Genomic DNA, 230686 nt, shown 5'->3' on the forward strand with positions numbered 1-230686 from the left:
GCTGGGTCTTCTGGTTGTAGTCGTACATGGTGAAGTACTGGACGTTGGAGAAATCCTGTCCGTAGGTCGGGTTGTGGATATTGCTGGCCGGTACGCCAGTCGAGCCCCACAGCCAGCGCGAGTTGCTGTTGGAGCGCTGGTGATCCAGGCCCAGCAACAAGGTGTGGCTCAGGGCTGCGGTTTGGAAGTCGGCCTGGAAGTTGTTGTCCACGGCGAACTGGCTGACGTCTTCATCGACGATACCCGCTGTTCGCTGCACGGTTCCGTCGGCGCTGACCGCTTTGTCGGGGCCGGCCGGCCAGATCTGCCCGCCCGCAGTGACACCCTGAAACTCCAGGTCGCTCTTGGTATAGCGCAGGTTCTGGCGGAACTGCCAAGTGTCGTTCAGACGATGTTCAAACGCATAGCCGAGGGCGTAGTAGGTGCGGTCGTAGAATTCCCAGTCCGGGTCACCCAGGTTTTTGTGGTGGGAAATCTTGCCGGCCGGCGACGACAGCTTGGTGCCTTGCAGCGGCAGGAATTGCCCGGTGATGCCGGTGTCGTCGCGGGTGTACTGAGACAGGAAGGTCAGACGGGTGTCGTCGTTGATGTTCCAGGTCAGGCTGGGGGCGATGTTGTAGCGTTTGTCCGGGATGTGATCGACCTGGGCGTTGCTGTCGCGCACCGTGCCGCTGACCCGATACAGGAACTGGCCTTCGTCATCGACCTTGCCGGTGCTGTCGAAGTTGATCTGCTTGTGTTCGTAGCTGCCGGCTTGCAGTTCGACCTCGTGGCTGCTTTCAGCTTGCGGGCGACGGCTGACCATGTCCAGCATGCCGCCGGGTGGCGTCTGGCCGTAGATCGAAGACGCCGGACCACGCAGCACGGCGATGCGTTCGAGGTTCCAGGGCTCGATTTTCGGCGTGACGTAGTTGCCCTTGGGCAGCGGCAGACCATCGAGGAACTGCGTCGGTACAAAACCGCGCACCAGCAGCCAGTCGTTGCGTGAGTCCGAGCCGTAGCCGCTGCTCTGCACGCCAGCGGTGTAGCGCAGGGCGTCATTGAGGTTGAGGACCGAGCGATCTTCCATCTGCTGGCGTGTGACCACGGAAACCGAGCGCGGCAGTTCGACAATCGGCGTATCGGTCTTGGTGCCGGCTGCCGTGCGAGTGGCGACATAGCCAAAGGTCGGACCCCACGCGGTCTCGCTGAGGCCGGCGCCGATCACGCTGGTTTCCGGCAAAGCCATGACGCCTTCGGGCACGGCCACCAGGCTGTAGGTGCCGGCGCTGCTTTGTTGCAGCTGAAGACCGGTGCCGCGCAACGCCTCACGCAATGCGCCAATGGCATCGAACTGGCCCTGGACCGGTGCCGAGGTTTTGCCCGAGGCCAGGGACGGGGTCAGACTCAGGGCGAGCCCGGCCTGACTGGCGATCTGGTTCAGGGTGCTGGCCAATGGTGCGGCGGGCAGGTTGTAGGTGCGCACGCTCGAGGCTTGTTCGGCGGCCAGCAACGGGCCGCTGACCAACGGGGCGGCAAAAGCGATGGCAACGGCCAACAGACTGGGGCGCAACAGGGTGTCTAGCGGGCGGGACATACGGCGGCTCCTGAATGGAAATATTTCTCAATTGCCTTGGTGCCGGATGAAAATTCAAAAGTGATAGGGCTGGATGAAAATAATTTAGATTCAGATTGAGGTGAGGTGTCCAACGGGTCTTCGGATCGGGACGGCTTCATCGCGAGCAGGCTCCGCTCCCACAGGGGATCACTGAAGATCAAATGTGGGAGCGAGCCTGCTCGCGATGGGGCCTCAAGGCTTGGTCTCGGCCCTCGGCCCCACCATCACCCACCAGCGCGTGTGATGCTCGACCTGTACCGGCAAGGTCGGGAGCAGGGCGCTGAGTGCCAGATCGGTGTCGTGCAGCGGGAAGCTGCCCGTGATGCGCAGGTCGGCTACCTGTGGCTCGACGCCCAGGTAGCCGCGACGATAGCGTCCCAGCTCATGGACCAGGTCTTCGAGGCGGGCGTTGTCCACCACCAGCATGCCGCGGGTCCAGGCATCGGCGCCCGGATTCAGGGCCATCGTCGGCCCGAGACCGTCGCGGCGCATCAACACCTGCTGGCCTTCACGCAGGATCTGCTCTTCATCGGTGGCCTGTGGATGCGCCGCCACCGCCGACTTCAGCACGCTCAAGCGCGTGCCTTCAGCTTCTCGCTTGACCAAAAACCGGGTGCCCAGGGCGCGCATGTTGCCTTCGCGGGTTTCAACGATAAACGGACGCGGATCGTTGTGGCCGGTTTCCACCAGGATCTCGCCTTCTTGCAGGACAATGCGGCGCTGCTTGTCATCGAAACGCACGTCCAGCGCACTGTGGGTGTTGAGGTTGATCAGCGTGCCGTCGGCCAGGCGCAGGACGCGTTGCTCGCCGGTGGCGGTGCGCTGGTCGGCCAGCCAGTAATCCAGCGGCAAGTAACGATCTCCGGCAAACAACGCCAGGCCGATCACTGCAACAATGCTGGCCAGGCTGCTGCCGAGCTTGCGCACCCGGCGACGGATGTTTGCTCTGGATTGCAACAACGCGGCTCGCCCAGGGCCGTTGGCGACACTGAAGCGTTGGTCAAGCATGCCCAGTTGCCGCCAGGCCCGGGCGTGTTCTTCGTCGGCGGCATGCCATTGGGCGAACGCTTCCCGCTCCTGGGCACTACCGCCGCCTGAGTCCAGGGACAGTTGCCAGGCAATGGCCGCATCCAGAACCCCGGTCGAGACGGGTTTGGAAGAGGGCGTGCTCATGTCGGCTCACCATAAAGCGCGATGTAGCACTGGCGCATGCCCTGGGCCAGGTACTGCCGCACCCGGGGCACGGAAACCCCCAGGCGCTCGGCGATTTCTGCATGGCTGAGGCCGTCGAGGCGGTTGTAGAGGAAGGCGGCGCGGGCCTTGCTCGACAATTTGCCAAGCAGCCGATCGATAGCCTTGAGGTCTTCGAGGATCAGTTGCTGCTCTTCCAACGACGGCTGTTCGTTTTCCGGGATCAGCATCAGCTCGGTGAGGTAGGCCTGCTCCAGCGCCGCCCGACGGAAATAATCGAACAGCAGTCCCTTGGCGATCGCCACCAGAAACGCCCTGGGCTCTCGGGGCGCTGTCAGTTCCTCCCGGCCCAGCAGGCGCACGAAGGTGTCCTGGCTCAGATCTTCGGCCCGTTGCGGGCAGGCCACGTTGCGGCGCAGCCATGCCAATAGCCACCCGCGATGGTCACGGTACAACGCACCAACCAGATCACTGTGGGGGCTTGGGGCTGACGACACGAAGCATCACCGACGTTTTAAGTAACGAGAATTGTTCGCGATTGTCGCAGAGGCGGGGGAGAGAAAGCAATTGGCGCTGGTCGGAGCACGATCCGCGGGTTCAGGTGAGTCTGTAGGAGCAAGGCTTGCCCGCGATGGCATCGCCGGGACTGGCAGCCTGGCCGAGTCGCCTGCATCGCGGGCAAGCCTTGCTCCCACAGGTCAACCACCTTGGGCTAAAGCGAAGGCGCCCGTTGCCGTCGCTTCCATTGGCTCAGGTGCTGTTGCAGCTCAAGCGGGCTATGGATCTGCTGCTGACGGGCACGGCTGAACAGAATGAGCGCCAATTCGGCGGTGGCCAGGGCGTCGGCGCTGGCGTTATGACGGTCGAAGACTTGCAATTTGCACCAGTCGATCCAGTCGTCCAGGCCGGCCTTGCGCAGGTGCGCTTGAGGGCAGAGCATCGGCGCCAGGTCAGCGACATCCAGAAACGAATGCTGCAAGCGATAACCGAGGTAATCCTTCAGTGCTCGCCCCAGCATGTGGGAGTCGAACGGCGCATGAAATGCCAGCAGAGGGCTGTCGCCGACGAATTCCATGAACGCCAGCAGCGCCTCGGCGGGGTCGCTGCCGGCGGCAATTTCACTCGGCGCCAGGCCATGGATCAATACGCTGGGTCCCAGCTTCTGCTTGTCGCACTGCAAGGTGCGTTCGAACTGTTGGCTGAAGTCGATGGCGCCGTCTTCTATGACCACCGCACCGATGGACAGCACCTGATCCTTGTTCAGGTTCAACCCCGTGGTTTCCAGATCCAGCACCACCCAGCGTTGCTCCCTCAGGCTGCATTCACCCAGGGGCGCGGGGGCCGGCAGGCGCTCCAGGCGCTGTTGCACGTCTTCAGGCAACATCGGTTGGACCGGGCGTAACCAGGAAAAAATGCTCACAACTGGTACCTCAGCGTCAGGCTGCTTTGCAGCCGTTGGGCCTGGCGCAGGGATTCGCGCAGAATGCGCCGGTCCAGATGATTAAGGCTGTCGGGGTCGACCCGGTTGGAGTAGGGCAGGTTTTCGCGGGTCTGCAGTTGATGTTGTTGCATGCGGGTTTGCTGGATGAAGTGGTAGGCCTCTTCATAGGCCGCGCCATCGAGCGGTTGGATCACGTCCTTGATGACCAGTTGCCGCAAGCGCTCCAGGGTATTGTTGGCTTCGATGCCATTGGCCAGGGCCAGCAGGCGAGCGCCGTCGACAAAAGGCGTCAGGCCTTGCACTTTCAGGTCCAAGGTGGCTTTTTCGCCGTTCTTGCGGCTGAGCACGAAATCCCTGAAGCGTCCCACCGGTGGACGATGACGCAGCGCGTTCTCGGCCATCATGCGCTGGAACAAACGGTTATCGGCCACCTGTTCGAGCACTTGCTGGCGCAACTGCTCACAGCCTTGCTCATCGCCCCAGACCACCCGCAGGTCGAAATAGATACTCGAGCTCAATAGGTTTTCCGGCGTCGCTTCACGAATGAATGCGGCAAAGCGTCGGGCCCATTCGGCGCGGGACAGGCACAGCTCCGGGTTGCCGGCCATGATGTTGCCCTTGCACAAGGTGAAACCACAGAGGGCCAGGCTCTGGTTGATCTGTTGGGCGATGGGCAGCAGCAGCCCGCGGATCTGCGCCGCATGGGCGGCGTCCCGGGCTTCGAACAGGATGCCGTTGTCCTGGTCGGTGTGCAGGGTCTGCTCGCGCCGGCCTTCACTGCCGAAACACAACCAACTGAACGGCACGCCCGGGTCACCCTTGTCGGCCAGGGTCAGTTCGATGACCCGGCACACGGTGTGGTCGTTGAGCAGTGTGATGATCTGGGTGATCTGCGTCGACGACGCACCATGGGCCAGCATGCGCTCGACCAATTGACCGATCTCGCCGCGCAGGGCCACCAGGGTCTCGACTTTCGGGGCGCTGCTGATGGTCCGTGCCAGATGCACCAGGTCGACCCGCTGCAGGGAAAACAGATCGCGCTCGGACACCACGCCGCACAAGCGATGGTCCTTGACCAGACAAACATGGGCAATGTGGCGCTCAGTCATGGCGATGGCCGCGTCGAAGGCGCTGTGGTCCGGCGAGAGATAGAAGGGTGTCGGGGTCATGTGCGCGGCGATGGCTTCGGAAAAATCCCCGGAGCCGTCGGCGACCACATGCCGCAGGTCGCGCAGGGTAAAAATCCCTACCGGCGCTTTTTGCTCGTTCACCACCACAATGCTTCCGACCTGCTGTTCGTGCATCAGTTTCACGGCTTCGCGCAGGGGCATGTCGGGGTTGCAACTCACCGGATGACGCATCGCCAGCTCGCCCAGCCGGGTGTTGAGCGAATATTGGGTGCCGAGGGTTTGCGCGGACTTCTGCTGGACTTGCTGATTGAACTGGTCGAGCAGGCTGCTAACTCCACGCAGCGCGAAATCACGAAACGGGCTCGACAGGGCGAATAGCTTGATGAATGCCTGCTTGTTCAACTGCAGGCAGAAGGTGTCCTCGCCGGCACGGTGTTCGGTGCGCGTGGCCCGCTCGCCCAGCAGCGCGGCAAGGGGGAAGCATTCGCCGGTGGTGATTTCGAAGGTGGTTTCGGTGCCACCTTTTGCCGAATGCGGACGCTCGCCCACGACCCGGCCCTGCTTGACGATATAAAAGTGTTCCACCGTGCCGTCGGCCGGTTTGATGATGGTGTCCCCCGGTGCGTAAAAACGCAGCAGGCATTGCTCCACCAGATAAGCCAGGTGAGCGTTTTCCATTTGGTTGAACGGGGGAAAACGCTGAAGGAATTGCAGCGTTCCCTGGATGTTCTGCAACACCGCGGTTTTCCCAGCCTGGGTAAAGGCGTCCGTTTTTTTCATAACCATGGCGCAGTCTTTTTTGAATTGTTGTGGTCGGATCTGTCCCCATGGTCAACCCCTGAGGGTAGGGTGCCCATTGGACGTAAGTCTAGGTCAACGCAAAAGGCTGGGAACGATAGAAAAATCCCTCGTGTGGTCTATCCGAAGCCTGCAATAAATGTACTTGGAAAAAAATCCGACGAAGTGCACATTGAAGCGACGCAGAACGATGTCTGACCACTGTGCCAGGGGATCGATTAAAGAACGTAGAGAGCATCATGTCCGACCACGATATTTTGAGTGACGCCGAGCGCGAGGCGCTGAGTGCCGTCATGCTGGAACCCGACCTGCCGCCGCAACGAGTCTTGATTGTCGATGACGACAAGGACGCCCGTGAGCTGCTATCGGAAATTCTGGCCCTGGACGGCATTCACTGCATGACCGCCGCCAGCGGTGAAACGGCGCTCAAGTTGCTGGAAACCAAGCCGTCGATTGGCCTATTGATCACTGACTTGCGTATGGGCAATGTCGATGGCCTTGAACTGGTCCGCCTGGTCCGTGAGTCGGAGCGGGCAGCGCTGCCGATCATCCTCGTCTCCGGCGATGCCGACGTGAAGGACGCCATCGAAGCGATGCACCTGAGCGTAGTGGATTTTTTGCTCAAGCCTATTGATACGGAAAAATTGCTGGGTCTGGTCAAGCATGAGCTGGGGATGGATCTTTAAAATTGTCTGTGGGAGCCAATGAATCCCACAATGACTAGAGCATCAGCTAGGGCTTGGTGATTTTGCAATGAAAAAGCCCTGATCTTTCGATCAGGGCTTTTTCTTGTGCTGCGTTTTACCCTTCAATCACAGCCCATTGGCTGCCTTGAACTCGCGACGACGACGGTGCAGCACCGGCTCGGTATAGCCGTTAGGCTGCCGGGTGCCTTCGATCACCAACTCCACTGCCGCCTGGAAGGCGATGTTGCTGTCGAAGTCCGGCGCCAGTGGACGGTACAGCGGGTCGCTGGCGTTCTGGCGGTCCACCACCGGCGCCATGCGCTTGAGGCTTTCCATCACCTGGTCCTGGGTGACGATGCCATGGCGCAGCCAGTTGGCGATGTGCTGGCTGGAAATACGCAGCGTCGCACGGTCTTCCATCAGGCCAATATCGTTGATGTCCGGCACCTTGGAGCAACCTACGCCCTGGTCGATCCAGCGCACCACGTAACCGAGGATGCCCTGGGCATTGTTGTCCAGTTCGTTCCTGATCTGCTCCGGCGTCCAGTTCGGGTTCACGGCCAACGGGATGGTCAGGATGTCGTCCACCGAGGCGCGGGCACGTTGGGCCAGTTCGGCCTGACGGGCGAACACGTCGACCTTGTGATAATGCAGCGCGTGCAGCGCTGCAGCGGTCGGCGACGGAACCCACGCGGTGTTGGCACCGGCCATGGGATGAGCGATTTTCTGCTCCAGCATCGCTGCCATCAGGTCCGGCATGGCCCACATGCCCTTGCCGATCTGTGCGCGACCCTGCAGGCCGGTGCTCAGGCCGATATCGACGTTCCAATTCTCATACGCGGCGATCCACTTCTCGGCTTTCATATCAGCCTTGCGCACCATCGGGCCGGCTTCCATGGAGGTGTGGATTTCGTCGCCGGTGCGGTCCAGGAAGCCGGTGTTGATGAACACCACGCGTTCACTGGCGGCCTTGATGCAGGCCTTGAGGTTGACCGTGGTCCGGCGCTCCTCGTCCATGATCCCGACCTTGAGGGTGTTGCGCGGCAGGTTCAGCACGTCCTCGACGCGACCGAACAGTTCGTTGGTGAACGCCGCTTCTTCCGGCCCGTGCATCTTCGGCTTGACGATGTACACCGAGCCGGTACGGCTGTTGCGGCGCGAAGTATTGCCGTTGAGGCTGTGGATTGCCGCCAGGCTGGTGACCAGGCCATCCAGGATGCCTTCCGGTACTTCCTGACCGTCCTTGTCCAGGATCGCGTCGATAGTCATCAGATGACCGACGTTGCGCACGAACAGGAGCGAGCGGCCATGCAGGGTCAGGCCCGAACCGTCGACCGTCGTGTACGCACGATCGGGGTTCATGGTGCGGGTAAACGTCTGACCGCCCTTGGCGACCTGTTCCGACAGATCGCCCTTCATCAGGCCGAGCCAGTTACGGTAGATCATCACTTTGTCATCGGCATCGACGGCGGCGACCGAGTCTTCGCAGTCCATGATGGTGGTCAGCGCCGCTTCCATCAGGATGTCTTTGACGCCGGCGGCATCGGTCTGGCCGACGGGGGTGCTGGCGTCGATCTGGATTTCAAAGTGCAGGCCGTTGTGCTTCAACAGCACGGTGGTCGGTGCCGAAGCGTCGCCCTGGAAACCGATCAGTTGCGCGTCGTCACGCAGGCCGCTGTTGCTGCCGCCCTTGAGGGCAACCACCAGTTTGCCATCGACGATCTTGTAAGCGGTGGAATCGACATGGGAGCCGGCGGCCAACGGCGCGGCTTCGTCGAGGAAGGCGCGGGCAAAGGCAATGACCTTGTCGCCGCGTACCTTGTTGTAGCCTTTGCCTTTCTCCGCGCCGTCGGCTTCGCTGATGGCATCGGTGCCGTACAGCGCGTCGTACAAAGAACCCCAGCGGGCGTTCGAGGCATTGAGGGCGAAGCGGGCATTCATCACCGGCACGACCAGTTGCGGGCCGGCCATGCGGGCGATTTCGTCATCGACATTTTGCGTCGTGGCCTGGAAATCCGCCGCTTCTGGCAGCAGATAACCGATGTCTTGCAGGAAGGCTTTGTAAGCCACGGCGTCGTGGGCCTGGCCGGCACGGGCCTGGTGCCAGGCATCGATCTGTGCCTGGAAATCGTCGCGTTTGGCGAGTAGGGCTTTGTTCTTCGGGGCCAGGTCGTGGATGACTTTGTCGGCACCGGCCCAGAACGCATCGGCGGTGAGGCCGGTTCCGGGGATAGCTTCGTTATTCACGAAGTCGAACAGGACTTTGGCGACCCGCAGGCCACCGACTTGAACGTGTTCAGTCATTGCTTGCCTCACTCTGCTCAGCTATTTCGCTTTTCAGCTCTTCGATTTTGACAATGAAGCCTCGGGACATTTAAACCACAAACCCCGGAACCAGTACATGCCATCGCTGGCGGCTGGGTGGGACCTGTCACGGGCGTTAAGCCTTGCTGACGGGGCTTTCAGGGATGCGACCGCGCCTTGAACAGTCATTGGTCCAACATTATGTAGTGCGCGCTGCGGCATACTACATGATCAATTGCGGTTGTGAAAATTAGACTAATTGCGTCGTTCCGCGACCCACTAAAGTGTTACGGTCACGACGAGGCACGGGATGTTCTCAAAAAACGTATGGATTGTTCCATATAAATCTTGATTTTTGTACACGATGTATCTGGTGTCATCCTGTGGGAGCAAGCTTTGCTCTCACAGGAGCGAGGTATATATCTTTAGGCCATCAGTCTGCTCGCGACCACCTGCCTATACTCTTCTTTCCACAACAAGAGGGCTCGCGCCATGGACCATCTCGTCATCACTGTTTTCGCCCCGGACAAGCCCGGGTTGGTCGAGCAGATCGCCCTTTGCATCGCCGAGCACGGCGGTAACTGGTTGGAAAGCCGCATGTCCCGTCTGGCGGGACAATTTGCCGGAATCCTGCGCCTGAGCGTTCCGGCTGAATCCCATGATGAATTGATCGAAGCCTTGCAAGGCCTGTCGGCCCACAACATCCGCGTGCTGATCGCCGAGGGCATCGTCGAAGAGTCCTGCACTTGGAAGCCTATCGCGATGGAGCTGGTGGGTAATGATCGCCCGGGGATCGTGCGCGACATCACGCGCTTGCTGAGTGAGCAGGGCGTCAACGTCGAGCGACTGGTCACGGACGTGCGACCGGCGCCGATGAGCAGCGAGTTGCTGTTTCATGCCGAAGCGATCCTCGGGGTGCCAGTGACCTTGTCCCTGGACACTTTGCAGGAGCGTTTGGAAACCCTGGCCGATGAACTGATGGTGGAGCTGAAACTCAGCGACGAGAACTGATAAGGGTTATCCAAGGAAAAACTGCGCCTGCCTGTGGATAACCTGTAGAGACACCTCGCCAGCCCACGTCCGCCGGGCGCTGGCGGGATATGATTAAAAAATCACCAGTTTTCAAGGGCTTGTGCACAAACGGCGGGGATCACGCTGTGGATAACCTTGGGAAGGATAAGCGCAGGCCACGCCAGGCGTGGCCTGTGGAGGTTCGTACGTTTTTTGATCAGTTGCGCCGGCGCATGCTGATCACGGCATCGACGCTATACACCGCAAGCCCAGCCCAGATAAACAGGAACGCCACCAATGTGCTGGACGACAGATGCTCACCGAACAGCAGTACGGCGAGCAACAACACCAGCGTCGGTGCGATGTACTGGAGGAACCCGAGGGTGGTGTAGGGCAAATGCCGCGCCGCAGCGTTAAAGCACACCAACGGCACCAGCGTCACGGGCCCTGCCGCCACCAGCCACCAGGCTTCGGAGGTGGTCCAGAAAACGGCTTGGGCGCTGGTAGCCGCCGGGTTGAACAACAACCAGGCAATGGCGATCGGCACCAGCATCCAGGTTTCCACTACCAGTCCGGGTAAAGCCTTGACCGGCGCCTGCTTGCGGATCAGCCCATAAAAGCCGAAGGTCAGCGCCAGCACCAGCGACACCCAAGGCAGGCTGCCCACTTGCCAGACCTGCTGCGCCACACCGACCGCGGCCAACCCCACCGCCAGCCACTGCATGCGTCGCAACCGTTCACCCAGGATCAACATGCCGAGCAATACGTTCACCAGCGGGTTGATGTAGTACCCCAGGCTCGCTTCGAGCATGCGCTCGTTGTTCACCGCCCAGACATAGGTCAACCAGTTGGCCGCGATCAACGTACCGCTCAGGGCCAGGATTGCCAGCCGCTGTGGATTGTCCCGCAGTTCGCGCCACCAGCCCGGGTGTTTCCAGACCATCAGCAACGCCGCGCCGAACAGCGCTGACCACAGCACCCGGTGGATGATGATTTCCACGGACGGCACGTTGGCGATGGCTTTGAAATAGATCGGGAACAGACCCCAGATGATGTAGGCACTCAGGCCCAGGATATACCCGCGACGCGGGTTGGCGGCTTGCATGCAGAATCCTTGCTTAGGCAGCTAACAAAAGAGTGATTGTAAGGAGATTTGTCAGATTGTGCTGTGAACCTTTATGCGCGTTTCAGCGCAATCCCTTTGTGGGAGCGAGCTTGCTCGCGATAGCGGTATGTCATTCGACACAGGTGTTGAATGTTCGATCGCCATCGCGAGCAGGCTCGCTCCCACAGGGGGGCGGCAGTGGCAAATCAGAACAACTTCAACGGCTCTTCATTGAGCGCCGCCAATTGCTCGCGCAACGCCAACACCTGGTCGCCCCAGTAGCGTTCGCTGCCGAACCACGGGAAGCTGCGCGGGAACGCCGGATCGTCCCAACGGCGCGCCAGCCAGGCGCTGTAGTGCATCAGGCGCAGGGCCCGCAGAGGCTCGATCAAGGCCAGTTCACGCGGGTCAAAGTCATGAAACTCGCGGTAGCCGTCCATCAATTCCGACAACTGCCCCAGGCATTCCTGGCGATCACCGGCGAGCATCATCCACAAATCCTGTACCGCCGGGCCCATGCGGCAGTCGTCCAGGTCGACGATATGAAAAACCTCGTCGCGGCACATCATGTTGCCGGGGTGGCAGTCGCCGTGCATGCGGATGTTCTGGTGAGGCGTGGCGGCATAAACCTCTTCGACCCGTTTGAGTAGGTCCCGGGCCACCGACTCGTAGGCCGGAAGCAGGCTGCGGGGTACGAAACCGCTTTGCAGCACGGTGGCCAGCGAATCGTGGCCGAAGTTTTTCACGCCCAACGCTTCACGATGCTCGAACGCACGGGTCGACCCGACCGCGTGCAGACGCCCGAGCAATTGCCCCAGGCGATAGAGTTGGTCGAGGTTGCCCGGCTCAGGCGCGCGGCCGCCGCGCCGGGGAAACAGGGTGAAACGAAACCCGGCGTGTTCGTGCAGACTGACGCCGTTGTGAATCAGCGGCGCCACCACCGGCACGTCGCATTCGGCCAGTTCGAAGGTGAAGCGGTGCTCTTCCAGAATCGCTTCGTTGGTCCAGCGCTGAGGGCGATAGAACTTGGCGATCAGCGGCTCGGCGTCTTCGATACCCACCTGATAGACACGGTTTTCATAGCTGTTGAGGGCCAGCACACGGGCGTCGCTGAGCAAGCCCATGCTTTCAACGGCATCGAGCACCAGGTCGGGTGTGAGGGTTTCAAACGGATGGGACATGCTGACTCCTGCGCAGCGGCAGGGCTGCCGCGTCCGGCCCAGCATGGTAGCGCAGACGGAGGGAGATAGGTGACGGCTGTCGGTGATCGTTCCCACGCTCTGCGTGGGAACGCCTCATGTGACGCTCCGCGTTACTCTTTGGGACGCGGAGCGTCCCTGGCTGAATCCCCACGCAGAGCGTGGGAACGATCAGCGTGAGGGCTATCAGGCGCCGATGACCCCGCCATCCTCACGGGTAATCACCATCACCGACGACCGCGGCTTACCGTTGGGCAGGTGCTCGGGGAACGTCGAGCCGCCGCTGGGATGCTGGATGCCGACGAACAGGGTTTTGTAGTCTGGCGAGAAGCTGATGCCGGTCACTTCGCAACCCACCGGCCCGACCAGGAATCGACGGATTTCGCCGCTGTCGGGGTCGGCGCAGAGCATCTGGTTGTTGCCCATGCCGGCGAAGTCCCCGGTATTGCTGAAATCACCGTCGGTCTGAATCCACAGCCGCCCGGCCTTGTCGAAGCCCAGGCCATCGGGGCTGTTGAACATGTTCTGGGCGTTGATGTTGGACGAGCCGGCTTTCGGCGTGCCGGCGTGTACCGCCGGGTTGCCGGCGACCACGAACAGATCCCAGGAGAAGGTCTTGGAGGCATGATCGTCGCGGTCGGTGCGCCAGCGCAGGATCTGCCCGTAGACGTTCTTGGCCCGAGGGTTTGGCCCTTCCACCGGTTGACCGGCATCACCGCGCTTGGAGTTGTTGGTCAGGGTGCAATAGACCTGGCCGTCCTTGGGGCTGACCACGATCCACTCGGGGCGGTCCATGCGCGTGGCGCCAACGGCACTGGCGGCCAGGCGCGCATGGATCAGCACTTCGGCCTGGTCAGCGAAACCGCTGCTGGCGTCGATGCCGTTCTTGCCGTGGGTCAGCTCGATCCACTGGCCCTTGCCTTTGGGGTGGTCCGGGTTGCCGTCGCCGGCATCGAAGCGCGCCACATACAAGGTGCCGTGGTCCAGCAGGTTGCGGTTGGCTTTGGCATTGCGATGGTTGATGCGCTCGCGGCTGACGAACTTGTAGATGAATTCGCCGCGCTCGTCATCGCCCATGTACACCACGGCGCGACCGTCATTGGTCTGCGCGAGGGCGGCGTTTTCGTGTTTGAAACGGCCCAGAGCAGTGCGTTTTACCGGGGTGGATTGCGGGTCGAACGGATCGATTTCCACCACCCAGCCATGGCGATTGAGTTCGTTGGGGTTCTTCGCCAGATCAAAACGCGGGTCGTGCAGGTGCCAGTTGATTTCACTGCTGGTGACAGTGGCGCCATAGCGTTTTTGTGCCGCGTCGAACTGCAGGTCCGCCTTGCTGCTGCCGAAGCAGTCGGTGAAGTTCTCTTCGCAGGTCAGGTACGTGCCCCACGGCGTCATGCCGTTGGCGCAGTTCTGGAAAGTCCCCAGCACTTTTTTGCCGCTCTTGTCGGCGCTGGTTTTCAGCAGATCGTGGCCGGCTGCCGGACCACGCAGGCGAATCGGCGTGTTGCCGTGGATCCGGCGGTTGTAGCGCGATTCCTGGACGAACTGCCACTGGCCGCGACGGCGCTGGATCTCGATCACCGACACGCCTTCGGCGGCTTGGGCCTTGCGCACGTCTTCGGCCGACTGCGGCTGGCCGCCGTGAGGGAACAGGTATTGGTAGTTGGTGTACTCGTTGTTGATCGCCATCAGCGCCCGGTTCTTGTCGCCGGGGAATTCGAACAGGCTCATGCCGTCGGTGTTGTCGCCAAACTGCTCTTCCTGAGCGCGGGCTGTTCCATTGCCACTGGGGTCGAACGCCGGTGCATTTTTGCGCAGTGGCTGGCCCCAACTGATCAGCACCGAGGCTTTGTAGCCCGGTGGCAGAGTAATGGTGTCGGCCGTGGCGGCGGCGATGCTTTTAAAGCCCAGCAGCTTGCTGTTGCCTTCGCTCACGGCGGCGGCCAGCACGCTGCGGCTCAGCAGGTTGCCGCCCAGAAACATCGCCGCGCCGCACAGGGCGCCGGCGCTGATGAAGCTTCGACGGCTCAGGCCGACGATCTTTTCCAGGTCGGTGGATTGGTTTTCTTCTAATAGGCTCATCATCAGGCTCCCTGCTGGTTTTGGCAGTCACCTTAAAGCGGGTCGATGAAACTATTGTTGCAGCGCGCTACAGCGGTGTGCCGAGCAGCACATTTGTCGGTGAAAACGCGACGTGCACCGCAGAACCGGTAGCCAGGTTTCGCTCATGCAATTGGAGCGGATCGGCCAGGGCGCACAATGTCTGGCCGTTGGGCAGGCCGATACGCACTTCACTGGGGCCGTCTTCGGCGGCGGCAACCTGCTCGATCACGCCGCGCAACGTGTTGATTCCCGATTGCTCCGCTGACTCGATGGGGTGCAACTCCAACCAGCCGGCCTTGATCAGGGCCACCACTTCGGTGCCGATAGCCAGCTCCAGGCGTAAGGTGCTGTCATGGGTGATTTGCGCCTCGATGACCAGACCCCGGGCCAGTTCCAGGCGTACCCGGTCATTGTGGCCCTGGGCCTCGATCCCCAGGACTTTGCCATGCAGTTGATTGCGCGCGCTGGTGCGCAGCATCAAGCGACTGAGCAGGCCCAGATCCCCGGCGTCCTCGCTGGCTTCCAGTAACTGCGCCTGCAGCGCTTGCAAGCGCTGATACAGACGCAGCACGCGTTGCCCCTCCTCTGACAGCTTGGCGCCGCCACCGCCCCTGCCGCCGACGCTGCGTTCCACCAGCGGCTGGTCCGCCAGGTTATTCAACTCGTCGATGGCATCCCACGCCGCCTTGTAGCTCAGGCCCGCGCTCTTGGCGGCGCGGGTGATCGAGCCTTGTTCGGCAATGTGCTGCAACAAGGCGATGCGTTGTGGGCGCCGGACGATGTGCTGGGTCAGGAGCGGGGGCAATGACATGATGGAGAACTGCGCCAAGGAATCATGAGCGGACGTTGGCGCCTCGCAGGCGGCGCGTCAAGCCGGCTCACCGGGTTTCGGCGTGCGGGCCAGGCAATACACATCGACCCGGGCGGCGCCGGCATCCAATAGTAGGCGAGCCAGCGCCTGGGCTGTGGCGCCGGTCGTGAGCACATCGTCGACCAACGCCAGATGACGGTTGCCGAGCACGGCGTCGGGTGTGATGGCAAAGGCTTGACGCAGGTTTCGGCGCCGGGCCCTGGCATCGAGTGCCTGCTGGGCGGGGGTGTCCTGGACGCGCCGCAGCAGTTGTTCTTCGCAAGGGATCTTCAATGTCGCGCTGAGCCAGCGTGCAAGCATCGAGGCCTGATTGAAACCCCGTTGACGCAAGCGCCGATTGGCAAGCGGTACTGGCACCAGTGCGTCGGGTGGCTCCAGTCCTTCATTGAAGTGATGCTGCAGGGACTGCGCCAGCAGTTCGCCCATCAACCGACCGAGCGGCCATTTGGCCTGATGTTTGAAACGTGCGATCAGGCTGTCGATAGGAAAGTCGTAGGCCCATGGCGCCAGGACCCGCTCGAAGGCTGGCGGTTGAGTGGCGCACTGGCCACAACGCAGCCCGGCCATGGGCAGTGGCAAGGCGCAGATACTGCACTGGTCACCGAGCCAGGGTAGTTCGCTCTCGCAGGGGGTGCAAATGGGTTGGGGCGTATCGGTGGTTTCGCCACACAACAGACAAGATTGTTTGTTTTTTAACCAGATGTAAACCGGTTCATCGTATCGTGGTTGACAGCGCATGACTCTTCCTTAAATATGCCGAACATCCGTGTCGCGCCTGTGGGTATTCCATGTCCCCAGGTGCCAGCCAAGCATAATCAAGGAAATGCCCATGAGCGCCAGCACCACTGCCAACCTGCGTCATGACTGGTCTTTGGCCGAAGTCAAAGCTCTCTTCGTCCAGCCCTTCAATGACCTGTTGTTCCAGGCGCAGACCGTGCACCGCGCGCATTTCGACGCCAACCGCGTCCAGGTGTCCACGCTGCTGTCGATCAAGACCGGCGCCTGCCCGGAAGATTGCAAATATTGTCCGCAGTCCGGCCACTACAACACCGGGCTGGAAAAAGAAAAGTTGCTGGAAGTGCAGAAAGTCCTCGAAGAGGCCGCCCGTGCCAAGGCCATCGGCTCGACCCGTTTCTGCATGGGCGCGGCGTGGAAGCATCCGTCGGCCAAGGACATGCCTTATGTGCTGGAGATGGTCAAAGGCGTGAAGGCCATGGGCCTGGAGACCTGCATGACCCTGGGCCGCCTCGATCAGGACCAGACCCAGGCCCTGGCCCAGGCCGGCCTGGACTACTACAACCACAACCTCGACACGTCGCCGGAGTTCTACGGCAGCATCATCACCACTCGTACCTACAGCGAGCGTCTGCAAACCCTGGCTTACGTGCGAGATTCGGGGATGAAGATCTGCTCCGGCGGCATCCTGGGCATGGGCGAGTCCCTGGACGATCGCGCCAACCTGCTGATCCAGCTGGCGAACCTGCCGGAGCATCCGGAATCGGTGCCGATCAACATGCTGGTAAAAGTCGCCGGCACGCCATTGGAAAACGCCGAAGACGTCGACCCGTTCGATTTCATTCGCATGCTCGCCGTAGCGCGGATCCTGATGCCCCAGTCCCATGTACGCCTGTCCGCCGGCCGCGAAGCGATGAACGAACAGATGCAGGCCCTGGCATTTTTCGCCGGTGCCAACTCGATTTTTTATGGCGACAAACTCCTGACCACCGCCAACCCGCAAGCCGACAAGGACATGCAACTGTTCGCTCGCCTGGGCATCCAGCCGGAGGCCCGCGAAGAGCATGCTGATGAAGTGCATCAGGCGGCTATTGAACAGGCGCTGGTGGAGCAGAAGAGCAGCGAGCAGTTCTACAACGCCGCCCTCTGAGCTGACGCAAAAAAAATGTGGGAGCGAGCCTGCTCGCGATGGCGATGGAGCATTCAACATTTATGTTGACTGGCACGCCGCTATCGCGAGCAGGCTCGCTCCCACAGGGGGATTTCCTCCAGTCTTTAAATAGCGGTTCACCCCGAGGCCTGCATGCCCTTCGATCTCGCCGCACGCCTGACTGCCCGTCGTGCCGAAAACCTCTATCGCCAGCGCCCGCTGCTCGAAAGCCCACAGGGGCCAGAGGTGGTGGTGGACGGCCAGCCGCTGCTGGCGTTCTGCAACAATGATTACCTGGGCCTGGCCAATCATCCGCAAGTGATCGAAGCCTGGCGCGCCGGTGCGGCGCGATGGGGCGTGGGTGGCGGTGCTTCCCATCTGGTGATCGGCCACAGCGGGCCTCATCATGCCCTGGAAGAAGCCCTGGCTGACTTGACTGGCCGCCCGCGGGCACTGCTGTTCACCACCGGCTACATGGCCAACCTTGGCGCTGTCACCGCACTGGTGGGGCAGGGTGATACGGTGCTGGAGGATCGACTCAACCACGCTTCGTTGCTCGACGCCGGGTTGCTGTCTGGCGCGCGCTTCAACCGTTACCTGCACAACGATGCCCAGAGCCTGGCCAACCGTCTGGAGAAAGCCACCGGCAATACGCTGGTGGTCACCGATGGTGTGTTCAGCATGGACGGTGACATCGCCGATCTGCCGGCCCTGGCCCGTGCAGCCAGGGCCAAGGGCGCCTGGCTGATGGTCGATGATGCCCACGGTTTCGGCCCGTTGGGGGCCAATGGCGGCGGGATCGTCGAACATTTTGGCCTGAGCCAGGATGACGTGCCGGTATTGGTCGGCACCCTGGGTAAAGCCTTCGGTACTGCCGGTGCTTTTGTCGCCGGCAGTGAAGACCTGATCGAAAGCCTGATCCAGTTCGCTCGTCCCTACATCTACACCACCAGTCAACCGCCGGCTCTGGCCTGCGCTACGCTCAAGAGCCTTGAGCTGCTGCGCAGCGAGCATTGGCGGCGCGAACATTTGCAGGTGCTGATCCGCCAGTTTCGCCACGGTGCCGAGCAGATCGGCCTGCAATTGATGGACAGTTTCACGCCGATCCAGCCGATCCTGATCGGCGATGCGGGGCGGGCGATGCGCTTGTCGCAGATGCTGCGTGAGCGGGGACTGATGGTCACTGCGATCCGCCCACCCACCGTGCCGGCCGGCAGCGCTCGTCTGCGCGTGACCTTGACCGCCGCTCACAGTGAGGCTCAGGTGCAGCTACTGCTGGAGGCATTGGCCGAGTGTTTTGCACAACTGGGACCGGAGCCAAGCCATGCGTGATCGACTGATATTGCTGCCTGGTTGGGGCTTGGGCGTTTCCCCGCTGGAGCCTCTGGCGGCTGCGCTGCAAGGGCTCGATGAACATCTGCGGGTCGAGATCGAGCCGTTGCCGGCACTGACCTCAAGCGACCTCAATGAATGGCTCGATGAGCTGGATGCCACATTGCCCCAGGATGCCTGGTTGGGTGGCTGGTCGCTGGGCGGCATGCTGGCCGGCGAGCTGGCGGCGCGTCGGGGCGAGCGCTGTTGCGGCTTGTTGACCCTGGCGAGCAACCCTTCTTTCGTGGCCCACGATCAATGGCCGAGCGCGATGGCCGGTGAAACCTTTGATGGGTTTCTCGCCGGGTGCGCCGCCGACCCGCGCCAGACCCTCAAGCGCTTCAGTTTGTTATGTGCCCAGGGTTGCAGCGATCCGCGCGGCTTGTCGCGATTGTTGCTGGCGGGTGCGCCAGTCACTTCGCCCGATGTGTTGATGGCCGGGCTCGAGCTACTGGCGCAACTGGATACCCGCGCCGCCTTGCAGGGCTTCGGCGGCCCGCAGCTCCACGTGTTTGCCGGGCTCGACGCCCTGGTACCGGCTGAGGCAGCGGGTGAATTGCTGGTGTTGCTGCCCGATGTTGAAATCGGTCTGATCGAACAGACCGGCCACGGATTCCCTCTGGAAGACCCTCACGGTGTGGCGGGGGCGATTCAGGCTTTTTTGCATGAGTCCGATGATGACTGATTTGTCTGTTGCCAAATTGCCCGGTGCCTTGCCGGACAAGCGCCAGGTGGCGGCCTCGTTTTCCCGGGCGGCGACCAGTTACGACAGCGTGGCCGAGCTGCAGCGCGACGTAGGCCAGCAGTTGCTGGACCGGCTGCCTGCTTCGATCATGCCTGAGCGCTGGATGGACCTGGGTTGTGGCACCGGCTATTTCACGAGGGCGCTGGGTACGCGCTTCGGCGAGGTGACCGGGTTGGCGCTGGATATCGCCGAAGGTATGCTCAACCATGCTCGCCCTCAGGGCGGGGCTGCGCACTTTATAGCCGGTGATGCCGAGCGGTTGCCCTTGCAGGCCTCCAGTTGCGATCTGGTGTTCTCCAGCCTGGCGGTGCAGTGGTGCGCGGATTTTGCCTCGGTGTTGAACGAAGTCCATCGGGTTTTGAAACCCGGTGGCGTGTTTGCCTTTACAAGCCTTTGCGTCGGCACGTTGTACGAACTGCGCGACAGCTGGCGTCAGGTGGATGGCCTAGTGCACGTCAACCGTTTTCGCGGGTTCGAAACGTATCAACAGCTATGTGAGGCCAGCGGGCTGAACGTTATCAGCTTGGAAAACCGTCCCCATGTGATGTATTACCCGGACGTGCGCGGTCTGACCCATGAATTGAAAGCCCTCGGCGCCCACAATCTGAACCCCGGCCGGCCCGGCGGGTTGACGGGTAGGGCGCGGATCCTCGCACTGGTTGACGCTTACGAACAGTTTCGTCAGGTACAGGGTTTGCCCGCGACCTACCGGGTGGTTTACGCCGTGCTGGAGAAACCGCTATGAGCCAGGCTTATTTCATCACCGGTACCGACACCGACGTGGGCAAAACCACCGTCGCGGCTGGCCTGCTGCATGCTGCGCGACAGGCTGGCATGTGCACCGCCGCGGGTAAGCCCGTGGCCTCTGGTTGTGAAGTAACGCCCAAGGGCCTGCGCAACGCCGATGCCTTGGCGCTGTTGGCCGAATGCTCGGTGCCGCTTGAGTATGCCCAGGTCAATCCGGTGGCGTTCGAGCCGGCCATCGCGCCTCACCTGGCCGCTCGGGAAGCCGGCGTGGCCTTGACTGTGCAATCGTTGCTGGGGCCGATGCGTGAAGTGTTGGCCTTGGAGGCCGATTTCACTCTGATCGAAGGCGCGGGCGGCTGGCGCGTTCCGCTGGCCGATCAGGACAACCTCTCGGACTTGGCGATGGCGCTGGGGCTACCGGTGATCCTGGTGGTGGGCGTGCGCCTGGGCTGCATCAGCCACGCCCTGTTGACCGCCGAGGCCATCGCCCGGGACGGCCTGCAACTGGCGGGTTGGGTGGCCAATATCATCGACCCCAAGACATCGCGGCTGGAAGAAAATCTGGCGACCCTGGCCGAACGCCTGCCGGCGCCGTGCTTGGGGCGTGTGCCGAGAATCAAGGGCATCACCGCCGAAGCCGTGGCTGCGCATCTGCACCTGGATTTGCTGGACTACTAAGGTTTTCACTATGACAAGGCACTGTGCCATTAGTGTTTTTGTCGGGCCTTTTCCCCAGGCTTCTGTTTCAATGTCCGCTGTCTACCCTTCCAGAAGACGAGTTCTGCCATGGAAATCTCAGGAAATACCGCGTTCTATGCCGGTCTGAGCACTATTCAGACAGGGCAGAACCGTGTCGATCAGGCCTCTAGCCAGATTGCCAACAATACGATCGAGCGTTCGGTCACCAGCCAGTCGTCCGAACTGCAAGTCGATCGTTTGCGGTCGGTGGATCGCAGCCAGCAATCGGACTTGGCCAGCAACATGGTTGAAATGTCCCAGGGCAAGTTTCAGGTCGAACTGGGCGTGAACGTGGCCAAGGCTTCCGATGAAATGCTCGGTACGTTGATCGACACTTTCGCCTGATTCTCTACCTCAGGTTTGCCTGAACGCCGCGATTATTCGCGGCGTTTTCGTCTCTAACTCCTTCTGGCTCAACTAATCTTTTCCTACGGACGCTGTGAGTGTTTCGCTGCGGTGAATTGCTGTGCCTGGGATTTTTTCCGGGACGATGACGAACGGCAAAAGATCGACGCTTGACAAGATTTAGGCGTAAACGTATGTTTCAAACAACTGTTTGACCGTCACAACAAATCCATGCGGTCGTTCATTCCCGGTTACATCAGCAGAGGTTTATCGCTATGCCTGACTACAAGGCCCCCTTGCGTGATATTCGCTTCGTTCGTGACGAACTGCTTGGCTATGAAGCGCACTATCAGAGCCTTCCGGCTTGCCAGGACGCAACGCCAGACATGGTTGACGCCATTCTCGAAGAAGGCGCCAAGTTTTGTGAGCAGGTGCTGGCACCGCTGAACCGTGTGGGCGACATTGAGGGCTGCACCTGGAGCGAATCCGGTGTGAAGACTCCGAGCGGCTTCAAGGAAGCCTACAAGCAATTCGTCGAAGGCGGCTGGCCAAGCCTGGCCCACGACGTTGAGCATGGTGGTCAAGGCCTGCCGGAGTCCCTGGGCCTGGCGGTCAGCGAGATGGTCGGCGAAGCCAACTGGTCGTGGGGCATGTACCCGGGCCTGTCCCATGGCGCGATGAACACTATTTCCGAGCACGGTACGCCCGAGCAGCAAGAGGCCTACCTGACCAAGCTGGTTTCCGGCGAATGGACCGGGACCATGTGCCTGACCGAGCCGCACTGCGGCACTGACCTGGGCATGCTGCGCACCAAGGCCGAGCCTCAGGCCGACGGTTCGTATAAGGTCAGCGGCACCAAGATCTTCATTTCGGCCGGCGAACACGACATGGCCGACAACATCGTCCACATCGTTCTGGCACGCCTGCCAGACGCACCGGCCGGTACCAAAGGTATTTCGCTGTTCATCGTTCCTAAGTTCCTGCCTAACGCCGACGGCTCCATCGGTCAGCGCAATGCGGTGAGCTGCGGTTCGCTGGAACACAAGATGGGCATCCACGGCAACGCCACTTGCGTGATGAACTTTGACGCGGCCACCGGTTTCCTGATTGGCCCGGCGAACAAAGGCTTGAACTGCATGTTCACCTTCATGAACACCGCACGCCTGGGCACCGCGCTGCAAGGCCTGGCTCACGCCGAAATCGGCTTCCAGGGCGGCCTGAAGTACGCCCGTGACCGTCTGCAAATGCGTTCCCTGACTGGCCCGAAAGCGCCGGACAAGGCTGCCGACCCGATCATCGTGCACCCCGACGTGCGTCGCATGCTGCTGACCATGAAGGCCTTCGCCGAAGGTAACCGGGCGATGGTTTACTTCACTGCCAAGCAAGTGGACATCGTCAAGTACGGCGTCGATGAAGAAGAGAAGAAAAAAGCCGATGCACTGCTGGCGTTCATGACGCCGATCGCCAAGGCGTTCATGACTGAAGTCGGCTTCGAATCGGCCAACCACGGCGTGCAGATTTATGGCGGTCACGGTTTCATCGCCGAGTGGGGCATGGAGCAGAACGTTCGCGACAGCCGCATTTCGATGCTGTACGAAGGCACCACCGGCATCCAGGCCCTCGACCTGCTGGGCCGCAAAGTGCTGATGACCCAGGGCGAAGCGCTCAAGGGCTTCACCAAGATCGTTCACAAGTTCTGCCAAAGCAACGAAGGCAACGACGCGGTCAAAGAGTTCGTAGAACCTCTGGCTGCGCTGAACAAGGAATGGGGCGAGCTGACCATGAAGGTCGGTATGGCGGCCATGAAAGACCGCGAAGAAGTTGGCGCGGCCTCGGTGGATTACCTGATGTACTCCGGTTACGCCTGCCTGGCCTACTTCTGGGCTGACATGGCGCGCCTGGCGGCGGAAAAACTCGCCGCCGGCACCATCGAAGAAGCTTTCTACACCGCCAAGCTGCAGACCGCGCGCTTCTACTTCCAGCGCATCCTGCCACGCACCCGCACTCACGTGGCAACCATGTTGTCGGGCGCCAACAACCTGATGGACATGAAAGAAGAAGACTTCGCACTGGGCTACTAAGCCTTACGCGGTTCTTCTAAAAAAGCCGCTGCTTCCTTCGGGAGCAGCGGCTTTTTTGCGTCTGACCGCAACCCCTGTGGGAGCGAGCCTGCTCGCGATGACGGCGGCATATCCAACATCATTGTGGGCTGACCCACCGCTATCGCGAGCAGGCTCGCTCCCACAGGAATTGTTGGCAATCGTGGAACAACATTCATCCAACAAAACCCTAAGAAAACATCCCCCCCTGCCGTTACAAGGATGGCAGTGTGACATCTGTCACATCTCGCGTGCCTTAATGCCCCAGTAGCAGGCACAATGCCATCTTTGATCAGCCGGGTCGGAGCTTTACCCTTGCCGCGTTCTTCCGCTGTACGTTTCAGTCATTTCCTACCGTCATTGGTGCTGTTGCTGGCGGGGCTTGCGGCTGCCTACGTCAAGGATCTCAATGTCTTTTTCACCTCCCTGTTCAACGTTCTTCCTACATTGGTGTTGTTGCTCGGAGGGGCGTACTGCGCCGTTTACCGACGTCAGCGTGAGCTGTTTCTGATGATCACGGTGTACATCGCCTATTTCCTGCTGGACACCCAGACCGACTTCTATCGCGACAACGGCAAGGTGCGCGATGACGCAGCGGTGGTGTTTCACCTCGTCTGCCTGTTGTTGCCGCTGTTGTTTGGCCTGTTCGCCGCGTGGCAGGAGCGGACTCATTTGTTCCAGGACATGGTGGCGCGGTTCGCGGTGCTGCTGATCTTTGGAAGCGTGGCGCTGGCCCTGGAGCAAAGTTTTCCCCAGGCACTGCTGTTGTGGCTTTCGGAGATCCGCTGGCCAGCGTTGCACGGTGCCTGGATGAGCCTGATCCAGTTGTCCTACCCGGTGTTCATCGCCGCCTTTGTGTTGCTGGCCTGGCAATACTGGCGCCATCCGCGACCGTTGCATGCCGCGCAATTGGTGGGTTTGCTCGGCGTGTTCTGGATGTTGCCCAAGACCTTCATCCTGCCATTCACCCTGAACATCATGTGCAGCCAGGTGATGCTGATGATCGCGGCGGCGGTCGCCCACGAGGCTTATCAGATGGCGTTCCGTGACGAACTGACCGGCCTGCCGGGGCGTCGGGCGCTGAATGAGCGCATGCAGCGCCTGGGTCGCAATTATGTCTTGGCGATGAGCGACGTGGACCATTTCAAGAAATTCAATGACACCCACGGCCACGACGTGGGCGACCAGGTGTTGCGTCTGGTCGCCAGCAAACTGTCGAAAATCAGCGGTGGCGGTAGGGCTTATCGCTACGGTGGAGAGGAATTTGCGCTGGTATTCGCAGGAAAAACCATCGAAGAGTGCATGCCTCATCTGGAAGTCATTCGCGAATCCATCGCGAACTACAGCATCCAGCTACGCAATCCCGACAGTCGTCCCCAGGATGATCAACAAGGTCGCCAGCGTCGTGCCGGTGCCGGGGCATCCAGTGTATCGGTGACGGTCAGCATCGGTGTGGCCGAGCGCATCGAACAGCGCACCCCCGAAGAAGTGCTCAAATCCGCTGACCAGGCTCTCTACAACGCCAAGGGAGCCGGGCGTAACTGTGTGATTGCCTATGGGCAGAACCGTCGCGGTGCGGTGCGCATGGAAGCGGCCGCGGGTTGAGTGATGATGGCGCATTCAGCGTCTGGACTGTGATTGTGAGCCTCGGTGGCCGGCAGTAGGTTTCAACGACCTGTTACCGGAGAAAACCACCATGCCCGAGTACAAAGCCCCGCTGCGCGACATGCGCTTTCTGATCGATCACGTCTTCGATTTCCCTGGCCGCTATGCCGAACTGGGCGCCAGCGATGCCAGCCCGGACATGGTCAGCGCGATCCTCGAGGAAGGCGCCAGGTTCTGTGAGAATGTGCTGGCGCCGCTCAATCGCTCCGGTGACGAAGAAGGCTGCCATTTCGACAACGGCGTGGTCACCACGCCTACAGGCTTCAAGCAGGCTTTCGCACAGTACGTGGAGGGCGGCTGGCACGGGCTGGCGGCGGACCCGACTTACGGCGGCCAAGGATTGCCCAGTTCCCTGGGCCTGGTCATCAGCGAAATGGTCGGCTCCAGCAACACCTCCTGGGGCATGTACCCGGGCCTGACCCATGGTGCGATGTCGGCCATTCATGCCCACGGCACCGAAGAGCAGAAACAGGCCTACCTCACCAAGCTCACGGCCGGTCAATGGACCGGCACGATGTGCCTCACCGAAGCCCATTGCGGCACGGACCTGGGCATCATCAAGACCCGAGCCTTGCCTCAGGCCGATGGCAGCTACGCGATTACCGGCAGCAAGATTTTCATTTCCGCCGGCGAACACGACATGAGCGACAACATCATTCACTTGGTGCTCGCCAAACTGCCGGATGCGCCTGCCGGGACCAAAGGTATCTCGCTGTTCATCGTGCCCAAGTTCCTGCCGGACGCCAGTGGCGAAGCGGGACCGCGCAATGGCGTCTCCTGCGGCTCGATCGAGCACAAGATGGGCATCAAGGCGTCCGCCACCTGCGTGCTTAATTTCGACGGGGCCAAGGGATTCTTGATCGGCGAGCCGAACAAGGGTCTGAACTGCATGTTCACCATGATGAACCATGCCCGGCTGGGCACCGGCATGCAGGGCCTGTGCCTCGGGGAAGCGAGCTTCCAGGGCGCGATCAAATATGCCAACGACCGTTTGCAGATGCGCTCGCTGACCGGCCCCAAGGCGCCGGAAAAAGCCGCCGATCCGATCATCGTCCACCCCGATGTGCGCCGGATGTTGCTGACCATGAAAGCCTTCAACGAGGGCAACCGGGCACTGACTTACTTCACCGCGCAACTGCTGGATATCGCACACCTGAGCAGCGACGAAACCGCCCGCCAGGAGGCCGAAGACCTGCTGGCGTTCCTCACCCCGATCTGCAAGGCTTTCATGACCGATACTGGCCTGGAAGTAACCAACCACGGCATGCAGGTGTTTGGCGGCCATGGTTTCATTCGTGAGTGGGGCATGGAACAGCTGGTGCGCGACTGCCGTATTGCGCCGATCTATGAAGGCACCAACGGCATCCAGGCCTTGGATCTATTGGGGCGCAAGGTGCTGGGCAGCCAGGGCAAGTTGCTGCGAGGGTTCACCAAAATCGTCCATAAGTTCTGCGCCGCCAACGCTGAACATCCACAGCTCAAGGATTACGTCGCGCAACTCAACGGGCTCAACCAGCAATGGGGCGAACTGACCACCCGGGTTGGCATGGCGGCCATGAAGAACCCCGATGAAGTCGGCGCCGCTTCGGTGGACTATCTGATGTACAGCGGTTACATCATCCTGGCCTATCTGTGGTTGCGCATGGCGTTGGTGGCCCAGGCGCAACTGGATGCAGGCGAAGGTGACGCTGATTTCTGCCGGGGCAAACTGGCGACCTGTGAGTTTTACTTCAAGCGCCTGCTGCCAAGGACCGCTGCCCATCGGGCCGCGGTGGAGGCGGGGAGCGATTGCTTGATGAAGTTGCCGGCGGAGTTGTTTGCCCTTTGATGTGAGGGGGACAAAGATCGCAGGCTTCGCCAGCGCCTACAGACGTGCGCATATTCCCTGTAGGAACTGGCGAAGCCTGCGATCTTTTCTGCGGTGACTAAAAATAACAAAACAGTCACTGGCTGACCCTATGTGTCGCAAAAGTTGTTGGGGTACACTCAGGCCACTGCAAAAACCGTTTTCTTACGAACCAATTGTTTAGATCTTGCGAGGTTTGCCATGGCTGACTACAAAGCGCCCCTGCGCGATATGCGCTTCGTCCTCAATGAAGTGTTCGAGGTCGCGAAGCTCTGGGCTCAACTGCCGGCGCTGGCCGAGACCGTAGACGCTGAAACCGTCGAGGCGATCCTTGAGGAAGCCGGCAAAGTCACCAGCAAAAGCGTTGCCCCCCTCAGCCGTGCAGCTGACGAAGAAGGTTGCCACTGGGCTGACGGTGCCGTCACCACGCCAGCCGGTTTCCCACAGGCCTACAAGACTTACGCTGAAGGCGGCTGGGTCGGTGTCGGTGGTGATCCGACCTACGGCGGCATGGGCATGCCCAAGGCTGTTTCGGCTCAGGTCGAAGAAATGGTCAACTCCGCCAGCCTGTCCTTCGGCCTGTACCCCATGCTGACCGCCGGGGCTTGCCTGTCGATCAATGCTCACGCCAGTGAAGAGCTGAAAGCAGCCTACCTGCCGAACATGTACGCCGGCGTCTGGGCCGGTTCCATGTGCCTGACCGAGCCGCATGCCGGTACGGACCTGGGCATCATTCGCACCAAGGCCGAACCTCAGGCCGACGGTTCCTACAAGGTCAGCGGCACCAAGATCTTCATTACTGGCGGCGAACACGATCTCACCGAAAACATCATCCACCTGGTGCTGGCAAAGTTGCCGGACGCACCGGCAGGCCCTAAAGGCATCTCGCTGTTCCTGGTGCCCAAGTTCATGGTTAACGCCGACGGCAGCCTGGGGGCGCGTAACGCGGCCAATTGCGGGTCGATCGAACACAAGATGGGCATCCAGGCGTCCGCCACCTGTGTGATGAACTTTGACGACGCCGTGGGTTATCTGGTCGGCGAGCCGAACAAAGGCCTGGCGGCGATGTTCACCATGATGAACTACGAGCGTTTGGGTGTGGGTATCCAGGGCCTGGCCACCGGTGAGCGCTCCTACCAGAACGCCATCGAATACGCCCGTGACCGCCTGCAAAGTCGTTCGCCAACCGGTGCGCAGAACAAAGACAAAGTCGCTGACCCGATCATCGTCCACCCGGACGTGCGCCGGATGTTGCTGACCATGAAAGCTTCGAACGAAGGTGGCCGGGCATTTTCCACCTACGTGGCGATGCAACTGGACACCGCCAAGTTCAGCGAAGACCCGGCCACCCGCAAGCGTGCCGAAGATCTGGTGGCCTTGCTGACCCCGGTGGCGAAGGCGTTCCTGACTGATCTGGGACTGGAAACCACTGTCCATGGCCAGCAGATTTTCGGCGGCCACGGCTACATTCGCGAATGGGGTCAGGAGCAACTGGTGCGTGACGTGCGCATCACCCAGATCTACGAAGGCACCAACGGTATCCAGGCGCTGGACCTGGTAGGGCGCAAGATCGTCGGCAGTGGCGGGGTGTTCTACAAGCTGTTCGCTGACGAAATCCGCCACTTCACGGCTACCGCGAGCAGTGATCTGGCCGAGTTCACCAAGCCGTTGAACGACGCTGTCGGTACGCTGGATGAGCTGACCGAATGGCTGCTGGACCGGGCGAAAAGCAACCCGAACGAAATCGGCGCGGCTTCGGTGGAATACCTCCAGGCGTTCGGCTACACCGCCTACGCCTATATGTGGGCACTGATGGCCAAGGCGGCCTTGGGCAAAGAAGCGCAGGATGATTTCTATGCGAGCAAACTGGGCACGGCGCGGTTCTACTTCGCCCGTCTGCTGCCGCGCATCCACTCCCTGAGTGCCTCGGTGAAGGCGGGTAGCGAGTCACTGTTCCTGCTGGACGCTGGGCAGTTTTGAAATCTGACGGCGTGTAAGCAAATGCTTACACGCCGTGCTGGCGTTTTCCCTCTATCGGCTGATTGGATCCAGAGCTAATCTACTTCACATGGACGTCGCGCAGGATGCGCAAAGCAAAAACACGGACACGTAGGATTCTGCCAGGATGGCGGAGCGAAATGGATGTCAGGGAAACAGTCTGCAAAGCCCCGCTTCGGCGGGGTTTTCTTTTGTCCGCGTTTTTATCTTCCCGCGCTTTATCCCTTCTGGATGGCTTCTCACTGAACCCTGACGAGCGGTCGGGTGTCCATGTGCTATATGGCAATGTGGCCATCGCCAATCAGGAGTCATCCATGGATATCATTCGAATCATCATCGCCATCCTGCTGCCGCCGTTGGGTGTGTTTCTGCAAGTGGGCTTCGGCGGGGCATTCTGGCTCAACATCCTGCTGACTCTGTTGGGTTACATCCCGGGTATCGTGCATGCGGTGTACATCATCGCCAAGCGCTGAATTTGTTGGTTTGCACAAATCCCCTGTGGGAGCGAGCCTGCTCGCGATAGCGGTAGATCCAGTCAAAATCTCCATGGACTGATCCACCGTTGTCGCGAGCAGGCTCGCTCCCACATTTGGTTTTGCATTTGCCCTATAGGGGGCCATCCATCACCCTGCGATAGAACAACCATTCATGTTCCAGCGCATGAGCCTGGTTGATCGCCTTGCGAAAGCCATGGCGCTCATCGGCGTAGTAATGCGCTTCTACCGCGATTCCGTTGTTCTGCAATGCCTCGACCATATCGCGTGTTTGCTGCGGCACGACCACGGCATCCAGTTCACCCTGGAAAAATATCACCGGGGTGCGGATCTGATCAGCGTGCAGCAGTGGCGTGCGGTCCCGGTAGCGTTCGGCGTCCTGTTGCGGGTCGCCGATCAACCAATCCAGATAATCGCCTTCGAATTTGTGCGTGGCATGACCCAGGGCGACGGGGTCGCTGACACCATAGAGACTGGCGCCGGCGCGGAACACGTCATGGAACGCCAGGGCGCAAAGAGTCGTGTAGCCGCCAGCACTGCCGCCACGAATGAACGCGCGACGGCCATTGATCAAGCCTTGTTCCTCAAGGTACGTGACCACCGCGCAGGCATCCTCGACGTCCACCACCCCCCAATTCAAATACAGCGCCTGTCGATAGGCCCGGCCATAACCGCTGCTGCCGCGGTAATTGAGATCGGCTACGGCAAAGCCGCGCTGGGTCCAGTACTGGATGCGCGGATCAAAGATGGGATAACACGCCGAGGTCGGTCCGCCATGGATGAACACCACCAATGGCGGCTTCTCTTCGGCGTTCATGGCCGGGTAAAAGAACCCATAGGCTTGGCTGGAAGCCGAGGGATAGCGCAGGGTCCGGGGGCGACTGATGTGTTCGATGGGCAACGGCGCAACGCCACCGGCGAGCACCACCACTGCATGGTTTTGCCGCTCAATGGCTATCACCGCCGACGGGCTGATTGGCGAAGCGGCGATGGCATAAATGAACCGCTCATCGAGTGCCAGGCTGCGAAAACGCGAATAGGAGCCGGTGAAATCCTCGGATACGCCGTCACTGCGGCAGAGGCCCAGTCGCCCGAAACCCGCCTCGGTCCAGCTCGCCAGGTAAGCGCTTTCGCCCAGCGGCAGCCAGGTACAGCCGCCCAGTTGCCAGGGTGCTGGGGCGTGATCGGCTTCGGCGGCGGGCAGTGGCTCCAGGTCGTCGGCGGATTCAATCCAGGGCTGCCAATAACCGCCACGATCGCTCAGGCAATAAAGGCGACCGGAATCATCAAAACGCGGTTGCTGAATAGACTCCTCGTGACCGCTGCCCGCGACGCAACGCGGCTCGTCCCAGGTGCCAGCGTTGCGCTCGGCCAGCATCAGTCTCGTTGACGTCCACGGTTGATGGGGGCGGCTCCACTCAATCCAGGCCAGTCGTCGACCATCCGGACTCAAGGTCGGCGCGGCATAGAAGTCCGCACCTTCGGCCAGCAGATGTCGTTGATGATCTGCCAGGCCGATCGAGACCAGGCGATGCTGATTGGCCTGCTCCTCCACCGCCAGCACCTGGCCGCAAGCGAAGTGAAGATCGCCATATCGACAATCACTTGAGGTCAGCGCCACGGGTTGTTCGCCGGCCAGCGACTGGTGATACACCTGCTGATCGGCCTCATTGACGAACAGCACACCGTCGTCGCTCAGGCAGAACGAGCCGCCGCCGTATTCATAAACCCGGCTGCGGACACTGAACCCGTCCGGGGTCAGGCATCGGGCCTTGGCATCCTGCCAATGCCAGATCCGGCAGGCACCGTCTTCGGGACGGTATTGATTCCAGAACAGTCCAAGGGGCCCGGCTTGCAGCTCAGCGAAGTCGATGCCTGCCGCAACGGCCTGGGCTGCGCTGAAAGAATCAGCCTTTGGCGATGAGGCGTGAGTTTCGTTCATTGCGAAAGGCCAGTTGTTCAATCGTCTGAGTGGCATGCTCGGCGTCTTCCCGAGCCTGAAGAATCATCCCGTGATGCTCGGATTTGCTGCACACCGGGTCGGCATTGCTCGCATCGCCCGTGAGCATGAACGCCTGGCAGCGACAGCCGCCGAAGTCCTTTTCTTTTTCATCACACGAGCGGCACGGCTCGGGCATCCAGTCATAGCCGCGGAAACGATTGAAGCCGAACGAGTCGTACCAGATGTGCTGCATGCTGTGGTCACGCACGTTGGGAAATTGCACGGGCATCTGACGGGCGCCGTGACAGGGCAATGCGGTGCCGTCCGGCGTGACGGTCAGGAAAATGCTGCCCCAGCCGTTCATGCAGGCCTTGGGGCGTTCTTCATAATAGTCCGGGGTGACGAAGATCAACTTGCACGGATGCCCTTGGGCTTCCAGTCTGGCGCGGTATTCGTTGGTGATACGTTCGGCACGCACCAGTTGTTCCCGGGTGGGCAGCAGGCCGACGCGGTTGAGCTGTGCCCAACCGTAGAACTGGCAGGTGGCGAGTTCGACGAAGTCGGCTTCAAGGGCGATGCACAGCTCGATAATGCGGTCGATCTTGTCGATGTTGTGTCGATGGGTGACGAAGTTCAGCACCATCGGATAGCCGTGGGCCTTGACCGCCCGGGCCATTTCCAGTTTTTGCGCGAAGGCTTTCTTTGAACCGGCCAGCAGGTTGTTCACCTGTTCGTCGCTGGCCTGGAAACTGATCTGGATGTGGTCGAGGCCGGCCTTTTTGAAATCGCTGATTTTCTGCTCGGTCAAGCCGATGCCAGAGGTGATCAGGTTGGTGTAGAAACCCAGCCTGCGCGCCTCGGCGATCAGTTCGGCCAGGTCCTGGCGCACCAGCGGCTCGCCGCCGGAAAAGCCCAATTGCGCGGCGCCCATCTCACGCGCCTCGCGAAACACCTTGAACCACTGCTCGGTACTCAGCTCCTTGCCCTGTTCGGCGAAGTCCAGCGGATTGGAGCAGTACGGGCATTGCAACGGGCAACGGTAGGTCAGCTCGGCCAGCAGCCACAGCGGCAGGCCGACTTCAGGCTTGGGCGGCAGGCTTGTGGCGTCAGACAAGTTCGATCCAATGCTCTGCACGGGCGACCTCCATGAATTGCTCGATGTCGTCACCGAGTTCCGGCACGTCGGGGAACTGTTTGGCCAACTCGCCAATGATGGCGGCCACATCCCGTTCACCGTCGATCAGGCCGCCAATCAGCGAAGCGCTGTCGTTGAGCTTGATCATGCCTTCAGGATAGAGCAGCACGTGGCCCTTCTGTGCCGGCTCGTACTGGAAACGATAGCCGGGGCGCCAGCGTGGGGTCTTGCTGCGATCGAAACTCATAAGGTAATTCCTTTGTGCCACACCCGTTGCCCGGTCACGCTGTGATAGGGCGGGCGGTTCAATTCGTAGGCCATGCTCATGGCATCGAGCATGCTCCAGAGGATGTCCAGTTTGAACTGGAGAATCTCCAGCATGCGCTCCTGGCCTTCGCGGGTGGTGTAATGCTGCAAGGTAATCGCCAGGCCGTGCTCCACGTCACGCCGGGCCTGGCCCAGGCGGGTGCGGAAATATTCGTAGCCGGCGGGGTCGATCCAGGGGTAATGCTGCGGCCAGCTGTCCAGGCGCGACTGATGGATCTGCGGTGCGAACATTTCGGTCAGGGAGCTGCTGGCGGCTTCCTGCCAAGAGGCGCGGCGGGCGAAGTTGACGTAGGCATCCACCGCGAAGCGCACGCCCGGCAGCACCAGTTCCTGGGAGCGCAGTTGATCGGGATCCAGGCCAACCGCCTGACCCAGCCGCAACCAGGCTTCGATGCCGCCGTCTTCGCCGGGCGCGCCGTCATGGTCGAGCAGGCGCTGGATCCACTCGCGGCGGATTTCCCGGTCCGGGCAGTTGGCCAGGATCGCGGCATCCTTGAGTGGGATGTTCACCTGATAGTAAAAACGGTTCGCGACCCAGCCCTGGATCTGCTCGCGAGTGGCGCGGCCCTCATACATCGCCACGTGATACGGGTGATGAATATGGTAATACGCACCCTTGGCGCGCAGGGCCGCTTCGAACTCGGCGGGGGACAGGGGGGTGTCAGTCATTGCGGTTCTCCGGGCAATTCCCGTGGATTCTGTGGCGTCAGGGTTGGCCCCATCGCGAGCAGGCTCGCTGCCACACTCGATCTGTAACGCATGAAATATCCGGTACGACTCAAACTACTGTGGGGGCGAGCCTGCTCGCGATGGCGTCTCATCAGCCAGCAGCGATTGGCTGAAACAGCGCACACCCACGCCCACAATCGTCGCGCCCGTCCTACAACTCAATACTCATTCCGTCGTAAGCCACTTCAATCTTTCGACGTACAAGCTCGGCCCGCTCGGGCGAGTCTTCGTCGAGGATCGGGTTGGTATTGTTGATATGAATAAGGACCTTGCGCGGCTCGGGCAGTTGCTCCAGCACTTCGATCATCCCGCCAGGCCCGTTCTGTGCCAGATGGCCCATCTCGCGGCCAGTGCGGCTGCCGACGCCACGACGCTGCATTTCATCGTCGTCCCACATCGTCCCGTCCACCAACAGGCAATCGCTGCCGGCCATGATCTCCAGCAAAGGCTCGTCGACTTTGCCCAGGCCAGGGGCGTAAAACAGCTTGCCGCCGGTGCGCAGGTCTTCGACGATCAGGCCGATGTTGTCGCCTGGGTGCGGATCGAAACGGTGCGGTGAATAGGGCGGCGCGGCGCTGCGCAGCGGCAGGGGAGTGAAGCGCAGGTTCGGGCAGGCCGGGATGGTGAACGGCTGGTCGAGTTCGATGCGGTTCCAGCTCAGCCCGCCGTTCCAGTGGGTCAGCATGTTGAACAGCGGAAAACCGGTGCTCAGGTCTTCATGGACCATGTCGGTGCACCAGACTTGATGCGGGCAGCCTTCGCGCAGGCTGAGCAGGCCGGTGGTGTGGTCGATCTGGCTGTCCATCAGAATGATGGCGCCGATACCGGTGTCCCGCAGTGCCCGACCCGGTTGCATCGGGGCGAATCCTTGGAGCTGGGCGCGAATGTCCGGGGAGGCATTGCACAGCACCCAGTTCACGCCATCATCGGAAATCGCGATGGACGACTGAGTGCGTGCCTGGGCTCGCAGGCTGCCGTTGCGAAAACCTGCGCAATTGGCGCAGTTGCAATTCCACTGGGGGAAACCGCCGCCGGCGGCGGAACCTAGAATCTGGACAAACATGGCCGCTCCATCTGCAAACCGAAATAAAAAACGCCCCGGCTGACCGAGGCGTTGTGCTGCGCGTTCAACCGCCTGCAGCAATCAACGGCTGGCGAAGTACATGGTGACTTCGAAACCGATACGCAGGTCGATATATGCGGGTTTGGACCAAGACATGGAAATACTCCTTTAGGTGGGATGCTGTCATCAGGATGGGTCGGTTGAGACCTATACATATAGTCCACCTCCGAAGGGAGATGTTCAGATGCTTAGGCGGCTATGTTACTAAATCTGACATATTCGTTGGCTGCAATTCTCCAAGAAAGCTCATTGCACAGACTGTAATGATCACGGCACCGCGTGCCAGGGCTCTCCAGGGCAGGCTCCATTGGTCAGGCAGTAGCGTGCACTTTCGGCGCTAGTCAGATGCCCCACGGCGTCCATCAGCTGTTCTCGATTCACACGCATGATGGCGTCGGACAATTGCTCTAGATAATCCGACGGATGGCCAGCGAGTTTGCGCTGCCAGAGCAGTTCGGCCGCTTGGGCGCAGGGTAGGGCGGCGCTCTGGAACTGGGCGGCGAGGGCCTGCTGCTGACTGGCCAGCGTCGAATCGTCGAGCTGCTGGAGACGGTCCGGCAGGCCGCTCAGGAACTGGTCGATATGGGCGATCAACTGGGCCGCCGAGGCGCTGGGTGATTGGACACCGAACAACAAACCGGTCTGCCCATCGATCTGCTTCACACCGCTGAACACTGCGTAACCCAACTGCAACTCGACCCGCAGGCGCTGGTAAAACGGTGTTTGACACAGCTGTGCCAGCAACCGCCATGCGGCTTCGTCGTGCAGGGCTCGGGTAGGCGTGGGACAAAACAACAACACGGCCTGTTCGTCGCCGTGGGTCTGAAGGGTGTGCCAGATCGGCTGCCGGCAAGGGGAGGTCGGTTGGGCTTGCTGGCCGGCAATGCCGGGCACCCGGGCCAGCACCGGGCCCATTGCTCCCTGGGTGGCGGCCGAGAGACCGATGGCCAGTGCGTCCCAATGCGCCGTCGTCCACACGCTGTTGTCGCGATCGGGCAGCGCCAAGGCTGACGATGAGGAGTTTTGCTGGCAATGAATCGGCAGCTCCTTCAACAGGTGTCGAATCGGTATCAGTGCAGGTTCGCTCTTCGCTGGCGCCGGCGGCAGTGGTTGTCCCAGCTTCGTCAGGATGTGCTCGAGCACCAAGGGCATCGGTGCCTGCAGGCCAACCAGCTTCAGCAGCCATTGGTCGGCGCAGGGCTCAAAGGTGACTTCCACGCCGGCCTGCTGCGCATCTTCACGCAGATCCTGCAGGTGCCGATCAAGCCTGGCCGAGAGGTCGAGCGGGGGCAGCGTCGCCAGGCGCCAGCGCAGATACACCGCGCCTTGCGAGGTGTTGTCCGCCAGCCCTTGGCTGAACTGCATGGGGGAACGTTCCCGCCGGCCCCGGGAGCGGTCCTGGGCGAAGGTGCGCAGACCGCGATGGGCGCTGGTCTGGCCGCGTATCAACCCGGTACGGGGTGGTTCGCTTGCCGTTTGCAGGAACGGGTTGGGCGCGGGCAGTTGCCATTGCCCGGTGACGTGCTCCGCCGGGTGCAATTGCTTGAGAATTTCCCTGAGCCGCGACAGATCGTTTTCCGACAGTTGAACATCACGTTCTTCATTGTCCCAACGGGCCAGTTGCAACGCCGTCGCGGTCTCCTGCCGACGTTGCAGGCGGGCGCTGAACTCATCGCGCAAGGGCGCCCAGTCGTCCTGGGCGGCGAAAAATCCCAACCAATCGTGCAGCAATGGCTGAATGTCGTTCAGTGCGTGATCGTTGTCGAGTTTGAACTCGATGTGCAACAGCGCCTGCTCGGCAAACTCGTACAGCGCCGATGCCTTGAGGCTGTCAGCCAGACCGCGTTGACGCAAGGTGGCGAGCAGGCCCCCCGGTTTGCTGTTATTCAGCCATGTGCAGAGAAAATCCATGGTTTGCGGCGAGGCGACGGGCAAACCTTCGAAGGCGTACAGCAGATCGAGACGTCCTGGGCTGACCTGTTGATAACCGGACTGGTGCGATGCCATCAGCTCTGGCGCCGGCTGTCGGGTGACCGCTTCACCCGCAGGCACATCGCCGCTGAACTGCTCGGCCAGTGCCTTCATGGCTTCGATGCTTTGCGGGCCCGCCAGACTCAGCGTCATTTGGCCGCTCTGGTAGAACCTTCGATAAAAGTCTTGCAGTGCCATTTGGAACTCGGCCCGCTGCACCGCGAGGCTGTCGCGATTACCCGCATGGAAACCTCGCAGTGGATGAGCTGCGGACAGTCCTTCGTGCAGGGCCACTTGTCGCTGGGCCGTGGGGTCCTGAGACCAGGCGATGAATTCCGCGTGCAGCACTTCTCGCTCGCGCAATTGGACAGTTTCATCCAGGCGCGGATGGGAGAGCATGTCCCCGAGTCGCTCCAGACCGCCGGCAAAGGCAGCCGGTGGTAATTCGAAGAAGAAATCGGTGGTGCGATCGCTGGTGCGGGCATTGACCTGGCCGCCATGCCGTTGCACGTAGGTCATCAGGTTCTGCTCTGTGGGAAACCGCTCAGTGCCGAGGAAGAAAAGATGTTCGAGCAAGTGCGCCAGTCCCGGCCAGGCGAGCGGCGCATCATGGCTGCCGACCGCCACTCGCAGCACCGCAGCGCTGCGCTTGAGGCCGGGGACATGGCGCAATGTCACTCGCAAGCCGTTGGCCAGGGTTTCAGTGTAGGGGCAGAAGGAATCGACGGCCGACATGAGCGTTTCCAGAACAGAGAAGCGCTCATGCTAGCGGATTAGGGAGCGTTCTCAATCAGTGTTTGTTCAAGTCGTCGTAAAGCTCAGGGCGGCGGTCATGCAGGTAGTTGTAGGCCGCACGGCAATCCTCCATCAGTTGCCGATCCAGGTCACCGACGATCAAGGCCTCGTCCAGCCCGGCCAGGGCAGGGCGGCTGCCATCCGGGGCGGCGATGCTGCTTTGCCCGCAGTACTGCAATTCACCTTCATGACCGCAATAGTTGGCGTAAGCCACAAAACACTGGTTCTCGATGGCTCGGGCGCGCACGGTGACATCGGCGATGAACTCATAGGGCTGCATGTTGGCGGTGGGCACCAGGATCAGTTCGGCGCCGGCCAGGGCCAGGCGCCGGGCGTTTTCCGGAAACTCCAGGTCATAGCAGATCAGAAAGCCGAGCTTCCAGCCGTTAAGCTCGACGATGGGCAGCTCGCTATCGCCAGCGCTGAACATCGCGTGGTCCAGATCGCCAAACAGGTGACTCTTTCGATAATTTGCCAGGCGTTCGCCGTGGGCGTCGATCAGTTGCACCGCGTTGTAAATCTGCCCATCTTCGCTGCGTTCCGGGTAGCCATAGGCGATCGCCAGACTGGCCGCCTTGGCGATGCGAGCGATCTGCTGCGCCCATTCGCCGTTGTAGACCTCGGCCAATACATTCACCGCGTCGACGCCAATGTTGTAGCCGGTCAGGAACATTTCCGGCAACACCAACACATCGGCGCCCCTGGCCTCCAGCGCCACCTGATGCAGGCGTTGCAGGTTGGCGGCCGGGTCCAGCGGCAGCGGTGAACATTGGTAAAGGGCTACACGCATCAAAAACTCCTTTTATTCGGGCAGGGCGATCGGACCGATTTCGTCGAACACGTCACCTGGCCCCGGGTTCTCGGGGTGAGTTTCACCGCCGAAGTGCTTCATGATTCCCCACACGGCATTGAGTGAGGTTTGTACCGCGCCCTCAACCCAGGCCGGTGTCCATGAGACGTCATCGCCGGCGATAAAGATCCCTCGCTGTTCGGCCGGCATGTCGTCCTGCATGAAATGGGCGTACATGCGCTGGTTGTAGCGATAGTGGCCGGGCAGAGCACCTTTGAATGCGCCGAGGAAATGCGGGTCGGCTTCCCAGGAGACGGTGATCGGATCGCCGATGATCCGTGCGGCGATGTCCACCTTGGGGTAAATCTTCTTCAAGGCGTCGAGCGCCAGCTTCACGCGTTTTTCCACCGGATGGGGGAGCATTTTCAGCGCATCGCTCATCCACGAGTACGACAGGCAAATGACCCCCGGCTTGTCATCGCCATTGTCGAACAGATAGGTGCCACGGGTGAGGCGGTCGGTGAGGGTCATGCTCATCAGGTCGCGGCCGGTTTCCGGATCCTTGTCCTTCCAGAAGGGCCGGTCGACCATCACGAAAGTCTTCGACGATTGCATGTAGCGGGTGCGGTCCAGGGCCATCCACATTTTTTGCGAGAACAGCGCCTCTTCGCATTCGATCTGAGTGGTCAGCAGCCAGCTTTGGCAGGTGACCAGCACCGCGGCATATTCGCGGGTGTTGTCCCACACGTCGGTCACGCTGAACCGGCCATCGTCGGCGCGTGCGATGCGCTTCACACCGCTGCGCGGGGCGCCCAGGTGCAAGGAGTTGAGGCTGGTACCTTCTGGCCAGTGCGCGCAGCGCTCCGGCACATGCTTCCAGATGCCATGGGGCACCTGCTCGACGCCACCGACCACCAGATGCTGATGATCGTCGCAATTGGTCATCACCACGCGGAAAATTTCCAGCATCGAATTGGGGAAGTCCGAGTCCCAGCCGCCGGTGCCGAAACCCACCTGGCCGAACACTTCACGGTGCTGGAACGAGAGTTTGGCAAACGCCTTGGACGTGGCGACGAAGTCGTAGAAAGTGCGGTCGTCCCACAGGGGGACCAGGGTGTTCCACAGTTCCTTGAGGCGTGGCACGTCGCGGTCGCGAATCGCCTGCTGGATATCGCCGAAGCGCGAACCGTCCTCCAGCGCATCCGCCCAGGCGTCGGCCACTTCCTGGAACAATGCTGGCAGGTCGGCCAACTTTTGTGCGTAGTAGGTCTGGCCTTCCAGATCGATGACCGTGCTGCCCGAGGCCGGGGTCAAAGGGTTGGGAAACGGTTTGGTCTCCAGGCCCAGTTTGTCGACGTAGTGATAGAACGCCGTGGACGACACCGGAAACCGCATCCCCCCCAGCTCGGCAATGACACCCTCGGCGCCGTTGAACGCTTGTGAGCGCAGGCGCCCACCCATTTTCGACGCTTCGTAGACCACCGGCTTGAGGCCCAGCTTCATCAACTCGTAGGCCGCCACCAGACCGGCGATCCCGGCACCGACAATCGCGACTTCTGCCCCGTGGTTGTGGGCGGGAATACTGCCCAGGCCGGCGGGATGCTCGATCCAGTCGTCAAAAGCGAAAGGAAAGTCCGGCCCGAAAATGGTGATGGGCTTCTTGCCGTCTGCTGGGTGGCGATTGTTCTTGTTCATGGCTGACCTTGATTGGGCGACTCGACGCGGCTTTCGCGTCTGAGTATAGGAAAGATGCCAGCCATTCTAGAGAGGGTGAAACACGTTAATAAGACGCAATGTGTCGTCGTTCTGGATTGTTATCAGTCATTTTGATGTGTGGGTTGGTCGTAGTGACGAGGCGGAATCTGCTGGGCATGGCCTTCTGGTGAAGGGCAGTGGGCGGTTCCCTCTAGACCGGCTGCCCTCGATCGATCTTGCTGCTGAGAATGATCGAAGTGGTGGTTTTCTCCACCCCATCCACACTGCCAATCTGATCCAGTAACTGATCCAGTTGCTCCGGTGAATCCGTGCGCAGCCAGGCCACATAGTCGAATTCGCCGCTGACCGCACACAGTTGCTGGACCTGGGCCATCGCACTCAAGCGCCGCAGCACGTCCTTGCCGGAGCGCGGTTGAACCTTGATGCCGACGTAAGCCTGTAACCCGCCGTCTATCACCCGCTGCCCCAGACGCACGCCGTACCCGGTGATGACCTTGGTTTTTTCCAGCCGCGCCAGCCGCGAAGTCACGGTGGTGCGGGCGATGCCCAATTGTCGGGCGAGCATGGCGACGCTTTCCCGGGCATTGATTTGCAGGGCGGCAATCAGTTGGCGGTCGATTTCGTCGAGGACGGGAGGGCGGGTGTCAGACAAGATGGGCTCCGGCGTGGATATCGGTGGCTGGCATGTTACAGGCTCGCATGCCTTTGCCACCTACTCCATTGGGATGCGCTCGGGAATGCCTGCCACCATGACGTTGGTCATGGTGGCAGTATCCGCAAATTTGACGATGCTGGCATCAGCCCGTTTCAGATGCGGCCACAGCCCAATCCAGGCTGCGACCGGGCCGGGATCATTTCCAGCGATTGGTATCCCATGCCTTGCGGTCGAGATCGAGGTCGGGGAAATTTTCCGGATCGAAGACCGGCCTTGCCACACCGGCTTTCAACTGCGCGCGGAAGTCGTTGATCACCCGTATCGCGGTAGGGAACAGCATCAAAATCGCAATCAGGTTCACCAGTGCCAGAATGCCCATCATCGGATCTGAGAAGAAGAACACCGAGGTGGCGTTCGGGGCCGCGGCGCCGAGGAAAATCAAGCCCAGGATAAACACGCGCAGCACCAGCAGGGCCGGTTTGGATTTGGTGATCGCCGCCAGTGCGTTCTCACCCAGATAGACGTTGTAGATGATGGACGAGAAGGCGAAGAGCAGGATCGCCAGAGTCAACGCGTAGCGCGACCACTCACCAAAATGGCTGGCCAGTGACTGTTGTGTCAGTACGACACCGTCGATACCTGTAGCACCGGCAACATAGACATCACCCAGCAGGATGATGAAAGCCGTGCACGAGCAAATCACGATCGTGTCGATGAAGACCGAGAACGATTGGGTGATGCCCTGGCTGACCGGGTGATGTACCAGCGCTGTGGCTGCAACGTTCGGTGCGGAACCAAGCCCGGCCTCGTTTGAGAACAGCCCGCGGCGCAAGCCTTGTGCAATCGCAGCCCCCATGCCACCGGCGATGGCTTCTTCATAGCCGAAGGCGCTAGAGACGATGCGTACGAAGAGCGCCGGAATTTCACCGATGTTCATCACGATGACGATCAGGGCAAGCGCCAGGTAACCCAGCGCCATGACGGGCACCACGACATCGGCCGCCTTGGCGATGCGCTTGATTCCACCAAAGATCACAAAACCGGTGACAAGCACCAGGAGTGCCCCGGTCACAAGGCGGCTGATCCCGAACGAATCCTGCATCGCGCCGGCCACAGTGTTGCCTTGGAAGGCATTGAAGCCAAGGCCGAAGGCTGCCAGCAGGCAGACTGCATAAACTATCGCCAGCCAGTTGTAGTTCGAGCCGAGGCCGTGCCGGATATAGTCGGCTGGGCCGCCACGGAAGGAGTGCTCCCCGTCGGTGCGCTTGTAGATCTGGGCAAGCGTACATTCGACGAGACTTGTCGCCATGCCGACGAGCGCGATGCACCACATCCAGAAAACCGCGCCGGGCCCACCGAGCGTGATCGCGACGGCTACACCGGCAATGTTTCCGCCGCCCACGCGGCCGCCCACGGATACGAGTAGCGCCTGTCGCGCGCTGAGGTTATTGGGGTCGCTGTTCTGGTTCTTCCCTGACAGCACGCGGAACATCCGGCCGAAGAATTCGAACTGGACGAAACCCGACATGATCGTGATGAACACTCCGAAGACCACGAGAATGGGTATGAGCGACCACCCCCACGTGAGGCTGTCGACATACCCAAACAGCGTTTGCAGGAATTCCATCTGTTTCTCCTATATTTCTTATTATCGGCGGAATCGCTCTCTTGAGCGTCCCGCGATCAGTTTATGCCTGGTTTTACATCCGATTTCGCGTCTTCGGACGTTTCGGTGCCGCCGATCGTTCCCGATCCGAAAACCCGCCATATGGCACCGTCGAGTCGTTCGAGGGCTAAACCGACCTTTATCGCTGGCAGTGGCCGGGCCCTGGCGGGCGCAACTGTACTACAGAGCGGTACTTTCGGCGCCCTGAGAGTTGTGCTTAATCAGCCTCAGGGGCTGCCCAATGTCTGTTCAGTTGAGTGCTACTGCCAGTTTGATCTTCTAAACGTCCGGTATAGGCGAAATTCACTATAGCTGGGCGGGTATACATCGCATGGATGACGTGCTTATTGCGCAGCGGTTGTTTATGAAGACCTTTGGCCAGTGCGCCCAGTCTCGCCGCTCAAAAACGCAAAAGCCGCGCAATGCGCGGCTTTCAAGATGGTGGGCCCACACGGACTCGAACCGTGGACCAAAGGATTATGAGTCCTCTGCTCTAACCAACTGAGCTATAGGCCCTCAGTAGGCCGCGGATTATAGCGACGGTTTCTCGGCTGTGCTATCCGAAAAATCCGATACGGTCATACGAAGAAACGTTGCGGCGAACTCTTCGGCGCACAGGGGCAGGCTGACGATGTAGCCCTGGATCTGTTCGCACCCTTCTTCAGCCAGGAATTGTTGTTGGGCCAGGGTCTCGACGCCTTCGGCGATGATGGTGAATTGCATACTGCGGCCCAGCGCGATGATTGCCCGCACGATGGCCACGTCGTGCGGGTCATCGGGCAGGCCACGGACGAAGGACTGGTCGATCTTGAGGAAGTCCAGTGGCAAACGCTTGAGATAGCTCAGGGAGGAGTAGCCGGTGCCGAAGTCGTCTATCGCCAGTTGCACACCGAGTTTTTTCAGCTGGTGCAGCACCGCGAGGGCTTCTTCGGCCTGGCTCATGATGAAGTTTTCGGTAATTTCCAGTTGCAACAAGCCGGGCTTGAGGTGGTGCTCACGCAGCAACTGTTCGATACGCCCCAGCAGGTTGGGTTGGCGCAATTGGGCTCCGGCAAGGTTGACCGACAGCGGGCCGAGGCTTTCGTAGGCGTCGTTCCATTCGGACAGTTGTCGACAGGCATGTTCCAGTACCCAGTCGCCAATCTGCAGGATCATGCCGTTTTCTTCGGCCAGCGGGATGAAATGCTCCGGCGGTACGTCGCCAAATGTGGGGTGGGTCCAGCGAATCAGCGCCTCGGCGCCCACCAGGCGATTGTCGGCAAGGCTGAATTTGGGTTGGAAGGACAACGATAATTCGTTGCGCTCGATGGCGCGTCGCAACTCGTGTTCCAGTGCCACCCGCTCACTGGCCTGGGCGGTGAGGTCGCGGGTGTAGCTTTCAACCCGGTTGCGGCCCTTGGCCTTGGAGCGGTACATCGCCGCGTCGGCATTCTTGACCAGCGTGGCGACGTCGCAGCCATCCTGTGGGTACAGGCTGGTGCCGATGCTGGCGCTGATGAAAAACTCATGTTCACCGGCCTGGAACGGTGCGGCAAAGCAATTCAACAGTTTTTGGGCAATGTGTTCGGCGTCGCTGGGTTGTTGCAGGCCTGGCAGCAGGATGATGAATTCGTCACCCCCCAGGCGCGCCACGGTATCGATATCGCGCAACTGCTCGCGCAGGCGCACGGCGATACCCTTGAGTAGCAGATCTCCCACCGGGTGTCCCAAGCTGTCATTGATGTGCTTGAAGCGGTCCAGGTCCAGGAACAGCACCGCACCCTGGCCGCCATCTTCCTGCTGGCTGTTGAGCGCCGTCAGTAATCGGCTTTCGAACAATGTGCGATTTGGCAGGCCGGTGAGCGGGTCGTGGTGCGCCTGGTAATCGAGTCGGGCCTGGGCGTGCTTGAGGCTGGAAATATCGGCAAAGACCGCAACGAAATGGGTGATTTCCCGATCCCGGTTACGCACCGCGCTGATGGTCAGCCAACTGGGATACAACTCGCCGTTTTTACGCCGGTTGGAAATCTCCCCCTGCCAGTGTCCCTCGGCGGTCAACTGGTGCCACATCGCGGCATAGAACGCACTGTCATGCAGGCCGGAAGCCAACAGCCGCGGCGTGTGACCCAAGGCTTCGGTTTCGCTATAGCCGGTGATCTCGCTGAAGGCGCGGTTCACCGCGCTGATGTGCTGTTGTGTATCGGTGATCAGCACGCCTTCGGCAGTGCTTTCGAACACGGTGGCTGCCTGTTGCAGTTTTTCCTGCATCAGGTGGCGTTCGGTGATGTCCCGGGCGATGGTCAGCATGCAGTCTTCGTTGCCGATGGGCAGAGGGCGGCTGGACACTTCGCAGAGCCTTATCTGCCCATCGTTACGGCGTATATGACATCTGAAGTCCCTGACATAACCGTCTCGTTGCAATTGGTCGAGCATCTGTTTGCGCTCATTGAGGTTGACCCAGATACCCAGGTCCAGGGTGGAACGGTCCACCGACAAGGCGCTATTGAAACCGGTAATACGGCTGAAGCCTTCGTTGACCTCAATCAGCAGGCCGTCGCTTTGCCGGGACAGTAGCAGGCCGTCGGGCGAGGCATGAAAGGCCTTGGCGAACTTCTCTTCGGAAGTCTGCAACTGCTGCTGTGTTTCCTTGAGCTGGCTGATATCACGCACTACCACGACCAGGGCTGGGGTGGTGTCGAGGTCGAAGGGTTCGGCCGAGATCAGCCCGGTGAACACCTGGCCATTGCTGCGACGGAAAGGCATCTCCAGATTGCGGATACTGCCGGCCTGTAATCGTTGCAGCAGGCCCGGGCCGACGTCCTGGATGCCCCAGATGTTCAGTTCGGTCGCGGTTTGGCCCACCACCTCTGCGGCGCTCAGGCCAATCTGCTCCTCGAAGGCTTTGTTGACCTCCAGCAGGCAACCGTCCATCAGGCGCGCTATCACCAGGATGTCCGGACATTGACGAAATACCGAGGCGAATTTTTGCTCGGAGAGGCGCAGGGCTTCCTCGGTGCGTTTGGCTTCGCTGATGTCGATCATCAGCCCGCGCATCACCGGTTCGTGGCCGTGTTCGATCAGGCTGACAATATCGCGCACCCACAGGCAGCGGCCGTCAGCAGTGATCACGCGGTAATCAATGCAATGGTCCCGGCCCGCCAGCACTTCATGCTCACAATAGCTCTGGGCGCGAATCAGGTCGGCAGGATGAATGATGTTGCGCCAGAACCCTGGAATCAGCCAGTGGGAGAGGGGATAACCGAGCAGATCTTCGGCGTGAGGCGACACGTAGCTGTAGGTGAAGTCACTGACCCTTGCCTCCCAGGCAATTGCTGAAAGGCTCTCCACCAGCCCGCGGTAGTGGTATTCGCTGCTGCGCAGTTCTTGTTCCAGATCGACTCGTCGCGCGATCTCTGAGCTGAGGCGGCGATTGATGCGAATCACCGCCGCAAGGACACCGCTCAAGAGGAGCAGCGCAGGCAAGCCGTAAACCAGCAGGTCTGACCAGAACCTTCGGTAATCTCGGACATTGCCGACCCATTTCTCCTGGATTTCGCTGATCTGGGCCGGGCTCATGTCCGCTATCACCTTGTCCAGGATACCCACCAGTATCCTGTTCTCCCGGGGGACGCCCATGGCCAGTTGATAGCGATAGGGTGTTTCTCCGCTGACATAGAGCCCGTCAAGCTTGAGTTGGCGCAGGCTCCAGACACTGGAAGCCAGGTCGCCCACCACCGCATCCACTTTATCTGTGGCCAAGGCTTGCAAGGCTGAGCTGACATTGGGCAGCGCCACCAGATTCAGGTCTGGATGGTGGTTGCGCAACAGTTCGTGGGGCGCATAGTTTTCCACCACGGCGATTTTCAGCCCGTACAAATCCTCAAGGTTATGAGGTTCTGCACCGCCATGATGGGCCAGGATGACGATGGGAAAGTCCAGATATGGGCGGGTGAAGGCCAGGTAGTTCTGACGTTCGGGCGTGGACATGATGCCGGGTAAAAGATCGATTTTGCCCTGTGCGACCTGCTCCAGCACCATCGTCCAGCTGACGGGCTCGATAGGCGTGAGCGTGACAGCCAGCCGCTCGCGGATAACATCCACGTAGTCGGCGGCCAGGCCCTGATACCGCCCCTGATCGTCGCGAAATTCGAACGGTGGCCAGGAGGCGTCGACACCCAGGCGCAGGTCGGGGTGGTCCTTGAGCCAGCGGCGCTCTTCGTCGGTGAGCGTCAGCGCGCCAGCCGTTGCGGTCCAGCTCATCAATGACAGCAAAATCACGGCCGTCAGTCTGGGCATCACGGTCTCGTCATGGCTTGGGGAGGATGTTTCGAGTGTAGACGGGCAATAGGGCGGGGGGGCGTAGCGGGGGGATTTTATCTGCACATAACAAAACCCCCGGCAGGGCCGGGGGTTTTTAACATCACTCGTCGAGGAAGGAGCGCAGGTGCTCGCTTCGCGTCGGGTGGCGCAATTTGCGCAAGGCCTTGGCCTCGATCTGACGAATCCGCTCGCGGGTTACGTCAAACTGCTTACCGACTTCCTCAAGGGTGTGGTCGGTATTCATGTCGATGCCGAAACGCATGCGCAGTACCTTGGCTTCACGGGCAGTGAGGCCGGAGAGCACTTCGCGAGTCGCTTCCTTGAGGCTCTCAACGGTGGCGACATCGATCGGCGACTGCATGGTGGAGTCTTCGATGAAGTCACCCAGATGGGAGTCTTCGTCATCACCGATCGGGGTTTCCATGGAGATCGGCTCTTTGGCGATCTTCAATACCTTGCGGATTTTGTCCTCAGGCATTTCCATGCGTTCGCCCAGCTCTTCCGGAGTCGGTTCACGACCCATCTCCTGCAACATCTGCCGGGAAATGCGGTTGAGCTTGTTGATGGTCTCGATCATGTGCACCGGAATACGGATGGTGCGGGCCTGGTCGGCGATCGAGCGAGTGATCGCCTGACGGATCCACCAGGTGGCATAAGTCGAGAACTTGTAGCCGCGACGGTATTCGAACTTGTCCACCGCTTTCATCAGGCCGATGTTGCCTTCCTGGATCAGATCGAGGAATTGCAGGCCGCGGTTGGTGTACTTCTTGGCGATGGAGATCACCAGACGCAAGTTCGCTTCGACCATCTCTTTCTTCGCGCGGCGGGCCTTGGCCTCACCGATCGACATGCGACGGTTGATGTCCTTGATCTCGGCGACGGTCAGGCCGGTTTCGGCCTCCAGCGCGGTCAGCTTCTGCTGGCAACGAATGATGTCCGGTTGCAGGCGGGCAATGGCTTCAGCGTATTTGCTTTTGCCTTTGGCCAGTGCATCGGTCCAGCTTTCGTCGACTTCGTGGCCAGGGAACTGACGCAGGAAATCAGCACGTGGCATGCGGGCATCACGCACGCACAGTTGCATGATCGCGCGCTCTTGCTGACGCAGACGATCCAGGGCGCCGCGGACACGCTCGACCAGGCCTTCGAATTGCTTTGGCACCAGTTTGATCGGCATGAACAGCTCGGCCAGTGCCAACAGCTCGGCAATTGCCTGCTTGTTGTTGCGGCCATGCTTCTTCAGCGCCTTGCGGGTGATTTCCATCTGGTCGGCCACAGCGCCGAAACGCTGGGCAGCGATGACCGGATCCGGACCGCTTTCGGCTTCTTCTTCGTCGTCGCTGGCTTCGGCGTCGTCGTCATCGGTGTCGTCGTCGGCCTTGGCGGCTTTCGCGTCGATCGGCGGCGGCACTTCGGCTGCAGGCGGCGCGATACCGTCGTCCGGGTCGATGTAACCGCTCAGGACGTCGGACAGGCGGCCACCTTCGGTGGTTACGCGGGTGTACTCGGAGAGAATATGGTCAACCGTGCCAGGGAAGTGCGCGATTGCGCCCATCACTTCGCGGATGCCTTCTTCAATGCGCTTGGCGATTTCGATTTCGCCTTCACGCGTGAGGAGCTCTACCGTACCCATTTCACGCATGTACATGCGCACGGGATCGGTGGTGCGACCAATGTCGGTCTCGACCGCTGCCAACGCTGCGGCCGCTTCTTCAGCGGCCGCCTCGTCGGTATCGGCGTCGGCCAGCATAAGGGCATCCTTATCTGGAGCAACCTCGAATACGTTGATCCCCATGTCGTTGATCATGCGGATGATGTCTTCCACCTGTTCCGGATCTGAAATATCCTCCGGCAGGTGGTCGTTGACCTCCGCGTAAGTCAGGTAGCCCTGCTCACGACCCAATAGGATCAACTCTTTGATACGAGACTGCTGTTGCGCTTTTCCGGACATAACACCCTATCCACTGAAGGTCTTGGCGGGCAAAAAACAAGCCGAGGATTATACCTGAGCTGTGACCTCACGCGCCAGTTGAGGTCGGGTTTGATGCGCAAACATTGCGGCTGAGTAAATCGCGCAATTGGTTTTTCTCTTCGCTGGTCAACTCGCTCTGGCGAGCTTTTCGCAGAAGTTGTTCCAGATTTCGCTCGCGTTGGCGGGCGGACAAGCTAGTAATGGTGTCGAAAAACTGTTGTTCAAGGTTGTCTCCATCAATCAACCATTCCTTCTCGGCCAGGGCCTTCAACAGGCGCCCTTGTTCGGTGCCGTGCCACCGGGCGATCAACTGGAAAGAGTTAAGTTTGGGGTTCTTCTGCACGGCTTCAAGGAGTGCGATCAGCAATTGCGTATTGCTGTGGTCCTCGGCGGCGAAGTGCCCAGCGTCCTCGACCTTTTCAGCCAGTTGCGGGTGGTGCAGCAAAGTCCGCAGGGCGGCCAGTGTTGGTGGTTCGACGGCGGCCGGCACGCGCGGGGCACGTGGCTGGTCGCGATCGCCGCGCTTACCGTTCTTGTCCCAGGGTTTTTTGTCCCATTTCTTGCCGCCGCTGCCCGGTTTCTTGGGTGTCCATTCCTGCGCAGGTGCGTAGTCCTGCTGAGGTTGATGATAGTCGGCGAAATCCGGCATCGCGTCGTAATCAATGCCTGGGTCGTAAGCCGGCGGTGCTTCCTGGGGGGCGCTGTGGACCAACTGATTGACCGCTTCGCTGTTCAGGCCGGTGATTTCGGTCAGACGCTGGCGCATCAGTGTGCGCAAGTTGGCGCCGGGTACCTTGTCGATCAGCGGTGCCGCGAGGGTGGCCATATGAGCCTTGCCTTCGAGGGAGCGTGGATCGGCTTCTTCGGTCAACTGCTGGAAAAAATAATCGGCCAGCGGTTGCGCGTGCTGGTTGATCCGCGCACGGAAAGCATCGGTGCCTTCGGAGCGCACCAGGGTATCCGGGTCCTCGCCCTCGGGTAAAAACAGAAAGCGCGCTCGCCGCCCATCCTGCAGGCATGGCAATGTCGCTTCCAGTGCTCGCCAGGCGGCATTGCGGCCGGCCTGATCGCCGTCGAAGCAGAACAGCACGCTGGGCACGACGCGAAACAGGCGCTTCATGTGCTCTTCGCTGGTGGCGGTGCCCAGGGTCGCAACGGCATTGCGCAAACCTTGCTGGGCCAGGGCGATCACGTCCATGTAACCTTCGACGACGATGATTTCGTCGAGGTTGCGGTTGTTCTTGCGCGCTTCGTACAGCCCGTAGAGTTCCTGTCCTTTATGGAATACCGGGGTCTCCGGGGAGTTCAGATACTTGGGTTTGTCGTCGCCCAGGACCCTGCCGCCAAACGCGATGATCCGTCCGCGCGTGTCACGGATCGGGAACATTACCCGGTCGCGGAAGCGATCATAGCGCTTGCCGGTTTCGGCATTCTCGATCAGCAGGCCGGCGTCGATCATCGCGCGCTGCTGCAAGGTGTCGCTGCTTAAGTGCTTGTACAGATTGTCCCAGCCGGGTGGGGCAAAGCCGAGGCCGAAATCCCGGGCGATTTCCCCGGTCAGGCCGCGGCCCTTGAGATAATCCACGGCTGCCTTGCGGGCAGGATGGCTTTTGAGGGCCTGGCGATAAAAATCGGCCGCCGCAGTCAGCAATGGGTAGAGCGGCGAGTCGGTGGGTTGGCGCGGTTTGTGCGCTCGGCCACTTTCCTCGCGGGGAATTTCCATGCCGGCGGCTTTGGCCAGTTCTTCGACAGCCTGGGGGAAGTCCAGGTTGTCGTGGTCCATGATGAAGCCGAGGGCATTGCCGCCAGCGCCACAGCCGAAACAGTAGTAAAACTGTTTGTCGGGGCTGACGCTGAAGGACGGGGTCTTTTCCTTGTGGAACGGGCAGCAGGCCGTGTAATTCTTGCCGGCTTTTTTCATTTGCAGGCGAGAGCTGACCACATCGACGATGTCGGTGCGGTTCAGGAGGTCGTCAATAAAGCTCTGGGGAATCAGCCCGGCCATGGCGTTCTCATCATCACTGCGCGAAATATGGACCCGAAATCAGCAGGCGTAACCGACTCTTGGTCTTGAGGCACGGTAAAACGGTGGCTCGACCGGGTCGTCTGCATCATCGCTGTCGGGAAGTGTATCTGCCGATAGTCCACTGACGTTAATCACTAATCAGTATTCGACTGTTTGAATATGTTGCGCTGAGTCCGGTAACGGCCGTTCAGGCCACGGATCATCAGGCGGGCACGCAAGCAGGTGCCTTGGGCTGATCGTCGTTAGAGGAATCAGGGTGTGCTCGTCAGTAGCCTTGGAAGGCTCGTCAGAAGAGACGTGCACCGCTGGCAAAAGAGCCAGGTCTGACGTGGTAAAGCAGGTTGTCTCGGTCGCATGTGCGACTTTGACAGTGAAGCATCAAGCGTTTTCCGCAAATGCCATAAGCCCGGCTTGAGGGCCGGGCTTGGCAGAAGCTTGCTACGGACGTCTGTGTATTAGTACAGACGTACGGCGCGGCGCTGTTCGCGCTGAACTTTCTTGGCGTGACGCTTAACAGCGGCTGCTGCTTTGCGCTTACGCTCGGAAGTCGGCTTCTCGTAGAATTCGCGGCTACGAACTTCAGCCAGAACACCGGCTTTTTCGCAGGAGCGCTTGAAACGACGCAGAGCTACGTCGAAGGGTTCGTTCTCTTTTACTTTGACGGCTGGCATCCAGAGCTACCTTCATTCATTACCGGGGTCAACATCCTCGCGGCAAAAGAGCACTTGAAGACGTCGGTTTTTAAGGGTTGCGGATGTTAACCCCTCATCGCTCGGAATGCAAAGCCTCTGATCGAAAACCGCTGGTCGGGGCACAACGCGACGACTATTATGCGCGCCTTCGAATTCAGCCTCTACAAGGCGCAAACCCATGCTAGTACTGGGATTAGAAACCTCCTGCGACGAAACCGGTGTCGCATTATACGACAGTGAACGCGGCCTGTTGGCCGATGCGCTGTTCAGCCAGATCGACCTGCACCGCGCCTATGGCGGCGTGGTGCCCGAGCTTGCGTCCCGCGATCACGTCAAGCGCATGCTGCCCTTGATTCGCCAGGTCCTGGCCGAGGCCGGCTGTGTGCCGACCGAGATCGACGCCATTGCCTACACCGCCGGGCCGGGCCTGGTGGGCGCGCTGCTGGTGGGTGCTTCCTGTGCCCAGGCGCTCGCCTTCGCCTGGGGTATCCCGGCCTTGGGTGTGCATCACATGGAAGGTCATTTGCTGGCGCCGATGCTGGAGCCGCAACCGCCGGAGTTTCCGTTCGTCGCTTTGTTGGTCTCTGGCGGTCATACCCAGTTGGTTCGGGTCGATGGCATCGGCCAATACGAACTGTTGGGGGAAACCCTGGACGACGCTGCCGGTGAAGCCTTCGACAAGACCGCGAAGATGATGGGCCTCAATTACCCGGGCGGACCGGAAATCGCACGGTTGGCGGCCCACGGAGTGGAAGGGCGTTTCGTCTTCCCGCGGCCGATGTGTGACCGCCCCGGCCTGGATTTCAGCTTCAGCGGCCTGAAAACCTTCGCCCTGAACACCTGGCAGCAATGCGTCAGCGCCGGAGACGACGGCGAGCAAGCCCGTTGCGACATCTCGCTGGCGTTCCAGCAGGCGGTGGTGGAGACTTTGACCATCAAGTGCAAGCGCGCCCTGAAACAGGCCGGACTCAAGCGTCTGGTGATCGCTGGCGGAGTCAGTGCGAACAAGGCTTTGCGCGTGTCACTAGAGAACATGCTTGGCAGCATGAACGGCGACGTTTACTACGCCAGGCCGGAGTTCTGCACAGATAACGGGGCGATGATTGCCTTCGCCGGATGCCAGCGTTTGCAAGCCGGCCAGCACGAAAGCCTGGCAATCAGCGTGCAGGCGCGCTGGCCCATGGAGCAGTTGTCACCGCTGTAGGGCGTATGGATTAAAAATGCCGTTCGCGCCCGGCAAACAGGTCGCGTAGATTGCCCCGGTGGCGCCAGACGATCAGTGCAACGAGTGCCGTCACCGGCAGCAAGGCCGCCGGCTCCTGCCAGGCCAGCAATGGCAGAATCAGTGGTGTGGCGATCAGGGCGGCCAGGGAGCTGGTGCGGGTCAGGTAGAACGTCAGCAGCCAGGCAGCGACGGCCAGCAGGGCGGCGGGGGGATACAGACCCAGCAGCATGCCGGCGGCGGTGGCGACGCCCTTGCCGCCGCGAAAGCGAAAGTACAACGGGAACAAGTGACCGAGGACGGCGCAGACACCGATCCAGGCCTGTTGCTGCAACGAAAGTCCTGCAAGATTGGCGAGCAGAACCGGGACAAGGCCTTTGCAGAGGTCGCCAAGCAAGGTCAGGATGGCAAGTTTGCGTCCGGCCAGGCGCAGCATGTTGGTGGCGCCGGCATTGCCCGAGCCACTCATTCGCGGATCCGGGCGACCGGTCAGGCGGCTGAGCAAAATGGCGAAGGACAGCGAGCCAAGCAGGTAGGCGAAAGTCGCCAGTAACCAAAACATGCTAACTATTCCGGGCGAGGACGCCCTGATTCTAACGGCGCATTGCGCCCTTGTCGTGCTGCGGAGAAGAGTGCTTGGACAGAGTGTTTATCGAAGGCCTGGAAGTCGACACGGTCATTGGTGCCTACGACTGGGAGCGCGGCATCCGCCAGTGTCTGCGGCTGGATCTGAGTTTCGCCTGGGATAACCGTCCGGCCGCCACCGGCGATGACCTGACCCTGGCGCTCGATTACGCCAGCGTATCGTCGCGCATCCAGGCATTTGCCGAGCATGCCCAGTTCCAATTGGTCGAGACCTTTGCCGAACGACTGGCCCAGGCGCTGATGGACGAGTTCAAGATTACCTGGCTGCGTCTGAAAGTGACCAAGCCCGGCGCTGTGCCGGCCGCCAGTGGCGTGGGCGTGGAGATCGAGCGCGGATGTCGCTGACTCAGGTTTTTCTCGGGCTCGGCAGCAATATCGAGCGCGAAGCCCACTTGTGCGCAGGTCTTGAAGCCCTTGCCGGTTTCCTGGTGGACATACGCTGTTCGGCGGTGTTCGAGAGCCAGCCGGTGGGGATCAAGAGCGGGCCTTTTTTCAATTTCGTCGTAGCTGCCTACACGGATCTGCCGCTGATGGAGCTGGACCGTCGCCTCAAGTTCATCGAAGCAGACAACGGTCGTTATGCGCCGGACCGTAAAGGGCTGCCGCTGGATATCGACGTGTTGTTGTATGGCGAGCAGGTCGGCAATTTCGACGGCTTGATCCTGCCCCGCGCCGAAATTCTCAAGAACGCCTTTGTCCTGTGGCCATTGTCGTTGATTGCACCCGATCGGATACATCCTGGCGTAGGCAAAAGCTTCGCGACTTTGTGGGATGAGTCGCAGATTGACCAGGTGTTGGCTCCGGTGGCTTTTGAATGGCGGGGTGTACCGCTCACGCCTTTGGAGCTGCTGTCAGGCCTCTGACGTCATCGCGAGCAGGCTCGCTCCCACATTGCGCCTGAGCGGCCCGCGATGCCTGTGGGAGCGAGCCTGCTCGCGATGGCCGAGATGCAAGCCGACACAAAGCTTTCTCAGCTCGCCGCGTCTTTATACGCTTTCAATGCCCGAAGACGCTCACGCTTGATCGCCTCGCCCAATTCAGGTCCCTTGAAGCCTTTTTCCAGCAAGGGCTGCACCGCTACTCCGCGTGCGGCCGCTGCCGCTCCACGCAGGTAATCCGCCTGTGGATAACTTCGACTCTCCAGGCCCTTGCGGCCGCGCGCATCCATCTCGCACGCGGCGATGAACTCCTCGAAGCGCTGAGGGCGGCGATACACGTCAAAACTCTGCAACAGCTCAAGCAAAGTGGATGCCTTCAGCTCAAGCGCACGATGGCCGTGGGTATGGTATTGACCGACCAATAAAGCCAACTCCTGACAGTCGCGCGGCGCCTTGAAACGTTCATTGACCGCCTTGATCAGCTTCAGGCCCGTGTGTTCATGGGCGATATGCCGGGGCCATTCGTGCGCGGGCGTCAGGCCTTTGCCCAAGTCATGCAGCAGGCACGCCCAACGAACTGTCAGGGGCTGTTCATGCAGCGCGGCCTGCTCCAGCACGCTCAGGGTGTGGACGCCGGTGTCGATTTCAGGGTGATGGGCCTCGGGTTGCGGCACGCCGAACAGTGCATCCACCTCGGGCATCAAGACTTTGAGGGCTGTGCAATCGCGCAGGACCTGGATAAACACCTGCGGTTGTTTTTCCATGAGAGCGCGGGAAATTTCTTTCCAGCTGCGTTCGGCGGTCAAGGCTTGCAGTTCGCCCGAGTCGCTGAGCTGGCGCATCAGTTCCAGGGTTTCGTCCGCCACTTTGAAACCGAGCGGAGCATAGCGCGCGGCAAAGCGGGCAACCCGCAGGACCCTGAGTGGATCTTCGGCGAACGCGGGGGAAACATGACGTAGCAGGCGGGCTTTGAGATCGCGTTGGCCGTGATACGGGTCGGTAAGATTGCCATGGTCATCTTCGGCCATGGCGTTGATCGTCAGGTCCCTGCGGATCAGGTCTTCTTCGAGGGTCACTTCAGGGCTGGCATGGAACACGAAGCCGCCATAACCGCGGCCACTTTTGCGTTCTGTGCGGGCGAGGGCGTATTCCTCCCCGGTCTTGGGATCAAGGAATACCGGAAAGTCAGCTCCCACCGGGCGAAAGCCCTTGGCGAGCATATCCTCGGCCGTAGCCCCCACCACGACCCGATCAATGTCGGTGACAGGAATGCCCAGCAGGCGATCGCGAACGGCGCCGCCGACTTTATAGATCTGCATAAAAAACCTCCGTTGGTCTGACAGGATAACCTTTGCGCCAGGCCTTCGGAGGTGAAAACGGGTTCAAAGATGAATGACAGCCAAGTCCAACCGGCCATAATCTCCTTCGGTTTGCTCGGTTCTGGGGGGCACGTGATGGGTTTTCATCACCTGCTCGCCTTGCAGGGTTTCGAGATGGATGTCGAAACCCCAGAGGCGGTGCAGGTGCTTGAGGACTTCATCGGTTGAGTCGCCCAACGGTTTGCGATCATGCGCCTGATGGCGCAGCGTCAGCGAGCGATCGCCCCGGCGATCGATGCTGTAGATCTGAACGTTGGGTTCGCGGTTGCCCAGGTTGTATTGCGCCGCCAGTGTCTCGCGGATGACGCGATAACCGCTTTCATCGTGGATGGCAGGCACCAGCAGGTCATCTTTCTGGTCATCATCGAGGATGCTGAACAGTTTCAGGTCGCGGATGACCTTGGGCGAGAGGTACTGGAGGATGAAGCTCTCGTCCTTGAAGCTGCTCATGGCGAATTTGATAGCGGACAACCAGTCCGAGCCGGCGATGTCCGGGAACCAGCGCCGATCCTCCTCTGTGGGGTTTTCACACATGCGCCGGATATCGCGGTACATGGCAAAGCCCAGTGCATAAGGGTTGATGCCGCTGTAATACGGGCTGTCGAAACCGGGCTGGAACACCACGCTGGTGTGGGACGTGAGGAACTCCATCATAAAACCGTCGGTGACCAGGCCTTCGTCGTACAGGTCGTTCATGAGCGTGTAATGCCAGAACGTGGCCCAGCCTTCGTTCATGACCTGGGTCTGGCGTTGCGGATAAAAATATTGAGCGATCTTGCGCACGATGCGCACGATCTCCCTCTGCCACGGCTCCAGCAGCGGAGCGTGTTTTTCAATGAAATAGAGGATGTTTTCCTGAGGCTCGGCAGGGAAGCGCGCGTTGTCTTTCTCGCTGTACTTGTCGGCCCCTTTGGGAATGGTGCGCCACAGATCGTTGATCTGCTTTTGCAGATGTTCTTCGCGATCCTTTTGACGCCGGCGTTCTTCTTCGGCGGAAATCGGATACGGTCGTTTGTAGCGGTCCACGCCGTAGTTCATCAGCGCGTGGCAGGAGTCCAGCAGGTCTTCCACGGCATCGATGCCGTGACGCTCCTCGCATTGCATGATGTATTGCTTGGCAAATACCAGGTAATCGATGATCGAGCTGGCATCGGTCCAGGTGCGAAACAGGTAATTACCCTTGAAGAAGCTGTTGTGGCCGTAGCACGCATGGGCGACCACCAAGGCCTGCATGCAGATGGTGTTTTCTTCCATCAGGTAGGCGATGCAAGGGTCGGAGTTGATCACGATCTCATAGGCCAGCCCCATCTGGCCGCGGCTGTAAGACTTCTCTGTACTGAGGAAGTGCTTGCCGTAGGACCAGTGGTGATAGCCCAAAGGCATGCCGACCGACGCGTAGGCGTCCATCATCTGCTCGGCGGTGATCACCTCGATCTGGTTCGGGTAAGTGTCCAGGGCATAACGGTCCGCGATACGGCTGATTTCCCGGTCGTAGGCCTGGATCAGCTCGAACGTCCATTCGGAGCCGGTGGAGATGGGTTGACGCTTCTGCTCTTTTTTGGCGGTCATGTCACTAACCTGCGCTGGAAGAGTTCACGGAAGACCGGGTAGATGTCCCCGGCCGAGACCAGTTGCTGCTGGGCAAATGTGTCGGAAAACGCTTCGGCAATGCGTTCATATTCGTACCACAAGGCCTGATGTTCCCGTGGAGTAATTTCCACATAGGTGTAGTACTGGACGAACGGCATGATCTGGTTGATCAGGATGTCGCGGCAAATGGGTGAATCATCGTTCCAGTTGTCGCCGTCGGACGCCTGGGCGGCGTAGATGTTCCATTCATTGGCCGGATAGCGTTCGGCCATGATTTCCTGCATCAGCTTCAGGGCACTGGAAACGATCGTGCCGCCGGTTTCCCGGGAATAGAAGAACTCCTCTTCGTCGACTTCCCTGGCGCTGGTGTGGTGGCGGATGAACACCACATCGATCTTGTCGTAGTTCCGTTTGAGGAACAGGTACAACAGGATGAAGAAACGCTTGGCAATATCCTTGGTGGCCTGGGTCATGGACCCCGACACGTCCATCAGGCAGAACATCACGGCCTTGGAGCTGGGGTTGGGTTGTTTCACCAGCAGGTTGTACTTGAGGTCGAAGGTATCGAGAAATGGCACACGGTGAATCCGCGCGCTAAGTTTTTCGATCTCCGCTTCCAGCTCCTGAATATCGCCAAAATTGTCGGGTTCTTCGCGCTTGAGGCGGGCGAGCTCCTCCTTTGTCTCGCGCAACTTTGCCCGGCTGCTGCCAGACAGCGCGATGCGCCGGGCATGGGCCGAGCGAAGCGTACGGATAATGTTGATACGCGAAGGATTGCCTTCATTGCTGATGCCGGCGCGCACCGTCTTGAACGTATCGGTGCCGGTCAGGTTGCGCTTGACCAGATTCGGCAGCTCGAGGTCCTCGAACATGAACTCCAGGAATTCCTCCTGGGTAATCTGGAACACGAATTCGTCCATGCCCTCGCCGGAGTTACCGGCCTTGCCCGGACCTCTCCCGCCACCTCCGCCTTGCGGACGCGGAATGTGTTCGCCGCTAGTGAATTCCTTGTTGCCGGGGTGCACGACAGTCTGTTTGCCGCCACGCCCGTGGTGAAGCACCGGCTCGTCGATGTCGCGTCCGGGGATGCTGATCTGCTCGCCATGTTCCATGTCGGTAATGGAACGGCGACTGACCGCCTCTTCGACGGCCTTCTTGATATGGTCGCGGTAACGCCGCAGAAACCGCTGGCGGTTCACCGTGCTTTTGTTCTTGCCATTAAGGCGTCGGTCGATCACATAGCTCATAGGTGGCCCTCTGGGCAGCTTCAAGTTCTCAGCTTCAAGCTGCAAGCCGCAAGCGCAGGGACGGTGAGCGCCCCTGCAGCTCAAGGCTTGAAGCTTGCCGCTGCTTCACTGCCTCACTGCGATTTCCGGACCCGCAGGTACCACTCGGAGAGCAGTCGTACCTGTTTGTCGGTGTAGCCACGTTCGACCATGCGTGTGACGAAGTCGTTGTGTTTTTGCTGGTCCTCCTTGCTGGCCTTGGCGTTGAAACTGATGACTGGCAGCAGGTCTTCGGTGTTGGAGAACATTTTCTTCTCGATGACCACCCGCAGCTTCTCGTAGCTGAGCCAGGTCGGGTTCTTGCCGTTGTTGTTGGCCCGGGCCCGCAAGACGAAGTTGACGATTTCGTTGCGGAAATCCTTGGGGTTGCTGATCCCGGCCGGTTTCTCGATTTTTTCCAGTTCCTCGTTCAGCGCCACGCGGTTGAGGATTTCGCCGGTTTCCGGATCGCGGTATTCCTGATCCTGGATCCAGAAGTCCGCGTAAAGCACGTAGCGATCGAAGATGTTCTGCCCATATTCGCTGTAGGACTCCAGGTACGCGGTCTGGATTTCCTTGCCGATGAACTCGATATAACGCGGAGCCAGATACTCCTTCAGGAAACGCAGGTAACGCTCGCGGGTTTCCGCCTGGAATTGTTCCTGCTCGATCTGCTGTTCCAGCACATACAGCAGGTGAACCGGGTTGGCTGCGATCTCGTGTGGATCGAAGTTGAAGACCTTGGACAGAATCTTGAAGGCAAACCGTGTGGACAGACCATTCATCCCTTCATCGACTCCCGCGTTGTCGCGGTATTCCTGGATCGACTTGGCCTTCGGATCAGTGTCCTTGAGGTTCTCACCGTCATAGACGCGCATCTTCGAATAGATGTTGGAGTTTTCCGGCTCCTTCAGGCGCGACAGCACCGTGAACTGGGCAAGCATCTTCAGTGTGTCGGGGGCGCAGTGGGCCTTAGACAACGAGCTGTTGAACAGCAGCTTGTCGTAGATCTTGACCTCATCGGTGACTCGCAGGCAGTAGGGCACCTTGACGATGTAGATCCGGTCGATGAAGGCTTCGTTGTTCTTGTTGTTGCGGAAGGTGTGCCATTCCGATTCGTTGGAGTGCGCCAGCAGGATGCCGCTGAACGGAATCGCCCCGAGGCCTTCAGTGCTGTTGTAGTTGCCTTCCTGGGTTGCGGTCAGCAGGGGGTGCAGCACTTTGATGGGCGCCTTGAACATTTCGACGAATTCCATCAGGCCTTGGTTGGCCCGGCACAGCGCACCCGAATAGCTGTAGGCGTCGGCGTCGTTTTGAGGAAACTCTTCCAGCTTGCGGATATCGACCTTGCCCACGAGGGCCGAAATGTCCTGGTTGTTTTCATCCCCCGGTTCGGTCTTGGCCACCGCGATCTGGTTGAGGATCGAAGGGTAGAGCTTGACCACCCGGAACTGGCTGATGTCACCGCCGAACTCGGCCAGGCGCTTGGTGGCCCATGGCGACATGATGGTATTGAGGTAGCGGCGCGGAATACCGAAGTCTTCCTCCAGAATCGCGCCATCTTCGGTAGCGTTGAACAGCCCCAGGGGGGATTCGAACACGGGAGAACCCTTGATGGCGTAGAAGGGCACCTTTTCGATCAGTTCCTTGAGCTTCTCGGCCAGGGACGATTTACCGCCGCCGACGGGACCAAGCAGGTACAGGATCTGTTTCTTTTCTTCCAGACCCTGAGCTGCGTGGCGGAAATAGGACACGATCTGGTCGATGCACTCTTCCATGCCATGGAAGTCCTGGAAGGTCGGATAGCGGCGAATCACCTTGTTGGAAAAGATCCGCGAAAGCCTCGAATTGGCCGAGGTATCCAGCAGTTCCGGTTCTCCGATTGCCAGCAACAGGCGTTCCGCAGCCGATGCGTAGGCGCTGCGGTCCTGCTTGCAGAGATCGAGGTATTCCTGCAGCGAGTATTCCTCCTGCCGCGTGGACTCGAAACGTTGCTGGAAGTGGCTAAAAATACTCATGACGTCACCTCGCTCGATACGTGGAGCCGGTGTCGGATCAATCAGTCGATGCTGGTCGGCCGCTGGGAACCCAGCTGCCGTTTACCCCCCCAGAATGCTTTCAGAAATGCCGTCTCCTGAAAGCTGTCTCCCGATGAACCCGCGCGCCGGTGTACCGGCTCTCCCCTGTTTTGGATGGCCTGAGGCTAAGGATAGTTCGGAATCGGAGAGGTAAAGGTTGAATGCGTAATTAGTTGTGGCAGACCGTTCGTCCGCCATCACCCAAACCCGCGGTTCACGTGGGCTTGGGCGTCATAAAAATTATTCCGGGTTACCTGGGGCTGTTTCTGCAGGATAAGTCGTGCGCCACAGCTCAAAACCGCCGTCCAGGCTATAGACATCGGAGAAGCCTTGGCTGACCAGGTAAGCGGCTGCGCTCTGGCTGGAGTTGCCGTGATAACAGACCACCACCACGGGGGCATCGAGGTCCGCATTGCGGATGAAATCGGAGAGGGAGTGGTTATCCAGATGGGTCGAGCCGCTGATGTGCAGGGCGGCGAAGGTGGCCGGGTCTCGAACGTCGACGACAACCGCGCCTGTTTCACGCAGGGCCTGGGCCTGCTCTGGGGGGATGCGTTTAAAAGCGGTCATTTGGGACTCCTGTAGCCTGACGCGTGGCACCGTTCAAACGATGGTAGCGGCCGTTACTGATGCAATGGTCGGATGATGAAGGGATTTGGCGTGACCCTGTTCGTCACACTCGCAACGCAGTTGCTCGCCAGAGTCGACGTTCATCAGCGTCATCGCGCTACCCCATACGCATCCGGTGTCGAGGGCGAAAACCCCAGGTTCGTCGGATTGGCCTTCCAGTGCCGCCCAGTGCCCGAAAATGATCTTCAGATTACGGGTCTTGCGCTCTTTGTGTTTGAACCAAGGGGCGTAGCCAGGTGGCGCGGTCTCGATGCCTTCCTTGCCCTTGAGGTCCAGCTTACCGTCGCGGGTGCAGAAGCGCATGCGGGTGAAATAATTGGTGATGACTCGCAGACGGGCGGTGCCGGTGAGATCGTTGTCCCATTTGACCGGTTCATTGCCGTACATGCCATCCAGGTAGGGGCCGAACAGGTTGTCGTCGCGCAGCGCGTGTTCGACTTCGTCGGCGTACTTGAGCGCCTTGCGCAAGGACCACTGGGGTGGGATGCCGGCGTGCACCAGCGCCAGGTTGCGCTGCTCGTCGTAGTGCATGAGCTTTTGCAGGCGCAGCCATTCCAGCAGCTCGACGCAATCGGGAGCATCGAGGATCTCGCTCAAGGTATCGGATTTTTTCAGGCGCTCGATGTTCTGCCAGGCGGCCAGCAGGTGCAGGTCGTGATTACCGAGCACGCAGACCAGCGAATCGCGGATGTTGTAGAGAAAGCGCAAGGTCTCAAGCGATTGTGGGCCGCGATTGACCAGATCGCCCACCAGCCACAGCGTGTCTTTCTGTGGGTCGAAGGCGACCCGTTCCAGCAGGCATTTGAGCGGGTCCAGGCAACCTTGCAGATCGCCGACCGCATACGTCGCCATCAGTGCAGGGCTCCGGGTACCGCCAGGCGAAACGGCTTGATGATCGCGTCGAAACGCGTGCCGTCCTCCGCCAGCATCTGGTACGTGCCCTGCATGGTGCCGACCTTGGTCGTCATCACCGTCCCGCTGCTGTAGCTGTGGCTTTTTCCAGCGTCGATCAGCGGTTGCTGACCGACCACACCCTCGCCCCGCACGTGCTCAACATGACCATCGCCGTCGGTGATGACCCAGTGGCGTGATAGCAGGCGGGCTGGCAATGAGCCGTTGTTGCTCACGGTAATGGTATAGGCGAAGGCGAAACGGTTGTGCTCAGGTTGCGACTGTTCTGCCAGAAAGCGGGTGGCGACGCTGACGTCGACCTGATAACGAAGATCGGACATGCAAAAAGGCCTTAAAAGCGAAGCGGGACGCGGGCGTAGCTGAGAAGATCAGTCTAGGCCATGTATCGGGTAGTAGACCAGACGTCCCACCCGATAGCGATGAGCTTGTCAGATGGCGTCGGCTTTGGGCGTTACCTGTTCGCTGAGTTTGTCGGCCAGGCGCACGAACGCCGCCAGGTCCAATTGCTCGGGACGCAGGCTGCCGTCAACGCCGGCGGCTTCGATTTCGGCGCTGCTGAGCAATAGCTTCAGGGTGTTGCGCAGGGTTTTGCGACGCTGATTGAAAGCTTCGCGTACGACGCGCTCCAGCAGGCGATGATCCTTGGCCGGGTGCGGCAGGACGGCATGGGGTACCAGGCGGACGATGGCCGAGTCGACTTTGGGGGGCGGGTTGAATGCCCCAGGGCCTACGTTGAACAGATGTTCGACCCGGCAATGGTACTGAACCATGATCGACAGGCGACCCCAGTCACCGCCGCCAGGGCCAGCAGCGAGCCGTTCGACCACCTCTTTTTGCAACATGAAGTGCATGTCGCGGATCAGGCCAGCGTTGCTCAGCAGATGAAAGATCAGCGGCGTGGAGATGTTGTACGGCAGATTCCCCACCACCCGCAGGCTATTGGGCGCAGCCTCCAGGCTATTGAAGTCGAACTTCAGCGCGTCGCCCTGGTGCAGGTTGAAATTGCTCATGCCAGCGAACTGCTGGTTGAGGATCGGGATCAGATCCTTGTCCAGTTCCACCACATCCAGTTGCGCACCGCTGCCGAGCAGGCCTTCGGTCAGCGCGCCCTGGCCCGGGCCAATCTCCAGCAGGCGATCGTCGGGTTTGGCATTGATGGAGCGCAGGATGCGATCGATTACGCCAGCGTCATGCAGGAAGTTCTGGCCGAAGCGCTTACGCGCGCGGTGTTGGTATTGCTCGGTCATAAATGGGTCTCGGCCATCTGGTAGGCGGTTTCCAAGGCGACCTGCAGGCTGCCGGTATCGATCCTGCCACTGCCGGCCAGGTCCAGGGCGGTGCCATGGTCCACCGATGTGCGGATGATCGGCAGGCCCAGGGTTACGTTGACTGCCGCGCCGAAGCCTTTGTACTTCAGTACGGGCAGGCCCTGATCGTGGTACATCGCCAGCACCGCGTCGCAGTGCTCCAGATATTTGGGGGTGAACAGAGTGTCGGCAGGCAGCGGGCCACGCAGGTCCATGCCCTCGCTGCGCAAGCGCTCCAAGGTGGGTTCTATGGTGTCGATTTCTTCATGGCCCAGATGTCCGCCTTCACCGGCATGGGGGTTGAGCCCGCACACCAGGATACGGGGCCGGGCGATGCCGAACTTTTCCTGCAGGTCGGCGTGCAATATCCGCGTGACCCGCTCCAGGCGTTGGGGGGTGATGGCATCGGCGACGTCCCGCAAGGGCAGGTGCGTGGTCACCAGTGCCACGCGCAGGCCGCGGGTGGCGAGCATCATTACCACCTGCGTGGTGTGGGTCAGGTCCGCCAGGAACTCGGTATGTCCGGAAAAGGCAATCCCGGATTCGTTGATCACACCCTTGTGCACCGGAGCGGTGATCATGCCGGCGAAACTCCCGTCCAGGCAGCCCTGGCCAGCGCGGGTCAGGGTTTGCAGGACGAATGCCGCGTTGGTCTTGTCCAGTTGCCCGGTAACCACCGGGGCGCCCAGTGGCGTATCCCAGACATACAGGCTGTTGGCGGGTGCCGGGACATCCGGCCAGGCCCCCGGTGTCACCGGCAGCAGGTCGACGACCACCCCCAGCTGCGCAGCCCGCTCGAGGAGCAGATCGCGGCTGGTGATGGCTATCAGGGGATGTGGCTGGGGTTGCGAGGCGAGCAGCAGGCACAGGTCGGGACCGATGCCGGCAGGCTCGCCGGGTGTCAGCGCGAAACGCTTGGGTTTCACTGCGCTGCCTGGTCTGCACCAGGGAGTTTGATTTCGACGTAGGCTTCATCGCGAATCTGACGCAGCCAGGTTTGCAGCTCTTCGTCGTATTTGCGGTTGCGCAGCACGGTCATCGCCTGTTGTTCACGAGCCTGGGTGGTGCTGTCGGTGGCGCGGCGGCCAAGGACTTCCAGTACGTGCCAGCCATAAGGGCTCTTGAACGGCTTGGACAACTGGCCTTGTGGTGTCTCGGCCATCACCTGGCGGAACTCGGGCACCAGTGCGTTCGGGTCAACCCAGTTCAGGTCGCCGCCGTTGAGGGCTGAACCCGGGTCTTCCGAGAAGCTCTTGGCCAGCTCGGCGAAATCTTCACCCGCTTCGATGCGCTCATAAAGCTTTTGCGCCAGACGCTGGGTCTCGGCTTCGCTGCGGATCTCGCTTGGCTTGATCAGGATATGACGAACATGCACTTCGTCACGCACCTGAGCACCGCCACCGCGCTTTTCCAACAGCTTGAGGATAATGAAGCCGCCGGGCGTGCGGGCTGGTTGGGTGATGTCACCCACGGCCATGCTGCTCAGTTCGCGATCGAACGGAGGGGGCAATTGGGCGGCTTTGCGCCAGCCCATATCACCACCTTCCAGGGCGTTGTCACTGCCAGACCTGGCAATGGCCATCTGACCGAAGTCGGCGCCTTGCTTGAGTTGCTGGTAGATGTCCATCGCCTGGCGGTAAGCATTCTGGATGGCTTCGGAGTTGGCGCTTTCCGGGGTAGGAACCAGGATGTTCGCCAAGTGCAGTTCCTCGGAAAGCTGCATCTTGCCCAGATCGGAGGCGAGGAAGTTTTTCACTTCCTGCTCGGACACCTGGATGCGTTCGGCTACACGACGCTGGCGCACACGGCTGATGATCATCTCGCGGCGGATCTGATCGCGAGCGTCCTCGTAAGAGAGGCCGTCGCGAGCCAGGGCGGCGCGGAACTGGTCGACGCTCATGTTGTTGCGCTGGGCAATGGTGCCGACGGCCTGGTTCAATTCTTCATCAGTGATGCGAATGCCCGAGCGTTCGCCAATCTGCAATTGCAGGTTTTCGACGATCAGGCGTTCGAGCACCTGTTGATCCAGTACGCCCGGAGGCGGCAGGCCACCACCGCGCTTGGCGATGGTCTGCTGCACTTCATGGACGCGCTGGTCCAGCTGGCTTTGCATGACCACGTCGTTGTCGACGATAGCCACCACTTTGTCGATGGGCTGTACCGCGGCGTTGGCCGCAGTACCCAGGAACAGTGCGCCCAGCATCAGCGGGCGCAGACAATCAGAAAGCTTGGTCTTCACGTTCACGATAACCTTGGATGCCTTTGTCGAGGAAGCTCTCTACCTTGGCGCCGGTGAGGCCGCCGAGTCCCTTCAGGACAATTTGGAGGAAGATGCCATGGTCGCCCTTCTCGTTTTCCGGGGCGGCTTGAGTGAACTCTTCATAGTCGACCCAGTAACGGTTGATCAGGCGCAGTTTCCAGCAGCAATTGTCGTATTCGAAACCACCGAAGGCTTCCAGGGTACGGTTGCGGTTGTAGTCATACTGCCAGCGGCTGATGAGATTCCACTGCGGCACGACCGGCCAGATGACCGAGAAGTCGTGCTGCTGGATCTTGTAGTAGTCCTTCACGTAGCCCGGAGTGCCCGGAGTGCCATAGTCGCCACCACCCACGGACCATTGGCCAGTAGTCTGGTCGTAGCGCACCTGGTCGTTGCGGTAGCGGTAACCGGCGTTGATGACCTTGTTCGGGTTGTCTTCAGGCTGGTAGTGGAACATCGCGCTGCCCGAGCGGGGGCTGCGGGTGTCCGGGTCCCAGTTGTAGGTAGCCGTGGTTCGCCAATCGCGGTTCCAGCGGAACTCGTACTCCAGTGCATAAGGAGATACGTCTGATTTGGCGTCTTCACGCGTGTTGAAATCGATGCCTGGCAGTTGAACTTCGCGGTCCTTGAAGTAAAAGGCCTGGCCAACGCTGACACGCTGGCGCTCGAAACCGTTTTCCTGGATCCAGCGGCTGGTCACGCCCAGGGAGAGTTTGTTCTCGTCGCCGACACGGTCGGAGCCGGAGAAACGGTTGTCCCGGAACAGCGAGGAGTAGCTGAAGGTGGATTCGCCAGTGTCGAAAACCGGGATGTCGCTCTGATCTTTCTCCGGAACATAGAGGTAGAACAGGCGCGGCTCCAGGGTTTGACGGTAGTTACTGCCAAACCACTGGGTGTCCCGGTCGAAGTACAGACCGCTATCGATACTGGCGATTGGGACGCCGCGGCTCTGGCTGCCACTATAAGTACCCCGCAGACGATCAGCCTCGGCAGACTGTGCGGCAATTTGCGACTTGCCCGTGCCATCCAGGTCCAGATCGTATTGGGTGTACTGGTATTTAAGCGACGGCTTGATGAAGCCATAGCTTGCTTCCATTGGTAGGCTCACAACCGGCGCCAGGTTCAGGCGATTGCCGTTAGCCCGTGCCAGGCCGCGAACGTTGGTGTCCAGCCATGCCTCGTCGGAGTTCCCGTCTTTATCAGTATAGTTACCGGTCCGCAAATCCCGATCAAACCGCACCAGTTCCGTCTTGTAGGCGAAATCCAGACCATACGGGTGCTGCGGCAGTTCGCCGTTGAAGGTGATCTGCGGCAGGCGGTTATACGGCGTGATCTTCGAAATCGTCGCCATCTGGTAAGCCTGGGCATTCACACGTGCAACGTAGTTGTCACCCCGATAGCTGACGGCGCCCTGCTGGTTTACATAGTCATTGGACTCGACACCAATCTGGTCGGACTCCAGATCCTGGAAGTAATAAGGGTCGCTGATCTTGGTGTAGTCGACTTCCGTCAGCACGCGCGAGTCGAGCCCGCCCTTGTGCTGCCAATTGTACATGTAACGGGTCTTACTGTAGTCGGACTGCTTGCTACGTTCGTCCTCTTCATCGTTGAGGTACGCCGCACCGAACTGACCTTCGCTGGACTTGGTCAGGTAGCGGAATTCGCCTTCCATCAACAGGCCGCGCTTGCTCATGTAACGTGGGTACAACGTGGCATCGTAGTTGGGTGCCAGGTTGAAGTAATACGGGGTGACCAGCAAAAAGCCGGTATCGCTGCCAGTGCCGATGGTCGGCGGCAGGAAGCCGGACTGGCGACGGTCATCGATCGGGAAATAGATGTACGGCGTATACAGGACCGGGAAGTCCTTGACCCGCAGCGTCACGTTGGTGGCGGTGCCGAAGCCGGTAGCCGGGTTCAGGGTGATGTTGTTGCCCTTGAGCGTCCAGGCGTTGCTGCCCGGCTCGCACGTGGTGTACGTACCGTCCTTGAGACGGATGATCGCGTTTTCAGCACGCTTGGCGTACAGCGCGTTACCGCGGATGCGCGACTTGTGCATCACGTATTCGGCGTTGTCGACCTTGGCTTCGCCAGTGTCCAACTGCACATCGGCGTGGTCGCCGACGATGAGCGCACCGTTATCGCGAACGCGCACGTTGCCGCTCAGCTCGCCGCGGTTTTCAGCCTGGTACAGGTTGGCCTCGTCGGCCTCGACCTGCATGCTGCCTTGACGCATGACCACGTCGCCGGCCAGCGTTGCCACCTGCTCTTCCTGCTGGTAGCGCGATGCTTTGGCGCCAAGGAAGGTCGGAGCGTCGCTTTTGTCCGTCTTGTCATTCATGCCAGGACGAACGGGCTCGATATAGGCGCCGGCGCAATAAGGACCGGTTTCGGCCAATTGGGCAGGGGTGAGGTTCTCCCGTGGAACCCAGTCCAGGTGACTGTAGTCCGCACTGCGAGACTTCAGGCCGCGGCCTTTGGCTTCGGTGACGAGCACGGGCTTGTCGCCGGCTTCTTCGCCCGAGCTGCTGTCGGCCGGGGCCTCGCCGCTGGCGGAAACCGCACTGCCGTCATGCACCGGACGTGGCGGCAATGCAGCAGCCGGCGTCTTGGGCGAACAGTCCCAGGCACCCGAAGCGGAGACGGAGCAGTCATACTGCTCTACCGCGACGACGAATGAAGAGGCCAAGGGTTGCAGGGCCAGCAGACTGCCGGTGACCAGCAACGGAAATTTTTTACGAAACGCGGGGGATTTCAATGCCATCTTATTAGTCCGGGCTTCCTGCGTGCCATCTGCCCGCGGTGTGGGCCGCACGCCTCTCGATGGTCTGAAAAAGATGCTGGATAATAAAGCATGACCCGCTTGACGGCTAGCGCCGTCGGAGACCCTTGCAATGCCTGACCAAGATGTACGCCTGCAACACCTGAAAGTTTGGCTCGATGAGCAGCTGCCGATCCTTTTTGTTCAGCAGGGCTGGGGCGCCGTACCCCCGGCCACGTTGACTGCGGCCAGCAGCGACGCGAGTTTTCGCCGTTATTTCCGCTGGGAAGGCGAGGGCCGCAGTTTGATCGTTATGGATGCGCCACCGCCCCAGGAAAACTGCAAACCCTTCGTGGACATTGCTTTTTTGCTGGCTAAATCCGGCATCAACGTGCCAAAAATTTATGCCGAAGACCTTGAGCGCGGTTTTCTTTTGCTCAATGACCTGGGCAATCAGACGTATCTGGATGTGATCAACGGCGACAATGCCGACCCATTATTCCGTGACGCCCTCCAGGCCCTGCTGGCTTTCCAGCAACTGCCGATGGTCGCGCCACTGCCCAGCTACGACGTCGCTTTGCTGCGCCGGGAGCTGGAGCTGTTTCCTGAGTGGTACGTCAAGCATGAGCTGGGTATCGAATTCGATGCTGCTCAACAAGTGCTCTGGCAGCAGGCCAGCGACCTGCTGATCAACAGCGCGCTGGCTCAGCCGAAAGTGCTGGTTCATCGCGACTACATGCCGCGCAACCTGATGCTCAGCGAACCGAACCCCGGCGTACTGGACTTTCAGGATGCGGTCTACGGCCCGGTGACCTATGACGTCACGTGTCTGTTCAAGGATGCCTTTCTCAGTTGGCCCGAGGAGCGCGTGCGTGGCTGGCTCGAGGATTACTGGCAGCAGGCCGGTGCGCTTGGCATCCCGGTCCAGCCGGACTTCGAGGATTTCCTGCGGGCCAGCGACCTGATGGGCGTGCAGCGCCATCTCAAGGTCATCGGGATTTTCGCGCGTATTTGCCACCGCGACGGCAAGCCGCGCTATCTGGGCGATGTGCCGCGCTTCTTTGCCTATATAGAAGCGGTCATTGCCCGTCGCCCTGAACTGGCGGAACTGGATCAGTTGCTCTCCAGCCTGCGTCAGTCGGCCGGAGCGACGGCATGAAAGCGATGATCCTGGCGGCGGGTAAAGGGGAGCGGATGCGGCCCTTGACCCTCACCACGCCCAAGCCGCTGGTTCGTGCCGGCGGCGTTCCCTTGATCGAATACCATCTGCGTGCCTTGGTTCGGGCCGGGTTCAAGGACATTGTGATCAATCACGCCTGGCTCGGTCAGCAAATCGAAGATTATCTAGGGGACGGTTCACGTTTTGGCGTGAGCATTCATTTCTCGCCCGAAGGTGAGCCGCTGGAAACCGGCGGTGGCATTTTCCGCGCCCTGCCGTTGTTGGGCGACGAGGCGTTCCTGGTGGTCAACGGCGACATCTGGACCGATTACGATTTCAGCGCCTTGCGCCGACCTCTGGACGGCTTGGCGCACCTGGTACTGGTGGATAATCCCGAACACCATCCGGGCGGCGATTTCCTCCTGGCCGACGGACAGATTCATGATGGCGGGGCGGCTGCCGACAAACTGACCTACAGCGGCATTGCCGTCTTGCATCCGCGGTTGTTCGAGGGTTGCCTGGACGGCGCGTTCAAACTCGCACCGCTGCTACGCAAGGCCATGGCCGAGGGCCAGGTCAGCGGCGAGCACCTGAAGGGACACTGGGTGGATGTGGGGACTCATGAACGTTTGGCGCAGGTTGAAACCTTGATAGAAGCGAGCCGTTGATATGTGGTGGCCAGGGACTCTGATTGGAGCCGGGGCGGGCTTTGCCATAGCCAGCATTCCGGGGGCCATGCTGGGAGCGTTATTAGGACAGGCGCTGGATCGGCGACTTAATCTGCAAGGCTGGGCGCAGCTGCGCGAGCGTTTGGGTGGCCGTCCGGCATTACGCAACGATGAGTTGCTGTTTGTATTGCTGGGCCGGCTGGCCAAGAGCGATGGACGAGTGGTGGATGGGCACATCCAGCAGGCGCGTCAGGAGATGCGCGCGCTGGACCTGAGCGAGCCAGCGCAACGCCGGGCCGTCGCCGCATTCAACCGGGGCAAAACCGGAAACGACCATTTGCGCGGTTATTTGCGTCGCCTTGCGACCCAGCCCCATGCGGCTGAGGGTGTGCTGCGCGCCTGCTGGCGGATGGTCTGGGCCGACGGGCGCGCGGGCATAGCCGAGCGTGAGTTGCTTGCTCAGTGGGGCAAATGGCTGGGGTGGACGCCGCAACAGGTCCAGGCACTGGCGGCGGATTACGAACCACACAAACAGTCGTTGCCCAACAGCGGCGCGACCTATCAGGAGGCGTTACGCTTGCTGGGAGTTTCGGCCACCAGCGAGCCGTCGCAGATCAAGCGGGCTTATCGCCGTCTGCTCAGTCGTCACCACCCGGACAAGATTGCCGGCAGTGGGGCGACGCCGTTGCAAGTGCGTGACGCCACCGACAAGACCCGGGAGTTGCACAACGCCTATCGGTTGATCCGCGAGCGCCGGGACTTTCGCTAGAAGGGGATCGCCACGGTGGCTGGCTTGGGGCTTGTCTAAGCCTCACTCCCCCGGCTTCTGCGGGTTCAACCAACCCCGTACCCGACGAAACAGCTGTTCTTGCTGCGCCGATGAGTTGGGCACCGCTTTGAGTGACACCTGACTGAAGCTCGACCCTTTAAGACGCTTACTGGCCTGTAAACGCTCCAGCGCTGCATTGCGATCCTGCGGTTTGTCCATGTAGAAGATGTCGGCGGTGGCCAGCTTCAAGGTGGGGGTCAGTTCGGCCAGGGCGGGCTTGACTGCGAGCGGGGTCTGGGCGGCGACCATCACGAAACGCTCGATCTGCGAGGGCTGTTTTTCATTCAGGTAACGTGCCGCCCAATAGGCGCCGGTGCCGTGGCCCAGCAGAACAATGCTGCGGGCGCCCTGCTGTTCGGCGTAGGCCAGTGCCGCATCGATGCGGGCAAAGATACGTTCGGCATCGGCCAGGAGGTGTTCCTCGCTGGTTTGGGCAACGACCGGATCCACAGCGTCAGCCTCGCCGCCCGCCACTTGTTCAATCGGTGCTGCGGTCGTGGCGTCCGGTGCCGCGCCAGCCACGTCGGCCGGTTTGGTCTCGGGCGGTGTTTCCACCACGCGCGGTGCGATGACGTCGCTTTGCAGGTCCGGCAGGGTGATACTCAGGCTGCTCCACTCGATATCCGGTAACTTTTTGCGCATCGGGCCGATCACTTGAGGCCAGTCAGCGGTTTCGCCGGCGCCGGGGACTATGATGACCGCACCCTTGGGTTCGCTGGTGTTGGCTGGTTTCCAGAGAGCCAGGAAGGTGTCGCTGCCGGTTTGTAGCTGTTGTTGCTCCTGGACCGGGATCTCCCGTTCAAGCGCTGTCGCTTCTTCCTCGCTGCGCTCGAGCAAAGGCGGACGCTCGACCGGTTTTTCCTCGGTGGCTTGATCCGCCGCCGCGGGGGCCGGTTCTTCAGCCTGTACAGAAAAGGCACTCGGCAGGATCAGCGACAGGCACAATGCTGGCAATGCCAGGCGATAAACAAAGGGCATCGGATATTCCATGACCAGAAGTATTTCCGGCAGCCTAATGGGTTGGTCAGTATTTGTCAGTGCATGAGACTTCGATGATGCGTTTTTGCTGCCTGTGGGTTATCGGCTGTTTATGGCTTCCCTTGATGGCGTGGGCCGCGCCCGCACCGTCGTTGACTGGGGTGCAACTGGACGCGGGCCAGCGACAATGGCTGCTCCAGCATCCGCAACTGCGCGTCGGCCTCGTGTTGCAGGCGCCCTATGCGCAATATGACCGGCGCTTGCAGCGTCTGTCCGGCACCAATGTCGAGCTGATGCAGTGGTTGGGCAAGGCGTTGAATGTCGAACTGACCTGGCGCAATTTCCAGGACGTGGTGCAGTTGGAAGCCGCGTTGCGCTCCGGTGAGGTGGATATTGCCCCAGGGCTGAGCCAGACCCCGGCCGGGCTGCGACTCTGGCGGTTTTCCGACCCCTACATGCGCGTGCCGCAATTGATCGTGGGCCAGAAGAAGGGCGCCGAAGGGGTCGAGCTGGAAAAGCTCGATGCTCAAGTGCGGGTGGCGGTGCGCATGCCCAGTACCACGGCCGATTATTTGCGTAGCAACTACCCGACGTTGAATCTTCAAGGCGTACCGTTGGAGCGTCAGGCGTTGCAACTGTTGTTGAGCCAGCAGGCCGGTTACGCGGTGGTCGATGAGGCGCAGCTGGGGCGACTGATGGTCGAGCCTGAGTTCTCCGGGCTGGTGGTCGTAGGCGATATCGGCCTGCCGCAATTGTTGCGCGTCGCCACTCGCCGGGATTGGCCGGAGTTGGCCGACATCATCGAGAGCGGTTTGCAGGCGATCCCGGCCAAGGAACTTGAGCAACTGCACAGTCGCTGGCTCAAGCCCAAATATCCGCGGCTGACCGACACCCCAGGTTTCTGGCAAAACCTGACCCTATTACTGCTGGCCCTGCTCTTGAGCTGCGTGGCGATCGTGTTCTGGCAGCGCCGCGAGCAAAGGGCGCTGGAGCGGCGCCTGCGCAATGCGCGAAATGACATCGCCCAGCGGGCCGCCAGCGAGGAAGCCCTGCGCCTGACACAATTTTCCATCGACCAAAGCACTGTCGGCATTCTCTGGGTCAATTGGGATAGCCATGTACGGTATGCCAACCGCGCCGCCGAAATCATGCTGGGCTATGCGCCGGGCGCGATCATTGAACGCCCCTTGATCGACTTCGAACCGGGCCTGCACATGGATCGCTGGCTGAACCTGTGGAAACGCGCCCGGGCCAGTGAGGAGGGGCCACAGAGTTTCGAAACCGAATGCGTGCGGGCTGATGGAAGTATCCTTCCGGCCGATGTTTCCTTGAGCTTCCTGCGCTTTCGCGATGCCGAATACCTGGTGGTCTACATAAACGACGTCACCGAGCGCCGTCGCGCGCTGGCGGCGCTGCGCGAAAGCGAGGCGCGCTTGCAGGGGATCGCTGCCAACGTCCCGGGCCTGGTCTTTCGCCTGGAGCGGGCGCCGGTAACCGGGCAGATCGACTTTGCCTACATCAGTGAGGGTAGCGAAAGCCTCGTGGGGTATTCGCCCGCGACCCTGGCCCGTAGCGACACCGGCCTGCGCAGCCTCGTACACCCCCAGGACAAGGCCAGTTATCACCGCACTCAGGATCAGGCGCTGGACAGCGACAGCGACTGGTCGTGGCAGGGGCGCATCCTGACCCGCGAAGGCCGGGAGCGCTGGGCCGAGATCAAGGCCATTACCCGTCGTCTCGAAGACGGCGCTTACGTGTGGGACGGTATCGTCTGGGACATCACCGAAAGCAAGCGCATCGAACTGGAGCTGGCCAGCTCCAGGGAGCAACTGCGCGAATTGTCGGCGCACCTGGAGAGCGTGCGGGAAGAGGAAAAGGCGCGCATAGCTCGGGAAGTCCACGACGAGTTGGGGCAAATGTTGACCGTCTTGAAGCTGGAAACGTCCATGTGCGAACTGGCCTATGCGCAGCTCGACCCGGGCCTGCAAGAGCGGCTCAACAGCATGAAGCGCCTGATTGCCCAGTTGTTCCAGTTGGTGCGGGACGTGGCGACGGCATTGCGACCTCCGATCCTTGATGCGGGCATCGCCTCGGCCATCGAATGGCAGGCGCGGCGTTTCGAGGCGCGCACGCAGATCCCATGCCTGGTGCAGGTGCCGGACAATCTTCCGCCCTTGAGCGACGCCAAGGCCATCGGTCTGTTTCGAATTCTCCAGGAAGCGCTGACCAATGTGATGCGCCATGCTCAGGCGCATACTGTAGAACTGACGCTGGTGCAGGAAGACGACCAGCTTTGTCTGACGGTGAGCGACGACGGTGTAGGATTCGTTCCCGCCACGGGTCGGCCGACCTCCTTTGGTCTGGTCGGCATGCGGGAGCGGGTGTTGATCATGGGCGGGCAGTTATCGTTGGAAAGTGAGCCAGGGGAGGGGACGACCCTGGCGGTGCGGGTACCGGTGAATGAGGCCTGATGATTTTTGTTTGGCTTGGCTTGGCTTGGCTGACGCTATCGCGAGCAGGCTCGCTCCCACATTGATTGAGATGCACACACGCACAACCCTGTGGGAGCGAGCCTGCTCGCGATGAGATTCTGAATCTGGAGAAAAACGTGATCCGTGTACTGGTAGCCGAAGACCACACCATCGTGCGCGAAGGCATCAAGCAGTTGATCGGCCTGGCGAAGGACCTGGTGGTCGTGGGGGAGGCGAGCAATGGCGAACAATTGCTGGAGACCCTGCGGCATGTGCCCTGCGAAGTGGTGCTGTTGGATATCTCCATGCCTGGCGTCAATGGTCTGGAGGCGATCCCGCGGATCCGTGCGTTGAACAATCCGCCGGCCATCCTGGTGTTGTCGATGCACGACGAGGCGCAAATGGCGGCGCGCGCGCTGAAGGTCGGTGCCGCCGGCTACGCGACCAAGGACAGCGACCCGGCCTTGCTGCTCATGGCGATTCGCAAGGTCGCGGCCGGCGGACGTTACATCGACCCGGAACTGGCCGACCGCATGGTTTTCGAAGTGGGCCTGACCGACAGCCGACCGCTGCACTCGCTGCTGTCCGAGCGCGAATTCTCGGTCTTCGAGCGCCTGGCCCAAGGGGCCAACGTCAACGACATCGCCCAGCAATTGGCCCTGAGCAGCAAAACCATCAGCACTCACAAAGCGCGGCTGATGCAGAAACTCAACATCACTTCCTTGGCGGAACTGGTGAAGTATGCGATGGAGCATAAGTTGCTCTAAGCCCACCACAATCCCCTGTGGGAGCGAGCCTGCTCGCGATGGCGGTGTGTCAGTCAACCACGATGCTGGTTGATCCGCCGCCATCGCGAGCAGGCTCGCTCCCACAGGGGCAGTGTGTCGGCATATCCATTTGCGACACGCCCCAACACCGCTTTTGTCCTTGCTTGCAGCTTGCAGCTCATAACTCACGACTGTCCTTATCCAATCCCGCCATCCTTGTAGGGAAATCCCTACACCGACTCTTCCATCCGGCTGAGGCGATTCTCTCCTGCGCCCCGATTTGCGCAGGCCCCAGGCTCCACTAGGCTTGATTCACAAGCAGTCATCAATACAAAAGGTGCGGGTATGAGCCAGGTCGATTCAAGCGCGGGGGCCAGTGATGTACTGGTCAGCTTTCGTGGTGTGCAAAAGAGCTACGACGGCGAGAACCTGATCGTCAAGGACCTCAACCTGGACATTCGCAAAGGCGAATTCCTGACTCTGCTCGGGCCGTCCGGTTCCGGCAAAACCACCAGCCTGATGATGCTCGCCGGGTTTGAAACACCCACTGCCGGTGAGATCCAGCTGGCCGGACGCTCCATCAACAACGTGCCGCCCCACAAGCGTGACATCGGCATGGTGTTCCAGAACTACGCTTTGTTCCCGCACATGACCGTTGCCGAGAACCTGGCCTTCCCGCTGACCGTGCGCGGCTTGAACAAAAGCGACGTGAGTGATCGGGTCAAGCGCGTCTTGAGCATGGTCCAGCTGGACACGTTTGCCCAACGCTACCCGGCACAGTTGTCCGGCGGCCAGCAACAGCGCGTGGCCCTGGCCCGGGCGCTGGTGTTCGAGCCGCAACTGGTGCTGATGGACGAACCCCTTGGCGCCCTGGACAAACAACTGCGTGAACACATGCAGATGGAGATCAAGCATCTGCATCAGCGCCTCGGTGTCACCGTGGTCTATGTGACTCACGACCAGGGCGAAGCCTTGACCATGTCCGACCGGGTAGCGGTGTTCCATCAAGGCGAAATCCAGCAGATTGCCCCGCCACGCACCCTCTACGAAGAGCCAAGGAACACCTTCGTCGCCAACTTCATCGGCGAGAACAACCGTCTCAACGGCCGCCTGCACAGCCAGACCGGCGATCGTTGCCTGGTGGAGCTGGGGCGTGGTGAAAAGGTCGAGGCCCTGGCGGTGAACGTCGGCAAACCCGGCGAGCCGGTGACCCTGTCGATCCGCCCGGAGCGGGTGAGCCTCAACGGCGCAAGCGAACAATGTGTCAACCGCTTCTCAGGGAGGGTGGCGGAATTCATCTATCTGGGCGACCACGTCCGGGTTCGCCTGGAGGTCTGTGGCAAGAATGACTTCTTCGTGAAACAACCGATTGCCGAACTCGATCCCGGGCTCGCTGTTGGGGACGTGGTTCCGCTTGGCTGGCAAGTCGAGCATGTGCGTGCGCTCGATCCCCTTCTAGAGGCGAATTGATCGCCCCCTGCTGTACCAACACCAACCCTGCACGTGGAGAGAACAATAAATGTTGAGATCCCTGAAGTTCACAGCCCTGACCCTGGGCATGATGGGTGCGGCAAGCGCGATGGCGGCGGGCCCGGACCTGACTGTGGTGTCTTTCGGTGGGGCGAACAAGGCGGCTCAGGCCAAAGCCTTCTACGCGCCGTGGGAAGCAGCCGGCAACGGCAAGATCATCGCTGGCGAATACAACGGTGAAATGGCCAAGGTCAAGGCCATGGTCGACACCAAGAGCGTTTCGTGGGACTTGGTGGAAGTCGAGTCCCCGGAGCTGTCCCGTGGTTGTGACGAAGACATGTTCGAGCAACTGGACCCGGCTCTGTTCGGCAAGGCCGAAGACTACGTCAAGGGCGCCATCCAGCCTTGCGGCGTGGGCTTCTTCGTGTGGTCCACCGTGCTGGCCTACAACGCCGACAAACTGAAAACCGCACCGACCAGTTGGGCGGATTTCTGGGACACCAAGCAATTCCCAGGCAAGCGTGGCCTGCGTAAAGGCGCCAAGTACACCCTGGAATTTGCCTTGATGGCCGACGGCGTCGCGCCGAAAGACGTGTACAAAGTGCTGGCCGGCAAAGATGGCCAGGATCGTGCCTTCAAGAAGCTCGACGAACTCAAGCCGAACATCCAGTGGTGGGAGGCCGGCGCTCAGCCGCCGCAGTACCTGGCTTCCGGTGACGTGGTCATGAGCTCGGCCTACAACGGTCGGATCGCCGCGGTGCAGAAGGAAAGCAACCTGAAAGTGGTGTGGAACGGCGGCATCTACGACTTCGACGCGTGGGCAATTCCACGCGGTCTGGACAAGACCCGCGCCGAAGCTGCGAAGAAATTCATCGCTTTCTCGGTGGCACCGCAGCAGCAAAAGATCTACTCGGAAAACATCGCCTACGGCCCGGCCAATACCCAGGCTGTACCGCTGTTGTCCAAGGATGTCTTGAAAGACATGCCGACCACCCCGGAAAACATCGCCAACCAGGTGCAGATCGACGTCAGCTTCTGGGCTGACAACGGTGAGCAACTGGAGCAGCGCTTCAACTCCTGGGCGGCGAAGTAACCGCTGACAGAGATCGTTCCCACGCTCCGCGTGGGAATGCCGCCCAGGACGCTTCGCGTCCTTTGTGACGCAGAGCGTCATTGGATGCATTCCCACGCGGAGCGTGGGAACGATCGGCTCAGAGGCCAACGTTTCAAAAGAACAGAAGCGGCACGCCGCTTCTGTAACGATCAAAAAGATTTGCGGAGTTCGCCATGGCCATCGCCGTTCCACTGAACGCGGGCACCAGCCCCACCCTGAAGCAACGGCTCAAGCGCGCCGAGCGGGTCAACCGCTGGAAGGCCCAGGCCTTGATCGCGCCGCTGGTGTTGTTTCTGTTGCTGGTGTTCCTGGTGCCAATCGTGGCGCTGCTGTTCAAAAGCGTCAGCAACCCGGAAGTGGTCAACGGCATGCCGCGCACTGTCGCCGCGGTCGCTGCCTGGGACGGACGTGGGTTGCCAGGCGAGCCAGTATACAAAGCCGCCAGCGAAGACCTGGCCGAAGCGCGCAAGAATCAGACCTTGGGCGATTTGTCCAAGCGCCTGAACATGGAGCTGGCCGGCTATCGCAGCCTGCTGACCAAGACCGCCCGTGCGCTGCCGTTCGCCACCGAGCCGGTTTCCTATAAAGAAGCGATGGAGAGCCTCGACGAACGCTGGGGGGATCCGGCGTATTGGCAGGTGATCCGCCGCAACACCAGTGATGTCACCCCGTATTACCTGCTGGCGGCCGTCGATCATCGCATTGATGATCTTGGCGAACTGGCTCCGGCCACCCCCGACCAGGCGATCTACCTGGATATTTTTGCCCGTACGTTCTGGATGGGCCTGGTGATTACCGCGATCTGCCTGGTGCTGGCCTATCCGTTGGCCTACCTGCTGGCGAACCTGCCGTCGCGCCAAAGCAACCTGCTGATGATTTTGGTGCTGTTGCCGTTCTGGACGTCGATCCTGGTGCGGGTGGCGGCGTGGATCGTGCTGCTGCAATCGGGCGGGCTGATCAACAGTGGCCTGATGGCCATGGGCATTATCGATAAGCCTCTGGAGTTGGTGTTCAACCGCGCCGGTGTCTACATCTCCATGGTCCATATCCTGCTGCCGTTCATGATCCTGCCGATTTACAGCGTGATGAAAGGTATCTCTCCGACTTACATGCGTGCGGCGATTTCCCTGGGCTGCCATCCGTTCGCCAGCTTCTGGCGCGTGTATTTCCCGCAGACCTATGCCGGTGTCGGCGCCGGTTGCCTGTTGGTGTTCATCCTCGCCATCGGCTACTACATCACTCCGGCGCTGCTGGGCAGCCCGAGCGATCAGATGGTCAGCTATTTTGTCGCGTTCTACACCAACACCAGCATCAACTGGGGTATGGCCACGGCGCTCGGCGGGTTGTTGTTGCTGGCAACCGTCGTGCTGTATCTGATTTACAACTGGCTGGTGGGCGCCAGCCGCCTGCGCCTGAGCTGAGGGGAGATTGAAATGCTGAGTCCTTACATGTCCCCCGTCGAGCGGGTGTGGTTCTACAGCTTGCGCATATTCTGCGGGCTGATCCTGTTGTTCCTGATCCTGCCGGTGCTGGTGATCATTCCATTGTCGTTCAACTCCGGCAGCTTCCTGGTGTACCCGTTGCAAGGCTTTTCGTTGCAGTGGTACCACGATTTCTTCGCTTCGGCGGAGTGGATGCGGGCGCTGAGGAACAGCGTCATCGTCGCCCCGGCGGCGACGGTACTGGCGATGGTCTTCGGTACCCTGGCGGCGATTGGCCTGACCCGTGGTGATTTCCCAGGCAAGGCGCTGGTGATGGCCCTGGTGATCTCGCCGATGGTGGTGCCGGTGGTGATCATCGGGGTGGCCAGTTACCTGTTCTTCGCGCCGCTGGGAATGGGCAACAGTTTCTTCTCGCTGATCGTGGTCCATGCCGTGCTGGGCGTGCCGTTCGTCATCATCACGGTATCGGCGACTCTGCAGGGCTTTAACTACAACCTGGTTCGGGCCGCCGCCAGCCTTGGGGCTTCGCCGTTGACGGCGTTTCGTCGAGTGACCTTGCCGTTGATCGCCCCGGGCGTGATCTCCGGCGCACTGTTCGCCTTCGCGACCTCGTTCGATGAAGTGGTGGTGACGCTGTTCCTGGCCGGTCCCGAGCAGGCAACTCTGCCAAGGCAGATGTTCAGCGGTATCCGCGAGAACCTCAGCCCCACCATCGCCGCCGCCGCGACGCTGCTGATCGCCTTTTCGGTGATCCTGTTGCTGACTCTGGAGTGGTTGCGAGGGCGTAGCGAGAAGCTGCGTACTGCGCAGGTCTGACGGTCAGTGCTGTACCCTGTGGGAGCGAGCCTGCTCGCGATAGCGGAGTGTCAGTCGATAAAAATGTCGAATGTTCTACCGCCATCGCGAGCAGGCTCGCTCCCACAGGGGATTTGCGGTGTATTCATGGGCTGAATGGAAGACAACCTTAAATACCGAGCTATCCTTGTGCCAGCCCATACGCGAATAAGAGGCCGCGCACATGAGTCTTTCCTCATTCAAGATCGCCCACAAACTGATCACCGGTGCGGCTGCCATCGAGCAACTGGCGGCCGAGCTGACGCGGCTGGATGTCGATAACCCGCTGATCGTCACCGACGCTGCGCTGGTCAAGTCCGGCACCGTGGAGCTGGCGCTGCAGCATCTGGGCGGGCGCGACTACGAAATTTTCGACCGGGTCATGCCGGACCCGGAAATCGCCATCGTTGAAGACTGCATGCAGGCCTACCGTGACGGCGGCCATGATGGCTTGATCGGCCTGGGCGGCGGCAGTGCCATCGACATTGCCAAATGCGTGGGGGTCTACGCCGGTTACCACGGCGAGCTGCAGGATATGTTCGGGGTCGATCAGGTCCCGCGCAAAGGCGCGCCCATGATCGCCATCCCCACCACGGCCGGGACCGGCTCTGAAGTCACCAACGTGGCCATCCTCTCCGACAAGGCCGCGCAACTCAAGAAAGGTATCGTCAGCGATTATCTGCTGCCGGACGTGGCGCTGGTCAGCCCGCAGATGACCCTCACCTGTCCCCGGAGCGTGACCGCCGCCAGTGGCGTCGATGCACTGGTGCATGCCATCGAGTCCTACCTGTCGCTCAATGCCTCGCCGATCACCGATGCCTTGGCTATCGGCGCAATAAAACTGATCACCCGCGCCTTGCCCAAGGCCTACGCCAACCCCGCTCATTTGCAAGCTCGCGAAGACATGGCCACTGCAAGCCTGATGGCCGGCATGGCGTTCGGCAATGCCGGGGTCGGGGCGGTACATGCGCTGGCGTATCCGCTGGGGGGGCGCTTTCACGTGTCCCATGGTGTGGCAAACGCCTTGTTGCTGCCGTATGTCATGGCGTGGAACAAGATGGCTTGCGTCGAGCGCATGCGCGACATTGCCGAAGCCATGGGCATAAAGACCGCGCACCTGAGTGACCTTGAAGCCGCTGACGAAGCCGTGGAGGCCATGGTTGCGCTGTGTGCTGCCGTGGAAATCCCCCAGGGCCTGAGCAGCCTTGGGGTGACGGACGAAGTGATACCGTCCATGGCGGTGGAAGCAGCCGGGATCGAGCGACTGATGCGCAATAACCCACGCAAACTGAGCGCCAGCGATATCGAGAAGATCTACCGCGCGGCGTATTGATCGTCTGCCACGGTGGGCGCGCCAAACCTTGAGGTATACAATGCGCGCCATCGTGATTTCGCTCAAAACAGGTGCGTCATGCAGCCCTTCGCTATTGCTCCGTCGATTCTCTCCGCCGACTTCGCCCGCCTTGGCGAGGAAGTGGACAACGTTCTGGCCGCCGGCGCCGACATCGTGCACTTCGATGTCATGGACAACCATTACGTACCCAACCTGACCATCGGCCCGATGGTCTGCGCAGCGCTGCGCAAGTACGGCGTCACGGCGCCGATCGACGCGCACCTGATGGTCAGCCCGGTGGATCGCATCGTCGGCGACTTCATCGAGGCCGGTGCCACCTACATCACCTTCCACCCCGAAGCCACCCAGCACATCGACCGCTCCCTGCAGTTGATTCGCGAAGGCGGATGCAAGGCCGGCCTGGTGTTCAACCCGGCCACGCCCCTGGACGTGCTCAAGTACGTGATGGACAAGGTCGACATGATCCTGCTGATGAGCGTCAACCCCGGCTTCGGCGGGCAGAAGTTCATTCCTGGTACCCTCGACAAGCTGCGCGAAGCCCGCGCGCTGATCAAGGCATCGGGCCGTGATATCCGCCTGGAGATCGACGGTGGCGTGAACGTCAATAACATCCGCGAAATCGCAGAGGCCGGTGCCGACACCTTTGTCGCAGGCTCGGCCATTTTCAATGCGCCGGACTACAAAGAGGTCATTGAAAAGATGCGTGCCGAACTGGCCCTGGCCCGTCTATGAGCGGCTTTGAGCAGCTGTTCCCCGGCAGCCTGCCGCGTCTGGTGATGTTCGACCTCGACGGCACGCTGGTCGACTCGGTGCCGGACCTGGCGGCGGCCGTGGACAACATGCTGCTCAAGCTCGGTCGCCCGGCCGCCGGAATTGACGCCGTGCGCCACTGGGTCGGCAACGGCGCGCCCATGCTGGTGCGGCGGGCCCTGGCCAACCATATCGATGCCCAGGGCGTCGATGACGCCGAGGCCGAGCGGGCGCTGGAGTTGTTCAACGAAGCCTATGAAGGCAATCACGAACTGACGGTCGTCTACCCCGGTGTGCGTTCCACCCTCAAGTGGCTGCACAAGCAAGGCGTGGAAATGGCCCTGATCACCAACAAGCCGGAGCGCTTTGTCGCGCCGCTGCTGGATCAGATGAAAATCGGTCGTTATTTTCGCTGGATCATCGGTGGCGATACCCTGCCACAGAAAAAACCTGACCCGGCCGCGCTGTTTTTCGTGATGAAAATGGCCAACATCCCGGCCTCTCAATCGCTGTTCGTCGGCGACTCGCGCAGCGATGTGTTGGCGGCGAAAGCCGCCGGGGTCAAATGTGTGGCGCTGAGCTACGGCTACAACCATGGCCGGCCGATCGCCGAAGAGTTTCCCGCGCTGGTGATCGACGATTTGCGCCTGTTAATTCCCGGTTGCCTGGACCCGGCCGCTGAGATAACGTTGCCCGACGCTGTTCAATCCTCTTCTGGAAACGCCATCGTGGTGGTCACTCGCAAACTCTGGATGAAAGTCATGAAGGCCCTGGCCCGCTGGCGTTGGCGCGCCTGACCTGATCCTGGCCGGTTATCCGGCGCGTTTGCATACCTGACTGTCAGCTCCTCCTGCCACGAGGCACACCATGATCCGCGAAGAATTCCTGCGTCTAGCCGCTGCCGGCTATAACCGTATCCCGCTTGCCTGCGAAACCCTGGCCGACTTCGACACGCCGCTGTCGATCTACCTCAAGCTGGCCGATGAGCCCAACTCATACCTGCTCGAATCGGTGCAGGGCGGTGAGAAATGGGGCCGTTATTCCATCATCGGCCTGCCGTGCCGCACGGTGCTGCGGGTCCATGACCATCGTGTCAGCGTGACCCATGACGGCGTCGAGATCGAAAGCCTGGAGGTCGACGATCCGCTGGCCTTCGTCGAAACCTTCAAGGCTCGCTACAACGTGCCTACCATCCCCGGCCTGCCGCGGTTCAACGGTGGCCTGGTGGGTTATTTCGGCTACGACTGCGTACGCTATGTGGAAAAGCGTCTGGGCACCTGCCCGAACCCGGACCCGCTGGGCGTGCCGGACATTTTGCTGATGGTCTCTGACGCAGTGGTCGTCTTCGATAACCTCGCCGGCAAGATGCACGCCATTGTCCTGGCCGATCCGTCCCGGGAAGACGCCTACGAGCAAGGTCAGAAAAGTCTTCAGGCGCTGCTGGAAAAACTCCGGCAGCCGATCACGCCGCGTCCTGGCCTGGATTTCAGCAAACAGTCGGCGGCCGACCCGGTGTTCCGTTCCAGTTTCACTCAGAACGATTACGAAAGGGCCGTCGATACCATCAAGGAATACATCCTGGCCGGCGACTGCATGCAAGTGGTGCCGTCGCAACGGATGTCCATCGACTTCAAGGCCGCGCCCATCGACCTGTACCGGGCACTGCGCTGTTTCAATCCGACGCCTTACATGTACTTCTTCAATTTCGGTGACTTCCATGTTGTGGGCAGTTCACCCGAAGTGCTGGTGCGGGTCGAAGACAACCTGATCACTGTGCGGCCTATCGCTGGCACCCGCCCTCGTGGGGCCACGGAGGAAGCCGATCGGGCGCTGGAAGAGGACCTGCTGTCGGATGACAAGGAAATCGCCGAGCACCTGATGCTGATCGACCTGGGCCGCAATGACACCGGGCGCGTCTCGGAAGTCGGTTCGGTGAAGCTCACCGAAAAGATGGTCATCGAGCGTTATTCCAACGTGATGCACATCGTCTCCAACGTCACGGGCCAGTTGAAGGCCGGGCTGACGGCGATGGACGCCCTGCGGGCCATCCTGCCGGCAGGAACGTTGTCTGGCGCCCCGAAAATCCGCGCCATGGAAATCATCGACGAACTGGAGCCGGTCAAGCGTGGGGTGTACGGCGGGGCCGTGGGCTATTTTGCCTGGAACGGCAACATGGACACTGCCATTGCCATCCGCACCGCCGTCATCAAGGACGGTGAGCTGCACGTGCAGGCCGGCGGCGGGATCGTGGCCGACTCGGTGCCGGTGCTGGAGTGGGAAGAAACCCTGAACAAGCGCCGGGCAATGTTCCGTGCCGTGGCGCTGGCCGAGCAGACCCCAGGCGACTGAAGGGAAGCTGATCAACTGTGGGAGCGAGCCTGCTCGCGAGGCGATGCATGTGTCGAACATGCCGGCCTCATCGCGAGCAGGCTCGCTCCCACACAGGGTTATCTCGATCAGAAATCCAGGCTGACCCCGACATTCACGCCCTGCTGGGTAAAGTCATCGTCCTTGCGCAGCGTATAACCGCCCCGCAGGGCCAGATCGTTGGTCAACTTGTGGCTGACCCCCAGGCTCAGGCGATTCAAATGACTCTGCGGCGTATAGCCTTCAAGCGTGAAATCATTGGCCGGCAGACTGTTGAGGGCGATGTTCACTTTTTGGGTGTCGTCTTCGTACTCGCGTTCGTGGGCATATTCGCCATACACCTGGGTCTGACGGGTGAAGTTGTATTTGCCTTGCAAGCCAATGCCCAAGCGTTTCGAGTCGCGGGTCTGGTCATCGAAAGTCAGGGCGGTGGAGCGGCTGCTCTTTTCTGAATACCCGTCGACTTCCACCTTCGCATAATCGGCGCTGATAAACGGTGACAGGTGCCACTGACTGCCCGGCTGGGCGATGTCGTAGCCCAGGCGCGTGCTGAAGGCCCACAGGTGACCGTCGGTGTCACCTTTCTCTTGCGCCTGGTTGACGCCCAGGTCGAACTTGCGCTCCAAGTTGTCGTAGTCGAGCTTGCCGCCGGTCAACGCGGCATCGGCCCACCAGCGGTTCTGCTGGAACTGGGCGAAAGCGGTGGCCAGGTAGCTGTTGAGTTTGTAGTCCGAATCGGCGCTGCCTGCCTCCATGTCCTGGCGGTAGAAACCGGCGGCTACACCCACGCGCCAAGCCTCGTTGAGACGATAGCTGCCACCGACGTTCAGGCTGTAGCCGCTGCCGTCGGCGCTGGCGCCACTGCTTTGGCTGTCGATGTCCAGGTGCTGGCCGCCGCCTGCGACGATCGCCCGCCATTGGCCGACGGCTTGCCAGTTCTCCCAGTCCGATTGCCACTGGCTGCGTAATTCATCCTGGTGGGCGCGCAGGGTCGAGTGGGCCATTTCCGGCAGCAATGTCAGCTCCCATGGCGCCGCGAGCAGGGAAAAGGCGTAATCGGCGATCAGTTGCTGTCCGGTCTCGGTGGGGTGGACCGAGTCGTTATAGATCAGCTTGGTGGGGTCTGGCGTCGCGCTGTTGATGCCATAGGTGGGGTTTTCCGTGCAGCCGTTGCCGCTGAAGCAGGTGGCGGTGAGGTTCTCGCCGGTGGCGAGGCCGAATCGTGCTGGATCGGCGAAACTTTCCTGCAGCAGTAGCGGAACGTTCAGTGGAATGATTTCGGCATCAATGCCTTGCAGCCGCGTGACCAGTTGCTGGTTGAACTGGTTGCTGAGCTGCGAAACGGCGTCTTGCAAAGGCGTGCCATTGAGCGCAGGGGTCAGGCCCAGGTCGGGCAGCAGCCAGACCATCACATAACGGGCTCCGGCGGTTTGCAGCACCTGGACACTGTCGGCCAGGCGGTCCGCGGCGGCGTTCGCCTGGGCGGGGGTCAGTACCAGACCCTGGAGGAAGTCGTTACCGCCCCCGGAAAGGTAGTACAGCGCGTTCGGGTCGGCACGCAGGCCGTTGGACAGCAGGTATCCGTCACGGCTGCGTTCGCCAGTGTCGGAAACGCCGGTAATCGACTCGAGGATCTGGTCGGTACGATACCCGCCCACGGCCCAGTTGTTGCCATCGGCCTGGCCTTCGCTGGCACGAACCGCCGAGGTGGATGCCGCGGTTTCATCATCGGAAAAGCCCAACCGTCCGCCCAGCAGTTGGGTGGAATTGAGGGAATAGGATTCGCCGCTTCCGTCGAGATAGAGCGGGCCGGTGCGGTTGGTAAAGCGTTGCGTGGCCCCGGACGGACCGTTCGGGTCGGCAAACTGGCCGGCATCGTTGAGGCTGTCGCCAAACACGATGAAGCTGGAGTAGGGATTGGGCGCGGCGCTCGCCTGGGCGCAGGCCATTGCCAGCAGACAGCCGGCCATTGGTACGAATAACGTTTTTCTTAGCATGAGAAAGTCCGTTTTTATCTTATTGTTGTTAGAAAACGAAACGACAGTACCAAAAACTTCCGGCGTTTTGCCATCCATCAGGTTCGTCGCGATTGTTTCAAAGCCCTTCGGGGGTCGTCATATTGCGTGCACCGTCCAGCTAAGCTACTGTGCCGGAACGTATGAACGAGACTTCCCCTGTGTCGATTGTCAGCAAACTTCTGGATCAATTGATCAAGGCACACGCCCGTTGGCGTTGGCGCGCCTGAACGTTCTCTGCCGGCCTGGCCGGACCTGTACCGATTTGCCTTCTTTACCCGCTTGAAAGTCGCTTCGCTGGCCCATCACACGCCTCGCCAAGCGCAACACCGCGCGGGTCACTCTCCGAAGGCTGTATTTCAAGTCAGTGAATTCAATAGGTTGCTTACGCCATGTTGCTGATGATCGATAACTACGACTCTTTTACCTACAACGTTGTGCAGTACCTGGGCGAGCTGGGCTCCGAGGTCAAGGTCGTGCGCAACGACGAACTGACCATCGCCGAAATCGAAGCCCTCAAGCCCGAGCGCATCGTGGTCTCTCCCGGTCCTTGCACGCCGACCGAAGCGGGCATTTCCATCGAAGCCATCAAGTATTTCGCCGGCAAGCTGCCGATCCTGGGTGTCTGCCTGGGGCACCAGTCGATCGGCCAGGCCTTTGGCGGCGACGTGGTGCGCGCCCGGCAAGTCATGCACGGTAAGACTAGCCCGGTATTTCACGAGAACAAGGGCGTGTTCGAAGGTCTGAATCTTCCGCTGACCGTCACCCGCTACCACTCCCTGATCGTCAAGCGCCAAACCCTGCCAGATTGTCTGGAACTGACCGCCTGGACTCAGCTCGAGGACGGCTCTGTGGATGAAATCATGGGGCTTCGTCACAAAACGTTGAATATCGAAGGCGTGCAATTTCACCCCGAGTCTATTCTCACCGAACAGGGTCACGAGCTGTTCGCCAACTTCCTCAAACAAACCGGCGGCACGCGCTAAGGACTTTTCATGGATATCAAGACAGCCCTGAGCCGTATCGTCGGCCATCTCGACCTGAGCACCGACGAAATGCGCGATGTGATGCGCGAAATCATGACCGGCCAATGCTCGGATGCGCAGATCGGCGCATTCATGATGGCCATGCGCATGAAGAGCGAGAGCATCGATGAGATCGTCGGCGCGGTTTCGGTCATGCGCGAGCTGGCGGACCAGGTCGAACTCAAGACCCTGGATGGCGTGGTGGATGTGGTGGGCACCGGCGGTGACGGCGCCAATATCTTCAACGTTTCCACTGCCTCGGCCTTCGTCGTCGCCGCGGCCGGTTGTACCGTTGCCAAGCATGGCAATCGTGCGGTCTCCGGCAAGAGTGGCAGCGCCGACCTGCTGGAGGCGGCCGGGATCTACCTGAACCTGACGCCAGTACAGGTGGCGCGTTGCATCGATAACGTGGGCATCGGTTTCATGTTCGCCCAGACCCACCACCGCGCCATGAAGTACGCCGCCGCGCCGCGTCGTGATCTGGGCCTGCGGACGATGTTCAATATGCTCGGCCCGCTTACGAATCCGGCCGGCGTGAAGCATCAAGTGGTCGGTGTGTTCAGCCAGGCATTGTGCCGGCCCCTGGCCGAGGTCTTGCAACGTCTGGGCAGCAAGCACGTGCTGGTGGTCCATTCGAAGGATGGCCTGGACGAATTCAGCCTGGCTGCACCCACGTACGTGGCTGAATTAAAAAATGATCAGATCAGCGAGTATTGGGTCGAACCTGAAGACCTGGGCATGAAGAGCCAGAGCCTGCATGGGCTGGCGGTGGATGGGCCGGCCCAGTCGCTGGAGCTGATTCGCGATGCCTTGGGGCGCCGCAAGACTGAAAATGGCCAGAAGGCCGCCGAGATGATCGTGCTCAATGCGGGCGCCGCGTTGTATGCGGCGGATCACGTCAGCAGCCTCAAGCAGGGCGTGGAACTGGCCCATGATGCGTTGCACACCGGCCTTGCCAGGGAAAAACTCGAAGAGTTGGGTGCATTTACCGCCGTATTCAAAGTGGAGAACGAAGGATGAGTGTGCCAACGGTTCTGGAAAACATTCTGGCTCGCAAGGCTCAAGAGGTTGCCGAACGCAGTGCTCGGGTCAGTCTGGCAGAGCTGGAAACCTTGGCGCGGGCAGCGGATGCGCCGCGTGGCTTTGCCAAGGCGCTGATCGATCAGGCCAAGAGAAAGCAGCCAGCGGTGATTGCCGAAATTAAAAAGGCTTCCCCCAGCAAAGGCGTGATTCGTGAACACTTCGTCCCCGCCGACATCGCCAAGAGCTATGAGAAGGGCGGTGCGACTTGCCTTTCGGTGCTGACCGATATTGATTTTTTCCAGGGTGCCGATGAATACCTCAAACAGGCGCGGGAGGCGTGCAAGCTGCCGGTGATTCGCAAGGATTTCATGATCGATCCTTACCAGATCGTTGAAGCCCGAGCCCTGGGCGCAGATTGCGTGCTGTTGATTGTGTCCGCCCTGGACGATGTGAAAATGGCCGAGCTGGCGGCGGTCGCCAAAGGCGTGGGCCTGGATGTCCTGGTGGAGGTCCACGATGGCGAGGAGCTGGAGCGGGCCTTGAAGACCCTCGATACTCCGCTGGTCGGGGTGAACAACCGTAACCTGCATACTTTCGAAGTCAGCCTGGAAACGACTCTGGATTTGTTGCCGCGTATTCCGCGTGATCGCTTGGTGATCACCGAGAGCGGGATCCTGAACCGGGCCGATGTCGAACTGATGGAAGTCAGCGATGTGTATTCGTTCCTGGTGGGCGAAGCGTTCATGCGCGCGGAAAATCCGGGTACCGAGTTGCAACGTCTGTTCTTCCCTGAACGCGGCGTTCCGATAAGCGGTTCGACGCTGGATTGATTCAATGTCGCCGGTGATTTCCCTGACCGTCGAAGCCGGTCTGCAAGCCGAACAGGATTTGCTGGCCAGCATCTGTGCAGGCGACGCTGAGTTCGGCTTGTTGTTCTGGCAGCCCAATGATCGCGCGCTGGTCATGCCTCGTCGTTTGAGTCGTTTACCGGGGTTCGAACACGCCTGCCAAATCTCGGCGGCCCACGACTGGCCAGTGCTGCTGCGCGAAACCGGCGGTGAGCCGGTGCCGCAGTCTGCCGCCACCGTCAATATCGCCCTGGTTTACGCTCCGCCGCGTAGTGAAGGCGACCATGGCCGCATCGAAACCGGTTATCGCCTGTTGTGTGATCCGATCTGCCAGTTATTGGATGAGCTGGGTGGGGTGGCTTCGTTGGGTGAAGTCGAGGGTGCGTTCTGCGACGGTCGATTCAACGTCAATCTCGACGGCCGGAAAATGGTCGGCACTGCTCAGCGCTGGCGTCAGAGCAAGGGCGGCCAACGCCCGGTGGGTCTGGTGCATGGAGCCCTGTTGCTGGAGAACGAACGCGAATCGATGGTTGCCGCGGTCAATCGTTTCAATGAAGCCTGTGGCCTGGCGCAGCGAGTGCGCGCCGAGAGTCATATTGCCTTGCATGAAAAATTCCCGGCGCCTCACGCGTTGCAGCGGCTTGAGGCGCTGTACCGGGAACTGCTGACCAGGCTGCTCGCCTAGCGCGTCCCAAAGACCACCATGGTCTTGCCTTTGACGCTGACCAGGTTGCGCTCTTCCAGATCCTTGAGCACACGACCGACCATCTCCCGCGAGCAACCCACAATCCGGCCGATTTCCTGGCGCGTCACCTTGATCTGCATGCCGTCCGGGTGGGTCATGGCATCGGGTTGCTTGCACAGTTCCAGCAAGCAGCGGGCGACGCGACCGGTCACGTCGAAGAAGGCGAGGTCGCCCACCTTGCGGGTAGTGTTGCGCAGGCGCTGTGCGATTTGTCCGCTGAGGACGTAAAGAATGTCGGGATCCTGCACCGACAGTTCCCGGAACTTGCTATAGCTGATCTCCGCGACCTCGCATTCGACCTTGGCCCGTACCCAGGCGCTACGTTCCTGTTCTTTGCCTGCCTGTTCAAACAATCCAAGTTCGCCGAAGAAATCCCCGGCGTTGAGATAGGCGATGATCATTTCGCGACCGTCATCATCCTCGATCAGGATCGTGACCGACCCTTTGATGATGAACGACAGGGTGTCGGAGCGATCGCCCGCGCAGATGATGTTGTGCTTGGCTGGATAGCGGCGACGCTGACAATGCATCAAGAGTTTGTCGAGATTCTTGATCTTGGGTGTGGGAGTAATGGCAACCATGGTTGTATCCCGAAAGACTGCGCGGTGTATTGATTTGGATTTTTTGTGGGGCGCGAATGGCAATCGCTATAGCTGGCCATACGCCAGCTAATTGGCGCCAGCTTAACAGAGGCGTCCTTAATTGATTTGAGAATTTACCTACACGTATTTGTCATGCGTCCTAAGGCAGAAGCCGCCGTGGCGGGGGGCTGTGCTAAGCTGGCGACCCTTTTTTCAGACAGTGGAGTCTTGGCGATGAAGGCACGCATCCAATGGGCTGGCGAAGCCATGTTCCTCGGTGAGTCAGGTAGCGGTCATGTGGTCGTCATGGATGGCCCGCCAGAAGCCGGAGGTCGGAACCTGGGTGTAAGGCCGATGGAAATGCTCCTGCTGGGCGTGGGTGGTTGCAGTAATTTCGATGTGGTCAGCATCCTTAAAAAATCGCGCCAGGCCGTCGAAAGTTGCGAAGCCTTCCTGGAAGCGGAGCGCGCCACCGAAGACCCGAAAGTGTTCACCAAGATTCACATGCATTTCGTGGTGAAGGGGCGTGCCTTGAAGGAAGCCCAGGTCAAGCGCGCCATTGAGCTGTCAGCCGAGAAATATTGCTCGGCTTCCATCATGCTCGGCGCCGCCGGTGTTGAAATCACTCACGATTATGAAATCATCGAATTGGGTTGAATCGACATCCAACCATCATAAAAGCAGTGCAAGCTCTGGCGATCAGAAGCCGACCTCTGCATAATGCGCCACTTTTTTCAGGGCAGTGATCGGTCCTCCGGCCGGTCCCTTGTCTGGACAGACAACCAAAATCGCCATCGCGAAGAGGTGTTAACCGTCCTACGCAGGTGCGTCGTTCGCATCTGACGGGCATGCTTGATCACGCGGCCAGGCCGCAATACATAGAGAGTTTTCAAACGGTGAAAAGCAAACTCAAGCTCCATGGGTTCAATAACCTGACAAAGACCTTGAGCTTCAACATCTATGACATCTGCTATGCGGAAACCCCGCAGGACCAGCAGGCCTACGTCGAGTACATCAATAAAGAGTACAACGCCAAGCGCCTCACGCAGATCCTCACGGAAGTTGTCGATATCATTGGTGCCAACATCCTGAACATCGCCAGTCAGGACTATGAACCCCAAGGCGCCAGCGTGACCATTCTGATCTCGGAAGAACCGGTGACACCGACCGACAGCCAGATCGAAGAGTCCCCGGGCCCATTGCCGGAAATCATCCTGGCCCACCTCGACAAGAGCCACATTACGGTACATACCTACCCGGAAATCCACCCGGTGGATGGCATTGCGACGTTCCGTGTGGACATTGACGTGTCGACCTGTGGCGTCATTTCACCGCTCAAGGCACTCAATTTCCTGATTCACCAGTTCGACTCGGACATCGTGACGGTGGATTATCGCGTGCGTGGCTTTACCCGCGACGTTGAAGGCCACAAGCACTTTATTGATCACGAGATCAACTCGATTCAGAACTATCTCTCCGAAGACACTCGCGACGCGTATCAGATGACCGACGTGAACGTGTATCAGGAAAACCTGTTCCACACCAAAATGCTGCTCAAGAACTTCGAGCTTGATAACTACTTGTTCGGGGACGCTACCAGCAACCTCTCTGCTGAACAGCGGGATCAGGTGGAAGACCGTGTGAAACACGAAATGCTGGAAATTTTCTACGCGCGCAACATGCCACGCTGAAGGTTTCAGCTACAAAAAAGGCGGCTCCCCATGGGAGTCGCCTTTTTTAGTTTCTGTAGAACGTGGATGAACGCACAGGCCTGCAACGCTGTGGCGTGGGTATAACCCCTTCGCCACCCTTGCACGATCAGATTCGATAGGTGCTCTTGGTCATGACCTTGGCCAGCAGGCTCATGCCGAACTTCACCGGCGCTGGAAAACGAAACCCTCCGGCCTCGAGCGCACTTTCGGCGTGCTGCTCTTCATCCTCGCGCATCTGCTTGAGAATCGCCCGGGACTTTTCGTCCTCGGCCGGCAACTGCTCCAAGTGCTCATTCAGGTGTTTGCACACCTGATGTTCAGTGGCCGCCACAAAGCCGAGGCTGACTTTGTCGCTGATCAGCCCGGCCACTGCGCCGATTCCAAATGACATCCCATAAAACAACGGGTTCAGGACGCTGGTATGGCTGCCCAGTTGGTGAATGCGTTGTTCGCACCAGACCAGATGGTCGATTTCTTCCTCGGCGGCATGCTCCATCGCCTCACGTACCTGGGGCAGCTTCGCCGTCAGCGCCTGGCCCTGATACAGCGCCTGGGCGCAGACTTCACCGGTGTGGTTGATGCGCATCAGCCCAGCGACATGGCGGGTTTGCTCGTCACTCATTTGCACGTCTGGCTGCACGATAGCCGGCGATGGACGGTAGGGCTGACCACTGAAGGGCAGCAGCGTACGCATCGCGGTATCAGCTTGCAGCAGTAGACGGTCAATCGGTGAGTAGTGACGTTGGGTAGTCATGCTTACCTCCGGGAAAAATCTCGGCGGCCAGTTTAACTCAATCGGCCGCTCAGGATTTGCGTTGGGTCAGGGTATCAACCCGGCGGCCAGTTCATCTGGCGCTGCCCAAGCACATGCATATGAATGTGATAGACGGTCTGTCCCCCAAGTTCATTGCAGTTCATCACCACACGAAAACCTTCTTCGCAGCCCAGTTCAAGCGCCAGGCGCTGGGCAGTGAACAGGATATGCCCGGCCAAGCCTTTGTCTTCTTCGGTCAGATCATTGAGCGTGCGGATCGGTTTCTTTGGGATGACCAGGAAATGCACAGGTGCTTGAGGGGCGATGTCGTGGAACGCCAGAACTTGATCATCTTCGTAAATGATCTTGGCCGGAATCTCCCGGTTGATGATCTTGGTAAACAGAGTATCCACAGCTGTTTCTCCATTGGGTTAGTCGAGCTTGAGTGTACTTAAGGCGCGATTGGCGAGCCCGGTTTTTCACGGGAAAAGGCATTCAGCGGGGGCAGCAGGCCTTGTTGGTCATGCCGGCAATCGTGCGAACCAGCCATCGCGGGCCCAGCCGCGGCAACGCTGCCAGCCAGCGATTGCGGCGCCCAGGAATGATGATCGCCCGGTTTTTTTCCAGTGCGCGCACGGCATACAGCGCGACTTCCTCCGGGCTCATCAGGGTTTGACTGTCGTTGAATTTCTGTTCATTGAGCTGCGCCCGGGCGAAAAAGCCGGTTCGTGTCGGGCCAGGGCAAAGCACCGATACCTTTATTGCGCTTTTTTTCAGCTCGACCCGCAGGGCTTCGGAGAAATGCAGCACGTAAGCCTTGCTGGCGTGATAGGTGCTCATCCAGGGGCCAGGCTGGAACGCGGCGATCGATGCAACGTTCAGGATCTGGCCACCGCCCTGCAGCGCCATGCTGTTGCCCACCGAGTGACAGAGCCGCGTCAAGGCGAGGATATTGACTTCGATCAGGTCCTGCTCGGTCATCCAGTCCTGGCCCAGGAACGGCCCGCTGGTGCCGATACCGGCACAATTGACCAGCAGGTCGATCTGTCGCTCGCCTTCTTCCAGCTCGAGCAGAAAGCCTGAAAGCCTCAGCGGTTCTCCCAGGTCACAGGCCCGGAACAACACCTCCACGCCAAAACGCTGAGTCAGTTCGATTGCAATACTTTCCAGCCGATCACGCTGTCGAGCCACCAATATCAGGTCGCGACCGCGGCGGGCGAGTGCTTCGGCCATTGCCAGGCCAATGCCACTGGAGGCGCCAGTGATCAGAGCGTAACGGGTCATGCAGTTCTCCATCGCAACGGCCCGTCACCAGTGTACTGAGCTGTCACCGGCACGAAGCGCGCTTATTGTTCCTCTTCATAGTCTACAGAAGGCGCAGCAGGCTCGGCTGCTTCGACGGCTGGTTCTGCAGTGTCTTCATCAATGAGCTCGCTGCTCTCATAGCTGCTCAAGGAACTGCTGTCGTATTCCTCTGTGATGCCGCTGAATGCACCGGCCATTGCGGCAAGGAAAGCCACCACGATCATGACAATCCACAGTGACGAAAGTACCTTGACCGCAGTGCTGTTGGGCGGCGGCGGGGGGCCATAGCGATTGGCGCCGGTGTTGCCGGGCAAGGCCATGAGTACGAAGGGGAAGACACTGCCCACGAACGGCACCAGGTTGAGCAGCCACAACCACCCGGACCAACCCAGGTCGTGCAGGCGCTGGACGCTGAACTGGATGCTTACATAAGCAAAGCCCAGTGCGATGATCAGTCCCAGCAGGCCGCCGACGATCATTGCCGCTGTGGAGCTGGAGGCGAGGAACCAGGTCACGCCCAATGAAAAGGCTGTGCCCACCACAAACAGCATGACCAGCGTCAAGGCCATGGTCCAGCCCAGGAAGCGCAGTCGTCCGATGCGCCCATCGAAGCTGAAGGGCTTGAGCGTGCTGTACTCGGCCATTGCCTCACCCACCTCGGCTCGGGGTGGCGCGTAGGGCGATACCGGGTCGATGATGGAGTCCGGGTGGCGTCCGTTCGACGGCGGCGAATGCTGTACCTCGTCCAGGTTCAGTTCGAGGGAAGGTTCGGCTTCGATTCGTGCATCGATCCCGCTCTTGTTGAGAGCCTCCAGGTACTTCTGCGCTTCGGCCTGGGACAGGTTGCTTTTAAGCGCCACCTTGCGCCCGCTGAACAACCGCTCAATGGCACTGACATCGCTTTTGAACAGTTCAGCCAGGTTGAGCTTGGCTGTGGTGGTTTCGACACCCGGCAGCAGGGCTCCATCGAATACGATATTGAAACGGGTTTCGCTCATGCCAGGCATCCTTGTCTCATAAGGTTAAGCAATGGTTTTGATCCGGTTGATTTCAGCGGGGCCATTGGCCGCCGAGTTGTGTCGCGCGGGCCAGCGCTTGCCGGTATTCTTCATCCAGGCGTGTCACTAGCTGATCGACACTTGGCAGATCATGGATTTCACCCACGCCCTGGCCTGCGGACCATACGGTTTTCCAGGCCTTGGCTTCGTCGTTCAGTGGCTTGAGTTTGGAACCGAAATCCACCTCGCCCTTGCCCTGCAGGGCGGCCAGGTCGAAACCGGCGTTTTCCAGGCTTTGGCGCATGAAGCTGGCCGGCACTCCAGACACCGCAGGAGTATGCACGATGTCTGCGGCTCTGGATGTGAGCAACATCTCTTTATAAGCGTCAGGCGCATGGCTTTCGGTCGTGCCGATGAAGCGTGTGCCGAAGTAGGCCAAATCCGCGCCAAGCAGTTGGGCGGCCAGAATCTGATGGCCGTGGTTCAGACATCCCGCAAGCAGCAGGGTTTTGTCGAAGAACTGGCGGATTTCGGCGACCAGTGAGAAAGGGCTCCAGGTCCCGGCGTGGCCACCTGCGCCGGCGGCGACCGCTATCAAGCCGTCGACACCGGCTTGGGCAGCTTTCTCAGCATGACGGCGCGTGGTGACATCGTGGAATACCAGCCCACCATAGCTGTGAACCGCATCCACCAGTTCTTTCACGGCGCCCAGGCTGGTGATGACAATCGGCACCTTATGTTCGATGCAGATGGCCAGGTCGGCCTGAAGTCGTGGGTTGCTATGATGGACGATCAGGTTCACGGCATAGGGTGCCGGGTTTTCCATTGTTGCCAGGCCCGCTTCGATTTCTTCCAGCCAAGCCTTGAAACCACTGCTTTCGCGCTGGTTCAGCGCCGGAAAGCTGCCGACGATTCCGTTGCGGCAGCAGGCCAGTACCAGCGGTGGATTGGAAATCAGAAACATCGGCGCTGCCACGACGGGCAGGCGCAAACGTTGTTCAAGCAGAGCGGGCAGCGACATCGGAAGTACCCCGGATAAGGTGGTGCTGATTGAAAGTTAGAACGGCCGAACCACGACCAGAATTACGATAGCCAGCAATATCAGAACCGGCACTTCATTGAACCAGCGATAAAAGACATGGCTGCGGGTGTTTTCGCCACGGGCGAAGCGCTTCAATTGCGCGCCGCACATATGGTGATAGCCGATCAGCAATACCACCAGGGTCAGCTTGGCGTGCATCCAGCCGCCTTGAGTGAAGTAGGCACTGGCGTTGAGACTCAGCAGCCAGATGCCGAATACGAGGGTGGCGATCATCGCCGGCCCCATGATGCCGCGATACAGCTTGCGCTCCATGACGATGAAGCGTTCTTTGCTGACGCTGTCTTCGCTTTGGGCGTGATAGACGAACAGGCGAGGCAGGTAGAACAGGCCGGCGAACCAGCAGACCATGCTGATGATATGAAGTGCTTTGAGCCATAGATAGAGCATTTTTTTGTATTCCCAGATTCACGGTAGCCCGATAGTAGAGGCTAGAGCGGCCACACGTCACCTTGGCGGTTGTCGCCGGGCCGCGCGGCCCCTATCATCGACAGCTTTCCAGTGGGTTCGTTGAGGGCAGGTATATGGTCAAGGTCGGTATCGTCGGCGGCACGGGTTACACCGGTGTCGAACTGCTGCGTCTGTTGGCACAGCATCCGCAGGCTGAGGTGGTGGTCATTACCTCCCGATCCGAGGCTGGACTGGCCGTCGCCGACATGTATCCGAACCTGCGGGGCCATTACGACGGCCTGGCGTTCAGCGTTCCGGACATCAAGACCCTCGGGGCCTGTGATGTGGTGTTCTTCGCCACGCCTCACGGTGTTGCCCATGCCCTGGCAGGCGAGCTGCTGGCCGCCGGGACCAAGGTCATCGACCTGTCGGCAGATTTCCGTCTGCAGGACGCTGAAGAGTGGGCCAAATGGTACGGTCAGCCACACGGTGCGCCAGATCTGCTGGACGAGGCGGTCTACGGCCTGCCGGAAGTCAATCGCGAGAAAATCAGGCAGGCACGGTTGATCGCTGTCCCGGGCTGCTATCCAACGGCAACGCAACTGGGTTTCCTGCCGCTGCTCGAGGCGGGGCTTGCTGATGCGTCGCGTCTGATCGCCGACTGCAAGTCGGGTGTCAGCGGTGCCGGCCGTGGTGCCAGTGTCGGCTCGTTGTACTCCGAGACGTCGGAAAGCATGAAGGCGTATGCCGTCAAAGGCCACCGTCATCTGCCGGAAATCCGCCAGGGGCTGCGTCGCGCGGCAGGCAAGGATGTCGGCCTGACTTTTGTGCCGCACCTGACGCCGATGATTCGGGGCATTCACTCCACGCTGTACGCAACCGTCGTCGACCGTTCCGTAGACCTGCAAGCGTTGTTCGAGAAGCGTTACGCCAACGAACCGTTCGTCGATGTGATGCCGGCTGGCAGCCACCCTGAAACTCGTAGCGTACGCGGCGCTAACGTTTGCCGGATCGCGGTGCATCGCCCACAGGATGGCGATCTGGTAGTGGTGTTGTCGGTCATCGATAATCTGGTCAAAGGCGCGTCCGGCCAGGCTGTGCAGAACTTGAACATCCTGTTCGGGCTGGATGAGCGTCTGGGTCTGTCCCACGCTGGGATGTTGCCTTAACTCCAATCTGAGGCTGCAAGCTTGAAGCGCCAGGCTTGCAGCTCATAACGTGTAGTTTGCGCCTGCCTCTCAAATAGTTGACCGATTTTCTAGGAGAAGCGGATAATGCGCGTCATCACGCATTATGGCGGCGTAAGCGCCGGGAGATATTCAGCATGAGCGTCGAAACCTTCACCCCCACGGCTTTGCAATTCACCCACGGTGCCGCGCACAAGGTGAAGAGTCTGGTCGATGAGGAGGGGAATGATCGTTTAAAGCTGCGCGTTTTTGTGACGGGCGGCGGTTGTTCGGGTTTTCAATACGGCTTCACTTTCGATGAGGAAGTGGCTGATGACGACACCATCGTCGAACGCGAAGGTGTCAGCCTCGTGGTCGATCCGATGAGCTTCCAGTACCTGGCGGGTGCTGAGGTGGATTATCAGGAAGGGCTGGAAGGGTCGCGCTTCGTCATCAAGAACCCTAACGCCACCACAACCTGTGGATGCGGTTCTTCGTTTTCGATCTGAGGCTTTAAATAAGAACGCCGCAGCGCCTTACGGCTCTGCGGCGTTTTGCTGTGCGGCGAAAAATGGATTCAGGCGGGATAGATTGCGCCGAGTATGCGCAAACCCCGTGCGCCGGTGACACTTGGGCGATTCGCTGAAATGCCTTCAAGGCAGCAATGGGCCAGCCAGGCAAAGGCCATGGCTTCGACCCAATCCGGGTCTACACCGTAAGTGGCCGTGCTGCTGACTTGGGTGTTTGGTAGTAAGTCGGCCAGTCGCTTCATGAGTGTGCGGTTATGCGCGCCGCCGCCGCAAACCAGCAGCTCTTGAGTGTTGGTCTGGGCATTCTGCAGTGAGTGGACGATGGTCAGGGCCGTCAGTTCGAGTAGCGTTGCCTGCACGTCTTCAGGGGCGAAGACCGGTAGGTGCGACAGGTGCTGGGTCAGCCAGGACAGGTTGAACACTTCGCGCCCTGTGCTTTTAGGGCCTTGAGTGACAAAGAAAGGGTCGCCAAGCAGAGCCTTTAGCAGAGCCGGTTCGACTTTTCCGCTGGCAGCCCACAGACCATCGCGATCAAAGTGCTCGCCCCGTTGCTGATGTATCCAGGCGTCCAGCAATACGTTGCCAGGGCCGCAATCGAAACCGGCTACGGGCTTTTCGGGTTCTATCAGGCTGAGATTGCTGAAGCCGCCGATATTCAGTACGGCGCGATTGCCGGCCCGTTCTTCAAACAGTGCTTCGTGAAACGCAGGAACCAGCGGGGCGCCTTGCCCGCCAGCAGCGACATCGCGACTGCGAAAATCGCTGACGACGGCAATGCCGGTCAATTCGCTCAACAATGCGGGGTTGCCGATCTGCACGGTAAAGCCACGGGCCGGCTCGTGTCGTATGGTCTGACCATGGCTACCGATTGCCCGGATACCTTCAGGTTTGAGCTTCTGTGCGTCGAGCAGCGTGTGGACGCCCTGCGCAGCCAGCCTTACCCAGTTTTGTTGGGCAATGGCTGAGCGAGCGATCTCATCGGGCCCGCTGCTGCATAACTCGAGCATTTCGGTGCGCAGGGAGGCGGGCATGGGGATGTAGTGCGTGGCGATCAACTTGATCGCCGGAGTCAGTTCGATCAGCGCGATATCCAGTCCATCCAGGCTGGTGCCAGACATCACGCCGATATAGTGCGCCATGGTTTAGCGCTTGCTTGAGGCGAGCATGGTGGCTTTTTCCTGGTCCATGCGAGCCATCAAGGGTTGGCTCTGAGCCAGGAAGCGTGAGCGCTCGGACTTGGCAATCGGATCGGCCATGGGGAGCTTCTGGCCCAGCGGATCAACGTGAACGCCGTTGACCTGGAATTCATAATGCAAATGCGGCCCGGTGGACAGACCGGTAGTGCCAATATAGCCAATCACCTGGCCTTGCTTGACGCTGCCGCCGGTTTTCACGCCTTTTGCGAAGCCCTGCATATGGCCATACAGCGTACGGTAAGTGTTGCCGTGCTGGATGATCACGGTGTTGCCATAGCCACCCCGGCGTCCGGCCAACAGCACTTTGCCGTCTCCGGCGGCCTTGATTGGGGTGCCGCGGGGAGCTGCGTAGTCGACGCCTTTATGGGCGCGGATCTTGTTCAGGATTGGATGTTTGCGGCCTACGGAGAATCTTGAGCTGATGCGGGCGAAATCAACCGGCGTACGGATAAATGCCTTGCGCATGCTGTTGCCGTCGGCAGTGTAATAGCTGCTGTTGCCTTGTTTGTTGGTGTAGCGCACCGCCGTGTAGGTCTTGCCGCGATTGGTGAAGCGGGCGGAAAGAATAGGGCCGTTGCCGACGCTTTTTCCGTTGACCATTTTCTGTTCGTAAATGACGTCGAACTCGTCGCCCTGGTGAATATCCTGAGCGAAGTCGATGTCGTAGCCAAACACGCTGGCCATGTCCATTGTCAGGCTATGGGAAAGGCCGGCGCGTGCGGCCGATTGCGACAATGAGCTGTTAATGACGCCGTGAGCATAGGCTGAGCGCACGGTTGGTTTGGTGATGACGCGGTTGAACGCATAACCCTTGTCGTTTTTGCTCAGGGTGATGCTTTCCAGGTCACTTAGTTTGGTATGCAGGCTGGTCAGTTGTCCGTCTGGGCTGAGTTCGAACTCGAGTTTCTGACCCCTCTGGAGCCGAGCGAACTGTTTGGCTTTCTTGTCGCTGGCCAGGACCTCGTGGACCAGGGTCGACGGCAGCCCAACCTTTTCGAAGAGAGTGGAGAGCGTGTCGCCTTTGGCAACTATGACCTCATGGTGGCCCGGGTCTTTCTTTTCTTCGATCGCAGGCTCCGCTTGGGCGGACGCGGGCGTGTCTTCAGCGTTGTTTTCGATCTGCGCGAAGGGGGAGGCTGCGGCCTCGTTTGTGGCTTGGACGGCTTCGGCAGCGTCTTGATCTTGTGTCAGTTGTTCAGCAGGGCTTTCCAGTTCGAGACTTAGGGTCGTCTTTTTGGCTTCAACATCGCTGGAGGGAAACACCAGGAGCGCCAGGCTAAGAAGGGCGGCAATACCACTTGCAGCGAGCAGGTGGGTCTTGGGGTAAAGCGGCGGCGCTTTGGATGGTTCTGTGGTCATAGGTAATTTGACTTTTGAAGAGATGAATTGGAAAAGATGAATGACATGATGAAGATGAAATAACTGTATAAAATATAACCAAATCACCTGCGAAGCAAGCCCGCGGACACTCTGTCCGTGGATTGGTGTCCGCGCACCCGGCAAACCTTGTATTTGGTGCGCGATCTTGTATGGTTGGGTCCCTTTGAATCTGAGCCTTGCGGGTCTGTTATGAAGTCGGTTGAAGAGCAGCTAGCGCTGATCAAGCGTGGTGCAGAAGAGTTGTTGGTCGAGTCCGAGCTGATTGAAAAGCTCAAGCGTGGGCAGCCGCTGCGTATCAAGGCTGGTTTCGACCCGACGGCACCCGATCTGCACCTGGGTCATACCGTGCTTATTAATAAGCTGCGTCAGTTCCAGGACCTGGGGCATCAGGTCATCTTCCTGATAGGTGACTTCACTGGGATGATCGGTGATCCTAGTGGCAAGAGCGCGACGCGCCCACCGCTGACGCGCGAGCAGGTTCTTGATAATGCCGAGACCTACAAGACTCAGGTCTTCAAGATCCTTGATCCGGCCAAGACCGAAGTCGCTTTCAACTCCACCTGGATGGATCAGATGGGGCCGGCGGATTTCATTCGCCTGACCTCCCAATACACCGTGGCTCGTATGCTCGAGCGCGATGATTTTGACAAGCGCTATAAAACCAGTCAGCCGATCGCCATTCATGAATTCCTCTATCCGCTTGTTCAGGGCTATGACTCGGTGGCATTGCGTGCTGACGTCGAGCTCGGCGGTACGGATCAAAAGTTCAACCTGCTGATGGGGCGCGAGCTTCAGCGTGGTTATGGTCAGGAAGCCCAGTGCATTCTGACCATGCCTTTGCTGGAGGGGTTGGATGGTGTGAAGAAAATGTCCAAGTCGTTGGGTAACTATGTGGGTATCCAGGAAGCGCCGGGTGTTATGTACGGCAAGCTGGTTTCCATTCCTGACGTGCTTATGTGGCGTTACTTCGAATTGCTCAGCTTCCGTTCCATGGATGAGATCAACGCATTCCGTGCGGATGTTGAGGCTGGGGCAAATCCGCGGGACATCAAGATCAAGCTGGCTGAAGAGATTGTTGCTCGTTTCCATGGTGAGGAAGCTGCGGCCAATGCTCATCGTGCGGCGGGCAACCGCATGAAGGATGGCGAATTGCCGGATGATCTGCCTGAGATCGAATTGACTGCGGCCGAGGATATGCCGATTGCGGCCGTCCTTAATAAAGCAGGCTTGGTCAAGAATGCTGCAGCAGCGCGAGATCTTCTTGGTTCGGGCGGCGTGCGCATCGATGGTGAAGTGGTGGATCGCGCCTATATATATAAGCTGGGCGCTACCCATGTCTGTCAGGCTGGCAAGAAGGCTTTTGCGCGTATCGTGCTGAAGCCGGAATAAAAGCCGAAATTAGTGCTTGACGGCAAATTCTGGAAGTCTATAATTCGCCCCACTTCCGGCGCAGTCGAAACGAAAAACTCCTTGAGTTTCAATGAGTTAAACGATTTTCGGCAGCGCAGGGCTTCAGGTCATCGAAGCTTGGGAAGCAGTTGGTGGGGCGGTTTTCCTGGCTCCGTTAACGATTCGATCTTCTCGATCGAAAGCGTCAAAAAGAGGTGTTGACAGCAGCGAGTAACGCTGTAGAATTCGCCTCCCGCTAACGAGAGATCGGAAGCGCAAGTGGTTGAAGTTGCAGAGGAAACTTTGAAAACTTCTTAAAATAACCGCTTGACAGATACACCGGGCGCTGTAGAATGCGCGCCTCGGTTGAGACGAAAGGCTCAACCCACCGCTCTTTAACAACTGAATCAAGCAATTCGTGTGGGTGCTTGTGGAGTCAGACTGCTAGTCAACAGATTATCAGCATCACAAGTTACTCCGCGAGAAATCAAAGATGTAACCAACGATTGCTGAGCCAAGTTTAGGGTTTTCTCAAAACCCAAAGATGTTTGAACTGAAGAGTTTGATCATGGCTCAGATTGAACGCTGGCGGCAGGCCTAACACATGCAAGTCGAGCGGTAGAGAGGTGCTTGCACCTCTTGAGAGCGGCGGACGGGTGAGTAAAGCCTAGGAATCTGCCTGGTAGTGGGGGATAACGCTCGGAAACGGACGCTAATACCGCATACGTCCTACGGGAGAAAGCAGGGGACCTTCGGGCCTTGCGCTATCAGATGAGCCTAGGTCGGATTAGCTAGTTGGTGAGGTAATGGCTCACCAAGGCGACGATCCGTAACTGGTCTGAGAGGATGATCAGTCACACTGGAACTGAGACACGGTCCAGACTCCTACGGGAGGCAGCAGTGGGGAATATTGGACAATGGGCGAAAGCCTGATCCAGCCATGCCGCGTGTGTGAAGAAGGTCTTCGGATTGTAAAGCACTTTAAGTTGGGAGGAAGAGCATTAACCTAATACGTTAGTGTTTTGACGTTACCGACAGAATAAGCACCGGCTAACTCTGTGCCAGCAGCCGCGGTAATACAGAGGGTGCAAGCGTTAATCGGAATTACTGGGCGTAAAGCGCGCGTAGGTGGTTCGTTAAGTTGGATGTGAAATCCCCGGGCTCAACCTGGGAACTGCATTCAAAACTGTCGAGCTAGAGTATGGTAGAGGGTGGTGGAATTTCCTGTGTAGCGGTGAAATGCGTAGATATAGGAAGGAACACCAGTGGCGAAGGCGACCACCTGGACTGATACTGACACTGAGGTGCGAAAGCGTGGGGAGCAAACAGGATTAGATACCCTGGTAGTCCACGCCGTAAACGATGTCAACTAGCCGTTGGGAGCCTTGAGCTCTTAGTGGCGCAGCTAACGCATTAAGTTGACCGCCTGGGGAGTACGGCCGCAAGGTTAAAACTCAAATGAATTGACGGGGGCCCGCACAAGCGGTGGAGCATGTGGTTTAATTCGAAGCAACGCGAAGAACCTTACCAGGCCTTGACATCCAATGAACTTTCCAGAGATGGATTGGTGCCTTCGGGAACATTGAGACAGGTGCTGCATGGCTGTCGTCAGCTCGTGTCGTGAGATGTTGGGTTAAGTCCCGTAACGAGCGCAACCCTTGTCCTTAGTTACCAGCACGTCGTGGTGGGCACTCTAAGGAGACTGCCGGTGACAAACCGGAGGAAGGTGGGGATGACGTCAAGTCATCATGGCCCTTACGGCCTGGGCTACACACGTGCTACAATGGTCGGTACAGAGGGTTGCCAAGCCGCGAGGTGGAGCTAATCCCACAAAACCGATCGTAGTCCGGATCGCAGTCTGCAACTCGACTGCGTGAAGTCGGAATCGCTAGTAATCGCGAATCAGAATGTCGCGGTGAATACGTTCCCGGGCCTTGTACACACCGCCCGTCACACCATGGGAGTGGGTTGCACCAGAAGTAGCTAGTCTAACCTTCGGGGGGACGGTTACCACGGTGTGATTCATGACTGGGGTGAAGTCGTAACAAGGTAGCCGTAGGGGAACCTGCGGCTGGATCACCTCCTTAATCGACGACCGCAGCTGCTTCATGAGCTCCCACACGAATTGCTTGATTCATTGAAGAAGACGATTGGGTCTGTAGCTCAGTTGGTTAGAGCGCACCCCTGATAAGGGTGAGGTCGGCAGTTCGAATCTGCCCAGACCCACCAATTTCATGGTGTTCCCTGTAGAAATACGGGGCCATAGCTCAGCTGGGAGAGCGCCTGCCTTGCACGCAGGAGGTCAGCGGTTCGATCCCGCTTGGCTCCACCATTACAGATTGGCACCAACGTTTAAAGCTTAGAAATGAGCATTCCACCAAGACGGTGCTGAATGTTGATTTCTAGTCTTTTGATTAGATCGTTCTTTAAAAATTTGGGTATGTGATAGAAAGATAGACTGGACGTTACTTTCACTGGTAACGGATCAGGCTAAGGTAAAATTTGTGAGTTGCTCTTAGAGCATGCGAATTTTCGGCGAATGTCGTCTTCACAGTATAACCAGATTGCTTGGGGTTATATGGTCAAGTGAAGAAGCGCATACGGTGGATGCCTTGGCAGTCAGAGGCGATGAAAGACGTGGTAGCCTGCGAAAAGCTTCGGGGAGTCGGCAAACAGACTTTGATCCGGAGATGTCTGAATGGGGGAACCCAGCCATCATAAGATGGTTATCTTGTACTGAATACATAGGTGCAAGAGGCGAACCAGGGGAACTGAAACATCTAAGTACCCTGAGGAAAAGAAATCAACCGAGATTCCCTTAGTAGTGGCGAGCGAACGGGGACTAGCCCTTAAGTGGCTTTGAGATTAGCGGAACGCTCTGGAAAGTGCGGCCATAGTGGGTGATAGCCCTGTACGCGAAAATCTCTTAGTCATGAAATCGAGTAGGACGGAGCACGAGAAACTTTGTCTGAATATGGGGGGACCATCCTCCAAGGCTAAATACTACTGACTGACCGATAGTGAACTAGTACCGTGAGGGAAAGGCGAAAAGAACCCCGGAGAGGGGAGTGAAATAGATCCTGAAACCGTATGCGTACAAGCAGTGGGAGCCCACTTTGTTGGGTGACTGCGTACCTTTTGTATAATGGGTCAGCGACTTATTTTCAGTGGCGAGCTTAACCGAATAGGGGAGGCGTAGCGAAAGCGAGTCTTAATAGGGCGTCTAGTCGCTGGGAATAGACCCGAAACCGGGCGATCTATCCATGGGCAGGTTGAAGGTTGGGTAACACTAACTGGAGGACCGAACCGACTACCGTTGAAAAGTTAGCGGATGACCTGTGGATCGGAGTGAAAGGCTAATCAAGCTCGGAGATAGCTGGTTCTCCTCGAAAGCTATTTAGGTAGCGCCTCATGTATCACTGTAGGGGGTAGAGCACTGTTTCGGCTAGGGGGTCATCCCGACTTACCAAACCGATGCAAACTCCGAATACCTACAAGTGCCGAGCATGGGAGACACACGGCGGGTGCTAACGTCCGTCGTGAAAAGGGAAACAACCCAGACCGTCAGCTAAGGTCCCAAAGTTATGGTTAAGTGGGAAACGATGTGGGAAGGCTTAGACAGCTAGGAGGTTGGCTTAGAAGCAGCCACCCTTTAAAGAAAGCGTAATAGCTCACTAGTCGAGTCGGCCTGCGCGGAAGATGTAACGGGGCTCAAACCATACACCGAAGCTACGGGTATCACTTAGGTGATGCGGTAGAGGAGCGTTCTGTAAGCCTGTGAAGGTGAGTTGAGAAGCTTGCTGGAGGTATCAGAAGTGCGAATGCTGACATGAGTAACGACAATGGGTGTGAAAAACACCCACGCCGAAAGACCAAGGTTTCCTGCGCAACGTTAATCGACGCAGGGTTAGTCGGTCCCTAAGGCGAGGCTGAAAAGCGTAGTCGATGGAAAACAGGTTAATATTCCTGTACTTCTGGTTATTGCGATGGAGGGACGGAGAAGGCTAGGCCAGCTTGGCGTTGGTTGTCCAAGTTTAAGGTGGTAGGCTGGAATCTTAGGTAAATCCGGGATTCTAAGGCCGAGAGCTGATGACGAGTTACCCTTTGGGTGACGAAGTGGTTGATGCCATGCTTCCAAGAAAAGCTTCTAAGCTTCAGGTAACCAGGAACCGTACCCCAAACCGACACAGGTGGTTGGGTAGAGAATACCAAGGCGCTTGAGAGAACTCGGGTGAAGGAACTAGGCAAAATGGCACCGTAACTTCGGGAGAAGGTGCGCCGGTGAGGGTGAAGCACTTGCTGCGTAAGCCCACGCCGGTCGAAGATACCAGGCCGCTGCGACTGTTTATTAAAAACACAGCACTCTGCAAACACGAAAGTGGACGTATAGGGTGTGACGCCTGCCCGGTGCCGGAAGGTTAATTGATGGGGTTAGCTAACGCGAAGCTCTTGATCGAAGCCCCGGTAAACGGCGGCCGTAACTATAACGGTCCTAAGGTAGCGAAATTCCTTGTCGGGTAAGTTCCGACCTGCACGAATGGCGTAACGATGGCGGCGCTGTCTCCACCCGAGACTCAGTGAAATTGAAATCGCTGTGAAGATGCAGTGTATCCGCGGCTAGACGGAAAGACCCCGTGAACCTTTACTATAGCTTTGCACTGGACTTTGAATTTGCTTGTGTAGGATAGGTGGGAGGCTTTGAAGCGTGGACGCCAGTTCGCGTGGAGCCATCCTTGAAATACCACCCTGGCAACTTTGAGGTTCTAACTCAGGTCCGTTATCCGGATCGAGGACAGTGTATGGTGGGTAGTTTGACTGGGGCGGTCTCCTCCTAAAGAGTAACGGAGGAGTACGAAGGTGCGCTCAGACCGGTCGGAAATCGGTCGTAGAGTATAAAGGCAAAAGCGCGCTTGACTGCGAGACAGACACGTCGAGCAGGTACGAAAGTAGGTCTTAGTGATCCGGTGGTTCTGTATGGAAGGGCCATCGCTCAACGGATAAAAGGTACTCCGGGGATAACAGGCTGATACCGCCCAAGAGTTCATATCGACGGCGGTGTTTGGCACCTCGATGTCGGCTCATCACATCCTGGGGCTGAAGCCGGTCCCAAGGGTATGGCTGTTCGCCATTTAAAGTGGTACGCGAGCTGGGTTTAGAACGTCGTGAGACAGTTCGGTCCCTATCTGCCGTGGACGTTTGAGATTTGAGAGGGGCTGCTCCTAGTACGAGAGGACCGGAGTGGACGAACCTCTGGTGTTCCGGTTGTCACGCCAGTGGCATTGCCGGGTAGCTATGTTCGGAAAAGATAACCGCTGAAAGCATCTAAGCGGGAAACTTGCCTCAAGATGAGATCTCACTGGGACCTTGAGTCCCCTGAAGGGCCGTCGAAGACTACGACGTTGATAGGTGGGGTGTGTAAGCGCTGTGAGGCGTTGAGCTAACCCATACTAATTGCCCGTGAGGCTTGACCATATAACACCCAAGCAATTTGTTGACCCGATACAGGGCACCAGATTGCGGTGTGTGAAGACGCTATGAACCGAAAGTTCGCACAACACACAAACCTATCGCATACCCATTTGCTGGAACGTGACCGCAAGGCACGCGCTGGCTACCGAATTTCTTGACGACCATAGAGCATTGGAACCACCTGATCCCATCCCGAACTCAGCAGTGAAACGATGCATCGCCGATGGTAGTGTGGGGTTTCCCCATGTGAGAGTAGGTCATCGTCAAGATTAAATTCCGAAACCCCTATCTGCTGACGCAGGTAGGGGTTTTGTTTTGCCCGCAGGAAAGACCATTTGTGTTTCTATGCAACGGTCTTGCGCATCGCTATCATGCGGGCCTCATTATCAGGTGCAGTTTGCATGCTCACGTTGCTTAAACTTCTGAAAGATGGCCGCTTCCACTCGGGTCAGGCGCTGGGTACTGCGCTGGGTATCAGTCGTAGTGCTGTATGGAAGCAGTTGCAGCACCTGGAGGCGGAGTTAGGGCTATCTGTTCATAAGGTTCGAGGTAGAGGTTATCAGCTGGCTAAGCCGCTGCTGCTTTTGGACTCGGCTGAGATTAGCGCCAAAGAGTCCTGTGAGTGGCCCATCCATATATTTGACTCCATTGATTCGACCAACGCTGAAGCGCTTCGCGCCATAGAACGTGGAATGGGCGCGCCATTTATGATTTTGGCCGAGCGACAGACAGCCGGTCGTGGTCGTCGTGGTCGCAAGTGGGTGAGTCCGTTTGCCGACAATCTTTACCACAGTCTGGTGCTGCGAATTGATGGTGGAATGCGCCAAATTGAGGGGCTCAGCCTGGTTGTGGGGCTTGCGGTTATGCATGCCTTGCATGATATGGGGATCGCGGGGGCTGGGCTGAAGTGGCCTAACGATGTCCTGGTAGGTGATAAGAAAATCGCGGGCATCTTGCTTGAATTGGTGGGGGATCCAGCAGACGTTTGCCACGTTGTCCTCGGCGTAGGGATTAATGTGAATATGCGGTCGACCGATGAGGTCGATCAGCAATGGACGTCCATGTGCCTTGAGGCGGGCAGGGATTTTGATCGAAACGAGCTGGTTGGACGGTTGGCCGCGAAGTTTCAGCATTACCTCAGGCTCCACCAGGTGTCGGGTTTCTCCGCAATCCAAGAGGAATGGGAGCGATACCATCTGTGGCAGGGGCGGAATGTTTCCCTGATTGCCGGTATCAACCAGGTTGACGGGGTTGTGATGGGCATTGATCGTCAGGGCGCGCTGCGTTTGAAGGTAGATGGCGTGGAAAAAATCTTTAGCGGTGGTGAGCTCAGTTTGAGGTTGCGTGATGATTCTTGAGCTCGATTGCGGCAATAGCTTTATCAAGTGGCGTGTCCTTGACTTCGACGGCGTAACACCGATCGAAGGAGGGGTGGTTGGTACCGATAGTGCCCTGCTGGCAAGCTTGAGTGACGCCGATAAATTTAAGCTCAAGAAATGCCGTCTCGTTAGCGTGAGGACTCCGCAAGAGACGGATTCGTTGGTTGCTCTACTAATTGATGTTTTTGGAGTGTCTGTCTCACGCGCTGTGCCTGTTCGGGAGTTGGCCGGTGTTAAGAACGGTTACAACGATTACGAGCGGCTAGGGCTCGATCGATGGTTGGCTTTGCTTGGGGGCTTCCATCTCGCTTCGGGAGCCTGCCTGGTGCTCGATTTCGGTACGGCCGTTACAGCGGATTTCGTGGCCGCGGATGGTGAGCATTTAGGGGGGTTCATTTGTCCTGGTATGCCTTTGATGCGTAATCAGTTGCGCACTCATACCCGGCGGATTCGCTATGACGATACGGCTGCCGAGCGGGCTCACGAGAGCCTCGCCCCTGGTCGCGAGACTGTAGAGGCGGTGGAGCGCGGTTGCATGCTCATGCTCAGAGGATTTGTCCTGACTCAGCTTGAACTGGCTAAAGAATATTGGGGGAACGACTTCGTAGTATTTCTCACGGGAGGAGATGCCAATTTGGTATCCGGTGTTGTGCCTGATGCCAAGGTAGTGCCTGATCTGGTTTTTGTTGGTTTGGCGATGGCCTGTCCTTTGTCTTGAGGTTCCTATGCGGTGGCTTTTTCTGCTGTTGGTGGTTTTGAATGTCTTTTATTACGTCTGGCATCAACAGGAGGCTCCGCTTCGGGCAAAAGATGTGACTCCGTTGAGTTTGTACCGGGGCTCGCAGCAGGATATTCATCTCTTGAGCGAAACGGCAGATGCGCTTGTAAGGCGGGATTCAGGCAAGTCTGCTGGCCGAGGCGCATGTGTTTATCTTGGTGGCTTCACCCGGATTGAAATGGCGCGCCAGCTGGAGCAGCGGCTCGCGGCATCCGGGATCGCGGCTCGCTCCATTGCGCAGGGCTCACCGAATCTGCCTGAGGGAGAAGGATTTTGGGTTCTGATTTCGCCAGATAGCGCGATGAAGGTGAATGAAACGCTGCTTCAAAACCTTTCTAAAGAATTCAATGAGTTAAAACATAAAATAATGCCCTGTGAGGGGGTTGCACCCGCAGGGTAGTTTGCATAGAATGGCGCCCGCTTCGCAGCGAAGGCCTTTAATGGCTAGCGCCACGAAGCGGCGTCAACGCAGCTAACCTCAGGTTTTTTATGAGAAAATGCTTGACAGAAGGCTGGCATGATATAGAATGCCGGCTCGCTTAGGAGGGGTTCCCGAGCGGCCAAAGGGATCAGACTGTAAATCTGACGTCTACGACTTCGAAGGTTCGAATCCTTCCCCCTCCACCAGTTTTAGCGTGAGCTGCAAGCTCCGCGGGTATAGTTTAGTGGTAGAACCTCAGCCTTCCAAGCTGATGATGCGGGTTCGATTCCCGCTACCCGCTCCAAGTTTGCAGGTTGTGCATAGTGTTTCGCTCTTGTAGCTCAGTTGGTAGAGCACACCCTTGGTAAGGGTGAGGTCAGCGGTTCAAATCCGCTCAAGAGCTCCATATAACAAGGCAGATATGAAAATATCTGCCTTTGTTTTAATGGTTTGTGTGACTTGCTAAATTCTTCTCCTAGGGGTGATTTCGATGGCTAAGGAAAAGTTCGAACGTAATAAGCCGCACGTCAACGTTGGTACCATCGGTCACGTCGACCACGGTAAAACCACGCTGACCGCTGCTCTGACCCGTGTCTGCTCCGAAGTTTTCGGTTCGGCCAAGGTTGACTTCGACAAGATCGACAGCGCCCCGGAAGAGAAAGCTCGCGGTATCACCATCAACACCGCTCACGTTGAATACGATTCGGCCGTGCGTCACTACGCACACGTTGACTGCCCAGGTCACGCCGACTACGTAAAAAACATGATCACTGGTGCTGCCCAGATGGACGGCGCGATCCTGGTTTGCTCGGCCGCTGATGGTCCGATGCCACAAACCCGTGAGCACATCCTGCTGTCCCGTCAGGTAGGCGTTCCGTACATCGTTGTCTTCCTGAACAAGGCTGACATGGTTGACGACGCTGAGCTGCTGGAACTGGTTGAGATGGAAGTGCGCGATCTGCTGAGCACTTACGACTTCCCAGGTGATGACACTCCAATCATCATCGGTTCGGCTCTGATGGCTCTGAACGGCCAAGACGACAACGAAATGGGCACCACCGCTGTCAAGAAGCTGGTGGAAACTCTGGACAGCTACATCCCAGAGCCAGAGCGTGCTATCGACAAGCCGTTCCTGATGCCAATCGAAGACGTATTCTCGATCTCCGGTCGCGGTACTGTTGTGACTGGTCGTGTTGAGCGTGGCATCGTCCGCATCCAGGAAGAAGTTGAGATCGTCGGTCTGCGCGATACTCAGAAAACTACCTGCACCGGCGTTGAAATGTTCCGCAAGCTGCTCGACGAAGGTCGTGCTGGCGAGAACTGCGGCGTACTGCTGCGCGGCACCAAGCGTGACGACGTTGAGCGTGGCCAGGTTCTGGTCAAGCCAGGCACCGTTAAGCCGCACACCAAGTTCACTGCAGAAGTTTACGTTCTGAGCAAGGAAGAAGGCGGCCGTCATACTCCGTTCTTCAAAGGCTACCGTCCACAGTTCTACTTCCGTACAACTGACGTGACCGGTAACTGCGAGCTGCCAGAAGGCGTTGAAATGGTAATGCCAGGTGACAACATCCAGATGACTGTCACTCTGATCAAGACCATCGCGATGGAAGACGGTCTGCGTTTCGCTATCCGTGAAGGCGGTCGTACCGTCGGCGCTGGCGTCGTAGCCAAAGTCATCGAGTAAACAGTTGTAATGTCTTTTTCGGGCCGGCATAATGGTCGGCCTGATTTTGTTTTAGGTCAGTAGCTCAATTGGCAGAGCGACGGTCTCCAAAACCGTAGGTTGGGGGTTCGATTCCCTCCTGACCTGCCAGATTCACTTGGTGTGTCTGGCTTTCTTTTCACAGGATCTTCATAGATGACTCCTAAAGCTGAAGCTCAAGGCTCTCGCTTCGATCTGCTCAAGTGGCTAGTGGTAGTCGCTTTGGTGGTTGTTGGCGTTGTTGGCAATCAGTATTACTCTGCTTCGCCGATCCTGTACCGTGTACTTGCATTGCTTGCCATTGCCGCTGTTGCTGCCTTTGTGGGGCTGCAAACGGCTAAGGGCAAGTCTTTCTTTGTACTCGCTAAGGAAGCTCGCACCGAGATTCGTAAAGTCGTATGGCCGACTCGCCAAGAAACCACGCAGACCACGTTGATCGTTGTGGCTGTTGTTCTGGTAATGGCGTTGCTGTTGTGGGGGCTCGATTCCCTGCTCGGCTGGCTTGTTTCCTTGATTGTTGGCTAAGGGTGTCCCGTGGCTAAGCGTTGGTACGTTGTGCATGCTTACTCGGGTTACGAGAAGCATGTAATGCGCTCGCTGGTAGAGCGCGTAAAGCTGGCTGGCATGGAAGATGGCTTTGGCGAGATTCTGGTCCCCACTGAAGAAGTGGTTGAGATGCGTAATGGCCAGAAGCGCAAAAGTGAACGCAAGTTCTTTCCAGGCTACGTGCTGGTACAGATGGATATGAACGAAGGGACTTGGCACTTGGTCAAGGATACCCCTCGGGTGATGGGCTTCATCGGCGGTACCGCTGACAAGCCTGCACCGATTACAGATAAAGAGGCAGAAGCGATTCTGCGTCGCGTCGCTGATGGTAGCGATAAGCCGAAGCCAAAAACACTGTTTGAGCCAGGTGAAGTTGTTCGGGTCACTGACGGCCCATTCGCTGACTTTAATGGCACGGTTGAAGAAGTTAACTACGAAAAGAGCCGGATCCAAGTGGCAGTGCTCATTTTCGGTCGCTCTACTCCGGTAGAGCTAGAGTTCAGTCAGGTCGAAAAGGTCTGATTGAACAGGCATCCCAACCCCGCAGCCCTAGGCTGTGGGGTTTTGTCGTCACTGGGATAAACGCGCAAGTAACCGGGGAGCCTTTCGAGGCGCTAGAACCCGTAATTGGAGTGCCTCATGGCCAAGAAAATTACCGCTTACATCAAGCTGCAAGTGAAGGCCGCTCAGGCTAACCCAAGCCCACCTGTTGGTCCTGCCCTGGGTCAGCACGGCGTGAACATCATGGAATTCTGCAAGGCCTTCAACGCCCGTACTCAGGGTCTTGAGCCAGGTCTGCCAACTCCAGTGATCATCACTGTCTACAGCGACCGTAGCTTCACCTTCGAAACTAAAAGCACCCCTGCTTCGGTTCTGCTGAAGAAGGCTGCAGGTTTGACCAGCGGTTCCGCTCGTCCAAACACCGTTAAGGTTGGCACCGTTACCCGTGCCCAGCTGGAAGAAATCGCGAAAACCAAAAACGCGGATCTGACTGCAGCTGATATGGATGCAGCCGTGCGTACTATCGCCGGTTCTGCTCGTAGCATGGGCCTTAACGTGGAGGGTGTGTAATGGCTAAGCTGACCAAGCGTCAAAAGGCTATCGCCGGCAAAATCGAAGCAGGCAAGGCCTACAACTTTGTAGACGCCGCCGCTCTGCTGGCCGAGCTGTCGACTGTCAAGTTCAGCGAGTCGTTCGACGTTGCTGTAAACCTGGGTGTTGACCCGCGTAAATCCGACCAGGTCGTTCGTAGCGCTACCGTGCTGCCACACGGCACTGGCAAGACCGTTCGTGTAGCTGTTTTCACCCAGGGCCCAGCAGCTGAAGCTGCTCTGGCTGCTGGTGCTGATCGCGTAGGCATGGACGATCTGGCTGCTGAAATGAAAGGCGGCGACCTGAACTATGACGTAGTTATCGCATCCCCGGATGCCATGCGCGTTGTGGGTCAGTTGGGTCAGATCCTCGGTCCACGTGGTCTGATGCCTAACCCTAAAGTCGGCACCGTAACGCCAGACGTAGCTACCGCGGTTAAAAACGCCAAGGCTGGTCAGGTTCGTTATCGCACCGACAAGAACGGCATCATTCACACCTCCGTTGGCAAGATTGGCTTCGACGCCGTCAAGCTGAAGGAAAACGTAGAAGCCCTGATCGCTGATCTGAAGCGTATCAAGCCAGCTTCTTCGAAAGGCATCTACGTCAAGCGCGTTACCCTGAGCACCACTATGGGCCCAGGTCTGGTCATCGATCAGAGCTCGCTCGACGCGTAAGACTCAGATTGGCGCAAGCGATTGCGCCAATCGAAAAATTGGGGTCCCTGCCTGGCGGGGGCTGTCCAAGACCGTAGGCGACGCAAGTCTTAAACCACAAGCCTACGCAGATGGTGCTCCCGGTTCCTTACCGAATCAGACACCAAAACGACATTCGGTTTCGACCGAATGAAACGGTAACAAGCAGGAGTTAAACCCGTGGCAATTAATCTCGAAGACAAGAAGGCCATCGTCGCTGAAGTCAACGAGGCTGCCAAAGTCGCTCTGTCCGCTGTCGTGGCTGATGCCCGTGGCGTAACAGTAGGCGCAATGACCGGACTCCGTAAAGAGGCCCGTGAAGCTGGTGTTTACGTACGTGTCGTACGTAACACCCTGCTCAAGCGCGCAGTTGCTGACACTGAATACAGTGTTCTCAACGACGTGTTCACCGGCCCGACCCTGATCGCGTTCTCCAAAGATCATCCAGGCGCTGCTGCCCGTTTGTTCAAGGAATTCGCCAAGGGTCAGGACAAGTTCGAGATCAAGGCAGCTGCGTTCGAGGGCAAGTTCCTCGCAGCTAATCAGATCGATGTACTGGCAACACTGCCGACCCGCGACGAAGCCATTTCGCAGCTGATGAGCGTGATTCAAGGCGCTACCAGCAAGCTGGCTCGTACTCTGGCTGCAGTTCGCGAGCAAAAAGAAGCTGCCGCAGCCTAAGGCTGAGCACTTCCTCTCGCGCTTTTTTGTTTATTTCGATGGCCGCGTAGGCCGTCCCCCAATTCAGGAAATACAGTAATGTCTATCTCCCAAGACGATATCCTCAACGCCGTAGCTGAAATGTCGGTTCTGCAGGTTGTTGAGCTGATCAAAGCTTTCGAAGAGAAATTCGGCGTTTCCGCTGCCGCTGCTTCCGCTGGTCCAGCTGCTGCTGCCGCCGTTGTTGAAGAGCAAACCGAATTCAACGTCATGCTGACCGAAGCTGGCGAGAAGAAAGTAAACGTGATCAAGGCAGTACGTGAACTGACCGGTCTGGGCCTGAAAGAAGCCAAGGCTGTAGTTGACGGCGCTCCTGCCATGGTTCTGGAAGCTGTTGCCAAAGACGCAGCTGACAAAGCCAAGGCCGCTCTGGAAGAAGCAGGCGCTAAAGTCGAGCTGAAGTAAGCATCGACTTTGCGTCTCCAGCCCGAGCGTTAAGCGACAGGCTGATGGCTGGTGGCTTTTGCCACCGGCCTTTTTCCGTTATTGGCAGCCGACTGGGTCGGTGCTTATAGCGCGCTGTATCCACCCGATGTGGTGGCGCAAACCATGGGGTTTGCACGATTTTCTGGCTGCTCCCGTCGGGAGGGGCCAAACAAGCAGGTGACCAAGCTGGGGAACGCTGATGGCTTACTCATATACTGAGAAAAAACGTATCCGCAAGGACTTTAGCAAGTTGCCGGACGTCATGGATGTGCCGTACCTCCTGGCCATCCAGCTGGATTCGTATCGTGAATTCTTGCAAGCGGGAGCGACTAAAGATCAGTTCCGCGACGTGGGCCTGCATGCGGCCTTCAAATCCGTTTTCCCGATCATCAGCTACTCCGGCAATGCTGCGCTGGAGTACGTCGGTTATCGCCTGGGCGAACCGGCATTTGATGTCAAAGAATGCGTATTGCGCGGTGTGACTTACGCCGTACCTTTGCGGGTAAAAGTGCGCCTGATCATTTTCGACAAAGAATCGTCGAACAAAGCGATCAAGGACATCAAAGAGCAAGAAGTCTACATGGGTGAAATCCCCCTGATGACTGAGAACGGTACCTTCGTAATCAACGGTACCGAGCGTGTAATCGTTTCCCAGCTGCACCGTTCTCCGGGCGTGTTCTTCGACCACGACCGTGGCAAGACGCACAGCTCCGGCAAACTGCTTTATTCCGCGCGCATCATTCCTTACCGCGGTTCGTGGCTGGACTTTGAGTTCGACCCGAAAGACTGCGTATTCGTGCGTATCGACCGTCGCCGCAAGCTGCCTGCATCGGTACTGCTGCGCGCGCTCGGCTATACCACTGAGGAAGTGCTGGACGCGTTCTACACCACCAACGTTTTCCATGTGCAGGGTGAGAATCTCAGCCTGGAACTGGTGCCTCAGCGCCTGCGCGGTGAAATCGCTGTCCTCGATATTCAGGACGACAAAGGCAAGGTTATTGTCGAGCAGGGTCGTCGTATCACCGCTCGCCACATCAACCAGCTGGAAAAAGCCGGGATCAAAGAGCTGCAGGTGCCGATCGACTACGTTCTGGGTCGCACCACGGCCAAGGTCATCGTGCATCCAGCTACCGGCGAAATCCTGGCAGAGTGCAACACCGAGCTGAACACCGAGATCCTGGCAAAAATCGCCAAGGCCCAGGTTGTTCGCATTGAAACTCTGTACACCAACGATATCGACTGCGGTCCGTTCATCTCCGACACGCTGAAGATCGACTCCACCGGCAACCAGCTGGAAGCCCTGGTCGAGATCTATCGCATGATGCGTCCTGGCGAGCCGCCAACCAAAGACGCAGCCGAGACCCTGTTCAACAACCTGTTCTTCAGTCCTGAGCGCTATGACCTGTCTGCGGTCGGCCGGATGAAGTTCAACCGTCGTATCGGTCGTACCGAAATCGAAGGTTCGGGCGTGCTGAACAAGGACGACATCGTTGCGGTGCTCAAGACCCTGGTCGACATCCGTAACGGCAAAGGCATCGTCGATGACATCGACCACCTGGGTAACCGTCGTGTCCGCTGCGTAGGCGAGATGGCCGAGAACCAGTTCCGTGTTGGCCTGGTGCGTGTAGAGCGCGCGGTCAAGGAACGTCTGTCGATGGCTGAAAGCGAAGGCCTGATGCCGCAGGATCTGATCAACGCCAAGCCAGTGGCTGCTGCGGTGAAGGAGTTCTTCGGTTCGAGCCAGCTGTCTCAGTTCATGGACCAGAACAACCCGCTGTCGGAGATTACCCACAAGCGTCGTGTATCTGCACTCGGCCCGGGCGGTCTGACCCGTGAGCGCGCAGGCTTCGAAGTTCGTGACGTACACCCGACTCACTACGGTCGTGTATGCCCGATTGAAACGCCGGAAGGTCCGAACATCGGTCTGATCAACTCGCTGGCAGCCTATGCTCGCACCAACCAGTATGGCTTCCTCGAGAGCCCGTACCGTGTGGTGAAAGAAGGTCTGGTGACCGACGAGATCGTGTTCCTGTCCGCTATCGAAGAAGCCGATCACGTGATCGCTCAGGCTTCGGCGACCATGAACGAAAAAGGTCAGCTGATCGACGAGCTGGTAGCTGTTCGTCACCTGAACGAGTTCACCGTCAAGGCGCCAGAAGACGTCACCTTGATGGACGTTTCGCCCAAGCAGGTTGTTTCGGTGGCGGCATCGTTGATTCCGTTCCTCGAGCACGACGACGCCAACCGTGCGTTGATGGGCTCGAACATGCAGCGTCAAGCTGTACCGACCCTGCGTGCCGACAAGCCGCTGGTAGGTACCGGCATGGAACGTAACGTTGCCCGTGACTCCGGCGTTTGCGTCGTGGCTCGTCGTGGTGGCGTGATCGATTCCGTCGACGCCAGCCGTATCGTGGTTCGTGTTGCCGATGACGAAGTTGAAACTGGCGAAGCTGGTGTCGACATCTACAACCTGACCAAATACACCCGCTCCAACCAGAACACCTGCATCAACCAGCGTCCGCTGGTGAGCAAGGGTGATCGGGTTCAGCGTAGCGACATCATGGCCGACGGCCCGTCCACCGATATGGGTGAACTGGCACTGGGCCAGAACATGCGCATCGCGTTCATGGCATGGAACGGCTTCAACTTCGAAGACTCCATCTGCCTGTCCGAGCGTGTTGTTCAGGAAGATCGCTTTACCACGATTCACATTCAGGAACTGACCTGTGTGGCTCGTGACACCAAGCTTGGCCCAGAGGAAATCACTGCGGACATCCCTAACGTGGGTGAAGCTGCACTGAACAAGCTGGACGAAGCCGGTATCGTTTACGTAGGTGCTGAAGTAGGCGCAGGCGACATCCTGGTTGGTAAGGTCACTCCGAAAGGCGAGACTCAACTGACTCCGGAAGAAAAACTGCTGCGTGCCATCTTCGGTGAAAAAGCCAGCGACGTTAAAGACACCTCCCTGCGTGTGCCTACCGGCACCAAGGGTACCGTCATCGACGTACAAGTCTTCACCCGCGACGGTGTAGAGCGTGACGCTCGTGCACTGTCTATCGAGAAGACTCAACTCGACGAGATCCGCAAGGACCTGAACGAAGAGTTCCGTATCGTTGAAGGCGCAACTTTCGAGCGTCTGCGCTCCGCTCTGGTCGGCCACAAAGCCGAAGGCGGCGCCGGTCTGAAGAAAGGTCAGGAAATCACCGACGAAGTTCTCGACGGTCTTGAGCATGGTCAGTGGTTCAAACTGCGCATGGCTGAAGATGCTCTGAACGAGCAGCTCGAGAAGGCCCAGGCCTATATCGTTGATCGCCGCCGTCTGCTGGACGACAAGTTCGAAGACAAGAAGCGCAAACTGCAGCAAGGCGATGACCTGGCTCCAGGCGTGCTGAAAATCGTCAAGGTTTACCTGGCAATCCGTCGTCGCATCCAGCCGGGCGACAAGATGGCCGGTCGTCACGGTAACAAGGGTGTGGTCTCCGTGATCATGCCGGTTGAAGACATGCCGCACGATGCCAATGGCACCCCGGTCGACGTCGTCCTCAACCCGTTGGGCGTACCTTCGCGTATGAACGTTGGTCAGATCCTTGAAACCCACCTGGGCCTCGCGGCCAAGGGCTTGGGCGAGAAGATCAACCGTATGATCGAAGAGCAGCGCAAGGTTGCTGATCTGCGTAAGTTCCTGCACGAGATCTACAACGAGATCGGCGGACGCAACGAAGAGCTGGATACCTTCTCCGACCAGGAAATCCTGGATCTGGCGAAGAACCTGCGCGGCGGCGTTCCAATGGCAACTCCGGTGTTCGACGGTGCCAAGGAAAGCGAAATCAAGGCCATGCTGAAACTGGCAGACCTGCCGGAAAGCGGCCAGATGCAGCTGTTCGACGGCCGTACCGGCAACAAGTTCGAGCGCCCGGTTACCGTTGGCTACATGTACATGCTGAAGCTGAACCACTTGGTAGACGACAAGATGCACGCTCGTTCTACCGGTTCTTACAGCCTGGTTACCCAGCAGCCGCTGGGTGGTAAGGCGCAGTTCGGTGGTCAGCGTTTCGGGGAGATGGAGGTCTGGGCACTGGAAGCGTACGGTGCCGCATACACTCTGCAAGAAATGCTCACAGTGAAGTCGGACGATGTGAACGGCCGGACCAAGATGTACAAAAACATCGTGGACGGCGATCACCGTATGGAGCCGGGCATGCCCGAGTCTTTCAACGTGTTGATCAAGGAAATTCGTTCCCTCGGCATCGATATCGATCTGGAAACCGAATAACACGTGACGCGAATCGAGAGCGGGGCTGTTTTGCCCGCTCTCTGCTCCGCCAGGAGGAAAGGCCTTGAAAGACCTACTGAATTTGCTGAAAAACCAGGGTCAAGTCGAAGAGTTCGACGCCATCCGTATCGGATTGGCCTCGCCTGAGATGATCCGTTCGTGGTCGTTCGGTGAAGTTAAAAAGCCGGAAACCATCAACTACCGTACGTTCAAACCCGAGCGTGACGGCCTGTTCTGCGCCAAGATCTTTGGCCCGGTAAAGGATTACGAGTGCCTGTGCGGTAAGTACAAGCGCTTGAAGCACCGTGGTGTGATCTGCGAGAAGTGCGGCGTTGAAGTCGCGCTGGCAAAAGTTCGTCGTGAGCGCATGGCGCACATCGAACTGGCCTCGCCGGTTGCCCACATCTGGTTCCTGAAATCGCTGCCGTCCCGTATCGGCTTGCTGATGGACATGACCCTGCGTGATATCGAGCGCGTTCTCTACTTCGAGAGCTATGTCGTTATCGACCCGGGCATGACCACCCTTGAAAAAGGTCAGCTGCTCAACGACGAGCAGTACTTCGAAGCGCTGGAAGAGTTCGGCGACGATTTCGATGCCCGCATGGGTGCCGAAGCTGTCCGTGAGCTGCTGCACGCGATCGACCTGGAGCACGAGATTGGCCGTCTGCGTGAAGAAATTCCGCAAACCAACTCCGAAACCAAGATCAAGAAGCTGTCCAAGCGTCTGAAGTTGATGGAAGCCTTCCAGGGTTCCGGCAACCTGCCAGAGTGGATGGTGCTGACCGTTCTGCCGGTTCTGCCGCCAGACCTGCGTCCACTGGTTCCGCTCGATGGCGGTCGTTTCGCGACTTCCGACCTCAACGATCTGTATCGTCGAGTGATCAACCGTAACAACCGCTTGAAGCGCCTGCTTGATCTGTCCGCTCCGGACATCATCGTGCGCAACGAAAAGCGTATGTTGCAGGAAGCTGTCGACGCATTGCTCGACAACGGTCGTCGTGGCCGCGCTATCACCGGCTCCAACAAGCGTCCTCTGAAATCCCTGGCTGACATGATCAAGGGTAAGCAGGGTCGTTTCCGTCAGAACTTGCTCGGTAAGCGTGTTGACTACTCCGGTCGTTCGGTAATTACCGTAGGCCCGACCCTGCGTCTGCACCAGTGCGGTCTGCCTAAGAAAATGGCTCTGGAGCTGTTCAAGCCGTTCATTTTCGGCAAGCTGGAAATGCGTGGTCTCGCGACCACCATCAAAGCCGCCAAGAAGATGGTCGAGCGCGAGCTGCCAGAGGTTTGGGACGTTCTCGCCGAAGTGATTCGCGAACACCCAGTGCTGCTCAACCGTGCACCGACCCTTCACCGTCTGGGTATCCAGGCGTTTGAACCGGTACTGATCGAAGGTAAGGCCATCCAGCTGCACCCTCTGGTCTGTGCTGCGTACAACGCCGACTTCGACGGCGACCAAATGGCCGTGCACGTACCGCTGACGCTGGAAGCCCAGCTCGAAGCGCGTGCGCTGATGATGTCGACCAACAACATCCTGTCGCCAGCCAACGGTGAGCCAATCATCGTTCCGTCGCAGGACGTTGTATTGGGTCTGTACTACATGACTCGTGAAGCGATCAACGCCAAGGGCGAAGGTCGTGTGTTCGCGGATCTGCAGGAAGTTGACCGTGTGTTCCGTGCCGGCGAAGCCGCACTGCACGCCAAGGTCAAAGTGCGGATCAACGAAACCGTGAACGATCGTGATGGCGGCAGCGTGACCAACACCCGTATCGTCGACACCACCGTCGGCCGTGCGCTGTTGTTCCAGGTTGTGCCAAAAGGTCTGTCCTTCGACGTCGTCAACTTGCCGATGAAGAAAAAGGCGATCTCCAAGCTGATCAACCAGTGCTACCGCGTGGTTGGTCTGAAAGAGACCGTGATCTTCGCTGACCAGTTGATGTACACCGGTTTTGCCTATTCGACCATTTCCGGCGTTTCCATCGGTGTTAACGACTTCGTTATCCCGGACGAAAAAGCCCGCATCATCGGTGCTGCTACCGAAGAAGTGAAAGAGATCGAAAGTCAGTACGCCTCCGGCCTGGTAACCCAGGGCGAGAAGTACAACAAGGTGATCGACCTCTGGTCCAAGGCGAACGACGAAGTATCCAAGGCGATGATGGCCAACCTCTCGAAAGAGAAGGTCATCGACCGTCATGGCAACGAAGTCGACCAAGAGTCCTTCAACTCGATGTACATGATGGCCGACTCGGGCGCACGGGGTTCTGCTGCGCAGATCCGTCAGCTCGCCGGTATGCGTGGCCTGATGGCCAAGCCGGACGGTTCCATCATCGAGACCCCGATTACCGCGAACTTCCGTGAAGGTTTGAGCGTACTCCAGTACTTCATCTCCACTCACGGTGCTCGTAAGGGTCTTGCGGATACCGCGTTGAAAACGGCGAACTCCGGTTACCTGACTCGTCGTCTGGTAGACGTTGCGCAGGATCTGGTCGTGACCGAGATCGATTGCGGCACCGAACACGGCCTGGTAATGACTCCGCACATTGAAGGCGGTGACGTTGTAGAGCCGCTGGGTGAGCGCGTATTGGGTCGTGTCATCGCCCGTGACGTATTCAAGCCGGGTACCGAGGACGTAATCGTTCCTGCCGGCACCCTGGTTGACGAGAAGTGGGTCGAGTTCATCGAACTCAACAGCATCGACGAAGTGATCGTACGTTCGCCGATCAGCTGCGAAACCCGCTACGGCATCTGCGCCAAGTGCTACGGTCGCGACCTGGCTCGTGGTCACCAGGTGAACATCGGTGAAGCGGTCGGCGTTATCGCTGCCCAGTCCATCGGTGAGCCGGGTACCCAGCTGACGATGCGTACGTTCCACATCGGTGGTGCGGCCAGCCGAACCTCCGCAGCTGACAGCGTTCAGGTGAAGAATGGCGGTACTGTCCGTCTGCACAACCTCAAGCACGTAGAGCGCGTGGACGGTCACCTGGTGGCTGTATCCCGTTCCGGTGAGCTGGCGATCGCTGACGACTTCGGTCGCGAGCGCGAGCGCTACAAGCTGCCGTACGGTGCTGTGATTTCGGTCAAGGAAGGTGACAAGGTCGACGCTGGCGCTATCGTGGCCAAGTGGGATCCGCACACCCACCCGATCGTGACCGAAATGAAAGGTACCGTGACCTACGTGGGCATGGAAGAAGGCATCACGATCAAGCGTCAGACTGACGAATTGACCGGTATGACCAACATTGAAGTACTTGACGCGAAAGATCGTCCAGCTGCTGGCAAGGACATCCGTCCGGCCGTGAAGATGGTCGACGACAACGGCAAGGATCTGTTGCTGCCAGGCACTGACGTAATCGCTCAGTATTTCCTGCCAGCCAACGCCCTGGTCGGTGTTGCGGACGGTGCGCGGATCGCGATCGGTGATGTTATCGCTCGTATCCCGCAGGAAACTTCGAAAACCCGCGACATCACCGGTGGTCTGCCGCGTGTTGCCGACTTGTTCGAAGCCCGTCGTCCGAAAGAAGCCTCGATTCTGGCTGAAGTCAGCGGCACCATCGCGTTCGGTAAAGAGACCAAGGGCAAGCGCCGTCTGGTCATCACGCCGAACGACGGTAGCGATCCGTACGAAGAGCTGATTCCGAAGTGGCGTCACCTGAACGTCTTCGAAGGCGAACAGGTAAACCGCGGCGAAGTTATCTCCGACGGCCCGAGCGATCCACACGACATCCTGCGTCTGCTGGGTGTGAGTGCGCTGGCCAAGTACATCGTGAACGAGATCCAGGACGTTTACCGTCTGCAAGGCGTGAAGATCAACGACAAGCACATCGAGACCATCCTGCGTCAGATGCTGCGTAAAGTTGAGATCGCTGAATCCGGCGATTCGAGTTTCATCAAGGGCGACCAGATGGAGCTGACTCACGTACTGGTGGAAAACGAGCGCCTGGCGACGGAAGACAAGTTCGTCTCCAAGTTCACTCGCGTGCTGCTGGGTATCACCAAGGCGTCGTTGTCCACCGAATCGTTCATCTCGGCGGCTTCCTTCCAGGAAACCACCCGTGTACTGACCGAAGCGGCGGTAACCGGCAAGCGCGATTACCTGCGCGGCCTGAAAGAAAACGTGGTCGTGGGTCGTCTGATCCCGGCTGGTACCGGTTTGGCCTATCACAGCGAGCGCAAGCGTCGTCGTGATGCAGACAAGCCGTTGCGCGTAAGCGCCAGTGAAGTGGAAGCTGCACTGACCGAAGCACTGAACTCGAGCGGTAACTGAGTTCTGCGGTAATTAAGTGCCTGGCCCTGGTCATCCCGTTTGCTGGATCGAGACAAAATGTCGAGATCCGGCGGGCGGGGAGGTCGGGGCCTTGCCTTGACTGGGAACAAGATCCTCTTTAGACTCTTGATCCCCTAAATTTGGCGGGAATTCGTTCCTGCCATTTTGCTTTTCTTGTAAGACAATAGCGTCGCAAGACAACAGTGGAGCTAGTAGATGGCAACTATCAACCAGCTGGTACGTCAGCCGCGTAAGCGTATCGTCGAGAAATCCGACGTGCCTGCGCTGCAGAACTGCCCGCAACGTCGTGGCGTATGCACCCGTGTGTATACCACCACGCCGAAAAAACCTAACTCGGCACTGCGTAAAGTATGCCGTGTGCGTCTGACCAACGGTTTCGAGGTTTCCTCGTACATCGGTGGTGAAGGCCACAACCTGCAAGAGCACAGCGTGGTACTGATCCGCGGTGGTCGTGTAAAAGACTTGCCAGGTGTTCGTTACCACACCGTTCGCGGTTCTTTGGATACTTCCGGCGTTAAAGGTCGTAACCAGGGTCGTTCGAAGTACGGTACCAAGCGTCCGAAGTAATCGGCCGTTTTGCAGTTTTTCATTTTATTGAGTCGATAAGAGTAAGGTCGGGCACGCATTAGCTGTCCCGGGCTAACCTGAAGACCGTTTGAGGGCTTATCAATGCCAAGACGTCGCGTAGCAGCCAAACGTGAGATTCTGGACGATCCGAAATACGGAAGCCAGATTCTCGCCAAGTTCATGAACCACGTAATGGAAAGCGGCAAGAAAGCCGTTGCCGAGCGTATTGTTTATGGCGCACTGGACAAAGTTAAGGAACGCAAGAACAGCGATCCCCTGGAAATCTTCGAGAAAGCTCTCGACGCCATCGCTCCGCTGGTCGAAGTGAAGTCGCGCCGTGTAGGCGGTGCTACTTACCAGGTTCCGGTCGAAGTTCGTCCGTCCCGTCGTAACGCCCTGGCAATGCGCTGGTTGGTAGACTTCGCCCGCAAGCGCGGTGAGAAGTCCATGGCTCTGCGTTTGGCTGGCGAACTGTTGGACGCTGCTGAAGGTAAAGGTGCTGCAGTTAAGAAGCGTGAAGACGTGCACCGTATGGCTGAAGCCAACAAGGCTTTCTCGCACTACCGCTTCTAATTCTAGCGTCACTCAATTTGCGAGGGCTTTATGGCTCGTACTACACCGATTAATCGCTACCGTAACATCGGTATCGTTGCCCACGTGGATGCTGGTAAAACCACCACCACTGAGCGCGTCCTTTTTTACACTGGCAAAAGTCACAAGATGGGCGAGGTGCATGATGGCGCCGCGACCACCGACTGGATGGTGCAGGAGCAGGAGCGTGGTATTACCATTACTTCTGCTGCCATTACCGCCTTCTGGAAGGGTTCCGAGAAGCAGTATCCGCACGAGCATCGCTTCAACGTTATCGATACCCCGGGTCACGTGGACTTCACCATTGAAGTTGAGCGTTCCCTGCGTGTACTCGACGGCGCTGTCGTTGTGTTCTGCGGTACCTCGGGTGTTGAGCCTCAGTCGGAAACCGTATGGCGTCAGGCCAACAAATACGGTGTTCCACGTCTTGTTTACGTAAACAAGATGGACCGTGCTGGTGCCAACTTCCTGCGCGTGATCGGTCAGATCAAGCAGCGTCTGGGTCACACTCCGGTGCCGATCCAGCTGGCTATCGGTTCCGAAGACAACTTCCAGGGTCAGATCGATCTGATCAACATGCAAGCTGTCTACTGGAACGATTCTGACAAGGGTATGGTTCCTGTTCGCAAGGACATCCCGGCAGAGTTGCTGGAAGAAGCCGAGAAGTGGCGCGGCAACATGGTTGAGGCTGCGGCCGAAGCCAACGAAGAACTGATGAACAAGTACCTTGAGGGTGAAGAGCTCACCAACGAGGAAATCAAGGCCGCTCTGCGTCAGCGTACCATCGCTGGTGAGATCGTTCTGGCTGTTTGCGGTTCTTCCTTCAAGAACAAGGGTGTTCCCCTGGTTCTCGATGCTGTGATCGACTTCCTGCCTGCTCCAACCGACATTCCTGCTATCAAGGGTTCCAACCCTGATAACGAGGAAGAGGAAATGGAGCGTCATGCAAGCGACGACGAGCCTTTCGCGGCCCTGGCGTTCAAGATCGCTACCGACCCATTCGTGGGCACCTTGACCTTCGTTCGGGTTTACTCGGGCGTGTTGAACTCCGGCGACGGCGTGATCAACTCTGTTAAAGGCAAGAAAGAGCGTGTGGGTCGTATGGTGCAAATGCACGCAAACGCCCGCGAAGAGATCAAGGAAGTGCGCGCTGGCGACATCGCGGCCTTGATCGGCATGAAGGACGTCACCACCGGTGAAACCTTGTGCAACGCTGACAAGCCGATCATCCTGGTTCGCATGGACTTCCCGGAGCCGGTTATTTCGGTTGCCGTTGAGCCAAAAACCAAGGATGACCAGGAAAAAATGGGTATCGCTCTGGGCAAGCTTGCTCAGGAAGATCCATCTTTCCGCGTCAAGACTGATGAAGAGACCGGTCAAACGATCATCTCTGGCATGGGCGAGTTGCACCTGGACATCCTGGTTGACCGGATGCGCCGTGAGTTCAACGTCGAAGCCAACATCGGCAAGCCTCAGGTTTCCTATCGTGAGCGCATCACGAAGAACTGTGAAATTGAAGGCAAGTTCGTTCGCCAGTCCGGTGGTCGTGGCCAGTTCGGTCACTGCTGGATTCGTTTTGCGCCGGCTGACGAAGGTCAGGAAGGTCTGCAATTCGTGAACGAAGTCGTAGGTGGTGTGGTTCCTAAGGAATACATCCCGGCGATCCAGAAGGGTATCGAAGAGCAGATGAAGAACGGCGTTGTTGCCGGCTATCCGCTGATCGGCCTGAAGGCGACTGTGTTCGATGGTTCTTACCACGACGTCGACTCCAACGAGATGGCGTTTAAGGTGGCTGCTTCCATGGCGACCAAGCAACTGGCCCAGAAGGGCGGTGGTGAGTTGCTTGAGCCGATCATGGCGGTAGAGGTTGTTACGCCTGAAGACTACATGGGTGATGTCATGGGCGACCTTAACCGTCGTCGTGGCATGATTCTGGGTATGGAAGATACGGTTTCCGGCAAGGTCATTCGTGCCGAGGTTCCGTTGGGTGAAATGTTCGGTTACGCAACCGACGTTCGTTCCATGTCTCAGGGTCGCGCGAGCTACTCTATGGAATTCAAAAAATACAATACAGCTCCGTCGCATATCGTCGAAACTGTTACCAAAAAGCAAGGCTGATTCAGCCCTTTAAGCTAGGAGTTAATTGTCGTGGCTAAAGAAAAATTTGAACGGAACAAACCGCACGTCAACGTTGGCACCATCGGTCACGTCGACCACGGTAAAACCACGCTGACCGCTGCTCTGACCCGTGTCTGCTCCGAAGTTTTCGGTTCGGCCAAGGTTGACTTCGACAAGATCGACAGCGCCCCGGAAGAGAAAGCTCGCGGTATCACCATCAACACCGCTCACGTTGAATACGATTCGGCCGTGCGTCACTACGCACACGTTGACTGCCCAGGTCACGCCGACTACGTAAAAAACATGATCACTGGTGCTGCCCAGATGGACGGCGCGATCCTGGTTTGCTCGGCCGCTGATGGTCCGATGCCACAAACCCGTGAGCACATCCTGCTGTCCCGTCAGGTAGGCGTTCCGTACATCGTTGTCTTCCTGAACAAGGCTGACATGGTTGACGACGCTGAGCTGCTGGAACTGGTTGAGATGGAAGTGCGCGATCTGCTGAGCACTTACGACTTCCCAGGTGATGACACTCCAATCATCATCGGTTCGGCTCTGATGGCTCTGAACGGCCAAGACGACAACGAAATGGGCACCACCGCTGTCAAGAAGCTGGTGGAAACTCTGGACAGCTACATCCCAGAGCCAGAGCGTGCTATCGACAAGCCGTTCCTGATGCCAATCGAAGACGTATTCTCGATCTCCGGTCGCGGTACTGTTGTGACTGGTCGTGTTGAGCGTGGCATCGTCCGCATCCAGGAAGAAGTTGAGATCGTCGGTCTGCGCGATACTCAGAAAACTACCTGCACCGGCGTTGAAATGTTCCGCAAGCTGCTCGACGAAGGTCGTGCTGGCGAGAACTGCGGCGTACTGCTGCGCGGCACCAAGCGTGACGACGTTGAGCGTGGCCAGGTTCTGGTCAAGCCAGGCACCGTCAAGCCGCACACCAAGTTCACTGCAGAAGTTTACGTTCTGAGCAAGGAAGAAGGCGGCCGTCATACTCCGTTCTTCAAAGGCTACCGTCCACAGTTCTACTTCCGTACAACTGACGTGACCGGTAACTGCGAGCTGCCAGAAGGCGTTGAAATGGTAATGCCAGGTGACAACATCCAGATGACTGTCACTCTGATCAAGACCATCGCGATGGAAGACGGTCTGCGTTTCGCTATCCGTGAAGGCGGTCGTACCGTCGGCGCTGGCGTCGTAGCCAAAGTCATCGAGTAAGTCTCTTGTAGAGTCAGCTTGATGAGTTGAAGAGCCCCCGCCTAGCGGGGGCTTTTTTATTGGGTTGACACCTATCAGGGGCGTCTATAGAATTGCGCCTCCTTTTAACGGGCGTATTGCGCTCGGTGGGAATAGCAGCCGGAGTCTGAAATCCAATGCAAAATCAGCAAATCCGTATCAGGTTGAAGGCTTTTGACCATCGCCTGATCGACCAATCCACCCAGGAAATCGTGGAAACCGCGAAACGTACTGGTGCTCAAGTGCGTGGTCCAATTCCACTGCCTACCCGTAAAGAGCGGTTCACCGTTCTGGTCTCCCCGCACGTCAACAAAGACGCGCGTGACCAGTACGAGATCCGTACTCATAAGCGCGTTCTGGACATCGTCCAGCCAACGGATAAAACCGTTGATGCACTTATGAAGCTTGATCTTGCGGCCGGTGTGGAAGTGCAGATCAGCCTCGGCTAAGACTCGGTCTTGGTCGTGTAACGCTCTGAAATGGGCGGCCATAGCGGGTGAAAGCCCCGTACACTCATGAGGTTTACAACATGACTATTGGTGTAGTCGGTCGTAAATGCGGTATGACCCGTATTTTCACCGAAGAAGGTGTCTCCATTCCGGTCACGGTCATTGAGATCGAGCCGAATCGCGTCACCCAGTTCAAAACTGAAGAGACCGATGGCTATCGTGCAGTGCAAGTCACTGTCGGCGAGCGTCGTGCTTCGCGTGTAACAGCTGCTCAAGCTGGCCACTTCGCCAAGGCGAACGTTGCCGCTGGTCGTACCGTAATGGAATTCCGCCTTGAAGAAGGCGAGTACCAGGCCGGCGATCTGATCAACGCTGAAATCTTCGCTGCTGGTCAACTGGTTGATGTAACCGGTCAGTCCAAGGGTAAAGGCTTCCAGGGTACGATCAAGCGTTGGAACTTCCGCGGGCAAGATAACACCCACGGTAACTCCGTATCCCACCGCGTTCCAGGCTCTATCGGCCAGTGCCAGACTCCTGGTCGTGTATTCAAGGGCAAAAAAATGTCCGGTCATATGGGCGCTGAGCGCGTGACCGTGCAGTCCCTCGAAGTAGTGCGCGTGGACGCTGAACGCAATCTGTTGTTGGTCAAGGGCGCTGTTCCTGGCGCTACTGGCGGCAACTTGGTTGTACGTCCAGCAGCCAAGGCTCGCGGTTAAGGGGAAGCTGACATGCAATTAAATGTAAATGACGCTCAAGCGATCGAAGTTTCCGAACTGACATTTGGCGGCGAATTCAACGAGACGCTGGTTCACCAAGCAGTCGTGGCCTACATGGCTGGCGGCCGTCAAGGTAGCAAGCAGCAAAAGACCCGTTCCGACGTTTCTGGTGGCGGTAAGCGCCCATGGCGTCAGAAAGGTACTGGCCGTGCTCGTGCCGGTACTATCCGTAGCCCAATCTGGCGTGGCGGCGGTACCACTTTTGCAGCTCGTCCTCAGGATCACTCCCAGAAGCTGAACAAGAAGATGTATCGCGCAGCAATGCGTTCCATCCTTGCTGAGCTGGTGCGTACTGATCGTCTGGTCGTGGTTCAGGACTTCGCTGTTGAAGCACCGAAAACCAAAGATCTGCTGAACAAGCTGAACGGCATGGGCCTGACTGACGTCCTGATCGTGTCTGACGCTGTTGATCAGAACCTGTACCTGGCTGCTCGCAACCTGCCACACGTTGATGTTCGTGACGTGCAAGGTTCCGATCCGGTCAGTCTGATCGCATACGACAAGGTGTTGATCACCGTGTCGGCCGTGAAGAAATTCGAGGAGCTGCTGGGATGAACCAGGAACGCGTATTTAAAGTTCTGCTTGGCCCGCACGTTTCCGAGAAGGCTACGGTTCTGGCAGACAAGAAAGGCCAGTTCGTTTTCAAGGTTGCTACCGACGCAACCAAGCTGGAAATCAAGAAGGCCGTCGAAAGCCTGTTCAGCGTGAAAGTAGAGCGCGTTACTACCCTGAATGTTCTGGGTAAGAGCAAGCGCACTGCTCGCGGTCTGGGCAAGCGTAATGACTGGAAGAAGGCAGTTATCTCCCTTCAGCCAGGCCAAGATCTCGATTTCAGCAGCAGTGCTGAGTAAGGAAGGGGTGCATCATGGCAATCGTTAAATGCAAACCGACTTCCCCTGGCCGCCGTTTTGTGGTCAAGGTGGTCAACCAGGAGCTGCATAAAGGCGCTCCTCACGCACCGCTGCTCGAGAAAAAATCGAAGTCTGGTGGTCGTAACAACAATGGCCGTATTACCACTCGTCACATCGGTGGTGGTCATAAGCAGCATTATCGTCTGGTCGACTTCCGTCGCAACGACAAGGATGGCATCGCTGCCACCGTCGAGCGTATCGAATACGATCCAAACCGTACTGCTCACATCGCTCTGCTGCTGTACGCAGATGGCGAGCGTCGCTACATCATCGCCCCTAAAGGCGTGAGTGCTGGCGACCAGCTGATCGCAGGTGCTTTGGCACCGATCAAGCCGGGCAACGCTCTGCAGCTGCGTAACATTCCAGTTGGTAGCACCGTACACGGCATCGAATTGAAGCCAGGTAAAGGCGCACAGATCGCTCGTTCCGCTGGTGCTTCGGCTCAGTTGATCGCTCGTGAAGGTGTCTACGTGACCCTGCGTCTGCGTTCTGGTGAGATGCGTAAAGTACTGGCTGAGTGCCGTGCGACCCTGGGCGAAGTCTCGAACTCCGAGCACAGCCTGCGTTCGTTGGGTAAAGCTGGTGCCAAGCGCTGGCGTGGCGTTCGCCCAACCGTTCGTGGTGTTGCCATGAACCCGGTTGACCACCCACATGGTGGTGGTGAAGGTCGTACCTCTGGTGGTCGTCATCCGGTATCGCCATGGGGCTTCCCGACTAAGGGCGCGAAGACTCGTGGTAATAAGCGTACCGACAAAATGATCGTCCGTCGTCGCAAGTAAATAGAGGGATACGACAGTGCCACGTTCTCTGAAAAAAGGTCCTTTTATTGATCTTCACCTACTGAAGAAGATCGAAGTGGCGGCGGAAAAGAACGATCGCAAACCAGTTAAGACCTGGTCGCGTCGTTCGATGATCCTGCCACAAATGGTCGGTCTGACCATCGCAGTACACAACGGTCGCCAACACGTCCCAGTTCTCGTTAACGAAGACATGGTCGGCCACAAACTGGGCGAGTTTGCCGGTACCCGCACATACCGTGGGCACGTGGCTGACAAGAAAGCCAAGCGTTAAGGGGTAAGGAAATGGAAGTAGCCGCTAAGTTGTCGGGCGCTCGAATCTCCGCCCAGAAAGCCCGCTTGGTCGCCGACCAGATCCGCGGGAAGAAGGTGGGCGAAGCGCTCAACCTGTTGGCTTTCAGCAGTAAGAAAGCCGCCGAGATCATGAAGAAAGTGCTGGAGTCGGCCGTAGCCAACGCCGAGCATAACGAAGGCGCAGATGTTGATGACCTGAAGGTCAGCACCGTTTTCGTCAACGAAGGGCGTTCGCTGAAGCGCATCATGCCACGTGCCAAAGGCCGTGCTGATCGCATCGTCAAGCGGTCTTGCCATATCACTGTCAAGGTTGCTGACAAGTAACGGAGTCGAAGAGATGGGTCAGAAAGTACATCCCATTGGCATTCGCCTGGGAATCGTCAAGGAGCACACCTCCGTCTGGTACGCAGACGGTCGGACTTATGCGGACTACTTGTTCGCTGATCTGAAGGTGCGTGAGTATCTCCAAGACAAACTAAAAAGCGCGTCCGTAAGCCGTATCGATATCCATCGTCCGGCGCAGACTGCACGCATCACCATCCACACTGCTCGTCCAGGTATCGTTATCGGGAAGAAAGGTGAAGATGTTGAGAAGCTGCGTCAGGACCTGACCAAGCAAATGGGTGTGCCTGTGCACATCAATATCGAAGAGATCCGCAAGCCGGAGCTCGACGGTATGCTGGTTGCGCAGAGCGTAGCTCAGCAGCTGGAGCGTCGTGTAATGTTCCGTCGCGCTATGAAGCGCGCTGTACAGAACGCAATGCGCATTGGTGCCAAAGGCATCAAAATCCAAGTGAGCGGTCGTCTCGGCGGTGCTGAAATCGCACGTACTGAATGGTATCGCGAAGGTCGTGTGCCACTGCACACCCTGCGTGCCGACATCGACTATGCCAACTACGAAGCTCACACCACCTACGGTGTGATCGGTGTAAAGGTTTGGATCTTCAAAGGCGAAGTAATTGGTGGTCGCCAAGAAGAGCTGAAGCCACAAGCACCAGCGCCTCGTAAAAAAGCTGCTAAGTAAGGGGTACGCCAAATGTTGCAACCAAAGCGTACGAAGTTCCGCAAGCAGATGACCGGTCACAACCGTGGCCTGGCATTGCGCGGTAGCAAAGTCAGCTTCGGCGAGTTCGCGCTGAAGTCTGTTGCTCGTGGTCGTCTCACCGCTCGTCAGATCGAGTCAGCGCGTCGTGCTCTGACCCGTCACGTAAAACGTGGCGGCAAGATCTGGATCCGTGTATTCCCGGACAAGCCTGTCACCAAGAAGCCACTCGAAGTTCGGATGGGTAAAGGTAAGGGTAACGTGGAGTACTGGGTTGCCCAGATTCAGCCAGGCAAAGTCCTGTATGAAATCGAGGGTGTTTCTGAAGAGCTGGCGCGTGAGGCTTTCGCCCTGGCTGCTGCAAAGCTGCCGCTCGCCACCTCCTTTGTTAAACGGACGGTGATGTGATGAAAGCGAATGAACTTCGTGAAAAATCAGCACAGCAGCTGAACGAGCAACTGCTCGGCCTGCTGCGCGACCAGTTCAATCTGCGTATGCAGAAAGCAACTGGCCAGTTGGGGCAGTCTCATCTGCTCTCGCAAGTTAAGCGTGACATCGCTCGCGTGAAAACTGTGCTCAACCAGCAGGCAGGTAAGTAATCATGGCTGAAGCCGAAAAAACTGTCCGTACGCTGACTGGCCGTGTTGTCAGCGACAAGATGGACAAAACCATCACCGTTCTGATCGAGCGTCGCGTTAAGCACCCGATCTACGGTAAATACGTTAAGCGTTCGACTAAGCTGCACGCGCACGACGAAACCAATCAGTGCCACATCGGCGACAAAGTCACTATTCGTGAAACTCGTCCGATGGCCAAGACCAAGTCTTGGGCGCTGGTTGATGTTCTCGAACGCGCTGTGGAAGTCTAAGGGCTAGGGGTCGGAGAAATTATATGATTCAGACTCAATCCATGCTCGATGTGGCCGATAACAGCGGCGCTCGCCGTGTTATGTGCATCAAGGTGCTGGGTGGCTCCCATCGTCGTTACGCTGGTATTGGTGACATCATCAAAGTTACCGTCAAGGAAGCAATTCCTCGCGGTAAGGTGAAAAAAGGCCAAGTGATGACTGCTGTTGTAGTCCGCACTCGCCACGGTGTTCGTCGCGCTGACGGCTCCATCATCCGCTTTGATGGCAACGCTGCTGTTCTGTTGAACAACAAGCAAGAGCCAATCGGCACCCGTATCTTTGGGCCAGTGACCCGTGAGCTTCGTACTGAGAAGTTCATGAAGATCGTCTCGCTCGCCCCAGAAGTGCTGTAAGGAGATCCGACATGCAAAAGATTCGTCGTGACGACGAGATCATCGTGATCGCCGGCAAGGACAAGGGTAAGCGCGGTAAGGTGCTGAAGGTTCTCGCTGACAACCGTCTGGTTGTTGGTGGCTTGAACCTGGTCAAGCGCCATACCAAGCCTAACCCGATGTCGGGCGTACAGGGCGGTATCGTCGAGAAAGAAGCGCCACTGCACGCTTCCAACGTCGCCATTTTCAACGGCGAAACCAACAAGGCTGACCGCGTTGGTTTCAAAGTAGAAGACGGTAAGAAAATTCGTGTCTTCAAGTCGACCCAAAAAGCGGTTGATGCTTGAACACTGCTAGGTAGAAGACCATGGCACGACTAAAAGAGATTTACCGGAAGGAAATCGCACCGAAGCTTAAGGAAGAACTTAAGCTTTCGAACGTGATGGAAGTTCCGCGCGTTACCAAAATCACCCTGAACATGGGTCTGGGCGAAGCGATCGGCGACAAAAAAGTCATCGAGCACGCTGTTGCTGACCTGGAAAAGATCACCGGTCAGAAAGTCGTTGTGACTTACGCTCGGAAATCCATCGCTGGCTTTAAAGTCCGTGAAGGTTGGCCGATCGGCGTCAAAGTGACCCTGCGCCGTGAGCGTATGTACGAGTTCCTGGATCGTCTGCTGTCGATCTCCCTGCCTCGGGTTCGCGACTTCCGCGGCCTGAATGCCAAGTCCTTCGATGGTCGTGGTAACTACAGCATGGGCGTTAAAGAGCAGATCATTTTCCCGGAAATCGATTACGACAAGATCGACGCTCTCCGCGGTCTGGACATTACCCTGACCACCACTGCTCGGACGGATGACGAAGGTCGCGCACTGCTGCGCGCTTTCAAATTCCCGTTCCGCAACTGATTGGAGTAGGAAAATGGCCAAGAAGAGCATGAAAAACCGTGAGCTGAAGCGTCAGCTCACCGTTGCCAAGTACGCCACCAAGCGTGCAGCGCTGAAAGCTATCATCGTTGATCTGAACGCAAGTCCAGAAGCGCGTTGGGAAGCTACCGTAGCACTGCAGAAGCAGCCACGTGACGCAAGCGCTTCGCGCATGCGTAACCGCTGCCGCCTGACTGGTCGTCCGCACGGCGTGTACCGCAAGTTCGGCCTCGGCCGTAACATGCTGCGTCAAGCTGCAATGCGTGGTGACGTTCCAGGTCTGGTTAAAGCCAGCTGGTAAGCACTGTCAATGTCTCGGTGTTCGGGGTCGCAAGATCCTGACCGCCGGTGACCTTGAACTTGAATCAAGCCCCTTTTGGGGCTTGATTCATTTGTGGGGTGTGTCTAGAATACCCGGCTCGCCTGAGCCCGTGCTTTTATCGCGCGGATGTACTCGGCGACACGTAGTAGCCGAAAGGCTAATTTTTTGTGTATTAGGAGCGTCTAGCCCATGAGTATGCAGGACCCGTTAGCGGACATGCTAACTCGTATCCGTAATGCCCAGATGGCTGAAAAGTCCGTCGTAAGCATGCCATCTTCTACTTTGAAGGTAGCTGTTGCCAAAGTCCTGAAGGACGAAGGTTACATTGCGGGTTATCAGATCAGCAGCGAAATCAAGCCACTGCTGTCCATCGAGCTGAAGTACTTCGAAGGCCGTCCGGTCATCGAGGAAGTGAAGCGCGTTAGCCGTCCAGGCCTGCGTCAGTACAAGTCCGTCGAGGATCTGCCAAAAGTTCGTGGCGGTCTCGGTGTGTCTATCGTCTCCACCAACAAAGGTGTGATGACGGATCGTGCTGCGCGCGCTGCCGGTGTCGGCGGCGAAGTTCTTTGCACTGTGTTCTAAGGGGGGATAAGCATGTCACGCGTCGCTAAGAACCCCGTTAAGCTGCCAGCCGGTGTCGAAGTCAAATTCGCAGGCCAACAGCTTTCGGTGAAGGGTGCCAAGGGCACTCTGCAACTGAACATCCATTCGTCCGTTGAGATTGTTGAAGAAGCTGGTGAGCTGCGTTTCGCTGCTCGCAATGGCGATCAACAGACTCGCGCAATGGCTGGTACCACTCGTGCGTTGGTAAACAACATGGTCCAAGGCGTAAGCCAAGGCTTCGAGCGCAAGCTCCAGCTGGTCGGTGTTGGTTACAAGGCGCAAGCAAAAGGCACAGTGCTGAACCTGGCTCTTGGCTTCTCGCACCCAGTGGATTATGAACTGCCGGAAGGCATCACCGCTGAGACTCCTAGCCAGACCGATATCCTGATCAAGGGCATCGACAAGCAGCTGGTAGGTCAAGTGGCCGCCGAGATCCGCGACTTCCGTCCACCAGAGCCGTACAAAGGCAAAGGTGTGCGCTACGCGGACGAAGTCGTCCGTCGTAAAGAAGCCAAGAAGAAGTAGGGCATAGCAAATGACCGACAAAAAAGTTACTCGACTGCGTCGCGCTCGCAAAGCACGCCTGAAAATGCACGAACTCGAAGTCGTGCGTCTCTGCGTGTTCCGCTCGTCGCAGCACATCTACGCCCAGGTCATTTCGGCCGACGGCAACAAAGTCCTGGCGAGTGCCTCGACTTTGGATAAAGAACTGCGTGATGGCGCCACTGGCAACATCGACGCGGCCACTAAGGTTGGCCAGCTGGTCGCTACGCGTGCTAAAGCCGCTGGCGTCTCGCAGGTGGCTTTCGACCGCTCTGGCTTCAAGTACCACGGCCGCGTCAAGGCGCTGGCTGATGCTGCTCGTGAAGCTGGGCTGGAGTTCTAAGTTATGTCAAATAACGACCAAAAGCGCGACGAAGGCTACATCGAGAAGCTGGTTCAAGTTAACCGCGTAGCCAAAACCGTTAAAGGCGGCCGTATCTTCACTTTCACCGCGTTGACCGTGGTTGGTGATGGTAAAGGGCGTGTTGGCTTCGGCCGTGGCAAGTCGCGTGAAGTGCCTGCTGCGATCCAGAAGGCAATGGAAGCTGCTCGCCGCAACATGATCCAGGTTGATCTGAACGGCACCACTCTGCAGTACGCAATGAAGTCCGCCCATGGCGCTTCGAAGGTGTACATGCAGCCTGCTTCTGAAGGTACCGGTATCATCGCTGGCGGCGCTATGCGTGCTGTCCTCGAGGTTGCTGGCGTTCAGAACGTTCTGGCCAAGTGCTACGGCTCGACTAACCCAGTAAACGTGGTTCACGCCACTTTCAAGGGTTTGAAAGCAATGCAGTCTCCTGAATCCATTGCCGCCAAGCGTGGCAAAAGCGTCAAGGAGATCTTCTGATCATGGCTACCGTAAAAGTTACGCTGATCAAAAGCATGACCGGCCGCATCCCTAACCACAAACTGTGCGTTAAGGGTTTGGGTCTGCGTCGCATCGGTCACACTGTAGAGGTCCTGGATACTCCCGAGAATCGCGGGATGATCAACAAGGCCTACTACATGCTGCGTGTAGAGGGTTAATCGATGAAACTCAATGATCTGAGTCCAGCGCCGGGTTCCCGTCGCGAAAAGCATCGTCCGGGCCGTGGTATCGGTAGTGGTTTGGGCAAGACCGGTGGCCGTGGCCACAAAGGTCAAACATCCCGCTCCGGTGGCACCATTGCTCCAGGCTTTGAAGGCGGTCAACAGCCGCTGCATCGTCGCCTGCCGAAGTTCGGTTTCGTTTCCCTGAAGGCCATGGATCGCGCAGAAGTGCGTCTGTCCGAGCTGGCTAAAGTGGATGGCGACATCGTCACCGTGCAGTCCCTGAAGGATGCCAACGTGATCAACCAGAACGTACAGCGTGTGAAAATCATGCTGTCGGGCGAAGTTGCTCGCGCTGTCACCATCGGAAAGGGAATCGGCGCCACCAAAGGTGCGCGTGCGGCTATCGAAGCAGCTGGCGGCAAGTTCGAGGAATAAATGGCTAAGCAAGGTGCTCTCTCTGCGCTCGGCAAAGGCGGTATGTCTGAACTCTGGGCTCGTCTGCGTTTTCTGTTCCTGGCGATTATCGTCTACCGAATAGGCGCACACATCCCGGTTCCAGGTATCAACCCGGACCGACTCGCGGACCTGTTTCGACAGAATGAGGGGACCATTCTTAGCTTGTTCAACATGTTTTCCGGCGGTGCGCTGGAACGGATGAGTATCTTTGCTCTGGGGATCATGCCGTACATCTCGGCATCGATCATCATGCAACTGATGACCGCCGTCAGCCCACAGCTGGAACAGTTGAAGAAGGAAGGTGAAGCTGGCCGTCGCAAGATCAGCCAGTACACCCGCTACCTCACCGTCGTCCTTGCTCTTGTCCAGGCTGTTGGCATGTCCATCGGTCTGGCAGGGCAAGGCGTAGCGTTCACTGGTGACTTTGGCTTCCATTTCGTCGCAGTAACCACGTTTGTGGCGGGTGCGATGTTCATGATGTGGCTGGGTGAGCAGATTACTGAGCGTGGTGTTGGCAACGGTATCTCGATGTTGATTTTCGCAGGTATCGTCGCCGGTCTTCCGAGAGCGATCGGGCAGTCTTTCGAGTCTGCGCGTCAGGGTGACATCAACATTTTTGCCCTGGTTGCGATCGGTTTGCTGGCAGTAGCGATTATCGGTTTCGTGGTGTTCATTGAGCGTGGTCAGCGTCGTATTGCTGTTCACTACGCCAAGCGTCAGCAGGGCCGCAAGGTATTTGCTGCGCAGACTAGCCACTTGCCGCTGAAGGTGAATATGGCCGGTGTTATCCCGGCTATTTTTGCGAGCAGCATTTTGCTGTTCCCGGCTTCGCTGGGTGCCTGGTTTGGTCAGTCTGAAGGTATGGGCTGGCTGCAGGACATCTCGCAGTCGATCGCTCCTGGTCAGCCGTTGAATATTCTGCTGTTTAGTGCAGGGATTATTTTCTTCTGCTTCTTCTATACGGCGTTGATGTTCAATCCGAAAGACGTAGCGGAAAACCTGAAGAAGTCCGGTGCCTTTATTCCGGGTATCCGTCCAGGCGAGCAGTCGGCGCGCTACATTGATGGCGTTTTGACTCGTTTGACCTTGTTCGGTGCTCTCTATATGACGGCCGTCTGCTTGCTTCCCCAGTTCCTGGTGGTTGCGGCAAACGTTCCGTTCTACCTTGGCGGGACCTCGTTGCTGATCGTGGTCGTGGTTGTGATGGACTTCATGTCCCAAGTACAATCGCACCTCGTTTCGCACCAGTACGAATCCCTGATGAAGAAAGCCAACCTGAAGGGCTACGGCAGCGGCATGTTGCGCTGAGTAGCGTCCATAAGGTTCGAGGAGTTGGTGATGAAAGTTCGTGCATCGGTGAAAAAGCTGTGCCGTAACTGCAAGATTATTCGCCGCGAAGGCGTTGTTCGGGTAATTTGCAGCGCGGAACCGCGTCACAAACAGCGCCAAGGCTGAGTGTGATTGTGCTTTAAGCCCGGCAGCTAGTGCGCTGCCGGGTTGATTATTTGTTATTACAGCGATATTATCTCGCGCCCTATTTCTTGGCTTCCGGGGCGTAGGTAGCTGTCAATTGGAGTCCCACTGAATGGCCCGTATTGCAGGCGTTAACATTCCAGATAACAAGCATACTGTTATCTCGCTGACCTACATCTATGGTGTTGGTCGCACTACTGCACAGAAAATTTGTGCAGTGTCTGGGGTAAACCCAGCGGCAAAGATCAAAGATCTGAGCGACGAGCAGATTGAACAGCTGCGTGGCGAAGTGGCGAAGTTCACCACTGAAGGTGACCTGCGTCGCGAAATCAACATGAAAATCAAGCGCTTGATGGACCTCGGTTGCTATCGCGGTCTGCGTCATCGTCGTGGTCTTCCAGTACGCGGTCAGCGTACCAAGACCAACGCGCGTACCCGTAAAGGTCCGCGTAAGCCGATCCGCAAGTAATCGCCCCAGCGAATCGACAGGAATTTAATCATGGCAAAACCTGCTGCTCGTCCTCGTAAAAAAGTTAAAAAGACAGTGGTTGATGGCATCGCCCACATCCATGCTTCTTTTAACAACACCATCGTGACCATTACCGACCGTCAAGGTAACGCTCTTTCCTGGGCAACCTCCGGTGGTTCGGGTTTCCGCGGTTCCCGCAAGTCCACCCCGTTCGCTGCTCAAGTAGCTGCTGAGCGTGCTGGTCAAGCTGCGCTGGAATACGGTCTGAAAAACCTCGACGTTAACGTCAAGGGTCCAGGTCCGGGTCGTGAATCCGCAGTCCGCGCTTTGAACGGCTGTGGCTACAAGATCGCCAGCATCACCGACGTGACGCCAATCCCGCACAACGGGTGCCGTCCGCCGAAGAAGCGCCGCGTGTAATCCAGGAGATTGTAAAGAATGGCTCGTTACATTGGTCCAAAATGCAAACTCGCTCGTCGCGAAGGCACCGATCTCTTTCTGAAGAGCGGCGTGCGCGCGATCGAATCGAAGTGCAACATTGAAGCAGCACCTGGTATCCACGGCCAACGCCGCGGTCGCCAGTCCGATTACGGCACCCAACTGCGTGAAAAGCAGAAGGTCCGTCGTATCTACGGCGTTCTCGAGCGTCAATTCAGCGGCTACTACAAAGAAGCAGCTGGCAAGAAGGGCGCAACCGGCGAAAACCTGTTGCAACTGCTCGAATGCCGTCTGGACAACGTTGTATACCGTATGGGTTTCGGTTCTACTCGTGCCGAATCCCGTCAGCTGGTATCGCACAAGTCGATCAGCGTTAACGGTCAGACCGTAAACGTTCCGTCCTACCAGGTTCGTGCTGGTGACGTGGTTGCTGTTCGCGAGAAAGCAAAGAACCAACTTCGCATTGTCCAAGCTCTCGATCTGTGTGCCCAACGTGGCCGCGTAGAATGGGTAGAAGTAGACACTGAGAAGAAGTCGGGCGTTTTCAAGAACGTTCCTGCTCGCAGTGATCTGTCCGCCGACATCAACGAAAGCCTGATTGTCGAGCTCTACTCCAAGTAAGGGCTAGAAAATAGGTGCATCCATGCAGATTTCGGTAAATGAGTTCCTGACACCCCGCCATATTGATGTGCAGGTTGTCAGTCCAACCCGCGCCAAGATCACACTCGAGCCTCTCGAGCGTGGTTTCGGCCACACCCTGGGCAACGCGCTGCGCCGCATCCTGTTGTCCTCAATGCCCGGCTGTGCAGTAGTCGAGGCCGAGATTGACGGTGTGCTCCATGAGTACAGCGCCATCGAAGGTGTACAGGAAGATGTAATTGAAATCCTGTTGAACCTTAAAGGTCTGGCTATCAAGCTGCACGGTCGTGACGAAGTTACGCTGACCTTGTCGAAGAAGGGTTCGGGGGTGGTTACCGCTGCCGATATTCAGCTGGATCATGATGTCGAGATCGTTAACCCCGATCACGTAATCGCTAACCTGGCGTCTAACGGCGCCCTGAACATGAAGCTCACCGTAGCTCGTGGTCGTGGTTATGAACCGGCAGACTCGCGTCAGAGCGATGAAGACGAAAGCCGCAGCATCGGTCGCTTGCAGCTCGACTCTTCGTTCAGCCCGGTTCGCCGTATCGCATACGTGGTGGAAAACGCCCGTGTCGAACAGCGTACCAACCTGGACAAGCTGGTTATTGATCTGGAAACCAACGGTACCCTGGATCCTGAAGAGGCCATTCGCCGCGCTGCAACCATCCTGCAACAGCAGTTGGCTGCGTTCGTCGACCTCAAGGGTGACAGTGAGCCAGTGGTTGTCGAGCAGGAAGACGAGATCGATCCGATCCTGCTTCGCCCGGTTGACGATCTGGAACTGACTGTACGTTCGGCTAACTGCCTTAAGGCGGAAAACATCTACTACATCGGCGACCTGATTCAGCGCACCGAAGTAGAGCTGTTGAAGACTCCGAACCTTGGCAAGAAATCCTTGACTGAAATCAAGGACGTTCTGGCCTCCCGCGGTCTGTCCCTCGGCATGCGCCTCGACAACTGGCCGCCTGCAAGTCTTAAGAAGGACGACAAGGCGACTGCCTGATCGTCGTAATCACCGAACGTTGTGTTTGGTAAGGAATGAACCATGCGTCATCGTAAAAGTGGTCGTCACCTGAGCCGCACCAGCTCGCACCGCAAGGCCATGTTCCAAAACATGGCGGTGTCGCTGTTCGAGCACGAGCTGATCAAAACTACACTGCCGAAAGCCAAAGAACTGCGCCGCGTTGCTGAGCCGCTGATCACTTTGGCCAAGACAGATAGCTTGGCTAACCGCCGTCTGGCTTTCGACCGTACTCGTTCGAAAGCTATCGTTGGTAAGCTCTTCAACGACCTGGGCAAGCGTTACGCTACCCGTGAGGGTGGCTACCTGCGCATCCTCAAGTGCGGTTTCCGCGCTGGCGACAACGCGCCTATGGCGTACGTCGAGTTGGTTGATCGTGCTACCAGCGGTGAAGCTGTATCCGCTGAGTAAGTCGGCAACATACAAATAACCGGGCCTTGTGCCCGGTTTTTTGTGCCCGGTCAAAAAGTGGCAGTCACCTCTGATGGCTGGCTTGCGCTTGGCAATGCGACAGCATTAGATAATGACTATCGATGTCCATGATTTAATGAATTTGGATACTGTCATTAACATGATCAATACTCCTTTCCAGCCGATTAGCCGGCAGTTTGAAGACCGACCTAGGAAGATTGAGCATGAGCCAGACCAAAACGCTTACGACCGCCAGCGGCGCTCCTGTCGCCGATAACCAGAACTCTCGCTCCGCTGGCCCGCGTGGCCCGCTGTTGCTCGACGACTTCCACCTTATCGAGAAGCTCGCTCACTTCAATCGCGAGAACATTCCCGAGCGCCGTGTACACGCTAAGGGATCGGGCGCTTACGGCACATTTACCGTAACCCGGGATATTACCCAGTACACCAGCGCCAAGCTGTTTGAGTCGGTCGGCAAACAGACCCCGACGTTCCTGCGTTTTTCCACCGTGGGTGGCGAGCGTGGCTCTGCCGATACTGAGCGCGATCCACGCGGTTTCGCCCTGAAGTTCTACACCGAGGAAGGGAACTGGGACATCGTGGGTAATAACACCCCTGTGTTCTTCATCCGCGATCCGCTGAAATTCCCCGACTTCATCCATACGCAGAAGCGCCTGCCCCAAAGCAATCTGAAAAGTGCCCAAATGATGTGGGATTTCTGGTCGCATTCGCCCGAGGCTTTGCACCAGGTCACCATTCTGTTCTCTGATCGTGGCATTCCCGATGGCTACCGTCACATGCACGGCTTCGGCAGCCACACATATAGTCTGATCAGCGCCGAGGGTGAGCGTCACTGGGTGAAATGGCACTACAAGACCAAGCAAGGGATCAAGAACCTGACGCCGGCTGAAGCTGCACGCCTGGCGGGCACCGACCCGGATTACGCTCAGCGTGATCTGTTCAATGCGATCGAGCGTGGCGATTTCCCGAAGTGGAGCGTCTGCATCCAGATCATGACCGAGGCCCAGGCGGCGGCCCATTACGAGAACCCGTTCGACGTGACCAAGACCTGGTCGCAGAAGGAGTTTCCGTTGATCGAGGTCGGCGAGTTGGAACTCAACCGTAACCCGCTGAACTACTTCGCTGAAGTTGAGCAGGCGGCGTTCGGGCCGAGCAATATGGTTCCAGGGGTTGGCCTTTCGCCAGACCGCATGCTGCAAGGTCGTGTGTTCGCCTACGCTGATGCACACCGCTACCGTGTGGGTACCAATCACCAGCAATTGCCAGTCAACGCCCCGCGCAGCCCGGTCAACACTTACCAGCGCGACGGAGCCATGGCGTTCGGCAGCAATGGCGGTGCAGCACCGAACTACGAGCCCAACAGCTACGTCGAGGCCCCCAAGCAGGCTCCGCGTTATGCTGAACCGGCGCTGGCGCTCGGTGGTTCGGCAGACCGTTACGATCACCGCGAAGATACCGACTACTACAGTCACGCCGGTGCGCTGTTCCGCTTGATGAATGATGCCCAGAAAGCGCTGCTGATCAGCAACATCGCGGGTGCGATGGCCGGTGTATCGGCGGATGTCGTCGATCGTCAGTTGCAGCACTTCTTCAAAGCGGATGTCGCTTACGGTGAAGGCATCGCGAAAGCGTTGGGCGTACAGCTTAACTAAGTCTAAACGAGAAGCAGAACCGCCCTCAATTGGGCGGTTTTTGCGTTATTTAACCGGCTTTTCTCGGATTTTCTTCGCTTTTATCGCGATAGGCGAGTGACCTTGCGGTCAGCTTGGTTCAAACTAGAGCCTTCAAAGCTTGTGGAGATGTAGGGCGATGCAAGGTCACCCAGACGTAATCGATTACCTCAACACGCTGCTGACAGGCGAACTGGCAGCCCGTGATCAATATTTCATCCACTCGCGGATGTACGAGGACTGGGGTTTTACCGAGCTCTACGAACGTATCAACCATGAGATGGAAGAAGAGGCCCAGCACGCCGATGCGTTGATGCGCCGGATCCTCATGCTCGAAGGTACGCCACGCATGCGCCCTGATGATCTGGACATCGGCACCACGGTGCCAGACATGCTCGCGGCCGACCTGCGCCTGGAATACAAAGTCCGTGCCGCGCTGTGCAAGGGCATTGAGCTCTGCGAACAGCACAACGATTACGTGACCCGCGAGATCCTGCGCATCCAGCTCAACGACACCGAAGAAGACCATACCTACTGGCTCGAGAAGCAGCTGGGCCTGATCAAGTTGATAGGCCTGGAAAATTACCTGCAGTCGCAGTTCTGATTGCAGGGAAAGGGAACGCAGAGCGTCCCAAGCTGCATTCCCACGCGGAGCGTAGGAACGATCAAACAAAAAAGCCCCTGTCATTGATGAGATGACAGGGGCTTTTTCGTGGCCGGGGAAAAATCAGTCCCGGTCACGCTCCAGCAACGGCTTGAGGTAGTAGCCAGTGTACGACTGCTTCATCTCGGCCACTTCCTCGGGGGTACCCACCGCGATGATCTGACCACCCTTGGAGCCGCCTTCCGGCCCCAAGTCCACCAGCCAGTCCGCCGTCTTGATCACATCGAGGTTGTGCTCAATTACCACCACGGTGTTGCCATGGTCGCGAAGGCGATGCAGGACGTCGAGCAATTGCTGGATATCAGCGAAGTGCAAGCCCGTGGTCGGCTCGTCGAGGATGTACAGGGTCTTGCCGGTATCACGCTTGGACAGCTCGCGAGACAGCTTGACCCGCTGGGCCTCGCCGCCGGACAACGTGGTTGCCGATTGCCCAAGCTTGATGTACGACAGCCCCACATCCATCAGCGTCTGGAGCTTGCGCGCCAGGGCCGGCACCGCGTCGAAGAACACCCTGGCCTCTTCGATGGTCATCTCGAGGGTTTCGTGGATATTCTTGCCCTTGTACTTGATCTCCAGGGTTTCGCGGTTGTAGCGCTTGCTCTTGCACACGTCGCACGGCACATAGATGTCCGGCAAGAAGTGCATCTCGACCTTGATCAGGCCGTCGCCCTGGCAGGCTTCGCAGCGCCCGCCCTTGACGTTGAACGAGAAACGCCCTGGGCCATAGCCGCGTGAACGGGACTCCGGCACGCCGGCGAACAGCTCGCGAATCGGCGTGAACAGCCCGGTATAAGTCGCCGGGTTGGAGCGCGGTGTGCGACCGATGGGGCTCTGGTCGATGTCGACGACCTTGTCCAGATGCTCCAGGCCCTTGATGCTGTCGTGGGCGGCGGCCTCCAGGGTCGTGGCGCCGTTCAGGGCCGTAGCGCTGAGGGGGAACAGGGTGTTGTTGATCAGCGTCGATTTGCCGGAGCCGGACACACCGGTCACGCAAGTCAGCAGCCCAATCGGGATGTCCAGGTCAACGTTGCGCAGGTTGTTGCCACGGGCGCCCTTGAGGCTCAGCGACAGCTTCTTGTTGCGCGGCGTACGCTTGGCCGGCACCTTGATCTTCACCCGGCCCGACAGGTATTTGCCGGTCAGGGAGTCGGGATGCGCCATGACTTCGGCGGCTGTGCCTTGGGCAACGATATGCCCGCCATGCACCCCCGCACCCGGACCGATGTCCACGACGTAATCCGCCAGGCGGATCGCATCCTCGTCGTGTTCGACCACGATCACCGTGTTGCCGATGTCCCGCAGGTGCTTGAGCGTCCCGAGCAGTCGATCGTTGTCCCGCTGGTGCAGGCCAATGGACGGTTCGTCGAGGATGTACATCACCCCCACCAGGCCGGCACCGATCTGGCTGGCCAGGCGAATACGCTGGGCTTCGCCGCCGGACAAGGTATCTGCGCTGCGATCGAGGGTCAGGTAGTCCAGGCCAACGTTCACCAGAAATTGCAGGCGCTCGCGGATTTCCTTGAGGATCTTGTCGGCAATTTCGCCCCGGCGGCCGGTGAGCTTCAAGCCGCCGAAGTAGTCGGTGGCGTCCCCAATCGGCAGGTTGGTCACCGCCGGCAGGGTTTTCTCGCCGACCCACACATGTCGCGCCTCCCGACGCAAGCGGGTACCGCGGCAATCGGGGCAGGGCTGGGTGCTGAGGAACTTGGCCAGTTCTTCGCGCACGCTGGCCGATTCGGTCTCGCGATAACGCCGCTCCAGGTTCGGCACGATACCTTCGAACGGGTGGGAGCGTTTGACGATATCGCCACGGTCGTTCAGGTATTTGAAGTCGACACTTTGTGAGCCGCTGCCGTGCAGGATGAATTTCTGCTGGTCGGCGGGCAGTTCATTGAAGGGTTTGTCCAGGCTGAACTTGTAGTGGGCCGCCAGCGACCCGAGCATCTGGAAGTAGTAGACGTTACGCCGGTCCCAGCCGCGAATCGCGCCCTCGGCCAGGGTCAGTTCGCCATTGACCAGGCGCTTGGTGTCGAAGAACTGCTTGACCCCCAGGCCATCGCAGGTCGGGCACGCGCCGGCCGGGTTGTTGAAGGAGAACAGCTTGGGTTCCAGCTCGCTGATGGCGTGGCCGCAGATCGGGCAGGCGAAGCGCGCCGAGAAGATGATTTCCTCGCCGGGCTCGTCGTCCATCGGCGCTACCAGGGCGATGCCGTCGGCCAGCTTCAGCGCGGTCTCGAAGGATTCGGCCAGACGCTGTTGCAGGTCGGCCCGGACCTTGAAGCGGTCGACCACCACATCGATCGAATGCTTTTTCTGTTTATCCAGCTTCGGCAGTTCGTCCAGCTCGCACAGCTTGCCGTTGACCCGTGCCCGAACGAAGCCTTGGGCGCGCAGTTCTTCGAAGACCATCAGGTGCTCGCCCTTTCGCTCGCGGATGACCGGCGCCAGCAGCATCAACTTGCTGCCTTCGGGCTGGGCCAGCACCAGGTCGACCATCTGGCTGACGGTCTGGGCTTCCAGCGGGATGTCGTGGTCGGGACACCGCGGAATACCGACCCGCGCATACAGCAAACGCAGGTAATCGTAGATCTCGGTGATGGTGCCGACGGTTGAGCGTGGGTTGTGGGAAGTCGATTTCTGTTCGATGGAAATCGCCGGCGACAGGCCTTCGATGGTGTCGACGTCGGGTTTTTCCATCATCGACAGGAACTGCCGGGCGTAGGCCGACAGCGATTCGACATAGCGCCGCTGGCCTTCAGCGTACAGGGTGTCGAAGGCCAGGGATGATTTGCCGGATCCGGACAGGCCGGTGATGACGATCAGCTTGTCCCGTGGCAGGGTCAGGTCGATGTTCTTCAGGTTGTGGGTACGGGCCCCACGAATCAGGATCTTGTCCAAAGTGGCCTCGCTCGGCGGGCGTCGAAAACGTAGGAGTATACGGGCAAATACTGGATGGATGCACACTATTGAAAGTGAGTTTGCAGTCATACATGAAGACTGCGCGGCAAACGGTCGCGATATACCCCCTCAATCGATGGGACTGGTAGAATCGCCGCCGGTTCACACGAGGTTTTTCCATGCACGATCCCCACAGCGAACGCATGAGCAGCGGCGAGACACGCGCAGCAAGCGGTCTGGCTCTTGTGTTCGCCTTCCGTATGCTGGGCATGTTCATGGTGTTGCCGGTGCTGGCGACCTATGGGATGGATCTGGCAGGCGCGACCCCGGCCCTCATCGGGTTGGCGATTGGCGCGTACGGCCTGACCCAGGCGATTTTCCAGATCCCGTTCGGGGTCATTTCCGACCGCATAGGCCGGCGTCCCGTCATCTACCTGGGCTTGATTGTCTTCGCCCTGGGCAGTGTGCTGGCGGCCAATGCCGATTCGATCTGGGGCGTGATCGCCGGACGCATCCTGCAAGGCGCCGGGGCGATTTCCGCAGCCGTCATGGCTTTGCTGTCGGACCTGACCCGCGAACAGCATCGGACCAAGGCCATGGCCATGATCGGCATGACGATCGGTCTGTCGTTCGCCGTCGCCATGGTCGTCGGGCCGTTGCTGACCCGCGCCTTTGGCTTGTCGGGGCTGTTTCTGGTCACGGGGGGCATGGCGCTGGTGGGCATCCTGATCGTGGCGTTCATGGTGCCGCGCTCCACCGGGCCGTTGCAGCACCGCGAATCAGGGGTGGCTCGCCAGGCGCTGATGCCGACGCTCAAGCACCCGGACCTGCTGCGTCTGGACCTGGGCATCTTCGTGCTCCACGCCATGTTGATGTCCAGCTTCGTTGCCTTGCCGCTGGCGCTGGTGGAGAAGGCCGGCCTGCCCAAGGAGCAGCACTGGTGGGTTTACCTGACTGCGCTGCTGATTTCGTTTTTCGCCATGATTCCGTTCATCATCTACGGCGAGAAGCGACGCAAAATGAAACGAGTTTTGCTCGGCGCCGTCGTGACGCTGATGCTCACTGAGCTATTCTTCTGGCAGTTCGGCGACAGCCTGCGGGCCCTGGTGATCGGCACAGTGGTGTTCTTCACCGCGTTCAATCTGCTGGAGGCGTCGCTGCCGTCGCTGATCAGCAAGGTTTCACCGGCGGGTGGCAAGGGCACGGCGATGGGGGTTTACTCCACCAGCCAGTTCCTCGGTTCGGCGTTGGGCGGGATCCTCGGCGGCTGGTTGTTCCAGCATGGCGGTTTGTCGGTTGTGTTCCTGGGATGCGCCGCGCTGGCTGCACTTTGGCTGGTCTTTGCTGTTACCATGCGCGAACCTCCGTATGTGACGAGCCTGCGCTTGCCGTTGTCGCCCGAAGCCATCCGCGAAGCAGGCCTGACCGAGCGCCTTAAGGCCGTCGTTGGAGTAACCGATGCAGTGGTGGTCGCCGACGAAGCGGCCGTTTATATCAAACTGGACACCGAATTATTGGATCGCGCGACGCTCGAGCGCCTGGTGAACAACCCGGCCCCGACCACGTGCGAAGCCTAGGAGAACGTTATGGCCCGTGGGGTTAACAAAGTCATATTGGTCGGTACTTGCGGCCAGGATCCCGAAGTTCGCTACCTGCCCAATGGCAACGCTGTGACCAACCTGAGTCTGGCGACCAGCGAACAGTGGACCGACAAGCAGACCGGCCAGAAGGTCGAGAAGACCGAATGGCACCGCGTGTCGATGTTCGGCAAGGTGGCCGAAATCGCCGGCGAATACCTGCGCAAGGGTTCGCAGGTGTACATCGAAGGCAAGCTGCAGACCCGCGAGTGGGAAAAAGACGGCATCAAGCGCTACACCACCGAAATCGTGGTCGACATGCAAGGCACCATGCAACTGCTGGGCGGTCGTCCACAGGGTGACCAGCAGCAAGGTGGCAACAACTACCAGCAGGCTGCTCCGCGTCAGCAAGCACCTCGCCCGCAGTCGGCGCCTCAGCCACAGCGTGAACGTCCAGCGGCTCCGCAACAGGCCGCGCCACAACCGGCTCCGGACTTCGACAGCTTTGATGACGATATTCCGTTCTAAAGCCGCTGGAAGCTCCAGGCAGCGAGCTTCAAGCTAAAAACAAAACCGCGCTTCGGTTTACGAGGCGCGGTTTTTTTTTAGCCTTGAATTTGCCGCTTGGGGCATCACTCAGTGGCGGGCAGCCAAAAACTGTTCAGTGCTCACCACATCCGCATAGGCAAAACCCAGGGCCGACATGAAGGCCGCATGCACTTGAGCCGCCGGGACGACGAGCCCATTGAACTCCAGATCGCGGCTGGCACAAGCATCGTGAATCACCGTGACCTCATAGCCCATGTCCGCCGCCGCCCGGGCGACCCCGTCGATGCACATGTGGCTCATGCTGCCGACGATCACCAGGTGCTTAATGTCGTGGCGGTCAAGGATGGCTTGCAATTGGGTTTCGCGAAACGAGTTGACGAAGTGCTTGAGCACCACCGGTTCGTCGGCGCGGTTGAGTACTTTGGGATGCAGTTGCGCACCTTCAGAGCCTGGGGTGAAGAACGGTGCGGAATCGGAGGTGAATTCGTGACGAATGTGCACCACCTGATCCGCGGCCTGGCGAAAGGCTTCGATCAGTCTGGCGGCGTTATCGGCGGCCGCTTCGGCACCGACCAATGGCCATTTTCCCTGGGGGAAGTAGTCGTTCTGGATATCGACTACGATGAGCGCTTGCTTGGACATAAGGCTTCCTCGATCAGTGGGGTCTGAAGCCAGTATTGGCTCATGCCACCGGTTTCAGAATGGGCCGTAACGACAATAAGCGAGGGAAAACTGACAATGACGCAGCAAAGGGCAGTCGCTGAGCTCGGGGTGCTCATCTACCCCGGCGCGCAACTGGCGGCGGTGCATGGCTTGACCGATCTGTTCGCCGTGGCGCAGCGGATTGCCGACGAGCAAGCCAGTTCTCAGTTGCCGCGCCTGCGGGTCAGTCATTGGCGAGCGCAGGAGGGAGAAGTGCCGACCCGGGTGTTCGAGAGTTTCGCCGGTCCTCAGGGCAGGCTGGTTGCGCTGCTGATTCCACCGTCCATCGCCGGTTTCAGTGAGGGGCTGGTGTCGCAGGCGCTGATGACCTGGTTGCGAGCGTGGCATGCCGACGGCACGGTGCTGGGTGGGGTGTGTGTCGGTTCGATTCTGTTGGCCGAAAGCGGCCTGCTCGATGGGCGCAGCGCCACGACCCACTGGACCTCGGCCAAGACCTTTGCCGCGCGTTATCCGAAGATCAAGCTCGACGCTGATAAACCCATTGTCGACGATGGCGACCTGATTACCACGGCCGGGCTGATGGCCTGGTCAGAGCTGGGGCTACGACTGGTGGACCGCCTGCTCGGCCCCAGCATCGCCACGCGCACGGCGCAGTTTCTGGTGATCGAACACAGCGACAGCGCCAGCCAATGTGGCAGTAACTTCGCGCCCATCCTCGGACACGGTGACGCGGCCATTCTCAAGGTCCAGCACTGGTTGCAAGGCAGCGGAGCAGTGGACGTTTCCCTCGGCGCCATGGCCGAACAGGCCGGGCTTGAGGAACGCACCTTCCTGCGCAGGTTTCGCGCCGCCACCGGGCTCAAACCTACCGAATACTGCCAGCACCTGCGCGTCGGCAAGGCGCGGGAAATGCTGGAGTTCACCAATGGCACCATCGACCACATTGCCTGGACGGTGGGTTATCAGGACCCGGGGGCTTTTCGCACGACGTTCAAGAAAATTACTGGGTTGGCGCCCAGTGATTATCGGGCGAGGTTTGGGGTCAGCCCGATGAATGCGCCAAAGTAGTCATCGATCTCTTCGCCACCGTCGCAGTCGTCGTGCAATTTGCCGGATGTCCTCAGGGTGTCGTGCAGAATGAAACAGGCCCGGTGCTATCAATTATGCCTCCGACGCCCGTTTCGCTGCTCGTCCTGGCTCGCAACACCGTTGGCCTGATCTCTGCACCCCTTTATCTAAAGCCATCGAGCGCAGTTAAAAGGGCACCGCATGACGACGGTCAATCGTAACAAACTGGTAGTGGACCATTCGATCAACCCCCACGCGCCGCTTCATGAGGTCGAAACCAATCGGGCGCTGGCCCGTTGGCTGGCGCAGATTCTCGGCCTTGAATACGGCGGCAGCTATGACCAACAGCATCATGCGGGTCATGATCTGTACTTGCTGCCCACGCAAACCGTCATAGGTGCCGAAGCCGCCCTGCGCTTGGGCGTCAAAGGGCCGGAGGATCTATGGGGCGGTTACGTCGAGCATGATTTTATCTGCACCAAGGCAATCACCCACGGTCTGCTGAACAGGCACGCGGTCGCGCCCTTGGGCTGGTCGCCGTTGTTTGCCAAGTTGACTCGGGGGGCGGTGCTCGATGGCGTGACTGTGTTTGCGCTTCAGGATGCGCGCCAGGCGGCTGAGCACCTGCTGTACTCCGGAACGATCCGCTTCAAGCCTATCCATGCCTGTGCCGGACGCGATCAGCGGGTGATCAAGAGTCTGGCGCAATTCGATGAAATCGCCGCCGGCCCCGAGGCTCAAGCGCTGTTTCGCGACGGTGTGGTGCTTGAGCAGAACCTCGAACAGGTCAAGACCCAGAGCGTCGGCCAGAGCTTCATCAACGGCAAGGTCTTGAGCTATTGCGGTGTGCAACATTTGACGCGGGACAGTGAAGGGCTGGAGGTTTACGGCGGCTCGGACCTGTTGGCGGTGCAGGGCGGCTATATTGAATTGCTTAAACTTGAGCTGCCCGACGATGTGCGTGAGGCGGTGCGGTTGGCGCAGGTGTTTGACGATGCCGCCAATCAGGCTTTTCCAAAGTTCTTTGCCTCGCGGCGCAATTACGACATCGCCCAGGGCATTGACGTCAGCGGTCAGCCTCGCGGTGGTGTGCTGGAGCAGTCATGGCGCATGGGCGGGGCCAGCAGTGCTGAGCTCGCGGCGTTGCAGGCGTTCATTGAGGATCCTACGTCCAGCGCGGTCCGTGTGTCCTCGGTCGAGACCTACACTGAGCAGCCGCTGCCCCCTGGGGCCAGGGAGGTCTATCGCGGCCCCGCGCACAATGGTGACTTTCTTCTTAAATACGTAACGGTTCATTCCTATGACGGCTAGAAGCGAAACCATTCAGATCGAGATCGACGACGAATACATGAACGGCACCTTTCTGAGCCCTAAATCGAAGGTTCCAGGGGTGTTGTTCGTCCACGGTTGGGGCGGTAGCCAGGAGCGTGACCTGGAACGCGCCAAAGGCATTGCCGGCCTGGGTTGCGTCTGTCTGACCTTTGACTTGCGCGGGCATACCGGCGGGGCTGGCATTCCGTTATCCCGGGTAACCCGGGAAGATAACCTGCGGGATTTGCTCACCGCCTATGACCGGCTGCTCGCCCATCCAGCCTTGGACACCTCGGCGATCGCCGTGGTGGGCACCAGCTACGGCGGTTACCTGGCGGCGATCCTGACGTTGCTGCGGCCAGTGCGCTGGCTGGCTTTACGAGTGCCGGCGCTGTATCGCGACGAGCAATGGCACACGCCCAAGCGTGACCTGGACAAGACTGACCTGCTGGATTATCGCAGTACCCTGGTGCACGCCGACACCAATCGCGCCTTGCATGCGTGCTCGCAGTTCACCGGTGATGTGTTGCTAGTGGAATCGGAGACCGACGACCATGTGCCCCACGCGACGATCATGAGCTACCGAGCGGCGTGCCAGCAGACCCATTCGCTGACGCACCGGATCATCGACGGCGCCGACCATGCCTTGAGCGACCCAGTGTCCCAACAGGCCTACACCTCAATCCTGGTGGACTGGATCACCGAGATGGTAGTGGGTGAGCGGTTGAGCATTATTCAGGCGCGGTGATTGCGCTGTGTTCATGCGGGCCTTATCGCGAGCAGGCTCGCTCCCACAGGAGATCTTTGGTGGACAGGAATCCTATGTTCGCCGCAGATCAATTGTGGGAGCGAGCCTGCTCGCGATAAGGCCCGCTCAGACAACCCATAACTCAGAACCCCGTCACTTAGGGCCCGGCTTGACCCGCAACGCCTTGGCCTTCGCCTCGATCACCAGGTACATCACCACCGTGATCAACAACGGCAAGATGAAGTAGATCGCTCGATAGGCAATCAGCCCCGCCAACAGGCCTCCGCGAGAAACCTCGTGCTGCAGCAGGGCAATGAACACCGCCTCCAGCACCCCCAATCCCGCCGGAATGTGCGTGATGACCCCGGCAATGCTGCTGATCATCAGCACCCCGAGCACCACCGGATAATCCAGCTTGCCCGGCAGCAGGGTGAAGATCACCGCCGCCATCAGCGACCAGTTCAACGCCCCCAGCGCCAGTTGCAGCCCCGCCATGCGCAGCGACGGCAGGTTGATTTCCATGCCGCGGATGGTCCAGGCCCGACGTTTGGAAAACCGACAGGCCACCAGGTAACCGGCACTGATGCACAGCAGCAGCACGCCCACGCCTTGCAGCGCAGTGCTGCTCAGTTTCCACCCCGGCGGCATCGTTACCAGGCCACTGCTGAACACCACCCCGGCCAACGTCATGTAGCCAAACCAGTTCGTGGCCAGGCTCAGGCCGAGGATCTTGGCGATGTTCCCGTTGCTGACCCCCAGCCGTGAATACAGCCGGTAGCGCATGGCGATGCCGCCGACCCAGGCACTGAGGTTCAGATTGAAGGCGTAGCTGATCACCCCCACCGGCAATATCTGCCGCCAGCCCAGTTTCTGCCGTATGTAGGTGCGGCCGATCAGGTCGTAGCAAGCGTAAGTGATGAAACTGGTAACGGTGAGCGCAGCGGCAATGAGCAACGTGCGCAGTTTGAAGTCCGCCAGGGTCGCGAACACTTCGGCCCAGTCAATGCGCCGGGCCAGGGCAGTGAACAACACGATCAGCAGCAGGAAGAAGGCCAGGGTCAGTGGGCGTTTCCAGCGGCTCCAGCGTGATTTGGGTTTGCTGTGTTCGGCCGCGTGGGCATCAGATGCGTGGGCATCACTTGGCGCCGTGTGCGCGTCAGAGTGGTTCATGGGGTTCGCTCCGAACCGCCGTGGGCGGCGAAAAAGGTTTCAGGCGCGGCTTATGGGCTGGCAGCCAGCCGGCCCAGGCCGGAAAGTGGCGCAGGAAGTGAAACACCATGAAGCCGATGGTCATGCGCCACAGCAGGCCCCGAGGGGCAGGGTTGGCCGGCATGACGGTGCAATGGTTGCGGCTCAGATCATCGAGGCGCTCGAACAATTCACGGTTGAAGGCCCGGTCGCGGATCAGCACATTGGCTTCCAGGTTCAGGGACAGGCTCAGGGGGTCGAGGTTACTTGAGCCCACCGTGCTCCAGTCCTCATCCACCAAGGCGACTTTGCCGTGCAACGGCCGTTCGCAATACTCGTAGATCACCACGCCGGCCTTGAGCAGATAGTTGTACAGCATCCGCGCTGCGAGCTTGGCGATCATCATGTCCGGCTGGCCCTGCAGGATCAGTCGTACTTCCACGCCACGCCGCGCGGCATTGCGGATCTCGCGCAGCAGCCGGAAACCGGGGAAGAAATAGGCATTGGCAATGACCACGCGTCGCTGGGCGCTGCGCAATACTTGCAGGTACACCTCTTCGATGTCGGTCTGATGCTCATGGTTGTCGCGATAGACCAGCCGCACCTGACCATCATGATCGTTGAAGGCCAACTCGTTGCGGCGGCTGCGGCGGCGTTGCCACCAATATTTGGCCCGGCTGGGCCGACCGCTCTGCAACAGCGCGAAGTGATGGATATCCACCACCGCCGGTCCTTTGACCTCCACGGAATAATCCTGCTTGGCCTCGGGACCGAAGTCGCCCAGATGGTCTGCGGAAAAATTGATCCCGCCGATAAACGCGATCACACCGTCCACCACGACGATCTTGCGGTGCAGGCGCCGGAACCAGTTGGTGCGGATGCCCAGGTGCCGGGGTGCGGGATCGAATATCTGCAAACGCACCCCGGCGTCGCTCAATGTCGCCAGAAATTCCGGGGTCAGCTCGCCGCAGCCAAAACCGTCCAGGCTGACGGTGATGCGCACGCCACGTCCGGCCGCGTCGACCAACAGGTCCCGTAGTTCGATACCGACTTTGTCCTCGAACAGAATGAAGGTCTCAAGGAGGATTTCCTTTTCGGCCCGGCGTATGGCCTCAAAGACCCTGGGAAAATATTCCTCGCCGTTCTCCAAAAGCGTGACCCGGTTATTGCCGTGCCAACCGTACTCGATGTCCACCAGCGCCGGATTGCGCTCGGTCGGCGGAACCTCTACCTGTTCCACCGTCGCCTTGTTCATAGTCGCGCTCATAATTCGATCTCCACCGAAAGCGGTGCATGGTCGGAAAGGTGCGACCAGGGGCGTACGTTCAATACCTTGGGATGACGGGCCTTGAGGTTGCGCACGTAGATGCGGTCCAGACGCAGGACCGGCAGGCGCGCCGGAAAGCTGCGGGCCGGCTTGCCCCATTGCTCGGCGAACACCTCCCGCAGGCCGCTGGGTTCAAGCAGCTCGCTGGCTTTGCCGCGCCAGTCATTGAAATCCCCGGCGACGATGACCGGCGCCTCGGGCGGCAGTTCGCTCAAACGCTGGCAAAGCAGTTTCAATTGCTCGACACGATGCCCCTCGCGCAACCCCAGGTGCACGCAGATGGCGTGGATTTCCCGCTCATCGCCGCCCGGCAGACGCAGCACGCTGTGGAGCATGCCGCGGCTTTCATGGCCGCTGATAGACACGTCCAGGTTGTCGTGGCGAATGATCTGGAATTTGGACAGCAATGCGTTGCCATGGTCCCCCGCCGGGTACACCGCGTTGCGCCCGTAGGCGAACTGTGGCCAGAGGCTATCGGCGAGGAATTCGTATTGCGGCATGCTCGGCCAGTTGGAATAGCGCTGCGGGTGGTGCTCGTGGGTGCCGTGGACTTCCTGCAAGAACACCACGTCGGCGGACACACTGCGCACCGCCTCGCGCAGTTCCGGGAGGATGAAGCGCCGGTTCAGGGCGGTGAAACCTTTATGGGTGTTGACCGTCAGGACGGTGAAGCGATTGATCCGGTCGAGGTCTTGCGTCCGTTCCTGGGTTGGATCGCGGGTCGTTTCGGTGAACTCCGGGATGCTCATGGCAATACCCCCTCGGCCGGGCGCTCGCCGGGCGTGGTGGCCAGGTCCTTGTCCAGGTCGAAGTGCTCCAACAAGTGACGCGCGTCATAGGGCGCACGGACTTTGATGTCATTGTCGAAATAGCAGAACACCTCCCGGCTCTTGCGGGCGCGGGGTTTCTTTTTCGGGTCGATCAAATGGGCATCGCGCGGTTGTGTGCCGTGGCTCCAGGCCTCGATCCGCTCGCCCCAGCGTTTCAAGGCCGCATCGGTGTAGCCGCTGGCGTATAGCTCCTCGGCTCCGTGCAGGCGCAAGTACACGAAGTCGCTGGTAACGTCTTCGCGATACGGCCATTTTCCCGCGGTGTCAGCGATCACCAGTGCCACGTCGTAGCGTTTGAGCAAGGTGATGAAGTGTGGATCGATAAAGCTTTCATGACGGATCTCCACCGCGTGACGCAGCGGCCGCTTCTTGTCGGCCTGGGTGCTGGCGTGGCCGTTCAGGCGCGGTTCGTGCTCCCGGGCCAGGGCGGCGGCATCTTCGGTGTTGTGGGGCAGTTGCTTGAGAAAGTCTTCGAACAACTCGGGATCGAATTTGAAACTGGGAGGAAACTGCCAGAGGATCGCGCCGAGTTTCTCCTTGAGCTCCAGCACGCCGGAAGCGAAGAAATTGGCCAACGGCTTGTGAATGTCCCGAAGACGTCTGATGTGGGTGATGAAACGCGGCGCCTTGACGCTGAAGACGAAGCCGGGCGGGGTCTCGGCGTACCACTGGGCATACCGTTCGGGGCGTTGCAGGGCGTAGAACGATCCATTGATTTCGATGCTGTTGACCGCTCGCGAGGCGAATTGCAATTCCCGTTTCTGGGTCAGCCCCTTGGGGTAGAAATCCCCCCGCCAAGGCGTATAACGCCAACCGGAAATGCCAATGTGGATCGCCGTCATGTGTCCCTCCCGTGCCAATGACCTCGTACCGCCTGTGTCTTTTGATGACTGTCGCGCGGGGTAGAAAGTTTCGATGGAGTTACCGACGGTGAGGGCAGGTGAAGTCCTGCAGTCTTGTTCGCTGTGTTTCAGTAGTTGCTGAATGGGCCCCCAGCGCAGATCAAATGTGGGAGCGAGCCTGCTCGCGATGAGGTCCGTCCAGACACCCTCAACTTCTCTGGATCAGCTTGTTCCTTACCTCAGTCATGCCCTGCGCATCCAGCTCCAGCCACACATGCTGTTTGCCCGCGATCTGCGCCGCCGCCGGCAGGCCATCGCGATACACCAGCCGATTGCTCGCCAGCGCCGGTACTTTCGCTCCCGGCAACAAGGTGCCGGCCAGGTTCAGCGGGTCGACACCGCACACCGCGACCAGGGCGCCGTCGCTGGGGCGGCGGCGCACTTCCCGCAGCAATGGAATGGCTTCGGGCAGGGCGAATTGCTCGCCCGCCAGGCCGCTGACAAAACGTCCGCCACGAATTTCTCCCCGCGCCTCCAGGCGATGAAACGTGCGCAGTAACTCGCGCCAGCTCGGCAACCAATCCGCCTCCCGCTCCAACAGGCGCCAGAACACCACGCCATAACGGCGCAGCAAGGTCATGGCGATGTGTTCGAGGGTGTCGGGCGGTATCGCCGTTGGCCGGTTTCCTTCCTCGGGCACTGGGGCGCTACGGCGTAACAAGGCCCAGCGTCCGGCATCGTCCATGCCGCCAACGAATGCCCCGCGCCCGCGCCGACTGCTGCGCGCCTGGCGCTTACTGGCAGGGGTGATCAACGCGCGCAACCCGGCGAAGCTGTCGGCATTCACCAGCCCGGCGCCTACCAGTTCCTGTAGCGCGATTTCCAGTTCGCTGCGCAGCAAGTGCGCCTCGTGCAACAACTCATCGAAAAACAGCGCGCCGTGTTCGCTGAGGGCCTTATGGACTTTTTGCGTCTTGGGTGACAGCTCGCTGGGTGGGGTCTGTTCAGTCAGGCTGCTCCAGAGGGCGACATGATTGCGCGGCAGCAACACAATCGGCGTGCTGCGCAAGGCGCTGGAAGATTGCTTCTGACGAGCGCTCAGGCGCGTCCACACCAGCTTGCCGCTGCGGCACAGCTCATCGAGCCAGCTCGGGGAATAGTCCTTGATCCGCGCCGGCAACAGGTCGCTGTCCCACGCCGAGGCGGCGGCCGGATAGCCTTCGAACTGACTGATGATCGACGGCAGCACCGCGTTGCCCCGGCCTTGGGTGGACGGCGACAGATGCTGCCAGTCGAACAGGAACCGCATGAAATCCTGCAACATCACCGGCTCGATTTCCCGGCGCAGGCGCTTGACGGTGTAGCGGTGGATACGCGCCAGCAAATGCCGCTCGCACCATTCTTCCTGTCCGCTGCCGGGGGTGAATCGGCCACGCAGCACGTAGCCTTGCTGTTCCAGTTGCGCCAGGGCCTGGGTGATGGGCGGGGGCGTTAGCCCCAGCGGGTAGGCGATGGCCTCCAGCGGCAGTGGACCAAAGGCGCTGAGCCGCGCGCGCAGTACCTCCACCATGGCCTCATCGCGGTCCCAGGGTTCATCGAAACCCGCCAGCGGCGTCAGCGGCGGTCGCCATTGAGCCTGTGGATAAATGGCTTGCAGACACGTCAGTCGTTCCAGCGCCACCCACACACCTCGTTCGGCGCTGATCTGTACATGACTGGCGCGGCCGCGCTCGGCCAGGGCCTGCAGCCAGTCCAGCCACGACGGCTGAGCACCTGCCTCGCTGTCGGCGATGCAGGCCAGGCTCATCAGTGCTTCGTGCATTTCATCGAGGTTGGTGGGGGCCGGCCAGGCTTCGTCCCGTACCGCCTGGATGGCGTCGGCGTCGAGTGCACCGAGGTCGTCGGTAGACTGCGGGTCGCTCCAGCGCCGGTTGATCACCGCTTGAGTGCGGCGTTCTTCCAGCGGGGCGTCGTCGAGAAAGGTGTAGGGCCGGGCGCTGAGGATTTCCGCCGCCAGGGGCGAGGGCGCCGGCAGATCGCGGCTGATCAGGCGAACCTCGCCGGCTTCCATGCGCCGCAACAGCGTCAGCCAGCCTTCGCTGTCCATGGCTTCGTGCAGGCAGTCGTCGAGGGTCTGTTCCACCAGTGGGTGATTGGGGATTTCCCGTTCGCCGGCGAGGTTCTCCAGGCAGGCGATCTGGTCCGGGAATACGCTGGCGATCAGGTCTTCGCTTTTCATGCGCTGGATCTGCGGAGCGACTTTGCGTCCGCCCGAATAGCGCGGCAAGGCCAGGGCGACACTGGCATTCCAGCGCCAGCGCACGCCGAACAGCGGCGCATCCAGCACTGCCTGGATCAATATCTGTTCGGCACTATGGCTATTGAGATAGCGCCAGACCTCGTCCAGCTCGAAGCTGTGGCTGGTGGACAGCGACAGCACAATGGCGTCTTCGCTGGCGGCGGCCTGCAATTCGAAATTGAAGGTGCGGCAGAAACGCTTGCGCAGGGCCAAGCCCCAGGCGCGGTTGATGCGGCTGCCGAACGGCGTATGGATGATCAGTTGCGTGCCGCCGGACTCGTCGAAAAACCGCTCCATCACCAGTGTGTCCTGGGACGGCAGGGCGCCGAAGGCCAGGCGTGCCGGGGCCAGATAGTCCACCAGTTGTTCGGCACTGGCCAGGTTCAGTTGCAAGGTGCCGGTCAGCCAGTCGAGGGCCGGTTGCAAGTTGCCCGGCGTGGCACCGAGCAGTTGGTCCAGTTGGGCTTGCAGGCGAGCTACCGCCAGGGACAACTCGGCGCTGCGGCCAGGGGCTTCGCCAAGCCAGAACGGAATGGTCGGCGGCTGGCCCTGGGCGTCCTCGACCCGCACCCGACCGGTCTCCACGCGAATGATGCGGTAAGAGGTATTGCCCAGTTGGAACACGTCGCCGGCAATGCTCTCCACGGCGAAGTCTTCGTTGACGCTGCCGATGTTCAATCCTTGGGGTTCGAGCAGCACGCTGTAGTCGGCGTTGTCCGGGATAGTGCCGCCGCTGGTCACGGCGGTCAGCTTGCTGCCCCGGCGCCCGCGCAGGGTGCGGGTGACGGCGTCGCGATGCAGGTACGCACTGCGCACGCCCTGACGACCATTGAGGCCCTCGGCGAGCATGTGCAGCAGCGCCTGATAGTGGCCGTCGTCCAACTCGGCATAGGGCGCGGCGCGGCGAAAGGTTTCCAGCAGCGCCTGTTCCGGCCATTCCTGGCAACTGACCTCGGCGACGATCTGCTGGGCCAGCACATCCAGTGGCGCCTTGGGGATGTGCAGAATGTCCAGCTCGCCACGGCGCACGCAATCGAGCAGGGCGACGCATTCGATCATGTCGTCGCGGGTGGTGGCGAACAGGCGTCCCTTGGGCGTGCCGCCAACCTGATGGCCCGAGCGGCCGACCCGTTGCAAAAACGCCGAGATCGACCGCGGCGAGGCGATCTGACACACCAGGTCGACGTCGCCGATATCGATGCCCAGTTCCAGGGACGCGGTGGCGATCAACACCTGCAACTCGCCGCGCTTGAGCCGTTGTTCGGCGTCGAGGCGAAACTCCTTGGCCAGGCTGCCGTGGTGGGCGGCCACGGCGTGCTTGCCCAGGCGTTCGCTCAAATGACGGCTCAGGCGTTCGGCCAGTCGCCGGGTGTTGACGAAAATCAGGGTGGTGCGGTGTTCCCGGGCCAGTTCGGCGAGGCGGTTGTAGACCAGTTCCCACACATCATTGGCCATCACCGCCGAGAGCGGCACGGGTGGCACTTCTATGTCCAGGTCCCGGGGGCGGGCGTGGCCGATGTCGACGATTTCACAGCTGCGCCCCTGGCCAACGAGAAAACGCGACACCGCTTCGATGGGTTTTTGCGTGGCGGACAGACCGATGCGCATCAGCGGTTCGGCGCACAGCGCTTGCAAACGCTCCAGGCTCAAGGCCAGGTGACTGCCGCGTTTGCTGGCGGCGATGGCGTGGATCTCGTCGACAATGACGGTGCGGGTGCTGGCGAGCATTTGCCGGCCGGAATCGGAGCCGAGCAGCACGTAAAGCGATTCGGGGGTGGTCACCAGAATATGCGGCGCGGTCTTGCGCATCGCTGTGCGGTCTTTTTGTGGCGTGTCTCCGGTGCGCACGGCGGTGGTGATGTGCAACGGCGGCAGGCCCATCTGCCGCAATTGTTCGGTAATGCCGGCCAGCGGGTTTTGCAGGTTGATCTGGATGTCGTTGCTCAGTGCCTTGAGCGGCGAGACGTAGACCACCAGGGTCTGGTCCGGCAGACCGCCTTGTTCCAGGCCTCGGTGTACCAGGTCATCCAGTACGGCAAGAAATGCTGTGAGGGTCTTGCCCGATCCCGTGGGCGCAGCCACCAGGATCGAACGGCGCTGCCCGATCAACGGCCACGCCCGGGCCTGAGCGGCCGTTACCGCCGGGAATGTCTGGCTGAACCAGGCGCGAACGGCGGGATGAAAGCCTGCCATGGCGTGGTCGGCTGGGAAGGGCAGATTCATGTGGGCAGTTATGCGGGTGGGATGGGGAAGATGCAAGTACCTCTGAGCGATGCCTGGCCTGGGAGGGCCTCATCGCGAGCAGGCTCGCTCCCACCGCATTCTTTCTGAAGAGACTCGCTCCATTGTGGGAGCGAGCCTGCTCGCGATAGAGCCTGTGAACCTTACACAAATACCGGATCTGCACTTTACGGATGACGGTTGCGCACTAAACCCGCAAAATGCAACGATTCCGACAACGCCTGCGGGCGTTGTCGACCCAATTCTTTTGCCAACAGACCGGGCCTGCTGACTTTATGCGAATGCGCCTTATGTTACTGGGCGGCGGAAATGCCCTTGGGCAGGCGCTGATTCGCCTCGGTGCGGAAGAAGACATCGGTTTTCTTGCCCCCCGCCCCCCCGAAGACGGCTGGGATGCCGCGAGCCTGACGCAGCTGCTGGACGACACTCGACCGGACGCCTTGATCAACCTGGCGTACTACTTCGACTGGTTCCAGGCTGAGACAGTCAGCGAGCAGCGCCTGGCCAGCCAGGAGCGCGCCGTCGAGCGGCTGGCCGAATTGTGCCAGCATCACAACATCATTTTGCTGCAACCGTCGAGCTATCGCGTGTTTGATGGATCCCGCGCTACGGCCTACAGCGAAAAGGACGAACCCGTGCCCTTGGGTCTGCGCGGTCAGGCCTTGTGGCGGATCGAGCAGAGCGTGCGCGCCACCTGTCCGCAACATGTGCTGTTGCGTTTCGGCTGGCTGCTGGACGACAGCGCCGACGGCATCCTGGGACGTTTCCTGGCCCGGGCCGAACAACCCGAAGACCTGCTGTTGGCCGACGACCGTCGGGGCAATCCGACGCCGGTGGACGACGCGGCGCGGGTGATCATCTCGGTGCTCAAGCAACTCGATTGCGCCGCGCCGTTGTGGGGCACCTACCACTATGCCGGGCATGAGGCGACCACGCCGCTGGCGTTGGGGCAGGCGATCCTCACCGAAGCCCGGGCCCTGCATCCCCTGGCAATCGAATCGCCTACCCCCCAGGCACACGCCGCACGGCCGGACGCCGCGGAAGAACCGCAGCATGCGGTGCTGGCCTGCAAGAAAATTCTGCACACGTTCGGGATCAAGCCCCGCGCCTGGCGCGCTGCACTCCCGGGCTTACTGGATAGGTTTTATCGACATGGCTGAAGGTCCTGTTTTAATCACCGGCGGCGCTGGTTTCATTGGTTCGCACCTGACCGACGCCTTGCTCGCCAAGGGCCATTCGGTGCGCATCCTCGATGACCTGTCTACCGGCAAGCGCAGTAACCTGCCGCTGGACAACCCTCTGGTTGAACTGATCGAAGGCGACGTGGCCAATGCGGCGCTGGTAGCCCGGGCCGTGGCCGGTTGCAGCGCCGTGGCGCACCTGGCAGCAGTGGCTTCGGTGCAGGCCTCGGTGGACGACCCGGTGCGTACGCACCAGAGCAATTTCATCGGCACCCTCAATGTCTGCGAAGCCATGCGCCAGGCCGGGGTGAAGCGGGTGCTGTTCGCCTCCAGCGCAGCGGTCTATGGCAACAACGGCGAAGGTGAGTCCATCGACGAAGACACGCCCAAGGCTCCGCTCACGCCATATGCTTCGGACAAGCTGGCCAGCGAGTTCTACCTGGACTTCTACCGCCGCCAGCACGCACTGGAGCCGGTGGTGTTCCGCTTCTTCAACATCTACGGCCCGCGCCAGGATCCGTCCTCGCCCTATTCCGGGGTCATCAGCATCTTCAGCGAACGGGCACAGAAAGGCCTGCCGATCACGGTGTTCGGCGACGGCGAGCAGACCCGGGATTTTGTCTACGTCGAAGACTTGGTGGACCTGTTGGTGCAGGCTATCGAAACACCTGAGGTGCAAGTGGGCGCGGTGAACGTCGGCTGGAACCAGGCCACGACCCTCAAGCAATTGCTCCAGGCCCTGGCCACGGTGGTGGGCGATCTGCCGCCGATCAGCTACGGCCCGGCGCGCTCCGGCGACATCCGCCATTCCCGGGCTGACAATCGCCGGCTGTTGGAGCGCTTCAGCTTTCCACAACAGACGCCGATGAGCGTGGGGCTGGCGCGGCTGCTGGGACGCTGAATCCTACGCCACCAAAAACTGTGGGAGCGAGCCTGCTCGCGATAGCGGTTTGTCAGCTGGCATCATGCCGGCTGATCCAACGCAATCGCGAGCAGGCTCGCTCCCACAGGTTTTTTCTTACTCTCAAGAATGATTTAGAACTTGTAACCCAACCCCACCATGTAGATCCAAGGGTCCACATCGACATTCACCTTGGCCCGGGTTCCGCTGGCCACGGCGTTGTTGTCCACATAGGCGGTGGTGTCGATGTCGATGTAGCGAATCTGGCCGTTGACCATGATGTTGTCGGTCAGCATGTAGTCGGCGCCCACTTGCCACGCCATGCCCCAACTGTTGCTCGCCCGGAAGTTGCTGAAGCCGTTGGCGCTGGCTTCGCTGCCGACGTGTTCATCGTAGATCCAGGTGTAGTTGATGCCGGCGCCGACATAAGGCTGGAAGGCCGACTTGGCGTCGAGCGGGTAGTAGACCAGGCTCAGGGTTGGCGGCAGGTGCTTGAGGGTGCCGAGCTTGTTGTTGGCCGCACCCAGGGCGGTGCCTTTGATCTTCACATCGTGCTCGAACGGCGATGCGGCCAGCAGTTCGATGCCCAGGTTGTTGGTGATCATGTAGGCGAAGTTCAGGCCCAGCTGTGTGTCGCTGCTCATGGTTGCCTTGCCGCCAAGGTCGGCGCCGGCCAGCGGGCCACGATCGACCTTGACGCTGGAACTGTCGGCTTCCGGGTTGACGGTGATGGCGCCGGCGCGAACGATGATGTCGCCAGCGGTATGAGCCTGGGCGAGCGGGGAGGCGAGCGCGAGGGCCACGAGGGAAGCGCTGAGCAGAGACTTTTGCATGGGAGCTCCAGAGGGCATCTAAAATTGATGTCTCATGGTACGCAGCGCTCTAGGGCGGTCTTTTGACTCAGCTCAATGAGTCTGGGTCTATTAATTGACTCAGCTCAATAAAATGATGATGAGGAAATCTTGAGGGCCCCATCGCGAGCAGGCTCGCTCCCACATTGGACCGGATTCCTTCTGAAGCAACTCGGTCAACTGTGGGAGCGAGCCTGCTCGCGATAGCTATTCCATTGCCAACACATCACCACCAGATTCACTCCGGCAGTTCATACACATAAATCTTCTCAGCCGCCATCTGATACCCGGCATCGGCCAGTTCACTGGTGGACGGCTTGACCTGCATCGGCCCTTCGACCCAGTACGGCTGGTACAACTCGTCGAGCTTGACCCCGATTTCACTTTTCACATGCACGATCTGATTCGACGGCGGTGGCGGTACGTGGATGCAAGCGCCGAAATACGGCACCAGCAAAAAGTCCGTGGTGCGGCCTTCTTCGCTGACTTCCAGCGGCACGATGTAACCCGGCAAACGAATCTGCTGGCCGTCGAGTTCCTTGACCACCGGCGCGTTGGGCAGATCCTGCTTGGCCGCGGGGGCCGCTTCGGCGGCCAGGGCATCGCTCATCTGCGACAGGTCGTGCAGCGGCGTCATGTTCGGCACTTCCGGCGGTGCGTCCGGCGGGATCATTTCCTGCCACGACAAGTCCCTCGGTTCGGCCGCCCACAGCGGTAGGGCGACCGTCATCAACAGCGCAAGCAAAGCGCGGGGCATCTTCAACGTCCTCATAAACGGATCGACAGGCCATCGGCCAACGATTGGCGATAGGCGCGCCAGGCCGGCACGCTACCCATCAGTAGAGCGGCGACCAGAATGCCAGCCATCAGCGTCCATTCATATTCACTTGGCCAGGCCAATGGCAGATACAACCCATAGGCCGACTGCACATAACCCTGCGCGGCGGCGATGCCGATGTACAGCAGGGCCAGCCCGGCGGCGACCCCGGCCAGCGCCAGGGCGAAGGCTTCGAGCACCAGCAGGGTCGCGATGTGCCACGGCCGCGCGCCCACCGAGCGCAGGATCGCCATCTCCCGCCGCCGCTCGTTGAGGCTGGTGAGAATCGCCGTGAGCATGCCGATCAGACCGGTCAGCACCACGAACAGCGAAATCACGAACAAGGCTTTTTCCGCCGTGCCCATCAGGCTCCATAACTCCTGCAACGCCACGCCGGGCAGGATCGCCAGCAACGGCTCGCCGCGGAACTCGTTGATCTCGCGCTGCAGGGCGAAGGTGGAAATCTTGCTATTGAGGCCAAGCATGAACGCGGTAATCGCCTTGGGCGTCAGGTCCATGTTGCGGGCCTGGTCGGCGCTGATGCGGCCCTTGCCCTGGGCCGGCACACCGTTTTTCCAGTCGATGTGGATCGCTTCCATGCCGCCGAGGCTGATGTGCAGCGTGCGGTCCACCGGGGTGCCGGTGCGCTTGAGAATACCGACCACGGTGAAGGGCTTGTCATCGTGCTTGACCAGGCTGACCACCGCCACGCCGTGGGCCAGCACCAGTTTGTCGCCCAGCGTGTAATGCAGCGCCTCGGCCACTTCGGCGCCGAGCACCACTTCGAATGGATCGGTGGCGAAGGCGCGGCCCTCGGCCAGCGCCAGGTGTTGCCGGCGACCGTATTGGTAATGCTCGAAGTAGGCCTCGGTCGTGCCCATCACCCGGTAGCCGCGATGGGAATCGCCCAGGGACATGGGGATCGCCCACTTCACTTTCGGGTTACTGGCGAACTGCTCGAAGCTGTCCCAGCGGATGTTGTTGGTGGCGTTGCCGATGCGAAACACCGAATACAGCAGCAGGTTCACCGAACCCGAGCGGGCACCGACGATCAGGTCGGTGCCACTGATGGTGCTGGCGAAACTGGCCCGCGCCTCGGTGCGTACCCGCTCTACCGCCAGCAGCAGGCACACCGAAAGGGCAATGGCGAATGCGGTGAGGATCGCGGTGAAACGGCGGTTCGCCAGGCTGGCCATGGCAAGACGGAACAAATACATCTCAGACCTCGAGTGGCGTGGCGGCGCGATTGAGATCGGCCAGCGAGAGGTTGCGGTCGAACAGCGGCGCCAGGCTCTGGTCATGGCTGACGAACAGCAGGCTCGATCCGGCCTCGCGGCATTCAGCGAACAGCAGCCGCAGGAAGTTTTCCCGGGCGTCGTAGTCCAGTGCCGAGGTGGGTTCGTCGGCGATCACCAGTTCCGGCTGGCCGATCAATGCCCGGGCGGCTGCTACCCGTTGCTGCTGGCCGATGGACAGCGAGTCGGCGCGGCGCCCAAGCAGATTCGTGTCGGTCAGGCCCAAGTGCGCCAGCAGCGTGGCAGCAGCTTGATCGACGCTGCCGTGACGCTGGATCGCCCGTTGCGCACGCAGTTTCGAGAAGTGACAGGGCAGTTCAACGTTCTCGCGCACCGAGAGAAACGGCAGCAGGTTGAATTGCTGGAAGATGTAGCCGGTGTGGTCGACGCGAAAGCGGTCACGGGCCCCGGCGCCCAGTTCGGTGAGTTCCTGGCCGAGCAGGCGAATGCTGCCCCGGTCCGGTGTCTGCACACCGCCCAGCAGCCCCAGCAGCGTGGTCTTGCCGCTGCCGCTGGGGCCTTTGAGAAACAGCGTCTCACCGGCCTCCAGGCGAAACGCCGGGATATCCAGCAAGGGTGGATGTCCGGGCCAGCTGAAGCCCAGGTCGGACAGCTCGATGAGTGCTTGAGTCATGTTTGCGGGTTCAAAAGATGAATACCTGTGGGAATACCGGTGGGAGCAAAGCTTGCTCGCGATGAGGCCGTCACATTCAACTTGGGTGTCGACAATAGAACCGCCATCGCGAGCAAGCTTTGCTCCCACCAGGCTCGCTCCCACATTGGTTTTGCGGTCAATCAGAACTTCAGGGTGGGTGCCTTGGCCGTCACTTCCACGCCTTGCTGGCCGCTCGGGCTGATCAGTTGTACCTGAATTTTCTGGGTGGCCGGGAAGGTTTTGAACAGGGTCGCCAGGTCCAGGTTTTTCAACTCGCCCGGGGTGGCGCAGGTGAACTGGTAGTGGGCATGGATTTCACTGTGTTCGCCGTGGTGTTCGTCGCCATGCTCATCTTCGTCGTGGTCATCGTGGTCCGGTTCATCGCCAAACAGCGGACTCTCCAGTTCCTGCTGGGCCACGGTGCATTTGGCGGCGGCGGGCAGGCTGAACAGCGCCAGCGGCTTGTCCAGTTGCGCACGCACGGCGGCGACCTTGGCCTTGTCGGCATCGCTGGTGGCGGCGTGTTCGAAGCCCACCAGGTTCATCGCTGGGCTTTCCAGCTCCAGTTCCAGGGTTTGGCCATCCAGGGCGGCATTCAGCCGGCCGACACCGTGTTCATGGGCGCCGAGGCTGCCGTGCTCGTGATCATGATCGTGGTCATGCTCGACCGCCGCATGGGCGACAGCCAAGGGCAGCAGGGCGAACGGCAGGGCGAGAAGCAGACGGCGCATGACGAGTCTCCAGATAAAATGAGTGTTCTGTTATGTAATCTTATAACGAAAGTGCGCAGAGTTTGACCGGCTGCTTGGCGTCGCGCAAGGCCCATGGGAGCATGGGCACATGAAATTTTCAGGAGCACGGTAATGTTGCGGATACGCGGAACCGTCGGTGATTGGCCGGTAGACTTGTCGATCGACATGGATGAGGGCGACTGGGCGCAGCTCGGCGCGCAGTTGCAAACGGTCAGGCCCGATAACACGGCGACGGCTGCGGCCAGGCCGGCCAACCAGGACGATGCCTTGTGGCAGATCGCCAGGGAATTGCTGCGCAAGGCCGGGCAACTGAGCGGTCCGGACCTGCTGGAACAGCTCGAAGGCCTGACCGGCAGCGCCCCGGCCGGCAAACGCCTGTTAGTGCGCTTGCGCCATAGTCCGGACGTGAAAGTCATCAGCGGCGGCGATACACCGCTCTACAGTTGGCACGCAGATTGAGCCGCAAGCCCCAAGCTGAAACGAATCGCCGCTTGCAGCTCGAAGCTTGCAGCTTGCAACGGCTCCTCTAGTACAACGCCGCAAACAGCTTGCGGCGATAGGTCGTCACCAGCGGATGGTCGTTGCCCAGCAATTCGAAGACTTGCAGCAACGTCTTGTGGGGTAGGCCTTCGCTGTAGCTGCGGTTGCGGATGAACAGCTTGAGCAGCGCGTCGAGGGCCGGCTCGTACTGCTGGCGGGCCAATTGCTGGATTGCCAGTTGATACACCGCTTCGTCGTCCTGCGGATCTTTCGCCAGGCGGGCCTTGAGATCGGCGGCGTCCGGCAGATCCTTGGCCAGGCCGAGGAACTGGATCTGCGCCTTGGCCCCGGCCAGCGCGGCCTTGTGCTCGTCGCTTTTCACCGCGTCGAGCACGGTTTGTGCCTCAGTCAGCTCACCGCGCTCGGTCAGGCAGCGGGCATACAGGATCAGCGCCTTGGCGTTGGTATTGTCTTCCCCCAGCAGTGCAGTGAGCACGGCCTCGGCATCAGCGAAACGCCCCTCGTCGAACAGCGCCTGGGCCTGTTCAAACGGGTCGGCGGCGGCCGGAGGCGGCATCTGTACATGAGGTTCGAGCATCGCCCGCACGGCGGACTCCGGCTGGGCGCCGGCGAAACCGTCGACGGGCTGGCCGTCCTTGAACAGCACCACGGTAGGCAAGCTGCGAATGCCGAAGCGGGCGACGATGTCCTGCTCGATGTCGCAGTTGACCTTGGCCAGCAGCAGTTCGCCCTGATAGCTCTCGGCAATGCCTTGCAGCATCGGCATCAACGCCTTGCACGGTGCGCACCACTCGGCCCAGAAATCCACCAGCACCGGTTTGTGAAAAGAGTTGGCGATCACCGACTGGTCGAAGTCGGCGGTGGTGGCGTCGAAGATGTACGGGGTGTCCTGGGTCATGGGGAATCTCGTAGAACGCTTGAATGGGGCAACTATACGGCTTGGTGGGGGGCGGCTGAAAGCGGGGGGTTGCGGTGCCTTATCGCGAGCAGGCTCGCTCCCACATGGGATTTGTGATGAACACACATTTTGTATTCGACACAAAACCCTGTGGGAGCAAGCTTGCTCGCGATGCTCTTGAGGCTAACGCCGCGCGTGGTACAGGCTCACATGCCGAAACTCCTCGGGCTCGGCCAGATCCGGCAAGGTCATGGCTTCGAGCATTTCGATGCGCCGGTACAGCGGATGCTGGAAATCCCGCACCCGGGAGTCGGCCACCAGGGCCTCGCGGCCGCGACTGAGGAACTGGTCGAGCAACGGCAGGTTGGCGCGGTCGTAAAGCACATCCGCCACCAGGATCAGGTCGAAGCGATCGTCCTCGGCGAAAAAATCCTCCGAGTACCCAAGCGTTACGTCATTGAGCAGGGCATTGGCCTGGCACGCAGCAAGCGCCAGAGGATCCAGATCACAGGCCACCACCTCCAGCGCCCCGGCCTTGAGCGCGGCAATACCCGCCACGCCGGAACCGGCGCCGAAGTCCAGCACTCGCTTGCCTGCGACCCAATGCGGCTGTTCGACCAGATAGCGTGCCATGGCCAGGCCGCTGGCCCAGCAGAAGCTCCAGTAAGGTGGCTCGTGGAGAATGCGCCGGGTTTCTTCCGGGCTGAACGCGCGGTCCATGTTATCGCCGTCGATCAGCCACAATTTCAGCTCAGTCTCAGGCAGTGGGCAAGCCACTAGGCGCGCGTCTCCAAGCAACTGGCCCAACGCGTGTTGCAGGTCTTGCGGTGAATTCATGGCGCTTTGACAAATTGCAGCGCGCCCAGCGCCTGAGTGGTCGGCTGGCTGATGCGTTGCTCCGGCAGATGCAGGATCAACTGGCCCGACTGGCTGGCGCGGCCGCGCAGTTCCACGCGGGCGCCAACCGGGAAGGCTTCGGGGTTGAAGCGCAGGCGAAAGGGCAGGGCCTGGTTGGTGCCGATCAGGCTCGAGCTGGCGAGCAATTGTTGCGGACGATCCTTGTCATCGATCACCAGCAGCGCCAGTTCGACCTCGGCCCCGGCCGGTATCCCTTGCAGGGTGCCGCTCAACTCCCGCTGGTGCGCCGGTAGCGGCCCCAGTTCGGCGGCCTGGCGGGCTTTTTCCTGGGCCTGTTTCGGCGCAGGGGTCTTGGCCGGGGCGGGGGCATCGGGTTTGGGGGCGTCGCTGCTGCACGCCATCAGCAGGCTGAATAGACTGAGCAAAACGAGCGATCGTAGCGGCATGTGTGGCTCCAGCAAGGTAAATTCCAGGGGGCTGACGGTAACCCCGTCTGTATACCGTAAACCCTATGGCTTGTCTTGCCAGTGGGATGCGCTACCATGGCCCTCCCTTTTTTTGTTGCCTGCCACCATGCACTGTCCCTTCTGCGGTGCCAACGACACCAAGGTCATCGACTCGCGACTGGTCGCCGAGGGCGAACAGGTCCGCCGCCGGCGCGAATGCCTGGCCTGCGGCGAGCGTTTCACTACGTTCGAGACCGCTGAACTGGTGTTGCCGCGCCTGATCAAGACCGACGGCAGTCGTCAGCCGTTCGACGAAGACAAACTGCGCGCTGGCATGCAGCGCGCCCTGGAAAAACGCCCGGTGAGCGTCGAGCGCCTGGAAGCGGCGCTGGTGCACATCAAGCACAAGCTGCGCGCCACTGGCGAACGCGAGGTCAAATCCCTGGTGGTCGGTGAACTGGTGATGGCCGAGCTGCAGAAGCTCGATGAAGTCGCCTACATCCGTTTCGCCTCGGTCTATCGCCGTTTCCAGGACTTGAACGAATTTCGCGAAGAAATCGACCGCCTGGCCCGCGAACCGGTGAAAGAATGACCAGCCCGGCGCAGCAGGCGGTCCTCGACGCCCAACACATGGCCCGTGCCCTGGAATTGGCGCGGCGCGGTCACTACACCACGCATCCCAATCCCCGGGTAGGTTGCGTGATCGTGCGTGACGGTCAGGTTGTCGGCGAAGGCTGGCACATTCGCACCGGCGAACCCCATGCCGAAGTCCATGCCCTGCGCGCCGCCGGTGAACAGGCTCGGGGCGCCACGGCTTACGTGACCCTCGAACCCTGTAGTCATCACGGGCATACGCCGCCCTGTGCCGATGCGTTGGTCAATGCCGGCGTGGCGCGGGTGGTGGCGGCGATGCAGGACCCGAACCCGGAAGTCGCCGGGCGCGGCCTGCAGCGGCTGGCCCAGGCCGGTATCGCCACCGAAAGCGGCGTGCTGGAAGGCGAAGCCCGCAAGCTCAATGAAGGTTTTCTCAAACGCATGGAACACGGCTTGCCGTTCGTGCGGGTCAAGCTTGCCATGAGCCTCGATGGCCGTACCGCCATGGAAAGCGGCGAAAGCCAGTGGATCACAGGTACCGCTGCACGTTCGGCGGTGCAACGCCTGCGCGCCCAGGCCAGTGTGGTGCTGACCGGTGCCGATACGGTGCTGGCCGACAACGCCCGGCTGACCGTGCGCGCCGATGAACTCGGCCTGGATGCACAGCAGACCGCGCTGATCATGAGTCGTCCGCCGTTGCGGGTACTGGTGGACGGTCGTCTGCGCGTGCCGTTGGACGCACCTTTCTTCAAGGCCGGCCCGGCGCTGGTCGCTACCTGCATGGCGGTGGAAGAACAATACGCCAATGGCCCAGAATGCATGATCGTGGCGGGCGACGATGGCCAGGTCGATCTGCGTCGCCTGCTGATGGAGCTGGCGGGCCGCGGCGTCAATGAAGTGCTGGTGGAAGCCGGCCCACGCCTGGCGGGGGCTTTTGCCCGGCAAGGATTGGTGGATGAGTTCCAGATTTTCATCGCCGGCAAGTTCCTCGGCTCTTCGGCACGACCGTTACTGGATTGGCCGCTGGCGCAGATGAAAGATGCCCCGGAGCTGAAAATCACCGAAATCCGTGCCGTGGGCGATGACTGGCGAGTCATCGCCGTTCCCGTTTCGCAGGCCCGCGTATAATTCCCGGCTTTCGCTCAAGCGGCGGCCCGTTCTCGAGGAGGACTCCATGTTTACCGGCATCATCGAATCCATCGGCAGCATCCGTGCACTGACCCCCAAGGGCGGCGACGTGCGGGTTCATGTCGAAACCGGCAAGCTCGACCTGAGCGACGTCAAACTGGGCGACAGCATCGCGGTAAACGGCGTGTGCCTGACCGCCGTCGAACTGCCGGGCAATGGTTTCCTGGCGGACGTCAGCCGCGAAACCCTCGACTGCACCGCCATGAACGATCTCAAGAGCGGCAGCCCGGTCAACCTGGAAAAAGCCCTGACCCCTACCACCCGCCTGGGCGGACATCTGGTCAGTGGCCATGTCGACGGCGTGGGTGAAGTGGTTGCGCGCAGCGATAACGCCCGGGCCGTGGAGTTTCGCATCCGCGCCCCGAAAGAGCTGGCCAAGTACATCGCCCATAAAGGCTCGATCACCGTCGATGGCACCAGCCTGACGGTCAATGCGGTGGATGGCGCCGAGTTCCTGCTGACCATCATTCCGCACACCTTGAGCGAAACCATCATGGCCTCGTATCGGCCCGGTCGCCGGGTCAACCTGGAGGTTGACCTGCTGGCCCGTTATCTGGAGCGCCTGCTGTTGGGCGACAAGGCCGCAGAGCCTGCAACCGGTAACATCACTGAAAGCTTTCTGGCCGCCAACGGCTACCTCAAATCCTGACCCAAGGGGGTGCCGCGTGGCGCTCAATAGCATCGAAGAACTGGTTGAAGACATCCGCCAAGGCAAGATGGTCATCCTCATGGATGACGAAGACCGCGAGAACGAAGGCGACCTGATCATGGCCGCCGAGTGCTGCAAGGCCGAACACATCAACTTCATGGCCAAGCACGCCCGTGGCCTGATCTGCATGCCCATGACCCGCGAGCGCTGCGAGCTCTTGAAGCTGCCATTGATGGCGCCGCGCAACGGTTCCGGTTTCGGCACCAAGTTCACCGTGTCCATCGAGGCCGCCGAGGGCGTGACCACCGGTATCTCCGCCGCTGACCGTGCCCGCACTGTGCAGGCGGCCGCCGCGAAAGACGCCAAGGCCGAAGACATTGTCAGCCCCGGCCACATCTTCCCGCTGATGGCCCAGGCCGGCGGCACCCTGGCCCGTGCCGGCCACACCGAAGCGGCGTGCGACCTGGCGCGCATGGCCGGTTTCGAAGCCAGCGGCGTGATCTGCGAAGTCATGAACGACGACGGCACCATGTCCCGTCGCGCGGAACTGGAAGCCTTTGCCGCCGAACACAACATCAAGATCGGCACCATCGCCGACCTGATCCACTACCGGATGATCCACGAACGTACCGTTCAGCGGATTGCCGAGCAGCCGCTGGACAGCGAACTGGGCCAGTTCAACCTGGTGACCTACCGCGACTCGGTGGAAGGTGACGTGCACATGGCGCTGACCCTGGGCACCGTGTGCGCCGAAGAACCGACCCTGGTGCGCGTGCATAACATGGACCCGCTGCGCGACCTGCTGATGGTCAAGCAGCCCGGCCGCTGGAGCCTGCGGGCCGCCATGGCCGCGGTGGCCGAGGCCGGCAGCGGCGTGGTCCTGCTGCTCGGACACCCGCTCGATGGCGACGTGTTGCTGGCGCACATCCGTGAAACCGGCGATAACACCATCGTGAAAAAACCGACCACCTACAGCATCGTCGGCGCCGGTTCGCAGATCCTGCGGGACCTGGGCGTACGAAAAATGCGCCTGATGAGCGCACCGATGAAATTTAATGCGATATCCGGTTTCGACCTGGAAGTTGTAGAATACGTGCCCTCCGAATAATGGCCCGGGATTTCCGGCTCAGTATTCGCGGCTAATATCACTAAGGAGCGCGTATTCGAACGCGCTCTGGCTCTTTAAGAGATCTGACGAATGACCCTGAAGACCATCGAAGGTACCTTCATCGCCCCTCAAGGCCGCTACGCTCTGGTAGTGGGCCGTTTCAACAGCTTCGTGGTTGAGAGCCTGGTTGGCGGTGCGGTCGATGCCCTGGTTCGCCATGGCGTGAGCGAAAGCGACATCACCATCATCCGTGCGCCTGGCGCCTTCGAAATTCCGCTGGTTGCGCAGAAAGTCGCTCAAAAGGGCGAATATGCGGCGATCATCGCCTTGGGCGCGGTCATTCGTGGCGGTACTCCGCACTTCGAATACGTGGCTGGCGAATGCACCAAGGGCCTGGCCCAGGTGTCCATGGAATTCGGCGTGCCGGTCGCCTTCGGCGTGCTGACCGTTGATTCCATCGAGCAAGCCATCGAACGTTCCGGCACCAAGGCCGGTAACAAAGGCGCCGAAGCTGCCCTGTCCGCCCTGGAAATGGTCAGCCTGCTGGCGCAGTTGGAGGCCAAGTGATTAGCGACGAAAGCGATCGTTTCAACCCGCGCGATCCCAAGCCAGCCGATGCCGGCAAGCCTTCGAAGAGCGTCAAGCGTCGTGAAGCCCGTCAGCTCGCGACCCAGGCGCTGTATCAATGGCACATGGCCAAGCAATCGCTGAACGAGATTGAAGCGCAGTTTCGGGTCGACAACGACTTCAGTGACGTTGACGGCGCGTACTTCCGCGAGATCCTGCATGGCGTCCCGGCCCACAAGACCGAAATCGACATTGCCCTGGCCCCTTGCCTGGACCTGACCATCGAAGAGCTGGACCCGGTTGAACTGGCGGTGTTGCGCTTGTCCACCTGGGAGCTAATGCAGCGCGTCGACGTTCCTTACCGCGTAGTGATCAACGAAGGGATCGAGCTGGCGAAAGTCTTCGGGTCCACCGATGGGCACAAGTTCGTCAACGGTGTACTCGACAAGCTGGCCCCGCGTCTGCGTGAAGCTGAAGTGAAGGCGTTCAAGCGCTGACCGGCGTTTGCAGCGACTATGGGCGAATTTGAGCTGATCCGTCATTACTTCGCCGCCGCGTCTTGCGCGCAGGGCGGCGAGGGCGTTGCGCTCGGGATCGGCGACGACTGCGCCTTGCTGGCCGTTCCACCCGGGGAGCAGTTGGCGGTGTCCACCGATACCCTTGTGGCCGGTGTGCATTTTCCAGACCCTTGCGACCCGTTCCTGCTCGGCCAGCGCTCGCTGGCCGTGGCGGTCAGTGACCTGGCCGCCATGGGCGCTACTCCTTTTGCATTTACCCTGGCCCTGACCTTGCCGACGGTGACCGCCGATTGGTTGCAAGCCTATGCCCGTGGTTTGAACCAGATGGCCCAGGCGTGTGATGTCGCGCTGGTGGGCGGTGATACTACGCGTGGGCCGTTGAGCATGACCCTGACGGTGTTCGGTCGCGTGCCGTGCGGCCAGGCACTGACTCGCGGCGGCGCGCAGCCTGGTGATTGGCTATGTGTCGGTGGCGAGTTGGGCAATGGCGCTGGCGCATTGCCGCTCGTGCTGGGGCAGCGCACCGCCGAACCTGATATCGCCGAGCCGCTGTTGGCGCATTATTGGTCGCCACGCCCGCAAATCGACCTCGGCCTGGCGCTGCGGGGCAAGGCTGGCGCGGCGATGGATATCTCTGATGGCCTGCTGGCCGATTGCGGGCATATCGCCCTGGCGTCAGGTGTGGCGTTACACGTTGAACGTGACCGCCTGCCATTGTCCAAGGCTTTGGTAGCGTTCCTGGGCCGAGCGAATGCCGCGCACGCCGCGTTGAGCGGTGGTGACGATTACGTGTTGCTATTCACCTTGCCATCTGTCCGACTGATGGCGTTGCAGGCCGAGGGCTGGCCGATCCATGTGATCGGTCGCGTGGTGGCCGGGCAAGGTGTTGCGCTGCTCGACAGCGATGGACACGACATCACCCCGAAAATCCGGGGCTATCAACATTTTCGGGAGACACCGTGACAGATCATCCCAACCAGGTCCCGGCGGAATTCGTTCCGCCCTCGGTCTGGCGTAATCCCTGGCATTTCCTCGCGTTCGGCTTCGGTTCGGGCACTTTACCTAAAGCTCCGGGCACCTGGGGCTCGCTGGTTGCGCTACCCTTTATACCGTTGTGGCAGATGTTGCCGGACTGGGGCTACTGGCTGATGCTCGGCATCACCATGCTGTTCGGCTTCTGGCTGTGCGGCAAGGTGGCGGATGACCTGCGGGTGCACGATCATGAGGGCATCGTCTGGGACGAAATGGTCGGCATGTGGATTACCCTGTGGCTGGTGCCTGAAGGGTGGTATTGGCTGTTGGCGGGTTTTCTGATGTTCCGCTTCTTCGATATCCTCAAGCCATGGCCGATCCGCTGGATCGACCGCAAGGTGCATGGAGGCGTAGGCATCATGCTTGACGATGTATTGGCCGGTGTCTTCGCCTGGCTGGCGATGCAAGGATTGGTGTGGTGTTTCTCCTGAGGGATTCAGGCATGGGCGCAAGCCGCGCACTCTTACTGCTGTTGTGTCTGGTGGGCTGCTTCGGCGCGCGGGCGGCCGAGCCGACGGCGCTGCCCGACAAGGTGCGCGCGGCCAGCGAGGAATGGGCGGATTACTCCCAGGCTGATGGCAAGGGCATGGCGTGGGACATCTTGCGTGAAGTGTTCGAGCCCGCAGGCGTGAGGCTGGAAACCCGCAGCGTGCCGTACACCCGTTCAATCGGGCTGGTGCAGCGCGGTGAGGTCGATGTGCAGGTGGGCGCTTATCTCGATGAGTCGGAGGGGGTGCTTTATCCTCAATGGCACTACGATGTCGATCACATCTACGCCTTGGGGCTGGCCTCCAAACCGTCTCCTACATTGGCGACGGTCGGCAACTATCGGCTGGTGTGGATGCGTGGCTACGAATACGACAGCTACCTGCCTAACATCCGCAAATTCAACGAAATTCACCGTGCCGTGGGCATCCTGCCGATGCTGGTCCATGATCGCGCCGATTTTTATATCGATGCGTTGATGGAAATCGAGAACGTACTTGCCAAGGCCGAGAATCCCCAGCAATTCAAACTTTCGCCGCTGATCAATCTGCCGCTCTATCTGGGGTTTGCCAACACCGAAAACGGTCGGGTGCTACGGGGCCTGTTTGACCGGCGCATGGCTGAGCTGGTGAAGAACGGTCGACTGAAGCCGATTTTTGCACGCTGGAAACAACCCTATCCCTTCGACGAGCACGGCAGGCCACCAAAGCCGTAATCAATCTTTTCGATGTTTATGGCCGATAATTCAGCCTGAGCGTCGGTCGGGACGTGCTGTTACAATGCCCGCCTCTGCGAATCTCCAGTAATAGATCAGGAGCACACCGGTGCCTGTCGTTTTTGTTGCCGCTTCCAAGCTGCCAACGCCTTTTGCGCAATTCACCATGCATGGTTTTCTCGATGAAGCCACTGGCCGCGAGCACGTCGTGCTGAGCCTGGGTGATTTCGCCGACGGTGCCCCGGTACTGGGCCGCCTGCACTCTGAATGCCTGACGGGCGATGCCTTGTTCAGCCAGCGCTGTGATTGCGGCTCGCAACTTGAGGCCGCGCTGCGGGCCATTGCCCGCGAAGGGCGTGGCGTGCTGCTTTACTTGCGCCAGGAAGGCCGCGGCATTGGCCTGCTGAACAAGATTCGCGCCTATGAGCTGCAAGATGGCGGCGCCGACACGGTCGAAGCCAACGAGCGCCTGGGGTTTGCGGCCGACCTGCGTGACTACAGCATCTGCCTGCCGATGCTCGAACATCTGGGCGTCAAGTCGTTGCGCTTGATGACCAACAACCCGCGCAAGGTCAAGGCGATGTCCGATATGGGCATCGTGGTGGCCGAGCGCGTGCCACTGCACACCGGGCACAACCCCCACAACAAGCTTTACCTGGCGACCAAGGCCAGCAAGCTCGACCACATGATGGGCAACGAGCACCAGGGCGAGGTTGATCGGGCGTGACGCGCGGTCAGGTTCGGCGGCGACTGTCCGTCAGTTGGTGGCAATACCTGGCGCTGGCCTTGCTGCCGCTGTTCGTGATCAACGCGGTATTCGGCCAGGGCGAAGCGATTCTGCCGGTGCTGGCGATGCCGCTGTTTATCGCTGGCGTGGCCTCGATGTTTGTCAGCCTGCGCTTCTTTGGCGCTTACAAACACGCCTTGATCGCCACCCAAAAAGCCCTCGACACCCCCGAAGAGCCTCAAGCCTGGATCGCCTTGGCGGCCCGGCGGCGTGTGGCCTTTCTCGCTGCTGGCCTGCCGGCCTGGATCGGCGCCCTGGCGGTGTTCGTGGGCCTGGAAGCGGTGCCGTTGATGCTGCTGGCATTGTCCACGACGGTCTTGTTCTACCTGTATCGCATCCCGCGTCAGCTCGGTTGATGATCCGCTGGCTGGCGGTCCTGCTGTTGGCCGTCAGCGCCTCGACGGTGGCGGCCCAGCGCGTGGTCAGCCTGGCTCCATCCCTGTCTGAAATCGTGGTTGAACTGGACTCCGCCGACCTGCTGGTGGGCGTGCTGGATGGCGGCGATCGGCCCTTGGTGTTGAAAGACCTGCCTTCTGTGGGGCGTTATGGCCAATTGGACATGGAGCGCTTGCTCAGTCTCAGGCCCGATCTACTCCTGCTCTGGCCCGGCAGCGTCGGCAACGCCCAACGCCAGCAGCTCAAGGGATTGAAGATTCCTGTCTACGTCGCCGAACCCCACAGTCTCGACCAGCTCATCACCCAAATCGAAGCCATCGCCACGCAACTCGGCCGCCCGGAACGGGGCGTGGAGCGAGCGGCGCAGTTGCGCGGGCGTCTTGAGGCGTTGCGTCAGCGCTACCGGCGCGACACGCCGTTGCCGGTGTTCTATCAGGTCTGGGACCGGCCGCTGTACACCGTTGGCGGCGAGCAGATCATCAGTGATGCGCTGGCGGTTTGCGGGGCACGCAATGTGTTTGCCGACCTGACCTTGCCGGCGCCGCAGGTGAGTGTGGAGTCAGTGTTGCAGCGCAATCCGCAGATCATCCTGGCCACGGACCAAGCCCAGCTCGACGCGTGGAAAGCCTGGCCGCAGCTGGCGGCGGTGGCGCAGGGGCGGCTGCTGTTGGTCAGTGACAAGGGGCTGGAGCGACCCAGTGGGCAGATGATCGAGGCGACGGCGCGGTTGTGCGGGCTAATTGCGCCGGACAGATAAACCGCGGTGCTCCCAATCGCGAGCAGGCTCGCTCCCACAGGGATTTGTGGCACCGCTGATTTTTTATTCACATCGGATCAAATTGCGGGAGCGAGCCTGCTCGCGATGAGGTCAGTCCCGGCACCACAATCTCTGGATCAGAGCGCCGGCGTCCAGGTCACCCCAAACAACCAGGCCCGGCCCTCCTCACGATACCCATACTGCCCACCTTCATGGCTATACAGCGCCCGGCTGTAGCCCTTGTCCAGCAGGTTATCGACCTTCATCTCCAGCTTCACCTCGCGGTTCAACGTCCAACTGCCGCGCAACCCGAGCAGGGCGTATCCGCCCAGGGTGTTGCGGTTGTTCTCATCGTCGTAGCTGCTGCTCACTGCTTGCCAGGTGGCGCCCAGGCTCAAGCGGTCAAATTGGCGATCCAGGTCCAGGCTCAAGGTCCGGCGGGCGCGGCGGGCCAGGGTGTGGCCGCTGTCGCGGTCCCGTGGGTCGATGATGGCCAGGCCCAAATTGCCCTGCCAGCCGAATAACTCTTGGCTCAGGGCTGCTTCGAAACCGTTGATTCGTGCCGAGGCGACGTTTTGTGGGCGTGAGTTGCTGCCGAAAATAATCGCGTCTTCCAGGTCCGTGCGGTACAGCGAAGTCTCCAGGCGGGCGCTGTCGCTCAGTTGGCTGCGCCATTGCAGTTCGTAGCTTTTGGCGGTTTCGGGTTCAAGGTCCGGGTTACTGAAGTCCGGGTAGTACAGGTCGTTGAAGGTCGGTGCGCGGAAGCTTTCGCTGTAGGTCAGCAGTACATCATTGTCCGGATTCACCGGCAGGGTGAACGTGCCGCTCCAACTATTCTGGGCGCCGAATTGCTGGTTCTGGTCGCGGCGCACGCCCAGTTCGGTGGAGAACGTTTCGCCCCGGAAACGATGCTGGATAAACGCCGCACGGTTCCAGCGGCTGTCTTCGTCATAGGGCGTGCTGCTGCTGATCCGATCCTCATACCAATCACCACCGACAATCAGGCTGTTGCGATCGTCCAGCGTTACATCGTTCTGCCAGGTCAGCGAGTCGCGGTAGGTGTTGAACACTTCCCGGACATCGCTGAGTTTGTCGAAGGTTTTTTCGCGGTTTTCGCTGTGGCCCAGTTCCAGGCGCGATTTCCACGCGTCGTTGATGCGCCCATCGACATAAGTGCTGAAACTGCTCACCGCAAATTCACTGTAGGGCTGCTGGGGCAACGACTCGAAGGTGTTCGGGTCGAAGCGGCCGAACGGGTTGTCGTATTCGCTTTTGCCGCGGTTATCCAGCAGGTTCAGGCCCACTTCCAGGTCAGCGTTGAGCTCATGACTCAAGCTCAGGCTCAAGGACTGGTTGCGGTTGGCATCAAGGTCACGGTCGCTGGCGTAGGACTCATGGGTGCGATTGGTCCCATCGCTTTCATCCAGGCTGGCGCCGAGGCTGAAGCGTGTTCGATCATCACCGCCGGACAGGCCCAGGCTGCGCTCCCAGGTCTGGTGGCTGCCGAAACCCAGGTGCAAGCGCGGTTGCAGGCCTTGTTCGTTACCGCGACGGGTGAAGATCTGGATCACCCCGCCCACCGCGTCGGCGCCGTAGATCACTGAGCGCGAACCGCGCAGCACTTCCACCCGTTCGATCTGGTTGATGTTCAGGCGTTGCAAGTTGCTGTCGCCGGAGGTGGAGTTGCCGATGCGCTGGCCGTCCACCAGCACCAGGCTCTGGGCCGATTTGGTGCCACGAATGTAAATCCCCGGCAGGCTGCCACGCCCGCCCAGCGGCGCCACCTGAACCCCCGGCACACGGCTGAGCAGGTCGGTCACGCTGGCCGGTTGCAGGCGTTCGATGTCGTCACGGGTGAATACCGTGTTGGCGGCGCTACTGTCGTTGCGGGCCTCGACCTGGCGGTTGGCGCTGATGACCACGTCGGGGAGCTTGAGGGCCTGGTCGCGTTCGAAGGTGTCGGCCAGCAGCTCGGTGGTTGGTAGCAGTGAGAAGGTCAGGGCGAGGCGCAGTTTCATGGGTGTTCCGAGAAATATGGCTCCACGCATACCCCTGTGGGAGCGAGCCTGCTCGCGATGGCGTAAGACCAGTCGACATCTATATTGACTGACGCACCGCTATCGCGAGCAGGCTCGCTCCCACAAGGGTTTTGTGGTCTGAAGATTACCGGCCCAGCACCTGCAACCGCTGGCGCACGGCCGCTTCGATCCCGGCCTCGTCCAGCCCGCATTCAGCCAGCATCTGCGCCGGTTTGGCGTGTTCGACGTAGATGTCCGGCAGGCCCAGGTGCAGCACCGACTTGAGGATGTTTTCCCGGGCCAGGAACTCGCTGACCGCCGCTCCGGCGCCGCCCATGATGGCATTTTCCTCGACGGTCACCAGCAGTTCGTGACTGCCGGCCATCTCGCGCACCAGGGTTTCGTCCAGGGGTTTGACGAAGCGCATGTCCACCACGGTGGCGTCCAGGGTTTCGGCGACCTTCAAGGCCTCGGCCAGTTGCACGCCAAACACCAGCAGGGCGGTCTGCTTGCCCTGGCGGCGAATCACGCCCTTGCCGATTTCGATCGGCTCAAGATCAGCTTCAATGGTCGCATTCGGGCCGCTGCCGCGAGGGTAGCGCACCGCCGCCGGGCCATTGAACAGGTGACCGGTGGTGAGCATTTTGCGCAACTCGTTTTCATCGCTCGGCGTCATCAGCAACATGCCGGGGATGCAGCGCAGGAACGAAAGATCGAAGCTGCCGGCGTGGGTCGGGCCGTCTTCGCCTACCAAACCTGCACGGTCGATGGCGAACAGCACATCGAGGTTCTGCACCGCGACGTCATGAACAAGCTGGTCGTAGCCGCGTTGCAGGAAGGTCGAATAAATCGCCACCACCGGTTTTGCGCCTTCACACGCCATGCCGGCGGCGAGGGTGACAGCGTGCTGCTCGGCAATCGCCACGTCGAAGTAGCGCTGCGGGTAGCGTTCGCTGAAGGCCACCAGGTCCGAGCCTTCCTTCATCGCCGGGGTAATGCCCACCAGGCGTGGGTCGGCGGCGGCCATGTCGCACAGCCATTGGCCGAACACAGCGGAATACTTCGGTCCGCTGGCCTTCTTCGGAGCGGTGGCCGGGGCGTCCACTGGCTCAAGCTTGGTGATGGCGTGGTAACCGATCGGGTCGACTTCCGCCGGGGCGAAGCCTTTGCCTTTCTTGGTGACCACATGCAGGAACTGCGGGCCTTTGAGATCGCGCATGTTGCGCAGGGTGGCGATCAGAGTGGGCAGGTCATGGCCGTCGATGGGGCCGATGTAGTTCCAGCCCAGCTCCTCGAACAGCGTACCGGGCACCAGCATGCCCTTGGCGTATTCCTCGGTGCGGCGGGCGATTTCCCAGGCGCCTGGCAGGCGTGAGAGCACCTTTTTACTGCCTTCACGCATGCTGGCGTAGGTGCGGCTGGAAAGAATCTTCGCCAGGTAGTTGGACAACCCGCCGACGTTGCGCGAGATCGACATGTCGTTATCGTTGAGGATCACCAGCATGTTGGCGTTGACTTCCGGTGCGTGGTTCAGCGCCTCGAAAGCCATGCCTGCCGTCAGAGCGCCATCACCGATCACGGCAATCGCCTTGCGCTCGCTGTTTTGCAGACGGGCGGCAATCGCCATGCCCAGGGCGGCGCTGATGGAGGTGCTGGAATGGCCGACACCAAAGGTGTCGTACTCGCTCTCGGAGCGCCGGGGGAACGCTGCCACGCCGTCCTTCTGGCGCAGCGTGCCCATGCGCTCGCGACGGCCGGTGAGGATTTTGTGCGGATAGGCCTGATGACCGACGTCCCACACCAGCCGGTCGTCCGGGGTGTCGAATACGTAATGCAGCGCGATCGTCAGCTCGATGACGCCAAGGCCGGCGCCAAAGTGGCCACCGGTCTGGCCGACCGTGTAGAGCAGCTCCAGGCGCAACTCATCGGCCAGGGTTTCCAGCTCGGCTTCACCCAGGCGACGCAAGCCGTCCGGCGTGTTGGCGCGGTCCAGCAGCGGCGTGGTCGGGCGTTTGCGGGGAATCTCTTGAAACGTCGTGGGCATCAGGCGAATCGTTATAGGTATAGAAAGAGGCGGCAGTTTACCTTATGCATCGCAAGCTGCCCACGCGTAGGCCGGAACTTGGCCGATACGCAGTCTGACCCCGTATCAGCTACGGCGTTCGACGATATATCGGGCCAGCTCGCGCAACGGCTCGGCCGCCGCGTCAAAGGGTCGCAGCGCGCTCAAGGCCTGGTCGCGCAACTCCAGGGCATAGGCCTTGGCAGCGTCGAGGCCGAGCAGGGCCGGGTAGGTCGGTTTGTCGCGAGCGATATCGGCGCCCTGGCGTTTGCCCAGGGTCTGGGTATCGCTTTCGACGTCAAGGATGTCGTCCTGCACCTGGAACGCCAGGCCAATGGCCCGGGCGTAGGTCTGCAAGGCTTGCAATTGGTCAGGCGTGGCCCGACCGCTGGCCAGGGCACCGAGTTTGACGCTGGCCTCGATCAAGGCGCCGGTCTTGTGCCGATGCATGTATTCCAGCGCGCTCTGATCCAGCTTGAGGCCCACCGAACCGAGGTCGATGGCCTGGCCGCCGACCATTCCGGCCGGGCCTGCCGCCAGCGCCAGGGCGCTGACCATGTCCAAGCGAATCTGCGCCGGGCAATCGTTCAGCGTCGGCTCCAGCAGGGCGCTGAACGCCAGGCTCTGCAAGCCGTCACCGGCCAGGATCGCGCAGGCTTCGTCGAATTTCTTGTGGGTGGTGGGTTGGCCGCGACGCAAATCGTCGTCGTCCATGGCCGGTAAATCATCATGGACCAGCGAATACGCGTGGATCAGCTCCACGGCGCAGGCCGCGCCGTTGGCCTGTTCAGGCGCACCGCCCAAGGCTTCGCACGCCGCGTAGGCCAGCAGCGGACGCACGCGCTTGCCGCCGTTCATCACGCTGTAGCGCATGGCCTCGTACAGCCGCGCCAGCTCAGGGCTTGGGGCGGTGAACAGGGTGTCCAGTGCCGCGTTGACCCGGGCCTGACTGCCGGCCTGATAAGCGCCGATCATTCAGGCTGGTCCGCGTCGAAAGGCTCTTCGGTCAGCTCACCATCGCGTTCGAGCAACAGTTGTACCTTTTGCTCGGCCTGGGCCAGCGCCGCCTGGCAGTCGCGAGTCAAGCCGATACCCTGCTCGAAGGCGGTCAGCGAGTCTTCCAGCGACAACTCGCCGTTCTCCAGCCGCTCGACCAGCGTTTGCAGGTCGGCCAGAGATTGTTCGAAGTCCAGTGCAGCTTTTTTGCGGGCCATGGCGGCGATTCCGGTTGACTGTTAAACGGGCGCGACACTAGCAGACATGGGGTATTGGGGCAATCAGAGCAGGACCTGCGCGGTCTGTGAAACACTGCTTTTTGGTAAGGGGCAAGCTCCTGCTGGACTTGTAGGAACTGTCGAGTGCAACGAGGCTGCGATCTTCCCCCTGCCAATTGAATCTTGAGCGAAAGTTAAAAGATCGCAGGCTTCGCCAGCGCCAATAGAGGCAACGGGATTACCTCCGAAGCTACGTCAGTTTCCGTATTCGGCTCATTTCGTGAGCCGAATAGCCGCGCTAATCGGCTCACGCCCCCCTCAGTACGTGATTTCCCACACAGATTCGCGCGTTCCCTGATTGTGAATAATCCGCCGAATCGCTAACCTTCGCCGCATCTACGGGCCCCTTGTGGCGGGGCCTTCAGACGTAACCCGAATAATGACAGGCAGCGCCGAGGAAGGGCGCCGGGTTGGGTCATGCATGGCAGGAGGCAGACATGCGTTTTCTTTCATTGTTGATCGTGCTGGCGGGCGCGCCACTGGCGTGGGCCGAGCCTGCCGCCGAGCTGTCGGAACCGGTGGGCGGCTGGCGCTACAGCGGCTTGCTCGATCGCACTGAAAACCCACGCGTGGCCTATCCCACGCCGCCCATCGACCGCGGCGTGCAGCGCAATCGCACGATGATCGAGGGTCGGCTCAAGGCCATGGGCACGGCCCGGGCGCCCCACAGCCTGGCCGTCAACGGCAATCCACTGAATCTCTATACCGACGATGAAGGGCGTTTCGCCCGCCCGTATGCCTTTGGTGCTGGCTCCAACAGCGTCGAGGTACGCAGTTCCGCAGGCCAGTCCCTCAAGCGCGTGCAGTTCTATGAAGCCAACAATCAGCGAACCCCGGCGCAGATCCGCGTGGTGCTGGGCTGGGACGATCCCAAGGCCGAGCTGGACCTGCACATCGTCACCCCCGACGGCCAGCATGCGTTCTTCGGCCGGCCGGCGCTGAGCAACGGCGGCGGCCTCGACCCCGATGGCGTCGATGGCCCTGGCCCTGAGATGTTCACCATGACCGCGCCGATGCACGGTACCTACCTGGTCTACGTGAACTACTGGGGCAACTACAGCAACGGTGGCTACAACTTCGAAGAAACCAGCAACCAGAACGAGGTGATCACCTCGCAGATCAACCTGGTGCTCAACGAAAACACCGTCGATGAAAAACGCGAAACCTTTGTCGTGCCCCTGCGCGCCATCGGCGATCTGTTGCTGGTCAAGACTTTCAACTACTAAGTATCCGCTCCACGGATGAACAGGCCCTTGTGAATATGAGCGACAACACTGCTTCCCCGACCGCGCCGGCCCCCGCCACCAAACCTGTGCGCCGCTGGCCGGCGCTGCTGATCGGGCTGTGCCTGGTGGCCGGTGTCGCCGCCGGACTGGGTTGGTTCATGACCAAGCCCAAGGCACCGCCCATGGAACTGGCGTTGGAAAAACTCGGCCTGAGCCGCCCCGACGGCCTGCTCGAGGCCCACTCCCTGAGCCAGTTGCCCAAGGACTTGCTGGCGGTGCCGTTCCTCAAGGCCACGCTCACCGAGGATTTCGTCTTCTATTACGAAACCCATGCCGACCGCCTCGGGCTGATCGGCAGCCTGCGGCGGATCATCTACGAGCATGATCTCAAACTGCAGGACAGCCTGATCGAGCAGCTTTTCGACCAGCCGGCCGATGTAGCGCTATGGCGCGGCGCCGACGGGCGGCTCAAGGATTTTCTGCTGGTGATGGATCGCGGTGGCCTGGCCAAGGTGCTGGAGCCGCTGGCAAAAGTGGCGCTGGATGATTCACAGCTCAGCCAGCTCGGTGAGATGAACGTGGCCGGCGACGTGGTGCCGGTCTATCAACTCACCTATAACGCCAGCAAAGCCCTGGTATTCGCTTCCCATGGCGACAAGCTGGTGGTGTTGTCCAATCCGACCAGACTCTACGACCTGGGAAGTGGCCCCACCGACGAACCCGGCATGGTCTCGACCCAGGCCCTCGAAGCGCTGCTGGCCGGTGAAAAACTCTTCCCCGAAGCCTTTGGCCTGCTGCCCAAGGCGCCTGAGGTCAAGCAACGCATCTCGGTCAATGCCAGCGTGCTCGCCATGGGCTACCAGCGTTTCATCCCGAACTTCGCCGGGTTGCGTTTCGACATGGACGACAAGGGCTGGCACAGCTTCCTGGCCATGGACGAGCTGGAAGACCAGCCAGACTTCGACTTCAAGCCAATCTGGCAAGCCATGCCCATGGGCGCCAGCGCCTGTGTCGCTTTGCCCCTGGCCGCCGAACAACAGAAGCCATTGCTGGTGAAACTCGGTGCCGACGACAACGCGGCCCAGGCCATGATCGAGCACATGGCCGGCGCGGCGGGGCTGTGCTGGTACGCCGATTCGCGGCTTTACACACCACTGCTGGTGGCGAACCTGAACGATGACGGCGGCAAGCTCGATGCCGACCTGGGCAACCTGTTCGGTTCGATGGTGGGCGCCTACGAAAACAACGTGGCCGAACATGCGTTTCCCGTTGTTGAGACACAGGAAGGCCCGATGCACCGCTGGCAACGCCAGGTCAGCTCCAACTTCGGCCCTTACCCGGCCAAGGACGCCGCGCAGCCCGAGTCGATCACCGGCAAGGCGTTCATGCAAGTCAGCCTGGCGCGGCACGGTTCGACCCTGTTGTTTTCCCTCGACGACAAACTGGTAGACAAGGCCCTCGGCACCCTCGACAAACGTTTCCCGCCCATGGCCGACGTGGTGCCCAAGGACCTGCTGATGCCGGTCTACTTCGGCCCGGATGCCATGGCGCAACTGATGCAACGCGAAACCCTCGACAGCTTGCCCCAGGACATGGAGCCGGTGTTCTACAACGCCGCGCAAACCTACCTGATTCCGAAGCTGCGCACCCTTGGCGGCTACGGCAAATACGCACTGACGTTGCCTGAAGGCAGCGAACCGGACGGCCACTGGCAGTGGTTGCCACTGGAATGGAAAGCGCTGTGACCGGGTTGATCCGCCGCCCCGGATGGGTGTTGATGCTGGCGCTGCTGCTGGGCGGGCAGGCGTTTGCCGCTCAGACACCCACGCTGGATGTGCAGCAATCGAAGGTCTTTCGTGCCTGGTTCGTGCGCATTGCCCAGGAACAACTGACCAAAGGCCCGAGCCCGCGCTGGTACCAACAGGACTGCGCCGGGCTGGTGCGCTTTGCGGCCAATGAAGCGCTGAAGGTCCACGACCAGAAGTGGTTGCGCAGCAATGGCCTGTCCAATCGCTACCTGCCGCCAGAGCTTGAACTGAGCGATGCCCAGCGACGTCTGGCCCAGCAGTGGCAACAGGGCGGCGGCAAGGTCGGACCCTACGTCAACGCCATCAAGCTGATCCAGTTCAACAGCCATCTGGTGAGCCGGGATGTCACCCAGGCCCGTCCGGGCGATCTGATGTTCTTCGATCAGGGCGATGACCAGCACCTGATGATCTGGATGGGCCGCAACATCGCCTATCACACCGGCACCACCACCCCAACCGACAACGGCATGCGCTCCGCAAGCCTGCAGCAACTCATGAACTGGAAGGACACCCGATGGATACCCGACGCAGCCAACCCCAACTTCATCGGCGTCTATCGACTCAACTTTCTCTCCCAATGACCGGTGCCCGCATGCTGCGCTTGTGTTCAAAATTGCCCCTGCTGTTGGCCCTGTTGCTGGCGCCGATCGTTCATGCCGAAGACACTGTGCAGCCCAGCGGCTACACACCGTTGGCCGGTGAAAGCTTCTTCCTGCTGGCCGACAGCAGTTTTGCCAGTGACGAGCAAGCCATGGTCCGCCTCGAAGCGCCGGGGCGCGACTATCGGAAATTCCGCATGGAGCCGTACGGCGGTGCCGATATCCGCGTTTATCGCATCGAAAAACCGCTGGATTTCCTCAAGCGCCAGAAGAACCTGCACCGGGTGGTCAGCGACGGCCAGTTCAAGGGCGAAGGGCTGTCGAACACCCTGGCGTACCTGTGGGACAATTGGTACCGCAAATCCCGTCGGGTGATGCAGCGGGCGTTTTCCTACGAGTCGCGTCAGCAAGTCACCGAGCAAGTGCCGGAACTGAAAATGGGCAGCGCCATCGCCGCGCCGACGCCGTACGACGCGCAACCACAGTTCGCCCTGATTCCGGGTTTGCCGGTGGTCAGCCAGTTCCGTTATCCGCTCTGGCAGGCCAAGCCGATCCAACCGCCAGCGGGGGTCAACCTGGCGGGTTCGTCGAGTGAATTCATCAGCGTCGCGCCAGGCAACGTCTACGTGCCGCTGGGCCAGTTGAAACCGGGGCTGTATCTGGTGGAAGCACTGATCGGGAAATACCGGGCCACCACCATGGTGTTTGTCTCCAACACCGTAGCGGTGAGCAAGATCGCCGGGGACGAGCTGCTGGTCTGGGCCGCGCGTAAACACGAAGGTCGTTCGGTGCCCAAGGTCAACGTGCTGTGGACCGACGGCCTGGGCGTGATGAGCAGCGGCGCCACCGATGAAGACGGCTTGCTGCGCCTCAAGCACGTCAGCCCGGAGCGTTCGTTTGTCATCGGCGAGGACGAGGAGGGCGGGGTATTCGTCTCGGAAAACTTCTACTACGACAGCGAAATCTACGACACCAAGCTGTTCGCCTTCACCGACCGGCCGCTGTATCGGCCGGGGGATTGGGTGTCGCTGAAAATCGTCGGCCGTGAATTCAAGAATGCCCGGGACTCGGTGCAGCCGACGGCCGCCGACGTCAATGTCAGCGTGCTGGATGCCACCGGCACCGAGCTGCAGACCCTGGCCCTGAAGCTGGACTCCAAGGCCGGCACCCAAGGCCGTTTCCAGCTGCCGGAAAACGCCGTGGCCGGTGGTTATGAGTTGCGCTTTGGCTACAAGGACCAGCTCTACAGCAGTGCCTTTCGCGTGGCCGAATACATCAAGCCACACTTCGAGATCGCGCTGAACCTCGCCAAGCAGGATTACCGCACCGGCGAGCCGGTCAAGGGCGCTCTCGTGCTGCTGTACCCGGACGGCAAACCGGTGGCCAACGCCAAGGTGAGCCTGAGCCTGCGGGCCCAGCAACTGTCGATGGTGGATAACGAGCTGCAATATCTGGGGCAATTCCCGGTGGAGCTGACCAGCAGCGAAGTGACCACCGATGCCAAGGGCAGCGCCACCCTCGAACTGCCGGCCGCCGACAAGCCGAGTCGCTATACGCTCACTGTGTTTGCCAGCGATGGCGCGGCGTATCGAGTTAAGACCACCAAGGAAATTCTCATCGACCGTGGCGCGGCGAACTTTCGCCTGAGCGCGCCCCAGCGTTTCAGCGCCGCCGGCGAGAACGTCTCGTTCAGCTACACCAACGAGGGTGGCAACGCGCAAAGCAACGCCGTGACGCCGGGCAGCTACGCCTGGGTGCGGCTGGAAGACCAGACCACCGGCGAAGGCAAACTGGCGGCCAAGGACAAGGGCTTCAGCCTGACCTTCGAGCGTCCGGGCACCTACAACCTGACCCTCAAGGATGACCACGGTCGAGTCATTGGCGCCACTGGCCATTCGGTGACCGGCGAAGGTATCAAGGCCGTGCCGGGCACGGTCGAGATCGTCCTCGACAAAGCCCAGTATCAGGCCGGTGACGAAGCCCTGGCGCTGATCACCTTCCCGGAGCCGGTCAGCGATGCGCTGCTGTCACTGGAGCGGGACAAGGTCGAGGCCACGGCGCTGCTGTCCAAGGGCGGCGACTGGCTGAAAATGGAAAAGCTCAGCGACACTCAATACCGCGCGCGCATCCCGGTGAAAGACGCTTTTGCGCCAAACCTGACCTTCTCGGTGCTGTACACCAAGGGCGGCCAATACAGCTTCCAGAACGCCGGTATCAAGGTGGTCGCGCCGCAGATCGACGTCGCCATCGTTACCGACAAAGCCACTTATCGGCCTGGCGACACGGTGACCGTGGACCTGAGCACCCAGTTCGTCGGCAAGGCGATCCCGGCGCACCTGACCGTCAGTGTCGTGGATGAAATGATCTACGCCCTGCAACCGGAAGTGGCGCCCACCATCGATCAGTTTTTCTACCATCCGCGCCGCAACAACGTGCGCACCAGCGCCAGCCTGTCGTTCATCAGCTACGACGTCGCCCTGCCGGGCAGCCCCGGCGCGCCGGGCAAGGCCAACCGCAGCGAGCGCGGGGTCAAAGTGCTGGAGCGGCCTCGTCGTGAAGATGTCGACACTGCCGCGTGGCAACCGGAGCTGGTCACCGACGCCAACGGCAAGGCCCGCTTCACCTTCAAGATGCCGGACTCCCTGACTCGCTGGCGCATCACCGCCAGGGCCATCGCCGACGACGGTCAGGTGGGGCAGAAAAAGCAATTCATCGGTTCAGAGAAACCGCTGTACCTGAAGTGGAGCGGCCCGACCCGGTTCCGCAGTGGTGACAAACCGCAAATGGGCCTGTTCGCTTTCAGCCAGTCCGAACAGCCGTTGAAGGCCGAACTGCTGATCCGTTACGCCGGTACTGAACAGCGCGTGGTGGCGGACCTGAAGCACGGCATCAACTATGTGGCGCTACCGTCTCTGGAGTTGAGCAACGGCGACTTGAACGTGCAGTTGCAGGTCAATGGCGAAACCCAGGACACCCTGGCCGTGCAACTCAATGCCATTGGCAACGGTTGGCAAGTCACCCAGAGCCAGCGCCTTGACGTGGCGAGCGGTGACACACCGCTGAGCCTGCCGCTTGATGCCAGCGATATCCGCCTGCGCCTGGACGACAGCCCGCAAGCGCTGTTCCGTTCGGCCCTGGATGACTTGTTGAGCTACCCCTACGGCGGCGTCGAGCAAACTGCCAGTCGTCTGCTGCCGCTGAGCATCGCCTACCCGACCCTGGCGGCGAACCCGCAGATTCGCGATCGCTTGCGGCTGATCATGCAAAACAGTCGCCTGCGCCTGGTGCAAATGGCCGGGCCTGCGGCGAGCTTCACCTGGTGGGGCCAGGCTGGCGAACCGGATGCGTTCCTCACGGCCTACGCTTATTACGCCGACTGGCACGCCAGCCAGGCCCTGGACCTGAGCCTGCCGCCGGAGCACTGGCAGCGGGTGCTGGAGGTCTACGCCAAACAGGCCGGCGATACGCCGTTGCTGCAGCGTGCGCTGATCCTGTCGTTCGCCAAACAGATGCAACTGCCGGTGAACACCTTGCTCAGCGGCTTGATGGACGACCTGGCGAAAGCCGGCGAGGGCGGCGATTCGAGCGTGATGGACAGTGGCGAAGACAGCCTGGTCATGAGCGCGCCGGATTCGGCCCTGGGCTTGGCCAGCGCCCGCATGCTGACGGCGTCCCTCGCCAGGCAGGTGAAGGTGCCGCTGCCGGAGGCCTTCAGCCGGCAACTCGACGCCGCACAACAGCAACTGGACGTCAGCTCCCAGCCGTTCGTCGAGGCCTTGAGCCTGTCACTGCAAAGCTTCGATCAGGCGCGTGCCAAGGCATTGCTCGAACGTCTGCTGCCGCAGCAATCGACCCTTGAACGGGCCCTGGCCTTGACCTGGCTGCAACGCAGCATCGAGCAGGCCGCGCCCGCCGTGGCCCTGACCCCGGGTGAAGGCTGGAAGGCCCGGCAAGGGGCCACCGGTGAAACCTACTGGCAATGGCAGGGCGCGCAGCTACCGACCCTGCTGACCTTAAGCGGTGCCGAGGAGCGCCCGTTGCAGGCGGCACTGAGCTACCAGAGCCAGCAAGCGCCCGTGACGCCGATGGCGGTGACCATTACCCGGCGCTTGTCCCGTCTGGTGCCGGGCGACGAGGCCTTCACCTTCAAGCTCGAAGCCGTGGGCAGCAAGCCGCTGTCCAGTGACAGCCTTTATCTGGATGAAGTGATCATCAACAGCAAGGCCTCTACGCCGCTGCGCTACGGCATGCTCGAAGTGCCGCTGCCGCCGGGTGCCGATGTGGAGCGCACCACCTGGGGCATCCAGTTGCTGGGCAAGGCCGGCAGTGAGCCGACTTCCCTGGAGAAGGCGCGCTTCGAGCCGGGTCAGATGGGTTACGCGGTGCCGCTGGACGCCCTCAGTGGCGAGCTGCGCCTGCGGCATCTGGTGCGCTTCTCCCAGAAGGGCCAGTTCAGCTTGCCGCCGGTGCGTTTCACCCAGGTCTATGCACCGCAGCATCAGGCTCGGGAACAGAAACCGGCGCTCGGTCAGGTCACGGTCAACTGACATGCGCTGGCAGCGGCTTGGGTGGTTGTTGTGCTTGATCCCTGCGCTGGCCACAGCGCAGGAGGAACCGTTGCGCCTGGCTTTCGACGGTCAGTTGCTGCGGGTGAGCCAGACCCAGGTGCTGGACCGACAGCCCTTGCCCGATGCCCTGCAGGCGCCGCTGGGCAGTGTGTGGAAGCTATTTGTCTACGCTTGGCTAGTGGACACCGGCGCTCGCGAACCGGCATATGAATGTCGCGGTGAGTCCAAAGAGGAAGTCTATTGCTGTAGCGCCGGGCAGAACATCGGTCGCGATCAGGCGTTGGTGAAGTCCTGCGGCCTGTATTTCGAACCGCAGCGGCTTGGGCTTTCGGCTTCGAACTGGCGCGATTACTGGCAGGCCCGCCAAGCGCCGTCGTGGCTGCTGGACCTGCCGAGCCTACAACCGCAAAAACAGGTACGCGTGGCTGAACTGCTCAAGGCACTGGCGATGCTGCCGGCTCAGGATCAGGCCCGTCGGGTACTGCTGGACGTGGTGCTCAACGCGGCGGATGGGCGTCTCGTCGGCCAGTTGGGCAGTCGTCTGCGGGTCAAGACCTGGAGTTGGCTGGGTGAACAGGATCCTTCATCGCGCCAGGGCGGCTTCGCCGGTTGGCTGGCCGACGGCACGCCGGTGTGGGCTGGTGGGCGTGGCACCAGCGAGCAGATATTGAAGGCATACGGTGATGGATTGGCGGCGGCGCTGCCGTCCCGTTGGCCGGCGGAAACGGGGCGATGTGTGGAAGTTGACCTGTTCGCCCGGTATCCCTTGCTGCGGGTGATGGCGAGTGACGGGCCGGCCACCCCAGGCCCGTTGCGCGGCGATTACCGTGTCGAATTCGCCAATGGCAACCAACTGGATATCCACAGCGACGGCGAGCTGTTTCTGCTGCCCGGCAAACTGGTGGCGCGACTGGATCGGGAAGAGTACGTCGCCCGGGTCCTGCAGCGCGAAGCCAAGGCTGAACCCGCCGAAGCCGCCAAGGCCCTGGCCGTGGCGATCCGCAGCTACCTGCTGCAAAACGCCCAGCGTCACGGCGATTGCCTGAGCATCGATGACAGCAGTCATCGCCAGCGCGTCGCCTCACGTCCGGCGGCGCCGCAATCCCGCGCCATCGCCGCCTGGACCAGCGATCTGGTGCTGGCGGGCACCGACGTGACCTACCACTCTGACCAATCCGCCCCGGACAAACTGTCCTGGGCGCAAGCCGTGGAGCAGGCCAGCGCCGGCCAGCGCTACGACGCCATCCTGCTGCATGCCTACCCGCGCGCCAGCCTCAGCCGCTGGGACAATCCGGTGGCGTCCTGTGAAGCGCTGCCCGCCGCCCAGGACTGGTTGTTGAAACAGCGACGCGGCTGGCGCCCCCGTCTGGCAGATGAAGTGGGTTACAACGAAATCAGCGCGTTTGCCGTCTGCCGTGTCGCCTTCGGCCGGCCCTATGTCGACCGCGAACGCCGGCGCATCTATGTGCGCGGTGTGCTGTCGCTGCAAGACCGCCTCGACCTGACCCACGAATACTTGCACCTGGCCTTTGAAGCCCACCCCAACGGCCAGGACGAAACCTACATCGAAGGGCTCGCCCGTCACCTCTTGCTGGAATAGACCATGACACTCCGTTATCCACAGGCCTTGCTGTTGTTCTGCGCTTTGGCCGTGTTGCCGCCGGCCATTGCGGGCGAGGGCATCAAACTCGACACCCCGGTTGGCGGCTGGCGCAGTGGCGCGCCGGGCGGTGAAGGCGAAAGCTTCAGCCAGACCGTCAACTACCCGGCTTCTTCGGTCAACACACCTCAGGGCCAGGCCAGCACCGCCCGCATCAGCGGCCAGATCAAAGGCACGCCCAAGGACAGTAACGAGCCGGGCAAACTCATCATCAATGGCGTGACCCTGCCGCTGAAACTCGACCCGCAAGGGCACTTCGACCGGCCGTTCTCGTTCCCCAATGGCAGCAACAGCATCGAAGTGCGCAGCCCCGACGGCCAGCAACGCCACCGTACGCAATTTCTCAACACCAGCGGCGGCGCCACCCCGGCCAAGCTGCGGGTCTTGTTGACCTGGGACAGCGACGGCACCGACCTGGACCTGCACCTCGTCACCCCGGACGGCGCCCACATCTGGTACGGCGACCGCGTCGTCCCCAACGGCGCCGCGCTCGACGTCGATGTCACCACCGGCTACGGCCCGGAAATCATCGCCATGCCCGCGCCGATCAAAGGCCAGTACCTGGTGTACGTGAACTACTACGGCGGCGGTTACCGCAGTGACGAGGACGGCGAGCAACAAGCGGCACAAGCCCTGACCACGGCGCAGATCACCGTCATCACCGAAGAGGGCACGCCAAGCGAGAAGATGGAAACCTTCGTGGTACCGATGCGCACGGCGGGGGAGTTGATGTTGGTCAAGAGCTTCAGTTACCCCTAAGGCAGCGCCAGAGTCGTTTGTGAGTGTGGGAGCGAGCCTGCTCGCGATAGCGGTATGTCAGACACCCTGATGCTGAACGTGCTGTCGCTATCGCGAGCAGGCTCGCTCCCACAGGGGGTGTCCGTGGTTTGTGACAATTAGAAATCTCACGTCGGGGAGTTGTCGGAGTCGGTTGGCTTCGACGCGAGGGTTTTCAAGAATTTCGATGAGCTTCTTTTTGAACTGCTGTCGCAGTGTTTCGCCTAGCTTGTTCCACTCCTTCAATGCACGTCGATCAAATTCAAGGCTATAGGTCATCCAGGCTGACCTTCACTCGTTGAGGGTTGGCGAGGCGCTCTGTGACCACCGCAATGAGCGCTTCATCTTCCTCACTGATTAACGCGGCCTTGAAAGGCAACTTGCCTCGCTCCGCTACGTATTGAAGTGTCTGGCGTAGCAGTTCGGAAGGCGTAACACCGAGCTTTTCCAGTTCGGCAAATGACCGCCGCTTAAGGTCATCGTCAATGCGGATGTTGATGGAAGCCATGGAGTAATAGCTGTAATGACGTTTGGCGTTACGTTAGCAACTACTCCTCCCGTCCGGCACCTTTGGTTTGCGGGTTTAGCTGTTTTCAGACGAATCGGCCCCTTGTTGAGTGAGACAAAATTCATCCGGGAGCCGGGGAGTTGTGATTGACCTCGCCGCTGTGACCACCACAAAACAGTGTGGGAGCGAGCCTGCTCGCGATGGCGGTGTGTCAGACACCCTGATGCTGAACGTGCTGTCGCTATCGCGAGCAGGCTCGCTCCCACAGGGGCGTCCGTCGTTTGTGACAATTAAAAATCTCACGCGTGAGCTATTGAGGGGCCTGGGTATTCCCTGTAGTGTTTCTCACGCGTGAGTTTTTTCGCAGTGAGGTCAGCACCATGAACAGCCGCTCTCCAACAGATCCTGCGGGGTCTGCTACCGATTCAGCGAGCCGCAAGGGAGAGCGCTCGAAACCGTCCGTGAAAAAACCATCCAGCTTTTACATGAAGCAGATGCGCGCGGGCTTGAGTGCCGCCGGGTATGTGAAACACGAAACTTGGGTGCTTCCCGAAAACCGGAGCCTGCTCAAGCAGATGGAGAAACAGCTACGCCAACCGATTCTGGCTGGCTCATTCATGTCGGAGAATTACATGAGCGCAGGTAACAACTGGAACATTGATCGCCTCTTCAGTGCCCTTCAGGCCCTCGACGAAGTGGTGGCGAACGACATCACGCTTTCCCTTGTTCAAGGCTCCGAGTCCAGCATCAAGTTGGAAATGAACGATTTTGGCGGCTTGCCGATTTACATCGCAGTGGTGGGTGATCAGATCATCGTCGACACCGTTCTGGTGGATGTCGAATCGATCAACGACGTCGCGGCCTTCAATGATGCCGTGCTGCGCAGCCGGGAAATGTTCCCGCTGTCCTCGATCGGTATCGAGTCCATGCCCAACGGGCAGATTGTCTACAACATGTTTGGCGCACTGAGTTCCGACTCCAGCCTGACCAACGTCGTGACCGAGGTCAAAACCCTCGTCGACAACGTCCAGCGCGCCAGCGAAGCCTTCGAACGTTTCTTCATCTAATTTTTCGGGAACAGGAAATATCCAATGACTCAGTCCATCTGGAGCAAATTGTTCACCGCGCTGCGTGGTGGTGCCAACGAAGTCGGCGAATCGATCGTCGATCAACAGGCCCTGCGCATCCTCGACCAGGAAATTCGCGATGCCGACAGCGCGCTGGCCAACGCCAAGCGTGAGCTGGTCACCATCATGGCCAAACACAAACTGTCGACTGACCGCGTCAGCGAGTACAACGCCAAGATCCAGGACCTGGAGTCCAAGGCGCTGGCGGCCATCCAGGCCAACCGTGAAGACCTGGCACTGGAAGTGGCCGAAGCCATTTCGACCCTGACCTCTGAGTTGGACGCCGAGCAAAAGCACGCGACCGAGTTCGGTGGTTACGCTGAAAACATGCGCAAGGACATCGTCAAGGCCGAGAACCGCATCAAAAGCCTGCGTCAGCAAGTGGACATGGCCAAGGCCCGTGAGAGCGTGCAGAAAGCGCAGGTCAGTGCTTCGATTGCCAGCGGCGGCGCCAATGGCAAGCTGGAAACCGCCGTCGGTACGCTCAACCGCCTGCAGGCCAAGCAACAGCAACGTGCCGCTGAACTGCAAGCCCAGGACGAACTGGCCGAGGCTTCGACCGGCAACGACCTGGAGCGCAAACTGCGCGATGCCGGCATCACGCCGAACGAAGGCAGCGCCAATGCGATTCTGGAACGCCTGAAGAAAAAATCGGCGGAGTAATCGGCTGGGCTTTGCCTTGGTGAGGACCGGCCAAGGCAGCCAGGCACAGACCTTGTGGCGAGGGGATTTATCCCCGTTGGGCTGCGAAGCAGCCCCAATAACAGCGAGCTCGACCCAGCTGACACACCGAGGGTGTCAGGTTTCAGGGCTGCTCCGCAGCCCAGCGGGGATAAATCCCCTCGCCACAGGGTTTTGTGTTCAGCTTCAGGTTTTGTGTCTTAGTCCTGTTTTCCTGAAAATTCCCGGATTTATTGTCACCAAAGCTCTTCTATCCACGCCGCGCAGCAGGTTTAATGCTGCCCCGTGACCGCACTTGAGCACTCCGCTGCCCGTGCGATGACGTCGCCAGGAATGAACCCACGGAGTCAGGGACGAAATGTCGATTTTCCTTTTGCTGCGAACCTACGCCTCGTCCTTCTTCCATCGGTTCGGCTGGGCGGGCCTGGCCATTGCGTTGGGCGTACACCTGGCCATCGCCTGGATCGGCCTGGTGCTTCTGGGCGAACAGCACCTCATCGCTGCCGCCACGTTTATCTACTTCTATCTCACCACCACGCTCACCGTCGGCTATGGCGATCTGTTGCCACAGACATCCGCCGGGCGAATTTTCGTGGCCACCTGGATCATGCTCGGGGGCATTGCCCTGTTGACGACGGTCATCGGCAAAACCACCAGCAGCGTCATTGATGTATGGAGAAAAGGCATGAAGGGCAAAGGCGATTTCACCGGCAAGACCGGCCACACCGTTCTCATCGGCTGGGAGGGCGCCTCCAGCGAACGGGTCATCGAGTTGCTCCTGCAGGACGAGACGTCCAATGACAACCTGATTGTCATCTGCGATTGCGTGCTTGAAGAAAACCCCATGCCCGGCAAGACGACTTTTATCAAAGGTGAAAGCCTGTCCTCTGTCGCACTTTTGCAGCGTGCCGGTGTGCCGGGTGCCGAACGCGTCCTGGTGCGCACCCACTCAGACGATCTGACCCTGTCCACCGTGCTGGCGGTCAATCAACTGAACCCGGTCGGGCATGTGGTCGCCCATTTCAATGACAGTGAAGTGGCCGCCCTCGCCAGCGCCTACGCGCCCAGCCTGGAATGCACCTCCAGCATGGCCATCGAGATGTTGGTGCGTGCTTCACAGGATCCGGGTTCGTCAGTGGTCATCAATGAATTGCTTTGCGTGGGCGAGGGCGCCACTCAGTACCTGATGAAACTGCCCGAAGCGTTTGATGCCGCGTTCGGCGATCTGTATGTGCAGATGAAAGAACACCACAACGCCATTCTCATCGGCTACCGCGCCAAAGGCGCCCGGCACCCGTCGATCAACCCGCCCTGCGACACGCGCGTCGGGGGCGGCGGCGACCTCTTCTATATCGCCTCCGCGCGTCTCAAGGAAATCTCCAATGGGCTGGTTTAAACGGTTGATGGGCATGGAGGCGCCGAACTCGGGCAAGGACTCCAAATGGGTCGCCAACCCAATCCCGGCCTCCGTCGGGCCGCTGGGCCTGGCATCTGGCAAAGAACTCAGGTTCGATAGCACGCTGAAGTTGTTGCTCGACGGCAACACCGGCGTGGTCATCCCGGATGCCCAGCAGATCTGGAGCACCGGCATCGTCGACCTCGGGCAATCGAACTGGCTGACGCGCTGTTACATGAACGACGAGGACTACTGGCTGCAAGTGCACACCAGCGGCGATGTCGCCGGGCAGGTCGAGTCGGTGATCCTGTTCAATTACCTCAGTTACGTCACCCTCAACAGCGAAGCGGAGTTGCGACGGCTGGCCGGGCCCGAAAGCCTGATCGGCCTGCCGACCTACAACCACGACGGTGTCGAGTACAGCCGCGAATGGGGCACCGAGGAAGGCCAGACAGAACTGGTGGCGTTGAGCGAGCGCGTGAGCAATCCGGATGAGTCCTACAGCGTCGAGCACCGCTCAATGCTGTATGCCCGCGAAACCGGCCTGACCGATCGCCGGGAGTTCCTGCTGTTTTCCGTCGAAGAAGATGCCGAAGGCACCATCAGCTTGAGCACGTCGCTGGGCATTTCGCTGTACACCACTGACCTGAACACTTTTTAAAAAAGGAAGAAGTCCATGCTTGAAGCGCTCTCCATTTCCCTGAACAAAGCCGCCGTGCTCGGGTTTGTGCTGTACATCCTCGGTGCGGCCGTGCTGTTCGCGCTGTACCAGTTCATCTACACCCGGATCACGCCGCACAAAGAGTTCGAACTGATCCGTTCGGGCAACGTGGCCGCCGCCATCGCGCTGGGCGGCGCCATCATCGGTTTCGCCATCCCGGCCAGCAATGTGATTGCCTATTCCATCAGCCTTCTGGACTTCGTTGTCTGGGCCGTGATCGCCGCGTTCGTGCAACTGCTGGCGTTCCTGGTGACCAGTCTGGTGCTCAAAGGCGCCTCTGAACGCATTAAAAAGGGTGAAATCGCCGCGGGCATTTATATCGCGGCAGTGGCCATCAGCGTCGGCATGCTGAACGCCGCGTGCATGACGCCTTCCACGAACTGATTGCGCCACGGAGATCCCGATGAAACGAAGCAAGTACGTCCAGCTTTCGCTGGCCGCGTCGGTCGCCATGGCGATATCAGGCTGCGGCCCGACGGAAAAAACCTACCCGGTACAGAAGAAGTACAACTTCCAGTCCGTGCAGCAATGTGCCGATGAAAAACTCCCGGTAGACGTGTGCTCCGACGCCTACATGACCGCCATGGCCGAGCATCGCCGCATCGCGCCGACGTACAGCAACCAGGCCGATTGCGATGCCGACTTTGTTGCCGATTGGTGCCAACAGGATTCCACCGGCCAGTTCATCCCCAGGCTGGGTGGTTTCGAACTGACCGCCGATGGCCAGGTTACCCAAGCCCAGGTGGACGCGGCCAAGGCGCAACTGCCGGCCTCCGAAGCCAACGCGCAAGGCTCAGGGTTCTCCGGCACCAGCCTGCTGACCGGGCTGCTGATCGGCAACATGCTGAGCAGCAACCGCAACAGCTATTACTCCCAACCGGTCTACCGCTATCGCGATGATCGCGGCAACTACGCGTCCTCAACGCTCGCTCAGCGGATTTCCAAAGGCTCGACCTTTACCAAGTCCAATCAGGCGAGGTATGGCAACTACACCGACACGGTCCGCTCCGCCAGCAAGCCGATCTCTGTTGCTTCCTCCACCTCCCGTGGCGGTTTCGGCAGCAAAGCCAGCGCCCGCAGCGGTTGGGGCGGCTCGAGCAGCTCCGGGCGATCGAGCAGTTAAGGAACGCGCGTCATGAAGAAAGTCCATTGCGCCGAACGTCATGACTGGAAACAGACCGCCGAGAGTCTCGGCTTTCTGTTCCACACCATCGACGACGAACCCTATTGGGACGAGAGCGCGTACTACCAGTTCACGCTCAAGCAGATCGAAGACGATCTGGAGGACCCGACCACCGAGATCCATGAGATGTGCATGGACCTGGTGGCCCGAGTGGTTCAGAGCGAGGAGCTGCTGGAGCGCCTGAGCATTCCCGCGCCGTTCTTCGACATGGTTCGCACCTCATGGCTCGAAGGGCATCCGCACCTGTATGGGCGCATGGACTTCTCCTACAACGGCAGCGGCCCCGCCAAGCTGCTGGAACTGAACTACGACACGCCGACCAGCCTGTACGAGGCGTCGGCGTTTCAGTGGGGCTGGTTGGAGCAATGCATCGAGCGCGGACTGTTGCCCGGGCATGCCGACCAGTTCAACAGCATCGACACCAAGCTGCATCAGGTCTTTGCCCAACTGCAACTCAAGCAGCCTTTTTACTTTGCGTCGATGAAAGACTCGATCGAAGACAAGGGCACCACCGACTACTTACGCCTGATCGCGGAAAAAGTCGGCATCGAATCGCGGCACATCGATATCGAGGACATCGGCCTTACAGGCGAAGGCCGTTTCGTCGATCTGGAAGATCGCTGGATCCCTCACCTGTTCAAGCTGCATGCCTGGGAGTTCATCTTCCACGAGCCTTTTGGTGCGGCGATTGCCCAGAGTGACACGCAGTTTTTCGAGCCGGCCTGGAAATCGATCATCTCCAACAAAGGCATCCTGCCGTTGCTGTGGGAATTCAACAAAGGTCACCCGAACCTGTTGGCAGCCCATCTCGACAGCGACTCGAGCAAAGCCGTACCCAAGGGCTGGGTACGCAAACCGTTCTTTTCCCGGGAAGGCGCCAACATCGAGCTGCAAACCGCTGATGGCCTGATCGTCAAAGAAGACGGCCCCTACACCGACGCCCCCTTCATCCTCCAGGAATTCGCCCCGTTGCCGAAGTTTGGCGACAGCTACACATTGATCGGCTCCTGGGTCATCGGCGACCAGGCCGCCGGCATTGGCGTGCGGGAAGACAACAGCCTGATCACCAAGGATTCGAGCCGGTTTCTGCCGCATTTGATTCTCGACTGATTGCGATCAGTCCATCGAGGATCAAGCGACGAGAATCCCATGTGGGAGCGAGCCTGCTCGCGATGGCGGTGGATCAGCCAACATCAATGTCGACTGACTTTCCGCTATCGCGAGCAGGCTCGCTCCCACAGGTCAGGTGTTCACCAAAGATTCTTCAGGTCCACCAGTACCGCACCAGATGAAAGAAGATCGGTGCGGCGAAGCACACCGAATCCAGCCGATCCAGCATGCCGCCGTGGCCTTCGATCATGTGCCCCCAATCCTTGACGCCACGGTCACGCTTAATCGCCGACATGACAATCCCACCGGCAAACCCCAGCAAGTTGATCAGCAAGGCGATGAGGAACGACTGCCACGGATTGAACGGCGTGATCCACCACAACGCGCCACCGATCAGCGAAGCCAGCAGAATGCCGCCAACAAAGCCCTCGACGGTTTTCGACGGTGACAGGTTCGGGGCGATCTTGTGTTTGCCGAACAACTTGCCGCACACGTACTGCAGTACATCCGACAGCTGCACCACGATCACCAGGTAAGCGATCAGCAACAGGTTGCGCCCTTCGAAACCGGCGATGTCCAATGTCAGCAGCGCCGGCACAAACGAGATGCAGAACACCGCGATCATCAGCCCCCACTGGACCTTGGAAGCGCGCTCCAGAAAGTGCGTGCTGTCGCCGCCCAGGGACGCCAGGATCGGCAGCAGCAGGAACACGTACACCGGGATAAAGATCGAAAACAGTCCGTACCAATCAAAATAAATCAGCAGGTATTGCAGCGGCAGCGCCAGGTAGAACGCCGCCACCAAGGCCGGGTAGTCGCTGCGCCGGGTCGGTGTCAGGGTCAGGAATTCCCGCAGGGCGTAAAACGACACGGCGTAGAACAACAGGATGACCGCGGCGTTGCCCAGCCAGAACGCGGTGCCGATCACCAGCACCATCACCCACCAGGCGTTGATCCGCGCGTTGAGGTTATCGATGACCGAATTCGGCGCGCCTTTTGTCCGCAGTTTGAGAATGAAACCAATCACAGAGGCCAGCAGCAGAATCGCGCCGATCCCGCTAAACAGCATCAGGGTATGTCTATCCATGTCAGACGTGCTCCGGGGCCAGTGCCAGCAGCGCGGCCCGGCTGCGTTCAAGAAATTGCTCTTTGCTTTCATCTTCTTCGATGCACAGCGGCGCGCCGAAACTGGTGGTGCACAACAGCGGCAACGGCAGTACCCGACCTTTGGGCATGACGCGGTTGAGGTTGGCGATCCACACTGGAATCACCTCGACTTCAGGGTGGCTTTTCATCAAGTGATAGATCCCACTCTTGAACGGCAGCAGGCCGTCCTCCGGGTTGCGCGTGCCCTCGGGGAAGATGATCAGCGAGTCGCCGTTTTCCAAGGCATCGAGCATCGGCTGCAAAGGGTTGTACGAAGGGTCCTTGCGCTCGCGGTCCACCAGCACGCCGTTGAACACCCGGTTGATGATGTAGCGCCGCAGCGGGCTGGTCTGCCAGTAATCGGCGCCCGCCACCGGCCGGGTAAGCTTGCGCAGCGCCGGCGGCAACGAGGCCCACAGCAGCACGAAGTCGCCGTGGCTGCTGTGATTGGCGAAGTAGATCCGCTGCACCGGTTGCGGCGCGCAACCGAGCCACAGGCTACGAGCCCCCGTGACCATGCGGGCGGCGGAGGTGATGAGGCTGGCGACCACGGGTTCGAACATGAGGATTCCTTGTCCTGAGAAACATAAGCGTAACTGTGGCGAGGGAGCAAGCTCCCTCGCCACAAAAGCTATCTAGATACCTGAAGTTAGCCAGGGACTTGCGAGGATCACGCCCAGCGTCAAGACAACTTGCGTGGCCAGCAACAACGACTGGCGGCGCAGCAGCAACAACGCGCCATGCCGGCGCTCGGTCCAGAGCCGACCGCTGCGTTCGACCGGTTGCAGGCCGAGGGCGGTGAGGGCTTGATCCAATGTATAGGTTCGTTCGGCCAGCGATTGGGTGCTGTCCGCCATGCGCTGGAACAGGTCGGCATCAAACGCCACGCGCTGCGCCCAGTACTTTTGCAGCACGCCAAGCATGAATATCACGACGCTAAAGCACAGCAGCCAAGGATTGACGCTACCGACCAAAAATTGAGTCAGCCCCAGCAGCGCCGCCAACAGGGTCAGCCCCGTGGAAAGCTGATCCAGCGAGTGACCTCGGCGCAACAGGCTCGCCACCGTGTGGAGTTCCATATCACTGATCATGGTCATTCCTCGTGCTTGTGGATAACCGTTCCAACGCCCGCCGGTGCGCCGGATGCAAAACAACCTGCGGGCGGACCCGCTGGATTTGGACGATGGCCGCATCGACGCTGGCGGCCCGGCCAGTGTGCAACAACCACGCTGCCACAGCGCTGGCGCTGCGTGAATAACCCAGGGCGCAGCAGACCAGCAGCGGCCCATGCTGACGCAGGTTCTCGATCATCCGTGCAGCTTCCAGGCACTGCTCGGCACTGGGCGCGGTCAGGTCAAGCACCGGCAATGCGCGATAGGCGATGCCGGTGCTGTCCATGGACATTTCGGCGCAAAGGTCGAGCACGCCGGTAAACGCACTGTCCTTCAATTCCATCGGCGTGGGAATGCGCCCCAGCCAGACGTTATCGGCCACCTGATCGGCCTGCGGATGCTTGCGCGTCCACCATCGGGAATTGATCCACGCCGCCGCCAGGTAAGGCGCCAACAGCCAGCGCACCGCCGGGCTCAATCGGCCATCCGCGCGCTTCTGAAAGCCATCGGCACCGAACACCAGGTAATTCAGCGTCACCCCCAGCACCGCCACTGCCGGCCAGATCAACCAGAGCCACGCGCCACCCAAGGCAAACGCCGGAACAAAAAACGCCGCAGCCCCTAAACCATAGCGCAAAGCCAATCGCAGACGAGCCGGGTCTGCGGTCACACGTGCATTTTTCAGCGGGCTGGGCCGATCCAGCGGCCACAACCAGACACACAACCACCCGGCCAACGCACCTGTGGGCAGGTCAATAAAGTGATGTTGATACGTGGTCAGCACCGACACGCCAATCAGCGCGAACCAACCGTGCATCAGCCAACGCCAGAGCCCTTGCAGGTGCCGCTGATAACACACCCACAGCACCACCAACAACGCGATGTGCAGCGACGGTGCCTGATTGAACGGCTTGTCGAACCCGGCCAGCACGTCGAACAGCCAACCAAACACCCCATCCATTTCCGGCCGGGCGAAGGTGAAGCGCAACGGCCAGATCAGAAAACAACTGACCGCAATCGCCTGGGCCGTGAGCAGACGTAAGGCGTGGCGTTTGAGTTCTTCGCGGCTGTTGGGCAACAGCAGGGACAGGCCGTACAGCAGATCAATCGACCAATAGGGCACGATGGTCCAGGCCATGAACGGCATGTAGCTTTCCCAACCAAACACCAAACTGCCCACGTCGTCCCGCTGGGACGTCACCCAAGTGGCGAAGCCATAGGTGCTGAAAAACAACGGCGCCAACAGCAGCAACCACAGCACCGCCGGTTTCAGCAGGCCGGGCTCGCGGGCCGGGGCGATGACGGCGCTCATCACTGCACTCGCTGAGCCAGCGAAACGCTGAAGATGCCCCACTCATCGACCCGCAAAGTGATCTTGCGGAAACCCGCCGCCTCCACCAGTTGATCCATCTCCGCCTGCGTGCGCCGGCGCATTACCCAGGCCTGCCCGGCGCGGTGGCTGGTGAGGGCGCGGGCGATCAGTTCCAGTTGCGGGTGCCACGGCTGCCCGGTGTAGACCAGGAACCCGCCAGGCTCCACCGCTTCGGCCAGGCCGGCGAGGGAGTCACCGACCATCTGATTATCGGCAAACAACTCATACAACCCGGACACCACCGCGAGCGTCGGTTTGGGCTCCAGCGCCGCCAGATCCGAGCGATCAAAGGCATCACCTTTGACGAACCGAGCGATATCGCCCAAGCCCTTCTCAAGAATCAGCGCACTGCCGTCCCGCACGTTGATGTCGCTGTAGTCGCGCAGCAGGATCGACTCCGGCAACGGACTGACACCTTGCAGCGCTTCGAGAATGTAACGGCCATGACCGGCGGCGATGTCGACAATGCGCACCTCGCGGTCCTGCTCGCGCAAACTGCCCATGGCCAAACGCAGCAGCTCCTCGACGTGCAACTTGCGCTGACGAATCCCGCGCCAGCCGATGGAGTTCAGGTAATTCTGGTCAATCATCCGTCCCACGGCCGAGGTGCCGGTGGGGCGATTGCGGTAGACGTAATCCAGCGTGCTGCCGGAGTCGAAGCCGGTGTCGAAACCCAACTTCACCCCAGCCGACAACTTGCTGCCAAAGCGCATGCTGGCGCGGGTCATGCGCCAGTACAGGTCGCGCAACGAATTGTGCGGCAGCGGCGTCGCCAAGGCTTCGGACTCGGCGCAGGTCGCGCCCAGGCGATCAGCGTCCAGCAGGGAAGGGCGGTCCAGCGGGCGGGCAAAGTTTTGCAGAATGAACCGACGGGCACTGGCGATGGCCGGTGCACGGTTCTTCTCGCCGAGGGTGTCGTGGAAGAACCCCGGCAGAATGTGTTTCTCCTTGTGCACACTGCCCAACCGCTCGAAGAACTGCTCCTGGGGTTTGCGCTGCACCACAAAGTCGGAACCTGAGATCAACAACTGCGTCGGCACCTGAATCGCCTGGGCATCGGCCACCACGCGGTCGGCGGCTTCGTAGAGACCCAGCAGCACGTTCACCGAAATCGCCTTGGTGATCAGCGGATCGCTGTCGTAGGACGCCACCCGCTCCGGGTCATGGCTGAGGAATTTTGCCTTGACGTAACTGTTGACGAAAAAGTTGCCGCGAAACCGACGCATCAGCGCCAGGCCCGGACGAGCGAAAGGCACGTAAAGCTTGACCTTGAACGCCGGCGACGCCAGCACTAGCGAACGAATGCGCGGCGCGTAATCGTGAACCCAGGTCGACGCAATCACCGCCCCGACACTCTGCGCCACCACGGCGATGTTCTGCTCGTCGATCTGATGCGTTGCGCCGATGTGATCGCAAAACGTCTGCACATCCCGCGCACTGGTGGCAAAACTCGGACTGTCGCCGCGCGCGCCCGGCGACTGGCCATGGCCGCGTGCATCCCAGGCAAAGAAGTCGAACCCGGGCAAATCCAGCTCATCCACCAGATGCGCAATGCGCCCGGAGTGTTCATGACCCCGATGAAACAACAACACCGCCTGACGAGGCTCACCCGGCGCCGCATCGACGGCCGGCCAATGCCGGTAAAACAAATCCACGCCGTCAAAGGTGGTAAACGTCAGTTCCTGGGCTTCGCGCATTGCAACTTCCTTATGCTGAGGGAGCGTTTTCCGTCACTTGATTCAGGCCATGACGCACCCGATTGACCAAGGTATAAACCAGCAGGGCGGCTACCACCGCCATCACACCATCAACCCAGCGTGTCTCGAGCCAACCCAGGGCAATCCCGGTCGCCAACACGCCCAACACAAAGGCGCGATCACTCTTGCCCATCGGCCCGTCATAGCGCCGCGAAGCCCCGACCATCGCCCCCAGCACACCGGCGTATTCGCTGAACAACGCCAACAGCGTGACCAACAACACCAGCAACAGACTGGCGTCGGCAAACAAGGCAAAAGGCAGGATCAAGGCAGCGTCGGCGATGATATCGCATAGCTCATTGAGGTAGGCGCCCAGATGCGATTGCTGCCCGAACTCCCGCGCCAACATGCCATCCACCGCGTTCAACGCCATGCGCAGAAGCATCCAGATCGGCACCAGGATAAACACCCCCGGATGATTGGCGAACCACGCCACCACGGCCCCCACCAGCACAGAGACAACGCCGGCGAGCAGGGTGACCTGATTGGCGGTGATGCCCTTGTCGTAAAGGCGCTGAACCATGGGGCGCAGCAGGTTCTGGAAGGCGGGTTTGAGCTGGTAGATGGAGGGCATGGGAATGAATCTCGGCCGGTTGCAGGGCTGGGCTTGTTCAGCTGCGAGATTACGATAGTTGGGGTTTGGCTGGAGGGGTAATTCTCGAGAATGCGCGCGGGTAGGCATCTGGCAACGAATTCACCGGTGAATAAAGAACCCCTGTGGGAGCGGGCTTGCCACAAGCCTCTGTGGGAGCATAGCTTGCTCGCGATAGCGGTTCATCAGCCAAACAGGTCAACACCCTGTTGTCCCAAACATAAGGAGCGCTCCAAATTCCGCAAATGGATTGGCTCGAAAACCACATGGACAAATGCGACCAGATGGCCGAGTGGCTTCACCAGGAATTCAGCTATGAATTCGCCCAGCAATCCCTCGCCAGTTGGCAGCAAGAGTTCGCTGCGGGCCAACGTGATGGACACTGGAAATGCCTGATCGCCACGGAGCAAGACCAGTTGCTAGGCGGCGTCTCACTGGCCAGCGACGACCTGCCCGACCGACCAGAACTCGGCCCATGGCTGGCATGCGTCTTCATCACCCCAACCGCCCGCCGCAGAGGCCTTGCCGCGCAACTGATCGAAGGCATCTGCAACCATGCCAGAGAAGCGGGATTCACCACCTTGTACTTGCACACCCACAACCAGCGCGACTACTACACCGGGCTTGGCTGGGAAGTGCTGGAGCGCTTTGAGGCGTGGGGGAAAGAGCAATGGCTGATGTCGCGGCAGCTGTAGCCACCGCCGTGCCGCACACCAGCGAGTCGATTGTTCCTACGCGGATCTTGGGCATCGGCAACCCCCCGACACAACCCCAACACCCATCAAGCATCTGACCCACCGCCATAGCAGTCCTTTCGCCCACCCCCTGTGGGAGCGAGCCTGCTCGCGATAGCGATACACCAGTCAACCTCAGCGCCACTGATTCGCCACCTCGCGAGCAGATCACGGCGATCCGCTCCCTCCATGCATTGCCTCCCATTGCGCAGTTACGCGCGCCTTCCACCAATCAGCGATTCAAAGCACCGAGCGTGCAGGCAACGTCGCCGATCTCCCTTGGAACTAACTTCTGCAAACGTTCATGGCTGAAACGTATCAGCTCGAACAAAAAACCAAAATATGCACAAATGCATTTTTTCGCTTGACCCACATGGGTGAGCCTCTATAAGGTGGTTTCACTGTATGTACATACAGTATTTCTAAAGCGTTATTTATTTGAATCCATTCATGGACGAGGCACTACCTTATGAAAACCAACACTGAAAAATTCGGTGTAACACCCCATCAACCCAGCCTTTGGACCCGCGCTGATGCGTTGAAAGTCCGGGCGGACGATCCCACCACCACTCAGCCGCTGGTCAGCGCGGATTTCCCGGTATTGAACAACGACGTGTTCATCTGGGACACCATGCCCCTGCGCGACTTGGACGGTAACGTGACGTCCGTCGATGGCTGGTCGGTGATCTTCACCCTGACGGCCGATCGTCATCCAAACGACCCGCAGTACCTCGACGAGGACGGTAACTACGACATCCTCCGCGATTGGAACGATCGTCACGGTCGGGCAAAGATGTACTACTGGTTTTCGCGTACCGGCAAGAACTGGGAATTCGGTGGCCGTGTGATGGCCGAAGGGGTTTCGCCGACCGCTCGCGAATGGGCCGGTACGCCGATCCTGTTGAACGACCGAGGCGAAGTGGACCTGTATTACACCGCCGTCACCCCAGGCGCGACCATCGTCAAGGTGCGCGGTCGGGTGGTGACCACTGAACACGGTGTCAGCATGGTCGGCTTCGAGAAGGTCAAGCCGCTGTTCGAGGCCGACGGCAACATGTACCAGACCGAAGCACAAAACGCGTTCTGGGGTTTCCGCGACCCATGGCCATTCCGCGACCCGAAAGACGGCAAGCTGTACATGCTGTTCGAGGGTAACGTGGCCGGTGAGCGCGGCTCGCACAAAGTAGGAGAGGCAGAAATCGGCGATGTGCCGCCGGGTTATGAAGATGTCGGCAACTCGCGCTACCAGACCGCCTGCGTTGGCATCGCCGTAGCCCGCGACGCGGACGGTGACGACTGGGAAATGTTGCCGCCACTGCTGACCGCCGTGGGCGTAAACGACCAGACCGAGCGCCCGCACTTCGTGTTCCAGGATGGCAAGTACTACCTGTTCACGATCAGCCATACCTTCACCTACGCCGACGGCGTGACCGGGCCGGACGGCGTGTACGGTTTCGTCGCGGACTCGCTCTTCGGCCCTTACGTGCCGCTGAACGGTTCCGGCCTGGTACTGGGCAACCCGTCCTCCCAGCCATTCCAGACCTACTCGCACTATGTGATGCCAAACGGCCTGGTGACCTCCTTTATCGACAGCGTACCGACCGACGAAACCGGCACGCAGATTCGTGTCGGTGGCACTGAGGCACCCACGGTGGGCATGAAAATCAAAGGGCAGCAGACCTTCGTGGTGGGCGAGTACGACTACGGTTACATCCCGCCGATGCTCGACGTCACGCTCAAGTAATAGCAGTACGGGGCATTCAGGTAGCGGGTTTGCGGTCGATGACAAAACCGTTGTGGATATGATCGAGATATCCCGCTTGATTCATTGCGATGTTGCTCGCAAGCCCCATTGAACAACGAGTCGTAACCTCTTCGCGACTGGCTGCAAGGATGCAGTCGGTCGCGAATGCGTTCCCTCGAGCAAACCCGCTCTGCCATTCCTATGTTTGAAATGCCTGACGTGTCGCCATTTTTGGATTTCAGCGACACGTTCTATCGTCATGTCGCCAGCAGCGACACATGCATACACGTCCCTCTGTGGGAGCGAGCCTGCTCGCGATAGCGGCTCATCAGCCAAATAGATCAGCAGCCTACAGACCAATCTGCAGCCCCGACACAACCCCAATATCCAGCTGACATCGCCTTGCGCCATTGCCTACAACTGCGCCAGAATCCGCCGGCTTGTGCGCCCTTGGCCGCGTCGGTAGTTTTGATCCTGTCACTGCTCATCAGTGATCGGGTTTAGTCGCCCGTCTCAACCTAAGGCGTACCAAGTCTCCGTCGGACAGGCTTTGCTGTTCCTGTATTGATGGTGGCTGTGCGCAGGGCGCCCCCGGGCGCGCCGGGATTCTTAGGTTCACCGGTCGACTAACCTGCGCACAGCTGCCGCCCTCTCGTTTAGTCGCGAGGTGGTTGCAGCATCACTTACAGGAACCTAAGTCGATGGCAAAAATTACACCGAACCCTCCGACCACAGATGAGCATGTATCTCGCGCTCAGTCTGCTCGTAACAATAAGCTTGATGACGCTGCCAACCGAGCGTTGGATTACTACCTGAAGCCTACGCCGAAGAGCGAAACGTCTGACAAGCCCAACACCATCCTACGCATCGCACCTGATGTTGATTCGGAATGTCTGCTTGCCAGTCTCAGTGAAAACCTGGCTGCGGCCAATGCCATGATCAACGATCTGGCGTTTGACCTTGAGGGTTCGCGGCGGCGTGTTGCGATGGGGATCTTGCAGGTGATTGAGGTGAGTGAGCTGTTGGCGAATCGGGCTTTGGATATTGTTGAGGTGAGGTAGAAGGGCGAGGCATTCGCGCTTTGAGAGGAAAAAAGGTCTTGCTCAGCAAGGCCTTTTTTCGTGAGAGCTCGCGGCAATGGGCGTCGGGTATGGGAGCGCCGAGGGGTCGTCGCTCAATTTTGGCTGTGAATTTCATTTAATCGCTAATGTAGATCATGACCACGGCATCGCCCTAAACCGGTAACTATGCGGACTGGTTTATTAAATCGCTATTGTCGGTAGCGCTTGCTGCAGTGTGCTTTGCTTCCATTTTGAATCGCCGGCCCGTGTTACCTGAGCTGGGCATGTGCCCAGGAGTGCCTAAGGCTGGCTTTCTGAAAGCTTTGATTCACACGGTGCTATCACCATTGCTACATTCACTTTCCGATTCCGTGGACAGGATGAGTACCACTATGCCAACGATGTGGATGGTTCGAGGTGATGGCGGTCGTCTCTATGACGACTTCAGGGATCGCAATCTGGCAGCCATTGGTTGGGCTCAGTTAGCGCTTGCCGCAAAGCCTGGCGTTTCCCGGAAGGTCTTGATCCAAGCTTATAAGGAACTCCAACCTGGTATTAAGGACGCTAGCGCCGTATCGGGTGCTTCTCAGGTGTTCCGTTTCGTTAACGAAATCAAAGAAGGCGATACGGTCGTCACTTACTCGCCTGCGAACCGGACCTACTTGGTAGGTCGCTTCACTGGCGCATGCCAGCTTCGTCCCGATCTGGCAGACGATGGAATGTCGTTGACCAGGCCTGTTGAGTGGTATCCGCATGAGGTTGATCGCGACAAGCTAAACAGCGTCAGCAGAAATAGCTTGGGGTCCACGCTAACCATATTTAACGTCGCGGAGGTTGCTCAGAAGGAATTGCTTGCTCTTGCTACCGGTAAAGACGTATCTGCGCCACCTAAGGACTTAATCGACGATCCCGAAGCTCTTGAAGATCCGCTGAAAGGTGTTCAGGAAATTGCTTTCGAGCGCATCAAGGACCAAATCAATAGCCTGGACTGGTCTGAAATGCAGGAGCTGGTTGCTGGCATCTTACGAGCGATGGGCTACAAAACGCTCGTCTCCCCAGCCGGTGCTGATCGTGGCAAAGACATCATTGCTTCGCCCGACGGCTTTGGATTTGAGCCGCCGCGCATTGTTGTCGAGGTTAAGCATCGAAATGTACGGATGGGGAGTAATGAGATCCGCAGCTTTCTTGGTGGGCGGCATAAGGAGGATCGAGGGCTGTATGTGAGTACTGGAGGGTTCACAAAGGAGGCGCTTTATGAGGGTGAGCGGGCTAACGTGCATCTGACAATGTGGACGCTGGATGAATTGGCTCGCACGTTGATGGCGCATTATCCAGCTACCGATCCAGAGACTAAGCGATTGGTGCCGTTGAGCTACTTTTACGTGCCTGCGTAGAGAAGTGTGCCGACTCCCCCGATCTCCTCAGGTGAGTCTGCTATATGCGCAATTCAACTCGGTTTTTGCTCACTTGAGCTTTTGGATTTCTGTGCACTAGAGAACCTATTTGGCCCGCAAGCAGCTGACTCGGACCCGACCTGTGGCTACAATTGGTCGGCGAACGATGAACTCTCAAAATTGTGCAGTAGGTTGCTGCACAGTTGCCGGATAGGACAGTCTCCAACCTCCGTGTTTGGGCTTCAGCCGATCATGTGCCTAGCCCGAGTGAACGTAGGCCGAATCAAAAGGATTTAAGGTCCGGCTGGAGGCTTGCCGGAGCTGGTCTTTCTGGCTTTGTTCGTAGGTCCTCTTGACTTGACTTTTTTTGCCGGAGGCTTGGGCGTCAACTTCTCGATGATTTCCTTACGGATGTTCATTCCAGTGCGTCTAAGTCTATCGCAGGCGGCCATCAGACTGACCTTACTAAAAAACGGAATGCCGATAGTCCCGTCAACATACCTATGACGCATGATTCCATAGACAACGGTGTACTCGCCCCGATCCACCTCTCGCTTGCGCCCGTCCGGAAGGGTTCCGACAAAGGCCGATCCGCCTTTCGTCGCTGTGACCGTATCCTTTAGCTTTCGGCGAAACTCGCTGTCGGCAACAAAAGCCTCAGCACTGACAACACCCTGCATCCACAAGTGACTGATCGGCCCAGAGGACTCCCCATCTTTAAGGTGAATAAAGTATTTGTCGTTTGAGTAGAAGTCGCAGGGCTCCAGGTTAGCGGCGACGACGCCTTCCGGATTGATCTTTGTACGATCAAGCTTGATCAAATCAGGCCGATTTTTTAGTAAGTTTTCGATTAGCTCCTCTTCGTTAAGGCATTTGGTTGGCCCGATGACTACGATGTCCTCAATTTTGTCAAAGTGCTCATCGACCCTGTCCTTAAACTTTTTCGAAACTTTGTACCATTTTCCTGCGAACAATACGTAGTTTGTAGGTGTTGGTGTAGTGAGGGTTACCTCCCAGTTGAAGCAATCATAAACTTTCCATCCGGGCTCAATAGCGCCTGTCTTCAGGTTTTCAGCGCGGATTTTGTGAGACGTTTTTATCTCTTGAATCGTGTGTTTGCAACTCAATCGATTAAGCTCAGCAGCGTAATCCTCGATTGAAAGCTTAGTGAATTCAGGCTTACGGCTGTTGAAGCCCGAATATTGAATGGCCGCTCCCTCAACGTAGTTCTGAATCTCCGGAGGAGACATATGTAGCAAGCTGTTTGAGCCACTTCGGATGGCTTGAATTTCCTGGAAGAGAAGTTTGTCCAGTTGTTCCAGGCGAGAGGAAGTAGTCTCAACTTTGACATTGTCAAACCAGGCATAATCTTGTTTGTATGCCCTGGATTTGAAGGCTTTCAGAATCTCGACGCACTTGCTGTGGAACTGCGAAGGGGTGAGTGGTGTATCCAGGCTGAGGGCATCTTTTCCCGCAACGAATTTGGCGAAAGCCTCATTTTCGGGTTTGCCTCCTGCAACTCTTGCGAGATCTCGCAGGGTGTCTACCCCGAATTGGCTAAAGTCGGACAGCTTGCTGGCTTGTACCCGCCGCTGAAACGTGACCGCATCCGGAGTCGCGAGGTCGAGACTCAGAAGGCTCCCTCGTCTTACGGTATTTAAGGCAACCTTCAGCCCGAACTGATGCACGAAAGCATCCTCGTTCAGCGCGATATGTGCATATCCGAAGCACAGCGCCATCCATCTCTGTTTAACGCTCAAGAACAAAATTGCCGCTGAACCACTTGAGTGAAGCGCGTCGAAAGGATCGCTGACGAAGTCCTGAAGAAGGCTCAGCCACTCAGGTACGGTGTCGTAGACCTGGCCATAGTAGACAATGCCCTCACCGTCGCCATCCCAGTCCTGATCTTTCAGTGCTCGGGCGCCACCTGGCCCGTAAGTGGAACTGATTGCATCTGACGGTTTTTTTGTAGGCTTGAGTAGCCTCACGGTGATCGAGTTAACAGCATTCCGTGCCATTCTGGATCTCTACTGAAATGTGAATGCCAATATCTTGCGGTTGATCAGATTCTGATGGTCGTGGTGGCTAATTGCAATGCCGTCTCAGGCGCGTTGCCTTTGTCGACCCTGAGAGAGGAGATCAACGGTTCTGATGGGCGAGAAACGGATAGAATGATGCCCATTTCGAGCAAGCGGTCGAACCCCATCCCACCGTGGAAAGCTCTTCCGCTTTGTTGTCACTCTGACGGTGCAACTGCTAAGGCTCCCGCAAAAAAGACGAATAGATATGCCATCGGGCCATGCCTGATGGTTCAGACAGCTACGGAAAAATCAATTACACATGGCCATCAAAAAATCAGAGCTCTACTCCTCCTTATGGTCTTCCTGCGACGAGTTGCGCGGCGGCATGGATCCGAGCCAATACAAGGATTACGTATTGGTGTTGTTGTTTATCAAATACGTCAGCGATAAGTATGCTGGCCAAGCCTTCGCCCCTATCACCATACCGGGCGGTGCCAGTTTTGCCGATATGGTCGCGCTCAAGGGCAAGCCGGATATCGGCGACCAGATCAACAAGAAGATCATCGCGCCCCTAGCCAGTGCCAACAAACTGTTTGACTTGCCGGACTTCGACGACGCCAACAAGCTCGGCTCCGGTCAGGAAAAGGTAGAGCGTCTCACCAATCTGATCGCTATCTTCCAGAATCCTGCGCTCGACTTCTCAAAGAACCGTGCTGCTCACGATGACATTCTGGGTGATGCATACGAATTCTTAATGCAGCACTTTGCTAAGGATTCAGGCAAGAGCAAGGGCCAGTTTTATACCCCGGCCGAGGTGAGCAAAGTCATCGCCAAAATCATTGGTATCGGGCAGGCAAAAACCAGCAGTGATACCAGCGTATATGACCCCACGTGCGGCTCGGGTTCGCTGTTGCTCAAGGTTGCCGATGAAGCAGGAACGCCTGTGACCCTTTACGGCCAAGAAAAAGACTCGGCCACCAGTGGCTTGGCGCGCATGAACATGATTCTGCACGATAACCCCACGGCACTGATCGCCCAGGGAAACACCCTGACCAACCCGGCCTTTACGCTTAAAGCGGGTAATCATGACCTGCTGAAAAACTTCGATTACGTTGTGGCCAATCCACCGTTTTCAGACAAGCGCTGGAGCACCGGGCTGGATCCGCTGAATGACCTTTTTAATCGTTTCGAAACCTTTGGTGCGCCACCGGCCAAGCAGGGTGACTACGCCTATTTGCTGCACATCATCCGATCACTGAAAAGTGAGGGCAAGGCTGCCTGCATCTTGCCACATGGGGTGCTGTTTCGCGGTAATGCCGAGGCCGAGATACGGCGTAAGCTGATTCGTCACGGCTACATCAAAGGCATCATTGGCCTGCCAGCCAACTTGTTCTATGGCACCGGTATTCCGGCCTGCATTATTGTGATCGACAAGGAACATGCGTCGGGTCGCAAAGGCATCTTTATGCTCGACGCCAGCGCAGGTTTCATCAAGGAAGGGCCCAAGAACCGCCTGCGTGAGCAAGATGTTCACAAAATCGTCGACGTCTTCATTCGTCAGGACGCCAGCGACCCTTGTTACGCCCGTATGGTCAGTTTCGAAGAGATCGAAAAGAACGACTTCAACCTTAATCTGCCGCGCTATATCGATAGCTCCCAGGTCGAAGACAGGCAGGATATCGAAGGCCATCTCAAGGGTGGGATTCCGGCTGCGGATATCGAGGCGCTGGCCGGCTATTGGGCGGTGTGCCCGCAGCTCGAGGCTACTCTGTTTCGCGCCAACCGCCCTGGCTACTTCGATTTGAACGTGGACAAGGCTGAAATTAAAAACTGCATCTATGGACACCCGCAATTCGTCGATTTTATTGCCGGTATGAGCACGCATTTTGACGATTGGCGTGTGCCGGTGACGAAAAACCTCAAAGCATTGCGGCCAGGCTTCCATCCCAAACAGTTGATTCATGAGATTGCTGAAAGCCTGCTGCTGCATTACCGGAATCAGCCGCTGATCGATGCCTATGATGTTTACCAGCAACTGATGGATTACTGGGCCGATGTGATGCAGGACGACGCCTATTTGATCGCTGCGGACGGTTGGAAGGCCGAGACTTATCGCATTATCGAGAAGGACAAGAAGGGTAAGGAAAGGGACAAAGGCTGGACCTGTGATCTTCTGCCCAAAAAACTGATCATCGCCCGCTACTTCGGTGTCGAGCAGGCAAAGATCGACCAGATCAGCGCCGACCTAGAAGCAACCAGTGCAACCCTGGCCGAGATGGAGGAGGAACACAGTGGCGATGAAGGCGTATTTGCCGATCTCGAGAAGATCAACGCCGCCACTGTAAAGGAGCGCATCAAAGATCTCGGTAAGGGGGCGGCCGAGGAACTGGCTGTGCTCAAGCAATGGCAAGTGCTGACTGCCCAAGAAGTTGCGCTGAAAAAGCAGCTTAGGGAGCTAGAGGGTGATTTGGACGAAAAGGCGTATGCCAAGTATCCGCAACTGACCGAAGTGGGAATCAAGCAGTTGGCCGTCGATGACAAATGGCTGGGTACCTTGATGGCCGCCATTAATGGTGAGATGGATCGCGTCAGCCAGACACTGACTCAGCGCGTAAAGGAACTGGCTGAGCGTTATGAAACCCCGCTGCCGCAACTGACACGTCGCGCTAGCGAGCTGGAAGCTAAAGTGGCCGAGCATCTGCAGAAGATGGGGTTTGTATGGAGCTGAAATCGGGGTACAAGAAGACTGAAGTTGGGATAATTCCGGAAAGTTGGTCTGTAAAAGAGTTGGGCGATTTTGCTCCTTTCATAACCAGCGGCTCACGTGGCTGGGCTAATTACTATTCAGAGTTTGGTGCGATTTTTCTACGAATTACAAATCTTTCGAGAGGTTGGTTGTACCCACAACTGGATGATTTAAGATTCGTTTCACTTCCCAAAGATGACTCCGAAGGTGCGCGCACTCAACTGAAGGATGGTGATTTACTTATTTCAATCACTGCTGATATTGGGGTTGTTGGTTATGTCGATGCCAAGGTCCCAAAGCCAGCGTATATTAACCAGCATATTGCCTTAGTCAGGCTTGACCCTTCCGCTGTTAACTCTCTCTATACAAGTTATTTTCTCGCGTCAGCGAATGGCCAGGCGCTCTTTCGAGCATTGACGGATTCCGGCGCCAAGGCCGGTATGAACTTATCAACGGTCAGGAAGATTTTGGCGGTATTCCCGCCCTCACTAGATGAGCAAATGGCCATTGCTGAGGCGTTGAGCAATGTGGATGCTTTGATCGAATCCCTGCGGCAATTACTGAACAAAAAGCGTCAGATCAAGCAAGGCACGATGCAGGGGCTTCTTACCGGTCAGCGTCGCCTTCCGGGATTTAGCGAGGAGTGGAAAGTAAGGCGATTAGGTGCCATTTGCCATATGAAAAGTGGCGTCGGAATAACTCGTGCAAATATAAATGAGTACTCTCTTTTTCCATGTTTTGGTGGGAATGGTTTGCGCGGCTTTACCAATAGTTTTACACATGAAGGTACTTATGCTCTTATAGGTAGGCAAGGGGCGCTGTGCGGAAATGTCCAGATCGCCGAAGGACGGTTCTTTGCCTCTGAACATGCAATTGTTGTGTCCGCAGAAAAAGAGGTGGATATTAATTGGATCTCCAGAGTACTGATTCGGATGAATTTGAATCAGTACGCAGAATCATCCGCACAACCAGGGCTTTCAGTGTCTAAAATATTGAAACTGGAGTGCGAGGTTCCTCCGTATGCAGAGCAAATTGCTATCGCTTGTGCTCTATCAGCAATGGACAATGAGCTCGCCACCTTAGAAAGCAAATTGCAAAAAGCCCGCAACCTTAAGCAAGGCATGATGCAAGAACTCCTTACCGGAAGGATTCGATTGGTATGAGTGAGCACCAGCAGCGGGAATGGAAGGCCGTGTGGCGCGACGAGTATCTGAAGTGGATATGCGGTTTCGCCAATGCTGAGGGCGGCGTGTTGGAAATTGGCCGTAGCGATGCCGGCGAGCCGGTGGGCGTGGTCGATGCGGCCCGCCTGCTGGAGGAGATCCCGAACAAGGTACGCGATGTGCTGGGGATCATGGTGGATGTGAATCTGCGTAAGGAAGCGGACAAAGCGCTGCTGGAGATTGTGGTGCCGGCATACCCCAGTCCGGTCAGCTACAAGGGCGAATACCATTATCGTAGCGGCAGCACTAAACAAGAATTGAAAGGCGCGGCACTGTCGCGCTTTTTACTGCGTAAGCAGGGTCTGCACTGGGATGGTGTGCCATTACCCGGTCTCACCCTAGATGATTGCCAGCCTGCCGCACTGCAAGGGTTCCGAATCCGGGCAGCCAGAAGCGGGCGGGTGGACGACGCGGTGCTGGAAGACAGCGACACTGCCTTGTTGGCCAGCTTGCAATTGGAGGAAGGTAACTATCTGAAACGCGCCACCGCGCTGCTGTTTGGCACCCAGCCCGAACGTTTCGTACCGGGTGCCTCTATCAAGATTGGTTTTTTCGTCACCGATGACGATCTGCGGTATCAGGACCAAATCCACGGCGATCTGTTCTCCCAAGTGGAAAAGACCCTGGAGCTGCTGCACAGCAAATATCTCAAAGCATATATCCGCTATGAAGGAATCCAGCGCATAGAGCGTTATCTGTTCCCCTTGCAAGCCTTGCGCGAGGCACTGCTCAATGCGGTGATTCACAAGGATTATGCCAGCGGTATCCCTATCCAGATCAGCGTCTATGACCACCAGGTCGTGATCTGGAACCCTGGCCATTTGCCGGAGCATTGGACGCAGCAACAGCTGCTCGCCAAGCATCCGTCTCATCCTTTCAATCCGCTGCTGGCTTCGGCATTTTTTCGTGCTGGTTATGTGGAGTCCTGGGGACGCGGTATCGAGAAAATCCTTAGTGAGTGCCGCAAGCACGGTATACCTCCGCCGCTGTTCGACACCAGTCTGTCGGGCTTGATGCTTACCTTTCGAGCTGATCCTGCGCAACTCGCCGATGCCTTGGGTGAGGAACGATGGATATTGAGGGAAACACCAACGGCAATACGGCTGATTACCCAAGAAGCTACCCAAGAAGCTACCCAAGAAGCTACCCAAGAAGCTACCCAAGAAATCAGCTCGGAAACGGTGCCGGGAAAAATTCTGGCCCTATTACGTCAGCAACCGACGACAACCAGGCGTGAATTAGCGACGCAACTCGGCCTGAGTGCTGATGGGATCAAATATCATCTAAACAAGCTGCGAGCGGCCGGGGTGATCCGGCATGTTGGCCCAACCAAGAATGGACGCTGGGAAATACTCAAATGACTGATATCGGCAAAGCAGAACGCGTGACCCAAAATCGTGTGGCTAAGTTGTTTGTCGAGGCGTTGAGTTACAGGCATCTCGGCGACTGGGCGGAGCGCGTCGATAACAGCAATATTGAACAGGGGATACTCGGTGCCTATCTGAGCGGCGCGGGATATTGCCAGGCGCAGATCAATGCCGTACTGCACAAACTCAACACTGAGGCCAACAAATCCGATCGCACGCTCTATGGCACCAATCAAGCGGTTTACCAGTTGCTGCGCTACGGTGTGCCGGTGAAGACCGACGTTGGCAAGATGACCGAAACGGTGCACCTGATCAACTGGGCTGAGCCGTTAAAAAATGATTTCGCTATCGCCGAGGAGGTGACGCTCAAGGGCAAGCTGGAGCGTCGGCCAGATATCGTGCTGTATGTGAACGGTATTGCTATTGGCGTGCTGGAACTGAAAAACAGTCGCATCAGTATTGGTGACGGTATACGCCAGAGCCTGTCCAACCAACAACCGGAATTCAATGAGTGGTTCTTCAGTACGGTGCAGTTCGTCTTTGCTGGCAATGACTCTGAGGGTTTGCGCTATGGCACAACAGGCACTCAGGAAAAATACTTTTTGACATGGAAGGAAGATGAGTCCGACAACGATGGCTACAAGCTGGACAAGTACCTTCTGAAAATGTGCGACAAGGCCCGGCTGATTGAGCTGATGCACGATTTTGTGCTGTTTGACGGTGGTGTTAAAAAGTTGCCGCGGGTGCACCAGTACTTTGGCATCAAGGCAGCGCAAACGCACGTGAAGCAGCGCCAGGGCGGTATTATTTGGCACACTCAGGGCGCAGGCAAAAGTATTTTGATGGTGCTGCTGGCAAAGTGGGTTTTGGAGAATAACCCGCACGCCCGCGTGGCTATCATCACTGACCGCGACGAGCTGGATAAGCAGATTGAAAGGGTGTTCCGCGACGCTGGCGAAACCATTTGCCGCACTGGCAGTGGTCAGGAACTGATGCGCCAGCTAAGCCAGCCAAGTCCGCGCCTGTTGTGCTCGCTGGTGCACAAGTTTGGCGGCTCGACTAAAGGTAAGGACGATAAAGCCTTCGAGGCTTTTATCAAGGAATTGCAGGCCCAACCAAGCCAGACATTGGGCGAGCTGTTTGTATTTGTCGATGAGTGCCACCGGACCCAAGGCGGTCGGCTCAATCGAGTGATGAAGGCGCTGATGCCCAATGCGGTGTTCATAGGCTTTACCGGCACGCCGCTGCTCAAGCAGGACAAAGCCACTAGTCTGGAAGTGTTTGGTGGTTACATTCATACCTACAAGTTCAGTGAGGCGGTGGAGGATGGGGTGGTACTGGACCTGCTCTACGAAGCCCGTGATATCGATACGAGGCTTGGGTCTTCAGACAAAATTGATCAGTGGTTCGAGAACAGCACCAAGGCATTGAACAAGTGGCAGAAGGACGAGCTGAAGCAGAAGTGGGGCACCATGCAGAATGTGCTTAGCTCCAAGTCGCGTATGGACCGGGTGGTGGCGGATATCATCTTCGACTTCAGTACCAAACCGCGTCTGTCGAGTCAGCGCGGAAACGCTATTTTCGTCGCCTCCAGCATCTATGAGGCCTGTAAGTACTTCACGCTGTTCCAAAAAACGCTGTTCAAGAACAAATGCGCGGTTATTACGTCCTACAACCCGCTAGCCAAGGATGTGACGTTGGAAGAAACCGGCGCCAATACTGAAACCGACAAGCAGTTTATCTACAGCACCTACATGGACCTGCTGGAAGGTATACAGGCAAAGCCTGGTATGACCAAAACTGAAACCTATGAGGAACGGGCCAAGGCGCTATTTATCAAAGAACCCGCCAGCATGAGGCTGTTGGTGGTGGTAGATAAATTGCTCACCGGCTTTGACGCCCCCCCATGCAGTTATCTGTATATCGACAAGTCGATGCATGACCATGGCCTGTTTCAGGCCATTTGCCGGACCAATCGTCTGGATGGCGAGGACAAGGAATTTGGCTACATCGTCGACTATAAGGATCTGTTCAAGAGCGTGGAGAATGCCATTGCGGTCTACACCTCAGAGTTGGATCACAGCGCTGGCGGAGTAGATCCAGAAGTGCTGTTGCACGATCGTCTGGCGCAGGGCAAGGAGCGTTTGGACGATGCCCTAGAGGCGCTGGCGCTGTTGTGTGAACCTGTTGCTCCGCCAAAGGATGAGTTAGCGCATATTCATTATTTCTGCGGCAATACCGAGATAGCTGACGATCTGCAGAGCCGCGAACCGCTGCGAGTGGCTTTCTATAAGGCCGTAGTCGTGCTGCTGCGCGCGTATGCGAATTTAGCTGATGAGATGGAAGCGGCGGGTTACAGCACCACGCAAATTGAAGAGATCAAGCGTAAGCGGGATCGCTATCTGATGCTACGCGAGATCATCCGCATGGCCAGTGGTGAAACGCTCGATATCAAGCCGTTCGAAGCGGACATGCGACATCTGATCGACACTTATATTGATGCCAGTGAGCCGCGCAAGATTTCTCCCTTTGACAATATGGGGCTACTTGAGCTGATTGTGAAGACGGGCATTGGTCAGGCCATTGCCGAGAAATTGGGTGAAATGAAAGGTAATCAAGGAGCTGTGGCCGAAACGATTGAGAACAACGTCCGCAGCAAGATCATCAAGGAAAACCTGACCGACCCGGCCTACTTCGCAAAAATGTCTGCGCTGCTCGATGAAATTATCAAACTGCGTAAGGAAAAGGCCATCGAGTACGAGGAGTATCTCAAACGTATTGGTGAACTGGCTGCCAAAGTGCAGGCAGGCAAGGCACAGGGAACGCCGCAAGCGCTGAACACCCCTGGTAAGCTGGCACTCTATAACAACCTGACGCCAAAGAACTCGGTGTACGAGCCGCCAATGCCCTATGGTCAGTCAGGGGGGGATGCCGTTTTGGACCTGGCGCTGAAGATCGACAAAGCAGTGAAGCAGGCGCGACCGGATGGTTGGCGTGGCGTCCAGGCTAAGGAAATGATGGTCAAGCAGGCTATGTATGGCGTGTTGAATGCCGTAGAAGAAGTCGAACGCCTATTTCCAATCATTGTTGCTCATCAGGAATACTGATGCCCGAACATATTGACCTTGGTGACATCCGTGTCGAGGTTCAAAGGAAGAACAATAAGCACGCACACCTCTATGTGTATCCGCCGGAGGGTCGAGTGCGTATCTCCGCTCCTATGCATATGGGGCTGGATACTCTGCGCGCATTTGCTATTTCTCGGCTGAGCTGGATCAAAGCGCAGCAACGGCAAATGCGTGTCCAGCCCCGCGAGACGGAGCGTGAATATCTGAACCGGGAAAGTCATCAGGTATGGGGCAGGCGCTACCTGCTAGAGGTGATCGAAGTCGACGCCCCGCCCGCTGTCGAGTTGAAGCATTCCACGCTGGTTTTGCAGGTACGGCCAGGCAGTGACGAAGCACGCCGGGGGGAGTTGCTTGAAAGTTGGTATCGTCAACAGCTTCGGGCGAGGCTGCCGGTACTGTTGGAGAAGTGGCAGTTTCGGATGGGTGTTAACGTTCGGCGGATCTTGGTGCAGCGGATGAAAACCCGTTGGGGGGGGTGTAACCCGAGCACCGGCAATATTCGGCTGAACACCGAGCTGGCGAAGAAGCCGCCGGAATGTCTGGAGTACATTCTGGTGCATGAACTGGCGCACCTGATTGAGTCTACCCACAACGCCCGGTTTATAGCATTGATGGATAATTTCATACCCCACTGGCGACAGATAAAGGATGAGCTGAACCGCTTACCAGTCCGGCATGAAGAGTGGGAGCACTGATAGTCTCTTGACGTTTATCTTTATCCTAGGCCACGCAGCCATCTAATGGAGACTGAGGGCACGACTGGCCTTGTAGCCAAGAACTGCTTTGCACGTGGCACACCCTAGCGAGTGTTTGTTTGCTAGCTATCGGATATTAAAAAGCCGGCTTATGGCCGGCTTCTCGTTGACTAACTCAGTTCGTTTTTGACAAACCTCACCAGCCTTCAAAACGTACATCCGGCTCTTGCGGCCGGCTGTGGGACTTGGTCAGAAAGTGATCTGCCTTGTCGGTGCGAGGTGTGGGCTCGCAAATGTGGGGCGGAGGATACGCGGGTTTGCTTCAGAATCCCAGTGGTAAGTGGTGTGGAATCATTGGGTTAGGGGTGATTCAGGGGGAAAGCAGGGGGCTGCTGCGCAGCCCAGCGGGAGCAAGCTCCCTCGCCACAAAGGCTTCTGCCACAGCTCCGGCTACAGCTCCTGCCACAATTCCCGCCACCGTTTCTGGTCTTGGGTGGGTTAGTCGAACACCGGCGGTCGTTGTTTGTTCAGGGTGGACCACCAGAACACCCAGCCAATCACCCGTATGTTCTGCGCATCAATCTGTTCGGCGCTGAAGACTTCGTCGGGGTAGGCGGTGTTGTTGTGGCTACGTAGGCGTAGCCGATTACCGGGAATGCGATGCAGGTATTTGATACGCAGCATGCCGTCGTGCTCAAGCGCATAGATATGGCCGTCGACGATTTGGGTCAGGCCGCGGTCGATGGCGAGGGTGGAGCCGTCTTCGATGCGTTCGGCCATGCTGTCGCCGACCATGGTGGTGCAGATGGCGTCGCCGGGGTCGATTTCCAGGGATTCTAGGTGGCTGCGGGGCAGGCGGATGGTTTGGTCGGGGATTTCGATGATGTGGGTTTTGGTTTCGCCGGGGGCGATGGGGGCTTCCTTGTAGAGGGGCAGTTCGATGTCCGTGGTTTCTTGCACGCTGTAGACGCCATCGTTTTCGGCGGCTTCATAGGTGATGCCCGGGCCCAGGCCCAATGGGGTCTGCGGGCCTTCGCCGGTGGCGAGCCATTGCGGGCTGACGGTCAGCAGGCTGGCGATGGAGTAGATGCGCCCTGGCGGGATGCCACGGTTGAACCAGTTGTTTATGTGCTGGGATTTCACGCCGTATAACTTCGCGAAGTCGGCGGATCGGATGTTCGCTTCTTTTAGAAGGGCTCTGAAGCGGTCGCCACTGGAAAGTATTTTCATAAACGGAAAGTTTAGGGGCGACGGTGTTTTCGGCAATAAACAAGTCGTGCAAATATATAAGACGATCTTTCCGTTTGCAGGATTTGAAAGGGGCGGGCTAAACGGGGTTAAACGGTATTAATACAACTTCGTATTTATCATTATTAAGACATAAAAAACCCCGGTGCAAACCGGGGTTTTTCTTTACTTCAGTCTCAGCCTTTGTAGGCGGCAACCGACTTGGTGATCGCTTCGCGGGCGGCGTCAGCACCGGCCCAGCCTTCGATCTTGACCCACTTGCCTTTCTCGAGATCCTTGTAGTTCTCGAAGAAGTGTTCGATCTGCTGGATCAGCAGGGCTGGCAGGTCGGTGTATTCCTTCACGTCGACGTACAGTTGCGACAGTTTGTCGTGCGGTACGGCGATGACTTTGGCGTCGCCGCCGCCGTCGTCGGTCATGTTCAGGATGCCGACCGGACGGGCGCGGATGACCGAGCCTGGGGCGACTGGGTAAGGGGTCACGACCAGCACGTCGAGGGGGTCACCGTCGTCGGCCAGGGTGTTGGGGATGAACCCGTAGTTGGCCGGGTAGAACATTGGGGTGGCCATGAAACGGTCAACGAACAGGCAATCGCTGTCTTTGTCGATTTCGTATTTGATCGGGGCGTGGTTGGCCGGGATTTCGATCGCGACGTAGATGTCGTTCGGCAGGTCTTTGCCAGCCGGAATCTTGCTGTAACTCATTGGGCGGTGCCCCCGTTAATTGACCAAATGACTGGTCGGATTGACCAAAAAGTGGCGGCGATTATAGGCATATTCGGCCGTCGATGCCACGTTACAAGGGTCTTAGAGACCTTAGTATGACGCCTGATAGACCGGATCTTCGGCTTGAAGTTGCCGCAGCCGGGCCAGCGGGTCCTGGCGGTAGAACGCCTTGAGCTGTTCATAGACCCGCGGGTACGCCTGGTGCAGCAGGTCTGGGGCGCTGAAGAAGTATTCGCTGGTGACGGCGAAGAACTCCGCCGGATTCTCTGCGGCGTAGGGATCGATGACGGTTTCTGCCTCCGGATCCTGGTCCAGTTGGCGGTTGAGGTCGTCGAAAGCCTGTTGCATGGCGTCGGCCCAGTCTTTGACCCGCATGTCGGCATGCAGCGGTGGCAGGCCGTTGGCGTCGCCGTTGAGCATGTCGAGTTTGTGCGCCAGCTCGTGGATCACCAGGTTGTAGCCGTCCCAGCCGCCGCTGGCGAGCACGCCGTCCCAGGCCAGGATGATCGGGCCCTGGGGCCAGGCTTCGCCGCTGTGTTCGCCGTCCCATTCGTGCTCGATGCCGCTGGCGTCGCGGTAGCGCTGGGGGCTGAGGAAGTCGTCGGGGTAGAGCACGATTTCGTGGAAGCCCTGATACCAGTTCAAGTCGCCGAGGTGCATCAGCGGCAATTGGGCCTGGGCGGCGAGCAGCAGGCGTTGTTCCTGGTGCAGTTCGACGCCGGGCAGGGCGCTCAGGTGTTTGTCATGCAGAAACAGCACGCAGGCTTCGCGCAGCCATTGGTCCTCGGTGGCGCTGATGCCGTCGAGAAAGCTCAACTGGTGACGCACCCGCTGCCAGGTTTCCTCGCTGACGGGATGTTTGGCGAGGGTGCGTTGCCGGCGCCAGCCGCTCAGGGACCACATGGGCGATCAGCGCGGATGGGCTTTCGAGGCGCTGGCGGCGAGGCGGCTGCGGATCACGCCGACGATCATTGGTACCAGCGACAGCAGGATGATGCCCAGCACCAGCAGCGACAGGTTCTGCTTGATGAATGGCACGTTGCCGAAGAAGAACCCGAGGGTGACCAGGCCGCCGACCCACAGGATGGTGCCCAGGACGCTGAAGGCGAAGAAGCGCGGGTAGGGCATTTTTGCAACGCCGGCGACGAAGGGGGCGAAGGTGCGGATGATCGGCAGGAAGCGCGCCAGGGTCACGGTTTTGCCGCCGTGTTTGTCGTAGAAGTCGTGGGTTTGTTGCAGGTAGTCGCGGCGGAAGATTTTCGAGTTCGGGTTGCTGAACAGCCGTTCGCCTGCGGTGCGGCCAATGATGTAGTTGGTGCTGTCGCCGAGGATCGCCGCCAGCATCAGCAGGCCACCGAGTAGCACCGGGTCCATGCCGCCACCGGCGGCTACCGCGCCGGCGATGAACAGCAGGGAGTCGCCCGGCAGGAAGGGCATCACCACCAGGCCGGTTTCGCAGAAGATCACCAGGAACAGGATGGCGTAGATCCACGGCCCGTAGTTGGTCACCAGCAGGTCGAGGTACACATCGAGATGCAGAATGAGGTCGAGGGGGTTGAAATCCATGCAAAGCACCTGTGGTCGCGGCCTGACTGGGTGGGGCCTGTGGGTCGGGCTTCGAGTAAGGCTACAGCGCGTGTAGCTTTTTCTTACAAGCCGGGAAGAGCGGCATTATACGAGGTCGAGGGTGGTGTGCGTGGTGAGTTTGTAGCGGGGGATGTCGGGAGGCTTCTGGCTGGGTGAAGAACTCTGCGGCGAGGGAGCTTGCTCCCGCTGGAGCGCGAAGCGGTCCCAAATGCAGCCAACCCGGTCTGCCTGATGCACCGCGTGCTCAGGTTCTGGGGCTGCTGCGCAGCCCAGCGGGGATAAATCCCCTCGCCACAACGTTTCACCCAACCACAGGGGTTATCGATCGTTCCTACGCTCCGCGTGGGAATGCATCCCGTGACGCTCTGCGTCAAGCGGAACGCGGAGCGTCCCTGGCGGCATTCCCACGCGGGAGCGTGGGAACGATCAGTCCGCGGTAATCGGGTCAGAGCTCTTCGCTGATCGGCAACACGTAGTTCTTGAACTCGGTGTCTTCCTTGAAGCCGATGGACTCGTAGGTTTTCTGCGCCACCTCGTTGTTGCTGCTGGTGGAGACGCGCATGCGTACGGCGTTGGTTTCCTTGGCCATTTTTTTCGCGGTGCGGATCAGGTTGTCGGCCACCAGTTGGCGGCGGGCGTCTTCGGCGACGTAGATGTCGTTGAGGATCCACACGCGCTTGAGCGACAGTGACGAGAAGCTTGGATAGAGCTGGCAGAAGCCCAGCAACCGGTTGTCATCGTCATCGGGCAACGCCAGGTAAATCACCGATTCCTTGCGGCGCAGGCGTTTTTCGAGGAAGGCTCGGGACGAATCCGGGTAGGGCAGCGAGCCATAGAATTCCCGGTATTTGACGAACAATGGGGTCAGCAGGTCCAGGTGTTCCAGGGTCGCTTGGATAATCCGCATAGTAGGTCTCGTCTGCAAAGGTCGACAGATACTCGGACAACAACGGCGTTCTGCCGTGCTTCGATGCTGCCTGAAAGCGGATCAAAAACGCAAACTTGTAAACGGATCAGCTTCGGGGCGGCATCAGTAGGAAGTTACCTTTCATATCGGCGGTGTTTTCCGAGTCTAGAGTTTGGACCTGGGCTTCGTCCTTCAGGTTGACCCCCGAGAGCTGTCTGCGGCAGGCCTCGCGCATCAGGTAGATCAGGCGATGGGCGGCCATGCCGTAGCTCAAACCTTCGAGCCGGACGTTGGAGATGCAGTTGCGATACGCATCGGTCAGGCCGACCTTGGGGTTGTAGGTGAAATACAAACCCAGGCTGTCGGGGGAACTGAGGCCGGGGCGTTCGCCGATCAGGATCACCGACATTTTTGCGCCGAGCCGCTGCGCCACCTCATCAGCCACCGCGACGCGGCCCTGTTCCACCAGAATCACTGGCGAGGTTGACCAACCATCCGCGGCGGTCTGTTCTTCCAGCCGCGCCAGGAACGGCAAGGTATGCCGATGCACCGCCAGCGCCGACAGGCCGTCGGCCACCACGATGGCCAGGTCTACGCCGCCGGGGTGGGCCGCTGCGTAGTCCTCCAGGATTTGTACGGAGGACTCGTCGAGCCGACGGCCCAGGTCCGGGCGCTGCAGGTAGCTGTTGCGGTCGCTGGCGGCGCTGTGCAGCAGCAGGCTTTGGCGGCCGCGTTCAGTCAGTTGCGCGCGAATGCCTTCATGGTCGAAGGCCAGGTGCACGGCGTCCCGAGCCTGGGCATGGGCGTACTGGAAGTCCAGTTGCGCCGAGGTTGGCAGGCTGGTGCCGGTGCGTCCCAGGGCGATGCGCGCCGGGGTGAGGTTGCGCAGATTCAGCCAAGGGTTTTGTGGATCTACAGGTTTTTTATCCA

At 59.3% G+C, this 230686-nt stretch carries 208 protein-coding genes, 7 tRNA genes, 3 rRNA genes and 1 pseudogene (2 of these 219 running past the window's edge); 135 read left to right on the forward strand and 84 right to left on the reverse strand.

The window, feature by feature from the left end; genetic code table 11:
- The 5 genes from BW979_RS05945 to BW979_RS05965 form a co-directional block, all read right to left on the reverse strand.
- Window positions 1-1576, reverse strand: the 5' portion of a protein-coding gene (locus BW979_RS05945; RefSeq protein WP_076383411.1) for a TonB-dependent siderophore receptor. It extends 863 nt beyond the left edge of the window; only the first 1576 of its 2439 coding nucleotides appear in the window; the start codon lies at window positions 1574-1576; the stop codon falls past the left edge of the window.
- A gap of 213 nt (window positions 1577-1789) precedes the next feature.
- A complete protein-coding gene (locus BW979_RS05950; protein WP_047228129.1) occupies window positions 1790-2770 on the reverse strand; it encodes a FecR domain-containing protein in 981 nt (326 codons plus the stop codon).
- On the reverse strand, window positions 2767-3285 hold the full coding sequence (locus tag BW979_RS05955) for an RNA polymerase sigma factor (protein ID WP_076383412.1): 519 nt from the start codon (window positions 3283-3285) through the stop codon (window positions 2767-2769). The genes BW979_RS05950 and BW979_RS05955 overlap by 4 nt, the downstream gene beginning before the upstream one ends.
- A gap of 215 nt (window positions 3286-3500) precedes the next feature.
- Window positions 3501-4208: a 3'-5' exonuclease gene (locus BW979_RS05960; RefSeq protein ID WP_047228127.1), complete on the reverse strand. Its 708-nt coding sequence runs from the start codon at window positions 4206-4208 to the stop codon at window positions 3501-3503.
- A complete protein-coding gene (locus tag BW979_RS05965) occupies window positions 4205-6139 on the reverse strand; it encodes a putative nucleotidyltransferase substrate binding domain-containing protein (RefSeq protein ID WP_305468590.1) in 1935 nt (644 codons plus the stop codon). The genes BW979_RS05960 and BW979_RS05965 overlap by 4 nt, the downstream gene beginning before the upstream one ends.
- Window positions 6140-6396: 257 nt before the next feature.
- Here BW979_RS05965 and BW979_RS05970 point away from each other — a divergent pair, with 257 nt between their 5' ends.
- The gene (locus BW979_RS05970; protein ID WP_047228125.1) at window positions 6397-6843 is read left to right on the forward strand and encodes a response regulator; all 447 of its coding nucleotides are present in this window, start codon (window positions 6397-6399) and stop codon (window positions 6841-6843) included.
- Window positions 6844-6969: 126 nt separating this feature from the next.
- On the opposite strand, the gene BW979_RS05975 is transcribed toward BW979_RS05970, so the two are convergent.
- Window positions 6970-9147, reverse strand: coding sequence for a malate synthase G (locus BW979_RS05975; RefSeq protein ID WP_076383413.1), 2178 nt, complete (start codon window positions 9145-9147; stop codon window positions 6970-6972).
- Window positions 9148-9639: 492 nt separating this feature from the next.
- Here BW979_RS05975 and BW979_RS05980 point away from each other — a divergent pair, with 492 nt between their 5' ends.
- Window positions 9640-10158 carry a glycine cleavage system protein R gene (locus tag BW979_RS05980; protein ID WP_047228123.1) on the forward strand — a complete coding sequence of 173 codons (519 nt, stop codon included), beginning with the start codon at window positions 9640-9642 and terminating at the stop codon, window positions 10156-10158.
- A 217-nt stretch (window positions 10159-10375) separates the two neighbouring features.
- On the opposite strand, the gene rarD is transcribed toward BW979_RS05980, so the two are convergent.
- The 5 genes from rarD to BW979_RS06005 all read right to left on the reverse strand — a co-directional run bounded on the left by rarD (window position 10376) and on the right by BW979_RS06005 (window position 16174).
- Complete coding sequence (gene rarD / locus BW979_RS05985) at window positions 10376-11263, reverse strand: EamA family transporter RarD (RefSeq protein ID WP_047228122.1); 888 nt, start codon at window positions 11261-11263, stop codon at window positions 10376-10378.
- 206 nt (window positions 11264-11469) lie between these two features.
- Window positions 11470-12444, reverse strand: coding sequence for a serine/threonine protein kinase (locus BW979_RS05990; protein WP_076383414.1), 975 nt, complete (start codon window positions 12442-12444; stop codon window positions 11470-11472).
- A 204-nt stretch (window positions 12445-12648) separates the two neighbouring features.
- Complete coding sequence (locus tag BW979_RS05995) at window positions 12649-14544, reverse strand: PhoX family protein (protein WP_047228120.1); 1896 nt, start codon at window positions 14542-14544, stop codon at window positions 12649-12651.
- 67 nt (window positions 14545-14611) lie between these two features.
- A complete protein-coding gene (locus tag BW979_RS06000; RefSeq protein WP_047228119.1) occupies window positions 14612-15376 on the reverse strand; it encodes a TOBE domain-containing protein in 765 nt (254 codons plus the stop codon).
- A gap of 57 nt (window positions 15377-15433) precedes the next feature.
- Window positions 15434-16174 (reverse strand): ComF family protein, encoded by a 741-nt coding sequence (locus BW979_RS06005; RefSeq protein WP_076383415.1) that lies wholly within the window; start codon window positions 16172-16174, stop codon window positions 15434-15436.
- A gap of 91 nt (window positions 16175-16265) precedes the next feature.
- On the opposite strand from BW979_RS06005, the gene bioB reads away from it, so the two are divergent.
- The 11 genes from bioB to BW979_RS06065 all read left to right on the forward strand — a co-directional run bounded on the left by bioB (window position 16266) and on the right by BW979_RS06065 (window position 29348).
- Window positions 16266-17321, forward strand: a complete 1056-nt coding sequence (bioB, locus tag BW979_RS06010) for a biotin synthase BioB (protein ID WP_076383416.1) — start codon at window positions 16266-16268, stop codon at window positions 17319-17321.
- Between the two features lie 153 nt (window positions 17322-17474).
- Complete coding sequence (gene bioF, locus BW979_RS06015) at window positions 17475-18653, forward strand: 8-amino-7-oxononanoate synthase (RefSeq protein ID WP_047228116.1); 1179 nt, start codon at window positions 17475-17477, stop codon at window positions 18651-18653.
- Window positions 18646-19377 (forward strand): alpha/beta fold hydrolase, encoded by a 732-nt coding sequence (locus BW979_RS06020; protein ID WP_076383417.1) that lies wholly within the window; start codon window positions 18646-18648, stop codon window positions 19375-19377. Before bioF ends, BW979_RS06020 begins: the two co-directional genes overlap by 8 nt.
- Window positions 19370-20182, forward strand: a complete 813-nt coding sequence (gene bioC, locus BW979_RS06025) for a malonyl-ACP O-methyltransferase BioC (RefSeq protein WP_047228114.1) — start codon at window positions 19370-19372, stop codon at window positions 20180-20182. Before BW979_RS06020 ends, bioC begins: the two co-directional genes overlap by 8 nt.
- Entirely contained in the window at window positions 20179-20862 is a 684-nt protein-coding gene (gene bioD, locus BW979_RS06030; protein WP_076383418.1) for a dethiobiotin synthase, read from the forward strand. Before bioC ends, bioD begins: the two co-directional genes overlap by 4 nt.
- Window positions 20863-20970: 108 nt before the next feature.
- The gene (locus BW979_RS06035) at window positions 20971-21267 is read left to right on the forward strand and encodes a hypothetical protein (RefSeq protein ID WP_047228112.1); all 297 of its coding nucleotides are present in this window, start codon (window positions 20971-20973) and stop codon (window positions 21265-21267) included.
- 275 nt (window positions 21268-21542) lie between these two features.
- The gene (locus tag BW979_RS06040) at window positions 21543-23348 is read left to right on the forward strand and encodes a phenylacyl-CoA dehydrogenase (protein ID WP_076383419.1); all 1806 of its coding nucleotides are present in this window, start codon (window positions 21543-21545) and stop codon (window positions 23346-23348) included.
- 333 nt (window positions 23349-23681) lie between these two features.
- Window positions 23682-24971 carry a GGDEF domain-containing protein gene (locus BW979_RS06050; RefSeq protein WP_076383421.1) on the forward strand — a complete coding sequence of 430 codons (1290 nt, stop codon included), beginning with the start codon at window positions 23682-23684 and terminating at the stop codon, window positions 24969-24971.
- Between the two features lie 91 nt (window positions 24972-25062).
- Window positions 25063-26859, forward strand: a complete 1797-nt coding sequence (locus BW979_RS06055) for an acyl-CoA dehydrogenase C-terminal domain-containing protein (RefSeq protein WP_047228109.1) — start codon at window positions 25063-25065, stop codon at window positions 26857-26859.
- 219 nt (window positions 26860-27078) lie between these two features.
- Complete coding sequence (locus BW979_RS06060) at window positions 27079-28857, forward strand: acyl-CoA dehydrogenase C-terminal domain-containing protein (RefSeq protein WP_076383422.1); 1779 nt, start codon at window positions 27079-27081, stop codon at window positions 28855-28857.
- A 332-nt stretch (window positions 28858-29189) separates the two neighbouring features.
- Window positions 29190-29348, forward strand: coding sequence for a YqaE/Pmp3 family membrane protein (locus tag BW979_RS06065; protein ID WP_038436734.1), 159 nt, complete (start codon window positions 29190-29192; stop codon window positions 29346-29348).
- 133 nt (window positions 29349-29481) lie between these two features.
- Here BW979_RS06065 and BW979_RS06070 read toward each other — a convergent pair whose 3' ends face one another.
- The 16 genes from BW979_RS06070 to rpsU all read right to left on the reverse strand — a co-directional run bounded on the left by BW979_RS06070 (window position 29482) and on the right by rpsU (window position 51183).
- On the reverse strand, window positions 29482-31311 hold the full coding sequence (locus BW979_RS06070) for a S9 family peptidase (protein ID WP_076383423.1): 1830 nt from the start codon (window positions 31309-31311) through the stop codon (window positions 29482-29484).
- The gene (gene pqqE, locus BW979_RS06075) at window positions 31277-32446 is read right to left on the reverse strand and encodes a pyrroloquinoline quinone biosynthesis protein PqqE (protein WP_076383424.1); all 1170 of its coding nucleotides are present in this window, start codon (window positions 32444-32446) and stop codon (window positions 31277-31279) included. Before pqqE ends, BW979_RS06070 begins: the two co-directional genes overlap by 35 nt.
- Window positions 32418-32693: a pyrroloquinoline quinone biosynthesis peptide chaperone PqqD gene (gene pqqD, locus BW979_RS06080; protein WP_047228106.1), complete on the reverse strand. Its 276-nt coding sequence runs from the start codon at window positions 32691-32693 to the stop codon at window positions 32418-32420. Before pqqD ends, pqqE begins: the two co-directional genes overlap by 29 nt.
- Window positions 32690-33442, reverse strand: coding sequence for a pyrroloquinoline-quinone synthase PqqC (pqqC, locus tag BW979_RS06085; RefSeq protein WP_047228105.1), 753 nt, complete (start codon window positions 33440-33442; stop codon window positions 32690-32692). Before pqqC ends, pqqD begins: the two co-directional genes overlap by 4 nt.
- Window positions 33443-33653: 211 nt before the next feature.
- The gene (gene pqqB / locus BW979_RS06090; RefSeq protein WP_076383425.1) at window positions 33654-34565 is read right to left on the reverse strand and encodes a pyrroloquinoline quinone biosynthesis protein PqqB; all 912 of its coding nucleotides are present in this window, start codon (window positions 34563-34565) and stop codon (window positions 33654-33656) included.
- An 81-nt stretch (window positions 34566-34646) separates the two neighbouring features.
- Complete coding sequence (gene pqqA / locus BW979_RS06095; protein ID WP_003177660.1) at window positions 34647-34721, reverse strand: pyrroloquinoline quinone precursor peptide PqqA; 75 nt, start codon at window positions 34719-34721, stop codon at window positions 34647-34649.
- Between the two features lie 171 nt (window positions 34722-34892).
- Entirely contained in the window at window positions 34893-37331 is a 2439-nt protein-coding gene (gene pqqF / locus BW979_RS06100; RefSeq protein WP_076383426.1) for a pyrroloquinoline quinone biosynthesis protein PqqF, read from the reverse strand.
- A gap of 55 nt (window positions 37332-37386) precedes the next feature.
- Window positions 37387-38181 carry a carbon-nitrogen hydrolase family protein gene (locus BW979_RS06105; protein WP_047228102.1) on the reverse strand — a complete coding sequence of 265 codons (795 nt, stop codon included), beginning with the start codon at window positions 38179-38181 and terminating at the stop codon, window positions 37387-37389.
- Between the two features lie 12 nt (window positions 38182-38193).
- The gene (locus tag BW979_RS06110) at window positions 38194-39876 is read right to left on the reverse strand and encodes a flavin monoamine oxidase family protein (RefSeq protein ID WP_076383427.1); all 1683 of its coding nucleotides are present in this window, start codon (window positions 39874-39876) and stop codon (window positions 38194-38196) included.
- 211 nt (window positions 39877-40087) lie between these two features.
- Window positions 40088-40549 (reverse strand): Lrp/AsnC family transcriptional regulator, encoded by a 462-nt coding sequence (locus BW979_RS06115; RefSeq protein ID WP_024779396.1) that lies wholly within the window; start codon window positions 40547-40549, stop codon window positions 40088-40090.
- Between the two features lie 199 nt (window positions 40550-40748).
- Entirely contained in the window at window positions 40749-42179 is a 1431-nt protein-coding gene (locus BW979_RS06120; protein ID WP_047228100.1) for an alanine/glycine:cation symporter family protein, read from the reverse strand.
- A 478-nt stretch (window positions 42180-42657) separates the two neighbouring features.
- A tRNA-Ile gene (locus BW979_RS06125) sits at window positions 42658-42734 on the reverse strand.
- A 15-nt stretch (window positions 42735-42749) separates the two neighbouring features.
- Entirely contained in the window at window positions 42750-46493 is a 3744-nt protein-coding gene (locus BW979_RS06130) for a bifunctional diguanylate cyclase/phosphodiesterase (protein ID WP_047228084.1), read from the reverse strand.
- Window positions 46494-46617: 124 nt separating this feature from the next.
- Entirely contained in the window at window positions 46618-48465 is a 1848-nt protein-coding gene (gene rpoD, locus BW979_RS06135) for an RNA polymerase sigma factor RpoD (protein ID WP_047228083.1), read from the reverse strand.
- Window positions 48466-48532: 67 nt separating this feature from the next.
- Entirely contained in the window at window positions 48533-50491 is a 1959-nt protein-coding gene (gene dnaG, locus BW979_RS06140) for a DNA primase (protein WP_047228082.1), read from the reverse strand.
- A 476-nt stretch (window positions 50492-50967) separates the two neighbouring features.
- A complete protein-coding gene (rpsU, locus tag BW979_RS06145) occupies window positions 50968-51183 on the reverse strand; it encodes a 30S ribosomal protein S21 (RefSeq protein ID WP_002551877.1) in 216 nt (71 codons plus the stop codon).
- A gap of 199 nt (window positions 51184-51382) precedes the next feature.
- Between rpsU and tsaD the strand changes: the two genes are divergently transcribed.
- Window positions 51383-52408, forward strand: a complete 1026-nt coding sequence (tsaD, locus tag BW979_RS06150) for a tRNA (adenosine(37)-N6)-threonylcarbamoyltransferase complex transferase subunit TsaD (protein ID WP_047228081.1) — start codon at window positions 51383-51385, stop codon at window positions 52406-52408.
- 10 nt (window positions 52409-52418) lie between these two features.
- On the opposite strand, the gene plsY is transcribed toward tsaD, so the two are convergent.
- A complete protein-coding gene (plsY, locus tag BW979_RS06155) occupies window positions 52419-52988 on the reverse strand; it encodes a glycerol-3-phosphate 1-O-acyltransferase PlsY (RefSeq protein ID WP_047228080.1) in 570 nt (189 codons plus the stop codon).
- A 74-nt stretch (window positions 52989-53062) separates the two neighbouring features.
- On the opposite strand from plsY, the gene folB reads away from it, so the two are divergent.
- Both folB and folK read left to right on the forward strand, forming a co-directional pair.
- The gene (gene folB, locus BW979_RS06160) at window positions 53063-53416 is read left to right on the forward strand and encodes a dihydroneopterin aldolase (RefSeq protein WP_076383428.1); all 354 of its coding nucleotides are present in this window, start codon (window positions 53063-53065) and stop codon (window positions 53414-53416) included.
- The gene (gene folK, locus BW979_RS06165) at window positions 53407-53934 is read left to right on the forward strand and encodes a 2-amino-4-hydroxy-6-hydroxymethyldihydropteridine diphosphokinase (protein ID WP_047228079.1); all 528 of its coding nucleotides are present in this window, start codon (window positions 53407-53409) and stop codon (window positions 53932-53934) included. The genes folB and folK overlap by 10 nt, the downstream gene beginning before the upstream one ends.
- 107 nt (window positions 53935-54041) lie before the next feature.
- Here the strand turns inward: folK and BW979_RS06170 are convergent, their stop codons facing one another.
- From BW979_RS06170 to BW979_RS06220, 11 genes are all read right to left on the reverse strand, one after another.
- Entirely contained in the window at window positions 54042-55268 is a 1227-nt protein-coding gene (locus BW979_RS06170; protein WP_047228078.1) for a multifunctional CCA addition/repair protein, read from the reverse strand.
- A 63-nt stretch (window positions 55269-55331) separates the two neighbouring features.
- Window positions 55332-56897 carry a SpoVR family protein gene (locus BW979_RS06175; RefSeq protein ID WP_047228077.1) on the reverse strand — a complete coding sequence of 522 codons (1566 nt, stop codon included), beginning with the start codon at window positions 56895-56897 and terminating at the stop codon, window positions 55332-55334.
- A complete protein-coding gene (locus BW979_RS06180; RefSeq protein WP_047228076.1) occupies window positions 56894-58165 on the reverse strand; it encodes a YeaH/YhbH family protein in 1272 nt (423 codons plus the stop codon). The genes BW979_RS06175 and BW979_RS06180 overlap by 4 nt, the downstream gene beginning before the upstream one ends.
- Window positions 58166-58278: 113 nt before the next feature.
- Window positions 58279-60201, reverse strand: a complete 1923-nt coding sequence (locus tag BW979_RS06185) for a PrkA family serine protein kinase (protein WP_047228075.1) — start codon at window positions 60199-60201, stop codon at window positions 58279-58281.
- A 300-nt stretch (window positions 60202-60501) separates the two neighbouring features.
- Window positions 60502-60831: a thiosulfate sulfurtransferase GlpE gene (gene glpE / locus BW979_RS06190; RefSeq protein WP_047228074.1), complete on the reverse strand. Its 330-nt coding sequence runs from the start codon at window positions 60829-60831 to the stop codon at window positions 60502-60504.
- 33 nt (window positions 60832-60864) lie between these two features.
- Window positions 60865-61743 (reverse strand): symmetrical bis(5'-nucleosyl)-tetraphosphatase, encoded by an 879-nt coding sequence (locus BW979_RS06195; RefSeq protein WP_076383429.1) that lies wholly within the window; start codon window positions 61741-61743, stop codon window positions 60865-60867.
- The gene (gene apaG / locus BW979_RS06200; protein WP_047228072.1) at window positions 61743-62123 is read right to left on the reverse strand and encodes a Co2+/Mg2+ efflux protein ApaG; all 381 of its coding nucleotides are present in this window, start codon (window positions 62121-62123) and stop codon (window positions 61743-61745) included. The genes BW979_RS06195 and apaG overlap by 1 nt, the downstream gene beginning before the upstream one ends.
- Window positions 62124-62231: 108 nt before the next feature.
- The gene (rsmA, locus tag BW979_RS06205; RefSeq protein ID WP_047228071.1) at window positions 62232-63050 is read right to left on the reverse strand and encodes a 16S rRNA (adenine(1518)-N(6)/adenine(1519)-N(6))-dimethyltransferase RsmA; all 819 of its coding nucleotides are present in this window, start codon (window positions 63048-63050) and stop codon (window positions 62232-62234) included.
- On the reverse strand, window positions 63047-64036 hold the full coding sequence (pdxA, locus tag BW979_RS06210) for a 4-hydroxythreonine-4-phosphate dehydrogenase PdxA (RefSeq protein ID WP_076383430.1): 990 nt from the start codon (window positions 64034-64036) through the stop codon (window positions 63047-63049). The genes rsmA and pdxA overlap by 4 nt, the downstream gene beginning before the upstream one ends.
- Window positions 64033-65349, reverse strand: a complete 1317-nt coding sequence (gene surA / locus BW979_RS06215; RefSeq protein WP_155417177.1) for a peptidylprolyl isomerase SurA — start codon at window positions 65347-65349, stop codon at window positions 64033-64035. Before surA ends, pdxA begins: the two co-directional genes overlap by 4 nt.
- On the reverse strand, window positions 65330-68131 hold the full coding sequence (locus BW979_RS06220) for an LPS-assembly protein LptD (protein ID WP_076383431.1): 2802 nt from the start codon (window positions 68129-68131) through the stop codon (window positions 65330-65332). Before BW979_RS06220 ends, surA begins: the two co-directional genes overlap by 20 nt.
- Before the next feature lie 130 nt (window positions 68132-68261).
- Between BW979_RS06220 and BW979_RS06225 the strand changes: the two genes are divergently transcribed.
- Genes BW979_RS06225 through BW979_RS06235 form a run of 3 tightly spaced genes read left to right on the forward strand, consistent with a single transcriptional unit; the run spans window position 68262 to window position 70724 of the window.
- Window positions 68262-69287 carry an aminoglycoside phosphotransferase family protein gene (locus BW979_RS06225; protein ID WP_076383432.1) on the forward strand — a complete coding sequence of 342 codons (1026 nt, stop codon included), beginning with the start codon at window positions 68262-68264 and terminating at the stop codon, window positions 69285-69287.
- Window positions 69284-69955 (forward strand): N-acetylmuramate alpha-1-phosphate uridylyltransferase MurU, encoded by a 672-nt coding sequence (gene murU, locus BW979_RS06230; protein WP_047228067.1) that lies wholly within the window; start codon window positions 69284-69286, stop codon window positions 69953-69955. The genes BW979_RS06225 and murU overlap by 4 nt, the downstream gene beginning before the upstream one ends.
- Before the next feature lies 1 nt (window position 69956).
- On the forward strand, window positions 69957-70724 hold the full coding sequence (locus BW979_RS06235; protein WP_047228066.1) for a TerB family tellurite resistance protein: 768 nt from the start codon (window positions 69957-69959) through the stop codon (window positions 70722-70724).
- Window positions 70725-70766: 42 nt separating this feature from the next.
- Here BW979_RS06235 and BW979_RS06240 read toward each other — a convergent pair whose 3' ends face one another.
- Window positions 70767-71762 (reverse strand): alpha/beta hydrolase family protein, encoded by a 996-nt coding sequence (locus BW979_RS06240; RefSeq protein ID WP_076383433.1) that lies wholly within the window; start codon window positions 71760-71762, stop codon window positions 70767-70769.
- A gap of 74 nt (window positions 71763-71836) precedes the next feature.
- Between BW979_RS06240 and BW979_RS06245 the strand changes: the two genes are divergently transcribed.
- From BW979_RS06245 to trpE, 10 genes are all read left to right on the forward strand, one after another.
- Window positions 71837-74233, forward strand: coding sequence for a PAS domain-containing sensor histidine kinase (locus BW979_RS06245; protein ID WP_076383434.1), 2397 nt, complete (start codon window positions 71837-71839; stop codon window positions 74231-74233).
- 137 nt (window positions 74234-74370) lie between these two features.
- Window positions 74371-75000 (forward strand): response regulator, encoded by a 630-nt coding sequence (locus BW979_RS06250; protein WP_076383435.1) that lies wholly within the window; start codon window positions 74371-74373, stop codon window positions 74998-75000.
- A 345-nt stretch (window positions 75001-75345) separates the two neighbouring features.
- Window positions 75346-76470: an ABC transporter ATP-binding protein gene (locus tag BW979_RS06255; protein WP_047228062.1), complete on the forward strand. Its 1125-nt coding sequence runs from the start codon at window positions 75346-75348 to the stop codon at window positions 76468-76470.
- A 49-nt stretch (window positions 76471-76519) separates the two neighbouring features.
- On the forward strand, window positions 76520-77563 hold the full coding sequence (locus tag BW979_RS06260; protein ID WP_047228061.1) for an ABC transporter substrate-binding protein: 1044 nt from the start codon (window positions 76520-76522) through the stop codon (window positions 77561-77563).
- 194 nt (window positions 77564-77757) lie between these two features.
- Window positions 77758-79005 (forward strand): ABC transporter permease, encoded by a 1248-nt coding sequence (locus tag BW979_RS06270; RefSeq protein WP_047228060.1) that lies wholly within the window; start codon window positions 77758-77760, stop codon window positions 79003-79005.
- A 12-nt stretch (window positions 79006-79017) separates the two neighbouring features.
- Window positions 79018-79842 (forward strand): ABC transporter permease, encoded by an 825-nt coding sequence (locus BW979_RS06275; RefSeq protein ID WP_047228059.1) that lies wholly within the window; start codon window positions 79018-79020, stop codon window positions 79840-79842.
- A 202-nt stretch (window positions 79843-80044) separates the two neighbouring features.
- Entirely contained in the window at window positions 80045-81193 is a 1149-nt protein-coding gene (locus tag BW979_RS06280; protein WP_047228058.1) for an iron-containing alcohol dehydrogenase, read from the forward strand.
- A gap of 78 nt (window positions 81194-81271) precedes the next feature.
- Entirely contained in the window at window positions 81272-81946 is a 675-nt protein-coding gene (rpe, locus tag BW979_RS06285; RefSeq protein WP_047228057.1) for a ribulose-phosphate 3-epimerase, read from the forward strand.
- Window positions 81943-82761 (forward strand): phosphoglycolate phosphatase, encoded by an 819-nt coding sequence (locus BW979_RS06290; protein ID WP_047228056.1) that lies wholly within the window; start codon window positions 81943-81945, stop codon window positions 82759-82761. The genes rpe and BW979_RS06290 overlap by 4 nt, the downstream gene beginning before the upstream one ends.
- 70 nt (window positions 82762-82831) lie before the next feature.
- Window positions 82832-84313 (forward strand): anthranilate synthase component I, encoded by a 1482-nt coding sequence (gene trpE / locus BW979_RS06295; protein ID WP_076383437.1) that lies wholly within the window; start codon window positions 82832-82834, stop codon window positions 84311-84313.
- A gap of 107 nt (window positions 84314-84420) precedes the next feature.
- Here trpE and estP read toward each other — a convergent pair whose 3' ends face one another.
- The gene (gene estP / locus BW979_RS06300) at window positions 84421-86328 is read right to left on the reverse strand and encodes an esterase EstP (protein ID WP_076383438.1); all 1908 of its coding nucleotides are present in this window, start codon (window positions 86326-86328) and stop codon (window positions 84421-84423) included.
- 410 nt (window positions 86329-86738) lie between these two features.
- Here estP and BW979_RS06305 point away from each other — a divergent pair, with 410 nt between their 5' ends.
- Genes BW979_RS06305 through BW979_RS06320 form a run of 4 tightly spaced genes read left to right on the forward strand, consistent with a single transcriptional unit; the run spans window position 86739 to window position 89927 of the window.
- Complete coding sequence (locus BW979_RS06305) at window positions 86739-87332, forward strand: aminodeoxychorismate/anthranilate synthase component II (RefSeq protein WP_047228053.1); 594 nt, start codon at window positions 86739-86741, stop codon at window positions 87330-87332.
- A gap of 9 nt (window positions 87333-87341) precedes the next feature.
- The gene (gene trpD, locus BW979_RS06310; RefSeq protein WP_076383439.1) at window positions 87342-88391 is read left to right on the forward strand and encodes an anthranilate phosphoribosyltransferase; all 1050 of its coding nucleotides are present in this window, start codon (window positions 87342-87344) and stop codon (window positions 88389-88391) included.
- A complete protein-coding gene (gene trpC / locus BW979_RS06315) occupies window positions 88388-89224 on the forward strand; it encodes an indole-3-glycerol phosphate synthase TrpC (RefSeq protein WP_047228051.1) in 837 nt (278 codons plus the stop codon). The genes trpD and trpC overlap by 4 nt, the downstream gene beginning before the upstream one ends.
- 4 nt (window positions 89225-89228) lie before the next feature.
- Window positions 89229-89927, forward strand: coding sequence for a lipoate--protein ligase family protein (locus BW979_RS06320; RefSeq protein ID WP_076383440.1), 699 nt, complete (start codon window positions 89229-89231; stop codon window positions 89925-89927).
- Here BW979_RS06320 and crp read toward each other — a convergent pair.
- Window positions 89924-90568: a cAMP-activated global transcriptional regulator CRP gene (gene crp / locus BW979_RS06325; protein WP_047228049.1), complete on the reverse strand. Its 645-nt coding sequence runs from the start codon at window positions 90566-90568 to the stop codon at window positions 89924-89926. The genes BW979_RS06320 and crp overlap by 4 nt on opposite strands.
- Window positions 90569-90802: 234 nt before the next feature.
- Here crp and BW979_RS06330 point away from each other — a divergent pair, with 234 nt between their 5' ends.
- Window positions 90803-91225 carry an OsmC family protein gene (locus tag BW979_RS06330; RefSeq protein ID WP_003206127.1) on the forward strand — a complete coding sequence of 141 codons (423 nt, stop codon included), beginning with the start codon at window positions 90803-90805 and terminating at the stop codon, window positions 91223-91225.
- 239 nt (window positions 91226-91464) lie between these two features.
- Complete coding sequence (gene speD, locus BW979_RS06335; protein WP_047228048.1) at window positions 91465-92259, forward strand: adenosylmethionine decarboxylase; 795 nt, start codon at window positions 91465-91467, stop codon at window positions 92257-92259.
- Window positions 92260-92386: 127 nt separating this feature from the next.
- Here the strand turns inward: speD and coq7 are convergent, their stop codons facing one another.
- The 6 genes from coq7 to hemJ all read right to left on the reverse strand — a co-directional run bounded on the left by coq7 (window position 92387) and on the right by hemJ (window position 96826).
- Window positions 92387-93034: a 2-polyprenyl-3-methyl-6-methoxy-1,4-benzoquinone monooxygenase gene (coq7, locus tag BW979_RS06340; RefSeq protein ID WP_047228047.1), complete on the reverse strand. Its 648-nt coding sequence runs from the start codon at window positions 93032-93034 to the stop codon at window positions 92387-92389.
- 74 nt (window positions 93035-93108) lie between these two features.
- Window positions 93109-93447 (reverse strand): histidine triad nucleotide-binding protein, encoded by a 339-nt coding sequence (locus tag BW979_RS06345; RefSeq protein WP_003316306.1) that lies wholly within the window; start codon window positions 93445-93447, stop codon window positions 93109-93111.
- A gap of 82 nt (window positions 93448-93529) precedes the next feature.
- Window positions 93530-94318 (reverse strand): SDR family NAD(P)-dependent oxidoreductase, encoded by a 789-nt coding sequence (locus tag BW979_RS06350; protein WP_047228046.1) that lies wholly within the window; start codon window positions 94316-94318, stop codon window positions 93530-93532.
- Between the two features lie 62 nt (window positions 94319-94380).
- The gene (locus tag BW979_RS06355) at window positions 94381-95337 is read right to left on the reverse strand and encodes a DUF805 domain-containing protein (protein ID WP_047228045.1); all 957 of its coding nucleotides are present in this window, start codon (window positions 95335-95337) and stop codon (window positions 94381-94383) included.
- Window positions 95338-95389: 52 nt separating this feature from the next.
- Entirely contained in the window at window positions 95390-96358 is a 969-nt protein-coding gene (locus tag BW979_RS06360) for an NAD(P)H-dependent flavin oxidoreductase (RefSeq protein ID WP_076383441.1), read from the reverse strand.
- Between the two features lie 36 nt (window positions 96359-96394).
- On the reverse strand, window positions 96395-96826 hold the full coding sequence (gene hemJ, locus BW979_RS06365) for a protoporphyrinogen oxidase HemJ (RefSeq protein ID WP_047228043.1): 432 nt from the start codon (window positions 96824-96826) through the stop codon (window positions 96395-96397).
- Window positions 96827-96960: 134 nt separating this feature from the next.
- On the opposite strand from hemJ, the gene argC reads away from it, so the two are divergent.
- Together argC and erpA are read left to right on the forward strand one after the other, a co-directional pair.
- Window positions 96961-97995, forward strand: a complete 1035-nt coding sequence (gene argC / locus BW979_RS06370) for an N-acetyl-gamma-glutamyl-phosphate reductase (protein WP_047228042.1) — start codon at window positions 96961-96963, stop codon at window positions 97993-97995.
- A gap of 155 nt (window positions 97996-98150) precedes the next feature.
- The gene (gene erpA, locus BW979_RS06375) at window positions 98151-98501 is read left to right on the forward strand and encodes an iron-sulfur cluster insertion protein ErpA (RefSeq protein ID WP_003206114.1); all 351 of its coding nucleotides are present in this window, start codon (window positions 98151-98153) and stop codon (window positions 98499-98501) included.
- Window positions 98502-98569: 68 nt separating this feature from the next.
- Here the strand turns inward: erpA and BW979_RS06380 are convergent, their stop codons facing one another.
- Window positions 98570-99661, reverse strand: a complete 1092-nt coding sequence (locus tag BW979_RS06380) for an anhydro-N-acetylmuramic acid kinase (RefSeq protein WP_047228041.1) — start codon at window positions 99659-99661, stop codon at window positions 98570-98572.
- A gap of 3 nt (window positions 99662-99664) precedes the next feature.
- A complete protein-coding gene (locus BW979_RS06385) occupies window positions 99665-101077 on the reverse strand; it encodes a peptidoglycan DD-metalloendopeptidase family protein (RefSeq protein WP_047228040.1) in 1413 nt (470 codons plus the stop codon).
- A 210-nt stretch (window positions 101078-101287) separates the two neighbouring features.
- Here BW979_RS06385 and tyrS point away from each other — a divergent pair, with 210 nt between their 5' ends.
- From tyrS to bfr, 56 genes are all read left to right on the forward strand, one after another.
- Complete coding sequence (gene tyrS, locus BW979_RS06390) at window positions 101288-102487, forward strand: tyrosine--tRNA ligase (protein ID WP_076383442.1); 1200 nt, start codon at window positions 101288-101290, stop codon at window positions 102485-102487.
- A gap of 550 nt (window positions 102488-103037) precedes the next feature.
- Window positions 103038-104574 (forward strand): 16S ribosomal RNA (locus BW979_RS06395).
- A 65-nt stretch (window positions 104575-104639) separates the two neighbouring features.
- Window positions 104640-104716, forward strand: a tRNA-Ile gene (locus tag BW979_RS06400).
- A 27-nt stretch (window positions 104717-104743) separates the two neighbouring features.
- A tRNA-Ala gene (locus BW979_RS06405) sits at window positions 104744-104819 on the forward strand.
- A 248-nt stretch (window positions 104820-105067) separates the two neighbouring features.
- Window positions 105068-107959: ribosomal RNA gene (locus BW979_RS06410) — 23S ribosomal RNA — on the forward strand.
- Between the two features lie 150 nt (window positions 107960-108109).
- Window positions 108110-108225, forward strand: a 5S ribosomal RNA gene (rrf, locus tag BW979_RS06415).
- The 16S, 23S and 5S rRNA genes sit together here with 2 tRNA genes alongside, the layout of an rRNA operon.
- Window positions 108226-108357: 132 nt before the next feature.
- Complete coding sequence (gene birA, locus BW979_RS06420) at window positions 108358-109314, forward strand: bifunctional biotin--[acetyl-CoA-carboxylase] ligase/biotin operon repressor BirA (RefSeq protein WP_047230554.1); 957 nt, start codon at window positions 108358-108360, stop codon at window positions 109312-109314.
- Window positions 109304-110053, forward strand: coding sequence for a pantothenate kinase (locus tag BW979_RS06425; protein ID WP_047230553.1), 750 nt, complete (start codon window positions 109304-109306; stop codon window positions 110051-110053). The genes birA and BW979_RS06425 overlap by 11 nt, the downstream gene beginning before the upstream one ends.
- A 7-nt stretch (window positions 110054-110060) precedes the next feature.
- Window positions 110061-110513 (forward strand): hypothetical protein, encoded by a 453-nt coding sequence (locus BW979_RS06430; RefSeq protein ID WP_047230552.1) that lies wholly within the window; start codon window positions 110061-110063, stop codon window positions 110511-110513.
- A gap of 142 nt (window positions 110514-110655) precedes the next feature.
- A tRNA-Tyr gene (locus BW979_RS06435) sits at window positions 110656-110740 on the forward strand.
- A gap of 24 nt (window positions 110741-110764) precedes the next feature.
- A tRNA-Gly gene (locus tag BW979_RS06440) sits at window positions 110765-110838 on the forward strand.
- A gap of 26 nt (window positions 110839-110864) precedes the next feature.
- Window positions 110865-110940 (forward strand) — tRNA-Thr (locus BW979_RS06445).
- Between the two features lie 84 nt (window positions 110941-111024).
- On the forward strand, window positions 111025-112218 hold the full coding sequence (tuf, locus tag BW979_RS06450; protein WP_003186103.1) for an elongation factor Tu: 1194 nt from the start codon (window positions 111025-111027) through the stop codon (window positions 112216-112218).
- A gap of 53 nt (window positions 112219-112271) precedes the next feature.
- A tRNA-Trp gene (locus BW979_RS06455) sits at window positions 112272-112347 on the forward strand.
- Window positions 112348-112392: 45 nt separating this feature from the next.
- Complete coding sequence (secE, locus tag BW979_RS06460) at window positions 112393-112761, forward strand: preprotein translocase subunit SecE (RefSeq protein ID WP_003186101.1); 369 nt, start codon at window positions 112393-112395, stop codon at window positions 112759-112761.
- A gap of 9 nt (window positions 112762-112770) precedes the next feature.
- Complete coding sequence (nusG, locus tag BW979_RS06465; RefSeq protein ID WP_003186097.1) at window positions 112771-113304, forward strand: transcription termination/antitermination protein NusG; 534 nt, start codon at window positions 112771-112773, stop codon at window positions 113302-113304.
- A 117-nt stretch (window positions 113305-113421) separates the two neighbouring features.
- Window positions 113422-113853 (forward strand): 50S ribosomal protein L11, encoded by a 432-nt coding sequence (gene rplK, locus BW979_RS06470; RefSeq protein WP_003176435.1) that lies wholly within the window; start codon window positions 113422-113424, stop codon window positions 113851-113853.
- Window positions 113853-114548 (forward strand): 50S ribosomal protein L1, encoded by a 696-nt coding sequence (gene rplA / locus BW979_RS06475; RefSeq protein WP_003186095.1) that lies wholly within the window; start codon window positions 113853-113855, stop codon window positions 114546-114548. The genes rplK and rplA overlap by 1 nt, the downstream gene beginning before the upstream one ends.
- Before the next feature lie 198 nt (window positions 114549-114746).
- Complete coding sequence (gene rplJ, locus BW979_RS06480) at window positions 114747-115247, forward strand: 50S ribosomal protein L10 (protein ID WP_047230484.1); 501 nt, start codon at window positions 114747-114749, stop codon at window positions 115245-115247.
- 78 nt (window positions 115248-115325) lie between these two features.
- On the forward strand, window positions 115326-115691 hold the full coding sequence (rplL, locus tag BW979_RS06485; protein WP_027617682.1) for a 50S ribosomal protein L7/L12: 366 nt from the start codon (window positions 115326-115328) through the stop codon (window positions 115689-115691).
- A gap of 220 nt (window positions 115692-115911) precedes the next feature.
- Window positions 115912-119985: a DNA-directed RNA polymerase subunit beta gene (rpoB, locus tag BW979_RS06490; protein ID WP_047230483.1), complete on the forward strand. Its 4074-nt coding sequence runs from the start codon at window positions 115912-115914 to the stop codon at window positions 119983-119985.
- Between the two features lie 64 nt (window positions 119986-120049).
- Window positions 120050-124249: a DNA-directed RNA polymerase subunit beta' gene (rpoC, locus tag BW979_RS06495; protein ID WP_047230482.1), complete on the forward strand. Its 4200-nt coding sequence runs from the start codon at window positions 120050-120052 to the stop codon at window positions 124247-124249.
- Between the two features lie 216 nt (window positions 124250-124465).
- On the forward strand, window positions 124466-124837 hold the full coding sequence (gene rpsL, locus BW979_RS06500; RefSeq protein ID WP_003186084.1) for a 30S ribosomal protein S12: 372 nt from the start codon (window positions 124466-124468) through the stop codon (window positions 124835-124837).
- 102 nt (window positions 124838-124939) lie between these two features.
- Complete coding sequence (gene rpsG, locus BW979_RS06505) at window positions 124940-125410, forward strand: 30S ribosomal protein S7 (protein ID WP_003186074.1); 471 nt, start codon at window positions 124940-124942, stop codon at window positions 125408-125410.
- A gap of 30 nt (window positions 125411-125440) precedes the next feature.
- Window positions 125441-127546: an elongation factor G gene (gene fusA / locus BW979_RS06510; protein WP_047230481.1), complete on the forward strand. Its 2106-nt coding sequence runs from the start codon at window positions 125441-125443 to the stop codon at window positions 127544-127546.
- Window positions 127547-127576: 30 nt separating this feature from the next.
- Complete coding sequence (gene tuf / locus BW979_RS06515) at window positions 127577-128770, forward strand: elongation factor Tu (RefSeq protein ID WP_003186103.1); 1194 nt, start codon at window positions 127577-127579, stop codon at window positions 128768-128770.
- Window positions 128771-128925: 155 nt separating this feature from the next.
- The gene (gene rpsJ, locus BW979_RS06520) at window positions 128926-129237 is read left to right on the forward strand and encodes a 30S ribosomal protein S10 (RefSeq protein WP_003186070.1); all 312 of its coding nucleotides are present in this window, start codon (window positions 128926-128928) and stop codon (window positions 129235-129237) included.
- An 80-nt stretch (window positions 129238-129317) separates the two neighbouring features.
- Entirely contained in the window at window positions 129318-129953 is a 636-nt protein-coding gene (gene rplC / locus BW979_RS06525) for a 50S ribosomal protein L3 (RefSeq protein WP_003186059.1), read from the forward strand.
- Between the two features lie 12 nt (window positions 129954-129965).
- Window positions 129966-130568 (forward strand): 50S ribosomal protein L4, encoded by a 603-nt coding sequence (gene rplD, locus BW979_RS06530; protein WP_003186057.1) that lies wholly within the window; start codon window positions 129966-129968, stop codon window positions 130566-130568.
- A complete protein-coding gene (rplW, locus tag BW979_RS06535; protein ID WP_002555488.1) occupies window positions 130565-130864 on the forward strand; it encodes a 50S ribosomal protein L23 in 300 nt (99 codons plus the stop codon). The genes rplD and rplW overlap by 4 nt, the downstream gene beginning before the upstream one ends.
- Before the next feature lie 14 nt (window positions 130865-130878).
- A complete protein-coding gene (gene rplB, locus BW979_RS06540) occupies window positions 130879-131703 on the forward strand; it encodes a 50S ribosomal protein L2 (RefSeq protein ID WP_003186055.1) in 825 nt (274 codons plus the stop codon).
- A 16-nt stretch (window positions 131704-131719) separates the two neighbouring features.
- Window positions 131720-131995, forward strand: coding sequence for a 30S ribosomal protein S19 (rpsS, locus tag BW979_RS06545; protein WP_002555486.1), 276 nt, complete (start codon window positions 131720-131722; stop codon window positions 131993-131995).
- A gap of 11 nt (window positions 131996-132006) precedes the next feature.
- The gene (gene rplV / locus BW979_RS06550) at window positions 132007-132339 is read left to right on the forward strand and encodes a 50S ribosomal protein L22 (protein WP_003103908.1); all 333 of its coding nucleotides are present in this window, start codon (window positions 132007-132009) and stop codon (window positions 132337-132339) included.
- Window positions 132340-132352: 13 nt separating this feature from the next.
- On the forward strand, window positions 132353-133039 hold the full coding sequence (rpsC, locus tag BW979_RS06555; protein WP_003176422.1) for a 30S ribosomal protein S3: 687 nt from the start codon (window positions 132353-132355) through the stop codon (window positions 133037-133039).
- Window positions 133040-133051: 12 nt separating this feature from the next.
- Complete coding sequence (rplP, locus tag BW979_RS06560; RefSeq protein WP_003186052.1) at window positions 133052-133465, forward strand: 50S ribosomal protein L16; 414 nt, start codon at window positions 133052-133054, stop codon at window positions 133463-133465.
- Entirely contained in the window at window positions 133465-133656 is a 192-nt protein-coding gene (rpmC, locus tag BW979_RS06565) for a 50S ribosomal protein L29 (protein WP_002555481.1), read from the forward strand. The genes rplP and rpmC overlap by 1 nt, the downstream gene beginning before the upstream one ends.
- 2 nt (window positions 133657-133658) lie before the next feature.
- The gene (rpsQ, locus tag BW979_RS06570; protein WP_003194644.1) at window positions 133659-133925 is read left to right on the forward strand and encodes a 30S ribosomal protein S17; all 267 of its coding nucleotides are present in this window, start codon (window positions 133659-133661) and stop codon (window positions 133923-133925) included.
- A gap of 23 nt (window positions 133926-133948) precedes the next feature.
- A complete protein-coding gene (gene rplN / locus BW979_RS06575; protein ID WP_002555479.1) occupies window positions 133949-134317 on the forward strand; it encodes a 50S ribosomal protein L14 in 369 nt (122 codons plus the stop codon).
- Between the two features lie 11 nt (window positions 134318-134328).
- Window positions 134329-134643 (forward strand): 50S ribosomal protein L24, encoded by a 315-nt coding sequence (gene rplX, locus BW979_RS06580; protein ID WP_003186046.1) that lies wholly within the window; start codon window positions 134329-134331, stop codon window positions 134641-134643.
- 20 nt (window positions 134644-134663) lie between these two features.
- Window positions 134664-135203, forward strand: coding sequence for a 50S ribosomal protein L5 (gene rplE / locus BW979_RS06585; protein ID WP_003186044.1), 540 nt, complete (start codon window positions 134664-134666; stop codon window positions 135201-135203).
- Window positions 135204-135216: 13 nt separating this feature from the next.
- Window positions 135217-135522 (forward strand): 30S ribosomal protein S14, encoded by a 306-nt coding sequence (rpsN, locus tag BW979_RS06590; RefSeq protein WP_003186042.1) that lies wholly within the window; start codon window positions 135217-135219, stop codon window positions 135520-135522.
- Window positions 135523-135732: 210 nt separating this feature from the next.
- Window positions 135733-136125: a 30S ribosomal protein S8 gene (gene rpsH / locus BW979_RS06595; RefSeq protein ID WP_017848802.1), complete on the forward strand. Its 393-nt coding sequence runs from the start codon at window positions 135733-135735 to the stop codon at window positions 136123-136125.
- A 12-nt stretch (window positions 136126-136137) separates the two neighbouring features.
- Entirely contained in the window at window positions 136138-136671 is a 534-nt protein-coding gene (gene rplF / locus BW979_RS06600; RefSeq protein ID WP_003186039.1) for a 50S ribosomal protein L6, read from the forward strand.
- Window positions 136672-136681: 10 nt separating this feature from the next.
- Entirely contained in the window at window positions 136682-137032 is a 351-nt protein-coding gene (rplR, locus tag BW979_RS06605; protein ID WP_003186037.1) for a 50S ribosomal protein L18, read from the forward strand.
- 3 nt (window positions 137033-137035) lie between these two features.
- On the forward strand, window positions 137036-137536 hold the full coding sequence (gene rpsE, locus BW979_RS06610; RefSeq protein ID WP_003186035.1) for a 30S ribosomal protein S5: 501 nt from the start codon (window positions 137036-137038) through the stop codon (window positions 137534-137536).
- Between the two features lie 2 nt (window positions 137537-137538).
- The gene (gene rpmD, locus BW979_RS06615; RefSeq protein ID WP_003186033.1) at window positions 137539-137715 is read left to right on the forward strand and encodes a 50S ribosomal protein L30; all 177 of its coding nucleotides are present in this window, start codon (window positions 137539-137541) and stop codon (window positions 137713-137715) included.
- Between the two features lie 3 nt (window positions 137716-137718).
- Window positions 137719-138156: a 50S ribosomal protein L15 gene (rplO, locus tag BW979_RS06620; protein WP_003186032.1), complete on the forward strand. Its 438-nt coding sequence runs from the start codon at window positions 137719-137721 to the stop codon at window positions 138154-138156.
- The gene (gene secY / locus BW979_RS06625) at window positions 138157-139485 is read left to right on the forward strand and encodes a preprotein translocase subunit SecY (RefSeq protein WP_047229771.1); all 1329 of its coding nucleotides are present in this window, start codon (window positions 138157-138159) and stop codon (window positions 139483-139485) included.
- A gap of 30 nt (window positions 139486-139515) precedes the next feature.
- Entirely contained in the window at window positions 139516-139632 is a 117-nt protein-coding gene (gene rpmJ / locus BW979_RS06630; protein WP_002555468.1) for a 50S ribosomal protein L36, read from the forward strand.
- Window positions 139633-139762: 130 nt separating this feature from the next.
- Window positions 139763-140119 (forward strand): 30S ribosomal protein S13, encoded by a 357-nt coding sequence (gene rpsM, locus BW979_RS06635; protein ID WP_047229770.1) that lies wholly within the window; start codon window positions 139763-139765, stop codon window positions 140117-140119.
- A gap of 30 nt (window positions 140120-140149) precedes the next feature.
- Window positions 140150-140539 (forward strand): 30S ribosomal protein S11, encoded by a 390-nt coding sequence (rpsK, locus tag BW979_RS06640; RefSeq protein ID WP_002555466.1) that lies wholly within the window; start codon window positions 140150-140152, stop codon window positions 140537-140539.
- 18 nt (window positions 140540-140557) lie between these two features.
- Window positions 140558-141178 (forward strand): 30S ribosomal protein S4, encoded by a 621-nt coding sequence (rpsD, locus tag BW979_RS06645; protein ID WP_003176404.1) that lies wholly within the window; start codon window positions 140558-140560, stop codon window positions 141176-141178.
- A gap of 22 nt (window positions 141179-141200) precedes the next feature.
- Entirely contained in the window at window positions 141201-142202 is a 1002-nt protein-coding gene (locus BW979_RS06650) for a DNA-directed RNA polymerase subunit alpha (RefSeq protein ID WP_003186012.1), read from the forward strand.
- Between the two features lie 42 nt (window positions 142203-142244).
- Complete coding sequence (rplQ, locus tag BW979_RS06655; RefSeq protein WP_003186009.1) at window positions 142245-142631, forward strand: 50S ribosomal protein L17; 387 nt, start codon at window positions 142245-142247, stop codon at window positions 142629-142631.
- A gap of 224 nt (window positions 142632-142855) precedes the next feature.
- A complete protein-coding gene (locus BW979_RS06660; RefSeq protein ID WP_076383443.1) occupies window positions 142856-144304 on the forward strand; it encodes a catalase in 1449 nt (482 codons plus the stop codon).
- A 157-nt stretch (window positions 144305-144461) separates the two neighbouring features.
- A complete protein-coding gene (bfr, locus tag BW979_RS06665) occupies window positions 144462-144926 on the forward strand; it encodes a bacterioferritin (RefSeq protein ID WP_025215751.1) in 465 nt (154 codons plus the stop codon).
- Between the two features lie 123 nt (window positions 144927-145049).
- Here the strand turns inward: bfr and uvrA are convergent, their stop codons facing one another.
- Entirely contained in the window at window positions 145050-147884 is a 2835-nt protein-coding gene (uvrA, locus tag BW979_RS06670; RefSeq protein ID WP_047229768.1) for an excinuclease ABC subunit UvrA, read from the reverse strand.
- 179 nt (window positions 147885-148063) lie between these two features.
- Between uvrA and BW979_RS06675 the strand changes: the two genes are divergently transcribed.
- Window positions 148064-149461, forward strand: a complete 1398-nt coding sequence (locus tag BW979_RS06675) for an MFS transporter (protein ID WP_076383444.1) — start codon at window positions 148064-148066, stop codon at window positions 149459-149461.
- Between the two features lie 9 nt (window positions 149462-149470).
- Window positions 149471-149989 carry a single-stranded DNA-binding protein gene (locus tag BW979_RS06680; RefSeq protein ID WP_047229766.1) on the forward strand — a complete coding sequence of 173 codons (519 nt, stop codon included), beginning with the start codon at window positions 149471-149473 and terminating at the stop codon, window positions 149987-149989.
- A gap of 108 nt (window positions 149990-150097) precedes the next feature.
- Here the strand turns inward: BW979_RS06680 and BW979_RS06685 are convergent, their stop codons facing one another.
- Window positions 150098-150652: a cysteine hydrolase family protein gene (locus BW979_RS06685; protein WP_076383445.1), complete on the reverse strand. Its 555-nt coding sequence runs from the start codon at window positions 150650-150652 to the stop codon at window positions 150098-150100.
- Window positions 150653-150748: 96 nt separating this feature from the next.
- On the opposite strand from BW979_RS06685, the gene BW979_RS06690 reads away from it, so the two are divergent.
- From BW979_RS06690 to BW979_RS06700, 3 genes are all read left to right on the forward strand, one after another.
- Entirely contained in the window at window positions 150749-151741 is a 993-nt protein-coding gene (locus BW979_RS06690) for a GlxA family transcriptional regulator (RefSeq protein WP_076383446.1), read from the forward strand.
- A 201-nt stretch (window positions 151742-151942) separates the two neighbouring features.
- Window positions 151943-153052 carry a DUF3182 family protein gene (locus tag BW979_RS06695; protein WP_076383447.1) on the forward strand — a complete coding sequence of 370 codons (1110 nt, stop codon included), beginning with the start codon at window positions 151943-151945 and terminating at the stop codon, window positions 153050-153052.
- Complete coding sequence (locus BW979_RS06700; RefSeq protein WP_047229762.1) at window positions 153042-153800, forward strand: alpha/beta hydrolase family protein; 759 nt, start codon at window positions 153042-153044, stop codon at window positions 153798-153800. The genes BW979_RS06695 and BW979_RS06700 overlap by 11 nt, the downstream gene beginning before the upstream one ends.
- 153 nt (window positions 153801-153953) lie before the next feature.
- On the opposite strand, the gene BW979_RS06705 is transcribed toward BW979_RS06700, so the two are convergent.
- The 5 genes from BW979_RS06705 to BW979_RS06725 form a co-directional block, all read right to left on the reverse strand.
- Window positions 153954-154970 (reverse strand): lysylphosphatidylglycerol synthase domain-containing protein, encoded by a 1017-nt coding sequence (locus tag BW979_RS06705; protein WP_047229761.1) that lies wholly within the window; start codon window positions 154968-154970, stop codon window positions 153954-153956.
- Window positions 154957-156255 (reverse strand): cardiolipin synthase ClsB, encoded by a 1299-nt coding sequence (gene clsB / locus BW979_RS06710; RefSeq protein ID WP_047229760.1) that lies wholly within the window; start codon window positions 156253-156255, stop codon window positions 154957-154959. The genes BW979_RS06705 and clsB overlap by 14 nt, the downstream gene beginning before the upstream one ends.
- Window positions 156252-157064: an endonuclease/exonuclease/phosphatase family protein gene (locus BW979_RS06715; protein ID WP_076383448.1), complete on the reverse strand. Its 813-nt coding sequence runs from the start codon at window positions 157062-157064 to the stop codon at window positions 156252-156254. Before BW979_RS06715 ends, clsB begins: the two co-directional genes overlap by 4 nt.
- Entirely contained in the window at window positions 157061-157987 is a 927-nt protein-coding gene (locus tag BW979_RS06720) for a DUF72 domain-containing protein (protein WP_047229758.1), read from the reverse strand. The genes BW979_RS06715 and BW979_RS06720 overlap by 4 nt, the downstream gene beginning before the upstream one ends.
- A 208-nt stretch (window positions 157988-158195) precedes the next feature.
- Entirely contained in the window at window positions 158196-162509 is a 4314-nt protein-coding gene (locus BW979_RS06725; RefSeq protein ID WP_076383449.1) for a DEAD/DEAH box helicase, read from the reverse strand.
- A 293-nt stretch (window positions 162510-162802) separates the two neighbouring features.
- Here BW979_RS06725 and BW979_RS06730 point away from each other — a divergent pair, with 293 nt between their 5' ends.
- Window positions 162803-163687: a sugar nucleotide-binding protein gene (locus tag BW979_RS06730; RefSeq protein ID WP_076386543.1), complete on the forward strand. Its 885-nt coding sequence runs from the start codon at window positions 162803-162805 to the stop codon at window positions 163685-163687.
- Window positions 163680-164609: an NAD-dependent epimerase/dehydratase family protein gene (locus BW979_RS06735; RefSeq protein WP_076383450.1), complete on the forward strand. Its 930-nt coding sequence runs from the start codon at window positions 163680-163682 to the stop codon at window positions 164607-164609. Before BW979_RS06730 ends, BW979_RS06735 begins: the two co-directional genes overlap by 8 nt.
- A 134-nt stretch (window positions 164610-164743) precedes the next feature.
- Here the strand turns inward: BW979_RS06735 and BW979_RS06740 are convergent, their stop codons facing one another.
- The 5 genes from BW979_RS06740 to BW979_RS06760 form a co-directional block, all read right to left on the reverse strand.
- Complete coding sequence (locus tag BW979_RS06740) at window positions 164744-165442, reverse strand: OmpW/AlkL family protein (protein WP_076383451.1); 699 nt, start codon at window positions 165440-165442, stop codon at window positions 164744-164746.
- A 256-nt stretch (window positions 165443-165698) separates the two neighbouring features.
- Window positions 165699-166217 (reverse strand): DUF3299 domain-containing protein, encoded by a 519-nt coding sequence (locus tag BW979_RS06745; RefSeq protein ID WP_047229754.1) that lies wholly within the window; start codon window positions 166215-166217, stop codon window positions 165699-165701.
- 11 nt (window positions 166218-166228) lie between these two features.
- Window positions 166229-167494 (reverse strand): ABC transporter permease, encoded by a 1266-nt coding sequence (locus tag BW979_RS06750; protein WP_047229753.1) that lies wholly within the window; start codon window positions 167492-167494, stop codon window positions 166229-166231.
- Window position 167495: 1 nt separating this feature from the next.
- A complete protein-coding gene (locus BW979_RS06755; protein ID WP_076383452.1) occupies window positions 167496-168206 on the reverse strand; it encodes an ABC transporter ATP-binding protein in 711 nt (236 codons plus the stop codon).
- 161 nt (window positions 168207-168367) lie between these two features.
- Window positions 168368-168958, reverse strand: a complete 591-nt coding sequence (locus tag BW979_RS06760) for a DUF2796 domain-containing protein (RefSeq protein ID WP_076383453.1) — start codon at window positions 168956-168958, stop codon at window positions 168368-168370.
- A gap of 132 nt (window positions 168959-169090) precedes the next feature.
- On the opposite strand from BW979_RS06760, the gene BW979_RS06765 reads away from it, so the two are divergent.
- On the forward strand, window positions 169091-169438 hold the full coding sequence (locus BW979_RS06765; protein ID WP_047229750.1) for a hypothetical protein: 348 nt from the start codon (window positions 169091-169093) through the stop codon (window positions 169436-169438).
- Window positions 169439-169505: 67 nt separating this feature from the next.
- On the opposite strand, the gene trxA is transcribed toward BW979_RS06765, so the two are convergent.
- The 3 genes from trxA to BW979_RS06780 all read right to left on the reverse strand — a co-directional run bounded on the left by trxA (window position 169506) and on the right by BW979_RS06780 (window position 171682).
- The gene (trxA, locus tag BW979_RS06770) at window positions 169506-170378 is read right to left on the reverse strand and encodes a thioredoxin (RefSeq protein ID WP_076383454.1); all 873 of its coding nucleotides are present in this window, start codon (window positions 170376-170378) and stop codon (window positions 169506-169508) included.
- 183 nt (window positions 170379-170561) lie between these two features.
- Window positions 170562-171215 carry a class I SAM-dependent methyltransferase gene (locus BW979_RS06775; RefSeq protein ID WP_076383455.1) on the reverse strand — a complete coding sequence of 218 codons (654 nt, stop codon included), beginning with the start codon at window positions 171213-171215 and terminating at the stop codon, window positions 170562-170564.
- Window positions 171212-171682, reverse strand: coding sequence for a YbaY family lipoprotein (locus BW979_RS06780; protein ID WP_076383456.1), 471 nt, complete (start codon window positions 171680-171682; stop codon window positions 171212-171214). The genes BW979_RS06775 and BW979_RS06780 overlap by 4 nt, the downstream gene beginning before the upstream one ends.
- Window positions 171683-171809: 127 nt before the next feature.
- On the opposite strand from BW979_RS06780, the gene nrdR reads away from it, so the two are divergent.
- The 12 genes from nrdR to BW979_RS06840 all read left to right on the forward strand — a co-directional run bounded on the left by nrdR (window position 171810) and on the right by BW979_RS06840 (window position 180479).
- The gene (nrdR, locus tag BW979_RS06785) at window positions 171810-172274 is read left to right on the forward strand and encodes a transcriptional regulator NrdR (RefSeq protein ID WP_024778359.1); all 465 of its coding nucleotides are present in this window, start codon (window positions 171810-171812) and stop codon (window positions 172272-172274) included.
- Window positions 172271-173404 (forward strand): bifunctional diaminohydroxyphosphoribosylaminopyrimidine deaminase/5-amino-6-(5-phosphoribosylamino)uracil reductase RibD, encoded by a 1134-nt coding sequence (gene ribD / locus BW979_RS06790; protein ID WP_076383457.1) that lies wholly within the window; start codon window positions 172271-172273, stop codon window positions 173402-173404. The genes nrdR and ribD overlap by 4 nt, the downstream gene beginning before the upstream one ends.
- A 46-nt stretch (window positions 173405-173450) precedes the next feature.
- The gene (locus BW979_RS06795; RefSeq protein ID WP_076383458.1) at window positions 173451-174113 is read left to right on the forward strand and encodes a riboflavin synthase; all 663 of its coding nucleotides are present in this window, start codon (window positions 173451-173453) and stop codon (window positions 174111-174113) included.
- A 16-nt stretch (window positions 174114-174129) separates the two neighbouring features.
- Window positions 174130-175221: a bifunctional 3,4-dihydroxy-2-butanone-4-phosphate synthase/GTP cyclohydrolase II gene (gene ribBA, locus BW979_RS06800; RefSeq protein ID WP_076383459.1), complete on the forward strand. Its 1092-nt coding sequence runs from the start codon at window positions 174130-174132 to the stop codon at window positions 175219-175221.
- A 90-nt stretch (window positions 175222-175311) separates the two neighbouring features.
- Window positions 175312-175788, forward strand: coding sequence for a 6,7-dimethyl-8-ribityllumazine synthase (gene ribH / locus BW979_RS06805; protein WP_047229743.1), 477 nt, complete (start codon window positions 175312-175314; stop codon window positions 175786-175788).
- Window positions 175785-176285 (forward strand): transcription antitermination factor NusB, encoded by a 501-nt coding sequence (nusB, locus tag BW979_RS06810; protein WP_047229742.1) that lies wholly within the window; start codon window positions 175785-175787, stop codon window positions 176283-176285. Before ribH ends, nusB begins: the two co-directional genes overlap by 4 nt.
- Before the next feature lie 18 nt (window positions 176286-176303).
- A complete protein-coding gene (gene thiL, locus BW979_RS06815; protein ID WP_076383460.1) occupies window positions 176304-177269 on the forward strand; it encodes a thiamine-phosphate kinase in 966 nt (321 codons plus the stop codon).
- Window positions 177266-177769, forward strand: coding sequence for a phosphatidylglycerophosphatase A family protein (locus tag BW979_RS06820; protein ID WP_047229740.1), 504 nt, complete (start codon window positions 177266-177268; stop codon window positions 177767-177769). Before thiL ends, BW979_RS06820 begins: the two co-directional genes overlap by 4 nt.
- Before the next feature lie 11 nt (window positions 177770-177780).
- Entirely contained in the window at window positions 177781-178539 is a 759-nt protein-coding gene (locus tag BW979_RS06825) for a substrate-binding periplasmic protein (protein ID WP_076383461.1), read from the forward strand.
- Window positions 178540-178648: 109 nt separating this feature from the next.
- Window positions 178649-179266, forward strand: a complete 618-nt coding sequence (gene ribA / locus BW979_RS06830; RefSeq protein WP_047229738.1) for a GTP cyclohydrolase II — start codon at window positions 178649-178651, stop codon at window positions 179264-179266.
- Complete coding sequence (locus tag BW979_RS06835) at window positions 179263-179682, forward strand: hypothetical protein (protein ID WP_047229737.1); 420 nt, start codon at window positions 179263-179265, stop codon at window positions 179680-179682. Before ribA ends, BW979_RS06835 begins: the two co-directional genes overlap by 4 nt.
- Window positions 179682-180479: a cobalamin-binding protein gene (locus tag BW979_RS06840; protein WP_047229736.1), complete on the forward strand. Its 798-nt coding sequence runs from the start codon at window positions 179682-179684 to the stop codon at window positions 180477-180479. The genes BW979_RS06835 and BW979_RS06840 overlap by 1 nt, the downstream gene beginning before the upstream one ends.
- 137 nt (window positions 180480-180616) lie before the next feature.
- Here the strand turns inward: BW979_RS06840 and BW979_RS06845 are convergent, their stop codons facing one another.
- The 4 genes from BW979_RS06845 to BW979_RS06860 all read right to left on the reverse strand — a co-directional run bounded on the left by BW979_RS06845 (window position 180617) and on the right by BW979_RS06860 (window position 185773).
- Window positions 180617-182497: a TonB-dependent receptor domain-containing protein gene (locus tag BW979_RS06845; RefSeq protein WP_076383462.1), complete on the reverse strand. Its 1881-nt coding sequence runs from the start codon at window positions 182495-182497 to the stop codon at window positions 180617-180619.
- Between the two features lie 145 nt (window positions 182498-182642).
- Window positions 182643-184541 carry a 1-deoxy-D-xylulose-5-phosphate synthase gene (gene dxs, locus BW979_RS06850; RefSeq protein ID WP_047229735.1) on the reverse strand — a complete coding sequence of 633 codons (1899 nt, stop codon included), beginning with the start codon at window positions 184539-184541 and terminating at the stop codon, window positions 182643-182645.
- Between the two features lie 105 nt (window positions 184542-184646).
- Window positions 184647-185534, reverse strand: coding sequence for a (2E,6E)-farnesyl diphosphate synthase (gene ispA / locus BW979_RS06855; protein WP_047229734.1), 888 nt, complete (start codon window positions 185532-185534; stop codon window positions 184647-184649).
- Window positions 185531-185773: an exodeoxyribonuclease VII small subunit gene (locus BW979_RS06860; protein ID WP_047229733.1), complete on the reverse strand. Its 243-nt coding sequence runs from the start codon at window positions 185771-185773 to the stop codon at window positions 185531-185533. Before BW979_RS06860 ends, ispA begins: the two co-directional genes overlap by 4 nt.
- Window positions 185774-186270: 497 nt before the next feature.
- Here BW979_RS06860 and BW979_RS06865 point away from each other — a divergent pair, with 497 nt between their 5' ends.
- The 6 genes from BW979_RS06865 to BW979_RS06890 are packed head-to-tail and all read left to right on the forward strand — an operon-like array spanning window position 186271 to window position 196453.
- The gene (locus tag BW979_RS06865) at window positions 186271-187059 is read left to right on the forward strand and encodes a YfaP family protein (RefSeq protein ID WP_047229732.1); all 789 of its coding nucleotides are present in this window, start codon (window positions 186271-186273) and stop codon (window positions 187057-187059) included.
- A 35-nt stretch (window positions 187060-187094) separates the two neighbouring features.
- Window positions 187095-188804 carry a DUF2138 domain-containing protein gene (locus BW979_RS06870; RefSeq protein ID WP_076383463.1) on the forward strand — a complete coding sequence of 570 codons (1710 nt, stop codon included), beginning with the start codon at window positions 187095-187097 and terminating at the stop codon, window positions 188802-188804.
- Window positions 188789-189448, forward strand: a complete 660-nt coding sequence (locus BW979_RS06875) for a DUF1175 family protein (protein WP_076383464.1) — start codon at window positions 188789-188791, stop codon at window positions 189446-189448. Before BW979_RS06870 ends, BW979_RS06875 begins: the two co-directional genes overlap by 16 nt.
- A complete protein-coding gene (locus BW979_RS06880) occupies window positions 189445-194013 on the forward strand; it encodes an alpha-2-macroglobulin family protein (protein ID WP_076383465.1) in 4569 nt (1522 codons plus the stop codon). Before BW979_RS06875 ends, BW979_RS06880 begins: the two co-directional genes overlap by 4 nt.
- A 1-nt stretch (window position 194014) precedes the next feature.
- A complete protein-coding gene (locus BW979_RS06885; RefSeq protein WP_076383466.1) occupies window positions 194015-195634 on the forward strand; it encodes a DUF2300 domain-containing protein in 1620 nt (539 codons plus the stop codon).
- A gap of 3 nt (window positions 195635-195637) precedes the next feature.
- Window positions 195638-196453: a YfaP family protein gene (locus tag BW979_RS06890; protein ID WP_076383467.1), complete on the forward strand. Its 816-nt coding sequence runs from the start codon at window positions 195638-195640 to the stop codon at window positions 196451-196453.
- A gap of 111 nt (window positions 196454-196564) precedes the next feature.
- Here BW979_RS06890 and BW979_RS06895 read toward each other — a convergent pair.
- A pseudogene (locus BW979_RS06895) lies at window positions 196565-196750 on the reverse strand (type II toxin-antitoxin system RelE family toxin); the annotation flags it as partial.
- A complete protein-coding gene (locus tag BW979_RS06900; protein ID WP_047230583.1) occupies window positions 196740-196979 on the reverse strand; it encodes a type II toxin-antitoxin system RelB/DinJ family antitoxin in 240 nt (79 codons plus the stop codon). The pseudogene BW979_RS06895 and the gene BW979_RS06900, both read right to left, overlap by 11 nt.
- A 485-nt stretch (window positions 196980-197464) precedes the next feature.
- Here BW979_RS06900 and BW979_RS06905 point away from each other — a divergent pair, with 485 nt between their 5' ends.
- The 7 genes from BW979_RS06905 to BW979_RS06935 all read left to right on the forward strand — a co-directional run bounded on the left by BW979_RS06905 (window position 197465) and on the right by BW979_RS06935 (window position 203197).
- The gene (locus tag BW979_RS06905) at window positions 197465-198046 is read left to right on the forward strand and encodes a YjfI family protein (RefSeq protein ID WP_092394936.1); all 582 of its coding nucleotides are present in this window, start codon (window positions 197465-197467) and stop codon (window positions 198044-198046) included.
- Window positions 198047-198070: 24 nt separating this feature from the next.
- Complete coding sequence (locus tag BW979_RS06910) at window positions 198071-198769, forward strand: PspA/IM30 family protein (protein WP_047229446.1); 699 nt, start codon at window positions 198071-198073, stop codon at window positions 198767-198769.
- A gap of 376 nt (window positions 198770-199145) precedes the next feature.
- Window positions 199146-200183 carry an ion channel gene (locus tag BW979_RS06915; protein WP_076383469.1) on the forward strand — a complete coding sequence of 346 codons (1038 nt, stop codon included), beginning with the start codon at window positions 199146-199148 and terminating at the stop codon, window positions 200181-200183.
- Window positions 200170-200844: a DUF2491 family protein gene (locus BW979_RS06920; protein ID WP_047229448.1), complete on the forward strand. Its 675-nt coding sequence runs from the start codon at window positions 200170-200172 to the stop codon at window positions 200842-200844. The genes BW979_RS06915 and BW979_RS06920 overlap by 14 nt, the downstream gene beginning before the upstream one ends.
- A 15-nt stretch (window positions 200845-200859) precedes the next feature.
- On the forward strand, window positions 200860-201288 hold the full coding sequence (locus BW979_RS06925; protein WP_076383470.1) for a DUF350 domain-containing protein: 429 nt from the start codon (window positions 200860-200862) through the stop codon (window positions 201286-201288).
- Between the two features lie 19 nt (window positions 201289-201307).
- On the forward strand, window positions 201308-202027 hold the full coding sequence (locus BW979_RS06930) for a DUF1190 domain-containing protein (RefSeq protein WP_076383471.1): 720 nt from the start codon (window positions 201308-201310) through the stop codon (window positions 202025-202027).
- A 12-nt stretch (window positions 202028-202039) separates the two neighbouring features.
- Window positions 202040-203197 carry a glutathionylspermidine synthase family protein gene (locus BW979_RS06935; protein ID WP_076383472.1) on the forward strand — a complete coding sequence of 386 codons (1158 nt, stop codon included), beginning with the start codon at window positions 202040-202042 and terminating at the stop codon, window positions 203195-203197.
- A 154-nt stretch (window positions 203198-203351) separates the two neighbouring features.
- Here BW979_RS06935 and BW979_RS06940 read toward each other — a convergent pair whose 3' ends face one another.
- The 6 genes from BW979_RS06940 to BW979_RS06965 all read right to left on the reverse strand — a co-directional run bounded on the left by BW979_RS06940 (window position 203352) and on the right by BW979_RS06965 (window position 209158).
- Window positions 203352-204284, reverse strand: a complete 933-nt coding sequence (locus BW979_RS06940) for a phosphatidate cytidylyltransferase (RefSeq protein ID WP_047229452.1) — start codon at window positions 204282-204284, stop codon at window positions 203352-203354.
- Window position 204285: 1 nt separating this feature from the next.
- On the reverse strand, window positions 204286-204906 hold the full coding sequence (locus BW979_RS06945; protein ID WP_076383473.1) for a lysophospholipid acyltransferase family protein: 621 nt from the start codon (window positions 204904-204906) through the stop codon (window positions 204286-204288).
- 72 nt (window positions 204907-204978) lie between these two features.
- Complete coding sequence (locus tag BW979_RS06950) at window positions 204979-205434, reverse strand: hypothetical protein (RefSeq protein WP_076383474.1); 456 nt, start codon at window positions 205432-205434, stop codon at window positions 204979-204981.
- The gene (locus tag BW979_RS06955; RefSeq protein ID WP_076383475.1) at window positions 205424-206767 is read right to left on the reverse strand and encodes a phosphatase PAP2/dual specificity phosphatase family protein; all 1344 of its coding nucleotides are present in this window, start codon (window positions 206765-206767) and stop codon (window positions 205424-205426) included. Before BW979_RS06955 ends, BW979_RS06950 begins: the two co-directional genes overlap by 11 nt.
- On the reverse strand, window positions 206767-208524 hold the full coding sequence (locus BW979_RS06960; protein ID WP_076383476.1) for a bifunctional alpha/beta hydrolase/class I SAM-dependent methyltransferase: 1758 nt from the start codon (window positions 208522-208524) through the stop codon (window positions 206767-206769). Before BW979_RS06960 ends, BW979_RS06955 begins: the two co-directional genes overlap by 1 nt.
- Before the next feature lie 10 nt (window positions 208525-208534).
- Window positions 208535-209158: a CDP-alcohol phosphatidyltransferase family protein gene (locus tag BW979_RS06965; RefSeq protein WP_076383477.1), complete on the reverse strand. Its 624-nt coding sequence runs from the start codon at window positions 209156-209158 to the stop codon at window positions 208535-208537.
- A 254-nt stretch (window positions 209159-209412) separates the two neighbouring features.
- On the opposite strand from BW979_RS06965, the gene BW979_RS06970 reads away from it, so the two are divergent.
- The 4 genes from BW979_RS06970 to BW979_RS06985 all read left to right on the forward strand — a co-directional run bounded on the left by BW979_RS06970 (window position 209413) and on the right by BW979_RS06985 (window position 214109).
- Window positions 209413-209871, forward strand: coding sequence for a GNAT family N-acetyltransferase (locus BW979_RS06970; protein ID WP_047229458.1), 459 nt, complete (start codon window positions 209413-209415; stop codon window positions 209869-209871).
- 508 nt (window positions 209872-210379) lie between these two features.
- A complete protein-coding gene (locus tag BW979_RS06975; RefSeq protein WP_076383478.1) occupies window positions 210380-211654 on the forward strand; it encodes a glycoside hydrolase family 68 protein in 1275 nt (424 codons plus the stop codon).
- 701 nt (window positions 211655-212355) lie between these two features.
- A complete protein-coding gene (locus BW979_RS06980) occupies window positions 212356-212715 on the forward strand; it encodes a DUF6124 family protein (protein ID WP_076383479.1) in 360 nt (119 codons plus the stop codon).
- 392 nt (window positions 212716-213107) lie between these two features.
- Window positions 213108-214109, forward strand: a complete 1002-nt coding sequence (locus BW979_RS06985; protein WP_076383480.1) for a restriction endonuclease — start codon at window positions 213108-213110, stop codon at window positions 214107-214109.
- 293 nt (window positions 214110-214402) lie between these two features.
- On the opposite strand, the gene BW979_RS06990 is transcribed toward BW979_RS06985, so the two are convergent.
- Window positions 214403-216127, reverse strand: coding sequence for a DUF6119 family protein (locus tag BW979_RS06990; RefSeq protein ID WP_076383481.1), 1725 nt, complete (start codon window positions 216125-216127; stop codon window positions 214403-214405).
- A 322-nt stretch (window positions 216128-216449) separates the two neighbouring features.
- Here BW979_RS06990 and BW979_RS06995 point away from each other — a divergent pair, with 322 nt between their 5' ends.
- Genes BW979_RS06995 through BW979_RS07015 form a run of 5 tightly spaced genes read left to right on the forward strand, consistent with a single transcriptional unit; the run spans window position 216450 to window position 225289 of the window.
- Complete coding sequence (locus BW979_RS06995; RefSeq protein WP_076383482.1) at window positions 216450-218858, forward strand: type I restriction-modification system subunit M; 2409 nt, start codon at window positions 216450-216452, stop codon at window positions 218856-218858.
- Entirely contained in the window at window positions 218849-220039 is a 1191-nt protein-coding gene (locus BW979_RS07000; protein ID WP_076383483.1) for a restriction endonuclease subunit S, read from the forward strand. The genes BW979_RS06995 and BW979_RS07000 overlap by 10 nt, the downstream gene beginning before the upstream one ends.
- A complete protein-coding gene (locus tag BW979_RS07005) occupies window positions 220036-221460 on the forward strand; it encodes an ATP-binding protein (RefSeq protein WP_076383484.1) in 1425 nt (474 codons plus the stop codon). Before BW979_RS07000 ends, BW979_RS07005 begins: the two co-directional genes overlap by 4 nt.
- Window positions 221457-224573: a type I restriction endonuclease subunit R gene (locus BW979_RS07010; RefSeq protein ID WP_076383485.1), complete on the forward strand. Its 3117-nt coding sequence runs from the start codon at window positions 221457-221459 to the stop codon at window positions 224571-224573. The genes BW979_RS07005 and BW979_RS07010 overlap by 4 nt, the downstream gene beginning before the upstream one ends.
- Window positions 224573-225289: a M48 family metallopeptidase gene (locus BW979_RS07015; RefSeq protein WP_076383486.1), complete on the forward strand. Its 717-nt coding sequence runs from the start codon at window positions 224573-224575 to the stop codon at window positions 225287-225289. Before BW979_RS07010 ends, BW979_RS07015 begins: the two co-directional genes overlap by 1 nt.
- A gap of 498 nt (window positions 225290-225787) precedes the next feature.
- Here BW979_RS07015 and BW979_RS07020 read toward each other — a convergent pair whose 3' ends face one another.
- From BW979_RS07020 to eutC, 6 genes are all read right to left on the reverse strand, one after another.
- Window positions 225788-226519, reverse strand: coding sequence for a LexA family transcriptional regulator (locus BW979_RS07020; protein ID WP_076383487.1), 732 nt, complete (start codon window positions 226517-226519; stop codon window positions 225788-225790).
- A 194-nt stretch (window positions 226520-226713) separates the two neighbouring features.
- Window positions 226714-227241, reverse strand: coding sequence for an inorganic diphosphatase (gene ppa / locus BW979_RS07025; protein ID WP_047229468.1), 528 nt, complete (start codon window positions 227239-227241; stop codon window positions 226714-226716).
- Window positions 227242-227352: 111 nt separating this feature from the next.
- Entirely contained in the window at window positions 227353-228165 is an 813-nt protein-coding gene (locus tag BW979_RS07030; RefSeq protein WP_076383488.1) for a zinc-dependent peptidase, read from the reverse strand.
- 6 nt (window positions 228166-228171) lie between these two features.
- Window positions 228172-228828: a DedA family protein gene (locus BW979_RS07035; protein WP_047229470.1), complete on the reverse strand. Its 657-nt coding sequence runs from the start codon at window positions 228826-228828 to the stop codon at window positions 228172-228174.
- 466 nt (window positions 228829-229294) lie between these two features.
- A complete protein-coding gene (locus tag BW979_RS07040; RefSeq protein WP_076383489.1) occupies window positions 229295-229756 on the reverse strand; it encodes a GNAT family N-acetyltransferase in 462 nt (153 codons plus the stop codon).
- A gap of 106 nt (window positions 229757-229862) precedes the next feature.
- Window positions 229863-230686, reverse strand: partial view of an ethanolamine ammonia-lyase subunit EutC gene (eutC, locus tag BW979_RS07045; protein WP_076383490.1) — the 3' portion only. It continues 1 nt past the right edge of the window; the window shows 824 of its 825 coding nt (coding positions 2-825); only part of the start codon is in view: it crosses the right edge, with 2 bases visible at window positions 230685-230686; its stop codon occupies window positions 229863-229865.

It is taken from the genome of Pseudomonas sp. A214, from assembly GCF_900156295.1.
GTDB classification, from domain to species: domain Bacteria; phylum Pseudomonadota; class Gammaproteobacteria; order Pseudomonadales; family Pseudomonadaceae; genus Aquipseudomonas; species Aquipseudomonas rhizophila.

Coding starts and splice junctions, on each gene's coding strand:
- BW979_RS05950 (WP_047228129.1), bottom strand. CDS start 2,770: ATGAGCACGCCCTCTTCCAAACCCGTCTCGACCGGGGTTCTGGATGCG.
- BW979_RS05965 (WP_305468590.1), bottom strand. CDS start 6,139: ATGAAAAAAACGGACGCCTTTACCCAGGCTGGGAAAACCGCGGTGTTG.
- BW979_RS05970 (WP_047228125.1), top strand. CDS start 6,397: ATGTCCGACCACGATATTTTGAGTGACGCCGAGCGCGAGGCGCTGAGT.
- BW979_RS05975 (WP_076383413.1), bottom strand. CDS start 9,147: ATGACTGAACACGTTCAAGTCGGTGGCCTGCGGGTCGCCAAAGTCCTG.
- BW979_RS05980 (WP_047228123.1), top strand. CDS start 9,640: ATGGACCATCTCGTCATCACTGTTTTCGCCCCGGACAAGCCCGGGTTG.
- rarD (WP_047228122.1), bottom strand. CDS start 11,263: ATGCAAGCCGCCAACCCGCGTCGCGGGTATATCCTGGGCCTGAGTGCC.
- BW979_RS05990 (WP_076383414.1), bottom strand. CDS start 12,444: ATGTCCCATCCGTTTGAAACCCTCACACCCGACCTGGTGCTCGATGCC.
- BW979_RS05995 (WP_047228120.1), bottom strand. CDS start 14,544: ATGAGCCTATTAGAAGAAAACCAATCCACCGACCTGGAAAAGATCGTC.
- BW979_RS06000 (WP_047228119.1), bottom strand. CDS start 15,376: ATGTCATTGCCCCCGCTCCTGACCCAGCACATCGTCCGGCGCCCACAA.
- BW979_RS06005 (WP_076383415.1), bottom strand. CDS start 16,174: ATGCGCTGTCAACCACGATACGATGAACCGGTTTACATCTGGTTAAAA.
- bioB (WP_076383416.1), top strand. CDS start 16,266: ATGAGCGCCAGCACCACTGCCAACCTGCGTCATGACTGGTCTTTGGCC.
- bioF (WP_047228116.1), top strand. CDS start 17,475: ATGCCCTTCGATCTCGCCGCACGCCTGACTGCCCGTCGTGCCGAAAAC.
- BW979_RS06020 (WP_076383417.1), top strand. CDS start 18,646: ATGCGTGATCGACTGATATTGCTGCCTGGTTGGGGCTTGGGCGTTTCC.
- bioC (WP_047228114.1), top strand. CDS start 19,370: ATGACTGATTTGTCTGTTGCCAAATTGCCCGGTGCCTTGCCGGACAAG.
- bioD (WP_076383418.1), top strand. CDS start 20,179: ATGAGCCAGGCTTATTTCATCACCGGTACCGACACCGACGTGGGCAAA.
- BW979_RS06035 (WP_047228112.1), top strand. CDS start 20,971: ATGGAAATCTCAGGAAATACCGCGTTCTATGCCGGTCTGAGCACTATT.
- BW979_RS06040 (WP_076383419.1), top strand. CDS start 21,543: ATGCCTGACTACAAGGCCCCCTTGCGTGATATTCGCTTCGTTCGTGAC.
- BW979_RS06055 (WP_047228109.1), top strand. CDS start 25,063: ATGCCCGAGTACAAAGCCCCGCTGCGCGACATGCGCTTTCTGATCGAT.
- BW979_RS06060 (WP_076383422.1), top strand. CDS start 27,079: ATGGCTGACTACAAAGCGCCCCTGCGCGATATGCGCTTCGTCCTCAAT.
- BW979_RS06065 (WP_038436734.1), top strand. CDS start 29,190: ATGGATATCATTCGAATCATCATCGCCATCCTGCTGCCGCCGTTGGGT.
- BW979_RS06070 (WP_076383423.1), bottom strand. CDS start 31,311: ATGAACGAAACTCACGCCTCATCGCCAAAGGCTGATTCTTTCAGCGCA.
- pqqD (WP_047228106.1), bottom strand. CDS start 32,693: ATGAGTTTCGATCGCAGCAAGACCCCACGCTGGCGCCCCGGCTATCGT.
- pqqC (WP_047228105.1), bottom strand. CDS start 33,442: ATGACTGACACCCCCCTGTCCCCCGCCGAGTTCGAAGCGGCCCTGCGC.
- pqqB (WP_076383425.1), bottom strand. CDS start 34,565: ATGTTTGTCCAGATTCTAGGTTCCGCCGCCGGCGGCGGTTTCCCCCAG.
- pqqF (WP_076383426.1), bottom strand. CDS start 37,331: ATGTCGGCCGTCGATTCCTTCTGCCCCTACACTGAAACCCTGGCCAAC.
- BW979_RS06105 (WP_047228102.1), bottom strand. CDS start 38,181: ATGCGTGTAGCCCTTTACCAATGTTCACCGCTGCCGCTGGACCCGGCC.
- BW979_RS06110 (WP_076383427.1), bottom strand. CDS start 39,876: ATGAACAAGAACAATCGCCACCCAGCAGACGGCAAGAAGCCCATCACC.
- BW979_RS06120 (WP_047228100.1), bottom strand. CDS start 42,179: ATGGAATTCCTGCAAACGCTGTTTGGGTATGTCGACAGCCTCACGTGG.
- BW979_RS06130 (WP_047228084.1), bottom strand. CDS start 46,493: ATGCCCAGACTGACGGCCGTGATTTTGCTGTCATTGATGAGCTGGACC.
- rpoD (WP_047228083.1), bottom strand. CDS start 48,465: ATGTCCGGAAAAGCGCAACAGCAGTCTCGTATCAAAGAGTTGATCCTA.
- dnaG (WP_047228082.1), bottom strand. CDS start 50,491: ATGGCCGGGCTGATTCCCCAGAGCTTTATTGACGACCTCCTGAACCGC.
- rpsU (WP_002551877.1), bottom strand. CDS start 51,183: ATGCCAGCCGTCAAAGTAAAAGAGAACGAACCCTTCGACGTAGCTCTG.
- tsaD (WP_047228081.1), top strand. CDS start 51,383: ATGCTAGTACTGGGATTAGAAACCTCCTGCGACGAAACCGGTGTCGCA.
- plsY (WP_047228080.1), bottom strand. CDS start 52,988: ATGTTTTGGTTACTGGCGACTTTCGCCTACCTGCTTGGCTCGCTGTCC.
- folK (WP_047228079.1), top strand. CDS start 53,407: ATGTCGCTGACTCAGGTTTTTCTCGGGCTCGGCAGCAATATCGAGCGC.
- BW979_RS06170 (WP_047228078.1), bottom strand. CDS start 55,268: ATGCAGATCTATAAAGTCGGCGGCGCCGTTCGCGATCGCCTGCTGGGC.
- BW979_RS06175 (WP_047228077.1), bottom strand. CDS start 56,897: ATGACCGCCAAAAAAGAGCAGAAGCGTCAACCCATCTCCACCGGCTCC.
- BW979_RS06180 (WP_047228076.1), bottom strand. CDS start 58,165: ATGAGCTATGTGATCGACCGACGCCTTAATGGCAAGAACAAAAGCACG.
- BW979_RS06185 (WP_047228075.1), bottom strand. CDS start 60,201: ATGAGTATTTTTAGCCACTTCCAGCAACGTTTCGAGTCCACGCGGCAG.
- glpE (WP_047228074.1), bottom strand. CDS start 60,831: ATGACCGCTTTTAAACGCATCCCCCCAGAGCAGGCCCAGGCCCTGCGT.
- BW979_RS06195 (WP_076383429.1), bottom strand. CDS start 61,743: ATGGCGACGTATGCGGTCGGCGATCTGCAAGGTTGCCTGGACCCGCTC.
- apaG (WP_047228072.1), bottom strand. CDS start 62,123: ATGTCCGATCTTCGTTATCAGGTCGACGTCAGCGTCGCCACCCGCTTT.
- rsmA (WP_047228071.1), bottom strand. CDS start 63,050: ATGACCGAGCAATACCAACACCGCGCGCGTAAGCGCTTCGGCCAGAAC.
- BW979_RS06220 (WP_076383431.1), bottom strand. CDS start 68,131: ATGGCATTGAAATCCCCCGCGTTTCGTAAAAAATTTCCGTTGCTGGTC.
- BW979_RS06225 (WP_076383432.1), top strand. CDS start 68,262: ATGCCTGACCAAGATGTACGCCTGCAACACCTGAAAGTTTGGCTCGAT.
- murU (WP_047228067.1), top strand. CDS start 69,284: ATGAAAGCGATGATCCTGGCGGCGGGTAAAGGGGAGCGGATGCGGCCC.
- BW979_RS06235 (WP_047228066.1), top strand. CDS start 69,957: ATGTGGTGGCCAGGGACTCTGATTGGAGCCGGGGCGGGCTTTGCCATA.
- BW979_RS06240 (WP_076383433.1), bottom strand. CDS start 71,762: ATGCCCTTTGTTTATCGCCTGGCATTGCCAGCATTGTGCCTGTCGCTG.
- BW979_RS06245 (WP_076383434.1), top strand. CDS start 71,837: ATGATGCGTTTTTGCTGCCTGTGGGTTATCGGCTGTTTATGGCTTCCC.
- BW979_RS06255 (WP_047228062.1), top strand. CDS start 75,346: ATGAGCCAGGTCGATTCAAGCGCGGGGGCCAGTGATGTACTGGTCAGC.
- BW979_RS06260 (WP_047228061.1), top strand. CDS start 76,520: ATGTTGAGATCCCTGAAGTTCACAGCCCTGACCCTGGGCATGATGGGT.
- BW979_RS06270 (WP_047228060.1), top strand. CDS start 77,758: ATGGCCATCGCCGTTCCACTGAACGCGGGCACCAGCCCCACCCTGAAG.
- BW979_RS06275 (WP_047228059.1), top strand. CDS start 79,018: ATGCTGAGTCCTTACATGTCCCCCGTCGAGCGGGTGTGGTTCTACAGC.
- BW979_RS06280 (WP_047228058.1), top strand. CDS start 80,045: ATGAGTCTTTCCTCATTCAAGATCGCCCACAAACTGATCACCGGTGCG.
- rpe (WP_047228057.1), top strand. CDS start 81,272: ATGCAGCCCTTCGCTATTGCTCCGTCGATTCTCTCCGCCGACTTCGCC.
- BW979_RS06290 (WP_047228056.1), top strand. CDS start 81,943: ATGAGCGGCTTTGAGCAGCTGTTCCCCGGCAGCCTGCCGCGTCTGGTG.
- trpE (WP_076383437.1), top strand. CDS start 82,832: ATGATCCGCGAAGAATTCCTGCGTCTAGCCGCTGCCGGCTATAACCGT.
- estP (WP_076383438.1), bottom strand. CDS start 86,328: ATGCTAAGAAAAACGTTATTCGTACCAATGGCCGGCTGTCTGCTGGCA.
- BW979_RS06305 (WP_047228053.1), top strand. CDS start 86,739: ATGTTGCTGATGATCGATAACTACGACTCTTTTACCTACAACGTTGTG.
- trpD (WP_076383439.1), top strand. CDS start 87,342: ATGGATATCAAGACAGCCCTGAGCCGTATCGTCGGCCATCTCGACCTG.
- trpC (WP_047228051.1), top strand. CDS start 88,388: ATGAGTGTGCCAACGGTTCTGGAAAACATTCTGGCTCGCAAGGCTCAA.
- BW979_RS06320 (WP_076383440.1), top strand. CDS start 89,229: ATGTCGCCGGTGATTTCCCTGACCGTCGAAGCCGGTCTGCAAGCCGAA.
- crp (WP_047228049.1), bottom strand. CDS start 90,568: ATGGTTGCCATTACTCCCACACCCAAGATCAAGAATCTCGACAAACTC.
- BW979_RS06330 (WP_003206127.1), top strand. CDS start 90,803: ATGAAGGCACGCATCCAATGGGCTGGCGAAGCCATGTTCCTCGGTGAG.
- coq7 (WP_047228047.1), bottom strand. CDS start 93,034: ATGACTACCCAACGTCACTACTCACCGATTGACCGTCTACTGCTGCAA.
- BW979_RS06350 (WP_047228046.1), bottom strand. CDS start 94,318: ATGACCCGTTACGCTCTGATCACTGGCGCCTCCAGTGGCATTGGCCTG.
- BW979_RS06355 (WP_047228045.1), bottom strand. CDS start 95,337: ATGAGCGAAACCCGTTTCAATATCGTATTCGATGGAGCCCTGCTGCCG.
- BW979_RS06360 (WP_076383441.1), bottom strand. CDS start 96,358: ATGTCGCTGCCCGCTCTGCTTGAACAACGTTTGCGCCTGCCCGTCGTG.
- hemJ (WP_047228043.1), bottom strand. CDS start 96,826: ATGCTCTATCTATGGCTCAAAGCACTTCATATCATCAGCATGGTCTGC.
- argC (WP_047228042.1), top strand. CDS start 96,961: ATGGTCAAGGTCGGTATCGTCGGCGGCACGGGTTACACCGGTGTCGAA.
- erpA (WP_003206114.1), top strand. CDS start 98,151: ATGAGCGTCGAAACCTTCACCCCCACGGCTTTGCAATTCACCCACGGT.
- BW979_RS06380 (WP_047228041.1), bottom strand. CDS start 99,661: ATGGCGCACTATATCGGCGTGATGTCTGGCACCAGCCTGGATGGACTG.
- BW979_RS06385 (WP_047228040.1), bottom strand. CDS start 101,077: ATGACCACAGAACCATCCAAAGCGCCGCCGCTTTACCCCAAGACCCAC.
- tyrS (WP_076383442.1), top strand. CDS start 101,288: ATGAAGTCGGTTGAAGAGCAGCTAGCGCTGATCAAGCGTGGTGCAGAA.
- birA (WP_047230554.1), top strand. CDS start 108,358: ATGCTCACGTTGCTTAAACTTCTGAAAGATGGCCGCTTCCACTCGGGT.
- BW979_RS06425 (WP_047230553.1), top strand. CDS start 109,304: ATGATTCTTGAGCTCGATTGCGGCAATAGCTTTATCAAGTGGCGTGTC.
- BW979_RS06430 (WP_047230552.1), top strand. CDS start 110,061: ATGCGGTGGCTTTTTCTGCTGTTGGTGGTTTTGAATGTCTTTTATTAC.
- tuf (WP_003186103.1), top strand. CDS start 111,025: ATGGCTAAGGAAAAGTTCGAACGTAATAAGCCGCACGTCAACGTTGGT.
- secE (WP_003186101.1), top strand. CDS start 112,393: ATGACTCCTAAAGCTGAAGCTCAAGGCTCTCGCTTCGATCTGCTCAAG.
- rplK (WP_003176435.1), top strand. CDS start 113,422: ATGGCCAAGAAAATTACCGCTTACATCAAGCTGCAAGTGAAGGCCGCT.
- rplA (WP_003186095.1), top strand. CDS start 113,853: ATGGCTAAGCTGACCAAGCGTCAAAAGGCTATCGCCGGCAAAATCGAA.
- rplL (WP_027617682.1), top strand. CDS start 115,326: ATGTCTATCTCCCAAGACGATATCCTCAACGCCGTAGCTGAAATGTCG.
- rpoB (WP_047230483.1), top strand. CDS start 115,912: ATGGCTTACTCATATACTGAGAAAAAACGTATCCGCAAGGACTTTAGC.
- rpsL (WP_003186084.1), top strand. CDS start 124,466: ATGGCAACTATCAACCAGCTGGTACGTCAGCCGCGTAAGCGTATCGTC.
- rpsG (WP_003186074.1), top strand. CDS start 124,940: ATGCCAAGACGTCGCGTAGCAGCCAAACGTGAGATTCTGGACGATCCG.
- fusA (WP_047230481.1), top strand. CDS start 125,441: ATGGCTCGTACTACACCGATTAATCGCTACCGTAACATCGGTATCGTT.
- rpsJ (WP_003186070.1), top strand. CDS start 128,926: ATGCAAAATCAGCAAATCCGTATCAGGTTGAAGGCTTTTGACCATCGC.
- rplC (WP_003186059.1), top strand. CDS start 129,318: ATGACTATTGGTGTAGTCGGTCGTAAATGCGGTATGACCCGTATTTTC.
- rplD (WP_003186057.1), top strand. CDS start 129,966: ATGCAATTAAATGTAAATGACGCTCAAGCGATCGAAGTTTCCGAACTG.
- rplW (WP_002555488.1), top strand. CDS start 130,565: ATGAACCAGGAACGCGTATTTAAAGTTCTGCTTGGCCCGCACGTTTCC.
- rplB (WP_003186055.1), top strand. CDS start 130,879: ATGGCAATCGTTAAATGCAAACCGACTTCCCCTGGCCGCCGTTTTGTG.
- rplV (WP_003103908.1), top strand. CDS start 132,007: ATGGAAGTAGCCGCTAAGTTGTCGGGCGCTCGAATCTCCGCCCAGAAA.
- rpsC (WP_003176422.1), top strand. CDS start 132,353: ATGGGTCAGAAAGTACATCCCATTGGCATTCGCCTGGGAATCGTCAAG.
- rplP (WP_003186052.1), top strand. CDS start 133,052: ATGTTGCAACCAAAGCGTACGAAGTTCCGCAAGCAGATGACCGGTCAC.
- rpmC (WP_002555481.1), top strand. CDS start 133,465: ATGAAAGCGAATGAACTTCGTGAAAAATCAGCACAGCAGCTGAACGAG.
- rpsQ (WP_003194644.1), top strand. CDS start 133,659: ATGGCTGAAGCCGAAAAAACTGTCCGTACGCTGACTGGCCGTGTTGTC.
- rplN (WP_002555479.1), top strand. CDS start 133,949: ATGATTCAGACTCAATCCATGCTCGATGTGGCCGATAACAGCGGCGCT.
- rplX (WP_003186046.1), top strand. CDS start 134,329: ATGCAAAAGATTCGTCGTGACGACGAGATCATCGTGATCGCCGGCAAG.
- rplE (WP_003186044.1), top strand. CDS start 134,664: ATGGCACGACTAAAAGAGATTTACCGGAAGGAAATCGCACCGAAGCTT.
- rpsN (WP_003186042.1), top strand. CDS start 135,217: ATGGCCAAGAAGAGCATGAAAAACCGTGAGCTGAAGCGTCAGCTCACC.
- rpsH (WP_017848802.1), top strand. CDS start 135,733: ATGAGTATGCAGGACCCGTTAGCGGACATGCTAACTCGTATCCGTAAT.
- rplF (WP_003186039.1), top strand. CDS start 136,138: ATGTCACGCGTCGCTAAGAACCCCGTTAAGCTGCCAGCCGGTGTCGAA.
- rplR (WP_003186037.1), top strand. CDS start 136,682: ATGACCGACAAAAAAGTTACTCGACTGCGTCGCGCTCGCAAAGCACGC.
- rpsE (WP_003186035.1), top strand. CDS start 137,036: ATGTCAAATAACGACCAAAAGCGCGACGAAGGCTACATCGAGAAGCTG.
- rpmD (WP_003186033.1), top strand. CDS start 137,539: ATGGCTACCGTAAAAGTTACGCTGATCAAAAGCATGACCGGCCGCATC.
- rplO (WP_003186032.1), top strand. CDS start 137,719: ATGAAACTCAATGATCTGAGTCCAGCGCCGGGTTCCCGTCGCGAAAAG.
- secY (WP_047229771.1), top strand. CDS start 138,157: ATGGCTAAGCAAGGTGCTCTCTCTGCGCTCGGCAAAGGCGGTATGTCT.
- rpmJ (WP_002555468.1), top strand. CDS start 139,516: ATGAAAGTTCGTGCATCGGTGAAAAAGCTGTGCCGTAACTGCAAGATT.
- rpsM (WP_047229770.1), top strand. CDS start 139,763: ATGGCCCGTATTGCAGGCGTTAACATTCCAGATAACAAGCATACTGTT.
- rpsK (WP_002555466.1), top strand. CDS start 140,150: ATGGCAAAACCTGCTGCTCGTCCTCGTAAAAAAGTTAAAAAGACAGTG.
- rpsD (WP_003176404.1), top strand. CDS start 140,558: ATGGCTCGTTACATTGGTCCAAAATGCAAACTCGCTCGTCGCGAAGGC.
- BW979_RS06650 (WP_003186012.1), top strand. CDS start 141,201: ATGCAGATTTCGGTAAATGAGTTCCTGACACCCCGCCATATTGATGTG.
- rplQ (WP_003186009.1), top strand. CDS start 142,245: ATGCGTCATCGTAAAAGTGGTCGTCACCTGAGCCGCACCAGCTCGCAC.
- BW979_RS06660 (WP_076383443.1), top strand. CDS start 142,856: ATGAGCCAGACCAAAACGCTTACGACCGCCAGCGGCGCTCCTGTCGCC.
- bfr (WP_025215751.1), top strand. CDS start 144,462: ATGCAAGGTCACCCAGACGTAATCGATTACCTCAACACGCTGCTGACA.
- BW979_RS06675 (WP_076383444.1), top strand. CDS start 148,064: ATGCACGATCCCCACAGCGAACGCATGAGCAGCGGCGAGACACGCGCA.
- BW979_RS06680 (WP_047229766.1), top strand. CDS start 149,471: ATGGCCCGTGGGGTTAACAAAGTCATATTGGTCGGTACTTGCGGCCAG.
- BW979_RS06685 (WP_076383445.1), bottom strand. CDS start 150,652: ATGTCCAAGCAAGCGCTCATCGTAGTCGATATCCAGAACGACTACTTC.
- BW979_RS06690 (WP_076383446.1), top strand. CDS start 150,749: ATGACGCAGCAAAGGGCAGTCGCTGAGCTCGGGGTGCTCATCTACCCC.
- BW979_RS06695 (WP_076383447.1), top strand. CDS start 151,943: ATGACGACGGTCAATCGTAACAAACTGGTAGTGGACCATTCGATCAAC.
- BW979_RS06700 (WP_047229762.1), top strand. CDS start 153,042: ATGACGGCTAGAAGCGAAACCATTCAGATCGAGATCGACGACGAATAC.
- BW979_RS06705 (WP_047229761.1), bottom strand. CDS start 154,970: ATGAACCACTCTGACGCGCACACGGCGCCAAGTGATGCCCACGCATCT.
- clsB (WP_047229760.1), bottom strand. CDS start 156,255: ATGAGCGCGACTATGAACAAGGCGACGGTGGAACAGGTAGAGGTTCCG.
- BW979_RS06715 (WP_076383448.1), bottom strand. CDS start 157,064: ATGAGCATCCCGGAGTTCACCGAAACGACCCGCGATCCAACCCAGGAA.
- BW979_RS06720 (WP_047229758.1), bottom strand. CDS start 157,987: ATGACGGCGATCCACATTGGCATTTCCGGTTGGCGTTATACGCCTTGG.
- BW979_RS06725 (WP_076383449.1), bottom strand. CDS start 162,509: ATGAATCTGCCCTTCCCAGCCGACCACGCCATGGCAGGCTTTCATCCC.
- BW979_RS06730 (WP_076386543.1), top strand. CDS start 162,803: ATGCGAATGCGCCTTATGTTACTGGGCGGCGGAAATGCCCTTGGGCAG.
- BW979_RS06735 (WP_076383450.1), top strand. CDS start 163,680: ATGGCTGAAGGTCCTGTTTTAATCACCGGCGGCGCTGGTTTCATTGGT.
- BW979_RS06740 (WP_076383451.1), bottom strand. CDS start 165,442: ATGCAAAAGTCTCTGCTCAGCGCTTCCCTCGTGGCCCTCGCGCTCGCC.
- BW979_RS06745 (WP_047229754.1), bottom strand. CDS start 166,217: ATGCCCCGCGCTTTGCTTGCGCTGTTGATGACGGTCGCCCTACCGCTG.
- BW979_RS06750 (WP_047229753.1), bottom strand. CDS start 167,494: ATGTATTTGTTCCGTCTTGCCATGGCCAGCCTGGCGAACCGCCGTTTC.
- BW979_RS06755 (WP_076383452.1), bottom strand. CDS start 168,206: ATGACTCAAGCACTCATCGAGCTGTCCGACCTGGGCTTCAGCTGGCCC.
- BW979_RS06760 (WP_076383453.1), bottom strand. CDS start 168,958: ATGCGCCGTCTGCTTCTCGCCCTGCCGTTCGCCCTGCTGCCCTTGGCT.
- BW979_RS06765 (WP_047229750.1), top strand. CDS start 169,091: ATGTTGCGGATACGCGGAACCGTCGGTGATTGGCCGGTAGACTTGTCG.
- trxA (WP_076383454.1), bottom strand. CDS start 170,378: ATGACCCAGGACACCCCGTACATCTTCGACGCCACCACCGCCGACTTC.
- BW979_RS06775 (WP_076383455.1), bottom strand. CDS start 171,215: ATGAATTCACCGCAAGACCTGCAACACGCGTTGGGCCAGTTGCTTGGA.
- BW979_RS06780 (WP_076383456.1), bottom strand. CDS start 171,682: ATGCCGCTACGATCGCTCGTTTTGCTCAGTCTATTCAGCCTGCTGATG.
- nrdR (WP_024778359.1), top strand. CDS start 171,810: ATGCACTGTCCCTTCTGCGGTGCCAACGACACCAAGGTCATCGACTCG.
- ribD (WP_076383457.1), top strand. CDS start 172,271: ATGACCAGCCCGGCGCAGCAGGCGGTCCTCGACGCCCAACACATGGCC.
- BW979_RS06795 (WP_076383458.1), top strand. CDS start 173,451: ATGTTTACCGGCATCATCGAATCCATCGGCAGCATCCGTGCACTGACC.
- ribH (WP_047229743.1), top strand. CDS start 175,312: ATGACCCTGAAGACCATCGAAGGTACCTTCATCGCCCCTCAAGGCCGC.
- thiL (WP_076383460.1), top strand. CDS start 176,304: ATGGGCGAATTTGAGCTGATCCGTCATTACTTCGCCGCCGCGTCTTGC.
- BW979_RS06825 (WP_076383461.1), top strand. CDS start 177,781: ATGGGCGCAAGCCGCGCACTCTTACTGCTGTTGTGTCTGGTGGGCTGC.
- BW979_RS06840 (WP_047229736.1), top strand. CDS start 179,682: ATGATCCGCTGGCTGGCGGTCCTGCTGTTGGCCGTCAGCGCCTCGACG.
- BW979_RS06845 (WP_076383462.1), bottom strand. CDS start 182,497: ATGAAACTGCGCCTCGCCCTGACCTTCTCACTGCTACCAACCACCGAG.
- dxs (WP_047229735.1), bottom strand. CDS start 184,541: ATGCCCACGACGTTTCAAGAGATTCCCCGCAAACGCCCGACCACGCCG.
- ispA (WP_047229734.1), bottom strand. CDS start 185,534: ATGATCGGCGCTTATCAGGCCGGCAGTCAGGCCCGGGTCAACGCGGCA.
- BW979_RS06860 (WP_047229733.1), bottom strand. CDS start 185,773: ATGGCCCGCAAAAAAGCTGCACTGGACTTCGAACAATCTCTGGCCGAC.
- BW979_RS06865 (WP_047229732.1), top strand. CDS start 186,271: ATGCGTTTTCTTTCATTGTTGATCGTGCTGGCGGGCGCGCCACTGGCG.
- BW979_RS06870 (WP_076383463.1), top strand. CDS start 187,095: ATGAGCGACAACACTGCTTCCCCGACCGCGCCGGCCCCCGCCACCAAA.
- BW979_RS06875 (WP_076383464.1), top strand. CDS start 188,789: ATGGAAAGCGCTGTGACCGGGTTGATCCGCCGCCCCGGATGGGTGTTG.
- BW979_RS06880 (WP_076383465.1), top strand. CDS start 189,445: ATGACCGGTGCCCGCATGCTGCGCTTGTGTTCAAAATTGCCCCTGCTG.
- BW979_RS06885 (WP_076383466.1), top strand. CDS start 194,015: ATGCGCTGGCAGCGGCTTGGGTGGTTGTTGTGCTTGATCCCTGCGCTG.
- BW979_RS06890 (WP_076383467.1), top strand. CDS start 195,638: ATGACACTCCGTTATCCACAGGCCTTGCTGTTGTTCTGCGCTTTGGCC.
- BW979_RS06900 (WP_047230583.1), bottom strand. CDS start 196,979: ATGGCTTCCATCAACATCCGCATTGACGATGACCTTAAGCGGCGGTCA.
- BW979_RS06905 (WP_092394936.1), top strand. CDS start 197,465: ATGAAGCAGATGCGCGCGGGCTTGAGTGCCGCCGGGTATGTGAAACAC.
- BW979_RS06910 (WP_047229446.1), top strand. CDS start 198,071: ATGACTCAGTCCATCTGGAGCAAATTGTTCACCGCGCTGCGTGGTGGT.
- BW979_RS06915 (WP_076383469.1), top strand. CDS start 199,146: ATGTCGATTTTCCTTTTGCTGCGAACCTACGCCTCGTCCTTCTTCCAT.
- BW979_RS06920 (WP_047229448.1), top strand. CDS start 200,170: ATGGGCTGGTTTAAACGGTTGATGGGCATGGAGGCGCCGAACTCGGGC.
- BW979_RS06925 (WP_076383470.1), top strand. CDS start 200,860: ATGCTTGAAGCGCTCTCCATTTCCCTGAACAAAGCCGCCGTGCTCGGG.
- BW979_RS06930 (WP_076383471.1), top strand. CDS start 201,308: ATGAAACGAAGCAAGTACGTCCAGCTTTCGCTGGCCGCGTCGGTCGCC.
- BW979_RS06935 (WP_076383472.1), top strand. CDS start 202,040: ATGAAGAAAGTCCATTGCGCCGAACGTCATGACTGGAAACAGACCGCC.
- BW979_RS06940 (WP_047229452.1), bottom strand. CDS start 204,284: ATGGATAGACATACCCTGATGCTGTTTAGCGGGATCGGCGCGATTCTG.
- BW979_RS06945 (WP_076383473.1), bottom strand. CDS start 204,906: ATGTTCGAACCCGTGGTCGCCAGCCTCATCACCTCCGCCGCCCGCATG.
- BW979_RS06950 (WP_076383474.1), bottom strand. CDS start 205,434: ATGATCAGTGATATGGAACTCCACACGGTGGCGAGCCTGTTGCGCCGA.
- BW979_RS06955 (WP_076383475.1), bottom strand. CDS start 206,767: ATGAGCGCCGTCATCGCCCCGGCCCGCGAGCCCGGCCTGCTGAAACCG.
- BW979_RS06960 (WP_076383476.1), bottom strand. CDS start 208,524: ATGCGCGAAGCCCAGGAACTGACGTTTACCACCTTTGACGGCGTGGAT.
- BW979_RS06965 (WP_076383477.1), bottom strand. CDS start 209,158: ATGCCCTCCATCTACCAGCTCAAACCCGCCTTCCAGAACCTGCTGCGC.
- BW979_RS06975 (WP_076383478.1), top strand. CDS start 210,380: ATGAAAACCAACACTGAAAAATTCGGTGTAACACCCCATCAACCCAGC.
- BW979_RS06980 (WP_076383479.1), top strand. CDS start 212,356: ATGGCAAAAATTACACCGAACCCTCCGACCACAGATGAGCATGTATCT.
- BW979_RS06985 (WP_076383480.1), top strand. CDS start 213,108: ATGCCAACGATGTGGATGGTTCGAGGTGATGGCGGTCGTCTCTATGAC.
- BW979_RS06990 (WP_076383481.1), bottom strand. CDS start 216,127: ATGGCACGGAATGCTGTTAACTCGATCACCGTGAGGCTACTCAAGCCT.
- BW979_RS06995 (WP_076383482.1), top strand. CDS start 216,450: ATGGCCATCAAAAAATCAGAGCTCTACTCCTCCTTATGGTCTTCCTGC.
- BW979_RS07000 (WP_076383483.1), top strand. CDS start 218,849: ATGGAGCTGAAATCGGGGTACAAGAAGACTGAAGTTGGGATAATTCCG.
- BW979_RS07005 (WP_076383484.1), top strand. CDS start 220,036: ATGAGTGAGCACCAGCAGCGGGAATGGAAGGCCGTGTGGCGCGACGAG.
- BW979_RS07010 (WP_076383485.1), top strand. CDS start 221,457: ATGACTGATATCGGCAAAGCAGAACGCGTGACCCAAAATCGTGTGGCT.
- BW979_RS07015 (WP_076383486.1), top strand. CDS start 224,573: ATGCCCGAACATATTGACCTTGGTGACATCCGTGTCGAGGTTCAAAGG.
- BW979_RS07020 (WP_076383487.1), bottom strand. CDS start 226,519: ATGAAAATACTTTCCAGTGGCGACCGCTTCAGAGCCCTTCTAAAAGAA.
- ppa (WP_047229468.1), bottom strand. CDS start 227,241: ATGAGTTACAGCAAGATTCCGGCTGGCAAAGACCTGCCGAACGACATC.
- BW979_RS07030 (WP_076383488.1), bottom strand. CDS start 228,165: ATGTGGTCCCTGAGCGGCTGGCGCCGGCAACGCACCCTCGCCAAACAT.
- BW979_RS07035 (WP_047229470.1), bottom strand. CDS start 228,828: ATGGATTTCAACCCCCTCGACCTCATTCTGCATCTCGATGTGTACCTC.
- BW979_RS07040 (WP_076383489.1), bottom strand. CDS start 229,756: ATGCGGATTATCCAAGCGACCCTGGAACACCTGGACCTGCTGACCCCA.